Annotated in this window: 209 protein-coding genes, 8 tRNA genes, 1 other RNA gene and 1 riboswitch (2 of these 219 cut by a window edge); of the genes, 119 read left to right on the top strand and 99 right to left on the bottom strand. The window is 38.5% G+C overall.

Translation table 11 applies throughout. The annotated features are described in order from the left end of the window. From ABGT15_RS01625 to ABGT15_RS01645, 5 genes are all read left to right on the top strand, one after another. Window positions 1–304 carry the final stretch of a hypothetical protein gene (locus ABGT15_RS01625; protein WP_367229666.1) on the top strand. The gene continues 443 nt to the left of window position 1, outside the view, so only the last 304 of its 747 coding nucleotides appear in the window; the start codon falls outside the window, past its left edge; the stop codon is at window positions 302–304. A gap of 84 nt (window positions 305–388) precedes the next feature. Next, complete coding sequence (locus tag ABGT15_RS01630; RefSeq protein ID WP_367229667.1) at window positions 389–1339, top strand: GSCFA domain-containing protein; 951 nt, start codon at window positions 389–391, stop codon at window positions 1337–1339. Between the two features lie 305 nt (window positions 1340–1644). Then, on the top strand, window positions 1645–3411 hold the full coding sequence (locus ABGT15_RS01635; RefSeq protein ID WP_367229668.1) for a tetratricopeptide repeat-containing sensor histidine kinase: 1767 nt from the start codon (window positions 1645–1647) through the stop codon (window positions 3409–3411). A 3-nt stretch (window positions 3412–3414) separates the two neighbouring features. Continuing rightward, complete coding sequence (locus tag ABGT15_RS01640; protein WP_367229669.1) at window positions 3415–4071, top strand: response regulator; 657 nt, start codon at window positions 3415–3417, stop codon at window positions 4069–4071. A gap of 78 nt (window positions 4072–4149) precedes the next feature. Further along, window positions 4150–4797 carry a DUF4230 domain-containing protein gene (locus ABGT15_RS01645; RefSeq protein WP_367229877.1) on the top strand — a complete coding sequence of 216 codons (648 nt, stop codon included), beginning with the start codon at window positions 4150–4152 and terminating at the stop codon, window positions 4795–4797. Window positions 4798–4848: 51 nt separating this feature from the next. On the opposite strand, the gene ABGT15_RS01650 is transcribed toward ABGT15_RS01645, so the two are convergent. The 10 genes from ABGT15_RS01650 to ABGT15_RS01695 form a co-directional block, all read right to left on the bottom strand. Then, window positions 4849–5157, bottom strand: a complete 309-nt coding sequence (locus ABGT15_RS01650) for a rhodanese-like domain-containing protein (protein WP_367229670.1) — start codon at window positions 5155–5157, stop codon at window positions 4849–4851. Between the two features lie 57 nt (window positions 5158–5214). Then, window positions 5215–6972 (bottom strand): aromatic amino acid hydroxylase, encoded by a 1758-nt coding sequence (locus ABGT15_RS01655; protein WP_367229671.1) that lies wholly within the window; start codon window positions 6970–6972, stop codon window positions 5215–5217. 111 nt (window positions 6973–7083) lie between these two features. Beyond that, entirely contained in the window at window positions 7084–8133 is a 1050-nt protein-coding gene (locus ABGT15_RS01660; protein ID WP_367229672.1) for a DUF6340 family protein, read from the bottom strand. A gap of 71 nt (window positions 8134–8204) precedes the next feature. Next, window positions 8205–8591 (bottom strand): group III truncated hemoglobin, encoded by a 387-nt coding sequence (locus ABGT15_RS01665; RefSeq protein WP_367229673.1) that lies wholly within the window; start codon window positions 8589–8591, stop codon window positions 8205–8207. A 189-nt stretch (window positions 8592–8780) separates the two neighbouring features. Then, window positions 8781–9314, bottom strand: a complete 534-nt coding sequence (locus ABGT15_RS01670; protein WP_367229674.1) for a DUF4136 domain-containing protein — start codon at window positions 9312–9314, stop codon at window positions 8781–8783. Window positions 9315–9391: 77 nt separating this feature from the next. Then, a complete protein-coding gene (locus tag ABGT15_RS01675) occupies window positions 9392–11377 on the bottom strand; it encodes a urocanate hydratase (protein WP_367229675.1) in 1986 nt (661 codons plus the stop codon). Between the two features lie 288 nt (window positions 11378–11665). Further along, a complete protein-coding gene (locus tag ABGT15_RS01680; RefSeq protein WP_367229676.1) occupies window positions 11666–11845 on the bottom strand; it encodes a DUF5522 domain-containing protein in 180 nt (59 codons plus the stop codon). A gap of 355 nt (window positions 11846–12200) precedes the next feature. After that, complete coding sequence (locus ABGT15_RS01685; protein ID WP_367229677.1) at window positions 12201–13493, bottom strand: tail fiber domain-containing protein; 1293 nt, start codon at window positions 13491–13493, stop codon at window positions 12201–12203. A gap of 233 nt (window positions 13494–13726) precedes the next feature. Beyond that, on the bottom strand, window positions 13727–18214 hold the full coding sequence (locus ABGT15_RS01690; protein ID WP_367229678.1) for a T9SS sorting signal type C domain-containing protein: 4488 nt from the start codon (window positions 18212–18214) through the stop codon (window positions 13727–13729). 263 nt (window positions 18215–18477) lie between these two features. Beyond that, window positions 18478–24165 (bottom strand): GEVED domain-containing protein, encoded by a 5688-nt coding sequence (locus ABGT15_RS01695; protein ID WP_367229679.1) that lies wholly within the window; start codon window positions 24163–24165, stop codon window positions 18478–18480. A gap of 685 nt (window positions 24166–24850) precedes the next feature. On the opposite strand from ABGT15_RS01695, the gene ABGT15_RS01700 reads away from it, so the two are divergent. Genes ABGT15_RS01700 through hemL form a run of 4 tightly spaced genes read left to right on the top strand, consistent with a single transcriptional unit; the run spans window position 24851 to window position 29754 of the window. Continuing rightward, complete coding sequence (locus ABGT15_RS01700) at window positions 24851–26671, top strand: T9SS sorting signal type C domain-containing protein (protein WP_367229680.1); 1821 nt, start codon at window positions 24851–24853, stop codon at window positions 26669–26671. 60 nt (window positions 26672–26731) lie between these two features. After that, a complete protein-coding gene (locus ABGT15_RS01705) occupies window positions 26732–27634 on the top strand; it encodes a 1-aminocyclopropane-1-carboxylate deaminase/D-cysteine desulfhydrase (RefSeq protein ID WP_367229681.1) in 903 nt (300 codons plus the stop codon). Between the two features lie 6 nt (window positions 27635–27640). Next, window positions 27641–28468 (top strand): glucosaminidase domain-containing protein, encoded by an 828-nt coding sequence (locus ABGT15_RS01710; RefSeq protein WP_437125349.1) that lies wholly within the window; start codon window positions 27641–27643, stop codon window positions 28466–28468. After that, on the top strand, window positions 28468–29754 hold the full coding sequence (hemL, locus tag ABGT15_RS01715; RefSeq protein WP_367229683.1) for a glutamate-1-semialdehyde 2,1-aminomutase: 1287 nt from the start codon (window positions 28468–28470) through the stop codon (window positions 29752–29754). The genes ABGT15_RS01710 and hemL overlap by 1 nt, the downstream gene beginning before the upstream one ends. A 46-nt stretch (window positions 29755–29800) precedes the next feature. On the opposite strand, the gene ABGT15_RS01720 is transcribed toward hemL, so the two are convergent. From ABGT15_RS01720 to lysS, 3 genes are all read right to left on the bottom strand, one after another. Then, window positions 29801–30145, bottom strand: a complete 345-nt coding sequence (locus ABGT15_RS01720; protein ID WP_367229684.1) for a hypothetical protein — start codon at window positions 30143–30145, stop codon at window positions 29801–29803. 82 nt (window positions 30146–30227) lie between these two features. After that, on the bottom strand, window positions 30228–30668 hold the full coding sequence (locus ABGT15_RS01725) for a hypothetical protein (RefSeq protein WP_367229685.1): 441 nt from the start codon (window positions 30666–30668) through the stop codon (window positions 30228–30230). Window positions 30669–30789: 121 nt separating this feature from the next. Next, window positions 30790–32493 carry a lysine--tRNA ligase gene (gene lysS, locus ABGT15_RS01730; protein WP_367229686.1) on the bottom strand — a complete coding sequence of 568 codons (1704 nt, stop codon included), beginning with the start codon at window positions 32491–32493 and terminating at the stop codon, window positions 30790–30792. A gap of 277 nt (window positions 32494–32770) precedes the next feature. Here lysS and lipB point away from each other — a divergent pair, with 277 nt between their 5' ends. Then, window positions 32771–33466 carry a lipoyl(octanoyl) transferase LipB gene (lipB, locus tag ABGT15_RS01735; protein ID WP_367229687.1) on the top strand — a complete coding sequence of 232 codons (696 nt, stop codon included), beginning with the start codon at window positions 32771–32773 and terminating at the stop codon, window positions 33464–33466. 29 nt (window positions 33467–33495) lie between these two features. Here lipB and ABGT15_RS01740 read toward each other — a convergent pair whose 3' ends face one another. Next, window positions 33496–34095: a ribonuclease HII gene (locus ABGT15_RS01740; RefSeq protein ID WP_367229688.1), complete on the bottom strand. Its 600-nt coding sequence runs from the start codon at window positions 34093–34095 to the stop codon at window positions 33496–33498. A gap of 198 nt (window positions 34096–34293) precedes the next feature. On the opposite strand from ABGT15_RS01740, the gene ABGT15_RS01745 reads away from it, so the two are divergent. The 6 genes from ABGT15_RS01745 (at window position 34294) to ABGT15_RS01770 (ending at window position 44371) form a co-directional block, all read left to right on the top strand. Next, complete coding sequence (locus ABGT15_RS01745; protein ID WP_367229689.1) at window positions 34294–37374, top strand: SusC/RagA family TonB-linked outer membrane protein; 3081 nt, start codon at window positions 34294–34296, stop codon at window positions 37372–37374. Between the two features lie 11 nt (window positions 37375–37385). Beyond that, window positions 37386–38915 carry a SusD/RagB family nutrient-binding outer membrane lipoprotein gene (locus tag ABGT15_RS01750; RefSeq protein ID WP_367229690.1) on the top strand — a complete coding sequence of 510 codons (1530 nt, stop codon included), beginning with the start codon at window positions 37386–37388 and terminating at the stop codon, window positions 38913–38915. A gap of 24 nt (window positions 38916–38939) precedes the next feature. Continuing rightward, entirely contained in the window at window positions 38940–39788 is an 849-nt protein-coding gene (locus ABGT15_RS01755; RefSeq protein WP_367229691.1) for a hypothetical protein, read from the top strand. Window positions 39789–39847: 59 nt separating this feature from the next. Next, the gene (locus ABGT15_RS01760; RefSeq protein WP_367229692.1) at window positions 39848–40813 is read left to right on the top strand and encodes a hypothetical protein; all 966 of its coding nucleotides are present in this window, start codon (window positions 39848–39850) and stop codon (window positions 40811–40813) included. Window positions 40814–40910: 97 nt separating this feature from the next. Then, a complete protein-coding gene (locus ABGT15_RS01765; protein ID WP_367229693.1) occupies window positions 40911–42824 on the top strand; it encodes a putative porin in 1914 nt (637 codons plus the stop codon). Window positions 42825–43009: 185 nt separating this feature from the next. Then, window positions 43010–44371, top strand: a complete 1362-nt coding sequence (locus ABGT15_RS01770) for a pyridoxal-phosphate dependent enzyme (RefSeq protein ID WP_367229694.1) — start codon at window positions 43010–43012, stop codon at window positions 44369–44371. A 41-nt stretch (window positions 44372–44412) separates the two neighbouring features. On the opposite strand, the gene ABGT15_RS01775 is transcribed toward ABGT15_RS01770, so the two are convergent. Beyond that, complete coding sequence (locus ABGT15_RS01775) at window positions 44413–46089, bottom strand: GLPGLI family protein (RefSeq protein ID WP_367229695.1); 1677 nt, start codon at window positions 46087–46089, stop codon at window positions 44413–44415. An 89-nt stretch (window positions 46090–46178) separates the two neighbouring features. Here ABGT15_RS01775 and ABGT15_RS01780 point away from each other — a divergent pair, with 89 nt between their 5' ends. The 21 genes from ABGT15_RS01780 to ABGT15_RS01880 all read left to right on the top strand — a co-directional run bounded on the left by ABGT15_RS01780 (window position 46179) and on the right by ABGT15_RS01880 (window position 64365). Next, window positions 46179–46592 (top strand): DUF2851 family protein, encoded by a 414-nt coding sequence (locus ABGT15_RS01780; RefSeq protein WP_367229696.1) that lies wholly within the window; start codon window positions 46179–46181, stop codon window positions 46590–46592. Then, entirely contained in the window at window positions 46583–46810 is a 228-nt protein-coding gene (locus tag ABGT15_RS01785; RefSeq protein WP_026979462.1) for a PspC family transcriptional regulator, read from the top strand. Before ABGT15_RS01780 ends, ABGT15_RS01785 begins: the two co-directional genes overlap by 10 nt. Before the next feature lie 14 nt (window positions 46811–46824). After that, window positions 46825–47706 (top strand): ComEA family DNA-binding protein, encoded by an 882-nt coding sequence (locus tag ABGT15_RS01790; protein ID WP_367229697.1) that lies wholly within the window; start codon window positions 46825–46827, stop codon window positions 47704–47706. 30 nt (window positions 47707–47736) lie between these two features. Beyond that, the gene (locus ABGT15_RS01795; RefSeq protein WP_367229698.1) at window positions 47737–48909 is read left to right on the top strand and encodes an acyl-CoA dehydrogenase family protein; all 1173 of its coding nucleotides are present in this window, start codon (window positions 47737–47739) and stop codon (window positions 48907–48909) included. 173 nt (window positions 48910–49082) lie between these two features. After that, window positions 49083–49277: a 30S ribosomal protein S21 gene (gene rpsU, locus ABGT15_RS01800; protein WP_023570831.1), complete on the top strand. Its 195-nt coding sequence runs from the start codon at window positions 49083–49085 to the stop codon at window positions 49275–49277. 72 nt (window positions 49278–49349) lie between these two features. Next, window positions 49350–50246 (top strand): tyrosine-type recombinase/integrase, encoded by an 897-nt coding sequence (locus tag ABGT15_RS01805; RefSeq protein ID WP_367229699.1) that lies wholly within the window; start codon window positions 49350–49352, stop codon window positions 50244–50246. Between the two features lie 33 nt (window positions 50247–50279). Continuing rightward, complete coding sequence (hpf, locus tag ABGT15_RS01810) at window positions 50280–50582, top strand: ribosome hibernation-promoting factor, HPF/YfiA family (protein ID WP_367229700.1); 303 nt, start codon at window positions 50280–50282, stop codon at window positions 50580–50582. Between the two features lie 91 nt (window positions 50583–50673). Next, window positions 50674–50747 (top strand) — tRNA-Thr (locus tag ABGT15_RS01815). A 32-nt stretch (window positions 50748–50779) separates the two neighbouring features. Next, window positions 50780–50861: transfer RNA gene (locus ABGT15_RS01820), tRNA-Tyr, on the top strand. Window positions 50862–50991: 130 nt separating this feature from the next. Further along, window positions 50992–51063: transfer RNA gene (locus ABGT15_RS01825), tRNA-Thr, on the top strand. A gap of 53 nt (window positions 51064–51116) precedes the next feature. Next, entirely contained in the window at window positions 51117–52304 is a 1188-nt protein-coding gene (tuf, locus tag ABGT15_RS01830) for an elongation factor Tu (protein WP_367229701.1), read from the top strand. Between the two features lie 49 nt (window positions 52305–52353). Beyond that, window positions 52354–52425: transfer RNA gene (locus tag ABGT15_RS01835), tRNA-Trp, on the top strand. Between the two features lie 15 nt (window positions 52426–52440). Then, on the top strand, window positions 52441–52638 hold the full coding sequence (gene secE / locus ABGT15_RS01840; RefSeq protein ID WP_367229702.1) for a preprotein translocase subunit SecE: 198 nt from the start codon (window positions 52441–52443) through the stop codon (window positions 52636–52638). A 10-nt stretch (window positions 52639–52648) separates the two neighbouring features. Next, the gene (gene nusG / locus ABGT15_RS01845) at window positions 52649–53200 is read left to right on the top strand and encodes a transcription termination/antitermination protein NusG (protein ID WP_367229703.1); all 552 of its coding nucleotides are present in this window, start codon (window positions 52649–52651) and stop codon (window positions 53198–53200) included. 65 nt (window positions 53201–53265) lie between these two features. Then, the gene (gene rplK, locus ABGT15_RS01850; RefSeq protein WP_367229704.1) at window positions 53266–53703 is read left to right on the top strand and encodes a 50S ribosomal protein L11; all 438 of its coding nucleotides are present in this window, start codon (window positions 53266–53268) and stop codon (window positions 53701–53703) included. A gap of 18 nt (window positions 53704–53721) precedes the next feature. Further along, the gene (gene rplA, locus ABGT15_RS01855) at window positions 53722–54411 is read left to right on the top strand and encodes a 50S ribosomal protein L1 (RefSeq protein WP_367229705.1); all 690 of its coding nucleotides are present in this window, start codon (window positions 53722–53724) and stop codon (window positions 54409–54411) included. A gap of 22 nt (window positions 54412–54433) precedes the next feature. Next, window positions 54434–54931, top strand: a complete 498-nt coding sequence (rplJ, locus tag ABGT15_RS01860) for a 50S ribosomal protein L10 (protein WP_367229706.1) — start codon at window positions 54434–54436, stop codon at window positions 54929–54931. 54 nt (window positions 54932–54985) lie between these two features. Further along, a complete protein-coding gene (rplL, locus tag ABGT15_RS01865; RefSeq protein WP_367229707.1) occupies window positions 54986–55354 on the top strand; it encodes a 50S ribosomal protein L7/L12 in 369 nt (122 codons plus the stop codon). A 243-nt stretch (window positions 55355–55597) separates the two neighbouring features. Further along, window positions 55598–59410: a DNA-directed RNA polymerase subunit beta gene (rpoB, locus tag ABGT15_RS01870; RefSeq protein WP_367229708.1), complete on the top strand. Its 3813-nt coding sequence runs from the start codon at window positions 55598–55600 to the stop codon at window positions 59408–59410. A gap of 254 nt (window positions 59411–59664) precedes the next feature. Further along, window positions 59665–63969, top strand: a complete 4305-nt coding sequence (gene rpoC / locus ABGT15_RS01875) for a DNA-directed RNA polymerase subunit beta' (RefSeq protein ID WP_367229709.1) — start codon at window positions 59665–59667, stop codon at window positions 63967–63969. A gap of 87 nt (window positions 63970–64056) precedes the next feature. Further along, window positions 64057–64365, top strand: coding sequence for a DUF3467 domain-containing protein (locus ABGT15_RS01880; RefSeq protein ID WP_367229710.1), 309 nt, complete (start codon window positions 64057–64059; stop codon window positions 64363–64365). A 37-nt stretch (window positions 64366–64402) separates the two neighbouring features. Here the strand turns inward: ABGT15_RS01880 and ABGT15_RS01885 are convergent, their stop codons facing one another. Next, window positions 64403–64636 (bottom strand): hypothetical protein, encoded by a 234-nt coding sequence (locus ABGT15_RS01885; RefSeq protein ID WP_367229711.1) that lies wholly within the window; start codon window positions 64634–64636, stop codon window positions 64403–64405. Window positions 64637–64700: 64 nt separating this feature from the next. Continuing rightward, window positions 64701–66290 (bottom strand): peptide chain release factor 3, encoded by a 1590-nt coding sequence (locus tag ABGT15_RS01890; RefSeq protein ID WP_367229712.1) that lies wholly within the window; start codon window positions 66288–66290, stop codon window positions 64701–64703. A gap of 228 nt (window positions 66291–66518) precedes the next feature. Between ABGT15_RS01890 and ABGT15_RS01895 the strand changes: the two genes are divergently transcribed. The 3 genes from ABGT15_RS01895 (at window position 66519) to ABGT15_RS01905 (ending at window position 70928) form a co-directional block, all read left to right on the top strand. Continuing rightward, window positions 66519–68492 carry a peptidylprolyl isomerase gene (locus tag ABGT15_RS01895; protein ID WP_367229713.1) on the top strand — a complete coding sequence of 658 codons (1974 nt, stop codon included), beginning with the start codon at window positions 66519–66521 and terminating at the stop codon, window positions 68490–68492. Window positions 68493–68533: 41 nt separating this feature from the next. Then, window positions 68534–69898 (top strand): peptidylprolyl isomerase, encoded by a 1365-nt coding sequence (locus ABGT15_RS01900; RefSeq protein ID WP_367229878.1) that lies wholly within the window; start codon window positions 68534–68536, stop codon window positions 69896–69898. Window positions 69899–69974: 76 nt separating this feature from the next. Further along, on the top strand, window positions 69975–70928 hold the full coding sequence (locus tag ABGT15_RS01905; RefSeq protein ID WP_367229714.1) for an AAA family ATPase: 954 nt from the start codon (window positions 69975–69977) through the stop codon (window positions 70926–70928). A gap of 34 nt (window positions 70929–70962) precedes the next feature. Here ABGT15_RS01905 and ABGT15_RS01910 read toward each other — a convergent pair whose 3' ends face one another. Next, entirely contained in the window at window positions 70963–71919 is a 957-nt protein-coding gene (locus ABGT15_RS01910; RefSeq protein WP_367229715.1) for a hypothetical protein, read from the bottom strand. 218 nt (window positions 71920–72137) lie between these two features. On the opposite strand from ABGT15_RS01910, the gene ABGT15_RS01915 reads away from it, so the two are divergent. From ABGT15_RS01915 to ABGT15_RS01935, 5 genes are all read left to right on the top strand, one after another. Continuing rightward, window positions 72138–73250, top strand: a complete 1113-nt coding sequence (locus ABGT15_RS01915) for an acyltransferase family protein (protein WP_367229716.1) — start codon at window positions 72138–72140, stop codon at window positions 73248–73250. A 270-nt stretch (window positions 73251–73520) separates the two neighbouring features. Next, complete coding sequence (locus tag ABGT15_RS01920; RefSeq protein ID WP_367229717.1) at window positions 73521–76292, top strand: bifunctional aconitate hydratase 2/2-methylisocitrate dehydratase; 2772 nt, start codon at window positions 73521–73523, stop codon at window positions 76290–76292. 125 nt (window positions 76293–76417) lie between these two features. Next, window positions 76418–78682, top strand: a complete 2265-nt coding sequence (locus ABGT15_RS01925; protein WP_367229718.1) for an aconitate hydratase — start codon at window positions 76418–76420, stop codon at window positions 78680–78682. A 97-nt stretch (window positions 78683–78779) separates the two neighbouring features. Beyond that, window positions 78780–79328, top strand: a complete 549-nt coding sequence (locus ABGT15_RS01930) for a TlpA family protein disulfide reductase (protein ID WP_367229719.1) — start codon at window positions 78780–78782, stop codon at window positions 79326–79328. Window positions 79329–79417: 89 nt separating this feature from the next. Then, on the top strand, window positions 79418–80806 hold the full coding sequence (locus tag ABGT15_RS01935; protein ID WP_367229720.1) for a LysM peptidoglycan-binding domain-containing protein: 1389 nt from the start codon (window positions 79418–79420) through the stop codon (window positions 80804–80806). On the opposite strand, the gene ABGT15_RS01940 is transcribed toward ABGT15_RS01935, so the two are convergent. Further along, window positions 80799–81323, bottom strand: a complete 525-nt coding sequence (locus tag ABGT15_RS01940; RefSeq protein ID WP_367229721.1) for a GNAT family N-acetyltransferase — start codon at window positions 81321–81323, stop codon at window positions 80799–80801. The two genes, ABGT15_RS01935 and ABGT15_RS01940, sit on opposite strands and share 8 nt — an antisense overlap. A 213-nt stretch (window positions 81324–81536) precedes the next feature. Between ABGT15_RS01940 and ABGT15_RS01945 the strand changes: the two genes are divergently transcribed. The 6 genes from ABGT15_RS01945 to ABGT15_RS01970 all read left to right on the top strand — a co-directional run bounded on the left by ABGT15_RS01945 (window position 81537) and on the right by ABGT15_RS01970 (window position 86908). After that, entirely contained in the window at window positions 81537–82658 is a 1122-nt protein-coding gene (locus ABGT15_RS01945; protein WP_367229722.1) for a helix-turn-helix domain-containing protein, read from the top strand. Window positions 82659–82898: 240 nt separating this feature from the next. Further along, a complete protein-coding gene (locus ABGT15_RS01950; protein WP_367229723.1) occupies window positions 82899–83453 on the top strand; it encodes a DUF6134 family protein in 555 nt (184 codons plus the stop codon). Window positions 83454–83463: 10 nt separating this feature from the next. Then, window positions 83464–84150: a CPBP family glutamic-type intramembrane protease gene (locus ABGT15_RS01955; protein ID WP_367229724.1), complete on the top strand. Its 687-nt coding sequence runs from the start codon at window positions 83464–83466 to the stop codon at window positions 84148–84150. Continuing rightward, entirely contained in the window at window positions 84147–85148 is a 1002-nt protein-coding gene (locus tag ABGT15_RS01960; RefSeq protein WP_367229725.1) for an NAD-dependent epimerase/dehydratase family protein, read from the top strand. The genes ABGT15_RS01955 and ABGT15_RS01960 overlap by 4 nt, the downstream gene beginning before the upstream one ends. A 43-nt stretch (window positions 85149–85191) precedes the next feature. Continuing rightward, window positions 85192–85992 carry a sterol desaturase family protein gene (locus ABGT15_RS01965; RefSeq protein ID WP_367229726.1) on the top strand — a complete coding sequence of 267 codons (801 nt, stop codon included), beginning with the start codon at window positions 85192–85194 and terminating at the stop codon, window positions 85990–85992. A gap of 103 nt (window positions 85993–86095) precedes the next feature. Next, window positions 86096–86908 carry an SDR family NAD(P)-dependent oxidoreductase gene (locus ABGT15_RS01970; RefSeq protein ID WP_367229727.1) on the top strand — a complete coding sequence of 271 codons (813 nt, stop codon included), beginning with the start codon at window positions 86096–86098 and terminating at the stop codon, window positions 86906–86908. Window positions 86909–86975: 67 nt separating this feature from the next. Here the strand turns inward: ABGT15_RS01970 and ABGT15_RS01975 are convergent, their stop codons facing one another. From ABGT15_RS01975 to ABGT15_RS01985, 3 genes are all read right to left on the bottom strand, one after another. Further along, window positions 86976–87848, bottom strand: coding sequence for an alpha/beta hydrolase (locus ABGT15_RS01975; RefSeq protein WP_367229728.1), 873 nt, complete (start codon window positions 87846–87848; stop codon window positions 86976–86978). A gap of 92 nt (window positions 87849–87940) precedes the next feature. Continuing rightward, window positions 87941–89389: a glyceraldehyde-3-phosphate dehydrogenase gene (locus tag ABGT15_RS01980; protein WP_367229729.1), complete on the bottom strand. Its 1449-nt coding sequence runs from the start codon at window positions 89387–89389 to the stop codon at window positions 87941–87943. A 131-nt stretch (window positions 89390–89520) separates the two neighbouring features. Continuing rightward, window positions 89521–90909 (bottom strand): S1C family serine protease, encoded by a 1389-nt coding sequence (locus ABGT15_RS01985; RefSeq protein ID WP_367229730.1) that lies wholly within the window; start codon window positions 90907–90909, stop codon window positions 89521–89523. Window positions 90910–91042: 133 nt separating this feature from the next. Here ABGT15_RS01985 and dapF point away from each other — a divergent pair, with 133 nt between their 5' ends. From dapF to ABGT15_RS02010, 5 genes are all read left to right on the top strand, one after another. Then, on the top strand, window positions 91043–91825 hold the full coding sequence (dapF, locus tag ABGT15_RS01990; protein ID WP_367229731.1) for a diaminopimelate epimerase: 783 nt from the start codon (window positions 91043–91045) through the stop codon (window positions 91823–91825). Window positions 91826–91837: 12 nt separating this feature from the next. Beyond that, on the top strand, window positions 91838–92371 hold the full coding sequence (locus ABGT15_RS01995; protein WP_367229732.1) for a GNAT family N-acetyltransferase: 534 nt from the start codon (window positions 91838–91840) through the stop codon (window positions 92369–92371). 7 nt (window positions 92372–92378) lie between these two features. Beyond that, a complete protein-coding gene (gene mltG, locus ABGT15_RS02000; RefSeq protein ID WP_367229733.1) occupies window positions 92379–93419 on the top strand; it encodes an endolytic transglycosylase MltG in 1041 nt (346 codons plus the stop codon). 30 nt (window positions 93420–93449) lie between these two features. Then, window positions 93450–94379 carry a DUF2279 domain-containing protein gene (locus ABGT15_RS02005; protein ID WP_367229734.1) on the top strand — a complete coding sequence of 310 codons (930 nt, stop codon included), beginning with the start codon at window positions 93450–93452 and terminating at the stop codon, window positions 94377–94379. A gap of 97 nt (window positions 94380–94476) precedes the next feature. Continuing rightward, window positions 94477–95118, top strand: coding sequence for a peptidoglycan-binding protein LysM (locus ABGT15_RS02010; protein WP_367229735.1), 642 nt, complete (start codon window positions 94477–94479; stop codon window positions 95116–95118). Here the strand turns inward: ABGT15_RS02010 and ABGT15_RS02015 are convergent. Genes ABGT15_RS02015 through dnaA form a run of 3 tightly spaced genes read right to left on the bottom strand, consistent with a single transcriptional unit; the run spans window position 95115 to window position 97731 of the window. Then, entirely contained in the window at window positions 95115–95831 is a 717-nt protein-coding gene (locus tag ABGT15_RS02015; protein ID WP_367229736.1) for an SAM-dependent methyltransferase, read from the bottom strand. The two genes, ABGT15_RS02010 and ABGT15_RS02015, sit on opposite strands and share 4 nt — an antisense overlap. A 3-nt stretch (window positions 95832–95834) precedes the next feature. Further along, a complete protein-coding gene (locus tag ABGT15_RS02020) occupies window positions 95835–96302 on the bottom strand; it encodes a low molecular weight protein-tyrosine-phosphatase (protein ID WP_367229737.1) in 468 nt (155 codons plus the stop codon). A 1-nt stretch (window position 96303) separates the two neighbouring features. Further along, the gene (dnaA, locus tag ABGT15_RS02025) at window positions 96304–97731 is read right to left on the bottom strand and encodes a chromosomal replication initiator protein DnaA (protein WP_367229738.1); all 1428 of its coding nucleotides are present in this window, start codon (window positions 97729–97731) and stop codon (window positions 96304–96306) included. 190 nt (window positions 97732–97921) lie between these two features. On the opposite strand from dnaA, the gene ABGT15_RS02030 reads away from it, so the two are divergent. Further along, window positions 97922–98326: an acyl-CoA thioesterase gene (locus tag ABGT15_RS02030; protein ID WP_367229739.1), complete on the top strand. Its 405-nt coding sequence runs from the start codon at window positions 97922–97924 to the stop codon at window positions 98324–98326. Window positions 98327–98332: 6 nt separating this feature from the next. Here the strand turns inward: ABGT15_RS02030 and ABGT15_RS02035 are convergent, their stop codons facing one another. The 3 genes from ABGT15_RS02035 to ribD are packed head-to-tail and all read right to left on the bottom strand — an operon-like array spanning window position 98333 to window position 100584. Then, window positions 98333–98941 (bottom strand): IMPACT family protein, encoded by a 609-nt coding sequence (locus ABGT15_RS02035; protein ID WP_367229740.1) that lies wholly within the window; start codon window positions 98939–98941, stop codon window positions 98333–98335. 6 nt (window positions 98942–98947) lie between these two features. After that, window positions 98948–99547 (bottom strand): HAD family hydrolase, encoded by a 600-nt coding sequence (locus ABGT15_RS02040; RefSeq protein ID WP_367229741.1) that lies wholly within the window; start codon window positions 99545–99547, stop codon window positions 98948–98950. Further along, a complete protein-coding gene (gene ribD, locus ABGT15_RS02045; RefSeq protein WP_367229742.1) occupies window positions 99544–100584 on the bottom strand; it encodes a bifunctional diaminohydroxyphosphoribosylaminopyrimidine deaminase/5-amino-6-(5-phosphoribosylamino)uracil reductase RibD in 1041 nt (346 codons plus the stop codon). Before ribD ends, ABGT15_RS02040 begins: the two co-directional genes overlap by 4 nt. A gap of 108 nt (window positions 100585–100692) precedes the next feature. On the opposite strand from ribD, the gene ABGT15_RS02050 reads away from it, so the two are divergent. Further along, complete coding sequence (locus ABGT15_RS02050; protein ID WP_367229743.1) at window positions 100693–101178, top strand: GNAT family N-acetyltransferase; 486 nt, start codon at window positions 100693–100695, stop codon at window positions 101176–101178. 1 nt (window position 101179) lies between these two features. Then, the gene (prmC, locus tag ABGT15_RS02055) at window positions 101180–102037 is read left to right on the top strand and encodes a peptide chain release factor N(5)-glutamine methyltransferase (protein ID WP_367229744.1); all 858 of its coding nucleotides are present in this window, start codon (window positions 101180–101182) and stop codon (window positions 102035–102037) included. A 47-nt stretch (window positions 102038–102084) separates the two neighbouring features. Here prmC and ABGT15_RS02060 read toward each other — a convergent pair whose 3' ends face one another. Next, a complete protein-coding gene (locus ABGT15_RS02060) occupies window positions 102085–103332 on the bottom strand; it encodes an ABC transporter permease (protein WP_367229745.1) in 1248 nt (415 codons plus the stop codon). A gap of 188 nt (window positions 103333–103520) precedes the next feature. Here ABGT15_RS02060 and hisS point away from each other — a divergent pair, with 188 nt between their 5' ends. Further along, complete coding sequence (gene hisS, locus ABGT15_RS02065) at window positions 103521–104945, top strand: histidine--tRNA ligase (RefSeq protein ID WP_367229746.1); 1425 nt, start codon at window positions 103521–103523, stop codon at window positions 104943–104945. Between the two features lie 33 nt (window positions 104946–104978). Here the strand turns inward: hisS and ABGT15_RS02070 are convergent, their stop codons facing one another. The 5 genes from ABGT15_RS02070 to ABGT15_RS02090 all read right to left on the bottom strand — a co-directional run bounded on the left by ABGT15_RS02070 (window position 104979) and on the right by ABGT15_RS02090 (window position 113728). Beyond that, window positions 104979–105569 carry a hypothetical protein gene (locus ABGT15_RS02070; RefSeq protein WP_367229747.1) on the bottom strand — a complete coding sequence of 197 codons (591 nt, stop codon included), beginning with the start codon at window positions 105567–105569 and terminating at the stop codon, window positions 104979–104981. Between the two features lie 70 nt (window positions 105570–105639). Next, on the bottom strand, window positions 105640–106587 hold the full coding sequence (locus ABGT15_RS02075) for a tRNA dihydrouridine synthase (protein WP_367229748.1): 948 nt from the start codon (window positions 106585–106587) through the stop codon (window positions 105640–105642). A 25-nt stretch (window positions 106588–106612) separates the two neighbouring features. Beyond that, window positions 106613–107293, bottom strand: coding sequence for a dienelactone hydrolase family protein (locus ABGT15_RS02080; protein WP_367229749.1), 681 nt, complete (start codon window positions 107291–107293; stop codon window positions 106613–106615). 87 nt (window positions 107294–107380) lie between these two features. Continuing rightward, a complete protein-coding gene (locus ABGT15_RS02085) occupies window positions 107381–113365 on the bottom strand; it encodes a PKD-like domain-containing protein (protein ID WP_367229750.1) in 5985 nt (1994 codons plus the stop codon). A 289-nt stretch (window positions 113366–113654) separates the two neighbouring features. Then, a tRNA-Met gene (locus ABGT15_RS02090) sits at window positions 113655–113728 on the bottom strand. 160 nt (window positions 113729–113888) lie between these two features. Between ABGT15_RS02090 and ABGT15_RS02095 the strand changes: the two genes are divergently transcribed. Both ABGT15_RS02095 and ABGT15_RS02100 read left to right on the top strand, forming a co-directional pair. Next, entirely contained in the window at window positions 113889–114281 is a 393-nt protein-coding gene (locus ABGT15_RS02095; RefSeq protein ID WP_367229751.1) for an START-like domain-containing protein, read from the top strand. Between the two features lie 50 nt (window positions 114282–114331). Next, entirely contained in the window at window positions 114332–115171 is an 840-nt protein-coding gene (locus ABGT15_RS02100; RefSeq protein ID WP_367229752.1) for an aminotransferase class IV, read from the top strand. On the opposite strand, the gene ABGT15_RS02105 is transcribed toward ABGT15_RS02100, so the two are convergent. The 5 genes from ABGT15_RS02105 to ABGT15_RS02125 all read right to left on the bottom strand — a co-directional run bounded on the left by ABGT15_RS02105 (window position 115168) and on the right by ABGT15_RS02125 (window position 119750). Next, entirely contained in the window at window positions 115168–115728 is a 561-nt protein-coding gene (locus tag ABGT15_RS02105) for a YqgE/AlgH family protein (RefSeq protein WP_367229753.1), read from the bottom strand. The two genes, ABGT15_RS02100 and ABGT15_RS02105, sit on opposite strands and share 4 nt — an antisense overlap. A gap of 147 nt (window positions 115729–115875) precedes the next feature. Then, window positions 115876–116154, bottom strand: a complete 279-nt coding sequence (locus ABGT15_RS02110; protein ID WP_026979330.1) for an HU family DNA-binding protein — start codon at window positions 116152–116154, stop codon at window positions 115876–115878. Between the two features lie 186 nt (window positions 116155–116340). Beyond that, window positions 116341–117288, bottom strand: coding sequence for a methionyl-tRNA formyltransferase (gene fmt, locus ABGT15_RS02115; protein WP_367229754.1), 948 nt, complete (start codon window positions 117286–117288; stop codon window positions 116341–116343). Next, entirely contained in the window at window positions 117288–119177 is a 1890-nt protein-coding gene (locus ABGT15_RS02120) for a RecQ family ATP-dependent DNA helicase (protein WP_367229755.1), read from the bottom strand. Before ABGT15_RS02120 ends, fmt begins: the two co-directional genes overlap by 1 nt. Window positions 119178–119210: 33 nt before the next feature. Next, on the bottom strand, window positions 119211–119750 hold the full coding sequence (locus tag ABGT15_RS02125) for an AAA family ATPase (RefSeq protein ID WP_367229756.1): 540 nt from the start codon (window positions 119748–119750) through the stop codon (window positions 119211–119213). A gap of 147 nt (window positions 119751–119897) precedes the next feature. Here ABGT15_RS02125 and ABGT15_RS02130 point away from each other — a divergent pair, with 147 nt between their 5' ends. From ABGT15_RS02130 to ABGT15_RS02150, 5 genes are all read left to right on the top strand, one after another. Continuing rightward, the gene (locus tag ABGT15_RS02130; RefSeq protein WP_367229757.1) at window positions 119898–120182 is read left to right on the top strand and encodes a DUF493 family protein; all 285 of its coding nucleotides are present in this window, start codon (window positions 119898–119900) and stop codon (window positions 120180–120182) included. 9 nt (window positions 120183–120191) lie between these two features. After that, complete coding sequence (locus ABGT15_RS02135; RefSeq protein ID WP_367229758.1) at window positions 120192–120914, top strand: DUF4290 domain-containing protein; 723 nt, start codon at window positions 120192–120194, stop codon at window positions 120912–120914. 9 nt (window positions 120915–120923) lie between these two features. Further along, window positions 120924–122234, top strand: coding sequence for a UDP-N-acetylglucosamine 1-carboxyvinyltransferase (murA, locus tag ABGT15_RS02140; protein ID WP_367229759.1), 1311 nt, complete (start codon window positions 120924–120926; stop codon window positions 122232–122234). A gap of 67 nt (window positions 122235–122301) precedes the next feature. Next, window positions 122302–123069: a sulfite exporter TauE/SafE family protein gene (locus ABGT15_RS02145; RefSeq protein ID WP_367229760.1), complete on the top strand. Its 768-nt coding sequence runs from the start codon at window positions 122302–122304 to the stop codon at window positions 123067–123069. Between the two features lie 7 nt (window positions 123070–123076). After that, a complete protein-coding gene (locus tag ABGT15_RS02150) occupies window positions 123077–123520 on the top strand; it encodes a hypothetical protein (RefSeq protein WP_367229761.1) in 444 nt (147 codons plus the stop codon). 60 nt (window positions 123521–123580) lie between these two features. Here ABGT15_RS02150 and ABGT15_RS02155 read toward each other — a convergent pair whose 3' ends face one another. Further along, window positions 123581–126064, bottom strand: coding sequence for a DUF5686 and carboxypeptidase regulatory-like domain-containing protein (locus ABGT15_RS02155; RefSeq protein WP_367229762.1), 2484 nt, complete (start codon window positions 126062–126064; stop codon window positions 123581–123583). Window positions 126065–126112: 48 nt separating this feature from the next. Beyond that, on the bottom strand, window positions 126113–126526 hold the full coding sequence (aroQ, locus tag ABGT15_RS02160; RefSeq protein ID WP_367229763.1) for a type II 3-dehydroquinate dehydratase: 414 nt from the start codon (window positions 126524–126526) through the stop codon (window positions 126113–126115). Window positions 126527–126878: 352 nt separating this feature from the next. On the opposite strand from aroQ, the gene ABGT15_RS02165 reads away from it, so the two are divergent. Further along, window positions 126879–127580 (top strand): outer membrane beta-barrel protein, encoded by a 702-nt coding sequence (locus ABGT15_RS02165; protein ID WP_367229764.1) that lies wholly within the window; start codon window positions 126879–126881, stop codon window positions 127578–127580. A gap of 144 nt (window positions 127581–127724) precedes the next feature. Continuing rightward, complete coding sequence (locus ABGT15_RS02170; RefSeq protein WP_367229765.1) at window positions 127725–128285, top strand: porin family protein; 561 nt, start codon at window positions 127725–127727, stop codon at window positions 128283–128285. A gap of 46 nt (window positions 128286–128331) precedes the next feature. On the opposite strand, the gene ABGT15_RS02175 is transcribed toward ABGT15_RS02170, so the two are convergent. Next, window positions 128332–128925 carry a porin family protein gene (locus ABGT15_RS02175; RefSeq protein ID WP_367229766.1) on the bottom strand — a complete coding sequence of 198 codons (594 nt, stop codon included), beginning with the start codon at window positions 128923–128925 and terminating at the stop codon, window positions 128332–128334. 88 nt (window positions 128926–129013) lie between these two features. Here ABGT15_RS02175 and xerD point away from each other — a divergent pair, with 88 nt between their 5' ends. After that, window positions 129014–129913: a site-specific tyrosine recombinase XerD gene (gene xerD / locus ABGT15_RS02180; protein ID WP_367229767.1), complete on the top strand. Its 900-nt coding sequence runs from the start codon at window positions 129014–129016 to the stop codon at window positions 129911–129913. A 43-nt stretch (window positions 129914–129956) separates the two neighbouring features. Here the strand turns inward: xerD and rny are convergent, their stop codons facing one another. The 4 genes from rny to ABGT15_RS02200 form a co-directional block, all read right to left on the bottom strand. After that, the gene (gene rny / locus ABGT15_RS02185; RefSeq protein ID WP_367229768.1) at window positions 129957–131519 is read right to left on the bottom strand and encodes a ribonuclease Y; all 1563 of its coding nucleotides are present in this window, start codon (window positions 131517–131519) and stop codon (window positions 129957–129959) included. Window positions 131520–131569: 50 nt separating this feature from the next. Then, a non-coding RNA gene (ssrS, locus tag ABGT15_RS02190) (6S RNA) lies at window positions 131570–131675 on the bottom strand. A 53-nt stretch (window positions 131676–131728) separates the two neighbouring features. After that, window positions 131729–132022, bottom strand: a complete 294-nt coding sequence (locus ABGT15_RS02195) for a cell division protein ZapA (protein WP_367229769.1) — start codon at window positions 132020–132022, stop codon at window positions 131729–131731. Between the two features lie 4 nt (window positions 132023–132026). Continuing rightward, entirely contained in the window at window positions 132027–132317 is a 291-nt protein-coding gene (locus tag ABGT15_RS02200) for a hypothetical protein (protein ID WP_367229770.1), read from the bottom strand. A 189-nt stretch (window positions 132318–132506) separates the two neighbouring features. Here ABGT15_RS02200 and ABGT15_RS02205 point away from each other — a divergent pair, with 189 nt between their 5' ends. Genes ABGT15_RS02205 through ABGT15_RS02215 form a run of 3 tightly spaced genes read left to right on the top strand, consistent with a single transcriptional unit; the run spans window position 132507 to window position 137444 of the window. Then, window positions 132507–134228, top strand: a complete 1722-nt coding sequence (locus ABGT15_RS02205) for a M23 family metallopeptidase (protein ID WP_367229771.1) — start codon at window positions 132507–132509, stop codon at window positions 134226–134228. Continuing rightward, window positions 134212–136680 carry a TonB-dependent receptor gene (locus ABGT15_RS02210; RefSeq protein WP_367229772.1) on the top strand — a complete coding sequence of 823 codons (2469 nt, stop codon included), beginning with the start codon at window positions 134212–134214 and terminating at the stop codon, window positions 136678–136680. Before ABGT15_RS02205 ends, ABGT15_RS02210 begins: the two co-directional genes overlap by 17 nt. Window positions 136681–136724: 44 nt before the next feature. Continuing rightward, window positions 136725–137444 carry a hypothetical protein gene (locus tag ABGT15_RS02215; protein ID WP_367229773.1) on the top strand — a complete coding sequence of 240 codons (720 nt, stop codon included), beginning with the start codon at window positions 136725–136727 and terminating at the stop codon, window positions 137442–137444. A 33-nt stretch (window positions 137445–137477) separates the two neighbouring features. Here ABGT15_RS02215 and ABGT15_RS02220 read toward each other — a convergent pair whose 3' ends face one another. The 5 genes from ABGT15_RS02220 to ABGT15_RS02240 form a co-directional block, all read right to left on the bottom strand. Then, window positions 137478–138179, bottom strand: coding sequence for a hypothetical protein (locus ABGT15_RS02220; RefSeq protein ID WP_367229774.1), 702 nt, complete (start codon window positions 138177–138179; stop codon window positions 137478–137480). Window positions 138180–138280: 101 nt separating this feature from the next. Continuing rightward, window positions 138281–140128 (bottom strand): ABC transporter ATP-binding protein, encoded by a 1848-nt coding sequence (locus ABGT15_RS02225; RefSeq protein ID WP_367229775.1) that lies wholly within the window; start codon window positions 140126–140128, stop codon window positions 138281–138283. Beyond that, entirely contained in the window at window positions 140128–141855 is a 1728-nt protein-coding gene (locus ABGT15_RS02230) for a phospho-sugar mutase (RefSeq protein WP_367229776.1), read from the bottom strand. Before ABGT15_RS02230 ends, ABGT15_RS02225 begins: the two co-directional genes overlap by 1 nt. A 30-nt stretch (window positions 141856–141885) precedes the next feature. Next, a complete protein-coding gene (locus ABGT15_RS02235; RefSeq protein ID WP_367229777.1) occupies window positions 141886–142842 on the bottom strand; it encodes a glycosyltransferase family 2 protein in 957 nt (318 codons plus the stop codon). Window positions 142843–142900: 58 nt separating this feature from the next. Further along, entirely contained in the window at window positions 142901–143443 is a 543-nt protein-coding gene (locus ABGT15_RS02240) for a DUF4199 domain-containing protein (protein ID WP_367229778.1), read from the bottom strand. A 221-nt stretch (window positions 143444–143664) separates the two neighbouring features. Here ABGT15_RS02240 and ABGT15_RS02245 point away from each other — a divergent pair, with 221 nt between their 5' ends. The 4 genes from ABGT15_RS02245 (at window position 143665) to mtaB (ending at window position 148170) form a co-directional block, all read left to right on the top strand. After that, window positions 143665–143916, top strand: a complete 252-nt coding sequence (locus ABGT15_RS02245) for a type B 50S ribosomal protein L31 (RefSeq protein WP_237789255.1) — start codon at window positions 143665–143667, stop codon at window positions 143914–143916. 108 nt (window positions 143917–144024) lie between these two features. Continuing rightward, window positions 144025–145200: a GlmU family protein gene (locus ABGT15_RS02250; protein ID WP_367229779.1), complete on the top strand. Its 1176-nt coding sequence runs from the start codon at window positions 144025–144027 to the stop codon at window positions 145198–145200. 84 nt (window positions 145201–145284) lie between these two features. Then, window positions 145285–146682, top strand: coding sequence for an aspartate ammonia-lyase (aspA, locus tag ABGT15_RS02255; RefSeq protein WP_367229780.1), 1398 nt, complete (start codon window positions 145285–145287; stop codon window positions 146680–146682). A gap of 159 nt (window positions 146683–146841) precedes the next feature. Then, window positions 146842–148170 (top strand): tRNA (N(6)-L-threonylcarbamoyladenosine(37)-C(2))-methylthiotransferase MtaB, encoded by a 1329-nt coding sequence (gene mtaB / locus ABGT15_RS02260; RefSeq protein WP_367229781.1) that lies wholly within the window; start codon window positions 146842–146844, stop codon window positions 148168–148170. Window positions 148171–148228: 58 nt separating this feature from the next. Here mtaB and ABGT15_RS02265 read toward each other — a convergent pair whose 3' ends face one another. Beyond that, entirely contained in the window at window positions 148229–148570 is a 342-nt protein-coding gene (locus ABGT15_RS02265) for a hypothetical protein (RefSeq protein ID WP_367229782.1), read from the bottom strand. 334 nt (window positions 148571–148904) lie between these two features. Between ABGT15_RS02265 and ABGT15_RS02270 the strand changes: the two genes are divergently transcribed. Continuing rightward, window positions 148905–149357, top strand: a complete 453-nt coding sequence (locus ABGT15_RS02270; RefSeq protein ID WP_367229783.1) for a hypothetical protein — start codon at window positions 148905–148907, stop codon at window positions 149355–149357. A gap of 434 nt (window positions 149358–149791) precedes the next feature. Here ABGT15_RS02270 and ABGT15_RS02275 read toward each other — a convergent pair whose 3' ends face one another. Further along, the gene (locus ABGT15_RS02275) at window positions 149792–150076 is read right to left on the bottom strand and encodes a GNAT family N-acetyltransferase (RefSeq protein ID WP_367229784.1); all 285 of its coding nucleotides are present in this window, start codon (window positions 150074–150076) and stop codon (window positions 149792–149794) included. 200 nt (window positions 150077–150276) lie between these two features. Between ABGT15_RS02275 and ABGT15_RS02280 the strand changes: the two genes are divergently transcribed. The 3 genes from ABGT15_RS02280 to ABGT15_RS02290 are packed head-to-tail and all read left to right on the top strand — an operon-like array spanning window position 150277 to window position 152213. After that, window positions 150277–150933, top strand: a complete 657-nt coding sequence (locus ABGT15_RS02280) for an alpha/beta hydrolase (RefSeq protein ID WP_367229785.1) — start codon at window positions 150277–150279, stop codon at window positions 150931–150933. 13 nt (window positions 150934–150946) lie between these two features. Beyond that, on the top strand, window positions 150947–151837 hold the full coding sequence (locus tag ABGT15_RS02285) for a lytic transglycosylase domain-containing protein (RefSeq protein WP_367229786.1): 891 nt from the start codon (window positions 150947–150949) through the stop codon (window positions 151835–151837). 10 nt (window positions 151838–151847) lie between these two features. Then, the gene (locus ABGT15_RS02290; RefSeq protein ID WP_367229787.1) at window positions 151848–152213 is read left to right on the top strand and encodes a sulfite exporter TauE/SafE family protein; all 366 of its coding nucleotides are present in this window, start codon (window positions 151848–151850) and stop codon (window positions 152211–152213) included. On the opposite strand, the gene ABGT15_RS02295 is transcribed toward ABGT15_RS02290, so the two are convergent. Then, window positions 152214–152915: a TlpA family protein disulfide reductase gene (locus ABGT15_RS02295; RefSeq protein WP_367229788.1), complete on the bottom strand. Its 702-nt coding sequence runs from the start codon at window positions 152913–152915 to the stop codon at window positions 152214–152216. It abuts the gene before it with no gap. A 146-nt stretch (window positions 152916–153061) separates the two neighbouring features. Continuing rightward, window positions 153062–153577 (bottom strand): DUF2892 domain-containing protein, encoded by a 516-nt coding sequence (locus ABGT15_RS02300; protein ID WP_367229789.1) that lies wholly within the window; start codon window positions 153575–153577, stop codon window positions 153062–153064. A gap of 252 nt (window positions 153578–153829) precedes the next feature. Here ABGT15_RS02300 and rpmH point away from each other — a divergent pair, with 252 nt between their 5' ends. Further along, window positions 153830–153991, top strand: a complete 162-nt coding sequence (gene rpmH, locus ABGT15_RS02305) for a 50S ribosomal protein L34 (RefSeq protein WP_007136275.1) — start codon at window positions 153830–153832, stop codon at window positions 153989–153991. Between the two features lie 97 nt (window positions 153992–154088). Further along, window positions 154089–156944 carry a carbamoyl-phosphate synthase large subunit gene (carB, locus tag ABGT15_RS02310; RefSeq protein ID WP_367229790.1) on the top strand — a complete coding sequence of 952 codons (2856 nt, stop codon included), beginning with the start codon at window positions 154089–154091 and terminating at the stop codon, window positions 156942–156944. A gap of 49 nt (window positions 156945–156993) precedes the next feature. Here the strand turns inward: carB and ABGT15_RS02315 are convergent, their stop codons facing one another. Further along, window positions 156994–157476 carry a GyrI-like domain-containing protein gene (locus ABGT15_RS02315; RefSeq protein WP_367229791.1) on the bottom strand — a complete coding sequence of 161 codons (483 nt, stop codon included), beginning with the start codon at window positions 157474–157476 and terminating at the stop codon, window positions 156994–156996. 88 nt (window positions 157477–157564) lie between these two features. Here ABGT15_RS02315 and ABGT15_RS02320 point away from each other — a divergent pair, with 88 nt between their 5' ends. Continuing rightward, window positions 157565–158521, top strand: coding sequence for an ion channel (locus tag ABGT15_RS02320; RefSeq protein WP_367229792.1), 957 nt, complete (start codon window positions 157565–157567; stop codon window positions 158519–158521). Window positions 158522–158557: 36 nt separating this feature from the next. Here ABGT15_RS02320 and ABGT15_RS02325 read toward each other — a convergent pair whose 3' ends face one another. The 4 genes from ABGT15_RS02325 to ABGT15_RS02340 all read right to left on the bottom strand — a co-directional run bounded on the left by ABGT15_RS02325 (window position 158558) and on the right by ABGT15_RS02340 (window position 163590). After that, complete coding sequence (locus ABGT15_RS02325) at window positions 158558–160705, bottom strand: hypothetical protein (protein ID WP_367229793.1); 2148 nt, start codon at window positions 160703–160705, stop codon at window positions 158558–158560. Between the two features lie 3 nt (window positions 160706–160708). Beyond that, window positions 160709–162631, bottom strand: coding sequence for a transglutaminase-like domain-containing protein (locus tag ABGT15_RS02330; RefSeq protein WP_367229794.1), 1923 nt, complete (start codon window positions 162629–162631; stop codon window positions 160709–160711). A 90-nt stretch (window positions 162632–162721) separates the two neighbouring features. Beyond that, window positions 162722–163264, bottom strand: coding sequence for a YceI family protein (locus ABGT15_RS02335; RefSeq protein WP_367229795.1), 543 nt, complete (start codon window positions 163262–163264; stop codon window positions 162722–162724). 11 nt (window positions 163265–163275) lie between these two features. Next, the gene (locus ABGT15_RS02340) at window positions 163276–163590 is read right to left on the bottom strand and encodes a hypothetical protein (RefSeq protein ID WP_367229796.1); all 315 of its coding nucleotides are present in this window, start codon (window positions 163588–163590) and stop codon (window positions 163276–163278) included. A gap of 132 nt (window positions 163591–163722) precedes the next feature. Between ABGT15_RS02340 and ABGT15_RS02345 the strand changes: the two genes are divergently transcribed. From ABGT15_RS02345 to ABGT15_RS02360, 4 genes are read left to right on the top strand one after another with little or no spacing between them, the layout of a single operon-like run. Continuing rightward, a complete protein-coding gene (locus ABGT15_RS02345; RefSeq protein ID WP_367229797.1) occupies window positions 163723–164118 on the top strand; it encodes an OB-fold protein in 396 nt (131 codons plus the stop codon). A 2-nt stretch (window positions 164119–164120) separates the two neighbouring features. Further along, complete coding sequence (locus tag ABGT15_RS02350) at window positions 164121–164648, top strand: ankyrin repeat domain-containing protein (RefSeq protein WP_367229798.1); 528 nt, start codon at window positions 164121–164123, stop codon at window positions 164646–164648. Further along, a complete protein-coding gene (locus ABGT15_RS02355; protein ID WP_367229799.1) occupies window positions 164645–165397 on the top strand; it encodes a T9SS type A sorting domain-containing protein in 753 nt (250 codons plus the stop codon). The genes ABGT15_RS02350 and ABGT15_RS02355 overlap by 4 nt, the downstream gene beginning before the upstream one ends. Window positions 165398–165400: 3 nt before the next feature. After that, the gene (locus ABGT15_RS02360; protein ID WP_367229800.1) at window positions 165401–166282 is read left to right on the top strand and encodes a DUF5777 family beta-barrel protein; all 882 of its coding nucleotides are present in this window, start codon (window positions 165401–165403) and stop codon (window positions 166280–166282) included. A 65-nt stretch (window positions 166283–166347) separates the two neighbouring features. Here ABGT15_RS02360 and ABGT15_RS02365 read toward each other — a convergent pair whose 3' ends face one another. From ABGT15_RS02365 to ABGT15_RS02410, 10 genes are all read right to left on the bottom strand, one after another. Further along, window positions 166348–168387, bottom strand: coding sequence for an FG-GAP-like repeat-containing protein (locus ABGT15_RS02365; protein WP_367229801.1), 2040 nt, complete (start codon window positions 168385–168387; stop codon window positions 166348–166350). 34 nt (window positions 168388–168421) lie between these two features. Continuing rightward, window positions 168422–169540: a hypothetical protein gene (locus ABGT15_RS02370; protein WP_367229802.1), complete on the bottom strand. Its 1119-nt coding sequence runs from the start codon at window positions 169538–169540 to the stop codon at window positions 168422–168424. A gap of 114 nt (window positions 169541–169654) precedes the next feature. Continuing rightward, complete coding sequence (locus tag ABGT15_RS02375) at window positions 169655–170197, bottom strand: acyl-CoA thioesterase (RefSeq protein ID WP_437125350.1); 543 nt, start codon at window positions 170195–170197, stop codon at window positions 169655–169657. A 5-nt stretch (window positions 170198–170202) separates the two neighbouring features. Then, the gene (locus ABGT15_RS02380; protein ID WP_367229803.1) at window positions 170203–170571 is read right to left on the bottom strand and encodes a 6-phosphogluconate dehydrogenase; all 369 of its coding nucleotides are present in this window, start codon (window positions 170569–170571) and stop codon (window positions 170203–170205) included. 4 nt (window positions 170572–170575) lie between these two features. Then, the gene (rmuC, locus tag ABGT15_RS02385) at window positions 170576–171946 is read right to left on the bottom strand and encodes a DNA recombination protein RmuC (protein WP_367229804.1); all 1371 of its coding nucleotides are present in this window, start codon (window positions 171944–171946) and stop codon (window positions 170576–170578) included. 98 nt (window positions 171947–172044) lie between these two features. Next, window positions 172045–173409 (bottom strand): T9SS type A sorting domain-containing protein, encoded by a 1365-nt coding sequence (locus ABGT15_RS02390; protein WP_367229805.1) that lies wholly within the window; start codon window positions 173407–173409, stop codon window positions 172045–172047. Between the two features lie 310 nt (window positions 173410–173719). Then, window positions 173720–174565 carry a class I SAM-dependent methyltransferase gene (locus ABGT15_RS02395; RefSeq protein ID WP_367229806.1) on the bottom strand — a complete coding sequence of 282 codons (846 nt, stop codon included), beginning with the start codon at window positions 174563–174565 and terminating at the stop codon, window positions 173720–173722. Between the two features lie 11 nt (window positions 174566–174576). Further along, entirely contained in the window at window positions 174577–175416 is an 840-nt protein-coding gene (locus ABGT15_RS02400; RefSeq protein ID WP_367229807.1) for a VOC family protein, read from the bottom strand. 10 nt (window positions 175417–175426) lie between these two features. Then, window positions 175427–175834, bottom strand: a complete 408-nt coding sequence (locus ABGT15_RS02405; protein ID WP_367229808.1) for a VOC family protein — start codon at window positions 175832–175834, stop codon at window positions 175427–175429. A gap of 9 nt (window positions 175835–175843) precedes the next feature. Then, a complete protein-coding gene (locus tag ABGT15_RS02410; protein WP_367229809.1) occupies window positions 175844–176269 on the bottom strand; it encodes an SRPBCC family protein in 426 nt (141 codons plus the stop codon). A 174-nt stretch (window positions 176270–176443) separates the two neighbouring features. Here ABGT15_RS02410 and ABGT15_RS02415 point away from each other — a divergent pair, with 174 nt between their 5' ends. Further along, a complete protein-coding gene (locus ABGT15_RS02415; protein WP_367229810.1) occupies window positions 176444–177010 on the top strand; it encodes a pseudouridine synthase in 567 nt (188 codons plus the stop codon). A gap of 13 nt (window positions 177011–177023) precedes the next feature. Continuing rightward, entirely contained in the window at window positions 177024–177992 is a 969-nt protein-coding gene (locus tag ABGT15_RS02420; protein WP_367229811.1) for an acyltransferase family protein, read from the top strand. A gap of 38 nt (window positions 177993–178030) precedes the next feature. Here the strand turns inward: ABGT15_RS02420 and ABGT15_RS02425 are convergent, their stop codons facing one another. Beyond that, window positions 178031–178852, bottom strand: a complete 822-nt coding sequence (locus ABGT15_RS02425) for a hypothetical protein (protein ID WP_367229812.1) — start codon at window positions 178850–178852, stop codon at window positions 178031–178033. 197 nt (window positions 178853–179049) lie between these two features. Between ABGT15_RS02425 and ABGT15_RS02430 the strand changes: the two genes are divergently transcribed. Both ABGT15_RS02430 and ABGT15_RS02435 read left to right on the top strand, forming a co-directional pair. Continuing rightward, complete coding sequence (locus tag ABGT15_RS02430) at window positions 179050–179481, top strand: VOC family protein (protein ID WP_367229813.1); 432 nt, start codon at window positions 179050–179052, stop codon at window positions 179479–179481. A gap of 122 nt (window positions 179482–179603) precedes the next feature. Then, window positions 179604–180602, top strand: a complete 999-nt coding sequence (locus tag ABGT15_RS02435) for a Na/Pi cotransporter family protein (protein WP_367229814.1) — start codon at window positions 179604–179606, stop codon at window positions 180600–180602. Between the two features lies 1 nt (window position 180603). On the opposite strand, the gene ABGT15_RS02440 is transcribed toward ABGT15_RS02435, so the two are convergent. From ABGT15_RS02440 to ABGT15_RS02455, 4 genes are read right to left on the bottom strand one after another with little or no spacing between them, the layout of a single operon-like run. Further along, the gene (locus ABGT15_RS02440; protein ID WP_367229815.1) at window positions 180604–181377 is read right to left on the bottom strand and encodes a dienelactone hydrolase family protein; all 774 of its coding nucleotides are present in this window, start codon (window positions 181375–181377) and stop codon (window positions 180604–180606) included. A 52-nt stretch (window positions 181378–181429) separates the two neighbouring features. Continuing rightward, window positions 181430–182215 carry an ABC transporter ATP-binding protein gene (locus ABGT15_RS02445; RefSeq protein WP_437125351.1) on the bottom strand — a complete coding sequence of 262 codons (786 nt, stop codon included), beginning with the start codon at window positions 182213–182215 and terminating at the stop codon, window positions 181430–181432. Window positions 182216–182227: 12 nt separating this feature from the next. After that, window positions 182228–183259 (bottom strand): FecCD family ABC transporter permease, encoded by a 1032-nt coding sequence (locus tag ABGT15_RS02450; RefSeq protein ID WP_367229817.1) that lies wholly within the window; start codon window positions 183257–183259, stop codon window positions 182228–182230. A 1-nt stretch (window position 183260) separates the two neighbouring features. After that, on the bottom strand, window positions 183261–184403 hold the full coding sequence (locus tag ABGT15_RS02455) for an ABC transporter substrate-binding protein (RefSeq protein ID WP_367229818.1): 1143 nt from the start codon (window positions 184401–184403) through the stop codon (window positions 183261–183263). A gap of 96 nt (window positions 184404–184499) precedes the next feature. Here ABGT15_RS02455 and ABGT15_RS02460 point away from each other — a divergent pair, with 96 nt between their 5' ends. The 13 genes from ABGT15_RS02460 (at window position 184500) to ABGT15_RS02520 (ending at window position 196308) form a co-directional block, all read left to right on the top strand. Continuing rightward, window positions 184500–184862, top strand: a complete 363-nt coding sequence (locus ABGT15_RS02460) for a DUF5522 domain-containing protein (protein WP_367229819.1) — start codon at window positions 184500–184502, stop codon at window positions 184860–184862. A 101-nt stretch (window positions 184863–184963) separates the two neighbouring features. Next, a complete protein-coding gene (cobU, locus tag ABGT15_RS02465) occupies window positions 184964–185488 on the top strand; it encodes a bifunctional adenosylcobinamide kinase/adenosylcobinamide-phosphate guanylyltransferase (protein ID WP_367229820.1) in 525 nt (174 codons plus the stop codon). Further along, complete coding sequence (gene cobT, locus ABGT15_RS02470; protein ID WP_367229821.1) at window positions 185489–187168, top strand: nicotinate-nucleotide--dimethylbenzimidazole phosphoribosyltransferase; 1680 nt, start codon at window positions 185489–185491, stop codon at window positions 187166–187168. A 106-nt stretch (window positions 187169–187274) separates the two neighbouring features. Further along, a complete protein-coding gene (locus ABGT15_RS02475; RefSeq protein ID WP_367229822.1) occupies window positions 187275–188072 on the top strand; it encodes an adenosylcobinamide-GDP ribazoletransferase in 798 nt (265 codons plus the stop codon). Beyond that, a complete protein-coding gene (gene cobC / locus ABGT15_RS02480) occupies window positions 188057–188581 on the top strand; it encodes an alpha-ribazole phosphatase (RefSeq protein ID WP_367229823.1) in 525 nt (174 codons plus the stop codon). The genes ABGT15_RS02475 and cobC overlap by 16 nt, the downstream gene beginning before the upstream one ends. A gap of 92 nt (window positions 188582–188673) precedes the next feature. Further along, window positions 188674–188865, top strand: a riboswitch (cobalamin riboswitch). Between the two features lie 30 nt (window positions 188866–188895). Further along, entirely contained in the window at window positions 188896–190746 is a 1851-nt protein-coding gene (locus ABGT15_RS02485) for a TonB-dependent receptor plug domain-containing protein (protein WP_367229824.1), read from the top strand. A 5-nt stretch (window positions 190747–190751) separates the two neighbouring features. After that, window positions 190752–191810: a YncE family protein gene (locus ABGT15_RS02490; RefSeq protein ID WP_367229825.1), complete on the top strand. Its 1059-nt coding sequence runs from the start codon at window positions 190752–190754 to the stop codon at window positions 191808–191810. 44 nt (window positions 191811–191854) lie between these two features. After that, entirely contained in the window at window positions 191855–193144 is a 1290-nt protein-coding gene (locus tag ABGT15_RS02495; RefSeq protein ID WP_367229826.1) for a T9SS type A sorting domain-containing protein, read from the top strand. A 7-nt stretch (window positions 193145–193151) separates the two neighbouring features. Further along, a complete protein-coding gene (locus ABGT15_RS02500; RefSeq protein ID WP_367229827.1) occupies window positions 193152–194114 on the top strand; it encodes a T9SS type A sorting domain-containing protein in 963 nt (320 codons plus the stop codon). A 166-nt stretch (window positions 194115–194280) separates the two neighbouring features. Further along, window positions 194281–194790, top strand: a complete 510-nt coding sequence (locus tag ABGT15_RS02505) for an RNA polymerase sigma factor (RefSeq protein WP_367229828.1) — start codon at window positions 194281–194283, stop codon at window positions 194788–194790. Beyond that, window positions 194777–195217, top strand: coding sequence for a hypothetical protein (locus ABGT15_RS02510; protein WP_367229829.1), 441 nt, complete (start codon window positions 194777–194779; stop codon window positions 195215–195217). The genes ABGT15_RS02505 and ABGT15_RS02510 overlap by 14 nt, the downstream gene beginning before the upstream one ends. 17 nt (window positions 195218–195234) lie before the next feature. After that, window positions 195235–195762 (top strand): DUF4252 domain-containing protein, encoded by a 528-nt coding sequence (locus tag ABGT15_RS02515; protein WP_367229830.1) that lies wholly within the window; start codon window positions 195235–195237, stop codon window positions 195760–195762. A 3-nt stretch (window positions 195763–195765) separates the two neighbouring features. Then, window positions 195766–196308 carry a DUF4252 domain-containing protein gene (locus ABGT15_RS02520; protein ID WP_367229831.1) on the top strand — a complete coding sequence of 181 codons (543 nt, stop codon included), beginning with the start codon at window positions 195766–195768 and terminating at the stop codon, window positions 196306–196308. Between the two features lie 28 nt (window positions 196309–196336). Here the strand turns inward: ABGT15_RS02520 and ABGT15_RS02525 are convergent, their stop codons facing one another. From ABGT15_RS02525 to ABGT15_RS02540, 4 genes are read right to left on the bottom strand one after another with little or no spacing between them, the layout of a single operon-like run. Beyond that, window positions 196337–196783, bottom strand: a complete 447-nt coding sequence (locus ABGT15_RS02525) for a beta-carotene hydroxylase (RefSeq protein ID WP_367229832.1) — start codon at window positions 196781–196783, stop codon at window positions 196337–196339. Window positions 196784–196794: 11 nt separating this feature from the next. Beyond that, entirely contained in the window at window positions 196795–197634 is an 840-nt protein-coding gene (locus ABGT15_RS02530) for a phytoene/squalene synthase family protein (RefSeq protein ID WP_367229833.1), read from the bottom strand. Then, on the bottom strand, window positions 197631–199112 hold the full coding sequence (locus ABGT15_RS02535; RefSeq protein ID WP_367229834.1) for a phytoene desaturase family protein: 1482 nt from the start codon (window positions 199110–199112) through the stop codon (window positions 197631–197633). Before ABGT15_RS02535 ends, ABGT15_RS02530 begins: the two co-directional genes overlap by 4 nt. 50 nt (window positions 199113–199162) lie before the next feature. Beyond that, window positions 199163–200065, bottom strand: a complete 903-nt coding sequence (locus ABGT15_RS02540; protein ID WP_367229835.1) for a MerR family transcriptional regulator — start codon at window positions 200063–200065, stop codon at window positions 199163–199165. An 80-nt stretch (window positions 200066–200145) separates the two neighbouring features. Between ABGT15_RS02540 and ABGT15_RS02545 the strand changes: the two genes are divergently transcribed. After that, window positions 200146–201297, top strand: coding sequence for a lycopene cyclase family protein (locus ABGT15_RS02545; protein ID WP_367229836.1), 1152 nt, complete (start codon window positions 200146–200148; stop codon window positions 201295–201297). A gap of 226 nt (window positions 201298–201523) precedes the next feature. Here the strand turns inward: ABGT15_RS02545 and ABGT15_RS02550 are convergent. The 3 genes from ABGT15_RS02550 to ABGT15_RS02560 all read right to left on the bottom strand — a co-directional run bounded on the left by ABGT15_RS02550 (window position 201524) and on the right by ABGT15_RS02560 (window position 201928). Then, a tRNA-Leu gene (locus ABGT15_RS02550) sits at window positions 201524–201605 on the bottom strand. A 41-nt stretch (window positions 201606–201646) separates the two neighbouring features. Beyond that, a tRNA-Lys gene (locus tag ABGT15_RS02555) sits at window positions 201647–201719 on the bottom strand. A 136-nt stretch (window positions 201720–201855) separates the two neighbouring features. Next, window positions 201856–201928 (bottom strand) — tRNA-Lys (locus ABGT15_RS02560). A 128-nt stretch (window positions 201929–202056) separates the two neighbouring features. Between ABGT15_RS02560 and ABGT15_RS02565 the strand changes: the two genes are divergently transcribed. Then, window positions 202057–202575, top strand: a complete 519-nt coding sequence (locus tag ABGT15_RS02565; protein ID WP_367229837.1) for a shikimate kinase — start codon at window positions 202057–202059, stop codon at window positions 202573–202575. Here ABGT15_RS02565 and ABGT15_RS02570 read toward each other — a convergent pair. From ABGT15_RS02570 to ABGT15_RS02580, 3 genes are all read right to left on the bottom strand, one after another. Then, window positions 202567–203061 carry a phosphoribosyltransferase domain-containing protein gene (locus ABGT15_RS02570; protein ID WP_367229838.1) on the bottom strand — a complete coding sequence of 165 codons (495 nt, stop codon included), beginning with the start codon at window positions 203059–203061 and terminating at the stop codon, window positions 202567–202569. The two genes, ABGT15_RS02565 and ABGT15_RS02570, sit on opposite strands and share 9 nt — an antisense overlap. Window positions 203062–203168: 107 nt before the next feature. Beyond that, a complete protein-coding gene (locus ABGT15_RS02575; RefSeq protein WP_367229839.1) occupies window positions 203169–203750 on the bottom strand; it encodes a methyltransferase in 582 nt (193 codons plus the stop codon). Next, the gene (locus ABGT15_RS02580) at window positions 203737–204123 is read right to left on the bottom strand and encodes an RNA-binding S4 domain-containing protein (protein ID WP_367229840.1); all 387 of its coding nucleotides are present in this window, start codon (window positions 204121–204123) and stop codon (window positions 203737–203739) included. Before ABGT15_RS02580 ends, ABGT15_RS02575 begins: the two co-directional genes overlap by 14 nt. Window positions 204124–204200: 77 nt before the next feature. On the opposite strand from ABGT15_RS02580, the gene ABGT15_RS02585 reads away from it, so the two are divergent. Beyond that, window positions 204201–205232, top strand: a complete 1032-nt coding sequence (locus ABGT15_RS02585; RefSeq protein ID WP_367229841.1) for an FKBP-type peptidylprolyl isomerase — start codon at window positions 204201–204203, stop codon at window positions 205230–205232. 75 nt (window positions 205233–205307) lie between these two features. Here the strand turns inward: ABGT15_RS02585 and ABGT15_RS02590 are convergent, their stop codons facing one another. Next, window positions 205308–206261 carry a transketolase family protein gene (locus ABGT15_RS02590; protein WP_367229842.1) on the bottom strand — a complete coding sequence of 318 codons (954 nt, stop codon included), beginning with the start codon at window positions 206259–206261 and terminating at the stop codon, window positions 205308–205310. 80 nt (window positions 206262–206341) lie between these two features. Further along, complete coding sequence (locus tag ABGT15_RS02595; protein WP_367229843.1) at window positions 206342–207193, bottom strand: transketolase; 852 nt, start codon at window positions 207191–207193, stop codon at window positions 206342–206344. 182 nt (window positions 207194–207375) lie between these two features. On the opposite strand from ABGT15_RS02595, the gene tgt reads away from it, so the two are divergent. The 5 genes from tgt to dnaB all read left to right on the top strand — a co-directional run bounded on the left by tgt (window position 207376) and on the right by dnaB (window position 213205). After that, window positions 207376–208506 (top strand): tRNA guanosine(34) transglycosylase Tgt, encoded by a 1131-nt coding sequence (gene tgt / locus ABGT15_RS02600; RefSeq protein ID WP_367229844.1) that lies wholly within the window; start codon window positions 207376–207378, stop codon window positions 208504–208506. A gap of 32 nt (window positions 208507–208538) precedes the next feature. Further along, the gene (locus ABGT15_RS02605; RefSeq protein WP_367229845.1) at window positions 208539–209615 is read left to right on the top strand and encodes an LptF/LptG family permease; all 1077 of its coding nucleotides are present in this window, start codon (window positions 208539–208541) and stop codon (window positions 209613–209615) included. Then, window positions 209602–210486 (top strand): DMT family transporter, encoded by an 885-nt coding sequence (locus tag ABGT15_RS02610; protein ID WP_367229846.1) that lies wholly within the window; start codon window positions 209602–209604, stop codon window positions 210484–210486. Before ABGT15_RS02605 ends, ABGT15_RS02610 begins: the two co-directional genes overlap by 14 nt. A 77-nt stretch (window positions 210487–210563) precedes the next feature. Continuing rightward, window positions 210564–211517, top strand: a complete 954-nt coding sequence (locus tag ABGT15_RS02615) for an acetyl-CoA carboxylase carboxyltransferase subunit alpha (RefSeq protein ID WP_367229847.1) — start codon at window positions 210564–210566, stop codon at window positions 211515–211517. A gap of 143 nt (window positions 211518–211660) precedes the next feature. After that, window positions 211661–213205 carry a replicative DNA helicase gene (gene dnaB, locus ABGT15_RS02620; protein ID WP_367229848.1) on the top strand — a complete coding sequence of 515 codons (1545 nt, stop codon included), beginning with the start codon at window positions 211661–211663 and terminating at the stop codon, window positions 213203–213205. Between the two features lie 74 nt (window positions 213206–213279). Here the strand turns inward: dnaB and ABGT15_RS02625 are convergent, their stop codons facing one another. From ABGT15_RS02625 to ABGT15_RS02650, 6 genes are all read right to left on the bottom strand, one after another. Then, window positions 213280–213702, bottom strand: coding sequence for a hypothetical protein (locus tag ABGT15_RS02625; RefSeq protein WP_367229849.1), 423 nt, complete (start codon window positions 213700–213702; stop codon window positions 213280–213282). 184 nt (window positions 213703–213886) lie between these two features. Then, complete coding sequence (locus ABGT15_RS02630; RefSeq protein ID WP_367229850.1) at window positions 213887–216982, bottom strand: T9SS type A sorting domain-containing protein; 3096 nt, start codon at window positions 216980–216982, stop codon at window positions 213887–213889. Window positions 216983–217028: 46 nt separating this feature from the next. Then, window positions 217029–217964 carry a methionyl-tRNA formyltransferase gene (locus ABGT15_RS02635; RefSeq protein ID WP_367229851.1) on the bottom strand — a complete coding sequence of 312 codons (936 nt, stop codon included), beginning with the start codon at window positions 217962–217964 and terminating at the stop codon, window positions 217029–217031. Beyond that, window positions 217964–219115, bottom strand: a complete 1152-nt coding sequence (locus ABGT15_RS02640; protein ID WP_367229852.1) for an ABC transporter substrate-binding protein — start codon at window positions 219113–219115, stop codon at window positions 217964–217966. The genes ABGT15_RS02635 and ABGT15_RS02640 overlap by 1 nt, the downstream gene beginning before the upstream one ends. A 52-nt stretch (window positions 219116–219167) precedes the next feature. Continuing rightward, window positions 219168–219722: a phage tail protein gene (locus tag ABGT15_RS02645; RefSeq protein WP_367229853.1), complete on the bottom strand. Its 555-nt coding sequence runs from the start codon at window positions 219720–219722 to the stop codon at window positions 219168–219170. 20 nt (window positions 219723–219742) lie between these two features. After that, window positions 219743–220297: a phage tail protein gene (locus ABGT15_RS02650; protein ID WP_367229854.1), complete on the bottom strand. Its 555-nt coding sequence runs from the start codon at window positions 220295–220297 to the stop codon at window positions 219743–219745. Window positions 220298–220625: 328 nt separating this feature from the next. Here ABGT15_RS02650 and ABGT15_RS02655 point away from each other — a divergent pair, with 328 nt between their 5' ends. From ABGT15_RS02655 to ABGT15_RS02680, 6 genes are all read left to right on the top strand, one after another. Then, window positions 220626–220955 carry a hypothetical protein gene (locus tag ABGT15_RS02655; RefSeq protein WP_367229855.1) on the top strand — a complete coding sequence of 110 codons (330 nt, stop codon included), beginning with the start codon at window positions 220626–220628 and terminating at the stop codon, window positions 220953–220955. Window positions 220956–220958: 3 nt separating this feature from the next. Further along, the gene (locus ABGT15_RS02660; protein ID WP_367229856.1) at window positions 220959–221708 is read left to right on the top strand and encodes a hypothetical protein; all 750 of its coding nucleotides are present in this window, start codon (window positions 220959–220961) and stop codon (window positions 221706–221708) included. A gap of 649 nt (window positions 221709–222357) precedes the next feature. Continuing rightward, window positions 222358–223149: a sensor histidine kinase gene (locus ABGT15_RS02665; protein WP_367229857.1), complete on the top strand. Its 792-nt coding sequence runs from the start codon at window positions 222358–222360 to the stop codon at window positions 223147–223149. Between the two features lie 2 nt (window positions 223150–223151). Next, on the top strand, window positions 223152–223829 hold the full coding sequence (locus ABGT15_RS02670; RefSeq protein WP_367229858.1) for a response regulator: 678 nt from the start codon (window positions 223152–223154) through the stop codon (window positions 223827–223829). 269 nt (window positions 223830–224098) lie between these two features. Continuing rightward, window positions 224099–225361: an asparagine synthetase B gene (locus ABGT15_RS02675; protein WP_367229859.1), complete on the top strand. Its 1263-nt coding sequence runs from the start codon at window positions 224099–224101 to the stop codon at window positions 225359–225361. A 9-nt stretch (window positions 225362–225370) separates the two neighbouring features. Then, window positions 225371–226282, top strand: coding sequence for a glutaminase (locus tag ABGT15_RS02680; RefSeq protein ID WP_367229860.1), 912 nt, complete (start codon window positions 225371–225373; stop codon window positions 226280–226282). Here ABGT15_RS02680 and ABGT15_RS02685 read toward each other — a convergent pair. The 6 genes from ABGT15_RS02685 to rpmI form a co-directional block, all read right to left on the bottom strand. Beyond that, window positions 226279–227814 carry an FAD-dependent monooxygenase gene (locus ABGT15_RS02685; RefSeq protein ID WP_367229861.1) on the bottom strand — a complete coding sequence of 512 codons (1536 nt, stop codon included), beginning with the start codon at window positions 227812–227814 and terminating at the stop codon, window positions 226279–226281. The genes ABGT15_RS02680 and ABGT15_RS02685 overlap by 4 nt on opposite strands. Before the next feature lie 104 nt (window positions 227815–227918). Beyond that, entirely contained in the window at window positions 227919–228353 is a 435-nt protein-coding gene (locus ABGT15_RS02690) for a carboxymuconolactone decarboxylase family protein (RefSeq protein WP_367229862.1), read from the bottom strand. A gap of 78 nt (window positions 228354–228431) precedes the next feature. Further along, window positions 228432–229004: a Crp/Fnr family transcriptional regulator gene (locus ABGT15_RS02695; RefSeq protein ID WP_367229863.1), complete on the bottom strand. Its 573-nt coding sequence runs from the start codon at window positions 229002–229004 to the stop codon at window positions 228432–228434. 12 nt (window positions 229005–229016) lie between these two features. Beyond that, window positions 229017–229931 (bottom strand): 23S rRNA (adenine(1618)-N(6))-methyltransferase RlmF, encoded by a 915-nt coding sequence (gene rlmF, locus ABGT15_RS02700; protein ID WP_367229864.1) that lies wholly within the window; start codon window positions 229929–229931, stop codon window positions 229017–229019. A 227-nt stretch (window positions 229932–230158) separates the two neighbouring features. Continuing rightward, the gene (rplT, locus tag ABGT15_RS02705; protein ID WP_237791270.1) at window positions 230159–230503 is read right to left on the bottom strand and encodes a 50S ribosomal protein L20; all 345 of its coding nucleotides are present in this window, start codon (window positions 230501–230503) and stop codon (window positions 230159–230161) included. 162 nt (window positions 230504–230665) lie between these two features. After that, window positions 230666–230686, bottom strand: the final stretch of a protein-coding gene (gene rpmI / locus ABGT15_RS02710) for a 50S ribosomal protein L35 (protein ID WP_014164268.1). Its footprint extends 177 nt past the window's final position; only the last 21 of its 198 coding nucleotides appear in the window; the start codon falls outside the window, past its right edge; it ends in the stop codon at window positions 230666–230668.

Consider the following 230686-nt stretch of genomic DNA (forward strand, 5'->3'; position numbering starts at 1 on the left):
GAAAATTTTCTTTACAAATGGTGAAGTTACCAAAATAGAAGAATATGAAGGTGGTGTTACAACTTCAACAATTGTTTATACTCATGACTCAGCTAATGGAGCAATGAAAAATATTACCGGAATGGGTAAAATTGCTTTTGCTGGCGGTTATGCTGATTCCATTGCTCACAATATCCTTACTGAGGTTTCATCTGTGGAAGGTACAATTACAAATGTTTATACCTACAATTCAGCTAACTATCCAGTAATTTGTGTGACTACAGATATTGATGGAGAAGAAACGACACAATTTTTCTACGAATAATTTTTTTATACAAATATGTAAAACCCAAAATCACTCCGATTTTGGGTTTCTTTTTTTATGCGTATTTTTGAGAAAAAGTTACCGATGAAACTGCAAACAACCGTTCCGATTCCCAAAAGCAATTTTTCAATAGATTATAATTCTCAAATTTTGTCAATGGGGTCTTGTTTTGCAGAAAATATGGCGGAAAAATTCGAGTACTTCCGATTTCAAAACCTTGTAAATCCGTTTGGGATTATCTTCAATTCGGTTTCTCTTGAAAAACTTATCCGAAGAGCCGTTCATAAGGACTATTTTACCGAAACCGATGTTTTTTATCATAACGAGCGCTGGAACTGTTTTGAAGTGCATTCCGAATTAAGTAATTCTGATAAAGATGTTTTTCTTCATAATCTAAATCAAATCGTCAATACCACAAATCGTTGGATAAGTGAATCCAGTCATATTATTATCACCTTAGGAACGGCTTGGGTGTATCGAAATACTGAAAGTGGTGAAATTGTAGCCAATTGTCATAAAGTGTCCCAAAAACAGTTTTCAAAAGAATTGCTTTCTGCAGAAATAATGCAACAAAATCTGGAAGATATTATCGCGTTGGTCTTGGCTGTAAATCCTGCAGCCAAATTCATTCTGACGGTTTCTCCGGTACGTCACATCAAAGATGGTTTTTCGGAGAATAATGTAAGTAAAGCGCATCTTCTGTCGGCGGTTTATCATGTTGTTATGGCGCAGTGGGCAACAGTGGATTATTTCCCAAGTTATGAAATCATGATGGACGAATTACGCGATTATCGTTTTTATGCCGACGATATGCTGCATCCCAATTCTTTGGCAGTGACCTACATTTGGGAACGATTTTCTCAATCGCTTATTTCGGAAGATACCCTGGCTGTGATGGAGGAGGTAGATGCAGTACAAAAAGGTTTGTTGCATCGGCCGTTTAATCCAAATTCGGAGAGTTATCAGCTTTTTTTGCAAAATCTGAAAGAGAAAATGAACCGAATCATTTTGCACAATCCTTCAATTTCTTTTTAAAAATAAGGCAATTGCCGTATTGTTTTTCTAGATTGAAAAAATCTAGATTTGACGCAAATATTTAAGGCTAATGTTGTTTATTAAGAGGTTGAAAGCCAAAGTGTCAAAAAACAGAAGAATGAATATTGTGATAGCATTTATCATAGCTTTGGTTTTGTTCTGTCTGGTTTTGAATGTTTTTCACCTCTGCAACCGATAAAATCTACAAGAATCCCTATCGGACAAGTTGTTAATTTGGTAGGGATTTTTAGGTTTTCCCATTTCCTTATGCAGGAATTGTATTAACTTTAGCGAAATATCCTCTCATGGTTTTACGAATCCGGTTGTTATTTACATTCTTGTTTCTTGCAGTAGTGCAGTTTTCCGATGCCAAAAATCCTTCCCGGAAAGAGATCGATTCTATTAATAATCTACCGTTTGATTACAAAATTGCCAATACTTCAAAAGTAATACGGCTCACCTTGTCTAATGTTGAAAATGCAGCCCGGATAAAGTATAAAAAAGGGATGGCAGAAGCATATTCCAGTCTCGGTTTACTGTACTATTATCAGGGGAAATACGATAGAAACACATTTTGCATGTTAAAAGCCATGCGCCTTTTTGAAAAAGAAAATGACATGCCGGCTTTAATCAGAATATATGGGGAATATGGCTATCAGTTGAAACGAAGAAATATGGAACAAGCTTCGTTTTATATGAATAAGGCGATGAAGTTAGGAAAGTTGCATCTGAAGGAGGCGAAACTTAATGCGATTTACGACAATTATGGTGTGTTAAAAGAAATGCAGCATGATTTGGATAGTGCCTTGTTTTTCTATAATAAAGCTCTTAAACTGAAAGAAGTTGCTAAAGATTCTTTCGCCATTCCGTACAGTCTTAACAAAATTGCGATGGTACGCATCATGCAGAAAAAGTTTTCGGAGGCCAAAATGCTTTTGGATAAATCATATGCGATGCGGGTAAGGCTTAACGATAAAGTAGGTATTGCGGAAAACCTTAATTTTTATGGTCATTATTTTAAAAGTTTAGGGGATAAGCAGCAAGCTATAAAATGTTTTACCGAAGCACTTGAATTAAGTGAAAAACATCAATACAACCATCTTACGCAGGAAAACTATCAGATGCTCTCTGAAATCTACGAGGAAAACAAAGCGTTTGAAAACGCATTGCAATTTTTCAAAAACGGCACACGCTATAAAGACAGTATTCAGGATATAGCAATGCAAACCCGTCAGGCGGAATTGGATATCGAATACGATACTGAAAGGAAAGAAAAAGAAATCCTGATCCAGAAGGCAGGGCTGGCTGAAAAAAACCTTTGGCTTTTGGGAATTGGTTCCTTATTAGTTTTTTCAATTTTATTAGGTTCCCTGGTGTATAGCAGACAGAGAGGTAAGAATAAGCAATTACTTCGGGAAAAAGAATTAAAAGAAGCACTTCAACAAATCGAAATACAGCATAAGCTACAAGAACAGCGACTTGCAATTTCAAGAGATTTGCATGACAATATCGGGGCTCAGCTTACATTTGTGATATCTTCGGTGGATAATCTTAAATATGGTTTTTCGATTGAAAATGAAAAGCTGAAAGACAGGCTTTCCGATATTAGCGGTTTTACCAAAAACACAATTGGAGAGTTGCGGGATACCATCTGGGCGATGAATAAAAATGAAATTTCCTTTTCGGATTTGAAAACCAGAATTGCTAACTTTATAGGGAATGCGAAAATATCGGCTCACGGTGCTGAATTTGAATTCCGGACTGATACATCGGTTTCAGATACCGTGACGTTTTCATCTCTTAAAGGGATTAATCTGTATAGGGTTATTCAGGAAGCGGTTAATAACAGTATAAAATATGCTGAAGCAACGCGAATTGATGTGTGTCTTACAGAAGAATATAGCCGGTTTGCCATAATCATTTCAGATAACGGTAACGGTTTCGATGTTAAAAATGCTGCACCGGGTAACGGACTTGAAAATATGAGAAAGCGGATTGAAGAGATTGGAGGTCAAATTTTCATAACATCAGAAATCAACAAAGGAACTATAGTTAAAGTACAGTTTTCGTAAAGTATGGGAGCAAAAATCAGAATTGCTATTGCAGATGACAATGCGTTTTTAATCAAAACCGTTTTTGAAAAACTGTCTTTTTTTGAAGATATGGATCCTCGTTTTTTTGTCTATGACGGTAAAGCGTTACTGGAAAAAATGATGGAAAATAACAGGGTAGATGTGGTGCTTATGGATATCGAAATGCCGGTTATGAACGGAATCGAAGCTACGGAAATACTCAAGAAAAAATACCCTCATGTGAAAGTAATCATGCTGACGGTCTTTGATAACGACGAAAATATATTCAGAGCTATAAAAGCAGGTGCAGACGGTTATCTGCTGAAAGAAATTGATGCAAAGGAACTTCATGACGGAATTCTCGAAACCGTTAACGGAGGTGCGGCAATGACCCCTTCCATTGCTGTAAAGACTTTGCGTTTGCTTCGTAATCCCATTGAAATTAAAGATGCAAATGAGCAGGAAAATGTGAAGCTGTCCGAGAGGGAAATTGAGGTGCTTGAACAGTTGAGCAAAGGATTGAGTTATACTTTTATAGCTGAAAATCTGATTTTATCGCCGAGCACGGTTCGAAAACACATAGAGAATATTTACCGGAAATTGCAGGTACATTCCAAAATAGAAGCTATTCAAAAAGCAAAAGACAACAATTGGATTTAAGTTTTCCCTATCTTCGTAAGTAAATTCATTGGTATGGCTACACGCAGAAATTCAACCACCGAAACCGCAATTAAAAATATGCTGATTCCCTTGGTTCAGGCTATTGGACGTTCCGGGAAGTTACTTTATTTGATTCTTTTCATAATCATTGGAGTTGTGGCGTATAAATATTTTACTTCCGATAAAGCGACAACTACAACGGAGTACAATTCGGATTTGATTCAGGAGAAAATCAAGAATGTGGGGAAACTGGTGGTAACCGAAGGACATTTTGCTCAGGTGATGACCTATAAAGACCAACAGAGATACTTAATGGATTTGCTTTCTTTTGAGAAAAAAGCGTTAATCATTATCAATGCCGATGTGACGGTTGCCTACGATTTGCGGCAAGTGAAATACGATATCGATGAGAAAAACAAAACGATAACGATTGTCAGTATTCCTAAAGAAGAAATTAAAATCAGTCCCGATATTCAGTTTTACGATGTGGAACAGAGTAGGATGAACCCTTTTACCGGTGATGATTACAATAAAATCAATAAAAAAGTAAAAGCCGATTTGGCTGCCAAAATCGAAAAATCATCTCTAAAATCGAATGCTCAAAACCGATTACTGAGTGAGTTAGCGAAAATCCTGATTCTGACCAATTCGATGGGTTGGAAGCTTGAATACAAAAGTCAAGTGATTGAAAATGAAAAACAAATGGTTGAAACCATTAAGCTGTAAAAAAAATCCCAAGAGAATTCTTGGGATTTTTTGTTTTTGTAAAATGGAAAATTATAGTTTGTTTTGAAGGCTTTCCCAGCCACCGCCATTAATCACATCGATGCCGTTTTGTTTCAGGATAGTGGCTGCTTGACCGCTGCGCATTCCGGAACGGCAACATACAATAACCGGTTTGTTCAATTTTTTAATTTCAGAAACCTTTGTCGCGATAGTATCCAATGGTATGTTTTTAGCGCCTTTAATGTGTCCGGCAGCAAATTCTCCTGTTGTCCGAACATCAATTATAACCGCTTCTTTAGCAACGTATTCAGAAATGTTTTCCGATTTGCTGCTCAATCCTAATATTTCTAATAATCCCATGATTTGTTTTTTTTTGACAAAGGTAATCCGCTGCGAACGAACGAACTGTAACCTATGTTACGCTGTTGTTTTGTCAAAAATCAAATCCAAGCCGTTAGCGATCAAATGAGCTACTTCCGGGCGGGAAATTTTTACGTTTTCCAGATGGTTTAAAACTTTATCGATTAAATCGGTATTGTTTTCTTTTTGTGCTAGCTCCGCGATTTCTACGGAAAGTAACCAATCATTATGATGGTTGGCAGAAACAGCTGCAAAGGCTTCTTTCAGTGTGATTTCAGCATGTATTCCTTCGCGTATATTACGAACGTTTTTATACAGGTTTTCCAACTCTTCGCGTTCTGTTGATTTTTTCTGTTTGATCGTTTTGGATGAAGGAACGTGGCTAATCATGTCAAAGCTGTTTACATCGGCAGGTCCTGAAAAAGCAGAAATTACTTTTTTGCCAACAGCCATATCGTAAGTACCCCATTCCGGTTGGAAAAGAACTGTGTCTTTGTGTTTTACCGTACAGTTTTTGAAACTGATGATGATAATTTCCCCTCGAAGGTTTCTTGATCCGGTGATGATTTCTCCCGTAACCGTGATATCGCCTTCAAATTCTAATGTAACCTGTTCGCCTTCGTAAATGTCGTACGCGCGCAAGTCACGCGGGCTCATGTCTTCAATGGCTAGGTTGATGCCTTTCAGTTTTCCGATTGGCGAACCAAAGCCCTCTGCGTGGTAATTTGTGCCATGACCTACGAGCTCTTTTTCTCTGTAGGACAATGCTGTTTTTCCTGTGGTCTGAATATAAACCGGTTTCCCTTCATGGTCAATTACATTGGTAAAAACTCCTGAAATCTGAACGCCGGTACTTAATTCGATGGTACCAAGTGCTTTCGATTTGATTAATTTTTGAACACCGCTTAAACCACCCGTTCTTAACGCCATTTTATTGGCAAACTCTTCCAGTACTTGGTTTAAATGTGCGAAATCAGGTGTTACGAATAATTGCGGTTGCGGTTTTGTAATATCAAAACTCTGATTGGCCGCGGAAATGTCGTAAGGTGATTTTTTGACATTTTCTGTCATGCACCAAGCGCTTTCTCCGATGGAGGAAAGTAAGCCAGCGCCGTAAATTTTAGGGTTTTGTATGGTGCCGATTAAGCCATATTCCACAGTCCACCAATGTAAATTACGGATTTGTGCCATTTCGGAAAGTTCTCCTAAATTGTTTTGCAAGTCGTCTACATGTTTTTCTGCGGCTTCAATTTCGGCTTCTGGTGTGCCTTCAGCCTCTTTTAAAATCGATAACAAACGAATGGCTTCATACATTTCATAATCGTGAGCCGATGAAATCGCTTTACAGCCTATTTCTCCGAAACGACGAAGGTATTCCGCATATTCCGGGTTGGCAATAATTGGGGCGTGACCGGCTCCTTCATGAATGATGTCCGGTGCAGGGGTGTATTCAATATGTTCCAACTGACGAATGTCTGATGCAATCACCAACACATTATACGCCTGGAATTCCATAAAAGCATTTGGTGGAATAAAACCGTCTACCGCTACTGCCGCCCAACCTATTTCTTTCAGGATGCGGTTCATGCCATACATGTTTGGGATGCTTTCGATGTCAATTCCAGTCTGACGTAAACCGTCTAAATAGGAGCTATGGGCAACTTTTCCGAGATAGTCTACATTTTTACGCATTACATAACGCCAAACTGCTTGGTTGATAGGCGTGTATTCCTCGTAATCCTGCGGTTTGATGAATTGTTTCAGATGCTTTGGTAATCTTTCGATTAATGGGTTGGTCTCGTAAGTTGTATTCATAATGTGGTGTGTTGTATTTGGGCGTAAAGTTATGAAATGTTTAAGGAGATTACAACGATTTTAGCATTGCCGCAACAAGTCTATCGTACCCAAATTAAAACATTTCTTCCCTTACTGTAGCTGTGATTCCAGCTGTTGTTTTTTATATTGCCTGTTTTTTAATACGTTTAAATAGCGCAAAGCCAGTTTGTCGCCATAATCACTATAGGATTTGGAAGCCCAGTTTACGGCTGCTTCTAAATTTCCGTTAATTTCATTGATAATCGCCATATTGTAGCAGGCTCTACCCGCAATTTCAGGATCGGAATTGTTGATTTCTTTTTCCCAAAGTTCTGCGGCACCATCCCAATTCCCGGTTTGAGCCCTGCGTTTTCCAATTTCAAAATTCGAAGTGCCTTTTACATAATAATCTCTGGAAACGCGTATTTTATAAGGTAAGGTCTTTAAAGCATAATCAGAGCCGAGATGGTTGCTGAGTTGAAGCACGTTTTGTTTTCTGCCTAAGACCGCTTCGACCGCCGTAACAGGGTTGATGCCTTTTCCTACTGATGTTGTTACGTTGTTGTTGGCTTGCTCGTCTACTATATTTCGGTTACGGACATCGTAAATACGCCATCCGTTTTTAATTAGTGTGGAAACCGTTGCCTGATGTTCAATAACCGGTATTTTGATGCCTAAAACGTTTGCTTTTTCCACCGTTGCAGTTTTATAGGCCACTTTGGTGTCGGTGTCATAAAAAGACAGTTCGAACAAATAATCCACTTGGTTTTGTCGGGATACTTTTTCGACAGTTTCCCAAGACAAAGGAGCAGGGAATACACTTAAACCAACTGATTTAAGGTCGCTCTCGTCGATGAGTTTAACGGCATTGAATCCGTTGTTTTTGGTTAATTCGTTTTGTAATCCGAGAACCGATTCGTTCGCGCCGTCTTTGTCGAAGTCTTTTCCTTCCGCAGATAAGATTTTGTCGATAGCGTCGAAGACTTCGTTTTGTTTGGCGGGCAACGAGCGATTAAGTATTCCCACAGATTTTCCTTTTGATTCCAGATGAATAGGGGCCGGTTCCGTAACACTCATTGTTAACGAATTGGTGGAGCTGCACGAAAAAAGCAGTCCGGAGGCTAAAAGTGATGCGAATATCTTACAGTAGTTTTTTATCATGATTATCAGCATTTTGATTATTTTTCAAATGTAAACTTTTTGCGAAATAATCAAAACAAAAAATCAATTCGTTATGTTAAAGGTTTCTGGTTGGCGTTTCGGAAATACTCAATTTTGTAGTTAAACATCTCGGCCATTTTTCCGGCCCGCCATTTGGCTTCGTCTGCAATTGGTCCTGAAAATTGATCGTCTATGTTTTGATTGAAAATTTCAATCCAGCGGTCAAAATGTTCTTTGTTAATGGGTAGTTGGGCATGCGGTGGAAACGGACTGCCGGAGTAGGCATGAACATCTAGTAAAACCGTCTGCCAAAAACCGTACATTTTTTCAAGATGTTCCGGCCAACGATCCTGAATTTTTTCGTTGAAGATAGACCCGATAAATGCGTCGTCTCTTACCTTATCGTAAAAGGAATTAACCATTTGTTTGATATCGTTCAGATTTTGAATGTCTGTCATTGGGAATTTGTTTGAGGTAAAAGTATATTAATTTTACCGTTGAAAATATGATAAATGTTATGTTTTCTTCTGAAAAAGCATTGCTTGTCAAGGTCGTCAGGAACTCGCATTTTGATTCTATCGGAAGAAAATTGTTTTTGAAGTGGACTTCAATTAAAAAAGACTGTCAAAACCGACAGTCTTTTGTGTTTATTTTTTATCCGGAGGGAATTGTGCTAAAATTTTAGAAACAAACTCTTGAATGCGTTCTTCTTTTTTAGTGCGTTCTTCAGTGAGGTAGCCGCTGCCTTTTCCCTGCCAGATGAGCTCTTTTTTCTTAGCATCGATTAAATCGATATACAGTGTGCCTTCTGTTGAGGTGGAAACATAGGTTCGTCCTCCCCACATATAAGGATTCCAACCCCAGCCCCAACCGTATCCCCAACCGGCATTGTATTGGTCTACATCCACACGTTCTCTTTCTTTGGTGAAAATGTTAACCAATAAATCGGGAGTGTCGCTTTTGGTGTAGCCTTTTTTGTTCATTTCTGCATCGATGGCACGCAAAATGCGTTTTTTGTCCAGATCAGAAATTTCGACTTTATCGACACCGCTTTTTTGAAAAGCATAGGTTTTATAATGACTGAAGTCGACAGTGTTGTCAAAATCAGAATAAACTCTTACCGTGCTGCAAGCACTTAAAAGGAAGAGCAATGTCAACGAAAGCAGTTTTAGTGTCTTCATATACTTTAGTTTTTAAGTTTAAAGTCCAGAAGTTTAAAGTTGTTCCGTCTACCTGAGTATAAAACCTAAACTTCTAACTATAATAACGAATCATCCACTAAATTAGGGATGGTTACTTTTAATAACGGTTGTGCTTCCATAGCACGTTTTATGGCGAACATGGCCCCTTCGTTTCTGGCCCAGCTTCTTCTGGAAATTCCGTTGTTTACATCCCAGAAAAGCATTGATTCTAAGCGTCTTGAGGCTTCTTTACTACCATCAAGAACCATACCAAAGCCACCGTTGATTACTTCGCCCCAGCCAACGCCGCCTCCGTTGTGAATGGACACCCAAGTTGCGCCTCGGAAACTGTCTCCGATTACGTTGTGGATGGCCATATCAGCAGTAAAACGAGAGCCGTCGTATATGTTGGATGTTTCGCGGTAAGGGGAGTCGGTACCGGATACATCGTGATGGTCACGTCCTAAAACTACGTAGCCGATTTCGCCTTTTGCAATGGCTTGGTTGAATGCTTCGGCGATTTTGGTTCTTCCTTCTGCATCGGCATATAAGATTCGGGCTTGAGAGCCTACTACCAATTTATTTTCCTGTGCGCCTTTGATCCATTGGATGTTGTCGGCCATTTGCTGCTGGATTTCAGAAGGCGAATTTTTCATCATTTCTTCTAAAACATCACAAGCAATTTTGTCAGTTTTTACCAAATCTTCCGGTTTTCCGGAGCAGCATACCCAACGGAACGGCCCAAAACCATAGTCGAAACACATAGGGCCCATAATATCCTGAACGTAAGAAGGGTATTTGAATTCTCTTCCTAAAGTTGGATTTTCGGCCATTACATCGGCTCCGGCACGGGAAGCTTCCAATAGAAATGCATTTCCGTAATCGAAAAAGTAAGTGCCTTTGGCAGTATGTTTGTTGATGGCTGCGGCATGACGACGCAATGTTCTTTGTACTTCAATTTTGAATTGTTCCGGGTTGTTGGCCATCATCTCGTTAGCATCTTCAAAAGAGATGTCAACCGGATAATAACCGCCGGCCCAAGGATTATGTAACGAAGTTTGGTCGGAACCTAAATCGATGTGAAGGTTTTCCTGATCGAATTTTTCCCAAACCTCTACGATATTTCCTAAGTAAGCAATGGAAACGATTTCTTTAGCAGCCTGAGCTTTGCGCACGCGAGCTACCAATTCGTCCAAATCTTCAATAACTTCATGGATCCAGCCTTGTTCGTGACGGATTCTGGTAATTTTTGGATTCACTTCGGCACAAACCGTAACGCAACCCGCAATGGTTCCTGCTTTGGGTTGTGCGCCACTCATTCCTCCAAGTCCTGATGTTACGAACAAGTTTCCGCTTGGGTTCTTTTCGATTTTTCTAAAACCGTTCAATACTGTGATGGTTGTTCCGTGTACGATTCCTTGTGGGCCGATGTACATATAACTTCCTGCAGTCATTTGTCCGTACTGGGTTACGCCTAAAGCGTTGAATTTTTCCCAATCGTCTGGTTTGGAATAGTTCGGGATCATCATTCCGTTGGTTACGACTACTCTTGGCGCGTCTTTGTGCGAAGGGAACAGTCCCATTGGATGGCCGGAATACATGACAAGGGTTTGTTCCTCGGTCATTTCGGCCAAGTATTTCATGGTTAAGCGGTATTGTGCCCAGTTGCTGAAAACGCCTCCGTTTCCACCATAGGTAATTAATTCATGCGGATGTTGTGCCACGGCATAATCCAAGTTGTTTTGGATCATCAGCATGATGGCTTTTGCCTGTTCTGATTTTCCGGGATATTCGGAAATTGGGCGGGCTTTCATTTCATAATCCGGACGTAAGCGGTACATGTAAATACGGCCGTATTTTTCTAATTCTTCTTTGAATTCAGGGATTAACTCGGCATGGTGTTTTGGTTCGAAATAACGTAAGGCGTTGGTAATGGCCAGTTTTTTCTCTTCGTCGGTTAATATTTCTTTACGCTTTGGTGCGTGGTTGATGCTTGCTTCGTAAGCTTTTGGTTGTGGTAAAACGGATGGAATCCCTTCCAGTATTTGTTCTTGAAAAGTCATTTTTTTTGAGTTACTGAGTTGCGGAGTTGCAAAAGCGTTGATTTTTTTTAGACACTGAAGCATTCCGAACTACGGTTTGTATATAGGTTTACTGATGATTTTTTCAGTGAAACCTAGGGATAACGAATGTCCGACCGATGGTAGGACTTGTGGATTTTGACTCTGTATTTTTGAAAATGGATGTCCATTTTTTAGCTGTGTTTTTTTTTAAAAAGTCAGGGCCGCGTTAGGGATAGCAGCAAAGTACCATGTACTTGCGAATAGCCCGACCCGCAGGGGAACGCCCAACTATTTTTTAGTAATTTCTCCTGTTTTTTTGTCAAAGCCATACGGGCAATGACGGCAGCCGCTTTTGCAGCAATACCCGCGTTTTAAATGGTACGTTTCGGTAAAACATTTGTAACCTTCGGGTGTATAATAAAAATCTTCCCCTTCTTTTAAATTATTAGGGTCTAATGTGTTATTCATAGCCACAAATTTAGGAACTTTACACGTAATGATTGTACTTGTATTAAAATTTTTAACGCCAAGAGGCTTTCGGGGAATAACGCTCTTTCCTTTTATCGTCTTAACCCATGAGGAGGATAGGAGGAATGTAGTTGTGATGAATCACGAAAGGATACATATTCGGCAACAGTTGGAGCTTTTGGTAGTACCCTTTTTTGTTTGGTATGGGCTTGAGTTTTTACTGCGATGGGCCCAGTTTAAGAACCGTTACACAGCGTATCGGAATATCAGTTTTGAGCGAGAAGCCTACGCTAACGAAAAAGACCCCGGCTATTTAAGGCAGAGGTCTTTTTGGAAGTTTTTGAGTTTTTTATAGCTATTTTTTTTCTAAAGCTGAAAGTCTTTTTTCTAGGGCTTCTATTGTAGCTTGTTGTTCCTGTACTGCTTTGATAAGTACCGGTACTAAGTTTACATAAGAAACGCGTATTTTTTCTAATTGTACTTTTTCGAATTCACCTTTTTCGTTTTTCTTCATGTCCTCTGTTTTAGAGGCTTCCGGAACGAATTGGTTTACTTCCTGAGCGATTAAACCAATTTTTTTGTCTTGGAATGGATCATCTTTAAGTTTGTATGAAATTGTGCTTAGTTTCATGATTTCTTTAAGACCGTATTTCATCGGAGTAATGTCTTTCTTTGCTCTGATGTCTGATACGTTCCAAAAATCATCAGCATAAACGTCATCCCAGCTAATTGCAAAACCTAAATCGTACGTTACATTTACATTTGGTGAAAAGCTGTCGCTTACAAATAATTCCGCTTCTCCGTCTACTAAATATTCAATAGACCCTAATCCCATAGTGGTTCCTCTTGATAAACCGTTGTCAAAGTCTGCAACGTAATCAATCGTAGTGCTGTAATTGGATGGATTTGGTGATAAGTTTGTGGTATTGAATGAAAGGCCGTTTTGTGATAATGTCCCTGTCGATCCAAAGATTACGGCATCACTGCTCGCGTCTGAAAAAAGTGCATATTGTGTGTTGTCACCTTCAATTCTGAAGTCAAAGTTACCTTGTGAATCGTTAACAACGGCTTCTGTAGTATTCATTTTCATTTTTTCACTACCTCCTGTTGTAAAAGCTAGGACGTCTGTACCGCCTTGGTATACACCAGTGTTGTCGTCTCCAAACCATGAAAAGGCTGGAGCTGTTGCAGTTCCTGCAGTATACGATTGAATTTGACCGGTTGTATTGGAAATGTTTAAGCGATTGTTTCCGTTTGTTTTAAATCGTAAATCCTGTGCGTCTGTGGTTCCTATGAAATTAGTTCCCGCAGCTGTTCCGGCGTTACCCGTCGTTGTCCAATCGGTGTTGCCGCCAGTTGCTAGTCTAACCCATAAAGTGCCATTCCAGTAGTAGAAACCTGGCGTTACTTGGTTTGGTCCTACAGCAGAAGTATTTGTGTTGTATACAATTTCCGATGTTGTAGGCGTAATTACAGTGGCCACATTTGTAGCGGACAGAGAAATACGCGGAATTAACAAACCGTCATTTGTAGAGGTAATATCCAGTGATGCTTGTGGCGTAGTGGTACTGATTCCGACTTGTGCATTAGCCGATAAGCTAAAAGCAATTAGGGAAATAAATAATACATTTAGGGTAGAAAGTTTCATTTCAGTTAGTTTTATAGCGCGCGAAAGTATAGTTTAACTTTCGGGCTCACTAAAAATATCGATAAAAGTGCATAAAATATCGATAAAATACACAAATGTAAGTTTATTCTTTGTTTTTTAATAACAGTTGAGTCTGTTAAAGTTAAATTATTTTAATTAAGTAATGTTTTGTTAAAAAAAATGGGTTCTGAAAAATCCAGAACCCATTTAAAAATATGAAAGACTAACGAAGTTTAGTAAATGATCTTTTTACTTATTTCAATATTGTTTTCCAAAGTTACTTTGATGATTAATGCATTGTTGGTAGAAACCAATCGGTATAATTCCAGTTGATTAGTGTTAACATTTTTGTACTCATCAATTTTTCTTCCTAGAACATCAAAAACGGTTACGGTTTTGATGTTTTCCAATGAAGAGGTTACGTTAATACCGTGGTTATTGTACACGTTTACAGAAGCTTCAATGTTTGCAACTTCTTCATTACCTAGAGTGCTTTCTGCATATCGTAATACAAAGCGGTTGTCAAATGTTCCTGCTGCTGAAGTGTAGCTATAAGGAGCAAGCTTCAGGTTGTGTATCACATTTAGCATTTTGTCTTCAAGGTAAATGTTGTTGTTGTTGAAATCGGTATCCATATGGTCAATGCCGATTGTATAGCTTCCTTGTACAGTTGCTTTAAAACCTAACGGTACTACATCTTCCTGAATGAAAGGCCAAGGACGTCCCTGGATGGTAAGTTTTTTGTTTCCGGTGAAAGAGTAGAATTTAACAGCATTTCCTGCTAAAGCTTCACCATCAAAACCTCTGTCCCAACCTAAAGTGGCATTTTCAGCATATCCTACTAAAATTTGACTAAAGCCACCATTGTTGTTGGAAAGATTCAACCATAAACGTTGTTTGTTAAACCCGTTTGTATCACTTGTTTCTGAAGAATCTCTATAGAAATTGTTATTACTGTTGGTAACACGCATACTATTGTTGAAGGTCACGTTGCCTGTAGTGCCATTCGTCATTGCGTCATCAGCACTGATAAAGAACGATTGTCCTGAAGCAATAAAATGTGTTGGCATTGTACCTCCTGTTGAGGCTGTACTGGTTGCGCCTAATGAGTTTACTGTAGCATAATCGTTTACGGTGTAATTGTAAACGTAATTTCCGTAGAAAGGATCTTGTGTAGCAGTCGTCGGTAAAGTGTTGTGAGTCCACAAATAAACTGTTCCGTCTACTACAGGTACATTCGCAGGGTTGTTTAAGAAGCTTACAATGTTGATGGCTGAAGGGTATGGGTTACCAATTAAGTTCCACTCGTCATCAGCATCCGTAACTACTGTAGAACCGCCACTAGGTGTTGTACTTCCAATATTGGCGTTTGTTCCTTTAGAAATAGGCATGGTGATGATTCCGTTGTTAGGAGTTCCTGTGAAATTTGCTGTGAAACTTTGTTTTGTTCCTGTAGATGGGAAAGTTCCCGGTGCTCTTGCTATTACTCCATAAGTAGGATTCATTACAGCTCCAGTACCTAAAGCAGACCATATTCCGTTTGCTCCCGATACTGTTGGTAAGTATCTGTATATGTGAGATGTTCCTGAGGTTAAATTGCCTACTGTAAAACCGGAAGCTGCTGTTACCGGAGAATTCCAATAGGTGTAATCTAAACGGTACATTGGTTGTGATGTGCGTTTAATGTGTGCGATACCGGAATTGACAGAATTGTTAATCTGTACCAAGCTTCCGGAATTTTCAAGTACCATGTCTCCACCTGCCGCAATAGTCACAGCATTTGTAACTGTTATAGTGTTGTTAGGATCTACTGTTAAAACCCCTCCGTTTTGAATGCTAACACTACAAGCAACTGCATTTGCACCACCAGTTACTATTGGTTTGTTAACGGTGTTAGGAATTGATACACCTTCAGTTGCAAGTGGAACACCAGCCGGTGTCCAGTTTGCAGCAGTATTCCAGTTGGTTCCTGCAGAACCATTCCATATTTTGTTAGCGTTAACAGTAACTGTTGTCTGGTCATTTTCTTTAACTGTAGTGCCATTACAAAGTGTGTAAGTGATCTCTGCAGTATAAACTGTTGTTGCACTTGGACAAACAGTAATTGTTGGAGTAGTTCCGATAACCGGACCGGTAGCTGTTGGTCCTTCATACCAGTTTATTGTTGTGATTGAAGACCCAGATGGTACAAATCGCCAAGCTTCACCTGTTGCAGGTAAAACGGTCCAGTCTGGATCAAGGGAGTTTCTTCCCGGAGCTACAGTTGCTGCAGTTCCCGTTGCGTTTTGAATACCTACAATTGCATTTCCACCATTCCAGGTACCATCAACTCTTTTTTCTTTAATGTATACTTCAATCACATTTGTGTTTTCATATAGAACCATCATACCGGTGTAAAGAATGCTGTTGTCGTCAAACATTGGTACATCGCTCCAAGAAGCAACCAAGGCTCTACAACCCGTATTTAATGTGATAAGTTCCCAGCCAACCTGGCCACCGTATCTAGGATCGATATCATGATATACTCCAAAGATAGAATTGGCGAATAAGGCGCCTGTTGTACTAGGTAGATTATTGCTAAATGAGAATCCTGATGATGTGTTCGCTTTTGATGCATCAAATGTTAAAACACCATTAGAGCCAATTACACATTGATTGTAGCTGTTTCCGTAAAAACAGAAGTTGAAAGGTAAGTTTACTATAGGTGACCATACATCGTCATCGTCCACACTTACAGGATTTCTAAGACAGCTGAATTGATACGGTGGGCTGAAAGGGATAGATTCTACGGTATATGCCGTAGTATTTCCTAATTGTAAATAATCTGCTTCAAGATCAACACAGTTACCAGTTGCACAAGTAATAGGGGATGGGTCAGCACCGTTTAAGTTCAATCCTCCCGATATTACATTAGGACAACCTAATGTTGAAGTTCCGGTTCCTGGTCCAAATGCAGGACATAAAGGCATGGTTACAACAGTTACAGCTGACCACATTGAAGCGCCGTCAGTACCGCCGCAATCCGAACGTACCCAGATATAATAAGTTTCGCCACTTGTTAATCCTGTAAGATTGGCTGTAGTTACCCCTGCAGCTGTGCTTCCTGTTGGAGTAGTTCCGCTGGTAGGTGCTGTGTTTGTTGTTGAAATGTAATAATCGTATCCACTTGCAGGTGCAGGTGCCGATGCAGTCCAAGCTAATGTAGCTGTTGTGTCTGATGTAGGAGTTGCGACTATACCAGTAGGTGCAGGGCTACCACATAAAGGAGAGGAAACGCAAATTCCAAAAGTTCCGTTATTGTCATTAGCATACTCCCAAAAACGAATATAAATAGTAGAACCCGGTGTTAAACCAGTTCTTGTGATACTTGGCATTAATCCATTCGCACTGTCATCATCGTCACATTCTAACAAGGTTAAACTTCCACAAGTACCTGTATAGAGTGCCATTCCACCGTCTGTGATTACCCCTGTTTGTGTGTCTACTGTAATTTGTCCATTAGCCGGTACCGTTACAGAAAACCAAATGTCACCACCGGAATATGTTGAACAGCCTGGAGCGGGAACTCCTGCGCTTGCGGTTGCACCGGCATTAGTGTATGTTGCGTAGGAGCAGTTGCCGCTTACTGTTAAGGCAATTGCACCGGCGCACTCATCATTAGTAACCGGAGGTGGTCCTGCAGTACAGCTTCTGGAAATTGTGAAAGTTCCCGTTGTTGTACTTCCGGATGAATAATGTGCAATATATACATAATAGGTTGTTCCGTTTACTGCTGTAAAGGTATAGGATTCAGTGCCACCAGATAATGCGCTGTCCTGACATGTGATGCTGGTTAAAGTTCCGCAGCTTCCTGAAGAAATTGACATTTCGTGATCAAAACCTGAACCTGCCGTTGATGAAATTGTGGTTTGTTGTCCGTCTCCAACGAAAGTATACCATTTTCCGTAATCACTCATGGAGCATCCTGATCCGTGCGTAAATAAAGTACTGCCAACGGTTGTTCCTGCTAAATTAGTAGTTCCACAGGCTAAGGTAGTTGCGCTTACACAAGGAGTACTTGTGTAGGTGATGCGGATTTCTCCTCTTGCACCATTACCTCCGGCTACACTGGCACCGTTATGTTCTCCACCGCCGCCGGCACCGCCTGGCGCGTTACCTGGATTTCCTGGATTGTCAGATACGTTACCTGCTCCACCGGTTCCGCCGGTTGCGGCACCATTACCGCCAGCGTTGCCTTTGGTGTTTCCAATGGATCCGTTACCGCCAGAAGTGTTGGTTCCGCCAGTTGCGGTTCCGCCCGCACCGGGAGTCGATTTGTCGGCACCACCACCAACACCTCCATTTGCTGTTAATGTTAAAATGGTTGTGTTTCCACCGCTTGTTCCTGCTCCACCTACCGTGTTTGTTCCTCCCGCACCTATAGTGTAGGGGATGACTTGTCCAGGGGTCACTGTAAAAGTGTTTGTAGTGTGGCCACCACCACCACCACCAGAGCCTCCTTTGTTATCTGTAGTGGAGCCCCCTCCGGCGCCACCGCCTCCCCATGCCCTAATGGTAATGGAGGTAACTCCAGCAGGTACTGTCCAAGTTCCCGAGCCTACGGTAGTAATATTGTCTGTGGTTTGCGCATTAATTAGGCATGACCATAGTAATAAGAATAAGTAGTGTAATTTGAACTTGGTTTTAAATAAATTGTTTTTTTTGGCGTAATAATCTTTCATTTTGGTAAAACTTTACATTTGTTTTTTTAGTAGTTAGTAAAATATTATGAAATAATTAAAATATCGTTAAAAATATAAATTTAATCGACAAAAAAAACAAAGTTGGTGCTAAAACTCTTAAAATTATCGATGAAATACATTTTTTCGTATTTAAATAACAAAACGAATTGAAAATGTTGTAATAAAATGTCTGTGTACAAAAAAAAAGAGGCTCACAATGATGAGCCTCTTTTTTGTAAGAATGATTTGTAAAATTAATCCACTTAGAAGATTACTTTTTTGGTTAGCGTTATCCCGTTAGTTAAGGTAATTTTAACCAATAAAGCAGCAGTTTTTGGATTCAGCTGACTAATAGACAAAATATTGCTTTGTATGTTTTTGTTATCATATAACAATTTTCCCTGAATATCATATACTGCAACCTCTTTCAAGAGTTCGGAATTTGACTTAACATTAAGCATGTCGTTTGTATAAACAAAAACTGAATTCTCAAGGTTTGTGATATCGTCAGTGCTTAATGTGCTTTCTGTATAACGTATTACAAAGCGGTTATCGAAAATCCCCATTTCGGCTGTAAAAGTATAAGGAGCAGCTTTTAAATTATGAATAATATTAAGCAGTCTGTCTTCCAAATAAATATTGAGATTAGTATTGTCTGTAAATAACCCGTCAGTTTTTGCTATAGCTATTGTATAGTTGCCGGCTTGAGGTGTTTTGAAGCCTAAAGGGATAATATCATTACTGTCAAACGGTACTGCTTTTCCTTGGATATTGAATTTCTCCGTTCCAATTAAGGAGTAGATTTCAAAATTAGCTTTTACATCCAGAGCTGGTGCATCGTACAAGCGATCAAAGCCATTTGTGGCTCCGCTTGCATAACCTAATAATGTTCTGCTTGCACTGTTGTTTGGTGCAATTAAATCCAGCCAGATTCTGTTTTTTTCCACACCGGCCTCTTCAGTTTCGTTTCTGAAGAATTGATCATTTCGGTACGTATTGCTTCGTAATGTATTAGCAAAAGTTACATTTTCTGTAGCGGCAGCAGAAGTATGGTTCATCAAGACAAAGAAACCCTGGCCTGCGGCAATTCTTCCGTCAAACACTGGGCTCAGTGAGCCTAAATAATTGTATGTGATATAATCTGCAACCGTATAATTTAATACGAAATTCTGATAAAAAGGATCGGCAATTGCATTTGATGGTAATGTTCCATGTGTCCATAATTTGATGAATCCGGCAATATTGGTGTTGTTGGCCAGGAAGTTATCGGCATGAATGGCAGATGGGTATGGATTACCAATCAGATTCCAGTTGTCGTCATCTTTAGTCGCCGGGGTTGGTGAAACACCTGTTGCATAGTTGGCGCCGTCATACGTGCCTCTGCTTATTGGGATTGTGATAGTTCCGTTATTCGGTACACCGGTAAAAGTTGCGGTATAGTTTTGGAAAGCGGTAGTGTAGGCATCAGGCCCTCTTACAATATAACCTTTTCCAAGTGTCATGCTTTCCGTAGTGTATGCCCAGTTTCCAAAACCATTAAGATTTGTCGGTATGGTTGGTGTCCATTTCCATTTATAGCCTGTTGTTGCCGGTGAAACATTTGGTAATGCGAAATTGGCAACAGGTGAAGACCAATAAACATAATCTAATCTGCGAATATTTACATTTCGCTTCATGTTGATGTTTCCGCTGTTGGCTACGTTGTTAATCTGAATCAAGCTCGAAGCATTTTCAAGATTGAAAAGACCATTGTTGTCAACTGTTACGGCGTCAGTTACTGTTAAAGTGTTGTTTGGTAAAATCTGAAGATCACCATTTGGTCTAACAGTTAGTGTTTTTGCATAAGCATTATTGGATGTGTTGTTGATTCTTGAATCGAATGGACCATCATAAACGAAAACACAGGTGTTGGCATCCGGAACACCAACCGGTTCCCAGTTGTTAGGGTTGTACCAGTTGTTATCAACTGTGCCTTTCCATAGTTTTGTTTTGTTGTTGATGGTAACCAATTGTGAAACCGGACATCCGTTACCTAAAGTTGCGTTGGCTGTAAAGGACCAAGAAGGAGCTGCTAGCTGCACAGCTGTAGGTACTACATAAACCGTTGTGACGCTTTGCGCAACATAAGGTATAGTTAATGCAGGATCAATAAACGCGTTAACGCTTCCTCCTGTCCATGTAAATGTCGTGTTTAAAGGTTTTACTCCTTCCAGTTTGATGTTGTCGATAGCCCAACCATCATCCCACTGTGCGATGTATCGGAACCTGAATCTCAAGTCGGTAACACCGGCATAAGGCGTGAAATTTACCGTTTGTGATGCGAATGCTGATGGTGTGCCAGTATCTGTAGTGTAAGTAATTACGGGAGCTGACCAGGCACCACCGTTAACAGAAACCTCAAGTCTTCCGCTGTCTCCAGAGAAAGCACCATAAATATGATTGTATGTTAATGTTAATGATGTGTATAAAGAAGCATCAATCGACGGTGAAGTCATGATAGTTTCGATGTTCGAATTGTTGTAATCCGAAGTGGTAAAAGCAAAGCGATTACCTGTTGTGCCTACGGCTCCAGAGTTCACGGCAGGACGCCATACAGAAGTTGAGTTTGGTACATAAGGACTTGTTTTTACACTCCAAGGGGTATCTGCTCCTGCGTTTGTAGAAACCGGTGTAGTTACTGTGAAAGGAGACATGCCTGCTTCAAAATCCTGTAATAACAGCGTTTCTGTAACAAAGTCACCTGTTGCAGAAATCTGAACCACATTGCCTTCTCCGCAAACTTCAGGAACCGATGGGGTTACTGTGATGTTGGAAGTAGGTAAAATTGTTGCGATAACAGGTGTTCTGTGAATGGTTTCGCAAACACCGTCATAAGCGGTTACGTAATAGGTTGTAGTGGTGCTTATTGATGGAGTAGTCCAAGAGCCACTGGCAGTAGTAGCGATTGGTGCACCACCAGAAGCGGTTGTGTACCATCTGAAACCGGTTGCGGTAGCAGTTTTTGTAGCATTTAAAGTCACTGTATTAGTGGGTCCGCAAGCAGAGCCATTGGTAACTGATGTTATCTTTGACGGACAATCTTCAACTATTCGTATGGTGTAATCTTCCGTTTCTCCGGTAGTGTAAGCTGTACCACAAGGCAATAAAGTGGCAGAGTCGCAATAAGCTCTTGTTCTTACGCGCATTCTGTAATTGCCCGGGAATGTACCGGCTGGTACAACGAAACCGTAAATGTTGTCAAGTGCTGTAGCTACAGGTGCTGCATCTGTTCCGGAAATATATACTTGTTCTCCCGAATCGTCAAAATCACCGTCTTTGTTCCAATCTACCCAGGTTTTAATAAATTGAGAAGTTGACGAACATGGTGGATTGGTGTAGGTTCCGGAAACAATGATTTCCAAGTTGATTCCGCTACCCGCTACTTGTGTTGCAATTGTGGTTCCTGAATAATTTCCGTAACCGCCGGCTGAATATGTTGTAGGCCCGTTAGTTACATCACTAATGGTTCCAACAGAACGTATGCTGGAAATGTATGCGGATGAATTCGTTGATGATGGAGTACAGTAACTAGGTAAAACAGCAGTGGTTGTAGCATTTCCTGTTAATGGACTCGTTGTTAGGTATAAAGGTCCTCCTGTGCAAATTCCGTTGAACGAATAGATGTAAAAATAATAGGTTGTATTATTGTTTAATCCTGTTGCAGTAAAGGTTGTGTTAGTATCGTTATCTACTACAATATAGCCTGAACTTAAAGAGCTTCCTATGGCATATGAAGTCCCGTTTACAGGAGCTGACGGTGCGGTGTTGAACGTACTGATTACAACTAAATAACTATCAGGAGCAGGTGAGGCTGCTGTGAAACTGCCTGTAATTGAGGTTCCTCCGGCAATAGGGCTGAATACTGTTGGTTGAGCTGTCGGTGCAGCACAGACAGGAGCATTGATTATGTTGATGGTGTAATCCTCGGCCTGACCAAATCCGGCTCCTGTTCTACAAGGATCCGTTGGAGCTGAGGCAAAATTCTTAATTATTCGCATTCTTGTTGAGCCTAAAGATGCTCCAGCCGGAATTGTGATGGATTGGGTCAGTACTCCTGCAGTTGTATTATTGATGGTTCCCAGGTTGTACGATTCACCGGCATCAACAAAATCGCCGTCTCTATTCCAGTCGAAATACGCATAAATGTAATCGGTCCAATTGCCACAAGTATTGGCTGTGACAGAAAGCGTGTAGCTAAAACCTCTAAAGGCATTAGTGCTTACCGCAGTGAAGTTTTCATAGCTTGTACCGGCACCACATACGTTCGCGGAACTGTTGTTAATGGTGTTGAAAGTTACATTGCTTATTGGTTCAACAGCCGAAGTAAATGAAGGTGTACAGTAGGAAAGAGTAACGCTTAAGATTGCTACTGTAGAATTAGCGGAAGAACCACAGGAGTTTGTAGCTCTTGCTCTATATCTGTAACTATCCATGCTTGCTGGAACCGCAGTTAATGATAATGTTGCCGTGGTAGCACCACTGTAAACGCCTCCATTGGTTACGGTTGACCAAGTGCTGCCTCCGTCAATGCTAACTTCCCAAACATAACTTGTTGGGGTGTTAGAAGCTACAACAGAGAAAGAAGTGTTTGTTCCTGCAGTGATACTTGCATTGGAAGGATTTGTTGTTATTGCTGGGACATTATTTATAGTTATAGGGGTAGATGAGCTACAGGTGCCAATTGTATATACTACAGTGGCGTTACCCGCACTGATTCCAGTTACTACACCTCCTACAGTTATTGATGCAGAACCTGAGCCGTTGGTAATTGACCAAGTACCTCCGCCTACAGCATTTGTGAAAGCGGGAGTGTTTGCGCCAACACATACCGTTGCTGCTCCACCACCTATTGCTGCGGGAGTTGGAGTGATAGTGAAGCTTCCGGCAGATGTTCCGGTTCCTCCTGGAGTGGTTACTGCAATTGTGCCTGTTGTTGCTCCAGCTGGTACGGTTGCGGTAATTTGTGTTATTGTGTTTATTGTGAATATTGCATTAGTGCCGTTAAAGGATACTATGCTTGCTCCTGAAAAATTTGTTCCAGTAATTGTAACGGATGTTCCAATGCAACCAGATGTAGGTGTGAAGGATGTAACGGTTGGAGTTCCATAGATTGGTGTTATTCTGATAACTCCTTGAGCACCTGCTACGCCGTTATTACCTGATCCACCACTTCTTACACTTGCTCCAGCTCCTCCGCCATAATTAAATCCGGCCGTTCCGCTACCTGCGGTGTTTCGGCTGTTTCCTCCGTATCCTGTATTTGGTGCTATAAAAGGATAACCTGTGCCGGGAGCACCACCAGTATTGTTAAGACCTGCGCCGCCATTTGTTGAGATTCCGCCAGCGCCACCGCCACCACCGCCTGATCCTGTGTTAACTCTTGCTGCACCAGCTCCTCCAGATGTTCTAATGTCTCCTGTGCCTGAAGCAGAAGCACCACCTGCAACAGCAGCGATTCCTGTATTACCGGTTCCTCCTTTTGCCAAAGCAACTGCGCCTGTTGGGTTGCCCGCTGCGGTGTTTCCAAAATAGGTGTCACCACCACTAGAGCCAGATGTGTCGCCACCGCTTCCTATGGTGAAATTATAAATATTGCCGGGCGTTACATTCATGGTGGTTCGCTGTGAGTAGGCACCGCCGCCGCCGCCGCCACGAGAGTCATTGCTGGCTGGAGCAGATACGCCGCCGCCGCCGCCAATGACTTCTACTTTTATGGTGAAAATGCCGGCAGGGCAAGTCCATGTACCGTCACCGGTTGTAGTTAAATCCGTTTGCCCGAAAGCATTAGAAAAACCAAAAAACATAAACAAAATCAATATCAGATTATTGGTTTTTGTTTTGTCCTTTTTGGTAAAATTGCTCTGGTTGTTAATGCGGCCAGAACAGGTTAATAAATCGTAAATCTGTTTCATAAAGAATTGTAGTTTATTTTGAGCAATTGGAATTTTAAATTAATAAAAAGTCGCATTTTTTTGTCGGTCTTTATTCTGGATTTTAAAAACACAGCCACTTTGTAAAATAAAGGTTTGTATTTTAAGATTTTGAGAATAAAATATTAATTGTATGGGTGATTTGTTATTTAACAAACAAAAAATTGAACTATTTGCTAAAGTTACAATTTTAATTAAAATCTGCTATGTATTTAAGGAGGGTTGCGTCAATTATTTTAAATAAAATCGATAAGCAACATTTTTTTTGGTTATAATTTATTTGTTGAAGTAATGTCGGGTCTTTTTGTGTTTGATTTTTCCTTGGAATAGCTATGCGTGAATAGTTATTTTGATTTTTGGAAGATCCTTTCTTTTTGTTTTAAATACAACAAAAAAGTATTTTATGACAAATATTTTAACAAAATAAGTAGGTTTTTACACCTCTTAAATATTTTTTTTGGTAGGTTTTGACTTACTTTTGTCTTGATTTTTTTGGATGCTGCATCTTAATTTTAAAATAGAGTATTTTGTGCGTTGAAGTCAAAAAAAGCTTTTCATCTGTTTTTTTAAACATTTTGAATAAAAAAAGTTGAAATACTTTGCATTAAATGAAAAAATAAAATATTTTTGTTTGAAAGTGTCGAATCTTACTAAAAACCAAGTGCTTATGAAGTCAAAAATACTAAAAGGTTCATTGTTGTTGGTAGCAGCAATGTTTAATCAGGAGCAGTTATTTGCTCAAATGTATGTAAGTCCAAACAGTTATGTGTTTGTGAATAACGAACAGTTGTATGTTAAAGGCGATTTAGAGCTTAATGCAACAACAAGTAATATGTATTTAAGAAGTGATGCGCAATTGCTTCAGGGGACTACAGGTGCTGGTGCTAATAAAGGTGTGGGTTCGCTTTCGGTTTATCAGGAAGGAACAGCTGATGGGTTTGATTATAACTATTGGTGTTCACCAGTAGGGAATGTCTTGTCAGCCACTTCGGTAAACAATCCGTTTGGAATCTCTCAGTTAAAAGATATCACAGGGTTAACTACTTCAAATAATCCGGGAATCACAGCAGGATTGAATGGTGTGGCTTCTCCTTTGACAATTTCCACGAGATGGATTTATAAATTTGTAACTTCAAATGCCTATGCTAACTGGGTTTATGTTGGAGCTGCCAATACTTTAAATGCAGGAGAAGGTTTTACTATGAAAGGGACAGATGGTACCAGTGCAAACAATCCGGGAGCAAATCAGCGTTATGATTTTAGAGGTAAACCAAATGACGGAACGATAAACATTGCTGTAGCACCTGGAATGAGAACCTTAACAGGAAACCCTTATCCGTCTGCAATTAACTTGAATTTATTTTTAAGAGATCCGGCAAATTTAGCGGCAATCAATGGAACGGCATATTTTTGGGAACATAATGATGCTACAAATTCACATTATTTGGCTGCTTACCAAGGAGGTTATGGAACATATATAGCGAACAACGGTGATTTTTCACCAGGAACCTATACTGCTGCAACATGGAATACTTATAATCCCGATGGAACCCTAAATACAACAGGTGTGTCAACCGGTAGTACTTACAAGAGAATGTTTACGCCGATTGGTCAAGGATTCAAAGTTGAGGGAATTGCTCTAGGGAATGCTGTGATGAAAAACTCATACAGGGTTTTCGTAAAAGAAGGCGCAGCTAATAATTCTGAGTTTGAAAGAACAGCTTCTGCTAATACGGATCGTAATACTTGGGATGAAATCCAAAATGTAATGGGAACGGATTATACACGATATTCAAGTAAAGAATTACCTCAGATTAAAATTCATACCGTATTAAATGATCAGTTTTCAAGAGAAGTAGCATTAGCGTTCAATTCACATGCAAATGACGGTTTTGATGCTGGGTTGGATGCAAAGTGCCCAGAGTATAGCTTACCTAGAGACGCCTATTTTCCTTTAGATGATACTAATCAGTATGTGATTTCTACATTGGCTTTTGATATCGATAAAAGAATTCCGTTTGCTTTCAAGGCTGATGCCCAAACAACTTTCAAAGTTACGGTTGGGAAATTAACCAACTTCGATTTGGCTGAACATATCTTCATGCATGACAAACAAACAGATGTGTATTATGATATTAAAAACAATTTCTTTGAGATTACTTTGCCTGCAGGAGTTGTTAAAGATCGTTTTGAAATTACTTTCAGAGATGCAGCGCTTTCAAACAATGATGCTGATATTTCGCAAAACTTTGCTGTGTTCCAGGATAACGGATCTAAAAATCTAACAATAAAGAATCCTGAATTAATGAACTTGGAGTCTTGTTCAGTTTATGATATTGCCGGTAAACTTGTGATTTCTAAAACAGATTTAGGAAACAACAGCGAGTATACTTTCCCGACAGCAAGTTTAACTACAGGGGTCTATATCGTAAGACTTAATACAGTTGATAATAAAGAAGTAGGTAAAAAAGTTATCATAAATAACTAAAAACCTTTTTAAATAATTGAAAAGTGCAGCCTTAGGGTTGCACTTTTTTTATAATGTGAAATGGAATCAAGAAACGAGTGTGTAAACTTGGAGTTGTTGATTAATGATGTGCAGCTCTTTATGAAGCGTGAAGATTTACTTCATCCGTTAGTGTCCGGCAATAAGTTCAGGAAGCTGAAATATAACCTAATTGAAGCTAAGGAAAAAGGGTTGGATACGCTTTTAACGTTTGGAGGAGCTTTTTCTAATCATATTGCGGCTACTGCTGCTGCAGGTAAGCTGAGTGGTTTTAAAACCATTGGCGTGATACGAGGCGAGGAGCTTGCGTTGAAGGTTTTAGATAATCCAACTTTGTCATTTGCGGTATCGCAGGGAATGCAGCTTCATTTTGTTTCAAGAAGTGCTTATGGCGCTAAAGAATCGGAAGTTTTTCTGGAAGAATTGGAAAGATTATTTGGTGCTTTCTATCTGTTGCCGGAAGGAGGGTCTAATGAATTAGCTGTGAAAGGTTGTGAAGAAATTTTGACGGAACAGGATAGGGAATTTGATTTCGTTTGCTGTGCCGCCGGGACAGGGGCTACGGCTTCGGGTATTATTAATGCTTCAGGTTCTAAACAGAAAGTGTTGGTTTTTCCAGCGTTAAAAGGTTCGTTTTTGTCTGATGATATTTGTAAATTTGCAAAAAAGGATAATTGGGAGTTAATTGAGGCTTATCATTTTGGAGGCTATGGAAAGATAAATGATGAATTGGTTCGGTTTTTGAATGCTTTTTATCGTGAAACCTCGATTCCGTTGGATCCTGTTTATACTGGAAAAATGATGTGTGGAATTGTTGATCTTGCTGAAAAGGGATATTTTCCGTCGGGTTCAAGGATTTTGGCCATACATACAGGAGGGTTACAAGGAATCGCCGGAATGAATAAGTTGCTAATGAAAAAAAACAGACCCATAATAAATTATTAGATGTTGATGAAAAGAATTATTGTTTTGCTGACTGCTATTGTGTTGTATAGTTGTGGTTCTTCTAATAAAGTAAGGACAACAACAAAAATTACAAAACCTGCAGTAACAGTTAAGAAGCCAGTAGTACACAAGCCTAAGCCTCATGGTGAAGGGAAGACCGAAGTTCTTGAAGCTACCTCTAAAGTTGGAGTAACCACAGCGTTGGTCAAGGAATATATTGAGCAGTATAAGGAAATTGCTAATGATAATATGCGTAAGCATGGTATTCCGTCCAGCATTACTTTAGCACAGGGAATTTTGGAATCGGGTGCAGGAACCGGCGTATTGGCACAAAAAGCAAATAATCATTTTGGTATAAAATGTCATACAGGTTGGAATGGCGATAGTGTGCGCCATGATGATGATGCCGAGCAGGAGTGTTTCAGAAAGTATGAACATTCTTCAGAATCGTATCGCGACCATTCTTTGTTTTTAACTTCGCGAAGTCGCTATGCAGCTTTGTTTAAACTCGATAGAGGAGATTATGCTGCATGGGCTAAAGGTTTGCGGGCAGCAGGTTATGCTACAGATCCCAAATATCCGGATAAACTGATAGGGCTTATTGAACGATACGAACTGTATAAATTGGATGAAGAGGTTATCGGAAGTGGTTATAAACCGATTGCAAAAACGTCTGAAATAGCGTTGGATGATAAATCATACCGGGTGTCGCAGGGCGATACGTTGTATTCCATATCAAAAAAATTCAATTTGTCAGTCGATCAGTTGATCGAATTAAATAATCTTACGTCCAATGCTATTTCCATTGGGCAAATTCTTAAAGTGAAATCATAATGTTATACCAAAGAAGCAGTGCACTTTTTATTGAAGCTGCAAAAGTAATTCCCGGAGGAGTGAACTCGCCGGTTCGTGCCTTTAAGGCAGTAGGAGGTACTCCGATATTTGTTAAGGAAGCCAAAGGTGCTTATTTGTATGACGAAGATGGGAATCGACTAATTGATTATATAAACTCTTGGGGGCCGATGCTATTAGGGCATGCCTATGAGCCAGTAGTTAGCGCGGTTATTGACAAAGCTAAAAAGGGAACATCTTTCGGGATGCCGACAGAATTGGAAACCAAAATTGCGGAACTTGCCGTTTCGATGGTTCCTAATATTGACAAGATTCGTTTTGTGAATTCCGGGACAGAAGCATGTATGAGTGCGATACGTTTGGCGAGAGGTTTTACCAAACGCGATAAGATTGTTAAATTTTCAGGTTGTTACCATGGTCATTCTGATTCTTTTCTAATTGCGGCGGGTAGTGGGTTAAGTACTTTCGGAATTCCGAACAGTCCGGGTGTTACTGAGGGAACGGCTAAGGATACGCTTTTGGCGCGTTTTAATGATATTGAGAATGTAAAAGCGTTGTTTGAAGCCAATATAAACGAAATTGCAGCAATTATTATTGAGCCTGTAGCCGGAAATATGGGGTGTATTCCTCCAAAAGAAGGGTTTTTAAGTGATTTAAGACGATTGTGTGATGAAAAGGGGGCTTTGCTTATTTTTGATGAAGTTATGACTGGATTTCGTTTGGCAAAAGGTGGTGCTCAGGAATTGTTCAGTATCAAAGCTGATATTGCCTGCTTCGGAAAAGTAATTGGTGGGGGATTACCGGTTGGTGCTTTTGCGGCACGAAATGAGATTATGAATTATTTGGCTCCAGTAGGGCCGGTTTATCAGGCGGGAACGTTGTCAGGTAATCCTCTTGCAATGGCGGCAGGTTATGCAATGTTGCAAGAAATCAATCAAGATGTGGAACTTTTTAAACGATTGGATGAAAAAACAGCCTATCTTGAAAAAGGAATCCGTGAGACGTTAACGGAAAATAATGTTGTTTTTACCATAAACAGAGTCGGTTCGATGATTTCGGTACATTTTGATGCGAATCCGGTTTATGATTTTCAAACGGCAGCTAGCGGAGACAATGATACCTTTAAAAAATTCTTTCACGGTCTTTTGAAGGAAGGGGTTTATATTGCGCCGTCTGCATACGAAACCTGGTTTATAACCGATGCTTTAAGTTATGATGATTTGGATTTTACCATTGCAGCCGTAGATAAAGTTGCAAAAGAATTATAAAAAAAACCACCTTTACGGTGGTTTTTTTATAACGTATCTATAGTAATTACAAAGAAGTATCAGAAATAAGTTGTTTGTACACTGATTTATGATTGTTAAGTTCTTTAAGGGCATCAGGCCCTAGAGCTTTTTGTAATTTTTTCTCAATAGTTGCTTTAATCTGCTCTTTGTTTTCGTCTGTAAGGTTAGGTTGTGCCAATGCTTCGTATTTTTTTCGAAGTACCGCAACTACAGCGTCCTGAGTTTCTGGAGTAAGTTTTACTACTTGAGCTAATGCTTCATAGTCTCTTTTTGCATTTACCTCATGGGCAGAGCTTTTGTCTTGTGTCTGTGCCGTTGCGTTGGTTGTAAAGGCTAAAAACAAAACGAAAAGTGCGATTATTTTTTTCATAATTTTTTAGTGGTTAATAGTTATAAATGTCAAATCTAAACTAAAATTGTAATAATTCCAAAATTACGTTAAAATAATAACATTATCTCATTGATTTGTGATGCTTTATTTGGCGTTTGTTTTGCATTTGCTCCCTTTGGTGTTCCATGCGGTTTTCTTTATGCTCTTCCCATTTTGCCATTTGCTTCTCGTTCAGGATTTTTTTCATTTCTCCTTTAAAGGCAATTTGTTCGTCCAGTCTTTTGCTTTTCAACGCGTAACGCTCTTCGGCAGTTGGTTTTTTATCCTCCGCAGAAACAGCCTGTCGTTTGGTTTTTGCCTCCTCCATTTTCTTGTGCTGAGCTGTTAAAAGCGTTTTTACGTCCTTTTGCTGTTTGTCATTCAGGTCTAAATCTAATGTCATTCTTTTTACCTGAAGTTCTACACGTTGTTCCGGGGTTAATTCCTGACGTTCCATTTTTCTTTCCTGCGCCTGAACGGTTAATCCGATAAAGGCAATTGCTACTGCTGCTAATTTTTTCATGTCTTTATTGTTTTGTGTTACAGCTATAGGACATGTCAAACGTGAAATGGTTTAATCTAAAGTTGCAGAAATAAAAAAAGCTGTCAAAAGACAGCTTCTTATATGTTATTGTGAATTGTAATTACAGGGTTAATTCCACCACTTTGCTTTCCCCGTTCAAGGCTACTTTGGTCAATCCGTGTTGGGCTAAAGTTTTCATGGCTTTGTCCCATTTTTTGCCGCTTAACGCTGCTTGGGTTTTTAATTCGGTCAATTCCATGGTGTTTTCGTTTTTCTGAAGCAATTCCACAATCATTTTTTCTTCCGCTTCCAATTCTACCTGTGGTGCTTTTTTCTCCGGACGCATTTGCGGGAAAAACAACACTTCCTGAATCGATGGGTTGTTCGTTAAGAACATAATCAAACGGTCCATTCCAATTCCTAAACCGGAAGTTGGCGGCATACCGTATTCTAAAGCTCTTAGGAAATCTTCGTCAATAATACCATTGGCTTCATCGTCTCCTTTGGCTGCTAATGCCATTTGCGCTTCAAAACGCTCCCTTTGGTCAATCGGGTCATTCAATTCAGAATAGGCATTCGCGATTTCTTTTCCGCAAACCATCAATTCAAAACGCTCGGTCAACTCTGGGTTGTCACGGTGCGATTTACATAACGGAGACATTTCTTTCGGATAATCGGTAATGAATGTTGGTTGGATAAAGTTACCTTCACATTTTTCACCAAAAATCTCATCGATTAACTTTCCTTTCCCCATGGTTTCGTTTACTTCAATTCCCATGCCTTTTGCCGCTTCGAATAATTCCGCTTCCGTTTTGCCTGTAATGTCAAAACCGGTGAATTGTTTGATGGCATCCGTCATGGTGACGCGTGCATAGGGCGCTTTGAAACTTACTTTGTGTTCTCCGAAAGTAGTTTCAGGAGTTCCGTTAACCTGAGTAGCACAGTATTCCAAAAGATTTTCGGTCATGTTCATCATCCAGTTGTAGTCTTTGTAGGCTACATAAATTTCCATTGCGGTAAATTCCGGATTGTGGGTACGGTCCATCCCTTCGTTACGGAAGTTTTTTGAAAACTCATACACGCCGTCAAAACCACCAACTATTAATCTTTTCAGATACAATTCGTTTGCAATTCGCATGTATAAGGGGATGTCTAAACTATTATGGTGTGTAATAAACGGACGCGCGGCCGCTCCACCCGGAATCGATTGTAAAACCGGAGTTTCCACTTCCATATAACCAGCTTCGTTAAAGAAAGTTCTCATGGCGGTGAACAATTTGGTTCTTTTCATGAAAACATCTTTCACCTGCGGGTTGACCACCAAATCTACATAACGCATACGGTAACGCAATTCCGGATCGGTAAACGCATCGAATACATTTCCTTCCTCATCCATTTTTGGTAACGGCAACGGTCGTAATGTTTTGCTCAAGAAAGTGAAATTGGAAACACGAATACATTTCGCACCTACTTGCGTGGTAAACAATTCGCCTTCAATTCCTATAAAGTCACCTAAATCGGTTAATTTTTTAAAAACGGTGTTGTAAAGGGTTTTGTCTTCACCTTCGCAAATCACATCGCGGTTAAAATAGGCCTGGATTCTGCCTTCGCTGTCTTGTAGTTCGGCAAACGATGCTTTTCCCTGATCGCGTACACTCATTAAGCGTCCCGCTACTACAACCTTCTTTCCTTCTTCAAAAGCGTCCTTTATCTGCTTCGACGTATGGTTTACGGGAAACAAATTTGCCGGATACGGATTGATGCCAAGTTCTCTCAACTTGCCCAATTTCTCTCTTCTGATGATTTCTTGTTCTGAAAGTTGCATATTGTATTGATTTTTAAGCGTGCAAAGATACAGTTTTAGTTGTAAAGTTGCAATCGCTGAAAAGTTGGAGTGTTTATGCAGTGTAGTGTCTTAACCACTGTCAATTGTCTACGGATCACTGACCATTGTTTTTTTTTCTTGGAGCGGAAGAGTTCGGGCTTTTTTGGAATCCCTGTTCCTGCTGTCCGCGCTACACGCTAGCTTGCTCCCATCAGGGCTATTAGGAAACTATTTTGTACTTTTGTGTTCTGAAAAAAATAATTTTTTCAATTGCAAGATGAACAAAAAAGTAAGCCTTCAGGATTTAGGGCGAAAAGATTATAAAGCGACCTGGGATTATCAGGAAGAATTGTTTGCCAATATCGTTGCGCAAAAAGTGGCTAAAAGAGAAAATCCGGAAATAGAAACGGATAACCATTTTCTTTATGTAGAACATCCGCATGTGTATACTTTGGGGAAAAGCGGCGATTTGTCCAATCTTCTTTTAAGTGAAAAACAACTGGAAGAAAAAGGAGCGACTTTTTATAAGATAAACAGAGGAGGGGATATTACCTATCACGGCCCGGGTCAAATTGTAGGTTACCCGATTGTGGATTTGGAGAATTTCTTTACCGATATTCATAAATATTTGCGTTTGTTAGAAGAAGCAATAATTCTAACGCTAGCGGAATATGGTTTACAGTCTGAAAGAAGTCAGGGCGAAACAGGAGTGTGGCTTGGTGTAGGAACGCCATTTGCCCGAAAAATATGTGCGATGGGGGTAAGAGCTTCCCGCTGGGTAACCATGCATGGCTTTGCTTTAAATGTTAATGCGGATTTGGGTTACTTTGATAATATCATTCCTTGCGGGATAAGAGGAAAAGCTGTTACGTCCTTAAATGTAGAGTTAGGTGTTGAAAAGGTAGGCGAGGCGGAAGTCAAACAAAAAATTCTAAAGCATTTTTCTGATTTGTTCGAGGCGGAAATCATATAATAAAAAGGAAGTCAGTCGACTTCCTTTTTTTATAACTCTAATGTAAGTTGTTCGGGTAATAAGCGAAACGACATGCGGTGGTATTTTGTTACACCATACTTTTTGATAGCTTCCCTGTGTTCCGCTGTTGGGTAGCCTTTGTTTTTTTTCCAGTTGTACATGGGGAATTCTTCGTGAATTCTGTTCATGTATTCGTCGCGATAGGTTTTTGCCAAAACGGAAGCGGCTGCGATGCTTAGATATTTACTATCTCCTTTTACAATGCAGCTGTATGGAATGTCATTGATGGGTTTGAAACGGTTGCCGTCTACTATTATGTATTGAGGTGTGGGGTTTAATTGTGTGATGCACTCTTGCATTGCTTTAATAGAGGCGTTGAGAATATTGATTTTATCTATAATGGCCGGTTCTAAGTGGATCACTTTGAAAGTAAGTGCGCTTTCTTCAATTAAGGGTTTTAGTTTTTCTCTTGTTTTTTCAGACAGTTGTTTGGAGTCGTTTAAAAGTGAAAGTTTGTAGTTTTCAGGGAGAATTACGGCTGCGGCGGTTACGGGGCCGGCAAGACAGCCACGACCGGCTTCGTCGGTTCCGGCTTCTAATATTAAATTTGAGTAATTATTGAATAGCATGGTTGATTTTTGCAAAATTAAAAAAAAATATACGTAACTTTTAAAACATTAGTATCTTAAATATGAGTTTGATGCAAAATGCATTTGGTTTCGGTGAAATATTTAACACATATAAAATACTATAAATCTGTAGTATTATTTGGTTATTTAAGAAATTATTAAGAAGTTTGCGAAATAACTAACTCAAATAAATTTAATATGAGATCGAAGTTTAAATGGATTTTTGCGCTGCTATTGGCGTTTTCAATGCAGTTTTCCTTCGCGCAAGAGAAAACTATTACTGGTACAGTTACCGAGGGAGGTTTACCGTTACCAGGTGTTAGCGTTGTTGTAAAAGGTACAACACGTGGTACACAAACTGACATGGATGGAAATTATTCCATCAAGGCTGCAACAGGTGAATCGTTAGTGTTTTCATTCATTGGGATGAAAGATCAGACGATGGTTGTTGGGGCTGCAAACAAAATGAATGTAGCTATGGCTGCGGAATCAACAACATTAGAGAATGTTGTGGTAACAGCTTTAGGTATTAAAAGAAAAGTTGACGCGTTGACATCATCAAATCAGGTGGTGAAAGCACAGGAGTTGACACAAGCTGCTAACCCGAACGTTGTTCAGTCTTTGGCTGGTAAGGTTTCTGGTTTGCAAATTAATACAACAAGTAACGGTGTTAACGGTTCAACACGTATTGTATTAAGAGGTAACCGTTCGATTTCTGGTAATAACCAGGCTTTGGTTGTTATTGACAACGTTATTTCTTCTGCTACTGTTTTACAACAGTTACCGCCAGAGATCATTGAGTCTACAAACATCTTGAAAGGTGCTCAAGGGGCGGCTCTTTACGGGCAGGATGGTGTTAATGGTGTAATTATTGTTAATACTAAAAGAGGTGCTAAAAGTGGTAAGTTGAATGTGAGTGTTAACTCGGCTATTGACTTTGAAACTGTTAACTATTTCCCGCAAAGACAGCAAAGATACGGTCAGGGATGGAATGGTGAGCACATTACTTATGAGAATGGTGGTTGGGGACCAGAGTTTGATGGTTCTATGCAGCCGGTAGGTTTACCACAGGCTGATGGTTCTTTCGTTATGGCTCCTTATTCTCCAATTGAGGATAATATTAAAGAATTCTTCCAAACGGGTACAGTATTCCAAAATGGTGTAAGTATCTCTGGAGGTGATTTAGAGTCTGGTTATGCATTGTTGTCTGCAAACAAAGTGGATACTGAGTTTGTGGTTCAGGATGATAAAATGAACAGAACTAACTTCTTGTTTAAAGGGGGTAAGAAATTTGGAAGATTTACAGTTGAAGGTAATGCTAACTACATTACTCAGAAGACTTCTGCAACTTCAGCTGGTCTTTATGAGGATTTGTTGCAAACGGCTACTAATATTCCAGTAGATCAGTTTTCTAACCCTAATAATGCTACACACTGGACGTATTACTACTTAAGTCCTTTCTGGATCAGAGAGAATGTAAGAAGTGAGAACAGAAGTGATTACTTCAATGGTATTGCTACTTTAGGATTTGAAATTAACAAACATATCAATGTTAGTTATGTGGCAAATATTCAGACTAGACAAACATCTGGTATGTCATACAACAATGGTTATGTTGACGTAATCCAGCCTGATGGGCCTAATACAAGTCAGTCTCAAGTGTCTAACTATTATTCAAATAATTCTTCAACTAGAAACTATTATGGTGACTTGTTGATCAACTTTGATTACGATTTAGCTAAAGATTTAAACTTAAAAGTTAACTTAGGTAACAACTTACAGGATAACTTGTTTAAAGTGACTTCTGTAGGTGGTGAAAATTTAGATATTCCTGGTTTTTATCACATTACAAACGTGTTGAATCCTGATAATTTCTCTACTTTAGATAACAGAACGGTGCGTTCAAGAAAATTCTCTTTCTTCGGACAGGCTGATTTGAACTATAAAGATTATTTGTTCTTGAACGTAACAGGAAGAAATGACTGGACTTCAGTGCTTGATGCTTCAGGTAATAACTTCTTCTACCCGTCAGCAGGTATCTCTTTTGTTCCTACAAAAGCATTTGAAGGGCTTAAAGGTAAAGTGTTAAACTATGCTAAGGCTTCTGCGAGTTATGTGAAAGTTGGTAATACTTCAGTAATCGCTCCTTATGGTATTAATGAGATTGGTGTTTCTCCAGTTGGATATCCATTTGGTGACTTGAACTCTTTCGTAAATAACCAAGCTCAAACTTACAAAAACATTAAGCCTGAGTTTATGACTACATTGGAGGCTACTGTTAATTTAGGTTTCTTCAATGACCGTTTAACGTTAGATGCTTCTTACTCTAATACAGATACTAAAGATTTGATTACAAGAGTTACTGCTTCTTCTGCTTCAGGACTTGCTTCAAACTTACTTAACATTGGTAAGATGAACACTAAAGCATATGAAGTTGATTTAGGATTTACTCCTATTAAAACTGAAGACTTCAAATGGGAAGGTCGTGTAAGTTACACAAGTTCAAAAGCTATTGTTGAGAAAGTGTCTGATGATGCTAAAGAAATCAACTTACAGTCTAATACTTTCGTGGGTATCTTTGCTGCTGAAGGAGAAGAATTCCCTTTAATTAAAGGTACTGCTTATGTAAGAGATGAGCAAGGAAGAGTTATGATTGATGCTGAAACGGGTAACCCAATGAGAACATCAACATTCCAAAAATTAGGGTCTGCTAATCCTGATTATATCTTAGGATTCAACAATGCATTTGAATACAAAGGTATTCGTTTGTCTGCAGTTATGGATTTCAGAACAGGTCACAAATTCTATTCTGAAGTTAAGAGAGAATTATCTTGGTCTGGTCACTTAGTAGAGTCTGCTGAAAACGGAAGAACTGGATTTATTTTCCCTAATTCATCTTCAGATCCTGATGGTGATGGTGTTTATACTGCTAACAACACAGTTATGACTGGAGGTACTACTTACCAGGATTATTTGAACTACTTCTCTAATGAGTATTCTAGAACAGGTGAGAACTTTGTGTTAGATGGTACAGCATTTAAAGTAAGAGAGTTAGCATTAAGCTATTCTTTACCTTCAAAAATGATTGAAAGAGCAGGTTTGTCAACATTACGTTTCGGTGTTAATGCCAGAAATCCATTTGTTGTTTTACCTAAAGAAAACAGAGGTTACAGTGACCCTGAAACTTCTAATACTACAGGAAATGCTACTGGTATCGCTAACATCGGACAGTATCCTGCAACAAGAACTTTAGGATTTAGTATGAACTTAACCTTTTAATAAGATTAAAAATGAAAAGAATTAAAATATTATTGCCGTTAGTAGCGCTTTCGCTATTCTCGTGTAGTGATTATTTGGATGTTAATACTTCTCCAAATAATCCGCAAATGGAAAACGTGCCACCACGTTTGGTTTTGCCGGGTGCTCAAAGTAGTACTTTCAGAACACAGGCTATCACAATGAACCAGTTAGGAAACGTATTTATGAACAACTGGGCTGCGAATGTTAACTCATTTACAGGTGGTTATTCAAGAGAGTTTGCTTTAACTATTGATAATGCTTTCTATAATGGTATATGGGATGGTTTGTACAGAGGTACGGCTAACTTTGATGCTATTATAAAATCGGATTTACCAAATCAAGAAAACTACAAAGCTATCGCTATGATTATGAAATCATACTATATGCAGTATATTGTTGATTTGTATGGGGATTCTCCGTATTCTGAGGCTTTCATGGGACAAGCTAATCTTACACCTTCTTACGATAATGATCAGGATACTTATGTAGCTTTGGTAGATCAATTAGATGAGGCGGTTGCAATGATTGACAGCGCTCCAGCTGAAGCTGAAGTTGTAGGCACTGAAGATGTTATGTTAGGTGGTAACATGGCTAATTGGAAAAAGTTTGCCAATACAATCAAAATGAGATTGTTGTTGCGTCAGTCTGAGTTAGCTGCAACAGATGCTACTGTTGATGCTTATGTTGATGCTGAGTTTGCTGAATTAGCGGCTAGTACTGATGGATTTATTACAGCTTCTGTAACGATCAACCCAGGCTATTCAAAATCAACAAATGACAACCAAAACCCTTTCTATGGTGCATTTGGATATAGTGCTGCTGGTGTTGCTACGCAAAACTTCAGTTTTATCCGTGCTTCTAAGTATGCAGGTGATTTCCTTAACGGTAATTTAGCAAACACTGTTCCTGATGGAAGACGTGGGCGTATTTACGCTTTAGTTGCTGGAAGTGTTGTAGGTGTTGAGCAAGGTGCAGATTCTGCTCCTGAAGCATTGTCAACGCTTGGAGCTTCTTTAATTCCTGCATTAGGATCAGGTAATGATGCTACTGTTGGATCGTCTATGAATGGTTATGTAATGACTTTGTCTGAGGCTAAATTCTTAGAGGCTGAGGCAATTTTAAGAGGTTATTTAGGAGGATCAGCTAAAACTGTTTTTGAGGCTGGAATTTCTGCTTCATTTGCTCTTCATGGTGTTGCCGCTTCTGCACCAGCTTATCTTACTGCTGCTAATTTGCAGAGTGGTTTAGGTTGGGATGCTTCTGCAACGGATGATGACAAGTTGAAAGCTATTATGACTCAGAAATGGATTGCTTTAAATGGTATTCATGCTATTGAAAGCTACATTGACATGACAAGAACTGGATATCCAGCGGTTCCGTTAGCTTTAACGGCAGCTTATACAACAAAACCAAAAAGATTAATCTACCCTGTGTCAGAATACGTTGGTAACTCGGCAAATGTGCCAAGTATTACTCAGCAACAAGCTTTTACTCAAGGGCCTTTCTGGTATGTACCTTAATAGTGTAACAAAAATTATTTAATTATGAAAAAGATATTAGCTTTATTTGTCGCTTCAGCATTTGCATTTTCATGTGCTGACGATGACCCACTAGCAACTGATCAGTTGGCAGGTGGGCCAAAATTGGTAGGTTTTCAAGAGTCTTTTACCTCAGTTTCTTACTTTGAGGATTTAGGAACTATTGAACATGAATTTCCTGTTACTTTATTAGGTTTAGGAAATGGACAGTTGTCTTCAGAAGACATTGTTATTACGTATGATGCAGCTCCGGAAAGCGATGCTGTTGAAGGTTACGAATACGATTTCGCTGAGGCATCAAAGCAAGTGGTAATTCCTGCTGGAAGTACATTTGCGATGATTCCAATTAGTGTACATACTGGAAATTTTGACCCGGTTGTTAAAACTACTCTGAAATTAAAGATTACTGCTGTTACAACTTCAGGAGTTTCTTATGCTGAGCAGAATAGAATTTTAGATATTTACTTTATCGGATGTCAGTCTACTTTAGCTGGTGATTACAATGTTAAGACAACCAGAAAAGATACTGGAGCAATTTATAACTTCCCTGGTGAAACTGTTACCATGACTGCTATCAACACGTTTAGAACTGAAACTGTTGGGCCTTACAGAGTTACTGATTTCGCTGCAGGAGCAAACGCAGGTTATACGTTCATCGATATTTGTGGTGTAATTAAAGTGCCATTGCAGAATTTGGGTGATATTTATGGTAACGAAGTTAAAGGGATGACAGAAGATGGTACCGACGGTGCTGTAGTTTCATCTAGCTACTTCTCAGTAAATTACCAAATCGGTTTTGGTACTCCTGTTAATTCGGTTTGGAGACCATTTACAAGTGAGTACACAAGAATCTAATTTTAAATATCAAGATTTCTATGAAAAAATTATCAAATTATAAATATTTAGCATTAGCGGTGCTTGCATTGTCTCTTGGTTCTTGTAATGACGACGACGACAAGACATTAGAGAGAACAAAAAAGGCTGTTGTTACTGCTGATCAGACAACCTTCACTGTTAAAGAAGGTGCTACAGCTCATATCGTTTTAAATGTAGATAACCCATTGGCTTACAAGATGGACTTCAAATTGGAGTTACAGTCTGTGTCTACGGGTGTTGAAGATGAGGATTATACTGTTCCAGGTACAGATCATTCTGATATTACTTGGGGTGCTGAGCCAGGATACAAAATTGAGTTCCCTGCGTTTGCATCGACTCACACTATTGATGTTAAAACTTTAGTTGACTATCCTTTAGTTGATGGAAATAAGACTTTAGTATTTAAATTAATCAGTGCTGGTAACGGTTTAGGTTTAGTGCAGCCTACATCTGAGTTAATCACTATCAACATTGAAGACGATTCAAGATCATCTGTTTTAGGATTAGATTTTGATTTCGATGCTCCATTTGACTTTGGTGGTAGTACGTATACTACTTGTCAGATTGGTTATGATATCGATATCATTGTTTATGATGAGGCGGGTAATGATTTAGGAATTTTCGACGGTCAAACAGGAGCTTGTCCAGAGCATATTTCTGTTGACATGGCAACATGGGAAGACGGAACTTATATCTTCAAAGCTTATGTTTATGACAACTTAGGTTTGCCAGGTCTTATTACTCCTGCGTATAACATTCCTGTTAATGTAACATATGACAGACCAGATTCTACGCTTAGCGGAGTTTTCAATCAGAATGCATCGAACTATTTAACTACTAGTTCTGCTAATGGTGATGAGGCTTATGTTATGAGTGTAAAAATCGAAAATGCTAACTTTACAATTATCGATGGATCAACGGAAGTTGCTACTGGTAAGTTGGCTAACTTTAAACATACAAAAAAATCTAACAAAGTTAGAACGAACAAGAAATTCAATTTCTAATCGTATGTAATGCAAATTAAAAACCCCGCTTTAGCGGGGTTTTTTTATTTTAAAAAATTACCGAATTCTCTTTACCTTTGTCGTCTAATTAAAAATTATGAGGCAAGGTTTTATTTGTTTACTGCTTATCTTTTTTTCGATACCTGCACTTTCGCAAACCGATAATGAATTACAACTTGGTAAAGTTTCAGCCAAAGCTGCAAATGACAAAAAAGCCCCAGTTGACTTGTACAAAATCATCACATTGGATAAGGATACTACTTATGTAGATACCACCTTGACCATTCAAAGGGAATACAAATTTAATTATCTGCGTAAAGATACCTTTGGACTGTTGCAGTTTTTGAATGAAGGTCAAACCTATAATACCCTTGACTTTGGATTAAAGCAGTTTAATCCCTATCCGGAATTTGGATTTTCAGCCAAACATTTTGCGTATTTGGAAGTTAAGGATATTAATTATTACAATGTCCCGACGCCGTATTCCGATTTATATTTTAAGTCTGTAATGGAGCAAGGTCAAAACCTGGATGCTTTTATCTCAGCAAATACATCTAAAAATCTAAACTTTTCTGTTGGCTACAAAGGGCTTCGATCCTTAGGGAAATATCAGAATCAGTTGTCGAGTACCGGGAATTTTCGTTTTATTAGCAGTTACCATACAACCGATAAGCGTTACATTCTCAGAGCACATATCACAGCACAGGATTTTCTAAATAACGAAAACGGTGGGATTTCAACATTGTCACAATTTGAAGAAGGAGCGGATATCTATAAAGAACGACCTCGTTTAGATGTGTATTTCAGCGATGCAAAATCCTTGTTAAAAGGAAATCGTTTTTTTGTGGATCATAGTTTTCGATTGAGCAAATCGAATCCTAACGGTATTGTGGTACAGCATCAGTTTAATTTTGAGAATAAATTTTTTGAGTTTAACATGACTGCGAATGATAGGTTTGGAGAGAGTTACGCTTCTTATATCAATACCAAAACACGCCACAACCGCCTGTATAATAAAGTAGGGGTTGCTTACTCCAATTCACTTTTGGGAGACTTTCAGTTTTTTGTAGACGATTATAAATACAATTACTTTTATTACCGTACGCTTACCCTAGCAGACCAATCCCTTGTGCCAAATAAGAATAATGACCGAATCAATACTTGGGGCGCGCAATACAACTATCAGAAGAACAAATGGAAAGGAAGTTTCCTCTTGTCAAATTCCCTTACTAAGCAATCGTTGGCTAATATAGAAGCCAACGTGCGTTACACCTTAAGCGAGAAAAACAGTATAAGTCTGAAATATCAAAATATGAACAAATTGCCCGATTTGAATTATGTTTTGTATCAAAGTGATTACACGGCTTATAATTGGTATAACAGTTTTAAAAACGAAAAGATCAATAATTTCGAGGTAGAGGCTAAGATACAATGGTTGGACGCTTCTTTTCAGTACACCGTTTTAAATGATCATTTGTTTTTTGCCAATACTAACCCGGTTTACAATGCGGAAGGAATTGCTGAGCAATTGCTTGTGAAACCTTTTCAATATGATAAAACCATCAACTATATGTCAGTGCGCGCTGCCAAGGATATAAAATTCTGGCGAATGGGCTTTGATATTACCCTACTTTATCAAAAGGTAGACCAGTCCGAAGCGATTTTGAACGTTCCGGATTTTACCACGCGCAGCAGTTTATACTATTCCGATTATTATTTTAAGAAAGCCTTGTTTTTGCAAACAGGAGTTACGCTTAATTATTTTACTAAGTATAAAGCAAACGATTATAACCCTTTGTTAGGGGAATTTTACATTCAAAATCAAAAAGAAATCGGCGATTTTCCGATGCTCGACTTCTTTATTAATGCCAAAGTCAGAACCTTTAGAATCTTCCTGAAAGCCGAGCATTTTAACTCAAGTTTTACGGGTTACAATTACTATACTGCGCCAAACTACCCGTACCGTGATTTTATGGTGCGTTTCGGAGTAGTCTGGAATTTCTTTAGTTAATTTTGGAGCAACACTTCGGGCCTTATCGGTGATCCGTTTTCCCGCTGTGCGCTGTATCTTTTCCCGTTGGCTGATGGAGCCAACGGGAAAAGGATGCCGCTGCCATCGGGGCTGAAGAGGAAACTATTTTCCTTTTTGGAAACAAGGTAATAATCAATACATTTGCAGTTCGCAAAACAATAAAAATGAAATACGTAGAAAACATATTGGGGACTATTGGTAATACACCAATGGTGAAATTAAACAAGATCACTGCAGAAATTCCTGCGTTGGTTTTAGCCAAAGTGGAATACTTCAATCCTGGTCATTCCTGTAAAGACCGTATGGCGTTGAAAATGATCGAAGATGCCGAAGCAGACGGGCGTTTAAAGCCGGGCGGTACCATCATCGAAGGGACCTCTGGAAATACTGGTATGGGGTTAGCTTTGGCAGCCATCATCAAAGGTTATAAATTGGTTTGTGTAATCACCGATAAACAATCCAAAGAGAAAATGGATATTTTGCGTGCGGTAGGTGCTAAAGTAATCGTATGTCCAACTGATGTAGAGCCGACTGATCCACGTTCGTACTATTCCGTATCCAGAAAACTGGCGGAAGAAACACCTAATGGCTGGTATGTAAACCAATACGACAACTTATCCAATACTAAAGCCAATTACGAACAGACTGGTCCGGAAATCTGGGATCAGACCGACGGAAAAGTAACCCATTTCGTGGTGGGAGTAGGGACCGGAGGAACCATCTCGGGCGTTGCCAAATATCTGAAAGAACAAAATCCAAATGTAAAAGTGTGGGGTATCGATACCTATGGTTCGGTATTTAAGAAATATAAAGAAACCGGAATTTTCGATGAAAACGAAATCTATTCCTATGTAACGGAAGGAATTGGTGAAGACATTTTGCCGGAAAACGTTAACTTCGATCTAATTGACGGTTTTACTAAAGTTACCGATAAAGATGCGGCGGTATACACTCGTAAATTAGCTTTAGAAGAAGGAATCTTTGTCGGGAACTCATCAGGAGCAGCCATCAAAGGTTTGTTGCAGTTAAAAGATAATTTTGGTCCGGACGATGTAGTGGTAGTGTTGTTCCACGATTCAGGCTCCCGTTACGTAGGGAAAATGTTTAACGACGACTGGATGCGTGAAAGAGGTTATCTGGATGATGAAATAACCAAAGCTGAGGATTTAATTCAAGACCATATAGACAAACCGTTAGTGGTGGTCCGTACCGAAGAGTTAGTATCTCATGCCATCGACCGTATGCGCAAGCACAAAATCTCGCAAATCCCGGTAATCGATGTGAACGGATTTGTAGGTTCTGTAGACGAAACCGATTTGTTCCAAAGCTATGTAGCTGATAAAAACGTGTCGGAAAAACCTATCCGTGAAGTGATGGGCGCTCCTTTTCCAATTGTGAAATTAGGAACTCCGGTGGATGAAGTTTCAAAACTAATCAATAAAGACAATCAAGCCGTTCTGGTAGATTTAGGAAACGGAAAGCATCATATCATTACCAAACACGATGTGATTAACTCGATAAAGTAATATGTAAAAAGCCGTTCAATTTTGAACGGCTTTTTTTATTGTTATTCTCCAATTAAAACACCAGAAACATTCCACGCGCTGAAACTGTTACCTTCCGGAGCACCTTGCGGTATTTTGATGCGTATGCTGTGGTTGCCGGCTTTTAAATCGCCTAGATCAATGCTGTTTGGGTTGGTTACCGTTCCGGGACACCAGTTTGAACGACTGTAATCCGAAGAGGAAAGTCCGTTGTTGAAATTTCCTGAAGCGGGGTTGAATAGTCTGTAACTTCCGCAATCCTGTCGCCAAGGAATAAAAGAATTAATTTCTTTTTCATTCAGCAGAATCGTATTTTTTTTCGGAACGAATTCATCACCGTTTTCCCATCCGCCATGACCAGTGGTGATGTAACGAAGTTTGGCATTCTTAATGTCTTTCTCTAATGTAAATTCCACTAAAAGACCTTTTTCACTGTTAAACATGGAACCATATTCCTGTCCGGCCATTTCCATTACATTAACGGTGTTGAAAAGCGGTAAGAGAAAGTTGTTTTTTGAAGTGCTGTTTTCTTCGTTATGAATCGTAATGTTCATCGAAATTTTATGTCCGCCTTTATCGTAGTTGCCAATGGTAGCGCCAATCCAAACTTCCTGATTGCTCAAAGCAGCATGTAATTCTGAAATATCCTGACGGTACGGTACAACTTCGTGCCATGTTTTGTCTTTTAATTGAATGTGGTTGTATTGTTTAATTCCAAAAGGAGTAAAAAAGCGCATCAGTTCTAATAAAGGAGAATAGTCGTTCGTTTTGACTACGCCCTGATATTGTTTTCCGTTACCGTTTTCGTATATAGGAAGCGCTTTTACACCATTTTTTAATCCGTCCAGGAATGAAATTTTTGTGTTGGCAGGGATCATAAATACAGAACCGGTTCGGTCGTATGCATCACCGTTGGATTGTTCTGCTAAGTCGATGAAAATCTGATTTCCGCTTTTAATCTCCGGGAATTTTACTTTTTTCAGAATTATGGTTCCGTTAGCGAAACGTAAAATACTGTCATTGGATTTTGCAGCGTCTGAAAAATTAATGATTTCATTTTCGAAAATCTTCAGGGTAGTGAAGCGGCTCTTCCAAAGTAAATCGCGATAACTTAGTAAATCAACACTGTTCTCAATTTTAACGGTTGGGAATTTTTCGGTTTTTTTAAGTTTTTCGATTTTAGTGGCAGATACGACAAAGTTGTTGTTGCGGTTCATTTCCAGAACCAACCCTAAATTTTGTCCTAAAAGGGTAGGGGCGCCTTTTATCTTTAAATCGCTGGTAAACCATAAATCAATATGATTGGAATTGATTATGGTTTTAGCTTTTTGACATTTGTATCCTAAAATAATTTTAGTTTCATTGGTTATTTCGAAAGATTGTTTCGGGAGGGAAATACTGTCAAGGGTAGATACGGTTTTTCTTTTATCAAGTTGTCCAATCTGAAAATATTTGTTTTGTAGGTGATCTACAAGGCTTTGCTCGTAAGGAAATGCGTTTTTCCCGGCAATGGTGTTTTGGGAAGTAAGTAACGTTTCGGTGGCATTTGTAAAGATTATAATCGGATCTTGGTTTTCAGTCACTTTTCCGTTGGAACTTTTTAAATAGGTTATTTTGTATGCGTCTCCGGTTTGTTGCTTTTTTTGAGCATGCGTTATTCCGATCAGGGTAACGAAAAATAAAGTAAGAATTTTTTTCATTTTTTAGTTATGAAGTTTAGGCAAAGATAAAAGTTTCCCTATATTAGCACTTTATTTATTAGCCATAATTAACATTTACTTTTTACGCCATGAAAGAAGATTTTCTGCGCCACATCTGGCAGTATCGAAAATTTGATTTTTCCGAGCTCCAAACAGTTCAGGGAGAAAAACTGCAAATTCTTCATACGGGTTATTGTCTTCAAATAACCGATTCCGTTTTTTTTAATGCTCAATTAATAATTGGTAATCTGCGTTGGGCGGGAAGTATTTCCGTTTGTATGAAATCGTCAGACTGGAATCTGATACATTGCTCCGACGTTTTAGAATCAGATAACCTTATTCTACTTGCTGTATATGACCATGATACCGCAGTGTATCGAAAGGATAAAACAGAAATTCCGGTTTTGGAATTAAAGCACTATGTGACTCAGGAACTTGTTGAGAGTTCCCTGGATGTTCGTGTCGAAAAAATAATTAAATTTGTGACCGTACTATGGGACTAATTACAAACATCCGTCATTTTTTTGAAAAACACGGCTTCGAAGTTTCTTCGCGTCTGGCCGATAAGTTGGGTATGCGCACCACCAGCGTACGTTTGTTTTTCATTTATATTTCCTTTTTCACGGTAGGATTGTGGTTTGGAGTTTATCTTACATTGGCGTTTCTGCTTCGCCTGAAAGATATGGTGTATACCAAACGCAGTTCAGTTTTCGATTTGTAATTCTATTTTTATATATGAATGATGTTCTACTCAGTGTGAAATTCACACGGGAGCAGCGTGCAGGTATTGTTGCGTTGCTATTACTTATGGTGTTAATCCAGATACTCTTTTTTTTGTTTTTAAGTTTTCCTGAAACATATGATAAGCCTTCTAAGGAGGCTCGGGAATGGTTGGTTGTACAATCTGAAATTGATAGTCTTAAAAATGAAAAAGCATTAGCGGTAAATAAGGTTTATCCGTTTAATCCGAATTTTATTTCGGATTACAAAGGTTATACGTTGAAGATGACTGTGGCGGAGATCGATCGGCTTCATGCGTATCGGAAAGAAAATAAATTTGTGAATTCTGTTGAGGAATTTCAGCAAATTACCAAAGTTTCTGATGTCTGGCTTGCAGAATATGCGCCATATTTCAAGTTTCCGGACTGGGTTAAAAACAAGAGGAAGTCATATAAAAGTGGTAAGACGAGCTGGTCTGCAGAGAAGAAAGAAAAGCTTATCGTGGTCGACATCAACAAAGCTACCCAGGAAGATTTGATGAAAGTATATGGTATCGGTCCGGGTTTGTCAGAGCGCATTTTGAAAGAGCGAGAAAAATTTAGTGCTTTTGTCAGTATGGAGCAGATGAAGGATGTTTGGGGTTTGTCTCCCGAAGTCATAGAGAGCCTGAACAGGTGTTTTAAGGTAATTGCTACTCCTGTTGTTAAAAAGATTGCGATTAATGAGGCTTCGGTTAGGGAGTTGCAGGTGTTTCCTTATTTTAGATATCCTTTAGCCAAAGAGATTGTTACTTTTCGAAGTATGAATGGTGAAATCAAATCGAAGGAAGATTTAATAAAAATTAAGAATTTTCCAGTTGAAAAAGTCGATATAATTGCCTTATATTTGGACTTTTAAAACAAACAAACTAAAACAATACGAACCAAAATGAATTCAGTTTATTTTACAGAAGAGCATCAATTATTTAGAGAGAGTTTTCGGGATTTTTTGCAAAAAGAGGTAGTTCCACATATTGAAAAATGGGAAAAAACAGGGACTATTGAGCGATTTATATGGAAGAAATTCGGTGAAATGGGCTTCTTTGGTCTACGCTATCCTGAGGCTTATGGTGGAATGAATCTGGATTTGTTTTATACGGTTGTCTTTTTGGAAGAACTTCAAAAAATCAAATCTTCCGGTTTTGCTGCTGCGATGTGGGCGCATTCTTATTTAGCAATGACCCATTTGAATGCGGAAGGCGATGAAAGAATCAAAAGAGACTATTTGGCGCCAAGTATTTCCGGAGATAAAATTGGGGCTTTATGTATTACAGAGCCATTTGGTGGAAGTGATGTTGCAGGGATGCGTACAACGGCTGTGAAAAACGGAGATAAATACATTATTAATGGTTCTAAAACATTCATTACTAATGGTGTTTACGGTGATTATTATGTGGTCGCTGCCAAAACAAGTCCGGAGTTAGGGAACAAAGGGATCAGTATGTTTTTGGTAGACAGTAATCTTCCGGGTGTATCGGCTACAAAGCTTGATAAACTAGGATGGAGAGCATCAGATACGGCGGAAATTGCTTTTGATAATGTGGAAATTCCTGTTGAGAATTTAATGGGGGAAGAAGGGAAAGGATTTCCGTACATCATGCAGCATTTTGCCTTAGAACGTTTAATTATGGCTATCAATGCACATGCAAGAGCCGAATATGCGATTGAGTATACTATTGGATATATGTCCGAGCGTGAGGCTTTTGGAAAAACGATTGATAAATTTCAGGCATTACGACATACTATAGTAGAGCATGCTACGGATGTGGAGCACTGTAAGTTGTTTAATTACGCGGCAGTTGCCCGATTGAATCAAGGTGAATATGTAGTGAAAGAGGCTACTATGGCTAAATTAAAGTCGACAAAAGTAGCCGATGATACGATTTACGATTGTTTACAGATGTTAGGGGGGTACGGTTATATGGAAGAATATCCGTTAGCGCGTTTGTTTAGAGACAGTCGTTTAGGGCCAATCGGAGGTGGAACTTCGGAAATTTTGAAGGAGATCTTGTCGAAAATGATCATCGATAAGCAAAATTACAAGCCAGCCGTAGAGCATTAAGAAGGCAGAGTGTAGGAAATAGATTAAAGAGCCAAGAAGCAAGAAATTGTGACTTGGCTTTTTTTATTAAACTTTAGGTTCTTTAAGGGTTGAAAAATAATTCATAATTCATAATTCATAATTCAAAATAAAGTCATAAGTTTGCAGCCTAAATGAGAGGAGGTGTCTAGATTATGTTAATTATACCAATTAAAGACGGAGAAAATATCGATAGAGCATTAAAGCGCTATAAAAGAAAATTTGACAAAACCGGAACTGTTCGTCAGTTAAGAGCACGTCAAGCTTTCACTAAGCCATCTGTAACAAGAAGAGCTCAGATTCAAAAAGCACAATACATTCAGGGATTAAGAGACTCATTGGAGAACTAGTAATTTTTTGAATAAATAAATTTACCGTTAGTAAATGAAGTTTTTTAACTTTGTTGCTAACGGTTTTTTTTTATGCGTACTTCACAACAGGCTTATCATGATTATCTTTTGAAAGAGAAAAATTATTCTCTTCATACACTTAAGGCTTATCTGAGTGATATTTCTGAATTCGAATCTTTTTTAAAATTGCAGGACGAGTCTGCGGTTTTGGAAGAGGTGAGCTATGGTCAGATCAGAAGTTGGATTGTGGATTTGGTGGAAAAGGGAATTTCTAATCTGTCAGTCAATCGCAAAATGTCCTCGCTGAAATCCTTTTATAAGTTTCTTTTGAAATCGAAACAGATTCAGGTTAATCCGCTTCAGAAGCATAAATCGCTTAAAACGCCTAAAAAAGTGCAAATTCCTTTTTCTGAAAGAGAACTTGAAATGGTTTTTGATGAAAATGATTATCCTGATGATTTTGAGGGTATTCGCAATCGGTTGATTATTGAGCTTTTTTATACCACCGGTATGCGTCGAGCGGAATTGATTTCGCTTGAATTGTCTAATTTTAGTCCTTATGCTAAAACGTTAAAAGTGTTGGGGAAGCGTAACAAGGAGCGTGTTCTGCCGCTTTTGGACTGTACGATTGAGTTGTTGAATAGTTATTTGCAGGTTAGGAAATTGTTAGTGAGCGGTTCATCCGGCAATTTGTTAATTTTAAATAAAAATGGTCATAAAGTTAGCGAAACGTTTGTGTATCGTTTAATAAATAATTACTTTAGTAATGTCTCTGAAAAAGTAAAAAAGAGTCCGCACGTTCTTAGGCACACCTTTGCGACGCACTTGCTGAACAATGGAGCCGATTTAAATTCAGTAAAGGAATTATTGGGTCACGCCAGTTTGTCTTCCACTCAAATCTACACACACAGCAGTCTGGCTGAACTGAAGCGAGTTTATCAAGATGCTCATCCGCGCAACCAAAAATGATTCTAAACGTTTAACCCAAATAAAATTTTAATTATGAAAGTAAATGTTCATGCTGTCAATTTTAATATTGATAAAAAATTAGTAGATTTTGTACAAGAGCGATTAGATAAACTGGAAAAATATTATGACAGGGTGGTTTCGTCCGATATTTTCTTAAAAGTTGAGAATACGAGTGATAAAGAGAATAAGATAGTTGAAGTGAAGATTAACGTGCCGGGTGATGAATTTATGGTGAAAAAGCAAAGCAAATCTTTTGAAGAAGCAGTTGATTTATCGGTAGATTCTTTGGAGCGACTTTTGTTGAAAAGAAAAGATAAAGTAAGGGCACACAGCTAAAAATAAAAAAAAGATAAAAATTATTTTGATTAAAAAATAAAATCCCTACATTTGCAGTCCGTTAGAAATAGCGGACTTTTTTGTTTTCAATGCCGGTGTAGCTCAGCTGGCTAGAGCAGCTGATTTGTAATCAGCAGGTCGTGGGTTCGAGTCCCTCCATCGGCTCTAATGGTTAAAGCATTGAAAATAAATAAGTTGGGGAGATACTCAAGCGGCCAACGAGGGCAGACTGTAAATCTGCTGACTAAGTCTTCGCAGGTTCGAATCCTGCTCTCCCCACAAGATTTTGAATAAGAATTTTCATAAAGCTTGCTTTGATGAAAATTTGTTTCAAAATTTTGAGTAAGGGTTCACCCTTACGGATCACAAGTTTGCTTGTAATCCTGAAAGGCTGAAACTTGCAATCCTTGCCGGTGTAGCTCAGGGGTAGAGTGCTTCCTTGGTAAGGAAGAGGTCACGGGTTCAAATCCCGTCATTGGCTCAATATTGAATATTTGAACACTAATTATATAACTAAGATTAAATTATTAAATCATGGCAAAAGAAACCTTTGATCGTTCGAAGCCCCATTTAAATATCGGAACTATCGGACACGTAGATCACGGAAAAACAACTTTGACTGCTGCTATTACTAAAGTATTAGCTGATGCTGGTTTATCAGAAGCTAAATCATTCGACCAGATTGATAACGCTCCTGAAGAAAAAGAAAGAGGTATTACTATTAACACTTCTCACGTTGAGTACTCTACTGCTAACCGTCACTACGCTCACGTTGACTGTCCAGGTCACGCGGATTACGTTAAGAACATGGTTACTGGTGCTGCTCAGATGGACGGTGCTATTCTTGTGGTTGCTGCTACAGATGGTCCAATGCCGCAAACTCGTGAGCACATCCTTTTAGGACGTCAGGTTGGTGTGCCTAGAATGGTTGTTTTCATGAACAAAGTAGACATGGTTGATGACGAAGAGTTATTAGAGCTTGTTGAAATGGAAATCAGAGATTTATTGTCTTTCTATCAGTATGATGGTGATAATGGTCCTGTTGTTAAAGGTTCTGCATTAGGTGCATTAAACGGTGAGCCAAAATGGGTTGCTACAGTAATGGAGTTAATGGATGCTGTTGATAACTGGATTGAATTACCAGCTCGTGATGTTGATAAGCCTTTCTTGATGCCAGTTGAGGATGTATTTACAATTACAGGTCGTGGAACTGTTGCTACAGGTCGTATCGAAACTGGAGTTGCTAATACTGGAGATGCTGTTGAAATCATCGGTATGGGTGCTGAGAAATTGACTTCTACAATTACAGGGGTTGAGATGTTCCGTAAAATCCTTGACAGAGGTGAGGCTGGAGATAACGTAGGTTTATTGTTACGTGGTATCGATAAAGCTGATATCAAACGTGGTATGGTTATCATCAAACCAGGTTCTGTAAAACCACACGCTCACTTCAAAGCTGAGGTGTATATCTTGAAAAAAGAAGAAGGTGGACGTCACACTCCATTCCACAACAACTACCGTCCACAGTTCTACGTACGTACAACTGACGTAACAGGTACTATTTCTTTACCTGCAGGAGTTGAGATGGTTATGCCAGGTGATAACTTAACTATTGATGTTCAATTGTTAAGCCCAATCGCTTTGTCAGTAGGTTTACGTTTTGCTGTTCGTGAGGGTGGTAGAACTGTAGGTGCTGGTCAGGTAACTGAAATTTTAGACTAATTATTAGTTGAATATAAAGCTGGCAGTTCTGCTGCCGGCTTTTTAACAAACGGGCGTAGTACAAGGGCTAGTATAGTGGTCTCCAAAACCATTGATGGGGGTTCGAATCCCTCCGCCCGTGCAAAATAAAGATACAATGGCAAAAGTTGTTAATTACATAACAGAAGCATTTGAAGAGTTGAAAATGAATGTAAGCTGGCCAGCATGGTCGGAAGTTCAGCGTTTGACAATCGTTGTTGCTGTGTTCTCAGTTCTATTTGCTTTAGCTACATGGGGTGTTGATACTGTGTTTGCTAGAGTATTAGGGGTTTTCTTTAATTGGTTAAAAGCTTAATTTTTTTGATATGACGGATAACAATGTCAAAAAATGGTATGTAGTTAGAGCTGTAAGCGGACAGGAAAACAAAGTAAAAAACTATATCGAAACGGAGATTAACCGTTTGGGTATGGCGGACTATATCTCTCAGGTGTTAGTGCCGACTGAAAAAGTGGTGCAAGTGCGTGACGGGAAAAAAATTAGCAAAGACCGTGTTTATTTTCCAGGTTACGTGATGATTGAAGCTAACTTAACCGGAGAAATTCCACATATTATTAAATCGATTACTGGGGTTATCGGCTTCTTGGGTGAAACTAAAGGAGGAGATGCGGTGCCTTTGCGTCAGGCAGAGGTAAACAGAATGTTAGGTAAAGTGGATGAACTTTCAGTGAAAGTGGATCAAGGTGCAATACCATATTCAGTAGGTGAGACGGTTAAAGTAATTGACGGTCCATTCAACGGATTTAACGGAACTGTTGAGAAAGTAAATGAAGAGAAGCGTAAACTTGAAGTGATGGTGAAAATTTTCGGAAGAAAAACGCCATTGGAGTTGAGTTTTATGCAAGTTGAAAAAGTATAATATCGTTACATATAAACCCACATCAATCGCTTCCAATTGATAGATGTGCTAAATTTTTTTAAAAAATGGCTAAAGAAATTAGTAAAGTAGTTAAACTACAAGTTAAGGGAGGTGCCGCGAATCCTTCGCCACCGGTTGGACCTGCTTTGGGGGCTGCAGGGGTTAATATCATGGAGTTCTGTAAGCAGTTCAATGCTAGAACACAAGATAAGCCCGGCAAAGTGTTACCAGTACAGATTACTGTGTATAAAGACAAGTCTTTTGACTTTGTTGTTAAGACGCCACCGGCTGCTATCCAGTTAATGGATGCTGCTAAATTAAAGTCTGGTTCAGGGCAACCTAACCGTAAAAAAGTAGCTAGCGTTACTTGGGATCAAATTAGAGCTATCGCTGAAGACAAAATGGCTGACTTAAATGCTTTCGAAATCGAAAAAGCAATGAGTATGATTGCCGGAACAGCTAGATCTATGGGTATAACCGTATCAGGAACAGCTCCTTTTTAATTGTAAAGAGAAAAAGACATGGCAAAATTGACAAAAAAGCAAAAAGACGCTGCAGCAAAAATTGAGAAGAATAAATTGTACTCTTTGAAAGATGCTTCTGCATTAATCAAAGAAGTTGCTTCTGCAAAATTTGATGAGTCTGTTGATATCGCAGTAAAATTAGGGGTAGATCCTAGAAAAGCGAATCAAATGGTAAGAGGTGTGGTTTCGTTACCACACGGTACAGGTAAAGACGTGAGAGTATTAGCATTAGTTACGCCGGATAAAGAGGCTGAAGCTAAAGCTGCTGGAGCTGATCACGTAGGTCTTGATGACTATTTACAAAAAATTAAAGACGGTTGGACAGATGTTGATGTAATCATCACAATGCCTGCAGTTATGGGTAAATTAGGTCCATTAGGTCGTATTTTAGGACCTCGTGGTTTAATGCCAAACCCTAAAACTGGTACTGTAACTATGGAAGTAGGTAAAGCAGTAGAAGAGGTAAAATCTGGTAAAATCGACTTCAAAGTTGATAAAACAGGTATCGTTCACGCTGGAATTGGAAGAGTTTCTTTCGACGCTCAGAAGATCCAGGAGAATGCTCACGAGATTATTCAAACATTAATTAAATTAAAACCAACTGCAGCAAAAGGAACTTATATTAAGTCTATCCACATCTCAGCTACAATGAGTCCTGCAATTGCTTTAGATCCTAAAGCAGTATAATTGGTAGTTAAAAGTTTTTAGTATGACTAGAGAAGAAAAATCAATCGCTATTGAAGATTTAACTGCACAGTTAGCTGGTGTGAATGTTGTGTACTTAGCCGACATTTCCGGACTTGATGCAGATACTACTTCAAACTTAAGAAGAGCTTGTTTTAAAGCAGGAATCAAATTAGAAGTTGTTAAGAACACTTTGCTTGCAAAAGCTATGGAGTCTTCTGATAGTAACTTCGGTGAGCTTCCAACGGTTTTAAAAGGAAATACTTCTATTATGATTGCAGACATCGCTAATGCACCTGCAAAAATCATCAAAGAATTCCGTAAAAAATCTGACAAGCCCTTGTTAAAAGGTGCTTATATCAACGAAGAAATCTACATTGGAGATAACTTACTTGATTCGTTAGCATCGCTTAAATCGAAAGAAGAAGTTATCGGAGAAATCATCGGATTACTTCAATCCCCAGCTCAGAGAGTTATTTCTGCTCTTCAAAACCAATTCAAGGACGAAGAGGGAGCTGAATAAATTGCGCACTAATTAATTATTATATTTTACAAATCATTTTAAAAGATAGAAAAAATGGCAGATTTGAAACAATTCGCAGAACAATTAGTTAACTTAACAGTTAAAGAAGTTAACGAATTAGCAACAATATTAAAAGACGAGTATGGTATCGAACCAGCTGCTGCTGCTGTAGTAGTTGCTGCAGGTGGTGGTGAAGCTGCTGCTGAAGAGCAAACAGAATTCACTGTAGTATTGAAAGATGCTGGTGCTTCTAAATTAGGAGTTGTTAAAGCGGTTAAAGAATTAACTGGTTTAGGTCTTAAAGAAGCTAAAGATTTAGTTGATGCTGCTCCAGCTAACGTAAAAGAAGGAGTTTCTAAAGATGAGGCTGAAGGTCTTAAGAAAGCTTTAGAAGAAGCAGGAGCTGTTGTTGAGTTAAAATAATCTTAACATAGTTTTTGAAACAGGTTTAGGTCCTGAGAGCAATCTCAGTGACCTAAACCATTTTTCGTATAATAAATTTTTAATTACGAAATAATTTTTTAATCCGCACGAAGAAAGAAAATACAGTTTATCAATACACTTATTTTCAAAGATGTGTCGATTTTATAAAAAAGTATTGATTGTTTTATAAGTTCATGTGTTAAACACAAAAATTACTTTTTTTAATCAAAATTTTGTCCATTGATGTTAACAAATCAGACTGAAAGATTAAATTTCGCCTCGACGAAAAACATCCCTGACTATCCGGACTTTTTGGATATTCAGGTAAAATCTTTTAAGGACTTTTTCCAACTGGAAACCAAGTCCGACGAAAGAGGAAACGAAGGTCTCTATAATACCTTCATGGAAAACTTTCCAATCACTGATACACGTAATCAGTTTGTGTTGGAGTTCCTTGATTACTTTATTGATCCACCAAGATATACAATTGAAGAGTGTATTGACAGAGGGTTAACCTACAGTGTGCCGTTAAAAGCACGTTTGAAACTGTACTGTACCGACCCGGAGCATGAGGATTTTGAAACAATTGTACAGGATGTATATTTAGGTACGATCCCATACATGACACCTAGTGGTACGTTTGTTATCAATGGTGCGGAGCGTGTGGTAGTATCTCAGTTGCACCGTTCTCCTGGTGTCTTCTTTGGACAGTCTTTCCATGCTAATGGAACCAAATTGTATTCAGCTAGGGTAATTCCTTTTAAAGGTTCTTGGATTGAATTCGCTACCGATATCAACAGCGTAATGTACGCGTATATCGACAGAAAGAAAAAATTACCTGTAACGACTTTGTTCCGTGCTATCGGATTCGAGCGTGATAAGGATATTCTTGAAATCTTTGACCTTGCTGAGGAAATCAAAGTTTCAAAAACCGGTCTTAAAAAGTATATCGGACGTCGTCTTGCTGCACGTGTTTTGAACACCTGGCATGAGGATTTCGTAGACGAGGATACTGGAGAAGTAGTATCAATCGAGCGTAACGAAATCATCTTAGACCGTGATACGCTTTTAGATAAAGATAACGTAGAGGAAATCGTAGATGCTAACGTGAAGTCAATCTTGTTACACAAGGAAGATAACAACCAAGCGGATTATGCGATCATCCACAATACGTTACAGAAAGACCCAACCAACTCTGAAAAAGAAGCTGTTGAGCACATTTACCGTCAGTTGCGTAACGCAGAACCGCCTGATGAGGAAACCGCTCGCGGTATTATCGATAAATTGTTCTTCTCGGATCAACGTTACAACTTAGGTGATGTAGGTCGTTACCGTATGAACAAAAAATTAGGTTTGGATATTCCTATGGACAAGCAAGTACTTACCAAAGAGGATATCATCACTATCGTGAAATATTTGATTGAATTGATCAACTCTAAAGCAGAGATTGATGATATCGATCACTTATCAAACCGTCGTGTTAGAACAGTTGGTGAGCAATTGTCTGCACAGTTTGGTGTAGGTCTTGCGCGTATGGCAAGAACCATTCGTGAAAGAATGAACGTTCGTGACAATGAGGTGTTTACGCCAATCGATTTGATCAACGCGAAAACATTATCATCGGTAATCAACTCATTCTTCGGAACCAACCAGTTATCTCAGTTCATGGACCAAACGAATCCATTAGCGGAGATTACACACAAGAGAAGATTGTCTGCCCTTGGACCAGGAGGTCTTTCCAGAGAGAGAGCCGGTTTCGAGGTTCGTGACGTTCACTATACACACTACGGACGTTTATGTCCGATTGAAACTCCGGAGGGACCAAACATTGGACTTATCTCTTCATTAGGAGTATATGCGAAAGTAAATGGAATGGGATTCATTGAAACACCTTACCGCAAAGTGGAAAATGGTGTAGTAGATTTGAAATCGGAACCAATTTACTTAAGCGCAGAAGAAGAAGAAGGTAAATTGATCGCACAGGCAAACATCGACATGGATGCTAATGGTAAAATTACTGCGGAAAGAGTTATTGCTCGTGAAGAGGGTGACTTCCCGGTATTGGAACCAACTGCAGTTCACTATACCGACGTAGCGCCAAACCAGATTGCATCGATTTCCGCATCACTTATTCCATTCTTGGAGCATGATGATGCGAACCGTGCGTTGATGGGATCGAACATGATGCGTCAGGCCGTACCATTGTTACGTCCTGAGTCACCAATTGTTGGAACCGGTTTAGAGCGTCAGGTAGCTTCTGATTCAAGAGTGTTGATCAATGCTGAAGGAAACGGTGTTGTGGAGTATGTTGATGCTAACGAAATTACCATCAAATACGACAGAACGGAGAAAGAAAGAGCAGTAAGCTTCGATCCGGACGAGAAAACCTATCAGTTGATCAAATTCAGAAAAACTAACCAGAGTACGTCTATCAACTTGAAACCAATCGTAAGAAAAGGGGATAGAGTGGTAAAAGGACAAGTACTTTGTGAAGGATATGCAACGCAAAACGGAGAGTTAGCACTTGGAAGAAACTTACAAGTTGCGTTTATGCCTTGGAAAGGGTACAACTTCGAGGATGCGATCGTAATTTCTGAAAAAGTTGTTCGTGACGATATCTTTACCTCCATCCACGTAGACGATTACTCTTTAGAGGTTCGTGATACAAAATTGGGTAACGAAGAGTTAACGAATGATATTCCAAACGTTTCAGAAGAGGCTACTAAAGACTTGGATGAAAACGGTATGATCAGAATCGGAGCCGAGGTAAAACCTGGTGACATTCTAATCGGAAAAATTACACCAAAAGGAGAATCAGATCCTACTCCGGAAGAGAAACTATTAAGAGCGATCTTCGGTGATAAAGCTGGTGATGTGAAAGATGCTTCATTAAAAGCGTCTCCATCGTTACACGGTGTGGTTTTAGACAAAAAATTATTCGCGAGAGCGGTAAAAGATAAACGTAAGCGTTCTAAAGACAAAGACGATTTGGCGGTTCTTGAGTCTGAATTCGAAGTGAAATTCGTTCAGTTGAAAGATAAGTTAGTTGAGAAATTGTTTGAAATCGTTAACGGAAAAACGTCTCAAGGTGTAATGAACGATTTGGGTGAGGAAGTATTGCCAAAAGGTAAGAAATACACGCAAAAAATGCTTTACGCTGTGGAAGATTTCGCACACTTAACAAAAGGTCAGTGGACTACAGATGACGAGTCAAATGCTATGGTAAATGACTTGATCCACAACTATAAAATTAAGTTGAACGATTTACAGGGAGCGTTACGTAGAGAGAAATTTACCATCACGGTTGGAGACGAGTTACCATCAGGTATCTTAAAACTGGCTAAAGTTTACATCGCTAAGAAACGTAAGCTGAAAGTGGGTGATAAGATGGCGGGTCGTCACGGTAACAAAGGTATCGTTGCGAAAATCGTTCGTCAGGAAGATATGCCGTTCTTAGAAGACGGAACACCGGTAGATATCGTATTGAATCCACTAGGGGTACCATCTCGTATGAACATCGGTCAGATCTATGAAACTGTATTAGGATGGGCAGGTAAGAAATTAGGAAGAAAGTATGCAACGCCAATTTTCGACGGAGCGTCTTTAGACCAAATCAATGCCTTAACAGACGAAGCAGGAGTGCCAAGATTCGGTCATACGTATTTGTATGATGGAGGAACTGGAGAGCGTTTCCACCAGCCAGCAACCGTAGGGGTAATCTATATGTTGAAATTAGGACACATGGTTGACGATAAGATGCACGCACGTTCTATCGGTCCATATTCATTGATCACGCAGCAGCCTTTAGGAGGTAAAGCACAGTTCGGAGGTCAGCGTTTTGGAGAGATGGAGGTTTGGGCTCTTGAGGCATACGGTGCTTCTAGTACACTAAGAGAAATCTTGACAGTGAAATCGGATGACGTAATTGGTAGAGCAAAAACTTACGAGGCCATCGTTAAGGGAGAAACTATGCCGGAGCCTGGCTTACCAGAATCTTTCAACGTATTGATGCACGAATTGAAAGGTCTAGGTCTTGACATCAGATTAGAAGAATAATAAAAAAAGGCAGTATTCAGTTCCGGTCTACCGGAGCTGAATGCTTATTTATAATAAGTTTTTAAGGATTTATACCCGTAACCCGTTCCGATTTTTTATAGTAATGCAGGGCATTTTATAATTAGCGCTTCAAACCAGTATTTGAAGTTTAGAGAAGTAATTCGAGGTAGTAGCGTAATGAATTGACTCTTTTTGAGGGTGAATCATAAGTCTAAAATCAATTTTTAATTGCAAATAAATCAATAGTAAAAACTATGATGAATAATAGAAACAAAGATAAAAGTACGATCAAAAGATTTAATAGAATTTCCATTGGTCTTGCCTCTCCTGAATCCATTTTGGCTGAGTCAAGAGGTGAGGTGTTAAAACCGGAAACCATCAATTATCGTACCCACAAACCAGAACGTGACGGTCTTTTCTGTGAAAGAATTTTCGGTCCGGTAAAAGATTACGAATGTGCTTGTGGAAAATACAAAAGAATCCGTTACAAAGGAATCGTTTGTGACCGTTGTGGAGTTGAAGTTACGGAGAAAAAAGTACGTCGTGACCGTGTTGGACACATCAATTTGGTAGTGCCTATCGCGCACATTTGGTATTTCCGTTCCCTTCCGAACAAAATCGGTTATATCTTAGGATTGCCGTCTAAGAAATTAGACATGATCATTTACTACGAAAGATACGTAGTAATCCAGCCGGGTATCGCAAACGGTCCTGATGGAGAGTCACTTAAAAAATTAGATTTCCTAACTGAAGAAGAGTTCTTGAACATTCAGGATTCCCTTCCGATGGAAAACCAATATTTAGATGATAACGATCCGAACAAATTCATCGCTAAGATGGGTGCGGAATGTATCATGGATTTATTAGCACGTACTGACCTTGATGAGTTGTCTTATCAATTGCGTCACGCGGCTAATAATGAAACTTCTAAACAAAGAAAAACAGAAGCGTTAAAACGTCTTCAGGTAGTAGAATCTTTCCGTGAGGCTAACAACAACAGAGAGAACCTTCCTGAATGGATGATTTTAAAAGTAATTCCGGTGATCCCGCCAGAATTACGTCCGTTAGTGCCACTAGATGGTGGTCGTTTCGCGACTTCGGATTTGAACGACTTATACCGTCGTGTAATCATCCGTAACAACCGTTTGAAGCGATTAATGGAAATCAAAGCGCCGGAAGTGATCTTACGTAACGAAAAACGTATGTTACAGGAATCTGTAGACTCGTTATTCGACAATACAAGAAAAGCTTCTGCTGTTAAAACTGAATCAAACAGACCATTAAAATCGTTATCGGATTCCTTAAAAGGTAAGCAAGGACGTTTCCGTCAGAACTTATTAGGTAAACGTGTGGATTATTCAGCACGTTCGGTAATTGTCGTTGGACCGGAAATGAAAATGTTCGAGTGTGGTCTTCCGAAAGATATGGCGGCTGAGCTGTACAAACCATTCGTTATTCGTAAGTTAATCGAAAGAGGAATCGTTAAGACGGTTAAATCGGCGAAGAAAATCATCGACAAAAAAGAGCCGGTGGTATGGGATATCCTTGAAAATGTAATCAAAGGACACCCGGTACTACTAAACCGTGCTCCTACTTTGCACCGTTTGGGTATTCAGGCATTCCAGCCAAAACTTATTGAAGGTAAAGCGATTCAGTTGCACCCTTTAACGTGTACGGCGTTTAACGCGGATTTCGACGGTGACCAGATGGCGGTTCACTTACCGTTAGGACCAGAGGCTATTTTAGAGGCACAATTGTTAATGTTGGCTTCGCACAATATCCTTAACCCGGCGAATGGCGCACCAATCACGGTACCTTCTCAGGACATGGTTTTGGGTCTATACTATATGACCAAAGAGCGTTTGTCTACCGAGACTCACAAGATTTTAGGTGAAGGTTTAACGTTCTATTCTGCAGAAGAGTGTAATATCGCACTTAACGAAGGAAGAGTGGAATTGAATGCTCGTGTTAAAATCAGAGCAAAAGATTTCAACGAGAATGGTGAATTGGTATACAAAATTATCCAGACTACTGCAGGAAGAATCTTGTTTAACGAGGTAGTTCCGGAAGCAGCAGGGTATATCAATGACGTATTGACTAAGAAAAATTTAAGAGACATTATCGGTCATATTTTAAGTACTACCGATGTGCCTACAACAGCAGCTTTCTTGGATAATATGAAAGATATGGGGTACAAATTCGCTTTCAAAGGAGGATTGTCCTTCTCTTTAGGTGATATTCGTATTCCAGAACAAAAAGAGCAGTTAATTGCAGATGCCAGAGAGCAAGTTGAAGGTATCTCCATGAACTATAACATGGGTCTTATTACCAATAACGAGCGTTACAACCAGGTTATTGATATTTGGACTTCAGCCAATGCTCAGCTTACTGAGTTGGCAATGAAAAACATTAGAGAAGATCAGCAAGGTTTCAACTCAGTATATATGATGCTTGATTCTGGAGCGAGGGGATCTAAAGAACAGATTCGTCAGTTAACCGGTATGCGTGGTTTGATGGCTAAGCCGAAAAAATCAACTGCAGGTGGTGGTGAAATTATTGAAAACCCGATCTTATCGAACTTTAAAGAAGGTCTTTCGATCTTAGAATACTTCATTTCTACGCACGGTGCTCGTAAGGGTCTTGCGGATACGGCGCTTAAAACGGCGGATGCGGGTTACTTGACTCGTCGTTTGCATGACGTTTCTCAGGATGTTATTGTGAATTCTGTAGATTGTGGTACTTTAAGAGGAGTTGAAGTTTCGGCTTTAAAGAAAAACGAAGAAATCGTAGAATCTTTAGGAGAAAGAATCTTAGGACGTGTTGCGCTTCAGGATGTGGTAAATCCATTGAGTGGAGAAGTGATGGTTCACGCTGGTGAGCAAATTACAGAAGCAATCGTTAAAGAAATTGATGCATCTCCGGTAGAAAAAGTAGAGGTTCGTTCGCCGCTTACTTGTGAGGCTGAAAAAGGAATTTGTGCTAAATGTTACGGAAGAAACTTAGCGACAGGTAAGATGACGCAGAAAGGTGAAGCCGTTGGTGTTATTGCAGCACAATCCATTGGTGAGCCGGGTACCCAGTTAACACTTCGTACGTTCCACGTTGGAGGGGTTGCAGGAGGTATTTCTGAGGAGTCAAGTATCGTTGCTCGTTTCGGAGGTAAATTAGAGATTGAAGATCTTAAAACGGTTAAAGGTGAAGATAACGAAGGAAATGTAGTTGATATCGTAATTTCACGTTCTACGGAATTGAAATTAGTGGATACAAAAACAGGAATCTTGTTAAGTACACATAATATCCCATACGGATCCAGCATTTTTGTTGCCGACGGTCAAACGGTTGGAAAAGGAGATGTAATCTGTAAATGGGATCCATATAATGGTGTAATTATTTCTGAGTTTACCGGTAAAGTAGCTTATGAAGATATCGAGCAAGGACAATCGTTCATGGTTGAAATCGATGAGCAGACCGGATTCCAGGAGAAGGTTATTACCGAAGGAAGAAATAAAAAATTAATCCCTACTTTATTAATCTACGGAAAAGACGGTGAACTAATCCGTTCGTACAACTTACCGGTAGGAGCTCACTTAATGGTTAACGACGGTGAGAAAATTAAAGCAGGTAAAATTTTAGTAAAAATCCCTCGTCGTTCTTCGAAAGCGGGCGATATCACGGGAGGTTTACCAAGAATTACCGAGTTGTTAGAGGCTCGTAATCCTTCGAATCCGGCTGTAGTATCAGAAATTGACGGTGTAGTATCGTTTGGTAAAATCAAACGTGGTAACCGTGAAATCGTTATCGAATCTAAATTTGGTGAAATCAAGAAATACTTGGTTAAATTATCAAACCAGATTTTAGTTCAGGAGAATGACTTCGTTAAAGCAGGTATGCCGTTGTCTGATGGAGCAATCACTCCGGAAGATATTTTAAGAATTCAAGGACCATCCGCTGTTCAACAGTACTTGGTTAATGAAATTCAAGAGGTTTACCGTTTACAAGGGGTAAAAATCAACGACAAGCACTTTGAGGTGGTAATTCGTCAGATGATGCGTAAAGTACAAATTCAGGATCCGGGTGATACCTTGTTCTTAGAAGATCAATTAGCACATACTTCAGACTTTATCGTTGAAAACGACAAGTTATACGGAATGAAAGTTGTGGAAGATGCGGGTGATTCTCAAAACTTAAAAGCAGGGCAGATTATTTCGCCTAGAGAGTTAAGAGATGAGAATTCGTTGTTGAAACGTAATGATCAGAATCTAGTGGTAGCTAGAGACGTTGTTCCAGCAACAGCGACTCCGGTACTTCAGGGTATTACAAGAGCGTCGTTACAAACGAAATCGTTCATTTCTGCGGCATCGTTCCAGGAAACAACGAAAGTATTGAACGAAGCGGCAGTAGCTGGTAAAGTTGATGATTTAGAAGGATTGAAAGAGAATGTTATCGTAGGACACAGAATCCCTGCCGGAACCGGTATGAGAGATTACGATAATACGATCGTAGGTTCTAAAGAAGAGTTCAACGAATTGTTGGCTGCCAAAGAAGAATTTAATTACTAAGATTTAAAATTCTTATTATATTTACAAATCCCAGTGGTAATTTACCGCTGGGATTTTATATTTTAGCAAAAACTAACATTAAATAGTATGAGTGATAAAAATCAGCAAGGGCAAATAAATATTGAATTAGATGAGCAAACGGCAGAGGGAACCTATTCGAATCTGGCCATCATCAATCATTCGAATACTGAGTTTGTTTTGGACTTTGTGTGCATTATGCCGGGGGTTCCAAAAGCAAAAGTAAAATCAAGAATTGTGTTGACACCGCAACATGCTAAAAGATTATTGCGTGCTTTGGGTGAAAATATTCACCGTTTTGAAAGTGCTCACGGAGAGATTAAAGAGGCGGAGCAGCCACCAATTCCTTTGAATTTCGGTCCAACCGGACAAGCCTAAATAAAAAAAGCCTCTCATTTCGAGAGGCTTTTTTTATTTAGGCTTTTTTAGTGCGAAATCGAATGAAATACCATCCGGCTAAAGCTAATCCAGCTACGGCTAATAACTCCAGTTTATTATTTATTGGTGCGTGTGGTCCACCACAAGGTGGGTTGTCGCAAGGGCCTCCGTTACCGCCACCTGGTCCACCACCACCAGGACCACCACCTTGAGCAGTGGCAGTTAAAGAGAGTAATAGGCCAATTATCAGTATGGTTAAAATCTTTTTCATTTTTTGGGATTTATATGTAAAAGTATATAAATATGCTTGTAAAATATGTTTTAAACGTGTTAAATTATTCAAATTCAGAGGTGAACAGTAATTTTACACTCGGATATTTGCTTTGTGTCATTTGGATTGAGAAGTCGGAATCCGCAAGGAAAACCATTTGCCCGTATTTGTCTGTAGCCAAAAACTTTTGTTTAATTCTTTTGAATTCGGCAAATTCTTCATTTTTAGGATCTTCCGGTTTTACCCAACATGCCTTAAACGCCGGGAAATTTTCGTAAGAACATTTTGCGCCGTACTCGTGTTCCAAACGGTACTGAATCACTTCGTATTGTAGCGCTCCCACAGTTCCGATTACTTTTCGGTTGTTCATTTCCAAAGTGAATAACTGTGCAACTCCTTCATCCATTAATTGGTCAATTCCTTTTTCAAGCTGTTTGGCTTTCATAGGATCCGCATTATTGATGTAACGGAAATGCTCGGGGGAGAAGCTTGGAATTCCTTTAAAATTCATGATTTCACCTTCGGTTAAAGTGTCTCCGATTTTAAAATTTCCGGTATCGTGCAATCCTACAATATCACCGGGATACGAGATGTCAACGATTTCTTTTTTCTCGGCAAAGAAGGCGTTGGGACTGGAGAATTTTAGATTTTTTCCTTGACGTACGTGTAAGTACGGCTTGTTTCTTTCAAAAGTACCGGACACAATTTTTACGAAGGCCAAACGGTCGCGGTGTTTCGGATCCATATTGGCGTGTATTTTAAATACAAATCCCGCAAATTTGTTTTCGTCTGGTTTGACTTCACGCGTATCTGAATCTTTGGGTCTTGGGGTCGGAGCGATTTCAATGAAGCAATCTAATAACTCACGAACTCCGAAATTATTTAAGGCAGATCCGAAGAATACCGGTTGTAAATGGCCGTTCAGATACTCATCACGATCAAATTTTGGATACACTTCCTCTACCAATTCCAGTTCTTCACGTAGTTTGTGGGCTGGTTTCTCTCCGATTATTTTTTCAAGTTCTGGAGTATTTACATCGTCGAAAGCAATTGTTTCTTCAATGTTTTTACGGCTGTCTCCTTCAAAAAGATTAATGTTTCTCTCCCAGATGTTGTAAATCCCCTGAAAATCATATCCCATCCCGATAGGAAAGCTTAAAGGTGTAACGTGAAGTTTTAATTTTTTCTCCACTTCGTCCATCAAATCAAAGGCATCTTTACCTTCACGATCTAATTTGTTGATGAAAACAATCATCGGAATGTTACGCATACGACACACTTCCACCAATTTCTCGGTCTGTTCCTCAACTCCTTTAGCTACGTCAATCACAACGATTACACTGTCTACTGCGGTCAGTGTGCGGAACGTGTCTTCTGCAAAATCCTTGTGACCCGGAGTATCAAGGATGTTGATTTTTTTGTCTTTATAGTTAAAAGCCAATACGGAAGTAGCCACGGAGATTCCTCTCTGTCGCTCGATTTCCATAAAATCGGAAGTGGCTCCTTTTTTAATTTTGTTACTCTTTACAGCACCTGCTTCCTGAATTGCACCACCAAATAAAAGCAGTTTTTCGGTTAAAGTTGTTTTACCGGCATCCGGGTGGGAAATAATACCGAAAGTTCTTCTTCTCTGTATTTCTTTTTGAAAACTCATCAGACAAAATTTAATGGGTGCAAAAGTAGTTATAATTTACGAGAAGTCATTTTATTATCAAAAAAATAGAATTTACACGGCTTTTGCAATTTTGCGCATAATTTTTTGTTAATAGTATATGGGATGATTGTATAATAGGTTTGAATTGTTATTTTTGTTGGTCGCAAAACGGAAATAGTGTTTTTGTGTATTGGTATAACTATAAAAGTGTATAAAAGCTCATATAAAATGAAATTAAAACAAATTCTGTTAGGTCTTTTTGTAGCCGTACATGCGGTTTCATTTGCACAAGAGAACAAAAAAGAAGTCCTTTTTACTATAGATGATAAACCTTTTTACACCGAAGAGTTCGCCAGAGTTTACAAAAAAAACCTTGATTTGGTAAAAGATGACTCTCAAAAAGATTTAGACCAGTATCTGGATTTGTTTGTGGGCTATAAGTTGAAAGTCAGCAAAGCCAATAAAATGGGGCTGCAAAATAATGTGGCGTATCAGAATGAATTGCGTTCCTACAGAGCGCAGCTTTCGAGAAATTATACTACGGATACTAAAGTAACCAAAGAATTAATCAATGAAGCTTATCAGCGTTCTTTAAAAGAAATAAAAGCTTCTCATATTTTGTTTACGGTTGATGAAAATGCGGTTCCGGCCGATACTTTAAAAGTGTACAGCCAGGCCATGGATGTCCGTAAAAAGATTTTAAGCGGAGAAAGCTTTGATGAAGCCGCAGTGAAGTATTCTCAGGATCCGTCCGCTAAAGAGAATAAAGGGAACTTAGGGTGGTTTTCGGTTTTCAGAATGGTGTATCCGTTTGAAACGGCAGCCTACAAAACCAATAAAGGCGAGATTTCTATGCCTGTAAGAACCCGTTTTGGCTATCATTTGGTAAAAGTAAACGATATTCGTGATAACAGAGGGCATGTAACTGTAGCTCATATCATGACATTAAAAGGAGAAAATCCGGTTGAAGCGGAAACAGCAAAAACTACAATTGAAGAAGTGTATAAAAAACTGAAACAAGGGGAGAGTTTTGAAAGTTTGGCCCAACAGTTTTCACAAGACAAATCATCATCGAGCAAAGGAGGGCAATTACAGCGTTTTGGTTCTGGTGAATTGAGTTCGGAGGAGTTTGAAAATGTGGCTTTTTCACTAAAAGAAAACGGTCAGATTTCCGAGCCTTTTAAATCTGAATTTGGATGGCATATCGTTAAATTGATTGAAAGACATCCTGTTAAGTCTTTGGAGGAAGTGGATGCGGAATACGATAATAAAATCAGAAAAGACGATCGTTCTAAGCTAATCAATAAATCGTTGAACGAGAAGTTGAGTAAAAAATATCCGGTTAAGCGTGAAGAGAAAGTTTATGCTTCCATCAAGACTTTGGTTACCGATAAAATCTATTCGCAGGAATGGGATGTTCCCGCTAATATGAAAGATTTTAACGTGAAGTTCTTAACGATTAATAATGATAAAGTTGTTAATGCTACAGCCTTTATCAGTTACATTAATTCCCAGCAAAAGAATAAGATCAATATTAAACCAGTTTCTAAATTGGTAGATCATTTATACAATAAATATCTAGAAGAGTCTTTGTCGGGTTACTATAATGATAATCTGGAGAAAGAGTTTTCTGATTTTGCAAACGTTATGGATGAATACCGTGACGGTTTGTTGTTGTTCGATTTAATGGAAAGAGAAATTTGGCAAAAAGCAAAGACGGATTCTTTAGGGCTTAAGAATTTCTACGAAGCGAACAAAGTAAATTATCAGTGGAAAGACCGTGTTCAGGTGAATATTTTTTCGTCTACAAAAGAAAGTGTTGTTAAAAAAGCACAAGGTTATCTGAAAAATAAAAAATCAATCGACTTTATCAAGGGAAAATTAAATACTAAGGATGCGATTGAAATTATGGTGAAATCAGGAACTTACGAAGTTGGCGGAGAAGGTATGCCGAAGCATGAAAAAGTGACTAAAGGAGTTACGGAAATTGTTAAAGAAGGTGATTATTATTTTGTAACACAGGTAAATCAGGAACTTCCAAAAGCGATTAAAACACTTGACGAAGCCAGAGGACGTGTAATTAATGATTATCAGCAATACCTTGAGCAAAACTGGGTGTCGGAACTGAAAAAAGAATTTAAGGTAAAAATAAACGAGCAAACGTTTGCAAAGGTTAAAAGCGAATTACAACAAACAAAATAATAAGATTTCTAGAAAACGGCTTAGGCTTTAAAAAAATGATGATGAAATTAATGAATACTAAAATTGCCCTGATTTTTACACTTTCAATTGTTTTTCTAACGAATATACAGGCACAACACAATGCAAAAAAGAAGATTGACGGCGTAATAGGTGTTGTTGGGGATTACGTAGTATTGGATTCGGATATTGATAAGACTTTTTTGGAGCTTCAGGCACAGGGAATGACCACAACCGGTATTACAAGATGTGAAATGTTAGGGAAACTTCTGGAAGATCGTTTGTATGCGCATCAGGCAATTCAGGATAGTATTGTGGTGTCAGATTCCGAAGTGAATGAATATATGAACGGCCAAATCGATCAGATGGTTGAGCAGGTTGGCGATATTGATAAAGTGGTTAAATACTACAACAAAAAGAATCTTGAAGAATTTAAGACGTACTTTTTCGATGTTGTAAAAATGAATAAATTAACGCAGCAAATGCAACGTAAAATTTTTGATGACGTTACGATTACTCCGGAAGAAGTGCGAACGTTTTTCAAGAGTATCCCAAAAGAAGAGTTGCCTGTTTTCGGTGCCGAAATGGAAGTGGCACAAATTGTTGTAAAGCCGGTAATTCCACAAGCAGAAAAACAAAAAGTAATAGATAAGCTGAGAGAAATTAAGAAAGAGGTTCAAGAAGGAGCCAGTTTTTTCAGTAGAGCCATAATTTACACGGAAGATAAAGCATCGGTTCCCAGCGGAGGATATTACAAATTGACTAAGAAAACGCAATTCGTGAAAGAGTTTAAGGATGTGGCATTCAGTTTACAGGAAGGTGAAATTTCGGAGCCTTTCGAAACAGAATTTGGTTACCACATTATTTATTTGGAGAAAATCCGTGGACAGGAATTGGATGTCCGACATATTTTGATGTCACCTAAAGTAACTCCGGAATCTTTGGCGGAGGCTAAAACTAAAATTGAAACGATCCGTAAGCGTATTGTAGACGGGGATATTTCTTTTGCCGATGCAGCAAAACAATACTCGGACGAAAAAGAGACTAGAAACAGTGGAGGTTTGTTAATGAATCCGAGAACTATGGAAACCCGTTTCGAGCTTACTAAAATGGATCCGTCGCTTTACAGTCAGGTTGCAGATTTGAAAGATAAAGAAGTTTCTTTACCTTTGGTAGATCAGGAGCAAAACGGTAATAAAAAATATAAGTTGATTACAGTTACCAATCGTTACGAAGAGCATACCGCTGATTTTTCAACGGATTATATGAAAATCAAAGAATTGGCTTTGAAAGAAAAACAGATAAAAGCGGTTGCCAAATGGACGGAAGAAAAAATTAAAGAAACGTACATTAAAATCAACGGCGAGTATAAAGAATGTACTTTTACCAGTAACTGGCTTAAGAAATAATTATAAATTATTGGTTTGTAAGAGGTTAATGTGTTTTTTTGATCTCATTATAACCCAAAACTCATAACTTTTAAAGATGTCGGACGTAGCAGCGATTCAAAATCTGGTAGAAAAACAAAAAGCGCTTAAGGCAGAAATAGCCAAAGTGATTGTGGGGCAGGAGGAAGTAGTTAATCAGATTGTATTAAGTATTTTTTCCGGAGGACACGCTTTGTTGGTCGGTGTGCCCGGATTGGCAAAAACCTTGATGGTGAATACCATTTCACAGGCTTTAGGTTTGGATTTTAAAAGAATTCAGTTTACACCGGATTTGATGCCATCCGATATTTTAGGAAGTGAAATTTTAGACGAAAGCCGTAATTTCAAATTCATTAAAGGGCCGATTTTTTCCAATATAATTTTGGCAGACGAGATCAATCGTACACCGCCTAAAACCCAGGCGGCACTTTTAGAGGCCATGCAGGAAAAAGCAGTTACTATTGCCGGACAGCATTATAAATTGGATTTGCCTTTCTTTGTATTGGCTACCCAAAACCCGATTGAGCAAGAAGGTACTTATCCGTTGCCGGAAGCGCAGTTAGACCGTTTTATGTTTGCGGTAAAGTTGGATTATCCGAGTTTTGCTGAAGAAGTTCAGGTGGTGAAATCGACAACTACGGATAATGACGTGAACGTAAATGCTCTTTTTGCAGCACAGGAAATTATCGATTTTCAGCATCTGATACGAAGAATTCCCGTAGCTGATAACGTAATTGAGTATGCCGTGACCTTAGTTTCCAAAACACGTCCGGATAATGCACTGAGTACAGATTTTATCAAGAATTATTTGGATTGGGGTGCAGGGCCGCGTGCTTCGCAAAATCTTATTCTGGCCGCTAAAACCAATGCTGCTCTTAATGGGAAATATTCTCCGGATATTGAAGATGTTCAGGCTGTGGCAACAGGGATCCTTCGCCATCGTATCATTAAAAACTACAAGGCTGATGCGGAAGGTATTTCGGAAGAAATGATTATTAAGAAATTATTCTAAATAAAAAAGACTCGATGATATCGGGTCTTTTATTTTATAACTTGTTCTGAATTTTCTCATCCAACTCCTTGTCGTAGAAAAATAAAAACATACTACCCATCATATCCTGTTCTGTTTTTGAAGTATTGTTGCAGGTCATGACCAGTTCGTATTCGTGATTTCCGTATAGCCAGATTCCTTTTTCGGAGCTGAAGGTTTCAATTTTTTCCAGACCGATTCGGTTTTTGTAATTCTTCACGTTACAAGTGAAAATCGTTTTATCGGTAGTCTTATCATAGATACTTATAGAAGTAGCAAACGGATGTACGTGTGGTGCCGAAAAGTGCAAACGCAGGCTGTCTTTTATTTGCAATTGCTCTTGAATGGAACTTCTGTAGGTTCTGGTGCCCTTTGGAATGACCCAATGTCCGGAAAGCATGTTGCCGGCTTTATCGCAATAGGTGTGATTTTTTGTTTCCACCGGAATACATTGATTGCTTGCCGTGTCCAGTGGCCCTTTAAACGGATCGTTTTTGTCAAACGGAAGTTGAATGTAAACCGTACGCGTCATTAGTGGTTTTTGTGATTTATTGTAGGCTTCGTATTTCACCCCGACTTCGTGCTTTACTTTCTTGAAAATTTTAGGCTGATTATGGTTAAGGGTTTGTGTGGTAATAAACAGAAAATCTTTCCCGATAATCGGAACGCCATATCCTTTTGGAAAATCGAAATGTTCCAGTCCGTGGGAAAGGGATGTCATTCTCGGATATTGCATGCCAATGCGGTCGTTCAGCTGCCAATAGGAATAGTATTGTGCATCATTGAGGTCTACATTCATGTGGCAAATGTAGTCGTTTGGCAATGCGTCATTTGTTGTGGCGTCTAGGGCTTTAACGTCAAAACCGGTAATCCATAGTAGTTTTTCAGAATTTTCTAATTGGATGTAACGCGAGGCTTTCGGACCTTCCATCGATTTGTAAATCCCGTCGATCACAAAAGTTGGCGAGAGCATTTTGTATTGCTGCCGGGTGTTGGTAATGGCCCAGTTGTTGTCGGCTAGGCCCGTTTTATGAAAAAGAAAGGTTTTGATTATCGCCTGATGTCGGTTCGATAAATTGCAATAGACCGTTATTCCAAAAACAGAGGAAAGTATAAAAGTAAAAAGTAAATATTTGTATATATTTGACCGATTGCGCATAGCCGATTGTATTCCAAACAAATGTACTATAAATGAAAGTAGAAAACCAAAAAACAGCCCGGATATTCGGACTGGATTTCGTTAGAGCAACGGCTATTTCTTTTGTGTTGTTTTCACATCTGTATTATGTAGCCGGGATTCAGAATCCCTTACTGATTTCGTTTAGTGGTTTATTCGGGTATGCCGGGGTGGAACTTTTTTTTGTGTTGAGCGGTTTTCTGATTGGTGGTATATTGTTGCGGATGTTTCAGAAAGATACAGTAACAGTTTCAGATGTTTTTATCTTTTTCAAACGCAGATGGTTCAGAACTTTGCCGTTGTATTATTTGGCTTTGCTGCTCAATGTTTTTCTTGCTGTTTGGTTAGGGTATTCGAAGGAGGGATTGTGGCGCTATTTTCTTTTTATTCAGAATTTCAATAAAAATGCCATCACTATCTTTCCGGAATCCTGGAGTTTGTCTGTGGAAGAATGGACGTATTTACTGATGCCGTCTTTGTTGTTTTTGGGTTGGAAGATTTTCAGAAGGAATATAAAACTGGGTTTTTTGTTGGTTTGTCTGCTGGTAGTTGTGTTGTCACATCTCTTGCGGTATGGTTATCTTTTGAGCGGTCGAACTTCAGATATGCTTGTTTGGAATACTGATTTTAAAGCGATTGTGGTGCTCCGGTTCGATGCCATTGTGATGGGTTTTTTGGTGGCTTGGATGCATTTTTATTACAAAGAAATTTTGAAGAAAATAGCGGTTTATTTGTTCATCGTTTCGGCCCATCTATTCGTCTTACAGTTTGTGGTGTTGAATCTCATGGGCGTGGATATTCTTTCGAGTGCTGTTTATTTTCATGTGTTCTATTTTACACTGTCTTCTTTAACGTTTGCGTTTGCGCTTCCTTTTTTTGCTTTTTGGACGGCTTCGGATAATTTTTTTGGACGTTTTATTACTTTTCTCAGTAAGATTTCCTATGCGGTCTATTTGGTGCATTATTCTATTATGAGTGTGGTCTTTAAGTTTTTTACGGATACTTTTGCACTTAAATTACCAACTGCAGTATTGGTCGTTGTTTATCTTTTTGTTACGCTTTCGGTTTCATTTTTGCTTTACAGGTTTTATGAAAAACCGATGATGGCTTTACGTGACAAATTTTAAAAACTGCCAAATTGTTAGTTTTGACTTCTGTTTTTTTCGAAATCGATAAAATATTTTTCAAAAATTAGGAATTCGTAAAATAATTAATCTTTTTATTGGTTTTGGTGAAATATATTCATTAAAATAGAATCTTTATAAATAATATTCTTTTGAAATTAATGAAATGCTAAATATTTTTTAATTTCGTTGGGATTGGTTAAATTTGTGCAACTTTTTAAAACAAACTAGTAATAGCATAGCCTTTCAAGGTTATGGTTAATAATATTGAAAATGAGTATTTATAAAGATTATCTTAAAGAGATTGAAGAGCGCAAAGAGCAGGGCCTTCATCCAAAACCAATCGATGGTGCAGAACTATTAAGTGAAATCATTGCGCAAATCAAAGATGTTAATAATGAATATAGAGCAGATTCTCTGAATTTCTTTATTTATAATGCGTTGCCGGGAACTACTCCTGCGGCTGGTGTTAAAGCTGAATTTTTAAAAGAAATTATTCTTGGAGAATCCCTAGTTAACGAAATTACTCCTGCTTTTGCATTTGAATTGTTGTCGCATATGAAAGGTGGTCCTTCCATCGAAGTATTGCTTGATTTAGCTTTAGGGAATGATGCTGCGATTGCAAAAGAAGCTGCCGATGTGCTTAAAACACAAGTTTTTCTTTACGATGCAGACACCGCTCGTTTGAAAGAAGCGTTCCAAGCGGGTAACGCTATTGCAAAAGAAATCCTTGAAAGTTACGCCAAAGCGGAATTCTTTACAAAACTTCCGGAAGTTGCTGAAGAAATTAAAGTGGTTACCTATATCGCAGGTGAAGGTGACATTTCAACCGATTTGCTTTCTCCAGGTAACCAAGCACACTCGCGTTCTGATCGTGAATTGCACGGAAAATGTATGATCACGCCTCAGGCACAAGAAGAAATTAAAGCCTTGCAAGCGCAACATCCCGATGCAAGTGTGATGTTAATTGCCGAAAAAGGTACGATGGGTGTAGGTTCTTCTCGTATGTCAGGTGTAAACAATGTGGCACTTTGGACAGGAAAGCAAGCCAGTCCATATGTTCCGTTTGTAAATATCGCTCCGATTGTTGGAGGAACAAATGGTATTTCACCAATTTTCTTAACAACTGTGGATGTTACCGGAGGTATTGGTCTTGACCTTAAAAACTGGGTGAAGAAAACAGATGCAAATGGAGAATTGGTTCGTAACGAAAATGGTGAACCTGTTTTGGAACAAGCGTATTCTGTAGCTACAGGAACGGTTCTTACCATTAATACAAAAACAAAAAAATTATACAACGGAGATAAAGAATTGATCGACATTGCTAAGGCATTTACGCCTCAGAAAATGGAATTTATCAAAGCGGGTGGATCCTATGCAATTGTGTTCGGTAAAAAAATCCAAACTTTTGCAGCAGAAACTCTTGGGGTTCAAGCCCCGGTTGTATTTGCGCCTTCAAAAGAGGTTTCTCATGAAGGTCAAGGCTTAACGGCTGTGGAGAAGATTTTCAACAGAAATGCCGTTGGGAATACACCGGGAAAAGTATTGCACGCCGGATCTGATGTTCGTGTAGAAGTTAACATTGTAGGTTCACAAGATACTACTGGACTAATGACGGCTCAGGAATTGGAATCTATGGCGGCTACCGTAATTTCGCCAATCGTTGACGGGGCATACCAATCGGGTTGTCACACGGCTTCGGTTTGGGATAAAAAAGCACAAACGAATATTCCGAAATTAATGAAATTCATGAACGATTTCGGCCTTATCACAGCGCGTGACCCGAAAGGTGTTTACCATTCCATGACCGATGTAATCCATAAAGTACTTAACGATATCACTATCGACGAGTGGGCAATCATCATCGGTGGAGACTCGCATACCAGAATGTCAAAAGGGGTAGCTTTCGGTGCCGATTCAGGAACCGTTGCTCTTGCTTTAGCTACTGGAGAAGCTTCTATGCCAATTCCAGAGTCAGTAAAAGTAACTTTCAAAGGCGATATGAAAGGTTATATGGATTTCCGTGATGTAGTTCACGCTACGCAATCTCAAATGCTTAAGCAATTTGGCGGTGAAAACGTATTCCAGGGTAGAATTATCGAGGTGCATATCGGTACCCTTACTGCCGACCAGGCCTTTACTTTTACAGATTGGACTGCGGAAATGAAAGCCAAAGCTTCGATCTGTATTTCTGAAGATGCTACCTTGATCGAATCCTTAGAGATTGCAAAAGGAAGAATCCAGATCATGATCGACAAAGGCATGGATAACGCGAAACAAGTGTTGAAAGGCTTAATCGACAAAGCAAACAAGCGTATTGCTGAAATTAAATCCGGTGAAAAACCAGCCTTGACTCCAGATGCTAATGCTAAATATTATGCAGAAGTTGTGGTGGATTTAGATCAAATCGCCGAGCCGATGATCGCCGATCCGGATGTAAACAATGCCGATGTTTCTAAACGATATACTCACGATACAATCCGACCGCTTTCGTTCTACGGTGGCGTGAAAAAAGTAGATCTTGGATTTATCGGATCTTGTATGGTTCACAAAGGCGACATGAAAATTTTGGCGCAAATGCTTAAGAACGTGGAAGCGCAAAAAGGAGAAGTTAAATTTAACGCGCCATTGGTTGTTGCTCCACCAACATACAACATCGTAGACGAATTGAAAGCTGAGGGCGACTGGGAAGTTTTGCAAAGATACTCCGGTTTCGAATTTAACGACGATGCACCAAAAGGAGCTGCGCGTACTGAATACGAAAACATGTTGTACTTAGAGCGTCCGGGTTGTAACCTTTGTATGGGTAACCAGGAAAAAGCAGCAAAAGGAGATACAGTTATGGCAACTTCTACGCGTCTTTTCCAAGGTCGTGTAGTGGAAGATTCTGCAGAGAAAAAAGGAGAATCGTTGCTTTCATCTACTCCGGTTGTAGTATTGTCTACAATTCTTGGTAGAACACCAACAATGGAAGAATATACTGCTGCCGTAGAAGGGATCAACTTGACTAAGTTCGCGCCTTCTCACAAACTGTTAGCAAAATAATCATACGATTAGTTGATTGAAATTCAAAAGTCTAAGTTTATTACTTAGGCTTTTTTTATTCTAGCTAATCTATTTTTTCGTAAATTGTATGATTAAAATAACAACAACATAATTATTTAAATAGTATGGCTTTTGATATAGAAATGATCGAAAAAGTTTACGCGACTATGGCTTCTCGTGTAGACAAAGCACGTGAATTGGTGGGACGTCCGCTTACTTTGTCGGAAAAGATTTTGTATTCTCACTTATGGGAAGGAACTCCTTCTCAAGCATTTACAAGAGGTAAAGATTATGTAGATTTTGCTCCGGACAGAGTAGCTTGTCAGGATGCCACGGCACAGATGGCGTTATTGCAGTTCATGCATGCAGGTAAAAGCAAAGTGGCTGTTCCAACAACGGTACACTGTGACCACTTGATTCAGGCGAAAGTTGGGGCAGCTACAGATTTGCAAGTAGCCAATACACAGTCGAAAGAAGTTTTCGATTTTCTGTCTTCGGTATCGAATAAATACGGAATCGGATTCTGGAAACCAGGTTCAGGGATTATTCACCAAATTGTATTGGAGAATTATGCCTTCCCCGGAGGAATGATGATTGGAACAGACTCACACACGGTGAATGCCGGCGGGTTAGGAATGTTGGCTATCGGAGTTGGTGGTGCCGATGCCGTAGATGTAATGTCCGGTATGTCTTGGGAACTAAAATTTCCGAAACTGATCGGGGTTAAATTGACTGGAAAATTAAACGGATGGACGGCTCCAAAAGACGTTATCCTTAAAGTGGCCGATATCCTTACAGTAAAAGGAGGAACGGGCGCTATTGTGGAATATTTCGGTGAAGGTGCCGAGTCAATGTCGTGTACGGGAAAAGGAACCATCTGTAATATGGGTGCGGAAATCGGAGCAACGACTTCCACTTTCGGTTACGATGATTCCATGAGACGCTATTTAGCGGCTACCGGTCGTCAGGATGTGGTAAACGCAGCCGATAGAGTAGCATCTTATTTAACTGCCGATGCTGAGGTTTATGCTAATCCAGAACAATATTTTGATCAATTAATCGAAATCAATTTATCCGAATTAGAGCCACACATCAATGGACCTTTTACACCAGACAGAGGAACTCCTGTTTCTAAAATGAAAGCGGAGGCAGCAGCTAACGGGTGGCCCATAAAAATAGAGTGGGGCTTGATAGGGTCGTGTACGAACTCTTCCTATGAAGATATGTCCAGAGCGGCATCGATTGTTGAACAAGCAGTTGCGCACGGCATCACTCCCAAAGCGGAATTCGGGATCAACCCGGGTTCGGAACAAATCCGTTATACGATTGAGCGAGATGGTATCATTGCGACGTTCGAGAAAATGGGAACCAAAGTGTTTACGAATGCTTGTGGGCCTTGTATCGGACAATGGGACAGAGCAGGAGCCGATAAACAGGAAAAAAACACGATCGTTCATTCCTTCAACCGTAATTTCTCCAAAAGAGCGGACGGTAATCCGAACACCCACGCTTTTGTAACCTCTCCGGAAATGGTAGCGGCTTTAGCAATTTCCGGTCGTTTGGATTTCAACCCTATTACTGATACGTTGTTAAATGATAAAGGAGAAGAAGTGCGATTACAGGCGCCGGTAGGGGATGAATTACCAACCAAAGGATTTGATGTGGAAGATGCCGGTTTCCAGGCACCTGCTGCTGATGGTTCTTCCGTTCAGGTCGTGGTTTCTCCAACTTCGGATCGTTTACAATTGTTAGCGCCTTTCCCTGCATGGGACGGTCAAAATATAACAGGCGCAAAATTGTTGATCAAAGCTTTCGGAAAATGCACTACTGATCACATTTCTATGGCAGGTCCTTGGTTGCGTTTTCGCGGTCACTTGGATAATATTTCCAACAACATGCTTATTGGTGCCGAAAATGCTTTCAACGCAAAAGCGAATTCTGTGAAAAACCAGTTAACAGGTGCTTACGACGAGGTGCCCAAAGTACAAAGAGCTTATAAAGCGGCTGGGATTTCATCGATCGTGGTGGGTGATCATAACTATGGAGAAGGTTCTTCCCGTGAGCATGCGGCGATGGAACCTCGTTTTTTAGGAGTGAAAGCGGTATTGGTGAAATCGTTCGCGCGTATCCATGAAACCAACCTGAAAAAGCAAGGAATGTTAGCGTTAACCTTTGCTAACGAAGCTGATTATGATAAAATCCAGGAAAACGATACGATCAACTTTTTGGACTTGACTGAATTTGCACCTGGAAAACCATTAACGTTAGAATTTATCCATGCGGATGGTTCTAAAGATGTAATCATAGCAAATCACACGTACAACGAAGGTCAGATTGGTTGGTTTATTGCTGGCTCGGCTTTGAACTTGATTGCGGCTGGTAAAGCGTAATTTTGTAAAAATAGTCACAAAAAAACGTCCCTTGCAAGGGACGTTTTTTGTTGAAACAAATGAGAAGTTTTATATTTACAGTCTTAATAAAAAAATAATGAAAAGAGTCCTACTTATAAGTGTTATTGCCATTGCTGTTATTACATTTTTTATGCGTGAAAAAATTCAGGATGCGTTTTTCGGTTCCGATTTGCCTGAGCCAACTTCAATTGCTTTTGAAAAACAAGTTCCTATATTTTCGTATAACTGGAGGCTGATAGGGTCAAAAGGAACCGTCATGTCTTTTGTTGAATATATGAACAGAAATGTGATTGTTAATTACTGGTCACCAAATTCTAAGGAATCTGTGGAGGAGCTTAAACAGTGGGCAAAACTGTATGACGATTATAAAAATGATATTTATTTCATCTTTGTTACTAAAGATTCGCAACAGGATGTCAATAAATTTTTGAAGGAAAAGGGTTATGTGTTTCCGGTTTTTTATTCGGGAAGCACGCCTTTAAAAACTATTGTACTTGAGAAAGCACCAAGAACGTACCTTATTACAAAAAGTGGTCGGGTAACGGTTGATCATTCCGGAGTAGCCAATTGGAATTCGGAGAACTTCAGAAAATTGCTGGATGATATCATAAAACAAAATAAATAGTTAAAAAACTCCCGCTTCTGTCGGGAGTTTTTTATCTTGCCCAACGTTACGCAAATTGCCATCCAAATTCTTTTACAATTTATAAGCAGATGAAATTTTTCAGATTATTTACAGTGTTTTTTTTGTTTCTTTCAACCGCTGCCTTGTCACAGGAGAAAATTAAGCATTCCGTGGTAAGTGGTGAATCGGTTTACAGTATTGCAAAAAAATACAATGTCACTGAAGCTGAAATTTTCGAAATGAACCCCAAAGCAAAAGGATTGTTGCAATTGGATATGGTGCTTTTCATTCCTAAAACTTCCAAGAAAAAAACAGAAGAGAAGAAATCGAAGGTTGTGCCTAAAGGACCTTCTCATAAGGTAGAGCCTGGCGAATCACTGTATACCATTGCCAAAAAGTACGACACTTCTATTGATAAAATCCGCGAAGCCAATCCGCAATTAGATTCGGATAATCTACAGTTGGGTGAGTTGTTAGCATTGCCAAAAGGTGTGAAAAAACAAGCTGAGGAAAAATTATCAAAAGCTGAAAATACTAAAATCATCAAGCAGCAAGGTAAGTTGCAGAAACACGTTGTGGCTTCAGGAGAATCATTTTATGTAATTGCTAAAAAATACAATGTATCCGTAGACGATTTGAAAAAAGCCAATCCACAAGTGGAAAATAACAAATTAGATGTTAAAGATGTAGTATTTATTCCGGGTACTGAAGAGGTTGTGTCTAACGAGAAAAAAGCAAAAACAGAACGTAAGAAGGATATTGAAAACAGTAAAAAAGAGGAAATCATCCCGGTAGCAGATGATCAAACAGCAATGTCAGTGATGCATGAAGTGTTGTCTAAAGAAACGAAATATGGTATTTCAAAACGTTACGGAATAACCATCGCAGAGCTGGAAAGATTAAATCCGCAGATTGTAAACGGTTTAGACGTTGGGCAGCATCTCACGATTAGAGGCGTTTCCAAAAATGAAGAAGTAAAAACTATTGTTAAGGAGGTTGTTGCTTCCGATGATACTAAAGATATGGCTTCAACGTCCGATGAAACTGTTGCGGAAACTAAAGTTGACGTATTGCCATTATCCGCAGATGCTGCCATGAAAGCCGACTTTTTAATTGCTAAAGCTTCGGAGAATCTGGGAGTGCGTTACCGTGGTGGGGGTACTGACAGAAACGGTTTTGACTGCTCTGGATTAATGTTTACAACTTTCAGGAATATTGAAATGACTTTGCCAAGATCTTCTTCAGATATGGCAGCTAATTCCGGTGTTAAAATAGATCGTAGTCAGGCACAAAAAGGGGACTTGATTTTCTTTGCTACTCGTGGAAGGTGGGTAGGCCATGTAGGCATGGTTACAGAAGTATTGGAAGATGAAATTAAATTTATTCATTCCTCCACCAGTTCAGGAGTAATTATTTCCTCTACTAAAGAGCCGTATTATGCAAAACGTTTTGTGCAGATAAACAGAGTACTCAACTAGTCCAGTTTTGTTTTTCTATTACATATTCAAAATTCAACCGATCCGGCTCTCCGTGATACGCAACGACTACTTCACGCACTTTTTCAGCGCCAATTTTTTCAATGGCCTTTTGGGAACGGATGTTTTGCGCCCCGATGTGAAAGTACACTTTATCCACAAACTGAAAAATGTAGTCCAGCATCATTTTTTTTACGACAGCATTGCATTGTGATCCCCAATAACTTCTGCTGTAAAAGGTGTAACCGATAAATATGCTTTTGTTGTCTTCGTCATAATTATAAAAGCGGGTACTGCCAATTGCTGTATTGTTTCTTTTGTCCAAAATTAAAAAAGCACCTTTAGAGACAATCGCTCCTTCGAAAAAAGTTTGGAAAACTGCACTTTTGTAGCGGTCTTTGTTGGGATGTTGTTCCCAAATAAGCGGATCGGAAGCTACCTTGAAAAGTGTTTCAAAGTCGTTTTCTTCCAGGGGGAGCAATTTTAAAATGTCATTTTCTATAATAAGTTGCAGTTTCATTTTTTTATATGGTTTCTGATGTAAAAATACACATATGCATTCAGAAGTTATCATTTTTCTCTTTTGATTGACACGAATTGGAATGGTTTTTATGTTAAAATTTGTAAAAAAAATATTAAATTTAATGTTTCAAAAAGACGTGTAGCTTTGTGATGTAGACGTTGTATTGTAGCAACGATAAATAAGAATTGGGGTCTAACTAAACGAATTAGAATGAAACAATTTTTCGATTTTCTAATGATTTCAGGAGTTATACTCGGCATTGTATTTATCATTGCGACACAATGCTCGAAGAACGGAAGAGAGAAAACCATCATCTTCCTGAATCTCGTTGTGACGTTCTTAATGCTTAATAATTTTCAGGCTTTTTTACTGGAGACGGTTTTTGAACATGCCCCCTTTTTTATACAACGGTTGCAAATTCCATGGTATGTACTCATTCTGCCGTCGTTCTATGCTTTTTTGATTTATTATTTGAGGATTGAGGGAAAATTACAATCCTTTACCAAAATTTCCGTAAGTCTTTTTGTTTTGCAACTCCTGATACGTCTTGCTCTTTTGCCTTATTTTAATGATGACGAAAAAAAACTGCTCATCGGTAGGTATGTTCAAATTGAGGAAATCGTCAATGCGTCCTATTCTGTTTTTCTTTTTGTAAAATCGATAGTACTGTTGTTTAAATGTTCCGAATTGTATCAGGCTGTACTGACTTTTGACAGCTTGCGATGGCTTAAAAATTTCATATTCCTGGGTGGTTTGGTGATGCTGATGTGGATTTGTGCCATTTTGTTAAATCTGGATAAGGCAATGCATCCGGAACTGTATATTTATTATCCGTTGCGTTTGAGCAGTACTGTTTTGTTGTATTGGATCTGTTATCAGGGATTTTATAGCTATTCGTTAATGTCCGAAAGGATAAAACTCAGAGAGGCCATCGCAATTGAGGAGAAGGATAAAAACATGGTTGAGAGCCACGTGTATTCAGAAGACAATAAATTTGAAAGGGTAAAAAATCACATCGAGAAAAACAAACGGTATCTGGATCCTTCTTTCAGTCTGGAAAAATTATCGTCAGAAGTAGATATGAGTGTCAGTACTTTATCGCATTTGATTAATCAAGAAAGTGGTTATAATTTTTCGGATTATATCAACTTTATGCGGGTAAAAAAAGTCAAAAAATATCTAACAAAACCCGATTACGCTTCCTATACTATTGTAGCCATCGGTCTGGAATGTGGCTTTAATTCCAAATCGGCTTTTTATACGGCCTTTAAAAAATTTACTTCTGTAACGCCTTCTGCCTTCAAAGAACAGCAATTCACACAGGTGTCTTGATTTTTGCAATTTGTCCTGATTTCTGCAAAGCCTATAATCACGGATATTCCTCCTGTTTTAGCGACCTAATTTTGGGGTATAATTTAAAATCCCAAAGTCATGTTGTTTCTAATTTGTTACACACTGCTCAAGAGGTATTCGAAAGGCAGAAAGCATGCAGGCATAAAAGCCGCCGAATTTTTTAATGCATGCGCCACCCGGTTGTCGGCAAATTTTTTCACAAGATTTGTAGTATTCCTAATGCCTTTAATGGTATTCTCGCAAGCGTCCTTATACAATTATAAAATTGTGTATAAAGGCGATAATATTGGTTGGATGAAACTGGAAAAATCTACCGAAGGCCATAAATCAGATTTGTCTTTGTTGTCTGAAATTAAAACAAGATTGGTCGTGCCGGTTAACATCTATTTAAAAGAACAATCCACTTTTGAAAACGGAAAACTGATTTTTTCTTCCCAGTTAAGAAAAACCAATGGGAAAGTGAAAACAGACAAGCAAACCAAATTGGTAAACAATAAATATGAAATGGTTGAAAACGGTATTCGGAACACTCTTTCGCATCCTGCCATCAATACCAATTTGCTGTCCCTGTTTTTTGAAGAACCTGTAGCTGCAAATCTGGTCTACAGTGAAAAACAACAGCGGTTTCTGAGAATTGTCAAAACTAACGACGGCGGTTATCAGTTGAAATTTCCTAACGGCAATAAAAATTGTTTTTATTACTCCAAGGGGATTTGTACCAAAATCAAAGTAGAGCATAATTTATATGCCGTGGAAGTCATTCTAACCCCTTAAGTCAGGAATCATGAAAACTGAAATCTTACTTTGTCTTTTTACCTACTCTGCATTTTTTGCATTGAGCTGGAAAAGCCATAAAGGCGGCTACCTCAAATTGTTTAATGAGTTTGGCGGTTTTACTACACGGCCATTTCAATTAATCGGAAACCATCTTGCAGGTGTAATCGTGTTGGGCGTTCTTCCTTTAGTGTTGTTTAAAAAGGATGTTGCAGCATTATTGGAATCCGACGCTTCTGGAAATGCAAACACTATTTTGATGGGGATGATTTTCTTCTCACTGTTGATTTTCACTGCAATTTGGCAAGGTAAAAAGGTTGGTGAACGTATAAAAAACATCGAGACTCATGAAATAACATTAACAGTGAAGCCGTTGGTCGCCTATTTTGTAGCCCGATTTCTTTTTCTGATTGCGTACGAATTTTGGTTCCGCGGGTTATTGTTGTTTTACTGTGTCAATTGGTTAGGCGTTGTACCGGCTCTGGTTGTTAATTTGGTTTTGTATGTTTTAGTGCATGTTTTTAGTGGAACGAAAGAAATGCTTGCCTGCGTTCCTTTTGGTTTACTGGTTTGCTTTTTCAGTTTGGCATTTCACTCTTTCTGGCCGGCTGTATTGTTTCATGTTGGGTTTTCATTTGCTTATGAAGGCGCATTGCTACGAAGTCTTTTGCGAAATTTTAAAATTCAATTGTCATGAAAGTTTTTGTTACCGGAGCCACCGGTTATTTAGGAAATACGTTAGCTCATGCTTTAGCCGATGAAGGAAATGAAGTTCATGCCTTGGTGCGTTCAGAAGCGGCAAAAAGTATTTTACAGCATCCTAATATCCGTCTTTTTAGAGGTGATTTATCGGATAAAGAAGTTTTAATAATGGCTATGAAAGGATGCGAGCAGGTGTATCATACGGCGGCCAAAGTAGGTGTGTGTATTGATAACTATAAAGAATTCTATCAAGTCAATGTGGAAGGAACCCGTAATGTACTTTATACGGCTTTAAGGACTGGTGTTGAAAAAGCGGTGTTTACCAGTACCTGCGGTGTGATTGGTCCATCAGAAAAAGAACCTTTGAATGAGGCGAGTGTCCGAATGATTGCAATAGACAATGCGTACGATGCCACTAAAAAAGCCAGTGAGGATTTGATTTTTGAGCATGCAGCCAAAGGTTTTGACGCCATTGTGGTCAGTCCTTGTAAAATATACGGTCCCGGAACTATTTCACATGCATTGACTGCTAATTCCGTGATAACGATGTTTTTGAAAAAAGGATTTACAATTGTTCCAGGCTCAGGTGATTATAAAGTGTGCTTCGCATTTGTTGCTGATATCGTAAACGGACATTTATTAGCGATGAGAAAAGGAAGAAGCGGAGAGAAATATATTTTGGGCGGTTGCAATGTTTCTTATCAGCAGTTTTTCTCAACACTTAGGGAAATTGCTGCAACACAAAGTCAGATCATATCGCTTTCAAAGAACACTTTTAAAGCACTCGCCTTTTTACAATGGGCTGTTTATAAAACTTTTGGGAATCGGCCTTTTTTTACGTCACAATCGGTTGATTACCTTTTTCATAATTATGTGTTTTCAAGTGATAAGGCTATTCGGGAATTAGGCTATCAGATTACCCCTTTGCGAGAAGGGCTTGAGCAGACCGTTTCTTATTTGCACTCTGCCCATTTGCAAGAGGTTGTAAAATAAATTGGCTGTATCAGGTTAATAGGTTTAAAATAAAATTGTAGTCATGTTGAGTTTTGATAGTATAGGAGTAATTGTGGTCTTTGTTATTTTTAGTATCGAATTCGGATTAGCCATTTTGCATAAGTCGGAAGATTATGTATTAAAGGACATGAAATCTAATTTGATGATAGGTGTGTTGCTTATTTTGGCTGGTTTTTTGGAGAAAGGATTTGCCTTTGGTGTTTTTGCCTTTGCTTACAATTATGCATTTTTTAAACCTGAAATTTCATGGGGCGTTTGGGTGGCTTGTTTTTTATGTTGTGATTTTATCCATTACATTTATCATTGGTTGGGGCATAAAACAGCCTTCTTTTGGGCCTCCCATGTCACGCATCATTCTTCCAAAGTGTTTAATTTAACGGTTGGTTTCCGGATTAATTGTTTGCATTTGTTCTATCGTTTTTTGTTTTGGGTGCCGTTGTGTTTTATCGGATTCCCACCGGAAATGATATTGTTTTTTGAATCCCTTACGGCGGTCCTGAATTTTATGGTACACACTGAAAAGGTTGGTAAATTAGGTGTTTTGGACTGGATTTTCAACACACCTTCCAATCACAGGGTGCATCATGCCACCAATCCTCAATATATCGACAAGAATTATGGTGGTGTCCTGATGCTTTACGATCACCTTTTCGGAACCTATGTGAAGGAAACCGAAAAACCAATTTACGGGATTACCAACGAGGTTAATCTGAGTAATCCCATCCGGATTCTGCTGCACGAATACATCAATCTGTTAAAACAATTCCTTAGTAAAAACGGGATTGTTAATAAAATACAATACTTGTTCTCTTTACCCAATTAATTATATATCGGTTTAGAATAAAAAGTCCTGCAACTATTGAACTTTTGGCTTGTTGGGTTGCATGATGAAGATACTATTGCTTAAAAAATAAAATATAAAAATCATGAAAACGAATGTGTATACTTTAATAACCGGAGCCAGTGAAGGTTTCGGAAAAGCATTGGCGGTAGAATGCGCTTCCAGAAAAATGAATTTGATTCTGGTAGCGTTACCCGGAACGCAGCTTAAATGTTTTGCGAATATGCTAAAAGAAAATTATGCAATTGATGCTGTTGCCATTGAAAAAGATCTTTCCGTTGAAGAGAACTGCCTTGCGGTTTATACAGAAGTGGTAGAACGAAATTTCAACGTTAACATCCTGATTAATAATGTAGGTTTGGGAAGTACCATGCTTTTCAAAGAAGGCAGTTTGGATTTTTACCAAAAGCAGGTGAAACTAAACGTAATGACGGCTACTGTGATGACGTATCTGTTTTTGGATATGTTGCGAAGCAATTCACCGTCTTACATTCTTAACGTAGGAAGTCTTTGTTGCTTTTTCTATCTGATGAAAAAACAGGTTTACGGCGCGACCAAATCCTATATTTATTTCTTTTCAAAAAGTTTAAGAAGGGAATTAAGCCCCGAATACATTAACGTTAGTGTTATTTGTCCCGGACCTATGAACACCAATAAATCGGTAACGTCGCTAAATGAAACCAACAACTGGCTTACCCGGATGTCAACCATGAATCCGGAAGAAGTGGCGCCCATTGCCATTGAAGGTTTGCTTAATAAAAAAGAAGTCATTATCCCCGGTTTTTTAAATCAGTTCTTCCTGTTTTTGGATTTGATGATACCTTCTTTTTTAAAAAGAATGATTACCGATGCACAAATGCGAAATCTGGCTTCGGTTTCGGCGGTTCAGCGAAATTAGACATTATCAGGTTTAACCATAATCCGCTAAAAAAGCGGATTTTTTTTTGACTAGGTCTAGTGGGAGATCAGTTTTCTTTCTTTGGATACAGCAGCCTGAAGGCGTTGAATACGGCAGGATTTGTAACCGTGGCATGATCTTCTTCCGGCAGATAATCAAAATGTGTCTTTACCGATTTACTTTTTCCGTATTTGATTTTATCGTATAAAATATTAGCATCGATTTCCATTACATGATTATCGAAAACCGGACTTAAGCCTTCCTTTCCCACGCCGATATAAATATCTGTTTTTAAAGTGAAATCTTCATTTAAAAGCGATGGGTTTAGTTTTAACAGTTCGCCGTCGTTCCACCATAAACTAGGGCTAACGATGATGTATTTGTTGAAAAGCTGCGGTTTTTTAAAGAGTATCTCCGTTGCTAAAAGCCCGCCTAAAGATTGGCCTATAATTGTTTTATTTCCCGAGTCAGTTCTGTAATTTTCATTGATAAAAGGCTGGAGTTCTTTTTCGATAAAAGAAATGAATTTTTCCGAACCGCCAGCCGTGGGAAGGTGTTGTTTCAGAAGTTCGGAAGTTGCTGGTGAAGTGAAATCCCTTTTGCGGTCCACATTGGCAATTCCGACTACGATGGATTGTGGCATTCGGTCAATCCAAGGGAATGTGTTGTAATGAACCAATCCGACAATATTTATGAAGTCTTCGTCAGCCGAACCATCAAGCAAATAAATCACCGGAAATTTCTGGGTGTTGTTTTCTTTGTAGCCTGGAGGCAAATAAATGTTTAGGGATCTTTTTTCCAAAAGAATTTTAGAGTTGATTTCCCTGATTTCCCCTAAAACGAATGGTCGGGTTTCCAGAGTGCTTTTGGTGTTTTTCTTTTGAGCGGTAAGTAGGGTTGTGCTGCAAAGCAGTATAAAAAAAAGGAGTGCTTTTTTCATTGCAAGAGGATTGATGATAGCGTCAAATGTAACAAAAAAAATCCGCCTCAATTTTTCGAAGCGGATTTTTTAATATGCTGAATAGTTGAATGCTAGTAGTACATGTAACGTCTTACTTTAGCAATATATTTCGCCAAACGAATTACTTGGTGGCTGTACCCGTACTCGTTGTCGTACCATACATACATTACCACGTTTTTACCGTCTGCGGAAACAATCGTAGCATTACTGTCGAAAATAGCAGGAGCAGAAGTTCCTACGATATCCGAAGATACCAATTCGTTATTTAAAGAATATTTGATTTGCTCTACCAAATCGCCTTCCAAAGCATAACGCTTCATGATTGCGTTTAGGTCTTCTCTTGTAACAGCTTTACCAACTTCTAAGTTCAATACTACTAAGGAACCGTTTGGAACCGGTACGCGAATCGCATTCGAAGTTAGTTTTCCAGCCAAGCTAGGTAACGCTTTCGCAACAGCACTTCCTGCACCTGTTTCGGTAATTACCATGTTTAAAGCTGCGGCTCTACCACGGCGGTATTTTTTGTGCATGTTGTCCACCAAATTCTGGTCGTTAGTATATGCGTGGATAGTTTCCAAATGTCCTTTTACTACGCCTAAAGTTTCTTCAACAGCAGCTAAAACCGGGGTAATTGCATTGGTTGTACAAGAAGCTGCAGAATAGATTTTTACTTCGTCCGGATTGTAGTCTTCGTGGTTTACACCGTAAACGATGTTTGGAACACCTTTTCCAGGAGCAGTTAGTAAAACTTTATCCACACCTTTTGAAGTTAGGTGACGGCTTAATGCCTCTTCTGTAGTGAAAGCACCCGTGTTGTCAATTACCAAGGCATCGTTGATACCGTATGCTGTATAGTCAATTTCTTCCGGAGAATTTGCTGTAATAATGTGAACGGTTGCTCCGTTGATTGTTAAAGCGTTGTTTTCAACGTCAGCAGTTACTGAACCTTCGAAATCACCGTGTACGGAGTCATAACGCAATAAAGAAGCGCGTTTTTCCAATAAAACCGCATCACTTTTGTCACGTGTTACAATCGCTCTTAAACGCAATTGTTGTCCTTTACCAACTTTAGCCATCATTTCACGGGCTAACAAACGTCCGATACGTCCGAATCCGTAAAGTACAACATCTTTAGGTTTAATTTCAGATGTGTCTTTTGCGTCTTTTAATTTGTCGATAACGAAAGCCGTAGCATCGTTGTATTTGTCGTCTTCTAAATGATATTCGTACGTTAATTTACCGATATCGATTCTGGAAGGTGGTAAATCCAAAGCTTCGATTGCACGTGCAATTTCCACTGAATCGAAAACGTTGATTGGTTTCTGAACGAATTCTCCTGCATACTCGTGCAAGTTGATAATATCACTTACGTTTCTGTCAATCAACTGGTTACGGAAAAGCACCAATTCGATTGATTTATCGTACCATAAATCGCTGATAATTTTGATGAATTCTACACCGGCTCTTCTTCTGTCTGCCTGAAAAGCCAATTCTTTTTCGTATAAAGCGGAATTGTTCATGTGTTATTTTGTGTTGTTTAAATTTGGTGCAAAATTATTGATTTTTAATCAGATTACGGAAAAATATTTTGTGAAAAATAAATAAAAAACCCGATCGTTAGACCGGGCTTGAGTATTTGGTTATGAATCCGTTACAGAAACATTTGTAAGTGTTCCCCTCTTGGTGTAATCAACTCTACTCTAAATTTCTGATTGTTTGCTTTTGAGTTTAATAATCTGGAGGCCTGATCCATAGAGTTTATTTTTGCACCGTCAATTCTTAGGATGACACTTCCTTTCAGTACTTCGGCATATTCCTTGTATTCTTCATTGGAAATGTCTTTGATTTTTACGCCTTCGTTCAATCGGAAGCGTTTTTTGTCGGCAGCGTCCAAATCTTCAAATTCAAAACCGTTGTAATCTACATTTACTAATTCTTTTTTGGTGAGGCGTACCGGTACTACTTTTTCATTTCCGTTTCTAATAATACCAACTTGTACCACGTCGTTTGGTCGTTTGGAGTTGATGTAGGATGTTAAATCAGTATAGCCGTTAACCTGCTGGTTGTCCAGTCTCACAATAATGTCCCCTTGTTTTAGTCCTGCTTTTTCAGCCCCTGAGTTTTTGGAAACCGAATTTACATAGAAACCTTGGGTTTGCTTCACGCCGAATTCCTTTGAAACGGCACTGTTCAATTCGTTTCCTTCCACACCTAGGACACCGCGTTGTACGTTACCGAATTCCATCAAATCTTCAATGATTTTTCGGGTAATATTAGAAGGTACTGCAAACGAATATCCGGTATAACTTCCTGTTGGTGAGGAGATCATAGTGTTGATTCCTACTAATTCGCCGCGGGTGTTTACCAATGCACCGCCACTGTTACCAGGATTCACGGCTGCATCGGTCTGAATGAAGGACTGAATGCCGTCTTTACTCAAATTACGTGCTTTTGCCGATACGATACCTGCGGTTACTGTTGAGTTTAAATTATAGGGGTTTCCTACTGCTAAAACCCATTCTCCAACACGCATATTGTCGGAATTTCCGAAAGTAGCATAAGGTAATTTTTCTTCAGCATCTACTTTTAATAGGGCGACATCCATTTTACTGTCTGTGCCTACCAATTTTGCCTTGTAGGATTTGTTGTTGTTTAAGGTAACTTCAAGTTCCGTGGCATTTTGTATCACGTGGTTGTTGGTTACAATGTAGCCGTCTTCTGAAATAATCACTCCCGAACCAGTCCCGATTTGGGTTTGCTGCTGTCCGCCCCGGTATCCGTAAAAATATTCCATGATAGGATTGGAAGGAACTTCGGAAACCGTAACATTTTTAACGTGTACCACATAATGTATCGCGTTCTCTGCGGCCGTGGTGAAATCAACATTTTCAGCACCAAGGCTTACATTTCTTGCATAAGAATCGGAAGCTACCGAAAGTTTACTTTTTGAACTGTTGTTGTCTAAAAATAATTTGTATGCGCCAAGCGTTATAGTTCCGCTTAACAGAGATACGACTAATAAGCTTGAAAATTTATTCATAACGTGAAATAAGTTTAATGATTTAACAGTAAAATTAAAAACTTCATGAATTCGAAAAAATGGTTTAACGCCTGTTTAACACACTTTAACGTGTCATTAATATTTGTATTTTTGTTATTTATTTGAAATTCAGATGCAACACCAATTTTACAAATATCAGGGAACGGGAAACGATTTTGTTATGATCGATAACCGTGATTTATATTTCCCCAAAAATGATACCAAACTCGTTGAACGACTGTGTGACAGGCGATTTGGCATAGGAGCCGATGGATTGATTTTGTTGGAAAATGACGAAACTACAGATTTCCGCATGGTGTATTACAACTCAGACGGGAACGAAAGTTCCATGTGTGGGAACGGAGGACGATGCCTAGTGGCTTTTGCCAAGCGATTGGGAATTATCGATACGGAAACTACATTCATTGCTACAGACGGTTTGCATTATGCAACCATAAACGATGAAGGAATTGTTTCACTTCAAATGAAAGATGTGGATGAGGTACAGGAGCATGAAAGCCACGTTTTTTTAAACACCGGCTCGCCACACCATGTGCAACTGGTAGAAGATTTGCATATTTTCGATGTAAGAAACCAAGGAGCAAAAATCCGTTACAGTGATTTGTACGGACAAGCCGGAAGTAATGTCAATTTTGTTTCCCAAACGGATGAAAATAAATTTGCATTGCGTACTTATGAAAGAGGCGTGGAGGATGAAACACTTTCCTGTGGAACCGGAGCAACTGCTGTGGCCATTGCCATGAAAGCTACTGGAAAAACCAACAGTTCTGTCATAGAATTGAAAGTGGAAGGCGGAACTCTGGAAGTTTCCTTTACGGAGAAAAACGGTTTTTATACACATGTTTTTTTAAAAGGCCCGGCTGCTTTTGTGTATTCCGGAGAAATAAACGTATAATCAGAAGATAAATTGATTACTCTAAAAGGAAATACAATCTATTTGCGCGCGCTTGAACCGGAAGACTTGGAGTTTGTCTATGCTATAGAAAATGACGAATCCATCTGGGAAATGAGCAATACCCAAACCCCCTACAGTCGTTTTCTGATTCGTCAGTATCTTGAAAATGCTCAACAGGATATTTATGAGGCAAAGCAATTGCGTTTGGCGATCTGTAAAAATGAAAGCAATGAGGTGGTAGGTTTGATTGATTTGTTCGATTTCGATCCGAGAAACCAACGGGCAGGCGTGGGAGTAGTTATTCAAAATACAGAAAACAGAAATCTGGGAATCGGAAAGGAAGCACTTGGTTTGCTGATCAATTTTTCTTTCTCACAGTTGCAATTGCGTCAGCTGTATGCAAATATCGGAACTGAAAATGCGCCAAGTATCAACCTTTTTACTACTTTTGGCTTCCGATGTGTCGGGGTAAAAAAAGATTGGATCCGATTCCAAAACCGCTACACCGACGAAGGTTTATATCAATTAATTAACCCAACTAACTAATATTATTTTGAACCCAAAAAGACTTATTTCGATTGTTTCCGTACTGGTATTGCTGGTTGCTACTGCTGTTGGTGTGGTAGTATATTTAAAGGCGTTTACGGAAAATACCAAATTTACTGAGGACGAAGTTTTTGTTTATGTGCCTACTAATTCCACGTATGACGATGTGAAAAAAATCATGGAACCATATGTGGCAGATATGGCCAAATTCAGTTTTGTTGCCGAAAGACGAGGCTATGGCGCAAATGTAAATCCGGGTAAATTTTTGTTAACCAAAGGGATGAGTAGTTTTAGCATCGTGTCTTCCTTGCGTCATAATGTTCCTGTGAAATTAGCTTTTAATAATCAGGAATCGCTTGCGAAATTGGTGCAGCGTATTTCTTCTCAGGTAGAACCGGATAGTCTTACCTTGACAGAAGTTTTTACAGATTCGACATTTATGGCTGAAAACGGTTTTAATAAAGACAATGTTTTGGCCATGTTTATCCCGAACACCTATGAGTTTTATTGGAATGTATCGCCAACTAAATTGCGTGACAAGTTGGCTAAGGAATACAGAAAGTTCTGGAATGAAGAGCGTCAGGCCAAAGCAAAAGCATTGAATATGACTCCGGTAGAAGTGGCGACATTGGCGGCAATTGTACATGAAGAAACCGCTAAAAATGATGAACGTCCCAAAGTGGCAGGTGTTTACCTAAACCGTTTGAAGCAGGATATGTTGTTGCAGGCCGATCCAACGGTAATTTATGCAGTAAAAGAAAGATCAGGAGATTTTGACACGGTGATTAAGCGCGTAATGTTTAATGATTTAAAAATCAATTCACCTTATAACACCTATATCAATAAAGGTTTGCCTCCTGGGCCAATCGCTATGCCGGATATTTCAGCGGTTGATGCTGTTTTGAACGCCGAGAAACACGATTATGTGTATTTCTGTGCCAGTGTGGAGCGTTTCGGGTATCATGATTTTGCAAAAACCTATGAAGAACATCAGGTGATTGCAAAAAAATATGCCGAATGGGTGGCTAAACAAGGATATCAGCGTTAATTGTTGAAATTGTATAGTAATATATATAAGATGGGATCGCAAGTGTTTTTCAGAAGAAAGGTACTTGCGATTCTTTTTTTGTGGGTATCGCTTTCTGTACATGCTCAAAGTAAAATTGAATCTTTTTTGTCGCCTTCCGATTCTCTTAATCTGAAAAGAAGCAATACGGTTTACATTTCGGAATCCGTTCTTTTGGGAGGGACATTAGTGGGGTTAAATCAGATTTGGTATAAAGATTATCCGAAATCTTCTTTCCATTTCTTAAATGATAATGACGATTGGCTGCAAATGGACAAGGCCGGACATTTGTTCTCCACCTATCACATAGGAAGATTCGGTGCCGAAGCTTTAGCTTGGAGTGGCGCCAAAAAAAAGCAGCAACTGGTTTATGGTGCAACCTTAGGGTTTGCGTTTCTTACTGTTGTTGAGGTTTTTGATGGTTTTTCACAAGAATGGGGTGCGTCTTGGGGAGATGTGGTGGCCAATGCAACCGGTACTGGTTTGTATGTTTCTCAAGAAATGCTTTGGAAAGAACAGCGCATTATTCCGAAATTTTCTTTTCACACGACTAAATATGCTGCGCTTCGTCCGAATACATTGGGGAGTAGCTGGAACGAGCAAATACTTAAAGATTATAACGGACAGACGTATTGGCTTTCTGCTAATGTTTATGCTTTTGCCAAGGCAAAATTTGTTCCGAAATGGTTTAATTTTGCGTTAGGTTACGGAGCAGATGGGATGGTGTATGGAAGTTCCGAAATTCCATCAGGTGAAATTGTGGTGGAAACTCGAAGAATAAGACAGTTTTATCTGAGTTTTGATGTTGATCTTACTAAAATACCTACAAAGTCTCACACGTTAAAAACACTTTTCTCGGTTTTTAATACAATTAAAGTGCCGGCTCCCGCTTTGGAAATCAATCAGTTTGGCGGGGTTAAAGGCCATTTTGTCTATTTTTAACAAAGTTTAACTTATTGATTTTCAGATTTCTATTTTCTGGCTTATCTTTGTAGCCGGATAATTCATCACGGTGACAGCGTATGAGAAACAGAAATTTATGACGAAAAAATGGACTTACTTTACAGGATTAACACTTTTAATTACGTTGATAAGCTCGGGTTTCAAAGCCTTTGAACCTGAAAAATTAGAAGGCTTTCACGTAGAAGATGATGAAGTAATTAATTACCTGGTTCCTACCAAAGAAGAAACTGAAAAAGTTTATTATGATTTACCTTTTACCGGGAAATCATATGTAGGGTTTAAGCAAGCCATAGCGGTTAAAGAATCTTTAGGAATGTACAGATTGGTAAACACCTTCGGTTATATGGGGAAATACCAGTTTGGAAAAAGTACTTTGAGAACAATTGGGATTTATGATACTTCAGACTTTTTGCGAAATCCCAGACTGCAGGAAAAGGCATTCAAAGCACTTTTAGCTCGAAACAAATGGGAATTGAGAAAAGAAATTAATCGTTATGATGGGCGAATTGTAAACGGAGTTCGTATTACAGAATCGGGGTTGTTGGCAGCTGCTCATTTGGGTGGTGCCGCTTCGGTGAAAAGTTTTTTACGTTCAAACGGCAGAAATGGTTTTACAGACGGTTTCGGAACTTCACTGAGAAGTTATATCAAAAGATTTGGAGGATATGATACCTCAAACATTTTGGCTAATCCGAAAGCAAAAGTAAAATTGGATTAAGACATTTTGTGGATAATGAAAATACAAGGTCGGTTATGCAAATCGACCTTGTTTTTTTTCCATTGGTTAACGGTTAAAGTCTTGATGTATTCTGTTGGGAGTGTAAGGTCACAAGCTACGCATAAATGGGTGTTGGGTTGTAAAATCTGTACCAAATCTTCCATTAATTTGTTGTTGCGATAAGGGGTCTCGATGAATAATTGAGATTGATTTTTATCGTAAGATAATTTTTCAAAATTCTTTAGTGCCGATTTTTTGTCCGATTTGTCAATAGGAAGATAGCCGTTAAAAGCAAAACTCTGTCCGTTCATTCCGGAAGCCATAATGGCCAATAAAATTGAAGAAGGGCCAACTAACGGTACGACCTGAATTCCTTTTTCGTGAGCCAGCTTTACAATAACGGCTCCGGGGTCTGCTACGCCAGGACAACCTGCTTCGCTCATCAGTCCCATATTTTTTCCTTCCAATAGCGGTTTTATGAAGTCGTGATGTTCGGATTCTTCAGTGTGCTTGTTTAAGGCAAACAATTTTAGCTCTGGCTGTTTCTTTTCCGGATGAACACTTTTTATAAAACGACGCGCAGTTTTCTCATTTTCAACAATATAATAATCGATTAAGTCAATGGATCGTTTTATGGTAAACGGCAAAACTTCATCAGGGTTCATTTCGCCTAAAGTGGTGGGGATCAGATAAAGTTTGCCAAGCGTATTCATGATTTATGTGTGTTTTGATAATAGTTTTTCTGCGATTAGGTTACAGGCATCGTCCAGCATGTCATACACATTTTCGAAACCGTTTTGTCCGCCGTAGTAAGGATCCGGAACGTCCATATTTTGATCAGGAAATAGTTCGTTTAGAATCATTTTGACTTTGCTTTTTGCTGTTGCATCGGAGGTCAGTGCGATTACATTTTTATAATTAGACTGATCCATTACATAAATATAGTCAAAATTGTCGAAATCTTTTTTGCTGAATTGCCTTCCGCGTTGTTGCGTAATGTCGACACCTCGGTTTTTAGCAGTAAGGATAGAGCGTCTGTCGGGTTCCTGACCCACGTGCCAGCCTCCTGTTCCGGCAGAATCTACAAGAAATAAATCGTTAGGTAGTTTGGATTGTAATATGCCTTCTGCTAAAGGGGAACGGCAAATGTTCCCCAAGCAGACCATTAATATTTTTACGGGCATTTTATAGGGAAAGCTTTTTGTGAATATCCTCCACGTATTTTTTAAACTGCTTGTCCGTTGATACTAAGTTGTCTACTGTTTTACAGGCGTGTAAAACCGTAGCGTGATCACGGTCACCAATTTGAGAACCAATGGTGGCTAACGACGATTTTGTAAATTTCTTCGCAAAGAACATCGCTAATTGTCTTGCCTGAACCACATCGCGTTTTCTGGTTTTAGACTGTAATGTTTCTACATCTAACTGGAAGTAATCGGAAACCACTTTTTGAATATAGTCGATGGAAACTTCACGCTTAATATTTTTTACGAATTTCTCAACCACCTGTTTAGCAAGTTCTAAGGTTACTTCTCTATGGTTGAAAGAAGACTGAGCAATCAAGGAGATGATAGCGCCTTCCAGTTCGCGGATATTCGATTTGATGTTTTTGGCAACGTATTCTACAATTTCTTCCGGCATTTCCACTCCGTCACGGAAAAGAATGCTTTTTAAAATAGCGACTCTTGTTTCGTAATCCGGTTGGTGAATTTCGGCAGAAAGTCCCCATTTGAAACGGGATAACAAGCGCTGCTCGATATCCTGCATGTCTACGGGAGCTTTGTCGGAAGTCAGTATAACCTGTTTTCCATTTTGATGTAAGTAGTTGAAAATGTGGAAGAATACATCCTGTGTTCCTGCCTTTCCGGAAAGGAACTGAACATCATCAATAATTAAGACATCTATTAATTGATAGAAATGAATAAAATCATTTCGGGTGTTTTTCTTTACGGAATCCGTGTATTGTTGGGTGAACACTTCGGCTGAAATGTATAAAACTGTTTTCTCCGGATGTTTTTCTTTGATTTCTACACCAATGGCGTGTGCTAAATGCGTTTTTCCTAATCCGACACCGCCAAAGAACATCAGTGGGTTGAAAGAAGTGCCTCCCGGTTTGTTGGCAACGGCCAAACCTGCGGAACGCGCCAAACGGTTGGATTCGCCTTCCAAAAAGTTGTCGAAATTGTAATTGGAATTTAATTGGGATTCGATCTTTACATTTCGGATACCCGGAATTACAAAAGGATTTTTAAGCTCCGGGTTTTTATTCTGAATCGGAGCGTCTACTTCCTGTGGTTTTACAGCAGGACGGTTGTTACTTGGAAGCTGTTCCGTGAACGGAAGTTTGTTTCCAAGTTTGTTCTCCATTTTAATTTTATAAAGTAACTTAGCGCCCGGTCCAAGTTCTTTGGTTAGGGCAACCTTTAACAATTTTACATAATGCTCTTCAAGCCATTCGTAAAAGAATTTACTGGGTACCTGAATATAGAGAGCGTTATCGGTAAGCTCAACTGCTTTGATAGGTTCGAACCAGGTTTTGTAAGCCTGCTCCTGGATATTGTCCTTTATGAATAGAAGACAGTTATTCCATACCGATTGCGCAGTTTTGTTCATATATTCAAGCATAAAATTGATTATTTATTGTCTTACAAAAAGTTAATCGAAGGTTACCTTTTTAAGATTTGGGAAGACAAATATGTGGACAAAATTTTTTAAAAAAAAATCATTTTGATATTGATTTTGTAAAAAAAAAATTGTACGCAAATTTTAAAAATAATTTAGAATTAATTAACATAAAATTAAGATGAAAAATTTCGATATTCAGGTTAGGGTGCGTTATGCTGAAACGGATCAAATGGGGGTGGTTTATCATGGTAATTATGCGCAGTATTTCGAGATGGGACGTGTGGAATGGCTAAGAAACATGGGGATTTCCTATCGTTGGATGGAAGAAAGCGGAATTATGCTTCCTGTGGTTTCCCTGTCTTTCAATTTTAAAAAACCAGCCCGTTATGATGATCTCCTGACGGTGAAAACCATCTTCAAAAATCAGGCTTCTGTTAAGATAGAATTTGACTATGAAATTTATAATGAAATGGGGGAGTTATTAACAACCGGACATTCTATGTTGGTATTCGTAGATGCTAAAACTGGACGACCTGTTTTGCCACCGGAATATCTTACAGAAAAGTTTAACGAGTTGGTGTAATCGAATTTATTCTTTTTCGGAAATTTCCACTTCAAATAAATTGGAAAAAATGTCGAATACTATTTCGGCATTTTTTTTTCGGGTGGCGATTTCGATTTCGCAATCCATTTCCATTTTTTGGGAAACAATGTCCAGATTTTTTTCTTTGATAATCCGCATGACTTTATTCATGTTTTTGTAGTCGAATCGGATCAGGTAATGAATGTCTATGGTTTTTTCAACAATGTCGGCTATATCAAGAGCCATTTGTGCAGCAGTTTTGTATGCGGAAATCAAACCGCCTACTCCCAGTTTCACACCTCCGAAATAACGCACAACCACAACTAAAACATTGGTAACGTCAAAGGATTGTATTTGGCCATAGATAGGCATACCGGCTGAGTTGTTGGGCTCTCCGTCATCATTGGCTCTGTAGTGTATTTTTGAGGTGCCTAATTGGAAGGCATAACACCAGTGTCTTGCCGAGTAATGCTGTTTTCGTAAATTGTCAAGAATTGATTTAATTTCTTCTTCTGAAGTTACCGGATAGGCGTAGCCGAAAAACTTACTGTTTTTCTCTTTGTAGAGCACTTCTTCCGAAGGAGATGCTAAAGTTTTGAAAGTATCTTTTTCCAATACTAATTACCAGCTTTTTTCAAACAAATCCACCACATCTTCTTTGCCGACTTCTAAGTTCCATACATGCATGCCTAAATTGGCGGCAACATCTGTATTATGCTTGTTGTCGTCTATAAAAAGTGTTTTTTTTGGGTCAAGATCGTGACGTTTAATGATGTAGTTAAATACTTCAGGGTCAGGTTTTCGCAATCCGGTTTCAAAAGAAAAATAAATTTTTTCGAAGCATTGGTAGAATTCTCGGCAAAAGGTCATTCCGACTTTATGTTCAAATTTATCGATATGGGTTTTGTCGGTATTACTTAAAAGGAATAAGCGATATTTGCCCGAAAGACGTTGCAGGAATTCCAAGCGATATAAAGGGAAGTCTAGTAGAATGGCATTCCAAGCCTCACGGATTTCGTCCAGTTCTTTGTCGGGAATGTAGCGTTGAAAACCGGTAAAAAACTGTAATTCGTCAATTTTACCTTTTTCGTAACGTTTGTTCAGGCTGTCTAAATCTTCATTCCAGCACACGAGGCCTATTTTTCGCATATGATCAAAAGGAGCCTCCTGACTCAAATTGATAAACACATTTCCAAAATCAAAAATAATTGTATCAATCATACATTTCTGAAAATTAAAAGTTCGTCATCCAAAATCACTTGCTTTTTAATCTGTTTTCCTGAAAGATTTGGTGCCGAAATTCCGTTTGTAAAACCTGTTGATCCTCTGAAAATCCATGCCTCATCCCAAAGGTTTGCATCGATAAAGGTCTGCAGGGTTTTTCTTCCGCCTTCTACGATAACCGATTGGATTTCATGTTTGAAAAGAATGTCGGAAATGTTGTGAGCTAAAGAAGTATCAAAGGTACAATTTTCATAAAAAAGATTGTCCGAATTCTTGAAATTTTGATTCTCGGAAATGAAAATTGTTTTGGTCTTAGTGTCTTTTACAAAGTAATCGGGGGTTATTTTTTCAGTTCTGTCCAGTACTATACGAACGGGATTCTCGCCTTCCCAGTCCCGAACATCCAGTTTCGGGTTGTCATCCAGCACCGTTTGCGTGCCTACTAAAATAGCTTGTTCTTCACTGCGCAATTTGTGAACCAATTGTCTGGAAAAAGGATTGGAAATCCAAATAGGTTTTTGCTCAGTTTTAGAAGTCGGGGCAATAAAACCATCGACACTTTCTGCCCATTTTAAAATAATATACGGACGTTGTTTCTGATGAAAAGTGAAGAAACGCTTGTTAAGCTCGTTGCATTCGTCCTCCAAAACACCAATGGTTACATTAATTCCGGCTTCCATCAGTTTTTTGATGCCATTTCCGGCTACTTTTGCAAAAGGATCAATTGTTCCGATAACCACATTGGGAATTTTATGGGTAATAATTAAATCGGAGCAAGGTGGTGTTTTTCCAAAATGACTGCAAGGTTCAAGGCTCACATAAATAGTCGATTGGGAAAGTAAGGATTTGTCTTTTACGGAATTAATGGCATTCACCTCGGCATGAGGTTCGCCTGCTTTTCGGTGCCAGCCTTCACCAATGATTTTGTCTTCATGTACAATTACGCTGCCCACCATAGGATTAGGATAGGTTGAACCCAGGCCGTTTTGGGCGAGTTCAATGCAGCGTTTCATATATTTTTCTGTTGAAGTCATGATTTTTGCGGAAAGTTGTCTGGAACGCTTTTCATAATTTGAAATATCCTTTTTTTTCAGGAGCGTTTGACGTATCTTCACACTGCAAAAATAAGTTATTTCCTGACAATGAGTGAAGTGATTATTCGAGAAATACAAAAGACTGATAATGCAGCGGTTGCTAAGGTAATCCGCAGCGTTTTGGAAGAATTCAATGTGCCGAAAGTAGGCACGGCATATGCCGATCCGCAATTGGATTGTATGTTTGAAACGTATTCCGAACCCCGATCGTCCTATTTTGTGATTGAAAAAGCTGGCCGCTTAATTGGTTGTGCCGGAATTGCGCCTTTGGCTAATGGTTCGCCGGAGGTATGTGAACTTCAGAAAATGTATTTTTTACCTGAAACCAGAGGGTTAGGGTTAGGTGCCCAGATGATGGAAATATGCCTGCAAAAAGCCCGATCATTTGATTTTAAACAATGTTATCTGGAAACCATGCCCTATATGGAAGCCGCTCAGAAATTGTACGTGAAATCAGGGTTTACATATTTAGAATCACCCATGGGATGCACAGGGCATTCTTCTTGTCCGGTTTGGATGATAAAGACATTATAATATGCTGTTAAAAGACTATCGCACTAACTTTAGAGATGCGCTTTCAATGCTTTACGATGAACAGGAAATCGACAGTTTTTTCTATATTTTGTTGGAAGCTTTTCATGAAATGAAGCGTGTGGATTTGGCCTTGAATCCTAATTTTGAATTGAGTGGAATGCAGCTGTTGCAATGGGAAACTGTGTTGGCGGAATTGAAAAAACAAAAACCGATTCAATACATTTTAGGGGAAACCGAATTTTACGGCTTGCCTTTTTATGTCAATGAAAATACTTTGATTCCACGTCCTGAAACCGAAGAATTGGTGGATTGGATAATTATGAACAATTTAAAAAATCATGACTTAAAAATTTTGGATATCGGAACCGGAACGGGTTGCATTGCCATTTCTTTAGCTAAAAATCTTCCGAATGCCAAAGTATATGCGATGGATGTTTCGGAGAAAGCTTTGGAAGTAGCACGAAAAAATGCCAAGCGCAATGGGGTGGAAGTGGAATTTCTGCATCAGAGTATTCTGGAAACGGATGATTTGATAGTATCATTTGATAGTATCGTTTCCAATCCGCCGTATGTTCGTAATTTGGAAAAAGAGGAAATAAAAGAGAATGTGTTAGCATTTGAGCCACACCTGGCTTTGTTTGTGGAAGACCATGACGCTTTGCTGTTTTACAGAAAAATTACCGAATTGGCCACTGAAAACCTTTCTGAAAACGGACAGTTGTATTTTGAAATCAATCAGTATTTAGGAAAAGAAATGATTCAGTTACTCCAAAAGTATAATTTTCAGGATATCGAACTGAGACGTGATATTTACGGAAACGACCGCATGATTTTCGGAGTTTGGAACCCCAATAAATAGTGAATCTTGGCTTTTTGTCAAACTGTGACTGAAAACTGCGCACGGTTTTACTCGTAACGCAACGCTTCCACAGGATCCAGTTTCGAAGCCTTAATTGCCGGATACAATCCCGAAAAAAGAGCCACAACCAAAGAAGTAATCACTGCGGCAAAAATCGCCATCCAAGGGATTGAGAAACTGAAGCTCAAGGCTGCCGATAATCCAAATCCAATCAGTACACCAAGTATAATTCCAACCAAGCCTCCTAATTGACCGATTACCAATGTTTCGGTAAAAAACTGCCAGGCAATTGTACTCTTTTTAGCTCCAAGTGATTTTCGAACTCCAATTTCACGGGTTCGTTCCGTAACGGAAACCAACATAATATTCATTAGTGCAATCGACGAGCCAAAAACGGTAATAATCCCGATTACCCAGGCGCTGATGCCTAAAACTTCGGTATTGGAAAGTAAGGTGTTGATTAGCTCATCACTGCGTTCAATACCAAAATTATTTTCTTCAACCGGATTGAGTTTGCGCACGCGTCGCATGGTAATGGTTGCATTATCTACAGCCTGATCCATCAGATCTTTATTGGCAATCATTACACTTACATCGTAATTGATGTTAGGTGCGGAAAATAGTGAACGGGCGATTTGTATCGGAATCAAAACCCTGAAATCCTGATTGTTGCCAAATGTTGAACCTTTTTCTTTCAGTACGCCGATTACTTTAAATTTTGCACCTCTTATCGAAATGGTTTTGTCCAACGGATTCACATCTTTAAACAAGTCTTTGTCAATATCCGATCCGACGATGCAAACGAAATTGTTGTTCTCAATATCAAAACCAGTAAAATTTCTTCCTTTAGTGGCTTCCAGTCCTTTGTTGGGTAAGAAAACATCATCAACGCCCATAACCGTAACTTTCGGGTCGGTTTTTTCAGATTCGTATTTGATTTCTGCTGTAGTAGTAGCCGTGAAGGATAGAGAAGTGGAGGTAAACGGATAATCGTATTTGTCTTTAAATTCTTTTACCTGCGGATAACTGATAATCGGATTGATTTTTTCCTCATCACTGTTCTGTCGTGTGCGTTCTGAAAAATCATACTGGCTTATGGAAAAGGTATTGGCACCCATCGAAGCGAAATCCTTCATAATGGTGTTTTCCAAAGCAGAAACTAACGTAAGAATTCCAACCAAAGCGGTAATACCAATAGCAATAATTAAAACCGTTAAAACCGTTCTAAGCAGATGGGTTCTAATAGAATCGAGTGCGATTTTGGTGTTTTCTCTAAATAATCCGATTTTCGACATAGTAGCAATTTGTCACCAAATTATGGCTTTTGTTACACTTAAAGGTAAGAATTTAGAATTTAGAATTTAGAAAGTACAGAAATTGATTTTAATAAAGCGCAATATATTCGATATTTGCAAAAAATAACAATACAAAAGTTTTTAGTTTTCTCTTTTCAGAAGTCTAAAATCTAAATTCAAAAGTAAAAATGGCTCAAAAACCAAGCATACCCAAAGGGACACGTGATTTTTCACCGTTGGAAGTAGCGAAACGCAACTATATTTTTTCCATCATCAAAACGAATTTCGAAAAGTTCGGATATCAGCCTATTGAAACCCCGACTTTTGAAAATTCCGAAACCTTAATGGGGAAATACGGCGAAGAAGGGGATCGCCTGATTTTTAAAATCCTAAATTCGGGTAATTTTTTCTACAATAAAAGTAAAATCGAATTGCCGAAGGCTATTGAGGCATTGCAGGCAAATTCCGCCGAAACCATCAGCCTGGAACAGCGTGTTGAACTGAACAAGTTTACAGGAAGAATTTCCGAAAAAGCGTTGCGTTACGATTTGACTGTTCCGTTTGCGCGTTATGTGGTACAGCATCAGAATGAAATCGAATTTCCTTTTAAAAGGTATCAGATCCAACCGGTTTGGCGCGCTGACAATCCGCAGAAAGGGCGTTTCAGAGAGTTTTACCAATGTGATGCCGATGTGGTAGGTTCCAATTCGTTATGGCAGGAAGTGGAGTTGGTACAATTGTACGACGGTGTTTTCTCTGCTTTAGGTTTAGAAGGCGTTACTATTAAAATCAACAACCGAAAAATATTATCCGGAATTGCTGAAGTAATCGGTGCATCAGATAAGTTAATCGACTTTACCGTGGCTTTAGATAAGTTGGATAAAATCGGTGAAGACGGCGTGAAAAAGGAAATGCTGGCGAAAGGAATTGCAGAATCAGCCTTGGAAAAAGTACAGCCGTTGTTCAACTTCACCGGAACAATTTCGGAGAAAATTGAGAAACTTTCTGGTTTACTGGCTTCTTCAGCAGAAGGAATGAAAGGGGTGGAAGAACTGAAATTTATCTGCGGAAATGTTATCGCTTTAGGTTTGGATAAATCCATTCTAGATTTGGATGTGACCTTGGCGCGCGGCTTAAATTATTATACCGGAGCTATTTTTGAAGTGGCGGCACCTAAAACAGTTGCCATGGGTTCTATAGGCGGCGGTGGTCGTTACGACGATTTGACCGGAATCTTCGGTTTGAAAAACATGAGTGGCGTTGGAATTTCCTTCGGTTTGGACAGAATCTATCTGGTATTGGATGAATTGAATCTTTTCCCGGAAACGGTAACGTCTACTTCCAAGGCGTTGTTCTTAAATCTGGGGCAAGAAGAAGCCTTGTATTCGATGAAAGCGATCATGCAACTGCGCAAAGCCGGCATCAAAGTGGAAATGTATCCGGACAATGCTAAAATGGGAAAACAATTCCAATACGCCGACAAACGCGGTATTCCGTATGCAGTGATTGTGGGTGGTGATGAAATGGCCAACAGCCAATTCGCCTTGAAAGATTTAGTTTCCGGAGAACAAAAGAAAGTAAGTTTAGACGAACTGAGAGAAATACTTAAATAACATAAAGGCTGTCAATTTTGACAGCCTTTGTTTTTAAAATTTATAACCTATTCTTGCTTGAAAATTATAGGCTACATCTTCATTGTTGTTGTTAACCTTATTGTTTGTTTCAAATACTTTTCTGTATCCCAAGCCTAAGGAACATTCGTAGTTAAAATGTTTGCCTAAATTTCTTCGAATTCCCCAACTTGGTACAAGGTGTAATTCAGGAATGAAATCAACATCAGAAGGACCTCCTACTTTGAATGCATCCGAAGCATAGGCATTACGTAGTGAAATAAAGTTTCCACTATTGTTAAGGATATTTTTACCTTTCTCATTTCTTTTGTTCAGATTGTAATACCATCGCGGTTCTATAGCTACTTCCGGAACAAGAAAATAATACGAATCATCTGTTGCTAAATCAGAATAGACAAAGGTTTGCATGCCAATTTCGGATCGCAAGGCTATTTTGTCGGAAAGTTTTAGTTCATTATAAACCCAACCGCCTAACACTCCAACCTGAACTCCAAAAATAGATTTGGCTACACTTGGTTTTGCTTCATTGACTGTTGTGGTTTGTTCTTGTGCGAAAAGATTAGGGGAAATAGTTAATAGGAATAAAAAAAATGTAATGCGTTTCATTAAAATGAATATTTGAGTAGAAAATAATTTATTCAATCTGATTTTTTGGCTGATGAATGATTTTGAAACCTTATTTTTCCGATCTGAAAATCTCCCGAACCGCTTCCTCATAATGTTTGCTGTTTCCGGCTTTCTTAATCTTTTTATACGTTTTCTGTGGGTTGGAAAACGATTCCGAAAAGTATTCCCAAAAGCCTAGCATCTTCATTTTTATGGGTGTTGGGCCTTGCAAATACGCATCGTAATCACGGTAAATCGTGTCGTGGAATTCCTCGAAAATTTCAAAGCGGTTTTTGGGGTATTCGGTGGTATTGTTTTTAATCATGCTCGGCAAAAACGGATCGGCAATCAAGCCTCTGCCAATCATGAAATGATCAATCGAAGGGAAACGCTCTTTCAGCATGCGAAATTTTTCTACCGATGTAATATCACCATTGTAATACAATTTGTGCTTGGAAACATCCAGACATTTCTGAAAAGACTCCAGATCCACACCACCTTTGTACAATTGTTTTCCAATGCGGGCGTGAATGGCTATGTTTTTTATCGGATATTTTTCCAGTATTGGGAATACGTCTAAAATTTCGGTAGGATTTTCATAACCCATGCGCATTTTCATCGAAACAATGATGTCGGTTTCATTGTGCGCACGGTCTAAAATTTCATCAATTCGCCCGGTGTTACAGATTAAACCGGAACCCATTCCGCTTTTGGCCACCATGGGATACGGACAGCCTAAATTCCAGTTGAGTTCGTTATATCCTAATTCTTTTACATACTTCGTCACAAATAAAAATTCTTCAGCATCATTGGTAATGATTTGCGGAATGACTTGTAAAGTGCTGTTGTTCTCCGGAAGAATATCTCGTTCGTAAGAGCCTTTAACCACGAGTTTCCCGTTCAGTTTTATATAGGGCGAGTAAAAGGTGTCAATACCGCCAAAATACTTGTGAAAAGCATTTCTGAAACGAAAATCCGTAAAGCCTTGCAGGGGAGAAGAAAGTAAAGTAGTATCCATTGCTTGCAAAAGTACTTAAATCGTTTTACAATTGTTCTTTCTTTTGTTTGAAAAGCCAATCGTATAAGGCGTCTTCATGAAACAATCGCTCCACATTGCTGTGATTGCCTCCCGGAATTATGGTAAACGTAACATCGGCATCGGGGTTACATTTTTTAATAGCATTGACTACTTTTTCAGATTCCGACATCCGAACAATATAATCCTTGTTGCCATGTTGAATCCATAGCGGAATGGTCGCCAATTTGCAACCGTCGGATACATTTCCACCGCCACAAATGGCTACGGCTGCGGTTATTTTATCAGCGTGTTTTCCAGCGAAATGCAAGGTACCGTAAGAGCCTAAACTCATGCCGCATACATATACCCGTGACAAATCGGTATTAAAATTTTTTTGCACATATTCCAAGAGCTGAAGTACTTTGTCTGGATTCCAGGACCCGGAAGCCAGCTGAGGGGCTACAACAATTCCAGGTATTTTTCTGCCTTTTTCCATTGCCCGCAAAACACCGTAGCGTTTTACACGATTTAAATCTTTGCCGGAGAGGCTTTTACCGTGAAGAAATAGTAAAATGGGTTGCTTTTCATTTTTTTCATTCTCTGGAACATCAATCCAAAAGGGGTAATCCGTTTGCCCGATTATGGTTTTGAGTTGTCCGAAAGCGGATGCGGAAAGCAGTAGTAAAAATAAAAAACGAAACCTCATGCGATTAAAATTAATGAACGCAAAGGTATTTCTTTTGATTAAAAAAAGCGGTAAGAAAAAAGCCCTTGTAAAAAGGGCTTTTGTTGTTTATTTGATTATAACTTTTTTACTGATAACGCCTTCCGAAGTTTTTAAATTGACAATATAAGCACCGGAACGCACATGTTGTACCGGAAGTGTAATGTTGGATTGCGGCTCGTTTTTTACATCCCATTTTTTAACGGATTGCCCTAGAATATTGAAGAGTTCTACGGTTTGTACAATCAGATCACTTCGGCTATTTTTAATGGTCAGGATGTTGTCCGGATTTACAAAAACCAATAAACCATTCAGCAGTTCCGAATCTTCATTACTTAAAGTAGTATTGTTGAAACGTATTGAAAAACGCCCGTTTAATTCCCCGATTGGGAGGGTGGCTTCAAAATTAGCGCCTCTTAAATCGTGATACAGCCCTGTTTCATTGTCGAATAAATAAATTTGCATATTCGAAGGGATGTTCTCCAGGGCCTCAATTTTTACTTTGCTGATGCCATTGCTGGCCGTTTTAATGCCTAAAGGAATAATCTGATCCGGATTAAAGTGTTGTAGCGCCTGAATCACTAGTTTGCCGTTCGGGAAGTTCCAGTACATGTCTTCGTTGTTTACATCAATCATTGGTGCATCATAACCAATATCATAACCATCAGAAGCCTGTGCATCTGCTCCTACTAAAAGATGCCGTTTTATACCGGAAGGCGATTCAAAACTAAGTCTTATTTTTTGGCGTGTATCGATTTCAGCTTCTTCTTCAAGGTTTTGATTTCGGAAAAATACGGAATTGGCCGGAGATTCTGTTCGGAAAGTTCGCTGTGTATTTCTGAAAATAATCGGGCCACCCGTAATTGGGTTAGTCATGTTGGATGTTGCTCCAGCCATATCGGTTCGAATGAAAAAACCTTGGCCAACAGGAATATACTGTCGGGGTGTCTTAATTCCATTGGAATTATTGTTGTTAATCATAGGGTCGTTCGATACAGCGATAGTTGCTCCCATCAGGGTGTATGTTGCATAGCCACCAACATATTGGTTAAGGTAGTGGGAATATCCTCCAAAGTGATCCCAGAAATACAAAGCTCCGGTGAAAACATTGGAAGCTGCAGAACCACCATCCATAATATTATCTCTGATGAAGGTGTTCGCGTCAAGTGCCGAAGGATAAGGGTTTCCGATAAGATACAACTGGTTTAAAGCCACATTTAGGTTGACATCGCCACTATTTGGTTTTCCTTTGAAAACATAGTTTTGATAATCCGTATTGGGAGCGGTACCGGTAACTCCTTTCATAATATAACCTTCCCCAACGTTAACAGAGCCGTTACTTCCAATCAGTTGCCAGGAGAAATAACTTGTACTGACGGCTGTGTATTTGTAAATCCAGCGGTTGGCTATTTTTATTGGGCTGGTTAAAGGTCCGTCTGCATAATAAAAACCGTCGCCAAAACTTATGGTTCCCGGGTTAAAAGGGTTTGTTGCTGCATTGGTACCGTCTTTTAAAACGCCACCAACGGTATAAGTAGTGTTGTTTGGGCTAACTGGTGATGACCAATAATTGTAATGGAAACTGCTTTTGGTTCCCTGTTGGTCTCTCAATAAATTTCCTGTTCCTCCGAGAGGATTGGCTGAATTTCCGTTTTGTACCAGTTGCGCTTCTCCGGTAAGACGTAAATCGCCACTGGTTAAGATAAGATTGTTGGCAACCGTTAATCGGAAGAAATTTACTGTATTAACGCCAATCGCGCCATTAGTACAATTTAAAGTAAGATTGTAATAATTTTCGAAGAAATTATTTTCCGGAGCAGCATTCATATATTGTATCATACCGTTGACAGTACTGTTAAAGGTTACTGTTCCTGTTCCCGGTATAAAGGTTCCTCCGTTTTTCCAGTCCCGTTTGATATGTAAATCGGAATTGGCTGTCATGGTAACGGAAGCGCCCAAATTGATAGTAATGTCTCGGGCAACAGCTATGAAGCTATAAGCAGCTGCGTAAGGGCTTGTCGGGTCTATAACCGGCATTCTTGGCATTCCGCTTGGAATTAGAGCGTCAATTGTTGCTGACGGCAAGCCTCTTTGCCAGTTTCGACAGTCAAACCAATCGGTACTGATTAAACCGGTCCAGACGCCTGGGGTTCCGTCTAATACTGTTACTGTAACAGAGCTGTCATCATAATCATCCAAAATGGCGGTACATCTCGAATCGTTTAAGGCAGTAATTGTATACGTTCGGGTTATGGTCATATTAGGAATACTGAAGGTATAATCACCACTGGCATTCGGTGTTATATTGTTGTAAACGGTTGATGTAGTTCCGTTAAATAAGGTAAAACGATAAGGGCCGTTACCGGTAAAGTGAACTGTAAAAGTAGCGGAATTGCCATAACAAACATATTGGTCTAAACTTATTATGGCAGTAGGTCTTGGATTAACGGTTACTGTAACATAAGCAGTCCCGTCGGTACCGAAGCTGTTGCATCCGTTCAGAAAAGAAGTTACAGCATATGTTGTAGTTGTGGAAGGTGTAACAGTTATGGTTGAATTGTTGCTTATCACGGTGCCGTCCGTTGCATCAACCCATTGGGTGCTAAGGTTCAGCGGGACGTCAGGAATAGCAATGTTGTCTACTGCCCAGGAGCTTCCGGTATTTCCAATGTAGCCAAAACGGATTCTTAAATTAGGTTGTCCCAGATAGGCACTCAAATCTATAGAGCGCGTATTGGTATGAAAATCAGTGTAAGGGGTTCTGGTGGAAGGGCCTGTTGTAGACCACAATGTTGTATATGCGCCACTGTTTACGGATATCTGAATTAATATTGTAGCACCAGCCTGCAGGTTGTAGGCGTCTGCAAAAGTTAAGTTGGCTGTTGTTAATCCGAAAGTGTTGAATATCGGTGTGTATAAATATGAGGTTGAGCCGGGGGAAAAGGCGCCGTTTACGATGGCGAATTTACCGTCTGCAGTGTAATTGATGCCGGAGTAGGTTCCTCCATTGGTGGCACTCAGTTGCCAAGGATTGGGGTTGGTGTTGCTGGAACCGGCATTTAAGCAGTTTCCACAACCTCCCACAGCCCAACCTGTCGGGTTTGAGTTACTGAAAGCTCCTCCGGATGCTACCGAACCACTAGTAGCATATCCGCTTTGTGCTGTTAAAACCGATGAGCCGCCATTACAGATAGTAGGAGGAGATGCACTTACAGGATTAGGTTTTATATTAGGAATCACATTGATCATGCTCGATGCTGAAAAAGCCAGGGCACAAACAGAGGTGTTCTGAACTACTGCTCTGAAAACGGTTGTTTGTGTTATGTTGGTGTAATTGTATATGTCTGTGGTGTTGTTTATCGTTGTCCAGGATACTCCGGCGTTGGTCGAAAATTCCCAGCGTACAACATTGCCTCTGTGACCACTTAAATATAAGGTTCCGTTTGCAACGTGGCATTCAGTCAAAAGATTAACTATGGGCGATACGTTGGGCTGTGTTATTGTTACAGCACCACCCAATGATGTTGCCTCGACAATAACTTCCGCGACAATTGGCGTGCCATTACAGCCATTTAAGGTGGGTGTTATAGTGAATTGAACCGTTTGCTGTATTGCGGTGGTATTGGTTAAAAATCCGCCAATGTTTCCGCTTCCGTTTGTTGCAATGCCAGTAACATTTACGGTGTTGTTTCTGGTCCAGTTGTAGGTGGTTCCCGTAATTCCTGTAAAAGGAATTATAGTTATGGGATTACCGGAGCAAATGGTTTGTGAGCCGATAGTTGTTGAAGCTGTAGGGGTCGGATATACGAGTACGGTGGCGGTGATGTTACTTCCATTACAACCGCTATAGCTAGGAGTTATAGTAAATGTAACGGTTTGAGTAGAAGTAGTGATGTTAGTAAGGCTGCCTATAATGTCACCAGATCCACTATTATTAATTCCCGTTACGTTTATGGTATTGTTTCTTACCCAAGTAAATGTTGTACCGCTAACATTGCTCGAAAGAAGAATATCAGCAATTGACGAACCGGAGCATATATTTTGTGTTTGAGGAGTGGCAATAGCGACAGGTCTTGGGTTAATTAGTGCTGAAACAACAATCGGATTACCGACACAACCGTTTGCGGTCGGTGTAACCGTGAAATTTACGGTTTGCGGAGTAGCTGTAGTGTTCGTTAAAACACCGGTTATATTGCCGGTACCATTATCTGCAATACCGGTTACATCAATTGTGTTGTCTCTCACCCATGAATAGGTGGTCCCAGTTACATTGCTTGTAATTCCAAAACTAATTAAAGCAACACCGGAGCATCTTGTTTGATTTGGTGCTGATGAGCTGGCAACTGGTATCGGATATACTACGACTGTAGCTGTAATGTTACTTCCATTACAACTACTATAAGTTGGTGTTATAGTAAATGTGACGGTTTGTGTAGAAGAAGTGATGTTAGTCAGACTGCCGATAATATCACCGGCTCCGCTATTGTTAATTCCTGTTACGTTTGCGGTGTTGTTTCTTGTCCATGTGTATGTGGTGCCAAGTACATTACTCGAAAGAAGAATATCAGCAATTGATGATCCGGTGCAAATATTTTGTGTTTGAGGAGTAGCTGTAGCCACGGGTCTTGGGTTGATTAATGCTGAAACAATAATCGGATCACCAGCACAGCCGTTAGCAGTTGGTATAACGGTGAAATTTACAGTCTGCGGGGTAGCTGTGGTATTGGTTAAAATGCCGGTTATATTGCCGGTGCCATTGTCTGCAATGCCGGTTACATCGGTTGTGTTGTCTCTTACCCATGTGTAGGTCGTACCAACGACATTGCTGGTAATTCCAAAGCTGCCTAAAGCAATGCCGGAGCATCTGGTTTGGGTTGGAGCGGAAGCACTGGCTACAGGTGTTGGGTTTACTGTAACTGTAACGGTTATAGGGCTACCGTTGCAACTATTGGCTGTTGGAGTAATGGTAAAGATTACCGTTCTTGCTGTTGTTGTTGTGTTTGTTAATGTGCCGCTAATGTCTCCGCTTCCGGAATCTGCGATACCAGTAACAATTACACCGTTGTTTCTGATCCAGTTGAACGTTGTTCCTGTTACATTACCTGTTAAAACAATATTTGATATCGAATTGCCGGAGCAAATGGTTTGTGAATTAATAGAAGCAAAAACGTCCGTAATCGGATTTACCAATACAGTGGTATAAATCGGATTACCACTACAACCATTTGCGGTTGGCGTGATAGTAAAGGTAACCGTTTGGGGGATAGCTGTTAAATTAGTGAGTGTTCCGGAAATATTACCACTCCCGTTACTTCCAATTCCGGTTACATTAGTATCATTATCTCTGGTCCAGTTAAATGTTGTGCCTGATACGCTACCTGTTAAAACAATATTTGATATCGAATTGCCGGAGCAAATGGTTTGTGAACTAATAGAAGCAAAAACATCCGGAATCGGATTTACCAATACAGTGGTATAAATCGGATTACCACTGCAACCATTTGCGGTTGGCGTGATAGTAAAGGTAACCGTTTGGGGGATAGCTGTTAAATTGGTGAGTGTCCCGGAAATATTACCACTTCCGTTACTTCCAATTCCTGTTACATTAGTGTCGTTGTCTCTGGTCCAGTTAAATGTTGTGCCAGCGACTGCTCCTGAAAAAATCATGGTTGCCATCCCGGTATCCGAACATATTTGCTGATTGGGATTTGTAGCCACGGCATCGGGGATAGGATCAACTGTAACTATTCCTAAATCGGTGTAATAACATCCTGCATTTACATTGTATACGGTGTAACTTGTATTAGTAGTAGGTCCCGGATTTATGATAAAAGATAAATCGCCATTTGAAGTAGCAGTTTGTGAAGAAATCGCGATAGCTCCAGACAGTAATTCATAAGTAACGCCAGCTTCTGCATCTGTGAGCACAACAGTAGCAGTCTGACCGTTGCAAATCGAATCATCTGATACACTTTTTTGAACCGGACAATTTTGCCCGAAGCTAATCATTGCGAAAAATATAAGTGGAATTCCAAAAAAGTATTGTTTTTTCATAATCACACAGTTTATCGTTAAACAATTTTGATTGTTGTGTAAACTAGTGGGAACCGTTTGTTGAGAAAGAAATTAGACCCGCATAAACCAATTGTATAGGAATTGGGAATAGGGGTAAAGTCCTCGAAAGGCTTTGTTTTTAGAAATCTATATAAAACTAACTAAATATGTCGAGAAACTGACAGTATCTGTATGGCTTTTCGATAAACGGAATTGTACTTCCGATAAAAGTTAAAGTATTGATTTTTAGTAGAATAAAAAAAACCCGAAACTCTGTTTCGGGTTTTTGTAGCGAAGACGGGAGTTGAACCCGTGACCTCAGGGTTATGAATCCTGCGCTCTAACCAACTGAGCTACCTCGCCATTTTGTTGGTCTCACATCCTTGTCGGATGCGGGTGCAAATATAGAACTAAATTTATAGCTTCCAAACATATTTTTAGAAAAAAAATATTTTTTTATTTTTCTTTTTTTTCTTTTTTTATTACTGTAAATACTATATATTTCGAGAAATTTATTATAAACATGGAAGGTAAAGTTAGATACGAATTAGAGTTCCCCATTATGTCATCGCCTCAACTACTATATCAATACATATCTACACCTTCGGGACTACAGGAATGGTTTGCTGATAATGTGAATTCTCGCGGAGAGTTTTTCACATTTGTCTGGAATGATTCTGAAGAAAAAGCCCGTTTAGCTTCTAAGAAAACCGGTGAGAAAGTTAAGTTTCGCTGGGTAGACGAGGAAAATAAAGATGCCGAGTATTATTTTGAATTGCGAATACTGGAAGATGAAATTACCAAAGACGTTTCGTTGATGGTTGTAGATTTTGCAGAGGAAAACGATTTGGCTGAAGCAAAACAGCTTTGGGAAAATCAGATTTCCGATTTAAAACATGTCATTGGATCCGTTTAATTTCAATTTATAAAGGTTATATTTGCCCTGGATTTATTCAGGGCTTTTTTATGATTAATTACAACGGTTCGCTAACCAAAGATTTGACAATAGCAGTTCAGGAGAACAGAGGTTTTTTATTCGGAGACGCTGTTTTTGAAACGTTAAAGGTATTAGATAATAAGATTCTTTTTTTAGAAGATCACTATTTCAGGCTAATGGCTTCGATGCGAATCGTCCGAATGGAAATTCCAATGAATTTTACAATGGAATATTTCGAGAATCAGATCCTAAGTCTTATAGCTTTACTTGAGCCTTCTGCTTCTTACAGAGTGCGTTTTTCTGTATACCGTCAATCTGGAGGATTTTATTTGCCGAAAACCAATCATGTGGATTTTATTGTAACGGCACTTCCTTTGTCAAACGCTCTTTATTTTTTTTCATCGGAGTCTTATGAAGTGGAATTGTTTAAAGATTCCTATGTAACCAAGCAGTTGTTGTCTACGATAAAAAGCAATAATAAGATGGTGCAGATTACCGGAAGTATATTTGCTGATGAAAACGGTTACCAGAACTGTTTGTTGCTGAATGATGAAAAAAACGTTGTGGAAGCCCTGCAAAGTAATATATTCATGCGAACGGGTAATACGTTAGTTACGCCACCAATCTCAGATGGTTGTCTAAACGGAATCATGCGTAAACAGATTTTGGCAATTGCAAAAAAAATAGAAAATCTGGAAGTGGTTGAAGCGTCTGTTTCCCCTTTCGATTTACAGAAAGCAGATGAGTTGTTTTTAACCAATGTAATTCAGGGCATTCAGCCAATAACCAAGTATCGTAAAAAAGAATTCCAATCCGAATTGGCTCAGGAATTGCTTATGAAATTAAACGCTCAGGTTCGATTGGGTTAATTTAAGATTGGGTTTTCAGGAGCATTGGACCAGATGAGGTATTCGCCACCTTGTTCCATGATTTTTTCTTTCCAGAAATGCGTTGCTGATTTTCCAATGATTTTGTTAGCGTAGCTGTTTTTGGAGACAATCCATGAATTTTCCTCTAATTCATCTTCCAGTTGATGGGAGTCCCATCCGGTATATCCCAAGAAAAAACGAATGTTATTTTTTTTTATTTTTCCCTGATTGATTAAACTTTTGGTGTATTCAAAATCGCCACCCCAATAAATGCCGCTTGATATTTCGATACTGTCCGGGATAAGTTCCGGGATGTTGTGAATGAAATACAAATTGTCCTGTTCTACCGGTCCTCCATTGTAAATTTTAAAGTTGGCATTGATTTCCGGTATTAAGTCGTGTATCGTGTAACGAAGGGGTTTGTTTAAAATAAAACCTACCGATCCATCGTTATTATGGTCGGCTAACAAAACTACTGATCTGTTAAATGACAGATCACCTATAATTGAAGGTTCTGCAATGAGCAAATTTCCTTTTTTTGGTTTTGCTGATATCATCTTTTTGTAGGTTTTTGGTTAACGATTAAAATCCCTCCATTAGATTAGAATTAAATTTAACAAAAAAAACACATCAGCCCAAAATAAAATCGTTGAAATGTAAAAAAAAGCCCCGCTGTTGCGGGGCTTGATATTGTTTGTCTAAAACTATTTTTTGTTTACAGAACCTTCTAACTCAGCTCCTGCTTTGAATTTCACTACGTTTTTAGCAGCAATTTTGATAGTTTTTCCAGTTTGAGGGTTTCTACCTTCTCTTGCAGCTCTTTTAGAAACTGACCAAGATCCGAAACCTACTAAAGATACTCTTCCACCTTTTTTCAAAGTTCCTTCTACATTTTTCAAGAAAGACTCTAAAGCTAATTTAGCAGCTGCTTTGGTAATACCTGCGTCTGCAGCGATTGCATCGATTAATTCTGATTTGTTCATAATAAATAGTTATTAATAGATTGATTAATTAATTAATGTCCTACAAATTTATATGAATTTCCCGATTACACAAGTGTTTTTCAGTTTTTTACGGAAAAAACGCTTAAATTGTTGATAACTCAGTATCTTTGTTAATAAACTTACTTGTTTTTTTCGATTTTTCGTCACTCTCAGTGTTTATAAGGCTTACAAAGCCACGGCCTTTTCGCTGAACGAAATTCCGTTTAAAAGTTCTGGGGTACTCATTCTTTTTTTACCTGGAAACTGTAAGTTGAAAATTTTGATGAAACCGTCTTTTACTGCAATTTTTAGTTCCTTCTTTGTGGAGAGGATAGAGCCGGTTGTATAATCATGGTCGGCTTTTTCAAAAAGCGTTTCGTAAATTTTGATATTCCATTCCTGATCATTGTCCTGGAAAAAACACCATGAAGCGGGATATGGACTCAAGCCACGTACCAAATTATGAATTTCTGCTCCTGGCTTGTTCCAGTCGATTTTACAATTGTCACGATTCAGTTTGTAGGCCGTTTTAATTTCTGGGCTTTCTGATTGAATTTTGGTCTTCACATCGCCTTTTTCAATTAAAGCTAATGTTTTTACAACCGTTTCACTTCCTAATACCATCAAGCGGTCATGGAGGGCTCCGGCAGTTTCGTTTTCACCAATTGAAATTTCATCATTTAAAATCATGGCTCCGGTATCAATTTTATCATCGATGAAAAATGTGGTTACGCCGGTTTTGGATTCTCCGTTAATAATAGCCCAATTGATAGGAGCGGCTCCGCGGTATTCCGGAAGTAACGAAGCGTGTAAATTAAATGTTCCGAATTTAGGCATACGCCAAACCACTTCGGGCAGCATTCGGAAAGCCACCACTACTTGAAGATTGGCATTAAGAATTCTCAATTCTTCCAAAAATGTTTCGTCTTTTAAATTAGTAGGCTGTAATAGGCGCAGATTTTTTTCCAGCGCATATTCTTTCACGGCGGAGTATTTGATTTTTTGTCCGCGTCCGGCGGGTTTGTCCGCAGCGGTAATAACCCCGACGATTTCGTAATTGTTCCTATATATAGTATCAAGGATTCCCACGGCGAACTCTGGAGTTCCCATGAAAACGATGCGTAACTTTTCCATTATAGTATTGAATATTGATTTAAATTGTTGATCCTGATTTTGTTGTTTTCCAGCAGGATTCTCAGTGCAAAGATAGTTTCCTCTGAAGTTAATTCCAGTGAATTTTCAATTTCTCTTGATGTTAAAGACGAATCTTGAAGCATGCTTAGGATGCTTTGTGCAATTTCAATAGGGCTTTTGGATTCTTTTTTCTTCTGGATGCATACTGAGCAGATGCCACAATCGTTAGTTGCTGTTTCTCCGAAATAGTCTAGTAATAATGTGCTTTTGCAGGTTTGATTGTTTGAAACAAAGTGTATTACTGATTCGAATTGTTTGGCTTTTAGCTCATTTTGTTGTTGCAGAAACTTGGCTACACGATTAATAGTGTGTTCGTCTTCCCGAACTTCGTTGAAGGTGAGTGTGCTGTCGTTTGATTTGGCAGTAAGATTACAGGCTTCTTTTTGCTGCATTCGCTTTAGAATACTGATTACCTCCTCTTCGGAAGTTGCTGCTTTTTTAGCTATCAGATTGAGATTTAAAGCGGTTGGCATATCGTAAACTCCGGCGTAATTTCTTAAAATGGCAGTCAAAACGGGTTCATCGGCAGGATTGAGGCTTAGATAACGCAACATTTCGCGGCTGTCCAATAAGAATTGAATCGTAATTTTTTCCGAAAACTCTTTGGAAAGGGAAAGGATGCCCTGATTGTCTAAAAACTGTAATGCATTAAATGTTTTGAGCATCGGAAACTTATAATGACCGCAAAACTGGTTCAGGTTAAATGAAAAACTCTCGTTAATTCCTTCGCCATACCCAATCTGAAAATAATTATTGAGTTTGAGGTACACTTCTTTTAAAAAAACTTTATCGGGCAAAACATCTAAAAACTGCGATTTTGTAGTTTGAATGTCGGAAGGCGATAATAGTAAAACTGCGAAAGCTTTTTCCCCGTTTCTTCCGGCACGGCCAGCTTCTTGATAATAGTTTTCAAGGTTTTCCGGCAGTTGAATATGAATTACGGTTTTTACATTCGGTTTGTCAATGCCCATTCCAAAGGCGTTGGTGGCAATGATAACCTGTGCTTTGTCTTCCAGCCACAATTGCATGTTTTTCTCTTTCTCCTTGGAGGACAATCCGCCGTGGTAAAAGGTGCTTTTAAAACCTAAAGCGTTTATTTGTGCCGAAACATCATGGCAGGCTTTTCGGTTGCGAACATAAATAATAGAGGATTCCGGGTTTTTGGATAAAATCTGTTGGATGCGAAACAGTTTGTCTTCTGCTTCAAATACCATGTAAGCGATGTTTTCTCTGGCAAATGATTTTTTGAAAATCTGAGGCTGCTGTAAGCCGAGCTGTGTGCAGATATCGTCCTGAACGCGTTCGGTGGCCGATGCTGTTAAGGCTAAAAACGGAACTTTCGGAAAAAACTCCTTTAATTTTGAAATTTTAAGATAGGCCGGACGGAAATCGTGTCCCCATTGGGAAACGCAGTGTGCTTCGTCTATAGCGATTAGGTTAATTGGTAAGCTTTTGATGCGCTCCAAAACCCAATCCGACTGTAATCGTTCCGGGGAAAGGTACAGTAATTTGTAATTCCCAAACTGACAATTGTCTAACAGGTTGATGGTTTCGTCTGCGGAAATGCCTCCTGTTAGCGCAATGGCTTTGATGTCGCGTTGCTGCAAATTGGCAATCTGATCTTTCATTAAGGCGACTAATGGAGAAATGACCAGACAAATTCCGGGTTTCATCAAGGCGGGAATCTGAAAACAAATTGATTTTCCACCGCCGGTTGGCAATAAAGCAAAGGTGTCTTTTCCGTCCAAAACCGATTGGATAATTAAATCCTGAGGACTTCGGAATGAATCGTGATGCCAGTATTTTTTAAGAAGGGTTAATGCGTCCAAGAGATAAACCTAAAAATCGTTTACGAATATAGTTTATTTCGTTAGATTTTCTACTATAAAACTGATGCGGTTTTCCAACGTGTCTTTTGGAACTTCGATTAAAGAATACCCATATTTTTCATAGGTCTCGATAAGATGCTGCTGAATCAATACTGCCTGTTCGTAGGTTTCATACCGAGCCTCGTCACTGGTGTAGATTTCTTCCCAGGGCGGAAGGATGAAAATTTGGGAATATTTATGCTCGCGGCAGGCTTGGTCAAAAAATGCAGGATAAGCATCGCCGATATAATGCATGTAAGCCAAAACATCCGGTATGCCTCTGTCGATAAAAACAATTTCATTTGCTTCTTTTTGAGCGTTGTTGAATTGTTTTTTTCGGCCTTCCAGTAATAATTCGCTGAATAAAAGCGGTTTTTCCAGAAACAATTGCTCGATTCCCTGCTTGCGGGCTTCGTGAATAACTTCGCGCGACACCTCGGGATAGCATACGTATCCTTGTTCGGTTAAACCATTTATAACTGTGGTTTTACCGGAGCCTGGTCCGCCAATAATTAAAACAATTTCTTTAGCCACTTTTTTGAAATAAGGGGCAAATTTACATTTTTTTGACAAATCGATAAAGTAGTTTTTGATTTTCTGCCTTTTAATGCTTTAAAAACTGGTCAATCATCATTCATAATTCATAACTCTAATGTATATTTGCTTTTATTTTTGATTGAAATGGATAAGAAAACTGAAGAATTTTATCAGCGGCTGAAAGAAGAATTAATCAATTCGACCATTTGGCCCTCTGAATATTTGTATAAATTTATAGTTCCGACTGATCCCGGAAAAATTACAGCCATAGAGAATTCGTTTAATGGGATGGGGGCTGTTATTAATACAAATAAATCTAAAGCAGGGAATTATACCAGTGTTTCCATTAACGTCAGAATGAACAGCGCTCAGGCGGTAATCGATAAGTACATCGAGTTGTCTGCCATTGAGGGGATTATTTCTTTATAAAATCAGAACATGCAATTTACACCAGAAGAAGCCATTCATCACCTTGAATATAATGCCGAGCGTTCCCATCTGATTATTCCGGAATACGGGCGTCATTTGCAGAAGCTTATCGATCAGGCCACTAAACTTGAAGACAGAGAAGAACGTAACAAAGCAGCAAAGTATATCATTTCCGTAATGGGAACTTTGAATCCGCATTTGCGTGATGTGCCGGATTTTCAGCATAAACTTTGGGATCAGATTTTTATCATGTCCGATTTTAAACTGGATGTCGATTCACCGTACCCGATTCCGAGCAAAGAAATTCTGCATCAGAAACCGGAACGTTTGAATTATCCGCAAAATTTTCCGAAGTACCGTTTTTATGGGAACAATATCAAGTACATGATTGATGTGGCCAATAAATGGGAAGACGGCGATTTGAAAAATGCTTTGATTATGGTGATTGCCAATCATATGAAGAAATCCTATCTGAGCTGGAATAAAGATACCGTGAAAGATGAAGTGATTTTCGAACATTTATATGAACTTTCGGGCGGTACCATGAATTTGCTGAAAACAGACGAAGAGCTTTCCAATTCCACGGATTTGATGCGTGTTAACAAAAAGCAATCCAACAAAATGCAATTTAGCAGCAACAAGCCGAAGAAGCACAACAATCAGAATCAGAATCAGAATCAGAAAAACAAAAAGCCGAGTACAAACAATAATAATAACAACAACAGAAAATAATACAAGCCGATGGGAACATTTAAAATTGAAGGTGGTATCCGATTAAAAGGAGATGTTATGCCACAAGGTGCAAAGAATGAGGCTTTACAGGTTTTGTGTCCGGTGTTGTTAACCTCAGAAAAAGTAAGGGTTACCAATATTCCGGATATTATTGATGTCAATAAGCTGATTACCCTTTTAGGGAATCTGGGCGTGAAAATACAGAAAAACGGCCCTGGGGATTATACTTTTCAGGCCGATGAAGTAAACGTAGAATATTTAAAAACAGAAGCCTTTAAGAAAGAGGGTGGAAGTTTACGCGGTTCCATTATGATCGTTGGGCCACTTTTGGCACGTTTCGGTTGCGGCTATATTCCGAAGCCGGGTGGTGATAAAATCGGCCGTCGTCGTTTGGATACGCACTTTGAAGGATTTATCAATTTGGGAGCAAAATTCCGTTACGAAAGAGCCGATCATTTCTATGGCGTGGAAATCGACGGAAGATTACAAGGTGCTTATATGCTTTTGGATGAGGCATCCGTTACCGGAACAGCGAATATCGTAATGGCGGCAGTTTTGGCTGAAGGAACCACTACGGTTTATAATGCGGCTTGTGAGCCGTATTTACAGCAATTGTGCAAAATGTTGAATTCCATGGGAGCTAAAATCACCGGAATCGGTTCGAACCTGTTAACGATTGAAGGAGTGGAAAGTTTAGGCGGTTGCGAGCACAGAATTTTGCCGGATATGGTTGAAATCGGTTCATGGATAGGATTGGCAGCTATGACTAAAAGTGAAATCACTATCAAAAACGTAAGCTGGGAAAATCTGGGAGTTATTCCTAATGTTTTCCGAAAATTAGGCATTACAGTAGAACGAAGAGGCGATGATATTTACATTCCGTCTCATGAAAACGGTTATGAAGTGAAAACCGATATCGACGGCTCTATTTTAACGGTAGCTGATGCACCTTGGCCTGGTTTTACCCCTGATTTGTTGAGTATTGTTTTAGTAGTGGCTACGCAAGCAAAAGGCGATGTGTTAATCCATCAGAAGATGTTTGAAAGCCGTTTGTTCTTTGTAGATAAGTTAATTGACATGGGGGCAAAAATCATGTTGTGTGATCCGCACCGTGCTGTGGTGATGGGACACGATTTTAAATCACAGTTGAAAGCTACTACCATGAGTTCACCGGATATTCGTGCGGGAATTTCCCTGCTGATTGCGGCGTTAACAGCAAAAGGAACGAGTACCATTCAGAATATCGAACAAATCGACCGAGGGTACGAAAGAATAGACGAGCGTTTAAGAGCTTTAGGTGCTAATATAGTTCGTGCTTAATTATGATAATTTGTAAATAATAAAGAGCTGAATTCTAAGGAATTTGGCTCTTTTCTTTTTGAAAGTAATGGAACTGAATATTTTAATTTTTCTTTGTTTGGCTTCGTTTTTTGCGGGCTTTGTAGATGCTGTTGTAGGAGGAGGCGGTTTAATTCAAACGCCTGTCGCCTTGATTTTGTTACCGAATTATTCAGTTGCTTCTATCATTGGGTCACTAAAAATTCCGGCATTCAGTGGGACAAGTTTTGCTGCGTTTCAATATATCAAAACAGTGACCATGAATTGGAAACTCTTGATAATCATGTCGGTTGTGGCTTTTGTGTCGGCTTTTTTAGGTTCGACCTTGCTTACCCAGGTTAGTAATGATTTTATGAAACCCTTGTTGTTGGTAGTTTTGACTTTGTTGGCGGTTTATACGTTCATGAAGAAAAATTTCGGACAGCATCAGGAAAAAATGTTGTCTTTTAAACAGCAATTGCTTTACGCGATAATTATTAGTGTGACAGTAGGTTTCTATGACGGTTTTATTGGCCCCGGAACCGGAAGTTTTTTTGTAGTGGCTTTCGTTTCTGTTTTGGGATTGGATTTTTTGCATGCTTCAGCGAATGCCAAGATGGTCAACCTGGCTACAAATTTCGGATCGATTTGTCTTTTCCTGCTCAAAGGAAAAATTATCTGGGCGATGGCTTTACCAATGGCAGTTTGTAATGCATTGGGCGGTTTTTTGGGTGCGAAGCTTGCAATCAGCAAAGGGAATTCTTTTATTCGGGTTTTCTTTCTGATTGTGGTGATCGGCACATTAATTCGTTTTGCCTACGATGTTTTTGTTAAATAGTGCAACTATGAAGTATTTGATGTTTCTAATAACTCTTGGTTTTATAACCAGTTGTGAATTGCGTAAACCGGAACAACGGTTTTATAAGGCTACTGCTAAAAACAATGTCGCATTACTTTCTTTGTCGATAGATGATAATCAGTTCTATGGTCAATACAAAGTCCGGTATTCAGAGAATATTATAGATTCTGGTGAGGTTAGAGGTGTTCTGGACGGTGATACGCTACGTGGGCGCTTTAAATATCTTTCGTACGGCGGCGTTAAGGAGGTTAAGCCTTTTTTACTTTTAAGAAGAGGCGATACTTTAAAATTAGGAAATGGTGTGGCTTATACGTATATGAAAATTCCATATTATATTCCGAAAAGCATTGAATTCAGGGATTCAAATTTTCAGTTTCTTCCAATATCTGAGGCGGCCTTTAAACAATCCGATTTTAAAATGAGTAGGTAATACAAAGAAAAAAAGCGCTGAATAATTCAGCGCTTTTTCTGTATTGGAAGCCTACGGCAGTTAATCAATAATGTTTAGGAATTTAAGTCCGAAAACAATGCCGTCCGTCTGGAATCCATTTTGATAGGAACGAACATAGTCAATGCGAAGCAGTCGGAATTTACCAAAACCTACATTGTCAAATCCAACAGTATATTCCTGATACGGTTTGAAATCCGGTCGGTTTAACTGATGGAAACCTAAAACCAGATTCCATTGCAATTTGTTCAAAAGTGGAATCTTGTTCATGATAAAACCTTTGTCGTTGTGCTCGATATGCGTCTCAATGAAAGCATCGTTGGTACTGCTGCTGTAATATGGCAACATATTGAATACATTAAGATATTTGTCGGAGGTACCGATATGGGTTTGGTTGCCGTTAAAATGTTTGTAATCCACAAAGGAAATGTTCTCCGCATTAAAGAACTTTCCGGTTTTTAAACGAATGGCAAAATCTCCTTTATTGCCTAAGGTTTTGTCGTAATCCAACTGTCCGGAAATAAAATCGTAGTGGTAGCGGTTTTGGTTGGCGGCAAATCCTTTTTCATAAGCAAGTGCTATTGTTGGGTAATCGTCGTTGGAAATATTTATTCTTCCGTCGGGTCTGGTAATGTATTTGTTTCCGAAACGGATTCGTGTCAAGATGTTGGCCTTCATCAGATTGTGTTTTTCAATTGCCGGAATTGTGTTGTTGAAAGGCAACCAAGGGTTGTTCGACGTATACTCTTTATCGTTTTTAAGCAAAACATAATCCGTATTGTTGAAGAGCGGTTTACGGGTAGCATATTCCAAGCGGCCGCCTAACGTGATTCCGTTCAGGATATTCTGATTGTAACCAACGCTCACAAACTCTTTATTGTAATATTTTGCATAATTGTCCTTAAAGAAAAGCGTGCTTGCCGAATTGATCAGATTAGAAATTGGGTTTGATGGGTTGAATTGATTGATACTGCTTCCCCCGGAGGCCGTGATGGCAGCATAATTTATATTGTTGAAACGATGAAAAAAGCTTCCGTTAACACGCAGACGCTCTTCGGCAAAACCGTAATTGAACGTTGAATTTATCGAAGTGAATTTTCCCTTTTCTTCGTCTCTTTTGTTGAAAGAAAATCCGGAGTCAAAATTCCAGCCTTGTACGGTGTTGTAGCCTAACGAAGTAATGTTCAGCAAGCCTTTGTAATTGAAAGACCATTTATTATACGTGTCTTTATAGGTGTAGCCGGTTAAAAGTTTCTGTATTTTGAATTTATTTCCTTTAGCGTCCAATGAGTCCAGATATACCTGAGATTTTCTAATAGTTTGTATGCTGTCTTTTCGTTGATAGTCGCCAATCTCTTCATCAGTCAAAGGAACAGGACGATTTGTGTTCCAGAAAACGGTGTCTTTTTTATTGGCATCTTTTACTATTTTGGCAATTTCATTCGTGAAGGTTTTCTTTTCGAATTGCTCACGGAAAACATAATTGCTGAATACATGCGTAAACTTTCCGGTAAAGCCCATGCCGAAGATCGAAGCCTTAAAATCAATGGTTTGTTGGTTTTTGGCCCATAGTCTCGTTGCGGGATTGTAGTTGAAATTTTGTGTAAAGGCAATATTTTCCAGAATAGGTTGCTGCATTCTGTAGCCTTTACTGTTTAAATCGACAGCATAAATTGCCCAGCTGTCTTCTACTATATATAGGTAACCTTCGAAAACAGGTTCTTTGTCTCTTCGCGGAGTTACTTTTATTTTATTGATAAGCTGGTTGTGATCGTCGATAAAAGTGCTTTCCAACTTGTAGCGGTAGTAGCTTAAAGCGTTGTCGGCAATCGGGGAAACCATGTTGATGTTCATTTCCACATAATTGGCATAGAAATCATAATTAGTGCCTCTTGCAGTGTTGAAACTGAATCCGTTATCGTCGCCACTTACTTTGGATGCAATAATTTCTTCTTTAATTTTATTGGGTTTTTCGAAGGCGATTTTTGAAACCGTTTCAGATAAATAAAGAATTCCGGTTCCTGTCGAATCCAATGCTCCGTCAAAATCACCAATTTCCATACCCATGAATTTTTTAGGAACGTTTTTAGCGCGGAAAATTCCTCTTGAGTAGAAATCCGCTTCGTATTTATCGGTTTTGTAGGAGTTTGTTTTTCGGTTTTTTATAGCGCTCCTTATAATGGCGTAGGCAGGATCTTCTTTGTTCGGGGTAATTACCATTTCGGCCAAAGTGTAATTTTCGTCTTCTAAAGTTACATTTACGGTGTGTGGGAATGCAACTACTTCAGCAATCATCTTTTTGGTTTTATAACCCAATGACTGAAATATCAGCGTGTGTTTCCCTTTTTCTTTAACGATTAATTCATAAGTGCCGTTGTCATTGGCCGAGGTTCCGTTATAGGTACCTTCGATAATTACGGTTGTGTAGGGGATCGGTGCGCCGTTTTTGTCGGTAACGACTCCTTTGATTTGGGCAGATACGCTGATGGATGCAATAATGGCAAGTAAAAATAATAGTTTCTTCATGTTAGTGTTTAGCAGATAGACGCGTGTAAAATTAAAAAGGTTGTATGCTTATAAAAAAGATTTGATGGCCAGTTCATAACTGTTTAGGCCAAAACCTATTATTACGCCTTTAGCATTTGGAGAAATATAGGATACGTGGCGGTATGATTCTCTTGAAAATGTATTGGAAATGTGAACTTCCACTACCGGAGTTGTAACGGCTTTAACAGCATCGGCAATTCCTATGGATGTATGTGTGTAGGCAGCTGCATTCAGTATAATACCGTCATAGTTAAAACCTGTTTCCTGAATTTTACTGATGATTTCCCCTTCGATATTACTCTGGAAATAGGATAGGTTTAGGGAACTGTATTTTTTTTTCAGCAGAAAGAAGAAATCTTCAAAAGTTTCATTTCCGTAGATTTCAGGTTCTCTTTTTCCGAGAAGATTTAAGTTTGGCCCATTGATGATAATGATATTCATGTTCTGTTGTTTTATGTAAATGTAGTAAAATAGGTATGAAATGACGTTTTTTTTATCCTTAAAATTGCTTCTTTTTTATGTAGGAATAAGTTGTTTTTTTTTGTCTGCGCATTGAATTAGGCTGAAAATATTATAAAATGTAAGAATAAACTGTGTTAAAAATATCATTTTTGTAACGTGATTTGAGAAAATTAATCATTTTTTAACAAAATTTAAATTACTTTAAATCAAAAGGTTAGGTTTTTGTTTGTTGATTTTACAAGGAGTTGTTGATACATTTTTTTAGCTAAAATTTTTTTGGATTGGATTTTTTATAGATTTGCTCAGTAAATTTTTAAAATTTAAACTAAACATGAAAAAAGTTATTTTATCTGTAGCAGCAGTATTCGCATTCGGATTTGCTAACGCTCAAGAACAAGAAAAAGAAGTATCTGGTTACAAACCAGTTAAAGGTACAATCACTACTGAAGTAGGTTTAACAGGTGGTTTAAACAATGCTGACTTCGATTTGAACACTGGAGTGTTGAAATTCAGATATTTCTTAAAAGATGATATGGCAGTTAGAGCTGGTTTAGGTGTTTACTCTAATAAAAATGAAGAGTTAGACCATTCAAATCCTAGCAATGTTGCGACTTTGACAAACAAAAGTTCTGACATTACTCTTAACTTAGGGGTTGAGAAACATTTTGCAGGTTCTGACAGATTATCAACTTACGCTGGAGCTGATTTATTGATCGGTTTCAAAAATGCTAATGCTGAGTATTCTGATAACACAACTTCTGCAGAAGTTGAAGGTGCTAACGCTGATATGGCTGGAAACTTATCTAACAACGGAAGAAACTATTTCGGTTTAAGATTAGTTACTGGAGCTGATTACTACATCGCTAAAAAAGTTTTCTTAGGTGTTGAGGCTGGTTTGAACTTAACAACTGGTAAAAACAAAGATATCGAAGTATCTTCTGCAGGTACTACAACTACAGTTGGTGGTGGTGGTAAATTCAGTGGAATTGATACTGCTGTAATTGGTGGAATCAGAATTGGTTACCAATTCTAATCACTTCTTAAATAAAGAAATGAAAAATCCCGCAATAGCGGGATTTTTTGTTGATAAAGTTGTTGATATCTAGCACTTTGTACTTGGGTGGGTAGATTGTTTTTATGGATAAATTTAAGTAGTAAACTTTTAAACAAATTATCTATGAAAAAAACGTTAATGATTTTATCGGCAGTATTTGCTTTTGGTATTGCTGCTAATGCTCAGGAAGGAGAAAAAACATCATCTTCTTCAGAAAGCATAAAGTTTGGTGTTAAAGCGGGTTTAAATATGACCAATTTCACAGGAGATAATGTAAATACGGATGCTAAAGCAGGTATTTATCTTGGTGGTTTGGTTGACTTTGCTGTTACAGACAAATTTCACGTACAGCCGGAGTTAATGTATTCAATGGAAGGAGCTGATAACGATTTAGGGATCAGTTATGTAAGAGTGCCGATTATGGCTAAATATTACATCGTTGAAGGTTTTAACGTACAGGCTGGTCCTGAAGTGGCTTTCAAAGTTGCAACAGAAGAAGACGTTTTTGATGAAATGACTAAATCTGTCGATTTTGGAATTGGTGCCGGTGCAGGATATGAAATGTCAAACGGTTTAATGTTTGACGCAAGATTTAACTTGGGATTGTCTAATATTTATGATGGACCTGGAAACGGTGAAATCTTCAATACTGGTTTTCAAGTTGGACTTGGATATCGATTCTAAGATGTCAGTAAATAAATTATGCCTCTCAATTTGAGAGGCTTTTTTTTTAAAACTTAAAACCTAATCCAGCCTGAAAAACCTGATTCTTTGAACCGCTGTCTTTTACTACTTCATTTAAACTTTGTGTATACCTTCCCGTAAGGAAAAGCCCGCTGTTAAAGTTAAAAGATAAGCCCGCTGCTATCGCTGTATCGAGATTATTAACGTCGTTGGTTTCGGTTACAGAATTGTCACTTTCGTATTTTTCACCTATTTTAAGGCCAAATTGCGGCCCGGCTTCTATACTGAAGGCCTTGCCTAAATATATTTTGGCTAAAACAGGCATGTTAATGTAATCTAATTTGTATTGGGTTTCATAGTTTGTTCCCAAAATGTTTTGGTTGATTTCAAAGCCCTGACGGGAGTAAAGCACTTCCGGCTGAATGGCAAGAACGTTATTTATTAAAGGGATTTCCCCTACAAAACCGATATGAAAGCTTGTTCTGGGGTCTGGTCCTTCATCAAAATCCCCTTTGGTAATGGTTGAGTAGTTTAAGCCTCCTTTGATTCCGAAAGAGGAACCGTTCTTTTCCTGTGCAGATACCGTGGTAGTTACTGTTGATAAAACTAAACCTGCGAATAAAAATCTTGCTGTTCTCATATTAAATAAATTTTAGTTTCTATATTTAAACCACAAATCATGCCGAATAGTATTCGTGCCTATTAATTTTAGATTTTATTTAACGTAGATGCGCTCGTGGATTTCGTACATAAAAGAGTATAAGAATTATCTTCAATTGGAACGAGGACTTTCTCAAAACACCATAGATAGTTATATTTTTGATGTGGAGAAGTTAACGGGGTTTCTGTCTGAAAACCAGATTGAAGAAACGCCACTGACTATTTCTGAAGACACCGTACAGCAATTCATTTATGCTGTTTCCGGAAAAGTGAACACACGATCGCAGGCAAGAATAATTTCCGGTTTAAGAAGTTTTTTTAATTACCTGATTTTTGAAGATTACCGGAATACTACACCGCTCGAATTAATTGAAGTTCCTAAGACAGGCAGGAAATTGCCGGATACGTTATCGTTGGAAGAAATCGATCAACTGATTGCTGCTGTCGATCTGTCTAAAGAGGAAGGTGAACGGAACAGGGCCATGTTGGAAGCTTTATATAGTTGTGGACTTCGTGTATCGGAGTTGATTACTCTTAAGATTTCTGATTTGTTTTTTGATGAAGGTTTTGTGAAAATCACCGGGAAAGGGAATAAGCAGCGATTTGTGCCAATCAGTCCATCAACGCAGAAATATATCACATTGTATAGGGATCAGATCAGAAATCACCTTGTAATACAAAAAAGGTTTGAGGATACGCTTTTTCTTAATCGTAGAGGCAAGCAGTTAACCCGAGCCATGGTTTTTACCATTATTAAGAATTTGGCGATTAAAATCGGTTTAAATAAGACTATCAGCCCGCATACGTTCCGTCATTCTTTTGCCACGCATTTGTTGGAGAACGGAGCAGATCTGCGTTCCATCCAAATGATGCTGGGTCATGAATCAATCACCACAACGGAAGTATATATGCATTTGGATCGTAAGCATCTTTCGGAAATTTTAAATTCCTATCACCCAAGAAAATAAAAAAAGACCTCATTTAGAGGTCTTTTTGTTGTGAATCGATTTGTTATTTTGCAATATTTACTGCTCTTGTTTCACGGATAACGGTAATTTTTACCTGACCCGGATAGGTCATCTCGGTTTGGATTTTCTGTGAAATGTCAAACGATAGGCTTCCTGCCATTTCATCACTTACTTTTTCACTTTCCACGATTACGCGCAATTCACGACCTGCCTGAATAGCATAGGCATTTTTAACGCCGTTGAATCCGTATGCAATATCTTCAAGGTCTTTCAAACGCTGGATGTATGAATCCAATACCTGGCGACGCGCTCCCGGACGTGCTCCTGAAATAGCATCACAAACCTGAATAATCGGAGAAATCAGGGATTTCATTTCGATTTCGTCGTGGTGGGCTCCAATCGCGTTGCATACTTCTTCTTTTTCACCGTATTTTTCAGCCCACTGCATACCTAAGATAGCATGTGGTAATTCACTTTCGGTTTCCGGTACTTTACCGATATCGTGTAATAATCCGGCTCTTTTTGCTAATTTTACGTTTAAGCCTAATTCAGCAGCCATGATACCGCAAAGTTTGGCTACTTCGCGAGAGTGTTGTAATAAGTTTTGACCGTAAGAAGAACGGTATTTCATTCGTCCGACAGTTTTAATTAACTCTGGATGTAAACCGTGAATTCCTAAGTCGATAACCGTACGTTTACCTACTTCGATGATTTCTTCCTCAATTTGTTTTTGGGTTTTTCCTACCACTTCCTCAATACGGGCAGGGTGGATACGGCCATCAGTTACCAATTTGTGTAAAGCCAAACGAGCTACTTCACGACGAACAGGGTCGAAACAGGAAAGGATGATAGCTTCCGGAGTGTCATCTACAATGATTTCTACTCCTGTTGCTGCTTCCAAAGCACGGATGTTACGACCTTCACGGCCAATAATTCTACCTTTTACATCATCCGATTCGATATTGAAAACGGAAACACAGTTTTCCACCGCTTCTTCCGTTCCAACACGTTGAATGGTATTGATGATTACTTTTTTAGCTTCCTGTTGAGCGGTTAATTTAGCTTCTTCAAGGGTTTCCTGAATGTAAGCCATTGCGTTGGTTTTGGCCTCAGCTTTTAAGCTTTCCACCAATTGGTTTTTAGCATCTTCTGCAGACAAGCCGGAAATGGTTTCCAATTGTTCTACTTGACTTTTGTGAAGACGCTCAACTTCCTGCTGTTTTTTTTCTACGTGCTCGACACGATTGGTGTAATCGGTAATTTTGTGTTCGATTTCATCGTTTAGCTTTTTCGATTTTGCTAATTCGTTAGATACCTGAGATTCTTTGTCTCTTGTGCGTTTTTCAGCTTCAGCAATTTTCTTGTCTTTGGCTAAAATCTCTTTTTCATGCTCAGATTTTAGTTCCAGGAACTTTTCTTTTGCCTGAAGTAATTTATCCTTTTTAATGGATTCTGCCTCGACTTTCGCGTCTTTCAAAATCGAAGCTGCCTCTTTTTTGGCATTTTTAATAAGATTGGAAACGTTTGCCTTTTCCAGGTATTTTGCGATTCCGAATCCTACTCCGATTCCGGCCAGACAGCCAATAATTATAATAAGTGTGTTCATAAGTTGTTTGAAAATTATATATAAAAAAGCCTACATTAGGGGTATTGCATAAACTCGTATGGACAAGTTTTGAGTTAACTCGCTGTTCAAGGACCTGCTCAGGGCAGTTTGCTTTAGAAACGATGATTCACTCATTTGAATTTGTTAGTGTTGAGTTTATCAAATAGGTACTAATGTAGGCAGTATCTTAATCTATGTAAAGAACGTATTTATCTGGAGAGTATTGCACTCAAGGTTTCATCCATTTTTTGTAAACGTTCTAAAGCACTTTGGTAATCGGCTGATTTGTCAAGTTGCTTTTGCTCCAATTGCGATGCAAACTGCAGGGCAGACATGGCCAGAACATCCTGTTTGTCGCGAACAGCATAGCTTTCTTCGAATTGCTTAATCATGGCATCAATTTTTTTAGAAGCACTTCTAAGCCCTTCTTCCTGTGAGTAATCCACGGTTAACGGATAAACACGGTCAGCAATTGATATTTTGATTTTCAGCTTTTCACTCATTTTCTTAATCAGAAAGTTGGGCTATACAATAATCGATTTCGCGTATTAATGAATTTATTTTGAGTTTTGTTTCTCGTTTATTTTCGTCACTGCCTAGTAAAGAATTGGTCATTTTCAGTGTTTCATACTGTTTTTTCAGCATCTGAATTTCTTCCGACTGACTGGAAATTGTATCAGAGGATTTTGATAATTCATTGCGTAGCTCCCGATTCTGCTGCTCTAAACCTTCCATTCTTTGGACAAGTTTGGCTATTTTAACTTCAAGAGAATCAACGATTTCAGATAATCCACCCATTGCAGACCTTTTTCATTACATGATTTACAAAGTTAATATTCCATTTGAAATATAACAATACTTTTGCTTAATTTTTCGAAAATCTTATAAACCAAATCTTAATATTTTGGGAGGTAGGGAGTTATAAAAATTGGTGAAGCCCTTTATTTTATAGGTATTTTTTTATACATTAGCCTAAATGTTCGATTTATGAAATTGTTTAAGATTATTATTTTTTTATCCGCCGTATGTTTTGGTCAAAGCCAGCCTTATCCAAAAGATTATTTTCGTTCCCCTTTAGACATTCCGCTTTTTGCTTCCGGTTCCTTCGGAGAGTTGCGCGGGAATCACTTCCATTCAGGTCTCGATTTTAAAACCCAACAAAGAGAAGGACTAAACGTATTTGCAGCCGCCGACGGTTTTGTTTCCAGAATTAAAATATCAGAAGGAGGTTACGGGAAAGCTATTTATATAACGCATCCCAACGGCTATACAACTGTTTACGGTCATTTGAAAAAGTTTAACGGCGCCATAGCCGATTTTATCCGAAAAAGGCAGTATGCTCAAAAATCGTATGAAATCGAAATTTTCCCAATGGCCAACGAACTTGTTGTGAATAAAGGTGAAATTATAGCCTTTTCCGGAAATTCTGGTAGTTCTGGTGGCCCGCATCTTCATTTTGAGATCCGAGATACTAAAACGGAACAGATTATCAATCCGCTTTATTTTGGTTTTGATATCCTGATGCCTGACAGGCAAAAACCTGTTGTTAATGATTTGGTAGTGTATGCAATTGGAGACAGTTCGGTAGTGAATGGTTCACAGCGTCCTTTGCCGGTTCAATTGTCCTTGCAGCCCGATGGAAATTTTCTGGCGAATAAAGTGCTGGCAAAGGGAAATATCGGTTTTGCCGTAAATACCTACGATCAGGCCGATAACAATTACAATTGGAATGGAATATATAAAGCCGAAACTTTTCTGAACGGAAGCAGTTTTTTTACTTATAATTTCGAAAAATTCGCTTTCGATGAGACCCGTTATGTTAATAATTTCATCGATTATTACCGTTATAAGACGTTGAAGCAATCCGTTCAGAAATTGTTTTACAAAAAGAAATATCCCTTTTCTTTAGTAAGCGGGAACCAGAAAAACGGTCAGATTGCAGTCCTGCCAAATTCGATATTTAATTACAGAATCGAAATTTCCGATTTTCACGGGAACAAGCGCATTATAAATATTCCGATTCAATATTCGGAGGCTTCATCCACTATAAAAAAAGAAGAAAAAATAACGCCATACTTCGTGAAATCTAAAAACGACAACAGTTATACCAAAGATAACGTGTCGGTTTTTATACCCGAAAATGCTTTTTACGATGATTTTTATCTGAATTTTGATGTGAAAGACAATGTGCTTTATCTTCATGACGAAACGGTGCCAGTACATCACAACATTACGGTTACTTTTGACGTTTCCAGTGTTCCGGATATTATAAAAGCGAAAACTTTTATTTCCAGAATGGATGGTAATAAAAAAGAATATTTTACGACCTACAAAAAAGGAAATCTGTTTTCCGCTCGCACTAAAGATTTGGGGAAATTCTTTTTGGCAACGGATACGATTGCACCAAGAATTTACAAGCCAAATTTTAAAGAAGGAGCTAGCTTGGATAAGTCAGACACACTAAGTGTTCGCATCGATGATGATTTGTCCGGTATTAAGGAATACAATGCTTATCTGAACGGAAAATGGATTTTGATGGAGTACGATTACAAAACAAATTTGTTGGTACATCATTTCAGTGATGTGCTTTATGAGGAAGGTAAAAACGAATTAAAAGTAGTGGTTTCGGATAAAATGGGAAATTCCATTACCTTTGAATCACATTTTTTTAAAACTAAAAATTTAGACCCTGTTGAAAAAGACAATTAAATTTCTAAATATCTGTATTTTACTGATAGGATTTTCGGCTTTTGCACAAACCGCAAGAATAAAAGGAATCCTTCTTGATGAAAATAATAAGCCTATAGCAAAAGCTACTATCAAAGCTGATGGTAAGACCACCGATTCCAACGAAAACGGTTTTTATCTGTTAGCGGTGCCGTCCGGTGTGAAGATAACGGTCGAGATTACACATATTTCGTTTAAGAAATCCACTTTTACTATCGAATTAAAACCAAATGAAGATTACGAGCTGAACGTGGTTTTAAATCAGAAAGCAGAACAATTAGGAGAGGTTATTGTAGCGGCTGGCGGAAGAAAAAGAATTGAAGGACTTACAGTTATTGAGCCTAAAGTGATTCGAATGATTCCCGGTGCCAATGCAGGGGTGGAGAATATTTTAAAAACGCTTCCGGGTGTTTATTCCAACAACGAATTGAGTACACAATATGCGGTACGAGGTGGGAACTATGATGAGAATCTGGTTTATGTTAATGAAATTGAAGTGTACCGTCCGTTTTTAATCCGTTCGGGACAGCAGGAAGGATTAAGCTTTACCAATACAGAAATGGTTTCCAATGTGGATTTCTCGGCAGGTGGATTTCAGGCAAAATATGGCGATAAATTATCATCGGTTTTGGATATTACGTACCGAAGACCAACCAAATTTCAAGCGGCTTTGGATGCCAGTTTGCTGGGCGGAAGTGCCACGGTGGATGTGGTTTCCAAAAATCAGAAATGGAGTAATATGACCGGAATTCGGTATCGCAACAACAGTTTGCTGGTGAATAGCCAAGAAACAGAATCGAATTTCAAACCGTCTTTTGCCGACATTCAAACCCAGATTAATTTTGACGCTTCCACTAAATGGCAATGGAGTTTTTTAGGAAATGTGTCGCAGAATAAATACCATTATGAGCCGTTAAGCCGTCAGACAAATTTCGGAACCATAGACGACCCGATAGCGCTTTTAGTGCTTTATGAAGGTCAGGAAAAAGACGAATATCTTACTTATTTTGGTGCAATTAAATCAGTTTATGCGCCTAATGAGAATTTCAAATTAAAATTTATCGGATCGGCATATCATACACAGGAGCAGGAATATTTCGATATTTTGGCACAGTACCGTTTGGGGGAAGTTGATACCAATATCGGTTCGGATACTTTCGGAGATGTAGTGTATTCTCGCGGTGTAGGTTCTCAGTTAACGCATGCTCGAAATAATTTAGATGCTTTGATTTTTAATGCCGAAGTAAAAGGTTTTCATGAAATCAAGAAGAAAAGCAGTCAGGTAGAGTGGGGCTTCAAATATACAAGAGAAGATATTCGCGATCGATTGGTAGAATGGGAAGTGGTGGATTCAGCCGGTTTTTCGTTGCCTAATCCGAATATTGACATTCCGAATGATCAGCCTTATAATCCGTATTACGGACCATTATCACCATATAAGAATGTGAGAGCTACTAATTTTGTGCAAATCAATCGTTTTTCAGGGTATGCTCAATGGAATTACAGAGGCACTTTGGGTTCCAATCAGATTTGGATCAATGGAGGTGTAAGAGCACACCAGTGGCAGGTAAGCGGCGATAATATTAATGGAAACAGCCAGTTGGTTTTCAGTCCGAGAGCTCAATTTGCGATAAAACCACAATGGGAAAAAGATATGGTTTTCCGTCTTTCAGGAGGTTTGTACCATCAGCCACCATTTTACAGAGAATTACGGGATTATGATGGTGTAGTACAGCCTGATGTAAAAGCTCAGCAATCGTTTCATGTGGTCTTGAGTAATGACTACAGTTTTAAAATGTGGGATCGTCCTTTTAAAATGGTTTCGGAGGCGTATTATAAAAGTTTGTCCGATGTGAATACGTATACGATTGATAATGTCCGTATCCGTTATCGTGCTAACAATGATGCTACTGCGTATGTGTACGGTGTTGATTTTAGGTTGAACGGTGAGTTTGTGCCGGGAACGGAATCTTGGTTCAGTTTTGGGTATCTGAAAACGGAAGAGAATCAAAATGGAAAAGGAAATATTGCCCGTCCGACAGATCAACGTTTAAAATTCGGATTGTTGTTTCAGGATTATATGCCAACGATTCCAAACGTGAAAATGTATTTGAATCTGGTTTACAATACAGGACTTCCGGGAGGCTCTCCTTCATATGCCGATCCTTACCAGTACCAACTTCGTTTAAACGATTACCGTCGTGCAGATGCCGGATTTTCGTATGTGTTTAAAGATGCGAGTATCCAATCCAACCGCAACTGGTTAAAACCCTTTAAAGAACTTTCCGTTGGATTGGAAATTTTTAACCTGTTTAACAATCAGAACGCCATTACGAATACTTGGGTGCGTGATGTGTATACCAAAAGCCAGTATGGGATTCCAAACTACATGACAACTCGAACTTTCAATGTGAAGTTAAATGTTCGATTGTAGTTACGAATGAAATGTTTTATATTTGATAGACCAATCCGTTAACTATGAAAAATTTTTCAAAATATATTTTAATCGGTGCTTTGGGGCTTTTAGCAAGTTGTAAACAAGAAGCTGAAAAACCAAAAGTAATTTATGAAGATCAGAAAGCCGATAAAGTCAATGCGGTGAAAAGGGATTCTTCTCAGATTAAAATTGCCGATCTGCCAGTACATATGGAAGGAACAAAATACCTGATTCATGCTATTGGTGACGTAAGGGTTTCAGCAGAAAGAGGAAGTTACGGGTCGAGTAAAACGAATTCGGTAAGTTATGCTATTTCAAATTACAACCGCTTTGAATTAACCGGTTATTTTGAGAATTTAAAATTCCAGCATGTTGATTCGGCCGCCATTCGTCCGTTAACGGATAAAGTGATACAGATTCAAACCGCAACGTATCTGAATACCATTGCTGAAAGAACCAAAAAACAGATTTTAGTGTATTCCTTAGTGGATTCAGACACCAACAGAGATAATAAGATTGATTCTAACGACATCAAATCGCTTTATATTAGCAATTTTAACGGGACGCATTTTGTAAAGTTATCGGCTGAATTACAGGAATTGATTGACTGGAACATTGTAGAGGTTCAGAATCGTTTGTACTTCAGAACTATAGAAGATAATAATAAAAACGGAGCTTTCGATAAAAGTGACAATGTACACTATTTCTTTGTAAACTTATTGGATAAAGACTGGAAAGCGGAAGAATATAAACCGATTTAGAAGTCAGAATTTAGAATTTGTGATTTTTGAAATTTATATCAGAATATCACTTTCCAGATCCGACTTTTCAATTGTAAAATCAAATCCCAATTTGGAAACCACTTCAATGACAAGCTTCTTATACCAGTTTTCGCTTTTGGGATGAATATAAATGGTTTCAATCAATTTGTTGATGTCCACACTAATTTTTAATCCGTCGTTGATGGTTAAGTTTTGTGCAGTTACATCGGAAATCACCCGAACTTCATTTTCGTATTGAAAGCTTTTTCGCTTGAAAAGGAAAGGGAAGAAAACATCATCAAAAGGAATGAGTTCTTTTTTATAGTCGATGTAATTTACCTCGCCTATGTATTGTTCAAAATTACGCTCTAATGCCAGAGCTTCTTTCAAACGCCCAACGGTAGATTGAATTGCTAAACCTTCATTGTTCTTGGTGAATACCTGCCACATGGCAAAACTTTCGTATTCGTTAGTATGCCAACTGCTAATCACCACATTTTCCCGATGCGATTTGTAATAATCCAGAAACTTTGGGTTGTTTTCGGAAATTTTCTTAATCTCCTCAAACGTGGGTTCGCTGAAAGTCCCTTCGTATTGGTCTTCAAATTTATCCGAACGCGACATGAACATTTTTCCGGAAATCAGAATATCCAGGAATTTAGACAAATCCATGTATTTCCAAATAACAGTATCCGGATTTTCAGGGAGTTTGATATTTGGATTACTGGCGTACATGTTTGATTGAAAAATTAAAGGATTGAATAATTTAAAGATTTGCTAGCATTTACCATCTTACTCAAGAATGTTTAATATTTCAATATTTTGAAATTCAATGGTTATTCAAACGATTGCATCATCACTAATTTGGAGTAAGCTCCGTTAAGTGCTAACAATTCGTCGTGTGTGCCTTCTTCTACAATTTTACCTTTTTTCATGACCACAATTTTATCCGCTTTTTGAATAGTAGACAAACGGTGTGCAATCACTACCGAAGTACGGTTTTGCATCATGTTTTCTAAGGCTTGTTGCACCAGTCTTTCGCTTTCCGTGTCTAAGGCAGATGTGGCCTCGTCCAAGATCATAATAGGCGGGTTTTTCAATACCGCACGGGCAATGGAAAGACGTTGTTTCTGTCCGCCAGATAATTTATTTCCGGCATCACCGATGTTGGTTTCGATGCCGTTCGGTAAATCTTTTACGAATTCGTAGGCATTAGCGATTTTAAGGGCGTCGATGATTTGTTCATCCGTTGCTTCTTCGTTACCGATAAGCAGGTTGTTTTTGATTGTATCGTTAAAAAGAATACTGTCCTGAGTAACCAAACCAATCAGCTTGCGCAGCGAAAACATATTCATATCCTTGATATCGACATCATCTACCTTAATACTTCCTTCCTGAACGTCATAAAATCGGGTAAGCAGGTTGGCAATGGTGCTTTTTCCGCTTCCGGATTGTCCTACCAAAGCGACAGTTTTTCCTTTTGGTACTTCCAATGAAAAATTCTTCAACACATTTTCCTCTTCGTAACGGAAATTGATGTTTTCAAGCGTAATACGGTCTTCAAAAGAATTTTTTTCAACCGCATCAGGTTTGTTCACGATTTCATTGTCTACTTCCAAAACTTCGAAAACACGCTCGGCCGCGGCTAATCCCTGTTTTACGGCATAAGATGCTTTTGAAATAGCTTTGGCTGGGGTTAAGATGTTATAGGCTAATCCCATATATGCTAAGAAAGCAGCGCCATCTAATAGCGGTTTTCCGTTAGCTGCTTTTTCCACTAAAACCATGTTACCGCCATACCATAATAAAATGGCAATAACGATGATTCCCATGAATTCACTTAACGGCGAAGCCAAGTTGTTCTTATTTCCGATACTGTTGCTAAGACGTTGAAGGGTGTTGATAGAAGTGTCAAATCGGTTGTTAAACAGTTTTTCGGCTGTATAACTTTTGATGATTTTTAAACCGGATAAACTCTCTTCTACAATGGATATGTAACGCCCGTTTTCCTGTTGTGCTTTTTCGGATTTCGATTTTAAATTCTTTCCGATTTTGGAAATGATTAAACCGGATATCGGAATGAAAATGAATACGAATAATGTCAGCTGTGGGCTGATTTTGAACATGGCAATAATCGTAAATAGAATGGTCAACGGTTCTTTTACAATTAATTCAAGAATGGTGAAAAAAGTGTTTTGAAAATCTCCGACGTCTCCTAAAATACGTGTGATGATATCACCTTTTCTTTTCTCGGAATAATACGAAACCGGTAAGTCAATGATTTTAACATACATGGCTTTTCGCATGTCTTTCAGAACGCCCGTTCTCAAGTGTAAAATGTGATAGGAAGCCAGGTAATTGAATAGATTCTTAAATAAAAAAGTACTTATTACCAAACATATTACCAGAACCAATGCATATTGAGGACCTTCTTCTTTGGTTAGCATGGTAATGTAGTAATAAAGCATGTCATTTCCGTAATCCGCAATGTATTCTATGCCTTTGTATACGGGTTTGGTTTCGATCTTTTTCGCATTGTCAAAAAGCACCTGCATCATCGGGATTAACGTGATGAAGGAAAGGGTGCTAAACAAAGCATACAGTACATTGTAGATAATATTCCAAGTAATATGGGATTTATACTTGGCTACAAAAGGGAGTATTTTTTTATAAGTCAGATCCATTAATTCAGCTGCATTCCTGCAATAATGTTTTTAATTTTAGTGTCCAGAAAAGCCTCAGCCTCCGGGATATCATTCGTGTTTTCAACAGCGCAGTTAACGCTGAAATAAAATTTGATTTTCGGTTCGGTTCCGCTTGGGCGGGCGCAAATTTTACTGCCGTCTTCCAAATAGTAAATCAATACATTTGATTTTGGGATGGAAATAGCAAACTCTTCATTGTTCATGAAATCCCTTCCTTTGGAAGTCTGGTAATCTTCAATGCAAACCACGCGTTCTCCGTTAATTTCCTTCAAAGGGTTTTCACGTAAATCCACCATCATCTGTTTGATTTCGTTGGCGCCTTCGATTCCTTTTTTGGTGATGGAAATCAGGTGTTCTTTGTAAAATCCAAAATCTACGTACAATTCCAGCAATTCTTGATATAGAGAACTCCCTTTTTCTTTGGCTTGTGCTGCAATCTCACAGACCAAAAGGGTAGAGGCGATTGCATCTTTATCGCGTACCGCATCTCCTACCATGAAACCGAAACTTTCTTCACCTCCTCCGATAAACTGCTGATTCGGGAAATCCTTAATCATTTTGGCAATCCATTTAAAACCGGTCAAACCTACTTTGCATTCCACATCAAATCCGGAAGCCAGTTCCAACATCATTGGTGTGGATACAATAGTCGATCCAACAAATTCTGTTCCAGTCAGTTTGTGGTTCTTTTTCCATTGCTGAAGCAGAAAATGTGTCATGACAACCATCGTTTGGTTTCCGTTTAGCAAAATCATTTTTCCTTCGGTATCGCGAACAGCAACTCCTAAGCGGTCAGAATCAGGATCGGTACCAATTACGATATCGGCATTTACTTTATCTGCCAGTTCCATAGCCATGGCCAGCGCTTCCGGTTCTTCCGGGTTGGGCGATTTTACGGTTGGGAAATTACCATCCGGTTCAGCCTGTTCTTTTACAATTTCCACATTCGAATACCCTGCTTTTGCCAAAACATCAGGAACCAATTTGATGGAAGTTCCGTGTAGGGAAGTGAAAACGATTTTTAAATTTTCCTTAGCCGAAGCTGATGTATTGAATGTGGCATTTTCAATAGCAGAATCGATAAAAGCCTCATCAATTTTGGTGTCAATGTATTCAATCAAAGTCGGGTTGGATTCGAATTTGATTTCGCTGTAATCCAAAGCTTCAATGACCTGAATGATTTCGTTATCCTGAGGTGGTACCAATTGTCCTCCGTCCTGCCAATATACTTTGTAACCGTTGTATTCCGGTGGATTGTGAGAAGCGGTCAGTACAATTCCCGCATGACATTCTAAGTGTTTTACAGCGAATGACAATTCCGGTGTCGGACGCATTTCCGAGAAAAGAAACACTTTAATTCCGTTGGCCGAAAAAACATCCGCAACCACTTTTGCCAGAGTATCACTGTTGTGACGGCAATCGTAAGCAATGGCCACTTTTAAATTTTCCCCGGGAAATGATTTTTTTAAATAGTCGGAAAGCCCCTGGGTGTTTCGTCCTAAAGTATATTTATTGATTCGGTTAGTGCCCACTCCCATAACGCCGCGCATACCGCCCGTGCCAAATTCCAAATTTTTGTAGAAACAGTCTTCCAGTTCTTTTGGGGCAGAAGTCATTATTTCGCGAATCGCTTCCTGAGTTTCGTTATCAAAAGTCGGGGTTAACCAAATATTTACCTTGTCTAAAATTGCTTTTTCAATGTGCATTTTCTTCAATAATTAAATTTACGTAGGTTTTTACAAGTTGATTTCTTTAGCAATCTTGTAACGTTCTTCATTGTTTTTTGTTCGTAAAATAATCTCACCCAGAAAACCGGCAAGAAAAAGTTGTGTTCCGATAATCATTGTAGTTAACGCAATATAAAACCAAGGATTGTTGGTTACTAAAATAGCCGTTTCGTGGCTGTAAATTTTGTACAATTTCATGATGCCGATGTATCCGGCCGATAAAAAACCAATCAGGAACATCACCACGCCTAATGCTCCAAACAAGTGCATCGGTCGTTTTCCGAATTTTGATAAAAACCAGATGGTGATCAAATCCAGAAAACCGTTGATAAAACGACTCATCCCGAATTTGGAAGAACCGTATTTTCTTGCCTGATGGATTACGACTTTTTCGCCAATATTCCCAAAGCCGGCATTTTTTGCCAAAACCGGAATGTAGCGATGCATTTCTCCGGAGACTTCCACGTTTTTTACCACGATGTTTTTGTAGGCTTTCAGCCCACAGTTGAAATCGTTTAACTGAACGCCGGATGTTTTTCGGGCCGCCCAGTTGAATAATTTTGAAGGAAGGTTTTTGGCCACCACTGAATCGTAGCGTTTCTTTTTCCATCCGGATACCAAATCGTAATTGTCTTTGGTGATCATGTTGTAAAGCCCCGGAATTTCATCAGGACTGTCTTGTAAATCAGCATCCATAGTGATGATGACATCGCCCAAAGCTTTGGCAAATCCAGCATGAAGGGCCTGCGATTTTCCGTAATTTCTTAAAAAACGAATTCCTTTAACGTTAGGATCCTGAACGGAAAGCTGTTCGACGGTTTTCCAGGAATCATCGGTACTGCCGTCATCAATGAATATAACTTCGTACGAGAAATTGTTTTCGCGCATGATCCGGGCAATCCAAGAATGCAGTTCGGGTAACGACTCCTGTTCGTTGAGTAAAGGAATTATGATGGATAAATTCATCCTTAAGGTTTAAAATTTGTGTTTTATTTGCAGAGAAATTAATCGATGCAATTTGCAATTATTCAAAAATAGGTTTGTCTTTTTTAAGAATCACGCCTACAATTAGCGAATGGATAAGTCCTATTACAGCATACATAACAACGGTGAATGGTGCTGCGATGTATGGGTTCATGAATATTTTTACGAATTTCATCGACATTTTCAATTGTTCCGCCGTCATGGCAGGATTTTGTTTTATAGTGACTTGTTGAATTTTTTCAAACAATTCTTCTTTGAATTCCGGGAAGATGAAATCAAAAAGGATATAGAAAACACCATAAATCAAGGCAGCTAAAACGGTTATGGAAACTCCTGCTTTTAGAGTTTCTGAAATGGATAAGAAGCCATCGTTAATTTCTTTTTTGAATTTATTGGCGGCAATATAAGTAAGTGCAAAAGGCAGAACCAAATAATTAAGAAGGTTCATAACAACTCCTGCCCAGGCGTTTTCACTGGGATCAATGTTTAAAACATACATTAATACGAATTCCAAAACCAAAATGATTCCAAAAGTTACGCCATAGGATAAAGCGTGTTTGGCAGGGGTAATGTTCTTTTCCATAGTTTTAATTAAATTAATTTACAAATATAACAATTCTCAAGTATCACAAGTTAGTTGTTGCAGTATAAAAAAAAGTTACATGGCTATTTGAAATTAAAAATATAGTTGTAAATTTGCAGCCTGAAATAAAAAGTTTATAAACAAAAAGTTACAGTTCGTTTATACCTTTTAGAGAATAAAAGCATCAGAACGGCTGTGGCCATTAATAAAAAGATTTTACCATGAAAAAAGGAATTCACCCGGAAAATTACAGATTAGTAGCTTTTAAAGATATGTCAAACGAAGACGTATTCATTACTAAATCTACAGTAGAAACTAAAGAAACCATCACTGTTGACGGTGTAGAGTATCCAGTATACAAAATGGAGATTTCAAGAACATCTCACCCTTTCTATACAGGTAAATCTAAACTTATCGATACTGCAGGACGTATTGATAAATTCAAAAACAAATACGCGAAATTCAGCAAATAATTGTTGTTTTTACACGATACAGAAGCCTTCCAAACTTGGGAGGCTTTTTTATTTTATCTGAGAGAAAACTTTGTAACTTAGCAACTCACAAACTCAGAAACTAAAAAAATGAACTACATACTTTTTGACGGAACCGTTCGCAATGCTTTGCTTCCGTTCACCTTTACACGACCCGTGGCCGACATTCGCGTTGGAATTTTAACCATCCGTGAGAAATGGGAAAAATATTTAGGTTATACTACTACTACACTAACCGAAGAATACCTGATGGAAAAGTTTCCAATGGTGGAAATGGAAGAAAACGTAATGATTAATGCGTCTTTTTTGCCTAATGAAATTCTAGCTGAAATGGTAACTTCTCTTGAAGCCAATCAGGCCATTTTTTGTAATGACGAAGTAGTGGCGTTTTACAGTAAAGAGAATCAGGAAGAAGTAGATTTTGATGAATACGAAATCATTGAATATGCTCAGGATTGTATTCAAATCCAGCACACGTGGGATATTTTTTCGAAAAACGATGCGGCTTTACGCGAAGATTTTGAGCTAATCACAGAAGGCCGTTTTTCACAACCAATTCCTAAAAGTGTGAATGTAATCGCACCGGAAAATATCTTTATCGAAGAAGGGGCAAAATTGGAATTTGTAACTCTAAATGCTTCCACAGGACCGATTTATATTGGTAAAAATTCCGAGATTATGGAAGGTTCCGTAATCCGTGGGCCGTTTGCTTTGTGTGAAGAAGCGCAGGTGAAATTAGCGACAAAAGTTTACGGAGCGACTACCGTGGGGCCACATTCCAGAATTGGTGGGGAAGTGAACAATTCCGTTTTGTTTGGGTATTCCAATAAAGGGCATGACGGGTTTTTAGGGAATTCGGTTTTGGGAGAATGGTGTAACATCGGGGCAGACAGTAACAATTCGAACCTGAAAAACAACTACGAAGAAGTGAAATTGTGGAGCTATGAAACCGAAGGCTTTGCCAGAACCGGGTTGCAGTTTTGCGGTTTGATGATGGGCGACCATAGCAAATGCGGTATTAACACGATGTTTAATACGGGAACCGTGGTTGGAGTTTCAGCTAATATTTTCGGAAGTGGTTTTCCACGTAATTTTGTACCGAGTTTTTCCTGGGGAGGAGCTTCCGGCTTTACGACCTATATGGCTAGTAAAGCTTTTCAAACTGCTAAGATTGTAATGTCCAGACGTCATGTGGAATTCACGGATCAGGACGCCGCTATTTTAGAGTACGTTTTTGAAGAAACCAAAAAGTACCGAAAAGAATAGTTCCGGTTTAAAACAAATTATAATGCCACGATTGCTGAAAGTAGTCGTGGTTTTTTGTAAATTTATTCTTCAAACTTTGCCATTATGTACAGAACAGAAAACGATTTACTGGGCGACATGCAGGTTCCTGCCCATGCCTATTATGGAATACAAACCCAAAGAGCTATTGATAATTTCAAAATTTCAGGAGTAAAACTCCATCAGTTTCCCGAATTTATAAAAGGATTAGCTTATGTGAAATGGGCCGCTGCCGAAACAAACTTTCAATTAGGACTGTTGGATGAAAAATTGCGAAACGCCATAGTTGAAGCCGCCAAAGAAGTGCTTTCCGGAAAGTTCGATGCGGAATTCCCCGTAGACATGATTCAAGGAGGAGCCGGAACATCAACCAACATGAATATCAATGAAGTATTGGCGAATCGTGCTTTGGAAATCATGGGCTATCAGAAAGGGGAATACCAGTATTGTTCGCCCAACGATCATGTGAATTTATCGCAATCCACCAACGACGCCTATCCTACCGCCATTCGTATTGCAGCAGTTAATTCCAATATCAAACTGATAGAGCATCTGAAAGACCTGATCGTTTCTTTTCGTAAAAAAGGGGAAGCGTTCAAGCATGTTTTAAAAATGGGAAGAACCCAATTACAGGATGCGGTTCCGATGACTTTAGGAATGGAGTTTGAAGCCTTTGCCGTCACTTTGGAAGAAGAGGTAGACCGTCTGACGCAGAACAGCAACCTGATGCTGGAAACCAATATGGGCGCAACAGCTATAGGAACCGGAATCAATGCTGCGCCTGGATATGCTAAGTTGTGTGCCGAAAACCTGGCGACTGTAACAGGTCTGGCAATAGTTTCGGCTCCTAATCTTATTGAGGCAACTCCCGATACAGGTGCGTATGTGATTTATTCTTCCGCTCTAAAGCGAATGGCAATTAAAATTTCTAAAATTTGTAACGATTTACGCTTGTTGTCTTCCGGACCGCGTTGTGGTCTGAATGAAATCAATTTACCACCGATGCAACCGGGCTCTTCCATCATGCCTGGAAAGGTAAATCCGGTAATTCCTGAAGTGATGAACCAGGTGTGTTTTCGTGTCATTGGAAACGATTTGACGGTAACCATGGCAGCAGAAGCCGGTCAGTTGCAGCTTAATGTGATGGAACCTGTTTTGACTTATGCGATTATGGAATCGATGCAATTGTTGTCCAACGCTATGGATACGTTACGTGAAAAATGTATCGATGGCATCACGGCCAACGAAGCACATTGTAGGGAAATGGTGCTGCACAGCATCGGAATTGTGACGGCTTTGAATCCGCATATCGGGTATAAAAACAGTACCAAAATTGCGAAAGAAGCCTTGGAGACAGGGAAAAGTGTTTACAACCTGGTGTTGGAACACAATATTCTTTCCAAAGAACAATTGGATGATATTCTGAACCCGGAAAACATGCTTGCTCCAAAAATGAATAAATAATTAAAGAAATACTTATTTTTTTTAAAGATTAGTAGCAATGTCTTGATATTCTTTGTTTTGCGTGTTTTGAAAAGACAGGGAAGATTTTATTAAATAAAATATTGTACTTACATTTGCAGCCTCAATTTTTGACAACGATTTCATTAATTGAACTACAGTATGGAAAACAAGAAAAAAGTAGCCTTTTATACTTTAGGCTGTAAGCTGAACTTCTCAGAAACATCAACCATTGCCCGAAACTTTCAGGACGAAGGGTTTGATCGTGTCGATTTTGAAGAAGTTGCCGATATTTATGTAATCAACACCTGTTCGGTAACGGAAAACGCCGATAAACAATTCAAGCAAATCGTAAAAAAAGCCATGAAGCTCAACGACAAAGCATTCGTTGCGGCAGTGGGTTGTTATGCACAGTTAAAGCCGGAAGAACTGGCGGATGTGGAAGGTGTGGATTTGGTTTTAGGGGCCACTGAAAAATTCAAAATCACGGATTACATCAACGATTTGTCTAAAAATGATATGGGGGAAGTGCATTCCTGTGAAATCGAAGAAGCCGATTTTTACGTGGGAAGTTATTCCATCGGTGACCGAACCCGTGCGTTTTTAAAAGTACAGGATGGTTGTGATTATAAATGTACCTATTGTACGATTCCGCTAGCGCGTGGAATTTCCCGTAGCGACACGATGGAAAACGTCATGAAAAATGCCAAAGAAATTTCACAACAAGGCATCAAGGAAATCGTATTAACGGGTGTGAATATCGGCGATTACGGAAAAGGCGAATTTGGTAACAAAAAACACGAGCATACGTTTTACGAATTGGTTCAGGCTTTGGACAAGGTGGAGGGGATTGAGCGTTTGCGAATTTCGTCTATTGAGCCGAATCTGTTGAAAAACGAAACGATTGAATTTGTATCGCAAAGCCGAACGTTTGTGCCGCATTTTCACATTCCGCTGCAATCCGGAAGTAACGATATTCTGAAGATGATGAAGCGTCGTTATTTAAGAGAATTGTATGCTGAAAGAGTTGCGAAAATCCGTGAAGTGATGCCACATGCCTGTATCGGAGTCGATGTGATTGTCGGCTTTCCGGGTGAAACCGATGAGCACTTTTTAGAAACGTATCATTTTTTAAACGATTTGGATATTTCGTACCTGCACGTGTTCACTTATTCCGAAAGAGACAATACCGAAGCTGCTGAAATGGAAGGCGTCGTGCCCGGAAATGTCCGTGCAAAGCGAAGCAAAATGTTACGCGGTTTGTCGGTAAAAAAACGTCGTGCGTTCTATGAAAGTCAAATCGGAACCAACAGAACGGTGCTTTTTGAAGGGGAAAACAAAGAAGGTTATATTCACGGTTTTACGGAAAATTACGTGAAAGTAAAAACGCCTTGGAATCCGGAATTAGTGAACACTTTGCACGAAATCAACCTTACACGAATTGACGAGGACGGTAGTGTTCGAATGGAGTTTGTGAATGTCGAGGTATAGGTTTTTAGAATATAAAATATAAAGAAGAGGATAGTTTAGACGCTAATCCTCTTTTTTTTTAATACTTATAATGAAAACGCAATTTGGTAATCCGGTACACATTATCTCCTAAGCGTTCCACGAACTCGAATTTGTGACGTCCGGGTTGGGTAAAAGAAACGATGGATTGGGCAGAAATTTCATAATACATGCCTTTACCTTCCAGCATGAAACGGTCTCCGGTATTGCGATACGCCGATCGGATCAGGTCAAACTCAAAAAGATTCCAGGTCGTGTAATCCGCTGAAAAATCACCGGAAGAAGTGCAAATACCTTCAGTGATATCGGTTTGGCTGCCGTAATATTTATCGATGTCTTCAAAAAAGTGAATGATATCAGTGTAGAATTCTTCTGGATCCATGCCATAAATGTACACTTTTTTAATAATTAAAGATTCGGTAAAAAATGATTGTCTTTAAAATGTAAGTATTTTTTTAACATAATTAATTTGATTTGTTTTGAATTTGTAGGAATTTTTTTTTTTTTTTTTTTGAAACCATTCCTATAAGTTTGTGAAAACTTTAAAAAAATATTTTATGAAAAAACTTTTATTTGCTACAGCAGGATTATTATTTGCATTTGTTGCGTGTCAGGTTCAAGATGAACAGATTGTTGACAATAAGAAAGAAACATTACAACGTGTTGGAACGTAGGAACTCTCAGATGCTATTTTAGTTAAGAAAACAACTGATAGTTTGACTGAAGGGATTATTAATATGGGGGTTGAAAAGATTTTAGTTGTTGAAAGTCTAACTGATATTAGGTATGAAGTGTCAACTTTGAAGCATTTTAATCTAAATTCATTTGATATTGATTATGCTAATTATAAATTTACATTTGATGGAGATAAGTTAACAATTGATGGATTAAGTAATTATTCGGTAAGTATTGTTAATGGAGGATTTTATCTTGACTCTCCTCAATATAGTGGTGAAATGATTAAAATATCTAGTACGGTTTCGTTGGATAATAATGCAATTATTTTATTACACTTTGCGGAAGAGATTACGACATCTTCAGCTTCAAAAAAACTTTTTTCAACAACAACAAGTGGTGGTGGGGCTCCATGTAGTTTTTGGGATACTTATTACTATTATGTACAGGGGCTAGTTCAAGTGTGGCGCAAAATAATTTACAGACAGTATTGAATACTTATGGTACAGCCGGTTGTACAGCAATAGGTGGTGTTGATGCATCATGTCTTGGAACTGCACACTTTTGTATTTCAACTAAGGCTTATTGTTGTCCATAAATTACTTAATTTATTTTATATATTTACATAAATAATTAATTCATTATCATATGTTTGGAATAGTGTCACCTATTGGAGTAATTATAGTATTATTGGTTTATTTGTCAATAACGATTTTCTCTTTGGTTAAGATGTTTGGTAAAGAGAAGAAATTTATGCTTTTAGCATGGCTTTTTATTATCGTTACACTTCCTTTTGCGGGTTCGTTAATTTATTTATTATACTATTACATAAATAGATTTAAGCCTGTTGTTAATTAATGTTTTGACAAATGCTTACTATGATTTAGAAAGGTCGATTCTGATAGAACTCGACCTTTTTTTATTTTTTTTAGATTTTTATACCCGGAGGGAGTAATTCTTTATAGGTAGGATTTTTTTTGAAGAACGCGGCCACTTTCGGATGAATTGGTACCACTCTCCATTTCTTTTCTTCGGCAATTTCCAGAATCTGTTTTAAAAAATCAGACAGGGTTTCTGAACCGTCCAATTGCTCGGGAATATTCACTTTAGTCAGGAAAATTTTTTTCTCCTGAAAGGAATATTCAACCGAAAGCAACTGACCATCTACTGTCGCTTCAAATTGTCTTGAAAATTCATTGTTTTTAATTGTCATTGCAGTGTGTTTAGTTGTGCGGAAAATATTCTGCAAAGTTACTCATTTGACAATCAATATCAAAGCGTCGTTTTTCTAATTGGCAGAATCAGTAATTTTAATATTTAAAAAAAAATTAAGAGGTAAGAGTGTGTCGGAAACCGCTAAAAATGCTATTTTTATGAAAATTTCATTTATAATCCGAGCCGATTTTTTGCACTATGAACAAGATTCCCGTTTATTTTATGCCGGGTCTGGCAGCGAGTTCCAAAATTTTTGAAAAAATCCATTTGCCTGAAGAGCAGTTTGAAACACATCTGTTGGAATGGTTTTTGCCTGAAAAGATGGAGACGCTGGAACATTATGCTCAGCGAATGGCAGCGGAGATTAAACATGAAGACGCAGTTTTGGTTGGTGTTTCTTTCGGAGGAATATTGGTGCAGGAGATGGCTAAAATTATCCCGGTTCGGAAAACGATTATTATTTCCAGTGTAAAATCTAAATCGGAATTTCCTATTCGGATGAAATTGGCTAAAAACACAAAAGCCTATAAACTGATTCCTACCAGTATGTTTTCCAATGTGGAATTTTTACTGAAATATGGGATGGGTGAAAAAGTGAAGGAAAGGCTTGAATTGTATAAAATATATTTGTCTGTAAATGATAAAAAATATCTCGATTGGGCGATAGAAAACGTTTTGATCTGGAACCGAAAAGAGGTCGATGAAAAAGTAATCCATATTCATGGGGACAACGACGATGTTTTTCCGATCAAAAACATTAAAAACTGTATTGTGGTAAAAGGCGGAACTCATGCGATGATATTGTTTAAATACCGATGGATGAACGAAAATCTGCCCAAAATAATAGCGGAATAAAATAAAAGTGAAAATGAAAGTGATAAAAAGAACCCTTGTGATTGCCTCAGTCGTTGTAATCAGCGGATTGTTTATTTACGGAACTTCCAGTTTGCGTACCGTGCATCCTTATGTGCACACCACACTGCCTGCGGAAATGAATTTCTGTGGTGAAAATGTTCCTTTACAACTTGCTGATGTGAGTGAACGTTTGGATCGTGAGTTAACGGTAAATACGAATCTTCACGCTACCACAGAATTAGTGATTAAAAGGGCGAATCGTGCTTTTCCTGTCATTGAGCCTATCCTCAAAAAATACGGAGTGCCGGATGATTTTAAATATCTAGCCGTAATTGAAAGCGGTTTGATTAATGCAACGTCACCTTCGGGAGCTAAAGGCGTATGGCAATTTATGCCAGCCACAGCTAAAGAGTTGGGGTTGGAGGTTAATGATATTGTGGACGAACGTTACGATTTGGAAAAATCTACCGAATTCGCCTGTAAATACCTTTTAAAAGCCAAAGAAAAATCGGGAACCTGGACTTTGGCAGCGGCTTCCTATAACGGAGGTTTAAACGGAATCATGCGTATGATGGAGGAGCAGAAAGTAAGTGATTATTACGATATGTTGCTTACCGATGAAACGTATCGTTATGTTTTCCGGATTTTAGCGTTGAAAGAAATCATGCAGAATCAGGAAAAATATGGGTATGTGATGCCGAAAAGTGTCCTGTATCCTGTAATTCCAACTAAAAAAGTGGAAGTGACGGCCAATATTGATAACCTGGCGCAGTTTGCCATCGATCAGGGAATTAACTATAAAGTGCTGAAAATCCACAACCCTTGGTTACGCGATAAAAAACTGGAAGTACAACCGAATAAAGTATACAGCATCCAAATTCCATTGGAAGGGTATGCTCGATAAAATGAGGCCTATGACATTGTCAACCGTATTAATGTTGGTGCTTATCGGGCTCTTGGCTGGAATGTTGAGTGGTTTGGTAGGCGTAGGCGGAGGAATTGTTATGGTTCCGCTCTTGTTGCTGTTGGGTTTTTCACAACATCAGGCACAAGGGACGAGCTTGGCGGTTTTAGTGGTGCCGGTTACTGCGGTGGCGGTTTATAACTACTACAAAGAAGGGTATATTGATTGGCGGTTTGCAGCTGTAATTGCGGTGTTCTTTGTTGTTGGGGGGTATTTTGGAAGTAAATTAGCGATAAGCATTGACCAAAAAATGCTGAAGAAAATTTTCGGGGTCATTTTGTTACTGATTGCCGGAAAAATGATTTTAGGAAAATAGTCAGTGCGTAACCAATTGATTTCGATTTGATTTTTCATTGAAAAGCAGATAGCCTAATCCTTTTTCAAACCAATCATAATTCAGTTTAAAAGAATTTGCGTAACTTGTTTTCGGACCGGGGTTGATGCCGCCTCTTCGGATGTCAATCAGGTACATTTGTTCATCAATGGAAAACGTGGTGGGGATTCCTAAAGTGTGTTTTAAAGTGGAAACCATATAGCAATCTTTGTTGTAGGTTTCATGGGCATAACATACCTCGATGCGCCAACTGAATTTCTGGGCTATTTTTTTCATGTCGTGTCTTCGGTCCCAAAAAACCACTACAATCTGAACGTCTTTTTCGTATTTTTTAGCCAATTTGTTTAAAGCCGGAATTTCTCCTTTGGAGGGAACGCACCAAGATGAATAGGTAAGCAGGTATATCGGTTTTTGTATGGTGTTGAGATGCAATCGTTTTTGATGCACGCGTTTGAAACTGAAATTGTCAAATTTTGTCCCAATCAGATGATTCTTAACTAATGAATCGAGAAGGTTTTTTCCTAAAATAGTATTCCCTTTTTCAAAGGCGGCATTGGATTTTTTGATATAAGGTTTGATGTTTTTATGAAGGTTGTAAGAGAACAATTCATGAGCGCTATCTTGTGCGTAAACCGTAGAAGATAGAAGAAAAAACAGCGAAAACAAGGCGTAAAATTGTTTCATTTTCTTCGCTTTTGGTTCGACAAAATTACGGCTTAAAACGGTGAACAGCTTGCTTTATCGACGAGTTACCAAATTAAACGACACAATGCATGGAAATAAAAAAAACGCCACAAAGGCGTTTTAAATGCTTGATAATCAATGTGGTGTTAGATTTTTTTCAATTGCTCTTTCATCATTTTGATCTGATCTTTCAGCATGTTTTGTTTGTCGAGTTTCTTAGCTTCATTCAATAAATTGGTAGCTTCCACTTTTCTTCTTTTGGTCATGGCGATTCCGGCCAATTGTAATTTTGCCAAAGCCAAATCCTGATCCATGTTTAAGCCTAATTCGATGGCTTTTTTGAAGTATTTTTCCGCAGCCGATAAATTCGTTTGGGAAACCATAATGCCATGTAAGTAGTTAAAATACCCTTGTTGGTTTTTTACTAAAGCGGTTTCCGGATTCTTAATGTGAGAAAGCCATTTTTGAGCGCCTTCCATATTCTGTTTTCTCAATTGAAGAAAAGCTAAAAGAATAAATTCGTTTTTGAAATATAAGAAGATGAAAATAGAAGAAAACAACAATAAAAAGATACCGTTTCCGATGTTACTTTCTGTAAATTGCCAAATTCCTAAGGCGATGATTAATCCTGCAAGAATTAATTTAATATTTCTGTGAAACATAATGTGTTTAGTTTTAGGATTGCAAATGTAGTAAATAGAAATGAGTCGTCAAATTACTTTTAGGAAACAATCATGTCGCTGAAAAAAGCTATCTTTGCCAAGTATTTACGGTTTCGATTTGTAAAAAGTAAAATATTTTTAAAAAGGACTTGTCAGAAATAAAAGTCTTTGTATATTTGCACTCGGTTTTGAAGCGACACATTCTTTTCAAAGCTGGGACCAATTTAAAATCACGATTTAAAGATAAAAGCAATGAGTAAGAGAACGTTTCAACCATCGAAAAGAAAAAGAAGAAACAAACACGGTTTCATGGATAGAATGGCTTCTGCTAACGGAAGAAAAGTATTAGCACGCAGAAGAGCTAAAGGAAGACATAAGTTAACGGTTTCATGTGAGCCTAGACACAAAAAATAATGATTTTTAAATCATAAATAGAGCGTTACTTTTTATCGGTAACGCTTTTTTTGTACCTTTTTGATAAATTTTTACGCAACATACAACAACACACACAATGCCTAAAGACACTTCAATAAAATCGGTTTTAATTATTGGTTCAGGACCTATCGTAATCGGACAAGCCTGTGAGTTTGACTACTCAGGTTCGCAATCGGCACGCTCTTTACGTGAAGAAGGAATTGAAGTAATTCTGATCAACTCGAATCCGGCCACAATCATGACGGATCCATCGATGGCGGATCATATTTATTTAAAACCACTTACGACAAAATCCATTATCGAAATCCTTAAAGCGCATCCTCAAATCGACGCGGTTTTGCCGACTATGGGAGGGCAAACTGCTTTGAATTTATGTTTGGAAGCTGATGAAAAAGGGATTTGGCAAGATTTCGGAGTGCGATTAATCGGAGTAGATGTTAATGCGATTAACGTAACTGAAGATCGTGAGCAGTTCAAGCAATTATTAGAGAAAATTGACATTCCGGTAGCCCCTGCAAAAACGGCGAACTCTTTCTTAAAAGGAAAAGAAATTGCTCAGGAATTCGGATTTCCACTTGTAATTCGTCCTTCGTTTACTTTAGGAGGAACCGGAGCTGCTTTTGTACATAAAAAAGAAGATTTCGACGATTTGTTGACAAGAGGTTTGGAAGCATCTCCAATTCACGAAGTATTAATCGACAAAGCACTTTTAGGCTGGAAAGAATACGAATTAGAATTATTACGCGATAAAAACGACAACGTTGTGATTATCTGTACGATCGAGAATATGGACCCGATGGGAATCCATACCGGAGACAGTATCACAGTTGCTCCAGCGATGACGCTTTCCGATAGAACTTTCCAAAGAATGCGTGACATGGCGATTTTGATGATGCGCAGTATCGGAAATTTTGCCGGAGGCTGTAACGTTCAGTTTGCGGTTTCGCCTGATGAAAAAGAAGATATTGTGGCCATTGAAATCAATCCACGTGTATCACGTTCGTCTGCCTTAGCTTCAAAAGCAACAGGGTATCCGATTGCAAAAATTGCAACAAAATTAGCGTTAGGCTATTCATTAGACGAATTGCAAAACCAGATTACTAAATCAACTTCGGCTTTGTTCGAACCGACTTTGGATTATGTAATCGTGAAAATCCCGCGTTGGAACTTCGATAAATTTGAAGGTGCCGACAGAACTTTAGGATTGCAGATGAAATCCGTTGGTGAAGTAATGGGAATCGGGCGTTCGTTCCAGGAAGCTTTGCACAAAGCAACGCAATCCCTTGAAATCAAGAGAAATGGATTAGGCGCTGACGGTAAAGGCTATAAAAATTACGACCAGATCATTGAGAAATTAACCTACGCCAGTTGGGATCGTGTTTTTGTGATTTATGATGCCATTGCGATGGGAATTCCATTGTCGAGAATTCATGAAATCACGAAAATTGACATGTGGTTCTTAAAGCAATACGAAGAATTATACGCTTTAGAAAAAGAAATTTCAAACTATAAAATTGATACACTTCCCAAAGATTTGCTTTTAGAAGCGAAACAAAAAGGATACGGTGACCGTCAAATTGCGCACATGTTAAGCTGTTTGGAGAGCCAAGTGTATAAATTGCGTGAAGATATGGGCGTAAAACGTGTTTACAAATTGGTAGATACGTGTGCCGCCGAGTTTAAAGCGCAAACGCCATATTATTATTCCACTTTTGAAGCGGAAATTGAAAAAGCTGATGGAACGCGTTATGTAGATAATGAAAGCGTGGTTTCGGATAAGAAAAAAGTGGTGGTTTTAGGTTCAGGCCCTAACCGAATCGGACAAGGAATTGAGTTTGATTATTCATGTGTTCACGGAGTTTTAGCGGCTTCAGAATGCGGTTACGAAACCATCATGATTAACTGTAACCCGGAAACCGTTTCTACGGATTTTGATACGGCAGATAAATTGTATTTCGAACCCGTTTTCTGGGAACATATTTACGACATCATCCAACACGAAAAACCGGAAGGGGTAATCGTTCAGTTAGGTGGTCAGACTGCCTTAAAATTAGCGGAAAAATTAAGCAAATACGGAATTAAAATTTTAGGAACTAGCTTTGATGCATTGGATTTGGCTGAAGACCGAGGCCGTTTTTCTGATTTGTTAACTGAATTGAATATTCCGTTCCCGAAATTTGGAATTGCGGAAAGTGCTGAAGAAGCTTCTAAATTGGCAGATACTTTAGATTTCCCGCTATTGGTTCGTCCATCGTATGTATTGGGGGGTCAGGGGATGAAAATTGTGATCAACAAGCAGGAATTGGAAGAGCACGTGATTGATTTGCTGAAATCGATTCCGGGTAATAAATTGTTGTTAGATCATTATCTGGATGGAGCAATCGAAGCAGAAGCGGATGCAATTTGTGATGCCGACGGAAATGTATACATTATAGGTATTATGGAGCATATCGAACCGTGTGGTGTACACTCCGGAGACAGTAATGCGACATTACCGCCATTCAACTTAGGAGAGTTTGTGATGCAACAGATTAAAGAGCACACGCATAAGATTGCAAAAGCTTTGAAAACAGTTGGTTTGATAAATATTCAGTTTGCAATTAAAGACGATACGGTTTATATCATTGAGGCGAATCCGAGAGCTTCGCGTACAGTTCCATTCATTGCAAAAGCGTATGGTGAGCCTTATGTGAACTATGCAACCAAAGTAATGTTGGGACACAATAAAGTAACGGATTTCAACTTCAATCCACAATTGAAAGGGTTCGCAATTAAGCAACCGGTATTCTCTTTCAGCAAGTTTAAAAACGTAAACAAAGCTTTAGGACCAGAGATGAAATCGACCGGAGAGAGCATTTTGTTCATCGAAGATTTAAAAGACGATCAGTTTTACGAATTGTACTCCAGAAGAAAAATGTACTTGAGTAAATAATATTTATAGACAGCATAAAAAATCCCTCAATTTCGAGGGATTTTTGTTTTTATATAGTTTTCGTTTTTATAGGAATCCAGATTTCCTCTTCAGAAGTAGCATCATTGTTTTTATAGTTTGGTCCTAAAATTTCAAAGTGCAATCGGTTGTCTACTTCGTAACCGGAATCAGGAAGCCAGGTCGCAAAGATGTATTGAAAAATGCTGTTATCATTACTGGAGCCCTTGTAGTTAAAAACGGCGTAGGTTCCTTTATTTAAAATGAGGGTTTGCATATCCACCGGGATGGTTTTAAAATCTGAAACTTCAACAGCAGCCCATTTTTCAAATGTTGTATTTGGATTGAAATGGGAAAAATACAAGTCATCATAACGCTGAAGCGAATACAAATTGGAACCAACCGTGTTTTTGATTTCATTTCTTCGCAACATGAAGCTTCTCCAAAGTTCACCAGTTTTATTGTCGGATATTGATAGGGTTATTTGTTTTCCGATTAGTTTTCTTTCAGGCGTTATTTCGATTCTTGGTTGCATCTGTTGTGTTTTTCGTAACCAAAAATACCAAAAAAATCATGCAAAACTTCCGTTATAAATTTAATAGCTTTACTGAAAATATAGAATCATGGCCTTTCTAAAGAAAATAAATGCAAAAGCAAAAGCGGATACAACTACTGGCTTTGGAGCCAATGCGTCAAATTATGGTGGTCGGTTTATCGAAAAAAACGGCGATGCTAATGTCAGGAAAGTAGGGGTTGGTTTTGTGGAGAGTATCAGTTGGTATCACACGATGTTGGTGGTGCCTCGTTGGAAGTTTATGATGATAATTTTTGTGTTTTATCTTTTGGTAAATTTGTTTTTTGCGAGTGTATATAGTATTATCGGCGTAGATCATCTTAACGGAATTACGGCTGATAACCCAATCGATAAATTTGGGCAGGCTTTTTTCTTCAGTGCTCAAACCTTTACCACTGTAGGGTATGGTCATATTAGTCCAACCGGATTTTGGGCCAGCTTTGTAGCTTCGTTGGAAGCTTTGCTTGGTTTGTTGAGTTTTGCTATTGCCACCGGTTTGTTTTACGGACGCTTCAGTAAGCCAAAAGCTTTCATTCGTTTTTCTGATAATGCAATTATTGCTCCCTATGAAGACGGAACGGCTTTGATGTTGAGAATGACACCCTATAAAAATACCAACCTAACCGATGCAGAGGCCAAATTAACCCTTGGTATGAGTGTGGAAGAAAACGGGAGAACGCTAAACAAGTTCTATACATTGGATTTGGAAATGCAAAGAATCAATGCTTTAACCTTAAGCTGGACATTAGTACATCCTATTACGGAAGAAAGTCCATTGTATAATTTATCGAAGGAAGATTTTGAGAGAATGAACGGAGAACTGGTGGTTTTTGTAAAAGTTTTTGATGATATGTTCAGTACTTCTGTAGTGAAGCGAACATCGTATACATTCCGGGAGTTTGTACATGGCGCTAAATTTTCTCCAATGTTCTCCCGCAGTGAAGATAATCGTAAGACTTTGTTGTATATCGACAAGCTGAATCATTTTGAATATGTGAAATTGTAAAAAAAAGCCTTTTAGAATTCTAAAAGGCTTTTTTTATTAATTTTTCTTGAATAATATTTTTTCCTGAGTAAACTGATACGCTGCATCCAGAAACGCCATCATTTTATTCCAGTTACTGTTAGGTTGGTAGTAGGCTGTATAGTATTTGTAGGCTTTAATTTTTAGTTTATTGCCCTCGACTGTTGCGGAACTCACAAAGCCACCCGTCTCGTTTTCAACTTTTTTATTCAGTTTTTCCAATCCGGTTACGGTATAGCCTTCCGGAATTTCAATTGTGATATCTTCTTCAAACGATCTTGGGAATGCATAATAAATGTTGTTGGTTCGGTTACGGTTTTTTTCTTCAATATTAATTTGAGAACCAATTAGTTTACCGGCTTCGAAAATATAGTTTCCACCGGCTTTTTTTACCCAGCTGTTTTTGCTGTCAAATTTTTCTTTGTAGGTGAACGGAGTGGTTTTACCAAAACGTCCGGTATTGATAATTTCAAAATTGTGATTGTCGATTTCCAATCCGAATTCCTGAGCTGTCGACTGTTTGTATTCTTCTTTCTGCTTATCCTTAAGTTTGTTGATTAAAGCATCGAATTCTTTGGTGTAACGGTCTCTTCTTTTTTGGCTGCTTACGCGTTCCATTAAAGTTTTTGTTTCGTATTTTTTATGATCTTCGGCAGTATAATCAAAAAAGTACAGTTTGTCGGATTGTTCTTCGTCCTTGTTATGACCGTTCAACTGTGTTTCTCTTTCAAGGGTAAACTGTTCAAAATTTTCAACAAAACGTAAATTGCTGATTTGTTTTGAAGTATTGTCTTTATGAGTTGACCCCGGTAGTTTAATGTGTTCTACATCGGTAACCTTCTTCATTTTGGAAACTTTTAAAGCATAAGCTTCAGTGTTTTCCAATTGTGATGAGAACTTATCCAAATCAGAATACGGAGAGAAATATTCAATATAAATAGGATTCTCAGCATTTACTTTAAGTAAAACGGTAGCATTATTTTGAATTAATAAATCTTTTATTGGTCCATTGTGGCGATTGGTGGCAACTACAATATCATAATCGATTTTATTGTCCTTTAAAAACGCCATAAAATGGTTGATAAAGGCTTCTTCGTTACGGAAGAAAATAGCATTGTTTCCAAAAAACTCAAAAGGATACATGATTTTCGCTTCGTTAACTACAAAAGCGTCTACATACATCGTGTAATAATAGTGTCTTGTGAAGTAATAAACTGCTTTTACTTTCTCTTCGGTTGAAGCAAAAGTTTTGCCTTTCAGGAACTTTTCAATATCGCCTAAATCACCTAGAGGTCTGAATTTATTGGTGTAATACTCCAAAACGTCCTCTTTGGAAACGGTTTTTTTAACAATGTTTTCTTTTTCCGGTAAAAACGCATCGGCTCTTTTTTCAAATTTTCCGGAGCGGGCAAAAAACACCTGAAACTTATAACAAGGAAGTTCAACCAAAGGATAAAACCAATTTGGGAAATCGTTTTTTTCGATATCGGTTGCGGTTATTTCATATTTGCGTTCGTTGCTTTTGCTTAACGGTATTTGCTTGATTTCCGGTCCTCCGTTATAAGTGTTGAAGTTAACAAAAAAGTCATTCTCGGTCTGGAATGTTAATTTGTAATTCATGATGGGATGCGTGTCTCCCAAGGTTTTTTCCACTTCCTCAAATCCGTACTCAAAAAAAGATTCGAAGGATTCCGTGCTGTAGTCGTAAATGTCAATAATATCTCCGATTTCAAGATTAGGAATGGCCACTTTTTTATGATTGTCTTCCTGAACGGCTTCTTTGTCCACATCAACTACAATCTCTTTTCCGTCCGGTTTAACGATTTTAATACCTAAAGTGGTCTTTACAATGGTTCCGTATCTCGGATTGGATTTTTCAGAATATTTAAATTCAGAATACTCAGTAACAGCAGCCAAGTCTTGGAGTTTTACTCTTTTTCTCAGCGCAGCGCGATAGGTCACGCTTTTTCCGAATTTGTGATAATCATAATCTTCATATTTGTAAATGATGACAGCCGACTCGTTTTTCCATTTATCAGGAATGGTGTTGGCGTTTTTGTATTCGTCATTTTTCCCCCAGAAAAATTCTTTTATTTCTGCTTTATCCTGAGAAAAAGCATTTGCAGATAAGATTATAAGGAGAAACGATAGCAGCTTCTTAATCATGATTTAGGATTTTGTTAAGGTGATTTGTTCGTTATAAATTTTGTTGATTTTTTCAAGAAGGGAGTTCCAATCCGTAAAATCGGTTGCTTTTATCAATCCGTTTTTGAACTCGAAATGTTTGCTGTACACGATTTGATTCGCAATTTGTTTACATTCGATGGTTACGTTGTAATTCTCAGTTGTGGCAGATAGGGATTCCGGAAGCTTGGTAACTTTGTAGCCTGCCGGGATTTCCAGTTTGATAACGGCGTTGTAGTTTTCTTTGAAAGGAAATTCAAAATCATTCTTGCGTTCTTTAAAGTTCAACTTTGAAAATTCTTTTTTGAAGTCCAGATCAATATAAATTTCGTTGTCAAAAGCAGAAACCTTATTGTCCAGTTTAAGATCGTAATCAATTACAACTTTAGTGTCACGGTTGGATAAATCGGTAGTTTTAATATTGCTGATACGATTATTCTTGTCTTCATCGGATAGATAATCATTCAGCGCATTTTCCTTATTGTTATTGCGTATGTTGTTAAAACTATAAAGGAATGAAGCTCTGCTTTCCCCTGCAAATGACATGTTGGTTTTTCCGATTAAGGCTTCATTTTCAATTTTAAGTACAGAAGTAAAGGTTTCTGTATTCGAAATCGGACTCGCAACCGGCACTTTTTCTACAAGGAATGCCTCTCCGTTTTCAATCAGTACTTCTTTACCCTGAATACGTTCGGCATACTCACCAAAGGAATTGTACTTTTCAGTTCCGTCCAGGAAGTACTTTTTACCTTTGTGAAAAATCGTGCAAATCATGTGGTTGTCCACCGATAAGGATGGAATGGTGTAGTCATAAGCAATCCTTTTCGTGCCGATCCAGGTTAAACGGGCATCAAATCCGGCTACTTTTAACATCTGTTTGGTCAGGTTGGCCATTCCTTTGCAGTCTCCGTAACGTTTTTGAAAAACATTTTGCGACTCGTCAGGTTTGAAACCGGCAATCCCATCTTCAAAAGCGATATAACGGATATTGTCTTGTACCCAGTAATAAATATTTTTTATCTTTTCTTCGTCTGTTTTGGCATTTTTGGTCAGTTCGGTTACTTTTTCTTTTAGTAAATCCGGATTTTCTTTCATGGAATCCACTAGTGATTTATACCATTTGTACAAATCGGCAGTACTGTTGAATAAAGTGGTTTTCTTGCCGTCTTTCGTATACGATTTTGCAACGATCAACAGGTGAGGATACAGATAGCTTGGCCCTGGAGCATTTCGTTCATTTACACCGGAAGGAATATCTTCAATGGTGTAAACATATTTGGTGATGTTGTTTTTGGGATCGGTAGTTTTATCCAGGCTTATTTTAAAATTCTTTAAGTTGAATTCTTTTAGCTCTAATTCAAGCCAGTTCGGAACTTCAATGGTTACTTGTTTTTTGATGATAGGATAATCATCGTTAAAGTAAATCGAGGTAAAATATTTTACGTCTTTGTATTTTTTTTCAAAGGAATAATTGTAAGTGTATCCTTGAACTGGAAAATCGATGGTGGCGTATTTAACGCGCGCATCGTTGTAGAATAAATCATCGCTTTTGTAAAATTCATCCTTAACCAGAAAATTGGCTTTTTTGTCGTTTCTGTATTTGAAATCAAAACTTTCAATTTCAGACTGACTGTCATAATATTCATATTTCTGAATATCCGCACGGTGGTTGATATTCATTAATTTGTCTTTTATGACATGATTTACTGTAACTTTTTCTTCTTTAGCATTAAGTCCGAACGTAATATGTTCATTGCTGGACAATACCGCAACATCTGATTTGCTGTTTTTTTCTCGGATAGATTTCGCTAAAGTAATGTCTTCCGGTGTTGGATCAATGTTTTTCTGAGCTAAACCGACAGATGAAAAAACCGACAGTATAGCGATAAAGAGTAGTTTTACACGCATAAAAAAGATTTAGAATGCGAAAATAATTAATTATAAATAAAAAAACCTTTTAGAAGCCTAAAAGGTTTTTGATAAATAACTAACACTTATTTATTTGAGATTGCAATTCAGGCTGATATTAACTTTTTTAGCGACCTTGTTGCTTACAACTTTAGGAATCTCTATGTTGAAATCATCAGAGTTTACAGAGAAATTTGTGATTAATTCAATACTATCTGCTGTTTTTCTGATTTTGGCCGGAACGGTGATTTCTTTAGATTTTCCATGTAACTCCAAAATTCCTTTTATTGAAAAATCGCGGTTGTTTTCTGATAATTTCGCCAAATCAAAGCCGTATACTTTGCCTTTAAAAGTCGCCTTTGGATAGCGATTGCTTTCCATGTAATTTTCGTTAAAATGTTCTTCCATCAGTGCAATTTTAAACCGAAAGCTTTTTATAAGGGCTAAGGCGGCAATTTCACCGGTTTCGGTGTTAAGAACCACGGTGGTGCTTTTGTTTTTAGCGGCAACTTCTTCAAAAGAAGGAACGGAGGCTTCAAAATTAATTTCGCCTGTTTTGGTAATTTTTTTAGTTTGTGAAAACCCGTACAATGCACAGAAACTAAAAAGCAGTAAAAATATAAAACGTTTCATATGATGAGTTTTTATTCAGGGTAATTGGCATCTCTCCAAGCGATAACTTGATTTATTTTAAACTGAGGTAATCTGGGGCCTCCGTAAGGCATCAAATAACCAGGGTCTTCACTTGATATTCGTTCTATTAATTCATTACTGATAATCGCAGATTTTACATAGTCGTAATCTACCAATGGTATTGGAGCGCCATTTACAGGAGGCCGGCTGTGACACATGATGCAATTTTCAGTGATTATGTTTTTTATTGTATTGTTATAAGTAACCTGATTTAACGGAGTATCAGAATATAAATCCGCCTCGGTATCATTGTCACATGATAGCACTGCTAAACCGGTTAAGATTATGAATATTTTTTTTAAAAGCATTTTGGATTGGTTTTCTTATTAAAGTTACTATTAAAAATTTGAAAAATAAAAAAATATTTCGTTAATTTTGTGAGAAACTATTTGTTTAAAATGAAAAAAGTTGGCTATTTGTTAATTCTGGGGCTTGTTATCATAATGGGCTGGGCTTTTTATTCCTATCTCTACAAAGAACATAGAAATATTGCAGAAGAAAAAGGAAGCTTTTCCGTTAGTGCCGATTCGATTTATAACGAGTATATAACGAATGAAACCAAGGCTAATGCTAAATATTTAGATAAAACCATCGTAGTGCAGGGTAAAATTTCCAAAATAAACATTACTGAAAACACTATTGTTATCGATGAGAAAATGGTTGTATACTTTCAGGAGAAAGTGGCAAACACTTTAAAAGAATTCAATACGATAAAAGTAAAAGGAAGGTTTTTAGGTTACGATGAATTGTTAGGAGAGATGAAAATGGATCAAACGGTTGTTGTAAATAATTAATTATGAAGAAAATAGCAATGTTTTTTGGATTTCTTTTTATGCTTCAGATGGCTTACAGTCAGCAGGATATTTTTGAAATTGCCCGAAAAGGAACTGTAGCGGAATTGAAAAACGAGTTGAAAGAAAACCCAAATCGGATTAATTCCGTAAACAATGAGGGATACAATCTGATTACGTTGGCAACTTACAGGCAAAACAACGAGGTTGCGGCATATTTGATTCAAAACGGAGCAGAAATTAACGGGAAAAGCAATTACGGAAGCCCTTTGATGGCGGCAGTGGTGAAAGGAAATTCTGAAATTGCCAAAATGTTAATCGATGCCGGTGCCGATTTGAATATTACCGACGGCAGCGGCAATACCGCACTTATTTATGCAACCATTTTTAAAAAATACGACATAGCCGAAATGTTAGTGAAAGCCTCGGCAGATATTAATTTTAAGGACATTCGCGGAAAATCAGCAGTAGATTACGCCAAAATGACCAACGATGAAAAATTACTACAACTCTTTAAAAAAGACAAATTATGAAAAGAATTACATTAACATTGTTTGGTTTGTTGTTGGCTAATTTAGCTTTGGCGCAAACCTATTCTACTGGTACGGTCACTCTTTTTTCAGACTATTCTGCTAAATTGGATATTTCCAATACTACCGTCACTTTAACAATGATTGGGCCTTCAGCAAGTTGGCTTGGATTAGGTTTTAATACAACTACTATGGCTTCGGGCAATGATGCTGTTCTTTTTGATGGAACTGTAATTTCGGACAGAAGATTTAACGGAGTAGGTTTTACACCATTAGTGGATGCTACGCAAAACTGGTCTATAACGTCTAATACTTCAAGTGCAGGAGTGACTACTATGGTTGCCACAAGAGCTAGAAGTACAGGTGATTCGAATGATTTTACATTTTCTTTTCCTCCTACGGCAATTAATGTTGTTTTTGCCCGAGGAATTTCAAATGTTGTGGATTATCACGGTTTAGACAACTGTGGAACTACTGCTGTCAGTTTTTCATTATTAGGAATAGATAGTTTCGACATTGAATCTTTCAAATTATATCCTAATCCGGCAAAAAGTTTTGTTACCCTTGAATTACCGCAATTGGTATCGGAAGCAGATGTGATTATTTATGACATGCTAGGTAAAAAAGTCATAGAAACAAAAGTTACCCTTGAAAATTCAAGAATTGAAACCTCCCGTTTGAATTCCGGGTCATATTTAATGAACATTAAAACCATAGACGGAGAAGGTACTAAAACATTGGTAATTCAGTAATTTATGAGAAAATACTTATCGTTAATTGCGTTAATAATCCCGGTTTTAGGGTATACACAAGACGATTTACTTTCTGAGATAGATACAATAAAAGCCGATACCCGCGTGGAATCGGCTTTTAAATCTTTAAAGATTGTGAATCTGGAATCTACAAAGCTTGCTGCAAAAGGGGATTTCTATTTTGTGGTGGCGCACCGTTTTGATTATATGAAGAACGGTTTTGACGATTTTTTTGGTTTGGATAATGCCAATACTCAACTGAAATTTATTTACGGTCTTGCCGATTGGTTAACGATTCATGTCTCGCGAAGCGGTTTTCAGGAAACCTATGATTTAGCAGCCAAATACAGGCTTCAAAATCAGAAGGAAGGTGGTTTTCCATTTACAATTGCGGGGTTTAACAGCGTGGCTGTAAATACCGAAATGAAAGAAGAAAATTATCCGGGCATGAAATTTACCAACCGATTGAGTTATGTTACCCAAGTGTTAGTATCCAGAAAATTCAATGAACGACTTTCTCTGGAATTGGCACCAAGTTATTTTCATGAAAATACGGTTCGGGATATTATAAATGATAATGGTACTGTGGCTGTTTCTGATCCACAGGACAACAGTCAGTTTGCCATTGGAATGGGAGGCAGATATAAAGTTACCAAGCGATGGTCTATTAATATGGATTATGCCGCTCATTTGAATAGGTCTTCCGCATCGAATTATACTAATCCGTTATCTATTGGAGTGGATCTGGAAACCGGAGGGCATGTTTTTCAGATGCATTTTACCAATTCGAGGGCTATGCATGAAACAGGATTTTTAGGGCAAACAAACGGGCGTTGGGACGACGGTGAAATATGTTTCGGATTTAATTTGCTTAGAGTATTTTAGTTAAAGATTGATTGAAATAAAAAGCCCTGAACATCTTCAGGGCTTTTTTAATGAGTAGTATTGGATTAGTTTTTAATGAATTTACCGGAAAACCTTTTTCCTTCGGTATTTTCAAGGATAATGATATAAGAGCCGTTTTGTAATTCATTTACGGAAACTTTATCCCCGATCATGTTTTCGGTTTTAATATGACGCCCAGTTAAATCGTAAATAGAAACATTATTGAGAATATCGCCAGATGCATGACTAAAACGGATGAAATCTTTAGCAGGATTTGGGTACATGGTAAACCCGCCTAAGTTGTTTTCGGCAAGTCCTAAGGTGCTTCCTTCAACAACAGTTAAATTCTGGTTTGAAGATGGGTTTGAAATGGTATCAACAACTCCCGAAGGCCATTTGATGATAACCTGGGTAACCTGCGTTTCTGTTCCAATACCGAAATGAGCGTTTAAAGTACTCATGTATTCAAAACCTTCACCACTTCTGATGTCGCGTATTTGTTTGCCCCAAGCACCATAAATTTCTACTCTTGCTCCAATACCGTTTCTGTTGCTTTGAACCCCTTGTAAGGAAATTTTAAGCCAATTGTTTCCGTTTGGTACAGCGTAAAAGATTTTGTTATTGTTGGTAATATCTAAAAAACCGTCGCTGTTCAAATCACCAACAGAACCAACAGCCATACCAATGTAGGCATTAGGAGTAAAAACATTATTTCCATGATTGAAGAAGATTTTATTTCCACCTCCCATAATGTCTACCTTACCATCATTGTTAAAATCGTAGGCTATATAATCTCGACTTATCGAAGTGTCTGAACCAAAACCAGCTGCTACGGTGATGTTTGTGAATGGTTCTTCAACACTATTTGTAGTATCTAAATTGTTTTTAAAAAATTTGTGACCAGAACTTCCATTGGCGCCCACAAAAATATCCATGTCGCCATCATTATCATAATCGGCTACTGCAGACGACCAAGATTGTACTGGTGTGGAGTTTATTTGAGCTATGGCTGAGATGTCTGTGAAAATGCCGCCGCCGTCATTTCTGTGTAATTCACATGGGGGACCAGAGCATTTTGAAATAAATAAATCTGAATCACCATCATTGTCGTAATCTGTCCAAATCGATGCGTAATTACCGCCGGACGAAAGTGTACCAAGATTATAGGAACCTGGGGTTACACCACTTTGATAGTGGGTGAAGTTATTTGATGGGTTGTTCAGGTAATAAACATTTGGAGCCACGTCATGACATGAAAATACATCCAAATTTCCATCGTTGTTAATATCTATAAAATTGGTGCGTTGACAAAAAATATACTCAGACGGGTTAACGTTAGTGTAAGCCGTTCCGGTGCTGTTGGATTTCCAAAACGATAAGCCACTACCGCTCCCTAAAACCAAATCATTAAATCCGTCTCTGTTATAATCTCCTGCAGCCATGCTCCAAGTAGGCATGTCGCTTGTGCCGGAAACGGTATAGTTTGAAATAGAATAGGTACCGGGCGTAGTTTGGTAATGAATTTTTAAGTTATTGGGACTAATGCCTACAATATCATCTTTATAATCATTATTCATATCAACCACACAAATGTTATAAGTGTTGTTAATTGTAGATACGGTTTGTGAAGTATAAGTAATTGGCGGTGGCGGTGGCGGAGTATACGGTGTTTCAGTCAATTGAAAACTAAAGCCTAAACTATTCCATCGGTTGTCCCAAGCTATGTAATAGGTAGTACCCGCATTAGCAAGAAATGTTGCAACCGAAGATAAGTTTGTTCCAGAATCATCGTCACCTGTAACGCAAATTAAAGCTCCGCAGTTGCCGGAATAAATATGAACCCTTGTGTCGGTTCGGGGATTATTCGCAGCGATATCAGAAGTAACCGTAACATTGAAGGTTGATGTAGGAGTATAGCTGTACCATTCTCCGGAAGATGCTCCAGTCCCACCACTTGCGCAAAGAAGGGTAGGGATTTGTGTACCATTGACAGCACTAATTGCGTATGTGCCGGCTGTAATTGGAACAGCTGAAGCACAAGTATCTTGAGCATAAGAATACCAGTTGGCTGCAATTAGTAAAAAAACTGAAGTAATTTTTTTCATGCTTTCGTAGTTTTTGTTAGTTAATAGGGTTTGATTATTGGCAAGGGCCTAAAGAATTTATCCACTGTTCCATTAAGGCAACTCCTTCCGTGTGGATGAGTGTTCTTCCGTGCAATGGCATTCTATATGTTTCGTTTGTGGTATTGATTCTGAAGTATAACATGGATTTATTAATGTTTCCCGGAGCCACTATTTTTGCAAGTGTAGATGGGAACCCTTGCATGTCTTCGGTATTTACACAAGCGCCCATGTTGGTGTTTCCATTCGTTCCGCCGGTTTGGCTGAAACCAAAGCGCATGGGTCTGTAATCACAGTGTTTATTATCTGTATGACAATGAGCACAATTGATGTCTACATAGGATCTGGCTCTTAGGTCAATCGGTTTTGAAGTGTCTTCATAATCAACGGTTGTGTTTGCCGCTGTTGGCAAAGTGAAATTATTATCAAGATAACCGGCTTCAATCCATTTGGTTAGCTGGTTTTTTACTTCCGAGCCATAATTGTAGTTGAAATTTAAGTTCTGAGGTTTAATTCCAATAGGGATATAAATGGTTTGCTCAACATTATTTATAGTTTCCTTTGTTTTATGACAGGTGATGCATTGTACTTCAGAAGGTATTCTGTAAGTAACATTTTTGAGTTGACTGTTTTCGTCCGTCCATGAAATATCCTGATAACTTCCGTTTAAGTCTAAATAAGCTTCTGTTTGTGCATCATTCCATACATAATTGGCAAAAATCCATCCGGAAGCTTTTCTGATCATGATTCGGGTTTCAATAATTTTAGTTGTATGAGAAGGCTGAACATGATCGTAGTAAAAGTTCTTGATTAGCGCCGATCCAACCGGAAGTTCCAATACGCTGGCGTCTCCGTTAAAAGTAGCTTTTGATCCTTTAGGCATCCAAACAAATCGTTTCTTATGTGCGTAATCGCTGAATAAAGAACTTGCAGGTTTGTAGGGTAGTACATCTAATGAAGGTGTCAGGTTTTTTAATTCGCCATCAAAAAACTTATAATCAGAAAGTTTCGGATAAGGCACCTGAGTTAAATCTACCGAAACAGGAGAAACCGCAACATAGTCTTCTTCATCGTTGGAATTACAGGAAAGAAAAACCAAAAAAGCCGAAGTCAAAAGGAAAAAAGATAATCTCAAAAAGTATTTTTGCTGCATATTTATTATATAATTTGATTCAATGTTATCAAATATATAATAAATTTATAATTTTTGTACGATTTTTATTTTAAATAAAAAAAAGCATTGAAAAAGTTATAATTCCAACTTTATGTTAAAATTGCTTAGGTTTTTAAGGGCTTCCTCTGAAGAATAATCGAAAGTGTCTTCAAGGGCTTTCGTTTCTTTTTTACTTTTTATCCGTCTGAAAGATTCGTAAAATCGCCTTACTTCTTCCAAATTGGAAAGTATTAATCGGGGAACTGCAACCGATTGGCCATTATCATCTTTGGCAACCATAGTAAAATAAGAAGAATTGCTGTGTTTGATTTTCCCGGTTTGTATGTTTTCCGATGTTACGCGAATGCCAACAACCATTGAGGTTGTACCCACATAATTGATGGAGGCTTTTAAAGTAACCAATTCGCCAACTTCTATCGGGCTGAGAAAATCAACAGTATCAACCGACGCCGTTACACAGTATTTTCCTGAAAATTTAGACGCACTGGCAAAAGCAATCTGGTCCATAAGTGAAAGCAGATAACCGCCATGTATCTTTCCGCTGAAATTAGAATGCGACGGAAGCATCAATTCTGAAAATGTTACTTTTGAGGCACTTACTTTTTTAAAAACTTCCATAATTATTAATCTTGATTGAAATGCGGTGAAGCTTCTTTTTCGACCTTGGTTATAAAATAATGAGTATCACCCCACCATGGGAACGTAATGTAACGTTCTATGTATGTGAGTTTTACGTGTTTTCCCTGGTAGCGGACTAAATCGTCAATTACCTGCTGGTCTTTGTCCATTACCGAAAAACTGAAAATCTGAGCGCCTGAAATCCCCTGACTGATTTCACCTTCCCAGGTTTTCATGAGTACTCCTTTTTTACTGATTTTTATTAATTCTCCGGCGCGCACTCCTTCACTGTAAGGGATGTAGTAGACAAAAGTAAAATAGCCTGCAAATAGTAAAGTCAAAGAAGCTATTCCAAAAAGAATGTACTTTCTCATAGGTCTAATTTTCTGTATTGTGTTCTTTTTCCAAAGCGCGGTTTAGAATGCTTTCCGGTAATGATTTTTTGGCTTTGGCTCCCATTTTTTTAAGTTTTTCAACACTGGTAATGAGGTTGCCTTTGCCTTCCACGAGTTTATTCATGGCATTGCCGTATTCGCTTTTGGCTTCGTCCATTTTTTTGCCGATTTTTATCAGATCTGAAACAAAGCCATCGAATTTATCATACAAAGCACCGGCCTGACGGGCAATTTCATAAGCGTTTTCCTGTTGCTTCTGATTGGTCCACATGCTGTCAATGGTACGTAAAGTGGCAAGTAGGGTGGATGGTGTGACAATAACAATATTCTTCTCGAAAGCTTTGTTGTATAAGGAATTGTCTTCGTTTAAAGCAATAGCAAATGCTGGTTCCATAGGAATAAACAACAGTACAAAATCCGGGCTTTCAATCTGATATAAATCCTGATAGTTTTTACTGCCCAATTGCTCCACATGTCGTTTAATAGAGTTAACATGTTCTTTTAGGAAAGCGGTTTTATGGTCTTCATTTTCTTCGTTTACATAACGCTCATACGCGGTTAATGAAACTTTAGAATCGACAATCATTTTTTTGCCGTCCGGTAGATTGATAACTACATCGGGTTGAACTCTTGAACCGTCTTCGGTGGTAAAACTTTGCTGAACCTCATACTCGCGTCCTTTTTCCAGGCCGGATTTTTCCAGTACGCGTTCCAAAATGAGTTCGCCCCAATTTCCCTGCATTTTGCTGTCACCTTTTAGTGCTTTCGTAAGATTGAGCGTTTCTTTACTCATTTGCTCGTTCATTTCTTTAAGCCCTAAAATCTGTTGACGCAATGCTGCATGGTAGTCGATACTTTCTTTGTGCGTATCTTCCACTTTCTTTTCGAATAAATGAATTTTTTCCTGAAGCGGGTGCAGGATGTTTTTTAGGTTTTCCTTGTTTTGTTCGGTAAACTTAACTGTTTTTTCTTCCAGAATTTTATTGGCTAAGTTTTCAAATTCTTTGGTGAATTTTTCCTGAAGTTGGGTTACTTCCTCCTTTTGTTCTTTATGGCGTTCCCAAAGGTTTTCAAAATCGACTTCTTTTTTGGATAACTGAATAGCTACGGCTTCTTTATCGTTACGAAGATTTTCCTTTTCGGAATTGAGTTGCAGGATTTGCTTTTCAAAAGAAAGACGTTCGGTTTGAAACTGCTGTTTTAACTGTTCGATTTGAGACAACAGCCCGTTGATACGCTCTTCCAGTCCAGATTTTTCAGATTTAGACTGTGAAGAAAAAAGGAGTTTGCCTATATAAATGCCTATAAATAATGCAATAATGAATGCGGCTAATACTAAAAGCGTTTGTGACATGGTATTGTTTTTATGTAGTGTAAAAGTAACAAAAAAAATGACTGCCGCATGATCTTTTCAAAGTATGCAGGCGTAATGAAAGGGATTGTGAAATAAGTTTATTGTTTGATGAATTTACTTTCGAAATACTGATTGTCCGCCTGAATTTGAACAAAATAAACACCAACACTTAAATTACTGACATTAATTTGAGAGAAATCGGTTTGAGATTCGTGGATTTTCTTTCCGAAAACATCATAAATACTAACTTTTTTTATGTCAATATTGCTGCTGTTCTTTATAAAAATATGATTGTAAGCCGGGTTTGGATAAATAGTGAATTGTTGTTTTGAAAAATTTTCAGAACTCAAAGTTGTTTGGCATTCTATCGCGGTTAAGACGTTTCTATGATGGTTAGATCCAATGCCAAGTCTTCCATCGGTATTATAACCACAACTTAAAATTTGCTGGTTAGAAGATATGGCAAGTGTATGTTGTAAAGAAAGGGTTACATCTACCCAATTTTCAGAGTTATTCACTAAAGTTGGGGCTGTGTGATTGTTATTGTTGCCGATTCCTAATTGTCCGAAAGTGTTGTAGCCCCAAGCCCATAGACTGCCGTTTGTTTTAATGGCTGCCGAGTGGTAACCACCAGCCGATACAGTCCGCCAGTCGGAATCCGTGCCGATTTGAGTAGGGGAAAGTTTGTCAGAGGTCGTACTGTCTCCCAATTGGCCGAAAGAATTTTTTCCCCAAGCCCACAATGTTCCGTTTTGCTTAATTGCTGTTGTATGAAGATATCCTTCATTTATGGAAAGCCAATCGGTATCTGTTCCGATTTGTGTAGGTGTTGTACGATTCAACGTGGTCCCGTCACCTAACTTTCCGCCGCTATTGTCACCCCAGGCCCATAAACTTCCGTTTGCTTTTATAGCGAAGGAGTTATTATCCCCCGCACAAATGAATCTCCAGTCGCTGTCAGAGCCAATTTGAACCGGAGTGTTTCTTTGTGTTTGGGTTCCGTCACCTATGCAGCCAAAAGAATTACTTCCCCAAGCCCATAAAGTACCATCGGTTTTTATTGCTAAGGTATGACTACTGCCTGGTGAAACGGATTTCCAGTTTGTGTCATTTCCGATTTGTGCTGCAATACTAATATTGGAATTGTTTCCCAAACCAAGTTGCCCCTGACTGTTTGCTCCCCAAGCCCATATGGTGTTGTCCAGCTTTATCGCAACCATATGATTGTAACCGGAAGCTATGGTTTTCCAGTTTTCGGTGGTGTTAATATGTGTTGGAGTATTTCTGTTTGTGGTTGATCCGTCTCCAAGCTGTCCTTGTCCGTTAAACCCCCAGGTCCATAAGGATCCATCAGTTTTAATACCGGCAGACTGACCGTTTTTGGCACTAATATCTTTCCAGCATTGTGCAGTAGTTGAGGTGTAAATTGATAAGACCGATAGCAAAAGTAATTGTTTCCTCATCTTCCTTTAGTTTATTAAGTTTAACAAACAGTCTTTTATCTCTGGAACAGAATCTGTATAGTGACAGTTCCTAAAATACTATAAAATGGTCGGCAGGCAGGTAAGCGATTGATTTGGGGCAAATTTCACATAAGCAATATAATGAAAAAATAATATAAATATCTGATACTTATTTTTTTATAATAAAATTGAATGCTTTTGTAATATGAAAAACAAAATGTTATTTTTTAAATAAGATAAAACCGTAATTGCTCATTGATTTTTTTACAGCATGAGTTTGAAAACAATCTTAAAAATTTGGTCAGATGAATTATTTTTCGCCTGAAATTACAAATGCGCTGGAAGGAATCACAATAGTGCCATCCGGATATTTCTGATTGACAAGGTCCAGTATTTCGCTTTTAATTTTTGCTTTCATGTCATCATCTGCTTTACTGAGTGCAGCAACGAAAGGAGCGGCTACTTCAGTCATCATATTCCAATAGGTGTCAGCAGTACCAACATTTAATTTTCCTGAAACTTCTGTTTCGATTATGTTTTTTAAGCCAGCGTTTTTAAAAATTGAAGCAATCAGTCCTTTTTCTGCACAACGAAACATTCCCGGTGAACCAGCCGGAGGCGGAGGGAGCTGCATATTACTATTAATGGTGCTCATGCTCGCGGTAACCCAAAAGTTATGTTCCGGCCCCATCCAAACGGACGTTGCAATCTTCCCTCCGGGTTTCAGTACACGCACCATTTCGTTGGCAGCGATTTGCATGTCCGGAAAAAACATAAAACCGAACCGACAGCTTATTTTATCGAAGGAATTATCCGGAAAGGGTAATTCGGTAACATCACACGCTTTTATTTCTAAATTCTGAATACCTCGGGATGCTGCGTTTTCTAATGCAATTTCCAACATTTTGTCGGAAAGGTCGGTTATGATCACTTTTCCGTCGGGAATCATGGAAGCGATAGTAAGCCCGGGTTCTCCGGTTCCGGCAGCTATGTCAAGTACTAAATCACTTCCGGAAGGGGCTATCTTTTTGATGATTTCATCGCCCATGGGTTTTAGGAAGTCCATCATTAAATCGTCCCATTTTTTCCATCCCGGAGAAAATTTGTCCCAGGAATCTTTCTGCTGATTACGAATTTGTTCAAGTTGTGTTTCCATAATTTAAGAATTTAAGCATTAACAAGCGTTGCAATATCAAATTTTTTCATTTTCAGGAAGGCCTGAATTACGCGTTGTCCTTTCTCTGGATGTGCCATGAGTTTTCCTAAAATTTCCGGAACTACCTGCCAGGAAACGCCATATTTGTCTTTGAGCCAGCCACACATGCTTTCCTGGCCTTCTTTGGTGAAATTGTTCCAGAAATAATCAATTTCCTCCTGATTTTCACATTCAATCACCAGAGAGACCCCTTCACTAAAGGAGAAATCATGTCCTAAGCCTCCATCCATAGCCATAAAAATAGTGTTGTTTAAGCTAAATTGAGCATGTTTGACAGTCCCGGGGACACCATGATCATTTTCATCAAAGTGTAGAATTCCTTTTATACTGGAATTTTTAAACAAAGAAGTATAAAAATGTAGGGCTTCTTCGGCCTTTCCGTTATCCTTTTGTGTAAACATTAAAGTTGGCGTGAATTTTTGGCCGACATCTTCAAATTTCCCAAAAGATAATTGCCAGTTTACACCGAATTTGTCTTGTACCCAGCCATATTTTTGGCTCCATGGATAAGCGTCAAGCGGCATCAAAACCGAACCGTCTTCTATTAATTTAGCCCATGAAGCATTTACTTCAGCCTCAGTTTCGCAAACCACAAAAAAAGAAATAGACAGATTAATGGAATACATCGGGCCGCCGTTCAAACACATGAATTTTTGCCCCGAAGCTTCAAAAGTTGTTACAATAGGATTGGTTTCCAATATTTTAGAATTGGTGAAGACGGTACAGTAAAAATCGGCAGCTTCTTTGGCTTTTCCGTCAAACCACAAACAGGGATAAATCGGATTTTTCATAAGCATTGTTTTATTGCTGTGGCATCTGACTCATGTCCATATAGAAAACTTCCCAGAAATTTCCGTCTAAATCCTCAAAACTGCGTTGTTGCATGAAGCCGTAATCTTTAGGCTGGGTTGGCTCGATTCCACCGGCTTTTAGTGCGTTATTTGCGGTTTCGTTCATTTTTGCCACACTTTCCATAGATAAGGAATTGATAACCGATGTAGTTTTGGTTGTGTCACCCATCTCTTTTGTAATGAAACTTTTAAAGCGGTCGTGCGTGAGCAACATCACAAATATTTCTTCGCTAAAGACCATACAAGCAGCGGTTTCATCGGTAAAATTAGGATTGTTGACAAACCCGATAGCGGTATAAAAAGCCATTGCTTTTTCAAGGTTTTTAACAGGCAGGTTGATAAAAATTTGTGATTTCATAAGCTTTGATTAATGGGTTTCCGAATAGCGTTTAAAATTATTGAGAATGGCTTGCCAGCCGTCCTGTTGTAATTCAGCCGGATGCACTTCTTCGGCTTCAAAGGTTTGAGTAATGTGGGTTTCGTTGTCAAGTGTTTCGAATACAATCTGAACTTTACGGCCGTCTGTAATGATGTACTCAATGAGTTCGTTGGTTTTTACATCGGTATAATTTCCTTCAAAATCGAAACCGAAACTTCCGTCTTTAGCTTCCATGCGGTAGTTAAATGCTCCGTCTTTTCTTAAATCGTTGGTGGCTTTTGGAGTATGCCAGTCGTTTGAGGCATTGTTCCATTGGGTGATGTGTTGCGGATTTGTCCAGAACTGCCAAACTTTTTCAATAGGAACGTTTACAGTTGCGGCTACCGTGATGGTTGCTTTTTCGGATGTTGCCATAATTTTCTGATTTTCAGTTTAAAAATGAAATATAAATTTACAATTCTTTTTGATAAGGTTTTTAAATATGTCAGGAAATAACTATTTTTTAAGATGAAATGCAATCGATTACTATTTTAGGATGGCTTGTGGAAACTGTCTTGCAGAAACCGTATTTTTGCTAAAAATCGAATAATGCATCATCATTTCCTACTTCACAAACCGCATGGGTATCTCAGTCAGTTTGTTTACGAGAAAAAACGTTTTAAAAAACTGTTAGGGGAGCTTTATAATTTTCCGGAGGGTACTATGGCAATTGGTCGTTTGGATGAAGATTCGGAAGGCTTATTATTATTGACAACAGATGGTATGGAAAGCGAAAATGTTCGAAGTAAAACCGTCGAAAAAGAATATTATGCCCAGGTAGACGGTATTGTTACGGATGCTGCCATCGAAGTATTAAAAAAAGGTGTGGAAATCGGTTTTAAAGGTATCCGTTATACTACCAAACCCTGTGAAGCAAGTATAATAAATAATTTGCCCGATTGCATTGGAACCGGAAAACGTATTCGTGATGAGCGTCACGGTCCCACCAGTTGGTTATCCGTTACACTAACGGAAGGAAAGTTTCGTCAGGTACGAAAAATGACCGCAGCAGTTGGTTATCCGACTTTGCGTTTGGTGCGCGTAAGAGTCGGCAATATTACACTCCAGAATTTGAAAGCAGGCGAGGTGGCCAAAGTTGAAAATTTCTTACTTTAGTAAAAAACAAACCATGGCAAACCGAAGCGCATCGTTGGATGTATTAAAATTAGGATTGGCGTTTCTGATTGTAGCGTTGCATATTTTTCCGGTTTCCAAAATGCTAGGTATAAGCGGTTTGTTTTCCTATGCAATTTCCAGTGGGATTACCCGAATTGCAGTTCCGACATTTTTCATCGTTTCGGGTTATTTATTGCGAAACAAACTAAACGATAAAACGTACCTGATAAAATACTGTAAACGCATTTTTCTGCTTTATATCGTTTGGCAGCTCATTTACCTTCCGGATTTACTTTATCATTATCACCTCAAATGGTTTTCGACTACAGAACTCCTTTACAAACTGATTTATGGTTATTGGCATTTGTGGTATTTGATAGCAAATGTTTTGGGTGTTGTTTTACTATATCTTAGCCGAAACTGGAAAATCGAAACGAAACTGACCGTTATCTTTTTAGTATTTGTGATTGGTTATATGTTTCAGCTTGCATACAAACTGAATGTGTTTGAGCAGTTGCCTGTTTTTACAAAAGTGTATAACGGTATAGGCACCACCCGTAATGGCGTTTTCTTCGCTTTCCCGTTTTTAGTATTGGGTTCGTTATACGATTACTGGAAGTTTTCATCGAAGCATTTTCAATGGTTTTTATTCTTGTGTTGCTTAGGATTGTTGTTTGAATCGTTTCTGTATTATTCGCTCAAACTCGGTGCTTTGGATTTTTTTGTTTTCCTTTTACCCATCAGTATGTTTTTGCTGCATTGGGCAGTTACTACGAATCTTGTTGTTAAAAAGCCAATTCCCGGAACGTTATCGTTGGGAATCTACCTCTGTCATCCCTACATGATTAGGTTGGTTTATGAGTTCTTACCACAACGCTCCTTTAATTATATTGTATTGAAATACTTTCTGATTTGCGTATTGGCAGTCTTCGGCTGGTTTTTGCTGAAGAAAATAAACGAAAGGTTACCCATTTTTCTATAAATAAAAAGGGTCGTCTGTTTTTAAGACAACCCTTTTTATTATCGTTGAATAAAAGTACTCAGCGTAATAGAATTGTTTTTCTTTTTGTTGGTGTAAATGTTAAAATATTTTGGGAAGTCTTTGTCAGAGGGATAAATAGCCGGTTGTGGTATTTCCTCTGAAATTAACAAACTTTCATTTTTAAGAAAGTCCAGTGAAACCATTGGATCGAGGAAAGTAAACTTGCCATCATAACTTCCCAAAAACAAAGCGTAATCTGATGTTTTTAAAGCTTTGGTTGGGTACCAGTGGTTGCCAATCATAGCTTCGGCACGGGAATTTTTCGCAAAAGGTTTGTATCCTGAAGGGAAATGTTCGGCAGATGGATAATTGGTAAACAGCGCTTCGGACTCATCAGAAAATTCAGGAATTTCCATTCTTTGTTCAACAGTAATCATGAAAAAGTGAACATCAAAGTGAGGCTTGGTCAATAGTGGATTTTCCGGATTGCCATTGCTCCAGTTTAATCCCACATGATTGAAAGGAATAAATTTTTTAACGTCTTCTGAAAAAGGAATAATAAGAGGTTTTTCAAAATCTCCAGATCTTGGGAGACTTTCGTACACTTCCGGTGTAATATCGATACCTACTTCCATTAAGGTTCCATAATTGTTGAATGTAACCCAAGAAAATACAAAACCGCTTCCAACAGGAACATTTTCACCCTGAAATGTTTTCCCGGCGACATTTTTTGCTGTTATTTCATTTTGTCTTGCGGTTTGGTCGATATCATTACTCAAAAAATCTTCTTTCTCGCAGGAAAAAAGTACGAGTACTAAACTAATTAAGAGAATTTTTCTCAAGAGATACATCTTTTCCATACTTCTTAATTTAATAGTTAGAAATAATGTTTTCGGAAATTAGTTTTTTTCTAATACAAAGGTAGTGTAAAATGGTTTTTTAATGTGTTGATAATCAAATAATTATAATTTATTTATGTTTTTAAAAGTTGTTTTGTTTAAACTTGTGCAATTGGAAACTTTCCTTAAATTTGAGAAGAAACCAATTAAATCAAATTATGACAAGTGTACAACCTTATCTAACCTTCAACGGTACGTGTGAAGAAGCATTCAACTTTTATAGATCAGTTTTTGGCGGCGATTTTGCGTATGCCGGTAAATTCAAAGATATGCCACCTTCAGGTGAATTTTCTATTTCCGATGCAGATAAAGAAAAAATCATGCATATTTCCTTACCTATTGGGAATACGGTTTTAATGGCTAGTGATACTGTGGAAGGTTGCGGTAATCCGGTAACATTCGGAGATAATTTTTCTGTTTCCATTAATGCAGAAAGCGAAGAAGAGGCAACTCGTATTTTTAATGGTCTTTCGGCTGGAGGAAAAGTAACCATGCCTTTAAATAAAACTTTCTGGGGGGCTTTGTTCGGAATGTTTACCGACAAATTCGGAATTAATTGGATGGTAAATTACGATTACGAACAAAAATAAGTTCAATATTTTTTAATTGATATGACGGCCTCGATTATTCGAGGCTTGTTTTTTAATACACTGAAAGTTAACAATTTAGAAACATTGTAGTGGTTAAAAATTTTTAACTTAGAGGTGACTCAATGCAAAAGATCGAAACCATGAGTGAGATCGTTTTAACACTGCTAGGAGGATTGGTCCTCTTTCTTTACGCCGTAACCAGCTTGTCTGATGTTATCCGGAGCGTTACGTCTAAAAAACCAAAAAAATGGCTGCTTCGTTTTACCAAAAATACGTTTACGGCCATTCTCACCGGAACAATTATAACCATTTTACTGGATTCTTCATCGGTTGTTATTATCATTACTATTGTTTTGGTCAATTCCGGGCTGCTTACTTTTAGGCAAGCCATGGGAATAGTGATGGGAGCTAATATCGGAACCACCATCAGCAGCCAGATTATTGCGTTAGATATCGCCCGTTATTCACCTCTTTTATTGATAATTGGTATGGCGATTTTACTCATCACCCAAAAAGATCATTTCAAGCGATACGGACAACTGTTCATCTATTTCGGAATGTTGTTTTTCGGTTTGTTTATCATGGAAAACGCGATTTCGCCCTTAAAGCAGGATCCGGTCTTTCATGAGTGGATGTTGAAAATGAACAACCCAATTACAGGCTCGATAACCGGAGCTGTTGTAACGCTGATCATTCAATCTTCTTCGGCTACCGTTGGTATGGCAATTCTTTTGGTGAAGAAAGGCGCCATCAGCCTTATGGGAGGAATAGCTATTATGCTTGGTGCGGAATTAGGAACCTGTAGTGATACACTTTTGGCAACCATAAGAGGTAATCGTCAAGGCATAAAAACTGGTCTTTTTCACTTGATTTTTAATTTTACAAGCATTGTAATTTGTCTCTTACTATTCTTGCCATTCGTTCATTTCGTGGAATGGATTAGTGGTGAAATCCCTCTCGAGCAAATATTAGCCAATGCTCACTTTTTGTTCAATTTTATTGGTGTGATTGTTTTTGTGTGGTTTCTTCCGGTGTTTGAAAAATTTTTGAATCGTGTTTTACCGGACAAGCCTATGGGACACTTTTCAAATACTAACAAAATACCCGAATTGGAAGAATGATTTAGTTGAAAATTTCATCGAAGAAATCCAACATTGCTTTCCAGGAACGTTTATCTGCTTTTTCATTGTAGGCAACACCTTTGGATTTGTCCGATCCGGCATCTTTATGGGTGAAAGCATGCACGGCATCGGCGTAATATACCATTTGCCAATCCGCTTTAGCTGCTCGCATCTCGTCCTGAAACGCTTTGATTTCAGTATCCGGAACAAAGAAATCATCGGCACCGTGCAGTACTAAAACTTTTGGATGGATAGTTTCGACACTTCGTGATGCATCTTTCCCTAATCCACCGTGAAAAGAAACGACACCTTTTACAGGCATATTCGCTCTTGCTGTTTCCAACGTGCCGCTTCCGCCAAAACAATAACCGATTACCGCTATTTCCTTCGGATTTGCCCCCGATTTAATCAATTGTTCCAAAGCCAGTTGAATGCGATGCTGGTATTCTTTGTAATTGGTTTTGAAATGTCCGGCTATTTTTCCGGCTTCCTGTGAATTAGCGGGTCTTTTGTCAATTCCGTAAATGTCGGCAACGAAAGTAAAATAACCCAATTTGGAAAGCTCAAGGGCACTTTCTTTAGCATGCGCATCAACACCCATCCAGGCGGGTAGAATTAAAACACCTGCTTTTTTTGCATTAGCTTTCATTGGTTTTCCGGAAAAGCCTTCTAACTTTTGATTGCCATCAGCGTAAGCAATCGCTTTTAATTGAGATTGTACTGTCATAATGGATAGGAAGCTAACTAATAGAGCAAAGATATATTTCGATTTCATAACCTTAATTTTTGAAAGTTTAAAGTTACGAAATGTTGCGACAAATTCTTGTTTAATGAATGATGAATTTTCCTTTTTCAGGATCAAAATGGATGGAATCGTCTTTAAAAAGCTCGTTAAGTGTTCCGTCTGAAATTAGGTTGCAGGGTTGGTTTTGGATTACTTTTTCAGAAGTCATGACAATCATTTCATCACTCAATTGGATGGCTAAATCAACATCGTGAGTGGAAAATAGTATGCATTTTTTGGTTTCATGACTTAATCTTTTCAGGAGTTTGAAAAGCGTCACTTTATGAACCAAATCCAAATGCGTGGTAGGTTCGTCTAAAATAATTAAAGGTGTGTCTTGTGCTAATGCTCTGGCTACTAAAACTTTCTGCAATTGCCCGTCACTGATTTCGTAATGTTTTTTTTCAGCCAAATGGGTAATCTGTGTTAACGACATCGCTTCCTGTATTTTGACAATGTCATTTTCAGCTAACGAACCCATCCAGTTGGTGTATGGTTGTCTTCCCAAAGCGACCAATTCAAAAACGGTCAGGTTACTTGGAGGGAGTTTTTCGGTTAAAACGATGCTTAAATTCTGCGCTAATTCCGGAAGATGATAGTCTGTTACTTTTTTGCCGTTCAGATAAACATTTCCTTCCAACGGCTTTTGAATCCCGGTAACGGTACGCAACAACGTCGATTTTCCAATACCGTTAGCACCAATCAAGGTCACCAGTTTTCCTTCCTGTAAATTCAGATTAAGTCCGGAAGCAATAACGGTCTTTCCTTTTTTAGCGGTATATCCGATGGAAAGATGCTCTGTATGTAAAATTTTTGCAGCCATGTTCATCCGTACTTTGGGTTAGTTCATCATTTTACGTTTTCGGACTAAAAGCCATACGACAACCGGGGCTCCAATTAATGAGGTAATGGCATTTATTGGTAATGTTACTTCCATTCCCGGCATTTGGGAAACCACGTCGCAAATTAACATTACGGCCGCACCGACCAAAAGCGTACTCCAATACAAAATGTTATGATTGCTGGTTTGGAACAGTAATTTGGCGATATGTGGGATTGCTAAACCGATAAATGCGATAGGGCCGGCGTAGGCCGTGATGCTCCCTGTTAAAATACTTGTAGCGATCAGGATAATCAGTCGGGTTTTCTTGAAATTAATGCCTAAACTTCGGGCGTAGTTTTCTCCTAAAAGCAGTGCGTTTAATGATTTTATGCAGAGGAACGATAAAAATAATCCGGTCATTACACAAACCGACAACTGAATTATGGCAGTCCAGGATAAATTGCCCAAATTTCCAAGCGACCAGAAGGTGAATTTTTGAAGCTGTTCCGCTGAACTGAAGTACGTTAAGATGTTCACAAACGAATTGGTGAAACTGCTAAACATCAGTCCGATAATCAAAATAGCCATAGTGTCTCGAAGTTTCTGAGAAACCAGCAACACCGCAATTAATACTACAAAACTTCCAAAGGTTGAGGCTAAAACCAAACCGTAGGAAGATAAAACCAGTGTGTTTAAAAAGGAAGGCAATAAACCTGCGCCCAAGATTACAATGGCCACACTTAAACTCGCTCCGGAACTTAATCCTAAAACATCGGGTCCTGCAAGTGGGTTTCGAAATAAAGTCTGCATCAATAAACCACTGACAGAAAGTCCCATACCTACCAAAATGGCTGTGATTGCTTTGGGAAGCCTATAGTTCATGATAATATATTCCCAAGTGGATTTTGAAGCCTCCTCACCGGTTAAACTCTCAAAAACATCTCTGAAAGGGATATGAACCGATCCAAAACTAATGTTGATTAAAAGCAAAAGCAATAAGCATACAAACAGCAGGGAGAATAGTACGATATTTCGTTTTCTGTTGGCCAACTTAGTTTAATTTTTGAGCAAAAGTAAAAGTATAGTCCGGTAATAATTCCGGATGGAAAATTTTAATGTAATCCTTCAAAACCAAATCCGGTCGGCTGGGCGCCAATTCGTAATACATGGTTCCGCCGGTAGCGCCTAATTTGCCTTCAAAAGTATACACGCTTTTTTTAGTGAAAGCTTCAAATTGACTGTAATGCGGATTGGTTCCTTCAAGATCCTTTAAGGTTTGGAAAGTGCCGGCCGCGATCCAGACATTGGCATTTTTTGCCTTTTCCAAAATCTTTTCAAAAGGTAAGCCAAGGCTTCCGGATCCTCCAACATTGGCCCATAAATAGTTTGCTTTTGCGTCTTTCAGAAATTGAGCCACCCAACTGTTTCCTTTGGCGACAAACCATTGATCCTGATACATTGTTCCGTACAAAACAGTTGCTTTCGGCTGAATGTTTTTTACCAATGCTAATGAATTGTTATAGTCTTTAACGATATTGTCAAATAGTTGTTCCGCTTCTTTTTCTTTTCCGAACAAGGCACCGTATAACTTTATCCATTCTGCTTTTCCAAGTGGGGATTGTTCCATCCAATCGCCTTGAATCAAGACTTTTAAACCACTTTTTTCGAGGTTTTGTATCATTGGATTGTTATTGTCAACACCAAAAGTTATGATAAGTTCCGGTGCTAAATCGATAAGTTGCTCCATGTTGAGTTTTTCATTTTGCCCAACATTTTTTATGGCTCCTTTATCAATTAATTGTCTTGTTTTTTCAGAGGAAATATAATCCGTATGCGGAAAACCAACCAATTTGTTTTCAACACCCAGCATTTCCAAAAACGGAATGTTTGTGGTTGAAGTCACAACAACCGATTGTAATGGAATCTGAATCGCGGTATGCTTTTGTAAACTATCCGGAACAACAGCATTTTTTTCTTTTAAAACATAAGTGAAATCGTGATTGGCATCCGGCCATGGATTTGTTACTTTAACTACGGAATACCCTTCGTATTTGTAAATGGATAACCCACTGGCATATTTGACGGCATTGTTGATTTGTACAGTGTTTTCCGTTTTTACCGCTTCATTTTTTTTACATCCAACTAAAGATAAAATGCAAAAAATAAGTGAAAAGCAGACGATAAAATTTCTCATGAGAATGTGTTGTTCTTTCGGGCAAAGGTAGGGGATTTTACAAAAAAATCCTTCATTAGCTGTTTTTGAAAAATCAACAAGCCTTATCTTTACACCATGAATGTCATTAAAACAAAACAGTGTTCTTCGTGTTCGGTTTCTTTTCCGTGTGGAGATACGCCCGAAGGAATGAAATGTTGGTGCAATGATTTTCCGCCAATTTTCGCTCCGACGGATGTAGTGGATTGTCTTTGTCCGGATTGTTTCAAAAAAGCAAGTAGGGCAAAAATTGAGGATTATGTTGCCACGGTTACCCCGGAAAATGCTTCGGACAATAAAGCCAAAAATCTTCCGCCTTCTTCGGTATTAATTGAAGGAATTGATTATGATATTGAAAACGGGAAACAGGTTTTTAAAGCCTGGTATCATTTGAAAAGGGGATATTGTTGTCAGGAAGATTGTCTGCATTGCCCATATTGATTTGATAAGAGGCAAGAGGAAGGAATATAGAAAATAGAATACAGAGAATAGAAAGTGAAGAAAGCTTATAGCTCACGGCTTAAAGCATAAAGCAATAAAAAATGATTTATCTGATAACAGGCGGGGAGCGCTCCGGAAAAAGCAGTTATGCTGAAAATTTAGCAAAAGAATTATCCGCGAATCCAATGTATGTAGCGACGGCACGTAAATGGGATGACGATTTTCAAAAACGAATCGACAGGCATCAGCAGGATCGTGACGAGCGATGGGTTAATGTGGAACAGGAAAAACACTTGAGCGAAATAGATTTCTCCGGTAAAGTAGCTGTAGTGGATTGTGTAACGCTTTGGCTGACTAACTTTTTTGTAGACACTAAAAACGACGTGCAGGCAAGTTTGCAACAAGCTAAAGCAGAATTTGATAAAATCGCCCAACAGGAAAACGCGACCATTATCATTATCACCAATGAAATAGGAATGGGCGTGCATGCGGATACCCATATCGGGCGTAAATTCACTGAATTACAAGGCTGGATGAATCAGTACCTGGCTAAGAATGCTGATGAGGTAGTGCTGATGGTTTCCGGAATTCCGGTAAAAATTAAAGCGACAACCTCAAAAGTATAGATGGCTACGTTATACGACATATTGCGATCGCGCAGAGATACCCGTCATTTCACCACGGATCCGGTGCCGGATGAAGTGATAGAAAAGGCGTTGCAGGCAGGACATTATGCACCATCCGTTGGTTTAACCGATGCGACAAAATATTTCGTGATTCATTCGAAAGAAATCAAAACAGCTGTCAAAGAGTTGTTTGTCGAATACGATAAAAAAGCCGCCGATCAAACCGACAATCAAGATCAAAAAGAGCAATACAAAAACCTGAAACTGGAAGCCATTGAAGAAGCGCCGGTAGGTTTGGTAATCTGTTATGACCGCTCGGTTTTGAATCATTTTACCATTGGGACTGTCGGGAGCAATGAAGCGATTAAATTCAGTGCGGTTTGTGCGGCACAGAATATCTGGTTATCCCTTACCGAACAGGGGTATTCGATGGGCTGGGTATCCATTCTCAACTATTATAAATTTAAAAAACTACTGGGTTTTCCTGAGCATTTGGAACCTTTAGGATATTTCTGCATTGGAAAGCCCGCTACCGATTACGGCAATCAGCCGATGTTGCAGCAATTGCATTGGAAGCAAAAATCGGACAAACCGTTTGTAACCGAAATTAAGGTTGCTCAAAATCCGGAAGACGAAAATCATCTTGTTTTAAATGAAGAAAATAAAGGATTTTCCACTTTAGAACAACAGCTTCAGGATAAAATCGATAGCAAAACGAAACCGACCGGTGCTTTAGGAATTCTTGAAGTTTTGGCAAAGCAAATCGGATTAGTGTTTCAATCCGTTTCCCCTGAAATCAAACAGCCGAATATTGTAGTTTTTGCTGCTGATCACGGTATTGCTAATCACGGCGTAAGTGCATATCCTCAGGATGTTACCCGGCAAATGGTGGCAAATTTTTTAGAAGGAGGAGCAGCGATCAACGTATTCTGCAAGCAAAATAACATCCGTTTGGCTGTTGTAGATGCCGGTGTGAATTATGATTTTCCAACGAATGCCAACCTGATCAACGCAAAAATCGATAAAGGAACGCAATCGTTTTTACATGGGCCGGCCATGACGGTAAGCCAGTTGGAACTTTGTTTCGATAAAGGAAGCAAAATTGTGACTCAAATAGCCACTTCCGGAAGCAATTGCATCGGTTTTGGTGAAATGGGCATCGGAAATACGTCCACCGCTTCGGTTTTAATGAGCGTCATTACCGGAATTCCTATTGAAGAATGTGTCGGAAAAGGAACAGGGGTAGATGAAGAAAAACTGAAATTTAAAATCGACATTCTGAAAAAAGCCATTGTTTCTTATCAGGATGCCGATGATTTGGATAATAAATTAGCGTATTTCGGAGGTTTCGAAATTTTACAAATGGCCGGCGGAATGCTGGAAGCATACAAAAACAACATGCTGATAGTGGTGGACGGTTTTATTTGCAGCGTAGCGTTTTTAATCGCCTTTGAAAAACAACCCGGAATCCTTAAAAATGCGGTTTTCAGTCATCTTTCAGCAGAACAGGCGCATATAAAACTCCTTAATTATCTTAACGCCAAAGCCATTTTACAACTCGATTTGCGATTGGGGGAAGGGACGGGATGTGCGGTGGTTTTCCCGATTTTACTGTCGGCAGTGGCTTTTCTGAATGAAATGGCCAGTTTTGAAAGCGCCGGAGTGAGTAGTAAGGAGTAGTAAGTGTCAGTGTTCAGTGATTAGTAGTCAAAAATCTTTAATAATAATAAAAAAATCCGAGGAAATCCGCGTTGCTTGCATCCGTTTTGTCCGCGTTCCAATCTAAATGAAGAAAGAACTAGATATATTTTTTACCGCCCTAATGTTTTACACGCGTATTCCGTGTCCGAAAAACATCACCCACGATCCGGAATATCTTAATAAAGCAACCCGTTATTTCCCAATTATCGGCTGGATTGTAGGTGCGGTGACGTTTCTTGTTTTTTTTGGAGCTGCTTATTTATTTTCCGTTAATATCGGTGTTTTGCTTGGAATTATCGCCGGAATTCTGGTTACCGGAGCATTTCACGAAGATGGTTTTGCCGATGTTTGTGACGGTTTTGGAGGCGGATGGACCAAAGAGAAAATTTTGATGATCATGAAAGACAGTGCCATCGGAGCGTATGGTGCCATCGGTGTGGTTTTGTTATTCGGACTGAAATTTTTAGCGATTCAGGAAGCCATTATCCTGCCAAAAATGACCGTTGCGGAAGTAGGATTGTATGGTTTACTTCTTTTTGTTTCGGCGCATTCCGTAAGTAGGCTGGCGGCAATTTCCATCGTTTTTACCCATCAGTATTCCCGGGAGGATGCCACAAGCAAAAGCAAACCGATTGCACAGCAATTTACATGGCGTGAAGTGGTAGGGGCGCTTGTTTTTGGTCTGATTCCGTTGTTGCTAATGACATATTTTCAATGGCAATTTATTTTGGTACTGTTTCCCGTTTTCGTAATCCGTTATTTTATGGCGCGGTACTTCCAGAAATGGATAGGCGGTTATACTGGCGATTGTCTGGGTGCAACGCAGCAAGTATGTGAAGTAGTGTTTTATTTATCGATTGTGGTATTATGGAAATTTATTTAGTACGGCATACCGAAACCGTTTGCGAGAAAGGGATTTGTTACGGTCAAGCCGATGTAGGTTTGAAAGTTCCATATGTATTGGAATTTGAAGCGATTAAAAAACAACTTCCGAACGATGCGGTATTTTTTTCAAGTCCGTTGCAACGCTGTACACTTTTAGCGGATTATTTATCGGATGCCAAGTATCAGATTGATGCCCGTCTGATGGAAATGAATTTCGGCGATTGGGAACTGAAAAACTGGGATGCTATTCCTTCCGAAGCAATCGATCCGTGGATGAAAGATTTTGTGAACGTAAAAGTGCCCAACGGAGAATCGTTTGTTGAATTGCATGAAAGAGTTCTTTCCTTTATTCAGAATGAATTGACAGTGTCGGTGAAGCGTTCTGTGGTAATTGTTACGCATGCCGGCGTTATCCGTAGTTTTTTGTGTAAACAGATGGATTTACCCTTAAAAGAGGCGTTTTCCAATAAAGTCGATTTCGGGCAGGTGATCCGAATGGAATTGTAGGAAAGCCTTCTGAAATTCTTTAAAATTTTAGATTTCTTCAATTTTTAAATTAAAAAGTGATAGAAATTTGCATAATTCACAATTGTACTGTTATATTTGCGCTCGAATAAGGTTGCGTTTTGATTTATATCAATCGCATTAAAAGGGAATTAGGTTTAAAACCTAAGCTGTACCCGCAACTGTAAGCTATTAAGCCTGTTGTTATTCTTCATACCACTGTTGTAAAACGGGAAGGTGAATAACAGGACGCAAGCCAGGAGACCTGCCTTTTTCTTAACGAATATCGAACTTTCGGGAAAAAAGGTTCAGAAATTATGACTGCGAAAAAGCTACTTTTATTCTGTTTTTTGTTTTTGTGCCAATGGGTTTCGGCGCAGAAGGATACTATTCGTCAACTTGATGAACTCGTTATTTCAGACGTTTATTTAAAAAACAACCAATCGCAATCCATTCTGGTACTTGCGGATTCGGTAATCCATAAAAATCAATCTTCACTTTCGAATCTGCTGAATTATAACAGCGTTATTTACTTTAAAGAATACGGTCGCGGTATGCTGTCTACAGTTTCTTTCAGAGGAACGACGGCTTCGCAAACGGCAGTAGTCTGGAACGGAATCAACATCAATTCGCAACTCAACGGCAGTACCGATTTTAATACCGTTACCACCAACGATTTTAATTCTATCAGTGTAAAAGCTGGAGGCGGAAGTGTAATTTACGGAAGCGGCGCGATAGGAGGAACCGTTCATTTGAATAATGATTTGACTTTCAAAAAACAGTTCAGTAACGATTTCAGAATGGCTTACGGCAGCTTTTCAACTTTAGGGACGAACTACCGAATGGTGTTTTCGAATGAGAAATGGAGTTCGCAAATCGGAATCTCCTATAATGGTTCGGAAAATGATTATCCTTATATAGGGTTGTACACCTGGAGAGGCGAGCAGCGGAAAAATCTAAACGGGCAGTATGACAATACGAGTTTGAATGTCAGTTTGGGGTATAAAATCAATGCGAACAGCAGTATTAAGTTTTACAGCCAAGCCTCCAATACCGACAGGCATATGTCCTTGGTTTCGGAGTCGGATACCAAAACGAAATACGTTAACGGTTTCAGTAGGAATCTGATGGAATATCAAATGACGCACAACAAATTGAACGCCAATTTTAAAGCGGCCTACGTTGCAGAAAACTATCAGTATTTCGGCGATATCAACAGTGATTACTTCAGCTTTGGAAAAACGGAATGCTTTATAACAAAATTCGATTTCGGGTACCAATTGTTGCAAAATCTAAAACTGAACGGTATTGTAGATTACAATCGTACCAAAGGTTATGGAACCAGTTTCGGGAGTAACGTAAGACAAATCGGTTCGGCAGCATTGATGGCCAATCTGAAGGTAGCCCGAAAATGGCAAAGTGAGTTTGGTCTCCGCAAAGAAATCACCGATAACTATCAAAGTCCGTTATTGTTCTCAGTAGGAACGTCTTATGCATTTAGTAAATTGTATACGCTGAAAGCAAATTTTTCAAGAAACTTCCGTATACCAACGTTCAATGATTTGTATTGGGAAGAAGGCGGTAATCCGAACCTGAAACCGGAAAGTGCCTATCAGGCAGAAATTGGCAATGTTTTTTCATTTGGAAATATCGTCTTGTCTCAAACGACTTATTATATGAAAATCAGGGATATGCTGCGTTGGGTTCCCGGAGAAGGCGGAATATGGTCACCTCAGAACACCGATAAGGTAAAAGCCTATGGAACCGAAACCTTGTTGGGATGGAGTACAAATTTTGGGAGACATCATTTCAAAGTAAACGGAACATGGGCCTATACCATTTCTGAAAATGAAGAAACGAGTAAACAGCTGTTCTTTGTGCCATTTCATAAAGCAACGGCTTCGGTGGCTTACTTTTTTAATAAATTCTCGGCAAATTATCAGTTTTTATATAACGGCTTTGTTTATACCCGATCGGACAACGATCCGAACGAAATCATAGAAGCTTATAATGTATCCAATATCGGAATCGATTATGATTTCGGATTTTTCAAATCTTCAAAATTGGGTTTTCAGGTGCTGAATGTGTTTAACGAAAAATACCAGAGCCTTGAAGACAGGCCCTTGCCCGGTAGAAATTTTAACCTATACATAAATCTTAAATTTTAATAACAATGAAGTTCAGTAAGTTTTTTTTAGTTGCTCTTGGGAGTATTTTACTAGTGTCATGTAATAATGACGATAATGATACAGCAGTTGAGGCAGGAGCATATGAGAAGGGTATTTTTATCCTAAATGAAGGTTCGTCAGGGCAAGGTTCAGTGTCTTTTTTAAGTGATGATTTGACAAGTTTTACTCAGGATGTTCATGGTACTGTTAATCCGGGGGATTTGTTTGGGAAATATGTACAGTCTATGTTTTTCAATGGTGACTACGCTTATATTATTGCGGGCGGATCTAATAAAATCAACGTTGTAAACAGAAAGACGTTTAAATTGGTTGCGAAAATCGAAACGGGCCTTTCAAGACCAAGATACGGTGTTGTAAAAGACGGGAAAGCCTATGTGGTAAATGCAAATACGTATTCGTATGAAAATCCGACCAGTGGTAATACAGACGATTATATTGCAGTAATCAATTTAACAACGAATTCAGTTGAATCAACAATTCCATTGAATGCTACCGGAAACAGAATTGTATTGGAAAACGGAAAATTATATGTGTCCGAACCATATAATAATACTGATATTCTGGTTGTAAATCCTGCAACAAATACTCTTGAAACACCTATCAATGTTGGTTCTGATGCCGATGCTATGGAAGTGAACAACGGATTTTTATACGTGATGAGAAGTCCTTACGGAGCGGCAAGCGAAATCGTAAAAGTGAAATTATCAGATGCAAGCACGAGCAGTGTTGTTTTTCCATCGGAATTAGACGGTGCTAAAAATCTGGATATCTATGAAAATAAGATTTATTACACTGCGGGAACTTCAGTTTATGCCATGAATTTAACGGCTACATCGGCTTCAACTACTCCGATTTTAACGTATTCTTCCACATCAGAATATGGTGTAATGTACGGTTTTGCCGTAAACAACGGACGTATTTTTGTTGCTGATGGTGGTGATTTTACAGCAAACTGTAAAGCGTATGTTTACTCTTTAACCGGATCTTTACAGAAAGAGGTAACGGTTGGAGTGGGTCCGAACGGTTTTTATTTTAATAACTAAACTAGAAAAGCTTTGCCGATGCAAAGCTTTTTTTATAATACATAATGATAAATAAATATAAATTTTCGATAGTAGTATCGCTTTTAAGTTTTTTAGGGTTCTCGCAGTCTTACCTTGATGGAATTTTTGTTTTAAATGAAGGTAATATGGGAAGTAATGCCGCTTCAGTAAGTTTTATTTCCGCTAACAATCAGGTGACGAATAATATTTATGGCATTAGTAATAACAATAATCCTTTAGGTGATGTAGGGCAAAGCATAGGTTTCTACGGGGATATTGCAATGGTTGTTTTAAATTTTTCCAATAGTGTTAAAGTTGTTAATAGAGAGACTTTTGTTTCGGTAACTTCTATTGAGGCCGGTTTAACAAACCCCAGATACGTAGAATTTTATCAAAACAAAGCCTATGTAACCTGTTGGGGGGATGGAACGGTTACTACAGACGATTATTTAGCTGTAATTAATTTGACTACCTATCAGGTGGAAAGCACAATCCCGATGCCTGAAGGTGTGGAAAAAATTGAAGAAGTTAACGGGAAATTATATGTTGCCCATCAAGGTGGATATGGTTACGGGACAACAATATCTGTGGTTAATCCAGTAACCTCAAGTATTGAAGCCACTATTAATGTAGGAGATGTGCCGAATGCAATGGTTGTAAAAGGAAATTATTTGTATGTGCTTTCAGGAGGAATGCCTTCATGGAGTTCCAATGGAGAAACGGCTGGGAAATTGCATAAAATTGATTTAGGGACTAATGCAGTTGTTTCAGAATTTACTTTTTCGGGCGTACAGCATCCTTTGCATTTAAGTTCCGATGCCAATTACCTTTATTACACAATTGATGCCAATGTGTATCGTATGGCTTTTACGGATTTGACATTGCCGACTTCGGCATATATCACTACGCCGGTAACTGACTTTTTGGGAATTTACGGTTTAGATGTGATTGATGGCAAAATATACATTGCTGATGCTAACGGATATGCAGCTCAAGGTTTTGCGCACCTATACAACGCGGACGGGACTTTTTTGACGACACATGCCTTAGGTAATATTCCGAATCATTTTTATAAATCCAATACAAGTAACTTAGGTGGTAACGATCTGACAGAAGTTGTTTTTAAAGTTTATCCTAATCCTGCTGTTACAACAGTCTTCATTGCTACAGATAAGGATGTGAATGTAGTCATTTACGATTTATCAGGTAAGAAGGTAAAAGAAGAACTATATACGCTTTCAGGAATTGATGTGTCGGGTCTTCAGGCTGGAATTTATATGATGGAAATCCGCAATGAAAATCAGAAGCAAACGGTAAAACTTGCGATAAAATAAGTTGAGAATGCCTAAATCTGTACTATTCTGTTTACTAGTCCTGTTAACGCTTCAAGGCATGGCACAAACCTACCCTCCGGCAGCGGGGCAACCTGGTTCTACGGCTATTCATAAAAACGATGGGGCGTTTGTTGCCTGGGCCAGTGGTATTTCACTTACTCGCGGTTATATAAAACTATCCGAGCCGGGCTTAGGGTTTGTAACTTCAGGCGTAGCGGAAAATGCTGTTGGTTTTCCAACGGGAGCCATTGTAAGCCTTGGGGATAGAGGAGAAGCGGTAGCCACTTTTAATTTACCGATTACCAACGGCCCTGGATTTGATTTTGCAGTCTTCGAAAACGGTAATATAGGGTATTTGGAATTGGGGATTGTGGAAGTAAGTTCAGACGGAGTCAATTATTTTGGGTTTCCAATGCACAGTCAAACACAGGTCAATACCCAGATTGGAACTTTCGAAACACCTTCGGCGCCCTATTTGCACAATATTGCCGGTAAGTATGAAGGAACTCACGGAACACCGTTTGATTTAAGTGAAATTCCTGACAATCCGTTATTGAACAAGCAGCATGTTACACATGTAAAGATTATTGATGTTGTGGGAAGTATTAGTTCAGTATATGCCACGTACGACAGTTTTGGTAATGCCATTAACGATTCGTACCCTACACCATTTGACACGGGAGGTTTTGATTTGCAGGCGGTTGGTGTTATTCATCAACAGGTGTTGGGAACACACGGATTTGGATATAAGTTTTTTTTAATGTATCCAAACCCGGCAACCGGAGTGATTTATTTTACAGCTGCTGCAGAGTTCTCTGTGAAATTATTTGATATGTCGGGAAGAATTGTTAAAAGTCTTCAGACAGGAAATCATGAAAAATTAGCAGTATCGGATTTGGCTTCCGGAAACTATGTAATGGAAATTGTCAATACTGAAGAAAAAATATTTAAAAATCTAATTATTAGATAGTTGGGTAAAGTTATGGATTTTTAGTAGTAATATCAATTCTAACTTATTAGGCCCTGTTCTTTACGGTTGTAAAGTTCAGGGTTTATTTTTTTTTTATTGTACCTTGTAACAAACCAAGAGGTAGTTCGTCTTGCTTATATAAACCAAAACCAACCAATAGTTACGTATGAATCAGCAGGAGTTTATAAAACTGATTTCTCCTTTTAAAGATAAGCTGTTCCGAATGGCCAAACGATTGCTGGTTAGTACGGAAGAGGCTGAGGATGCAACACAGGAGGTTTTGGTGAAATTATGGAACAATAACGAAGTGCTTTCCAAATATTCGAGTGTGGAAGCTTTTGCGATGACGATAACCAAAAATTACTGCTTGGATCAGTTAAAATCAAAAAGGGCATCAAATTTGCAAATCGTTCACAGTAATTATACGGATAATGCGGCAAGCGTTCAGAAACAGATTGAGGATAAGGACAGCTGGAATTGGGTAGAAAAAATAATAGAAACCCTTCCGGAACAACAGCGTTTAATTATTCAGATGCGGGATGTGGAAGAATATGAATTTGCAGAAATTGCGCAAATACTCGATATGAACGAAACAGCAGTAAGAGTTGCACTTTCAAGAGCAAGAAAAGAAATTAGAGAACAATTGGTTAAAAAACACAATTATGGAATTGCATAACATAGAAATATTAATAGAGAAATACTTTTCAGGAGAAACCAGTATCGCCGAAGAAAAAGAGCTTAAGACTTATTTTTCCTCTTCAAATGTGGCGCCCCATTTAGAAAATTATCGAGCGATTTTTGGTTACTTCACTCAGGCTAAACAAGAACAATTTACCAAAACAGTTCCACTACAACCTAGAAAACGAAATTATGTAGCGTGGATTTCTGTTGCGGCCAGTGTGGCAGTCTTAGCTGGGACGTACTTTTTTATGAATCAGGAGCCAACGCATCAACAGGATTTAGGAACTTTTGATGATCCGGAGATCGCTTTCGCCGAAACGCAAAAAGCCCTTCAAATGGTTTCCGAAAACGTAAATGAAGGCGTGAAAAGTATCGAATACGTTCATGAGTACAATCAAACAACAAAAACAATTTTTAAGTAATCAAAAACAATCAAAAAATGAAAAAGTTATTTTTAACATTAGTTATAGCCTTAAGTTCAACGGTAATTTTTGCACAATCTGCCTTCGACAAATATGACGGTCAGGAAAATGTGACATCGGTAATCGTGAACAAGAAAATGTTCGAATTGATGAGCAAAGTAAAAGTAGATGGTACTGATAAAGAAGCGCAGGCTTATATGACTTTGCTTAAAAAGTTAGACAATCTGAAAGTATTTACTACCAACAGCAACAAGACAGCTTCCGATATGAAATCAACCGTGGGAAGTTACTTGAAATCCAACCCGCTAGATGAATTGATGCGTATAAACGACAGCGGTAAAAAAGTAAACATTTATGTGAAATCCGGAGCGACCAGCAGTCAGGTAAAAGAACTTTTAATGTTTATTGAAGGCGTAAATGTGAAAGGAAATGAAACGGTTTTATTATCTTTAACAGGTAATTTTGACTTAGATGAGATTTCCGCGCTTACCGAAAAAATGAGCTTGCCGGGTGGTGATTCTCTGAAAAAGGCTTCTAAAAAGTAATTTATGCAACGGTTACTGTTTTTAACGTTGGTTTCGGCTTTCCTGTTTGCAAGTTGTGAACAGAAGCCAACCTTACAGAAATATTTTGTAGAAAAAAGTGAACAGGCTAGTCAAGGCTTCACTGTTCTGGATGTTTCACCATCGATTTTGAATCTTGAAAAAGCCAATCTTTCCGCCGATGAAAAAGAAGTATTGGATGCTTTTGAAAAAGTAAACGTACTTACTTTAAAAGCCGACGGTAAAAATCAGGAGGCTATTCAGGCAGAAAAAGAGAAAATTGCTTCGATATTAAACGATAAAAAGTACGAATCGTTAATCAAAGTGAATTTAGGAAAAGACGGAGCCGAGTTCAAATGCGTAGGTAAAGATGAGCATATTGAAGAGTTTATTCTTTACGGAAGTAAGAAAGAAAATGGTTTAGCCGTTGTCCGGATAACCGGCGAAGACATGAACCCTACTACCGTTTTGAAAATGCTGCAGCTGATGCAAAAATCAAACATCGATGTAGAGCAATTAAAACCGTTACAGGATTTGTTTCAACCCTAATAAAAAAGTCCCATCAGGGACTTTTTTATTAGGGTTTTTTAAAATACTTCCAAGGCACGAGCAACATACCAAAGCATTCACCATGTTCTTTTCCCAAATGTTTGTGATGCATTTTATGCGCTCTTCTAACGGCTCTGGCATACCGATTATTCGTATTTCGGAACAGTTTAAAACGTTGGTGTATAAAAATATCGTGTACGATAAAATACGTAATACCGTAAGCCAGAATTCCCAGTCCAATGGCCAAACCTATTTCAAGAAAATCATATTTCCAAAGCAAAAAGAAAGTAATGCTAATGATAGCGTAAATTACAAAAAAGGCATCGTTTTGTTCAAACCACGAATTGTGTGTTTTATGATGATGGTCTTCGTGCAGGCTCCACAAAAAACCATGCATGATGTACTTATGACTGAACCATGCCATAAATTCCATAAAGCAGAAGGTGAGCAGAAAAACAAAAAAATGAATCCACATGGTTGTTTATTTTAGAGTAAATTTAAGTGGTATTTCAGATAGCAATTGGCCAGTAATCCCACTTTTTCATAATCAGGCACTCTGATTCGGGTGTTCTTAATTTCCAGGGAAGGCGTTTTTTTGAGTTTGGATAATAGTTTTTTGTAGTAAACGTAAGCAGTGTAAACGCCAAACTTGGCTTCCATCGGTAGTTTTAGAATGCCTTTGAAACCGGCTTCAAAATCGGCTTCAATTTCTGTGATAATCTGTTGTTTTGTTTCTTCATTCAGGCACGTTAAATCAGTATTGGGAAAATAGGTGCGATTGAGTTCTTCAAAATCTGCTTTCAAATCCCGTAAAAAATTCACTTTTTGAAACGCCGAACCCAAGCGCATGGCCGAATGTTTTAATTCTTCGTATTTGGCATCGTTTCCTTTTACAAATACTTTCAGGCACATCAGCCCCACAACATCAGCCGAACCGTAAATGTAATCGGAATATTCGTCGAAGGTGGTATATTCTTTTTTGTACAAATCCTGCTTCATACTTTTCATGAAAGCATCGATCATCGACTTTGGAATAGCATATTTGTGAACCGTAGTCTGAAAAGAATTCAACACCGGGTTCAAACTGATTTTATTGTCGAGTGCTTTTTGTAAATCATCTTCAAAAAAACCGAACAGCGCTTCTTTGTCGTAATCGTGAAAAGTATCTACAATTTCGTCAGCAAAACGAACAAAAGCGTAAATGTTGTAAATGTCCTGACGGATGCTGGGCGCCAACATTCGTACAGCACTCGCAAACGAAGTACTGTAGGCCTTGGTTACATTTCTGCTGCATTCAAATGAAATTTGGTCAAAAAGTGCTTTCATACGAGTTGTTTTTCAGGTTTGTAATTTTTTTGGATTAGATCGGATACAAGTTTTCCCGATATCAGCGAAGGCGGAACACCTGGACCCGGTACCGTCAATTGTCCTGTGAAATATAAGTTTTCTACTTTTTTACTTTTCAGTTTCGGACGCAAAAAGGCGGTTTGCATGAGAGTATTCGCCATTCCGTAGGCATTACCTTTGTATGAATTGTAGTCTTTTATAAAATCGTTCACGCAAAATGATTCGCTAAAAAGAATTGACTCTTTTACGCTTTGATTGGTAAGGCTTTCCAAACGATTTATGATTTTATCAAAATACTCTTCCCGCAACGTTTTGGTATCGTCCAACCCCGGCGCTAACGGAATTAAAAAAATTCCCGCTTCACAGCCCTGTGGCGCAACATTGGAATCGGTTTTGGATGGGAAACTTGCATAAAATAATGGTTCCTCTGGCCATTTCGGTTGGTCGTAAATCGCCGAAGCGTGCACATCAAAATCCACATCGAAGAAAAGAGTATGATGTTCTACGTTCTCCAGTTTTTTGTTAAATCCGACATAAAACAGCAGGGAAGAAGGGGCAAAAGTCTTTTTATCCCAATATTGTTCCGAATAAGCACGATGCTCACTGTCCAGTAAGCTTTCCGAATGATGGTAATCGGCACCGCTTACCACGATATCACTGTAAAGTGCTTTGCCATTGGCCACTAGCCCAATTGTTTTTCCGTTCTCGACCAGAATTTTTTGCACTTCAGTATTGGTTTTAATTATCACACCTAATTCTCTCGCCAGGCTTTCCATCGCTAAAATCACACTGTACATCCCGTTTTTGGGATGCCAGGTGCCCAAACCGAAATCGGCAAAATTCATAAAACTGTAAAAGGAGGGTGTATCCGAAGGTTTGGCTCCCAAAAACAACACCGGGAATTCCAATATCTGAATCAGTCTTTTGTTTTTAAACTGTTTGCGAATATCGTTGGAAATAGTGCTGAAAAACTGTCCCGCTTTTAAGGCTGTTTGCGGGGTAATCAATTCTAAAGGGGAAACACCCGGACGATATACTAGATTTTTAATGGCGATGTCGTAATTGCTTTGCGCCACTTTCATAAAGCGTCTTAATTTCGTACCGCTTCCCTTTTCTATGGTTTCAAACGTATTGGCAATATCGTCTAGATTATCTGCAATTGTGACAAAATCCAGAGTATCAAAATACACCTGATAGGCCGGATTTAGTTTGATTAGTTCATAATAGTCGGAAGGTTTTTTGTTGAAATCGGCAAAGAAACGTTCGAATACATCGGGCATCCAATACCAGGTAGGACCGATATCGAATGTAAATCCTTCTTTTTTAAGTTGTCGGGCGCGACCGCCAATGGTGCTGTTTTTTTCATAAATCGTTACAGTACAACCTGCTTTGGCCAAGTAACAGGCTGCGGCCAAAGAGGAAAATCCGGATCCGATTATTTGTATACTGGTTTTCATATTTTGTTTAACAAATATACTAAAAAGTTAAACAAAATAAATAAAACTTTTTATTTTTTTAATTTACCGGTAACATCGGAAATCTGTTTAAAAATGATGGTTTTTTTGGTGTCATTTTGGTTATCGATGAATTCTGTCATTTTTCCAAACACCCACAATTCCGAATCGGTAGTGTTTAAGAGTTGCTTCTGGAATTCATCAAGATAATGGTTTATCGAATCAGGACCGGGTTCTACGGTAATGTAAGTAACAAAAGTAATATTATTGAAGTGCTTTTTTATGTCAGTAAGACATTGTAAAGGAATGCTGGGGCCTAGAAAAATGGTTTTAAATCCGTTACGCAGAATTTCATAATTCAGGTACAATAGCCCGAGTTCGTGAATTTCGTTGTGAGGTAAAAAGAGTACAAACGTTTTATCACTTTTTTTAGGTTCCAATTGCAGTTTTTCGATGCTTACCAATAGCTTCTGTTTGATCAGGTAGCTGATGAAATGCTCGTGTGCCGGCGTGATGGTATCGGTTTGCCACAAGAGTCCAATTTCATGTAAAAGAGGTATCAGTACGTCAAAAAAGATGGCTGAAAAGTCTTTTTCGCGCTCCAGGTTGTTGTAGGTTTTCAGAAACAGCGCTTCGTCAAAATTCATCATGGCCAATTTAAAATTCGCAAGAACATGACTCATTGAATTTTCGGTAGTTCCTATCTGATGAACCAGTTCCGCAATTTTTTCCGGATGAAGTTGTGCGATTTTTGAAATTTTATAATTGTTGTTATACAACAAGGTTACATTGAGCAGTTTCTGCAGGTTTTCAATATCGTAATTTCGTATGTTGGTCTCGGATCGCATCGGTTCCAGTAAGCCGTACCTTTTCTCCCAGATTCGGATGGTATGTGCTTTTATTCCGGAGAGGTTTTCCAAATCTTTAATGCTAAACACACTTTTAATTATGTTCATCGATTGTGGTTTTTTGTTAAACAAATTTAAGAAATTATTTCAACGCTTTCGTTACATTTGCAAATAAACCATTGCTAAACATGAAGTACGATTACATTTTTTCCGGCGTCGGATTGGCAGCTCTTATGGTTTTATATGAGATGGAATGCTGTGGTTTGTTTTCTGGAAAACGTATTTTATTGTTGGATCCGGATGAGAAAAATTCAAACGACCGAACCTGGTGTTTTTGGGAAAATAGGGTAGGCGACTGGGATTGGGCCGTAAGCAAAACATGGTCGAAAGGTGGTTTTCAGAATAATGAAATTGAAATTGATTGTTTTTCGGAAGATTTTCGGTATAAAATGATCGAATCCAAAACCTTTTATGAGCGCATTCTTTCTGAATTGAAGGCGTGCCCGGAAATTGAATGGAGAAAAGAACAAGTCCAGTCTTTTCAGGAAGTTGTTAATGAGGAAGTTGAGGTTTTTACGTTGCAATCCAGTTACAAAGGTGTAATTTTATTTAACAGTATTCTGGATTTGAATTCGTTAAAGAATGATGCAGAATATCCATTGCTGTTACAGCATTTTGAAGGTTGGTTTATAAAGACCAAAAGCCCTTTTTTTGATAGGGACAAAGCAGGTTTTATGGATTTTTCAGTGTCTCAGAAAGGGAATACACGGTTCATGTATGTTTTGCCGATTTCTGAAACAGAAGCTTTAGTAGAGTATACACTTTTTTCTGCAGACGTTTTAAATGAGGAAGCTTACCGGATTGAAATAGAGCAGTATTTAGCAAAGAAAGGAATTTCAACGTACGAAATTACACGGAGAGAAAAAGGTATTATACCCATGTCTGCGTTTCCTTTTTGGAGGAATAACTCTAAGCGGATTTTAAATATTGGTTCGGCGGGTGGCTGGACGAAAGCCAGTACCGGCTATACGTTTAAAAATGCAGCGAAATTTTCAAAGCGAGTTATTGCAATACTTCAGAAAGATACTGTCGATTTCAGACGGTTTTACAAAACCAACCGTTTTACTTTCTACGATAATTTGTTTGTTGCTGTTTTGTTTGCGAGGAATGAATTAGGGTATGAATTGTTTTCAGGGATGTTTTCTAAAGTAAAACCTAAGCTGGTTTTTAAATTTTTAGATGAAAAAACAACACTTTGGGAAGATTTAGTTGTTATATGGAGTTGTCCAAAAATTCCTTTTCTTAAAGCATTGAAGAATTATATGCTTAAAGGGTTGTGACCACAATCAGATTGACTTTGGCCTTCCACAAAGCTCCGCTTTGAAAATATAAAGCAGAATTTAAACTTCTGAAGTAAACTTTGCAATTTAAATTCTGCTTTATATTTATTCGTGACCACGATGGGATAGAATTTGTTTTTCCCAATTAAGCTCCGCTTTGAAAATTAAAACAACACAAAATCTTAAAAGTAAACTTTACGCTTTTGCTTATGTTTTAATTTATTCGTGACCACGATGGGATTCGAACCCATACGCCTTGCAGCACCACCCCCTCAAGATGGCGAGTCTACCAATTTCTCCACGTGGCCTTTGTAAACAAAAAAAGCCAAACAAAACTGTTTGACTTTTGTGACCCGGCTGGGATTCGAACCCAGGACCCCATCATTAAAAGTGATGTGCTCTACCAGCTGAGCTACCGAGTCGTAGCATTCAGGAAATGAATTTAGGTCTTAAATAGGATTAACTTCGTTGATCCCTCAAAGCTCCGCTTTGAAAATGAAACTAACAAAAAAGTTTAAAAGCGAACTTTACACTTTTTCTTTTATTTTCATTCATTCGTGACCCGGCTGGGATTCGAACCCAGGACCCCATCATTAAAAGTGATGTGCTCTACCAGCTGAGCTACCGAGTCTGAAATCATTTCCTGATTGCGGGTGCAAATATAAGGCCTATTATTTATTTTCCAAGGGAAATTTATTATAAATTTGACTTTTTTTTAAAGGAAATTGGTAAGCGCTTAATTTATAAGGTTTTATTCGGATGCAAAAAATTGTTTTAATTGGTTATATGGGATCGGGAAAGACGACAATTGGTAAATTATTGTCTGAAAAAGCTAGAATTCCCTTTTATGATTTGGATGAAATTATTGAAAAAAAATCCCAAAAAACTATTTCGGAACTTTTTTTGGAAATCGGGGAGATCAAATTTCGGAAATTAGAACACGAAACCTTACGTGATTTTTTAAGCAAACAGGATGATTTTATTCTTAGCCTTGGAGGAGGAACACCTTGTTATGCCAATAATCATCTTTTTTTGCAACAGGAGGATGTGGCTTCCTTTTATCTGAAAGCTTCCGTTAAAGAGTTGTCAGGACGATTAATGCAGGAAAAAAAACATCGTCCGCTTATTGCTAAACTGGACGATGCAGAATTTGAAGAGTTTATAGCCAAACATTTGTTCGACCGAAGTTATTTTTATCATAAAGCAAAAAATGTGCTTTCTGTTGATGGTAAGGAGCCTTCGGAAATTGCAAACGAAATAATCGGAAAGCTAGCTTAAGTACGCGTATTCGTCTTCGTTTTCGAAAACCACCTGAATGTGTTCTAATAATGATGTCGACAAAGAAATTCCTTTAAAATCTGCTTTTACAGGGTATTTTTTATGATTGCGGTCTACCAGGACTGCGGTTTTAAATTTTTTCAGCGGAACGTCTAAAAAGTGCTTTACGCCATAAATTAATGTGGTTCCCGAGTTTAAAACATCGTCAATTAAAACCAGTCCTTTATTTTCGTACTCTTCTTTTTTCAGGGATGTGATAATTTCGTCCTGCGGATTGTTTTTGTTAATCTGCACTTCGCACAAGATTACTTTTAAATCTGAAATCTGCTCCAGCTCGGCTGCGATTTTTTTTGCGAAGGTGTAACCACTGTTGGCAATTCCTGCTAAAACGACTTCGGTTTCATCGGAAAACGTTTCGTAAATCTGGAAAGCCATTCGTTTGGTTTTATGCTGGATTTCAGCTTTGGTTAAAATGATGTTTTGCATGTTGTGTTGTTATTTTGTTTCAAACCGACTTGAAAAGCCTTTTGTTTTAAAATTTAAATCAAAAATAAAGAATTTAAATATAGATTTCTTCTTCCTCAGGCTAAATATTATTTAGGAAGAAAGATGAAGAATAACTCTTTTTCTGATCTTGGTTTAATTGAATTATAAGCTGTTTCAAGTGTTTTAATGATGAATAGTTCTGAAAATAAATTCTGGTATTCTTCTTTGCTTCCTCCGAAAGGCGGTCCAACTTCTGTTAAAGGAAAATTGAACAATAAGCCAAAGATTTTACCTTTTGGTTTTAAAAGCGAATGGGTTTTAGAGGCATAGTTTTTTCGTAGTTCAGTGTTTAAAGCGCAAAAGAATGTTTGTTCTATAATAAGATCAAAGGAGTCTTCCAGTTCAAAAAAATCTTTCTGAATCAGGTTTTCTTTTGGTAGATCGGGATTGCGCTTCCGGATATTTTTTAAAGGTGCTTCGGCTAAATCGATTACAAATACATTAGAAAAACCTTTTTCAAGCAGATAATCTATTTCATAGCCGTTTCCTGCTCCGGGAATAAGAATTTTAAGGGTTTTATCCTCAAGTTGGTCAATGTATGCTTTTAAAGGTGTTGTTATTGTTCCAACATCCCAGCCGGTTTCATTGGTAAGGTAGCGGTTTTCCCAATAGGCTTTATTCAGTGTCATTGTCTTCCGGGTCTAAGGTGTAATCATCAATGTCGCGACGGTCTTTTTTTGTTGGTCGTCCCTGGCCTTTGGTACGGTAATGTTCTTTAGAAAGTTTAAGCATTTCCAAATGAGCAAAGGCTTCGGCTGGTGTTTCGTCTTTTCGGTAAATATCTACCAATTTGGCTCCAACACGGTTTTCGGGAATGTCTAAAACCGTTAGTATATAATTGATTTGGTCTTTTCGTAAGGTGATTTTATCAGAAGGGAATACATCGCGTGACGGTTTGGCTTCCTGTCCGTTTACGGTAATACGACCTTTTTTGCAGGCTTCTGTGGCGATACTTCTCGTTTTGTAGTAGCGAACGCACCATAGGTATTTGTCGATTCTCATTGGAATTCGTTAAAAACACTGTTAATAATGGTACAAAAATAAAGTAAAATTGTATCTTGCGCCATTAAAATTTGTTAATGATGAATAAGGTTTTATACGGTTTAGGAATCGGATTGTTACTATTGGGTGCAAGTTGCCAGAAAGACGACGTACCAACAGCAGAGCCGCCTCGTCCGCATGCAGATGTATATGCTGAGGATTTAGTTAAAATTGAAGATTACCTTCACAGGTATTATATTGATGTGACTAAGAATCCAGATGGAGATGTGACTAATGTTGAAATGAAACCGCTGGATGAAACACATACGGTATCCATTTGGGATCAGACAGAATATCCTTTATTGTACAAAATGGTTAAACGTTTTGGTGTTGAATTTAAAGTGTACTACCTTAAACTTGATGATAAAGATGATACCGATGCAAGTGGCAAAAAGCCATGCGGCGTAGATAAAGTCTATACTTCGTATAAAGGGGAATGGTTAACAAGAGAGTATATTTCTGAAGAAGAAGGGTATGAGTTGGAAACTGGTCAGTTTGATAATACACCAAATCAGGTTGCAATTAATTTGGTAAGTGTTCAGACAAAAGGATGGGAGTATATTTTTCCAGAATTCAGATCTGGTCAAAATTCAAATAATGCGGATGGTACTTTGAGCCATACCAATTACGGTTCAGGGGTAATGTTCCTGCCTTCTGGGTTGGGATATTACAATCAGGCTGCCGGAACAATTCCGTATTATGCACCGCTTATTTTTACCTTCAATCTTTATGATGTTGAATATGTTGATAATGATTTTGACTTGATTGAATCAAGATACGAATACGTGCTTAATGAAGACGGAACATTATTAGATACGGATGCCGACGGGATTCCGAATGTATTTGATGCAGATGATGATAATGACGGGTTTTCGACTAAAAATGAAATTAAATATATAGATCCTGACGATCCAAATGATGTTGTTAGGTATTATCCATTCAATGGCGCAGCGATTGATGATCTTTCTACGCCATATGTAGATGAAAGACAAGGTATTCCAGCCTGTGGTGGTGTAGATTTTACTTCACCGACAAGGGTAAGAAAACATTTGGATAAGAATTGTAATTAAGAATATCAAATAATAAAAATAAAAAATCCCGCTCACTGAGCGGGATTTTTTTATGGGTGAGCGAAACGAAAAGGATTATTTTCGCTTCATCACTTTTTCTACAGCTTCCACAATCGCCTGATTGTTTAACTTGTATTTCTCCATTAATTGTTCTGGTGTTCCCGATTCTCCAAAGCTGTCCTGAACGGCAACAAATTCCTGAGGTTTCGGATTGTTTAAAGCCAAAACTCTTGAAACACTTTCACCTAAACCTCCTAAAATATTGTGCTCTTCAGCTGTAACCACACAACCTGTTTTAGCAACCGATTTCAAAATCGCTTCTTCGTCCAAAGGTTTAATAGTGTGAATGTTAATTACTTCGGCAGAAATTCCTCTAGCTTCCAATGCTTCAGCAGCAATCAAAGCTTCCCAAACCAAGTGTCCTGTTGCGATGATGGTTACATCAGTTCCTTCATTCAGCATAACCGCTTTTCCGATTACAAACGGCTCGTCAGCAGGGGTGAAGTTTGGTACTACCGGACGACCAAAACGCAAATAAGCTGGACCGTGGTGGTCTGCCAATGCAATCGTTGCCGCTTTGGTTTGATTGTAATCACAAGTATTGATTACGGTCATTCCCGGTAACATTTTCATTAAACCGATGTCTTCTAAAATCTGGTGTGTTGCACCGTCTTCTCCTAACGTTAATCCGGCGTGAGAAGCACATATTTTTACATTTTTATCCGAATAAGCCACGGACTGGCGAATCTGGTCATACACACGCCCCGTGGAAAAGTTAGCGAAAGTTCCGGTAAAAGGAATTTTTCCTCCAACAGTTAAACCTGCTGCAATTCCAATCATGTTTGCTTCTGCAATACCGATTTGGAAAAAGCGTTCCGGGTGATTTTTTTTGAAATCGTCAAATTTTAAAGAACCGATTAAGTCAGCGCATAAAGCCACAACATTTTCGTTCTTCTGACCTAATTCGGTCATTCCAGCTCCAAAACCGGAACGGGTATCTTTACTTCCTGTATTTGTATATTTTTTCATTTGAATTTTAATTGAAAGATTTAAAAATTGAAAGACTTAAAAATTCTGTTATCAGAAATTTATAATCGTCAATTTTCATGCTAGTAATCCACTTCGTCTTCAGAATAATTTTGAGCTAAAGCAGCAGCCAATTGATCGTCGTTCGGCGCTTTTCCGTGCCATGCGTGCGTGTGCATCATGTAGTCTACCCCGTGACCCATTTCAGTGTGTAATAAAACACAAACCGGTTTTCCTTTTCCGGTTAATGATTTGGCGTGTGTCATTCCGGCTATGATGGCTTCAATGTTGTTTCCTTCTTTAATTTCAACCACATCCCAATCAAAAGCAACGAATTTCGCTTTCAAATCACCCATGCAAAGTACATCGTCTGTCGCACCGTCAATTTGTTTTCCGTTCAAATCCACTGTTGCAATTAAGTTGTCCACTTTTTTAGCCGATGCATACATGATGGCTTCCCAGTTTTGTCCTTCTTGTAACTCACCATCACCCGTTAAGGCATAAATGAGGTGGTTGTCGTTGTTCAGCTTTTTTGCCTGAGCAGCACCAATGGCTACTGATAGACCTTGTCCTAAAGATCCTGACGCCATTCTTACACCTGGAAGTCCTTCGTGTGTAGTCGGGTGACCTTGCAATCTGGAGTTCAGTTTTCTGAAGGTAGCCAATTCTTTAACAGGGAAATAACCGCTTCTTGCCAATACGCTGTAAAAAACAGGTGAAATATGTCCGTTTGACAAGAAGAAAATGTCTTCTCCAATTCCGTTCATATCGAATTCAGGCTTGCGCTCCATCAAGTGTTTGTATAACACCACCAAAAATTCTGTACAGCCCAAAGATCCTCCAGGGTGACCTGAATTTACAGCATGAACCATACGAAGAATGTCTCTTCTTACCTGAATCGTTAAATTGTTTAATTGTTGAATGTTAGGTTTCATTGTGATTGTAAAAGTTAAACTGCTGCAAAGATAATCAGATAATTGGATTTTAAGATTTGAAATTTAAAGATTTAAAGATCGAAGAATTGAAAGATTTGGAATTTTACAGATGTTAATTTAATTCACAATTCACAATTGTTAATTCACAATTCTCTTATCTTTGCCGATTGTAAAATGTATATATGAAGTTCGATTTAGTACAGAAAGACCCACAATCAAAGGCAAGGGCCGGATTTATAACCACAGATCACGGTGTAATTGAAACGCCAATTTTTATGCCGGTGGGAACAGTGGCTTCTGTTAAAGGAGTGCACCAGCGGGAATTGAAAAACGATATCAATCCGGATATCATCTTAGGAAATACGTATCATTTATATTTAAGACCACAAACCGATATTCTTGAAAAAGCAGGAGGTTTACACAAGTTTATGAATTGGGACCGTAATATTTTAACGGATTCCGGCGGTTATCAGGTGTATTCGCTTTCATCTAATAGGAAAATTAAGGAAGAGGGCGTAAAATTCAAATCACACATTGACGGTTCGTACCACTTCTTTTCTCCTGAAAGTGTAATGGAGATTCAGCGTACTATTGGTGCGGATATTATTATGGCTTTTGATGAATGTACACCCTATCCTTGTGATTATCATTATGCTAGACGTTCGATGCACATGACGCACCGTTGGTTGGACCGATGTATCAATCATCTGGAGAAATTACCTTATAAGTACGGTTACGAACAAACTTTTTTTCCGATTGTTCAGGGAAGTACCTATAAAGATTTAAGAGCACAGTCTGCTGAGTATATAGCGAATGCCGGAGCGCAGGGAAATGCTATCGGAGGTCTTTCTGTTGGAGAACCTGCCGAAGAAATGTATGCGATGACTGAAGTAGTTACTGCTATTCTTCCGGAAGACAAGCCCCGTTATTTAATGGGTGTTGGAACGCCAATTAATATTTTGGAAAACATTGCATTAGGGATTGATATGTTCGATTGTGTAATGCCAACCCGAAATGCCCGAAACGGAATGTTGTTCACGGCTAACGGAACCATCAATATCAAAAATAAAAAATGGGCCGATGATTTTTCTCCTATTGATGAAATGGGGCACACGTTTGTGGATACCGAATACACTAAAGCCTATCTGCGTCACCTTTTTGCAGCGGACGAATATTTAGGAAAACAAATCGCGACCATTCATAATTTAGGTTTTTACATGTGGTTGGTTCGCGAGGCCAGAAAACATATCTTAGCCGGCGATTTCCGTCAGTGGAAAGACATGATGGTGCGAAACATGAGTCAGCGATTGTAATTGTATAAGCAGAAAATCAGAAATCAGTTCTAATGAAAATAATTGATTGGTACATTCTTAAGCGATATTTGGCTACTTTCTCGGTGATGTTGCTTCTTTTTATCCCCATTGGGATAGTGGTAGATGTTTCCGAAAAGGTTAATAAGATGATTGAAAATAAGGTTCCGTTTACGGAGGTTTTATTGTATTATCTTGATTTTACCATTTATTTTGCCAACATGCTTTTTCCGATATTTTTGTTTTTATCGGTAATCTGGTTTACTTCGAAATTGGCTAATAATACTGAGATTATAGCTATTTTGAGCTCAGGGATTTCCTTTACCCGATTCCTAAAGCCTTATCTCATGGGAGCTACAATAGTTTCCTTGTTTGCATTGCTGATGGCTTTAGTTTTAGTGCCAAGTGCCAGTAAAGGATACAATGACTTTCGATATACTTATCTTAAAAATAATCCAAAAATAAGGGAAAACATGGATGTGTACCGTCAGATTAGTCAGGACGAGTTTATCTATGTTAGTAACTTTAATTATATGTCCAAAATGGGCTTTAATTTTTCATTGGAGAAGTTTAAAGATAATAAGTTAGAATATAAAATAAGTGCCAATCGTATTAAATGGAATGAAAACGACAGCACTTACAGTTTATACGGTTTCAAAAAAAGGATAGTAGGTGAATTGGATGATCACCTGATTGCTTCAGATGAGCAAAAAATGAAGCTTAATTTCGATATAGACGATTTAACTCCGGTTGTCTACATTGCAGAAACCATGACTTTAGGAGAACTTAATAAATTTATTGAGAAGGAAAAAGTACGGGGTTCGTCAAATATTAACAGGTACTTGGTAGTAAAGTACAGAAAATACAGTTTACCTGTTTCTGCGTTTATTTTGACCCTTATCGCGGTTTCTGTTTCGGCTATGAAACGAAGAGGAGGTATGGGGGTAAACCTTGCCTTGGGAATTGCATTGGCTTTTACGTTTGTATTTTTTGATAAAATTTTCGGTGTTTTGGCCGAAGCGTCCAGTATTCCTCCATTGGTAGCCGTGTGGTTGCCAAATGTGCTTTTCGGAATTTTGGCAGTATACCTACTTCGCAATGCAAAACGATAAACTAAAGAGTTATCTCCATCTCCATTTCATTGTTTTTGTCTGGGGATTTACCGCTGTTTTAGGGAAATTAATCTCTTTGGAAGCCTTGCCGTTGGTTTGGTTTCGTATGCTGATTGCGGTTTCAATTATTTTCATCTATATAAAGATGACTAAAACAGCATTGACAGTATCCAAGCGGTTAATGATCGGTTTTCTTTTCTCGGGCTTGGTGATTGCCATGCATTGGTTTACTTTTTTTCAGGCAATTAAGGTTTCCAATATTTCGGTAACGCTGGCCTGTTTGTCTACCGGGGCTTTATTTGCCTCCATATTGGAGCCTATTTTTTACGGAAAAAAGATTGTTTTTTATGAAGTTTTTTTCGGGTTACTGGTAGTTTTAGGGCTTGGAATTATTTTTAAAGTGGAAGGGAATTATGTGGAAGGAATTATTCTGGCATTAATTTCGGCCTTCCTGTCGGCGTTATTTTCGGTTATCAACGGGAAATTTGCCAAGCACAATGATGCAGCCGTGATCACTTTCTATGAATTATTGGGAGGCGTGGGCTTCTTTTCATTATACCTTCTTTTCAGCGGAAGTTTTACTGCGGAATTTTTTCAGATTTCTCTAAAAGATTTGATGTGGCTTTTGGTTTTAGGGTCGTTCTGTACGGCATATGCCTTTTTGGCATCGGTAAAAGTTATGAAATTCCTAACGCCTTATACCGTAATGTTAACGATTAATCTGGAACCGATTTATGGCATCATTTTAGGGATTTTGGTGTTTAGTGAGAGTGAAAAAATGAGTTCTGAATTTTATATCGGAGCCGCAATAATATTGGTAACGGTAATCCTTAATGGTGTTATCAAGAATTACAAGAAAGTTAAAAACTAATTACGAAATAGTTTCTGCAATGTAAAATGAAAATTTTATCTTTGTGGTCAAACTAAAATCAAAAGAATCAGAACAAAATGGAATACTTAGATTTTGAACTTCCGATTAAAGAGCTTGAGGATCAATTGGATAAATGCCAGATTATCGGTCAGGAATCGGACGTTGATGTTTCCAATACCTGCAAACAAATCGAAAAAAAGTTAGAAGAAACCAAGAAAGAGATATATAAAAACCTTAGTGCCTGGCAACGTGTACAGCTTTCCAGACATCCTAACCGCCCGTATACGATGGATCACGTACGAGCGTTGTGTGGAGAAACTTTTTTAGAACTTTTTGGAGACAGAGGTGTAAAAGACGACAAAGCCATGATTGGTGGTTTAGGAAAAATCGGCGGACAGTCTTTCATGATTGTAGGGCAACAGAAAGGATACAATACTAAAACCCGTCAGTACCGAAATTTTGGTATGGCGAATCCGGAAGGATACCGTAAAGCACTTCGTTTAATGAAAATGGCGGAAAAGTTCGGGATCCCTGTGATTACTTTGGTAGATACCCCGGGAGCTTATCCTGGTTTGGAAGCGGAAGAAAGAGGTCAGGGAGAAGCTATTGCCCGAAACATTCTGGAAATGATGCGTTTAAAAGTGCCGATTATCACCATTATTGTAGGTGAAGGGGCTTCAGGTGGAGCCTTAGGAATTGGTGTGGGTGACAAAGTATTCATGTTGGAAAACACTTGGTATTCTGTAATTTCACCAGAGTCTTGTTCTTCAATTCTTTGGAGAAGCTGGGAATATAAAGAGCAGGCAGCCGAAGCGTTGAAACTGACGTCTTACGATATGAAAAAGCAGAACCTTGTAGACGATATCATCCCGGAACCACTAGGAGGAGCACACTTCGACAGAGAGACAACTTTTAAAACGGTTGAGCAATATATTCTTAAAGCGTTTAACGAACTGAAAGATTTATCAACAACAGATTTAGTGGCTCAGAGAATGGATAAATACAGCAAAATGGGCGAATACAAAGAGTAAAACCGCCTGTTCGCAAAGCATACAATCCGAGGCCTTACCGCTTCGGATTTTTTTTGACTTATTAACAATGAAGCGTGAGTTATGAACACCGGTTTATTAACAACTCAAATTTCATTTTTCTAAAAAATGGCTAACTTAGCAGCATGGAAAATCTCAGAAATATTAACCCTGTAAAAGTGGACAAAACCACGATCATCAACCTTGAAAAAGGGAAGTTGCCTCCTCAGGCGCTTGACCTTGAAGAAGCCGTACTTGGTGCGATGATGATTGATAAAAAAGGGGTAGATGAGGTTATTGATATTTTAAGTCCTGATGCGTTTTACAAAGATGCACACAAATATATTTTTGAAGCTATTGTTCAGCTTTTTAACGATACACAACCCATTGACTTATTAACAGTTTCTTCTCAGTTAAAAAAGAATGCCAAGTTGGAATTGTCAGGCGGGGATTTCTATCTGATTCAACTTACGCAAAAGATTTCGTCTTCAGCACATATTGAGTTTCACTCGAGAATCATTTTACAGAAATTTATTCAGCGGAGTTTGATTCGTATTTCTTCTGAAATTATTGAAGAATCGTACGATGAAACTACCGATGTTTTCGATTTATTGGATAAGGCCGAGTCGAAATTGTATGAGGTAACGCAGGGAAACATCAAAAGAAGTTCGGAAACCGCACAAAGTTTGGTGATTCAGGCAAAAAAGCGAATTGAAGAAATTGCCAATAAAGAGGGATTGAGTGGAATTCCAACCGGGTTCCATGATTTAGACAAACTAACTTCGGGTTGGCAGCCTTCCGATTTGATTATTATTGCAGCACGTCCGGGTATGGGTAAAACCGCTTTCGTTTTATCGATGGCAAGAAATATGGCTATAGATGCTGGTGCGCCCGTTGCCTTGTTTTCCCTGGAGATGTCTTCCGTACAGTTGATTACCCGTTTGATTTCTTCCGAAACAGGATTGTCATCAGAAAAACTAAGAACCGGAAAATTAGAAAAGCACGAATGGGAACAGCTTTCTATCAAAGTAAAAGATTTGGAAAAAGCCCCTTTATATATTGATGACACCCCATCGCTTTCCATTTTCGATTTGCGTGCAAAAGCACGTCGTTTGGCTTCGCAATACGGTATCAAGATGATTGTAATTGATTACCTTCAGTTAATGACGGCCGGCGGAAACGGAAAAGGAGGCGGAAACCGTGAACAGGAAATCTCGACTATTTCCCGAAATTTAAAAGCCTTGGCAAAAGAACTTAATGTTCCGGTGATTGCACTTTCTCAGTTGTCCCGTGCCGTGGAAACCCGTGGAGCCAGTAAGCGACCATTACTTTCTGACTTAAGGGAATCTGGTGCGATTGAGCAGGATGCCGATATTGTATCGTTCATTTACCGTCCGGAATACTATAAAATTGATGAATGGGATGACGAAGAGCGCTCTCCAACGCAAGGTCAGGCTGAATTTATTGTGGCGAAACACCGTAACGGTGGATTGGATAATATTCGTTTAAAATTCATCGGAAACTTGGGTAAATTTGACAATTTGGATGATTTTGGTTCGTCGTTTGATGCAATTCCATCCGGTATGAATAGGGATGATAATCCGTTTATTACACCAAATCTTCCAAGTCCAAATGAAGCTTTTGGAAGCAATATGAATAGTTTTGATGACGACAGCGATGTTCCGTTTTAACGAAATGCTGTATAAGATAATTAAAAAAAGCTGTCTTTCAAGGACAGCTTTTTATGTTTTCAAATTCAAACTAATTAAAATGACGCTTTTGCGCTGTTAAAATTATCAGTTGTTTGGATAACATCTCCGTTTTCATTGAACATGATACCACCACTTCGTTTGTTGGTAGCTAATTCAATGTTTAGAATGATTCGGTTTAGTACTACACGTTGTCCGTTAATTACAACTGATGTTGGTGGCATATCCGACATAAAATCTAAATAGCCCTGAATACCAAGTGGGTGTAATGTGATGTTAAGTTCGCAATTATCAATTGACACTAATTGCGCCAATCCCATGTTTGTTTCGAAATTCCAAGAATAGGAGAATACGCAATTTGCATTTGAAATTACAGGTTGTGCTCCTTTATACAAATGGCTTAAAACCAATGAAAAAGTTGCTTGAGAAGGTACTGTCTGGTCGGTTGCAACCTGATTTTGTGAATTTTGTTCTGACATGATTTATAATTTAAGGTTAATTAATGCACCAAGTTTTTATGGTAGTTTATTTCTTTCAAAAATAAATACTGTTTTAATAGTGTTTACGAGTGAAAATACCTGTTTTGTTATTGGTTTTCTTCAAATGGAATAAAAAAACCGGTAAGTTTGAGTTTACCGGTTTTTAAGGGATTGATTTTTTGAGTTACCTGTCAAGTATTATTTTTTTGTTGATGGTTTTTCCATCGTTTGATTGACCGATTAAGAAATAAATTCCTTCTGAAGTATTTTCAAGATCCAGTGTTTTTTCGATCCCTGAAGCCGTATTAAAGGTTTTAATTATTTGTCCCAATTGGTTTACAATCTGAAAGCGTCCTTCAAAATTAGCATTAACTGTAATGATTCCTTTGGTTGGATTAGGAAAAACAGTTAATGAAATGCTTGGTTCAAAACTTACGGTATCAAGAACATTGGTACAGATTGAAGTAGCTGAACAAGTACTCATTGTAATAATTACTGCATAATTACCGCTAATTGCTGGTGTGAACGATTGATTGGTTTCTCCGGGAATAATTGCATTTCCATTGTCACAGTCAATCCATTGGTATGTTGCACCATTCTGAATAGCGGACACTGTCGAACCATTTACAGATACATTACTATCAATTGTTGATGGTTGAGTAATAGTTACCGTTCTGGTTATCTGACAAGAATTTGCATCTGTAATGGTGCAGGTGTAGGTTCCTGCAGCTAATCCTGTTGCTGTTGCTCCGGTTCCACCTGAGGGAGCCCAAGAGTATGTATATGCACTAGCCCCTCCAGAAACTACTACAGTAGCCGTTCCGTTTGCTCCGCCGTTACAAGACACATCGGTTTTGGAAGTTGTAGCTGCTAATGCGGTTGGTTGCGTTATGGTTACAGTTCTGGTTATCTGACAAGAATTTGCATCCGTAATGGTACAGGTATAGGTTCCTGCAGCTAATCCTGTTGTTGTTGCTCCGGTTCCACCAGAAGGAGCCCAAGAATAGGTATATGCACTAGTTCCACCAGAAACGACTACAGTAACCGTTCCGTTTGCTCCGCCGTTACAAGATACATCGGTTTTGGAAGTTGTAGCTGCTAATGTGGTTGGTTGCGTGATGGTTACCGTTCTGGTTATTTGACAAGAATTTGCATCCGTAATGGTGCAGGTGTAGGTTCCTGCAGTCAATCCTGTTGCGGTTGCTCCGGTTCCACCTGAGGGAGCCCAAGAGTATGTATATGCACTAGTTCCTCCAGAAACGACTACAGTAGCCGTTCCGTTTGCTCCGCCGTTACAAGACACATCGGTTTTGGAAGTTGTAGCAGCTAATGCGGTTGGTTGCGTAATGGTAACTGTTCTGGTTATCTGACAAGAATTTGCATCTGTAATGGTACAGGTGTAGGTTCCTGCAGCTAATCCTGTTGCAGTTGCTGCAGTTCCACCTGAGGGAGCCCAAGAGTATGTATATGCACTAGTTCCTCCAGAAACTACTACAGTAGCGGTTCCATTCGCTCCACCGTTGCAAGATACATCGGTTTTAGAAGTTGTTGCTGCTAATGCTGTTGGTTGTGTGATGGTTACAGTTCTGGTTATCTGACAAGAATTTGCATCCGTAATGGTACAGGTGTAGGTTCCTGCAGCTAATCCTGTTGCAGTTGCTGCAGTTCCACCTGAGGGAGCCCAAGAGTATGTATATGTACTAGTTCCTCCAGAAACGACTACAGTAGCCGTTCCGTTTGCTCCGCCGTTACAAGACACATCGGTTTTGGAAGTTGTAGCTGCTAATGCTGTTGGTTGCGTGATGGTTACAGTTCTGGTTATCTGACAAGAATTTGCATCCGTAATGGTACAGGTATAGGTTCCTGCAGCTAATCCTGTTGCTGTTGCTCCGGTTCCACCAGAAGGAGCCCAAGAATAGGTATATGCACTAGTTCCACCAGAAACTACTACAGTAGCGGTTCCGTTTGCTCCGCCGTTGCAAGATGCATCGGTTTTGGAAGTTGTAGCTGTAAGAGCTGCTGATGGTTGGTTGATAGTAAAAGTCCTAGTCGCCTGACAAGCACTTGCATCTGTAATGGTGCAGGTGTAGGTTCCTGCAGTCAATCCTGTTGCTGTTGCTCCAGTTCCACCCGATGGCGACCATGAATAGGTATAGCCCCCAATTCCTCCGGAAGCGACTACAGTAGCTGTTCCGTTTGCTCCACCAAAACAGGATGCATCTGTTTTAGAACCAGTACTGCTTATTGATGAAATTGATAATGTACCTGAATTTGAATTCGTAAAGCAGGATGCTGTTCCGTTATAAGGTACACAACGGTATAAGTATCCATTCATTCCGGCAGTTGCACCTGTAATGGATAAGGTGTTGGTTGTTACTCCTGAATAAGGAGCGCCATTTGATAAGTTAGTAAAACCACTTCCCGTATTAACTTGCCACTGATAGCCTGTTGCGCTTGATGCGGTTACTGAAAAGGTAGTGTTGTTCCCTGCACAGACGGTTCTGTTAGATGGGTTGCCAGTAATAGTTGGAACTGTACAGGTAGGTGTTTCAAATAATCTGAAATTGTCAATGCCCCATTCTTCGTTATTTCCTTCACTAAACACCCTAATGCGTAGATTAAGCGTTGTTCCTGTCCCTGCGATTGTCTTGGTAAATTCTCCAAATACATTGGTCAGTTGGATACCATCTCCACATCCGTTACCATCAGTATCTTCATATAAGTATTTATCTGACGTACCACTGGCACTTCCTCTGTTGTAAAAACGGATAAGAGGTACGTAAGCACCACCATCAATCTGATATTCTACAATTATATAATCGGTATTGGTAGTTCCTACACCACTTATACAGGCGTTTTGATTATCCCAAGGTTCATTACTACTGGCAGCAGCAATAAACCCTTTGAAACTCATACCCGATTTTCCGGAAATATTGATTCCGGTCCATTCAATATGGAGTTCATTGGTTGTAGCGTTAGCGGCTTGATTGGTAACGGCTCCACTTGCGGTAAAACCTGTATTAAGTGCATTGTGATCTTCTCCAGCCCAAAAGTTTGAACCTTCTTTACCAGTGAATGGAACAACTTGTAAAATGTCGCTGCCATTGGTCAATTTGAAGTAAGAAGTGCTGGGTGAAGTTGTCCCACCGTTTTCTTCAGGAGTTCTCGTTCCGCTTGACGGTGCGGATTCAAAGGTGTCGCTCCAAAACTGAGTTTGAGCTTGTCCTTTAAGAATAGTCATGAATGTCATGACGATTAATAGGGTAATTTTCTTTTTCATACAATTTTCATTTTATCGGATTCTTATCTCTTACATGTTTTTGGAATCAGTTTAAAATCACGCCAATTACCGGATGCAAAGTGGTAAATTGTTTTGAGGTCATGATTCCGGAATCGGTTTTTAAAATTTCAATACTGATTTGATTGTTATCATTGCAGGCTACATTTATAGAACCGTTTTCATCTGTGGAAAGGATGGTTCCGGGTAAAGTGTTATTGTGGGGCTCATTTAAAATTTTAGCTGATATTATTTTGGACAATTCACCATTAAAACTGAAATCGGCTCCTGTATTCCATGGGTTGCAGGCATTAACCAATGCGATAATTTCATCGGAAGTCATGCGTTTCCAGTTGATATATGTATCTGATAAATCCGGTTTTTCAAAATAATAAGCACTTGATGTGTCTTGTGGAATACTCGGTATTTTATTTGCAAATTGAAGCATGTTTGCAGTGTTTAAAGCCACTTGAGCCAAACGACTGCTCAATTTTACGGTTAAGGTTCCGTAAGTGTCATTAGCTTTAATTGGAACAGGATCATTAAAAATGATATCGCCTTCATCAAATTTTGAATTCATGAAGTGGACTGATATTGCCGTTTGTGATTCCTGATTGCGAAGTACTTCAAAAATGGGCATTACACCTCTGTACTGGGGTAATGGTCCCGGATGAAAATTAATGAATTTTTCTGTACCGTAGGAAAGTATATCTTCAGAAAGTAAAAAGGGAAATGATATACTGAAAATATAATCAGGTTGAATTTCTTCAATCCAGTCTTTCATCAACATCATGCTTTTTTTGTTTGGAAAGGAATGAAAAGCAATGCCGCTGTCTTCGCATTCTCTTTCTAAAGCATCGGCAATTCTTTCGGATACTTTTCCTATGGCTACACCACAGATGTATTTTTCAAAAGCTAATAATTGTAATGCTTTAAACGCGAATTTTCCACCGCAAAGGAGTAAGATTCTTTTCTGAGTTTCCATTAGATGCAGGTATAACTGTTATACCAGGCAGAAGTACTGTTTTCTGTTGGTAGGTTGATTAGTTTTTCAAATTCTTCTCCTAAATTTGTAATTGCTTCATGCAGTTCCACCTCACAAGTGCCGTTTTCATTTTCAATAACCGATGCATAATAAAGCGGTGATAAAGAAGTATTTGTTTTCTGATTGAAAGATGTTTTTCCACGTGGGCTTTCAAATTCAAAGGTTGTTAATTCGTTAGCAATTTGTACCGTATTGTTTTTATGAACAGCAATTAGTTGAAGTGTTTGTAAAGCGATCACTGCACTTTCCCAGCCTAATAAAGAGAATAAGTTTGGTGTTTTTCCTAAAGCTTCCATGTTTTTGGTGAACTGTTCGTTTTCTTCGTTTTTTATTTTGGATGACCATGAAGCTACACCTTTTACATTGCTTCCGGGATGAACAGCATTTTTAAGCATGGTTTCCTCAAACCCAAATGGAGACATGTAAACAGTGAATTTTTTACCCGCCAGATTATTCTTTAAATCTTCAAAACACCATTGTACATAATCGCCACTGAATAAGGTAAGAAATGCACTGTTTGGAAAATTATCGGCATGGTTTTTTAAAGTATCCATTGAAAAATCATCCTTTTTATACCCGGTAGCGTGGTTAAAACTGATAGTTCCGCCAAATTCTTCAAAACCTTTTGATGCACTGTAAGTGTGCAGGTAACCACCATCGTAATAGCCGGTGATTAAACCGCCATTTTGATGTCCGTTGCTTGCGGCACTTTTTGAAGACAACCAAGCACCCAGTGAATTGTGCAAAGAATGATAAAAAATATTTGGACAGGTAGGCCATTCCTGAGGAAGATGAGCACCGGCATCCAACACTATCAGTATTTTATTGGTAGCCTGAAAAAGTGGTTTTAATAGTTCGGCAGTTCGGTGACCAATGTAGGCGATTACCAGTGAGGCATTTTCGTCTAATAGCAAACGTTCTGCACTTCTGTAGCATTGTTGCTTTTCGGCGCCAAAACCTATGTTTTCTGTTACTACTTTTATGTCTTCACGGCCAAGCCTTTTCAAACTTGCTTTTAATCCGTGGAAAATGTCGAAACCAATTGTTTCGTAAAAGGTGGAGCGGGGTAATAGGAGGCCAATTGTTTCCATTTTGTAAAAAGTAGAAAGGGAATGGAGAGCCATTCCCTTTAGGGTTAATATCTTAATTTCTGCTTGGGAAAATACCCTGTGTTGCAATCGAATAGTTAATAACTAAATAGGGGTTAGCGATTGAAAAAGGCATCGAAGATCCTGTTGGCGCAGTAGTTCCACCCACAGTAAGCGGTCCGTAGTTTGCACCTTGTGTATTCACACTGGAATATACTTCTGTACCCACATCTGCTAAAAAAGCTCCTTGCGGACTACTAGCATCACCACCACCTGTTGATACCGGCATGTTAACTGTAATACCTGTTGCTGCGTGAACGTGAGCCGGCATATTTGCTGTTGTTAATGTGGTTTGAACAGTACCGCCAACTTCTCCCATTGCGTAATAAGGTAAGCCTGGACCTTGTCCTTGTCCTATAGGCATACGTCCTTGAAGGTCTGGTAGATTAAAGGTAGTTTGACCGTTACCGCCGTATGTTGTTCCCAATAAGGAAAACAAGGCTGTGTTGGAAGCGATTGATAACGTTTGCCCGCTGCAGGTCATGTAGCCAAGTGGTGCGAAATTGAAGCCTAAAATTTTAACTTCTCCGATAAAAGGTTCTGTAGACATATTTTTTGTTTTAGATTAGATTAGTTTCGACTTGGAAAAATTCCGAAAATGGCAATTGAATAGTTCATTACCAGATATGGGTTCATAATTTCAAAAGGGGTATTTGATCCGGTAATGCTGGTTTGCCCTGATACACTTAAATTTCCATAATTGGCTCCGGGAGTACTTACACTCGAAAAAACTTCAGTGCCTTTATCTGCCAGATATGCATTTTGTGGACTACTGGAATCGCCACCACCTGTCGATACGGGAAGATTAACCGTAACACCAATCGCCATATGGTTGTGTGCGGGTAAATTTTGAGTAGTAAGCGTGATGTTAGTTGTTCCGGCTATTTCCCCCATTGAGTGACTTGGTAAGCCGCTTCCGTTTCCCTGACCAATTGGCATTCTTCCTCTTAAGTCCGGAATTGCAAAGTTTTGTGTGCCATTACCACCATATGTGGTTCCCAATAAAGAAAAAAGAGCTGTGTTTTGTGCAATACTCAAAAGCTGACCACTGCATTGCAGGTAATTTCTAGGAGCAAAATCAAAAGCCAAAAGTTTAATTTCCCCGATAAATGGTTCTGTTGACATAGTTTATAAGGTTTATAATTGTTTAAAATTTTAAAGGATGTGAACAGCTTGAATCATCAACAACAGTATTTTTATTATCAATGATAGTCTTGTTATGCAGGCGAAATTAGTCGTAAAATATTTACAGGGAATAGGTAGAAATACCTGTTTTTTGATTGCGCAATAGTTGCTTTTTTTGTTTTAAAAAATTGATATACAGTGTTTTTAAGTATTTTTTGTCTTTTTTTAAAATTAACGCTATATTAAATTGTTAGTATTTTTTTGTTAAAATGTAAAAAAAGAGTATTTTTATCGTAAGAAAATTACACAACATTTTAAAACAAAAATTATGTCTGAAAACAAATCACAAGAAACTGCTGTAAACACAATTACTTTAGAGACTGCTCAAGCTTGGGCTCAAAAATGGAGAGCTACTCCAGGTGCAACTGTGAAAGCACATTTAATTCCTCAGATTGATATTACCCAACTAATGAATGAAGAAGGAGTAGTAGATGTAAGGGCTTATATCGGAATTGATGAAACCGGAGAGAATAAATTAATGTTGGTAGGAGTCGATGCAAACGGCAATGATTTAATTGACGATGCAAACGGGCAATATATTTACGACTTTACAAGACCTTGTCCAGATACTTGCGATGTTAAAAGCCCATTGTTTTAAGAGATGAAACAGGTATTTTTATCGGTTTTCGCTTTGCTGCTGCTTGTTTCCTGTCAGAAAGAAGAAGGCGGTGCAACTACAGGTGAAGCGAGTTTAGCATCATTCAAAAGTGATTGGGTTACTTCTAAATTGGATGCCAGTCTCCAAAAGGCTGATGCGAATACAGTTTGTTATTTATTTTCCAAGGAAGAATTAAATCAGTTGCTTGCTAATGAACAATTGGGAAAGGTGCGATTTGTCTTGGGATTGACTGATGGTAAATTAGATATGAAAACGGTTGGCGTTACTAATGACGGAACGTATCTGGGAATTGTTAATTCGCTAATGATTTCAGATGAAAGTTTTAACAATCAAATTGTTGCACTGTCTTCTTCAACAATAGAATTTGAAAGTGATGATGAAATTATTGATGCACATATTTTAAACCCTAAAACAGCTTTTGCTTATATCAAGAATTGGAATGTTAAATTGGCTGAAAATCAAGATGTAAGTAACGTTGTTTCCTATGATAATTTGAGAATTAATCATTTTAGTATTGAAAAAGAAGTAATCGATAAAGTAAGTGATTTGCCTGATTTTAAATTCTTAGGAGTGGTTTTTGGAGTGAATCCACAAGGAAAACTAACGACTGTATTGTTTGGGTTAGATAGTGAAAGAAATATAATTTTACCAGCCAACGAATTTAATAATAGAGAAGATTATTCGCCTTCTATTTTTGATTTCACCAAGCCTTGTCCGAGTACTTGCGATTAATTTAATACTATAAAATTGATATTAGAGATCATAGCGGATTTAGGATATTTGTTCTTATTGATAAATACAATCCTTTTTTTTATAGGCTTTTCAAAAAATGGGAAAGCCTATAAAATTTTTACGGTATATACGATGTCGATGTTTGTCATACAAATGATTGGGTATATACTCTTGAAGCTCGGTAAAAATAATTTATTCCTTTCCCACTTCTATTTTATACTGCAATTTGTCCTGATAAGTTTTTTTTATTTACATCTCAGGATGAATGACTTTCAGAAGAAAACAATTAAGATAGGATTTGTTTCCTGTTTAGTTGTATTGGGAATTCAATATGCTTTGGATCCTGGAGCTTTTTTTAAATTTAATTTGTTTGAAATTTTTATAACGTCTTTCCTGCTGATTATTTACACAACATTTTATCTGTACAATCTCTTGAATGAGAAGAAAGAATTTTATTATATAAATCTTGGGATTTTAATTTATTTATTCGGGAGTACCGTAATTTTTTTAGCAGGTAATTTAACCACAATCTATAAATTAAAATTGGTGTTCAATATCTGGATCCTTAATGCGATTTTGTATGTCATTTATCAACTAATGATCCTTTTTGAATGGAAGAAAAATTATTCAAACCACGTTGTGCCTAAAAATGGATAGAGAATTATTATTTCAAAAGGAATTGTTAGAGGCGATAATCTATACGTTTAGCGCATTCTTGCTTTTGGCTTTAGTTTTGGTGCTTTTCTTCTATTTTTCAAGAAAAAAAATCATCAAATACGAGCTTCAGAAAAAAGATCTGGAGATCAGTTATCAAAAAGATTTGCTCCAAGCAGTAATAGTCACGCAGGAAGAAGAACGAAAAAGAATAGCCCAGGATTTACACGATGATATCAGTTCGAAACTCAACGTTATTTCGTTGCATACCCATATGTTAAAAGTTAATGATTTATCGGAAAGTGAACGATCAGAAATTACTACAAACATCATCAATTTTACCAAACGGGCTATAGATGATTCCAGAAGATTAGCCCATGATTTGTTGCCTCCGGTACTTGAAAAATTTGGATTAGATGCAGGGGTACGGGAATTGTGTTTAGAGTTTCAAAGCAGTAAAGCCGTAAATGTCCATTATCAGAATTTGCTGGTTTTTGATCAGAATGACGTTCAAAATCATCTGCATCTGTTTCGGATCCTGCAAGAGTTAATGAACAATTCTGTCCGACATGGTAAAGCCAATCATATTCATATTGATTTTTTGAATCATCAAAATAACAAAGTTTGCAAATATTCAGATGATGGTGTTGGCTTTGATCTGAAAAAACAAGAATATAAGAAGGGTTTAGGAATGAAAAATATAGAAAGCCGCGTTGCCATTTTAAACGGAAAATTAGAGATTGAGTCAAGTGTTAAAAATGGGATTTCGGTTTTAATAACCTTTTAAATATGGATACAACAATAAAAATAGTCCTTGCAGACGATGAAGAATTATTCCGCAGAGGAATAGCCTTTATGCTACAGCGGGAAAGCAACATGGAAATCATTTTCGAGGCTCCAAACGGACAGGAGCTGGTTTCGTTTTTACGAGAAAGTACTATACATCCGGATGTTATTATCATGGATTTAAAAATGCCACAACTAAATGGTGTTGAGGCAACTAAGGTTATTCAGAACGAATTTGCAAATATTAAGATTATTGCCCTATCAAGTTATGAAACCAGTTCGTTTATAGCTAATATGGTACATATTGGCGCCTCTTCCTATCTGGTAAAAAATTCCACACCAGAAGAAATGATCTTAACCATTAACGAAGTGTACAACAAAGGTTTTTATTACAACGAGCAGGTTATGAAAATTATTAATGAGGTAGAAGTTGTTGCAGATCAAAAGAGTAAAGGGCTTTTTGAAAATGACTGTTTAACAGTTAGAGAAAAAGAAGTGCTGCAGCTTATATGCAAGCAGTTGAGTACTAAAGAAATAGGAGAGCGTCTTTTTATTAGTGCAAGAACGGTAGATGGTCATCGAAACAATCTGTTGTTAAAGACGGAGTCTAAAAATGTGGCCGGTTTAGTCGTTTATGCTATTCAAAATAAAATTGTTAACCAGGAAGATTTGATTCTTTGAGGTAGTTATTGAAATAACAACCAAAGGAGCAAATAAAAGTTGGCGACAATTACGATAATTAAAAGTGGTATTTCAAATTTTTGAAAAACTTTAGGGATGTCGGATTTTTCGGTTATCAAATTAGCAATTTTATCGTGCATAAGTACTATAATAAAAGAGTTATCTCAAAATTATCAAGACTATTTTTTTTAAAATCAGGTATTTTTACCTGTTTTTTTAGCATTATCTTCACATGAAACGATGTATCTTTGAGAATAATTTTTTGCAGAATGTCGTTTAAAAAGACCTTATATATTCTTTTATTTCTGATTTCATTATCCGCAAAAGCCTCTTTTGTGCTTATTCCCATGGATGTCGAAACGCAGCAAAATCACCTGAAAGCCTACGGAATTACGTACTGGGCTTTAGATAAACAGTATAAAGTAAGTTGGTTGCTTAATTATCGGGGAGGCTCTTTTTTATTGCCGGATGCGCCCGAAATCCGTAAAGAATGCCAGATTCGCGGTGTGAGTTTTGAAGTTTTGTCAGATGGGACTGCTAACGGAATTTTGGAAGAAATCAGTTCGCCTTCCCAAAATATGGAAACGGTTGTTTTGGAAAAAGCACCTAAAATTGCGGTCTATACACCAAAGGGGAAACAACCTTGGGACGATGCGGTAACATTGGTTTTGACTTATGCCGAAATTCCATTTACCGAAATATACGATGAAGAAGTGTTGAACGATGCCCTTTTATTATACGATTGGCTGCACTTACACCATGAAGATTTTACCGGACAATACGGGAAATTTTTTGGTGTTTACCGCAATGCGCCTTGGTATATCGAACAGAAAAAAGAAGCCGAAGCCTTGGCTGCCAAACTAGGTTTTTCTAAAGTTTCCCAAGAGAAAATGGCAGTTGCCAATAAAATCCGAAACTATGTTATTGGTGGCGGTTTTATGTTTGCGATGTGTTCGGCCACAGATAGTTTTGATATTGCGTTATCGGCAGAAGGCGTAGATATTTGTGAGCCCATGTTCGATGGCGATGAAAGTGATGCTAATTATCAGACGAAAATAGATTTCAGCAATACTTTTGCTTTTAAAGATTATGTATTGGAGCGCAATCCGATGCAATATGAGTTTTCGGATATCGATATGACTTTAAGACGCAAAATTTTACCGGATGTAGATTATTTTACGCTGATGGAATACTCTGCAAAATGGGATCCGATACCAACGATGTTATGTCAAAATCATACCCAATTAGTGAAAGGTTTTATGGGGCAAACCACCGCTTTCGATGTGAACATGATTAAATCGAATGTGTTGGTGATGGGAGAAAACAAGCAAAATGGGGAAGCGCGTTACATCCACGGAACGAAGGGGAAAGGAATGTTTACGTATTATGGAGGTCACGATCCGGAAGATTATCAGCATAGAGTAGGTGATGCTCATACCGTTTTAGATTTGCATCCAAATTCTCCAGGCTATCGTTTGATTTTGAACAACGTTTTATTTCCGGCAGCCCGAAAGAAAAAGCTGAAAACTTAAACCATTTCTATGGATTTCAGAGCTATTTTAGAAGAAATATATTCGGAAGCCAAAGCTATTCCTGCAGTTGGTTCAGTAGCTTCAACTATTCCTGAGTTGGCTAAAATCAATCCTAATAAATTCGGAATGCATTTAACAACAATAGACGGGCTGGATTTCGGGATTGGAGATTCGAATGAGAAATTTTCTATTCAATCTGTTTCTAAAACATTGACTGTTGCTTATGCATTTTCCATTTTAGGAGAAAAAGTCTGGGAACGTGTAGGTGTAGAACCTTCTGGAAACCCTTTTAATTCATTAGTGCAGTTGGAATACGAAAAAGGTATTCCACGTAATCCGTTTATTAATGCAGGTGCTTTAGTAATTGCCGATATTTTAATCACCCATCTGAAAAATCCTAAGCAGGAACTGCTGAATTTTATTAGAACACTTTCCGGCTTCGAAACCATTAATTTTAATGAAGATGTTGCGAAATCTGAAAGAGATACAGGCTTTCGAAATGCTGCGTTAGCTAATTTTTTAAAGTCGTTCGGTAATATCCATAACGATGTAGATGAGGTTTTGGATTTTTATTTTCATCAATGCTCGTTAGAAATGACTTGCAAAGAATTGGCGCATTCCTTTTTCTTTTTTGCCAATGAAGGAAAAACTAAAACAGAAAAACAGATTCTATCCCAAAGTCAGGTAAAACGTTTGAATGCTTTAATGCAAACCTGTGGCTTTTATGACGAATCCGGTGAGTTTACCTATCGGGTAGGTTTGCCAGGAAAAAGTGGTATTGGAGGTGGCATTGGAGCATTGTTCCCTAAAAATTTTACTGTTGCCACTTGGAGCCCTCGTTTAAATGAAAAAGGAAATTCCGAATTAGGGATGTATGCGTTGGAACAGCTGACCACCAAGACAGGAATGTCTATTTTTTAAACTACATTAAAATAACGGGAAATGTAATTTTTGAATTTGACAGTATCGTAACCGTCAAAAAGATATCCCATATAATTATCAGGCCGTAATAAAATAAAAAGTTCGGAAGTTACGCCTAAATTTCTCCAGAACATAGAGAGTGAATCCTCGTAAAAAGTAACAGGGAAGGGAGTCAAAGATTTGATTTCGGCTTCAATTTGTGGATGCAGTTTGCTGTCGTTTATGTGAAGCAGATAAAAGCCTTCGCTTGAAAATTGGCTGTAATATCCTTTTTCATTTTTATAGGGTAAACGATCGCCGGCATCGAATTTCAATTTTTGACGGCTTTCATTTACGGATAATTTCTTTCCGTTATAAGAATACCTGATTTGAGATACGGTTTTAAAGACAGTCGGTTTCAGAAGATCGCTTGACAACACGAAGCGGATCATGGGTATGAGTATGGTTTTCCGGAAAAGAGCGATGTGCCATTTGTCCGAAGTCATGATGTTGAAAGCGCGATCCGTAAAACGCATCAGCCATTTTGCAAACGGTATGCGCTCTTCGTTGTAGGTTTCTAAGATTTCTTCTTTGGCAAAATCTTTTAAAACATAAGCTAATTTCCAGGCCAGATTGTACGCATCCTGTAAGCCAGTGTTCATACCCTGACCTCCGGCCGGACTGTGAATGTGCGCGCTGTCTCCGGCCAGAAAAACTCTCTTGTTCCTGAAATTGTTAACTTTTCGATGGTGTAAATTGTATACGGAAAACCAATTGATTTTTTCAAATGTCAGTGGCAAACCCAATGTTTTCTTTATTTCGTTTTCTATCTCTTTAAAAGTGAGGTTCTCTTTTTGATGAAATTCTTTTGGCAGCGTTCCCAAAACCCGATATTTTCTTTCGCCTTTTAACGGGAAGAAACCACAGAAATTTTTATTGGTAGGTGCGATAATCAGTTTGTCGTATTCTAGAATCCAATCCAAAACCGTATCGGCTACGTAGAATTTGTTTTCGTAAGTACCGCCTTCAAAGGTAAAATTGAGCTGATGCCGGATCGGGCTTTTGGCACCGTCACAAGCTACAACGTATTGCGATTTTATTTTTTTTACATCATCGTTATGAAAAGCAATGGTTACAATATCATTGTCGGTTTGTGTGAGATTGGAAAATTCAGTGTTCCAGATCACATTGTTGCCTTTTCTTAATAAGTTTTCATAGAGAAGTTGTTCGTTTTTACTTTGTTCAAAAGCGAAGAGAAAGCTAAAATCAGTGAGACCTTTGCCAATTTCATTGATTTTTATTTCGGCCTTTTTCTTTCCGAAAAAATACAAATTGAAAGAATTAATTGGAGTACCTTCATCAAGAATATGATCGGATAATCCCATTTGCTGGTATATTTCCATGCTTCGGGCCGTCACAGCAATCGCTCTTGATTGTTCGGTTGGGCCCTCCTTACTGTCCATAATTATGAAATCGATACCAAAGCGTTGCAGCTGATTTGCCATCATTAGCCCGGTTGGGCCTGCTCCAATTATCAAAACATCGGTTTTCATACTTCCGAGATTAGTACATTAAAGGTACGAAAAAGGAAAGAAAATTGTTTAAGGAGGAAAAGCCATCTCAATGTTGAAATGGCTTTTTCTAAATGATGACAGTGTTAAGCAACCTGCAGTTGGGTAGCAATAGCAATTCGGTTCCAGGCGTTTATGGTGATGATCATCATCATGATTTGTGCTAGGTAGTTTTCGTCGAAAAGCTTAGCAGCTGCCTGATAAGTTGCATCGGAAACATGATTTTGAATCAGAGTTACTTCTTCGGTTAGCGCCAGAATTGCTTTTTCTTCTTCATTGAAAAGAGCGGTTTCGCGCCAGGCGTTTAACAGGTAAATTCGCTGTTCGGTTTCGCCCATTTTTCGCGCATCGGTGGTGTGCATGTTGATGCAGAACGCACAGCCGTTAATTTGCGAAGCTCTGATTTTGATCAGTTCTTTGTGGATAGGAGTAAGTTTTGATTCTGCCAGATATTTTTCCAATCCTAGCATTGCTTTGTAAGCTTCCGGTTCTGTTTGCGGGATGTCAATTCTTGTAGTCATGATTTGTTGTTTTAAAATTACATGACAAAGTTCCGGTAGTTCGGTTCTAAAAAACTTGAAGTACTTCAAGAAATGGAATCAGATTTTGCCGGCCCTTATTTTACTCATGAATTCTGCGGAAAAATCAAGATAAGAAGCCAACATGTATTGCGGGACGCGTTGTACGAATACCGGAAAAGCATTGTTGAAATGATGGTACCGCTCTTCGGCACTCATGGTAAAAAGAAACTTTATTCGCATTTGGGTAGCGGCGAATGTTTTTTGCAAAACGATTCTGAAATAGCGTTCCAGTTTAGGGATTTCGATGAGTAATTGTTCCAAATCATTTTTTGGGATGATAAGCACTTCGGAATTTTCAACTGCTTGAATGTAAAAATCGGATGGATTTTCAGTGCTGTAACTCATGTAATCCATGATCCACCAGTCTTCGATTCCGAATTGCAGGGTTTGCTCATTGCCTTTGTCGTTGATAAGGTACATACGGCAACAACCTTTTTCAATGAAGCAGAAGAAATCACACACGGAACCTTCTTCGAGCAAAAGCTCTTTCTTTTTGAGTTTTCGGTATTCGATTTTGGACAAGAGTTTTTCCTGCTCCAATGGTGTGAGCTCCGTTTTACGCTGAATATGTTTTAAAAGCGATTCGCTCATAATTACTTTAAATCAAAAACGCCAAACTAAAATACGGGTTATTTTATTGCCTTGTTCCATGTTGATGGTTTTTACTTCAGTAGCTTTTACTCTTTTTAATACCGAATACAGCGGTTTCAGATTTTCTTTTTTAGACACCAAAGACGAAAACCATTTGCATTGTTTTTGGAAATGTACGCTTTCAAAGATCATATTGGTGATAAACGCCAGTTCGCCGCCTTCGTACCACAGTTCGTTATTCTGTCCGCCAAAGTTTAAGACGGGTTTGTTCTCTACGGTTTTGCCTAAGTTTTTTAGTTTGCGTTTGGTGCCTTCTGTGGCGGCTTCTTTTGAATTGTGAAACGGTGGATTACAAATGGTAAAATCGAAATGTTCATCGGGTTGTATGATTCCTTTGAATATGTTTCGTTTATTTTCCTGAAGACGGATGCTAATACCATTCTTTAGTTCAGGATTATGGTTGATGATGTTCTTTGCGGTTAATTTCGCAGGTTTGTCGATTTCCGTTCCAACGAAATTCCAACCGTATTCCTGATGACCAATGATGGGATAGATGCAATTGGCGCCTGTTCCAATATCTAAAATTTTAATTGTATTTCCTGTTGGAATTGTTCCGTTGTTGGTTTCGGCTAAAAGATCGGCCATGTAATGTAGGTAATCGGCGCGGCCCGGGATAGGAGGGCAAAGGTTGGTTTTCGGTAATTCCCAATAACTGATATTGTAAAAATGTTTGAGCAACGCTTTGTTCAAGGCGCGAACGGCATCCGGATTAGCAAAGTCGATACTTTCGTTCCCGAATTTATTGACAGCTACAAAGGCTTCCAATTCCGGTAAGGTTGCAATTAAAGTTTTGAAATCGTAATTGCCGTTGTGTTTGTTTCGCGGATGCAAACTTTTTGTGGGCGTATCGGGATTTGTATTTTTCATGGGAACTAAATGAAATACAAAGGTAGTTCAAAAATAAAGTTTCCAAAAATTAAAATGGATTCCACACTAGCCCCGACAGGAGCAACTACCTTGTAGTGCGGATGGCGGGAATTAGGTTGGCCGATACCTCCCGAACCTTTCGCTCCAAAATTGCTAAAAATAAAAAACCCACTCTTGCGAATGGGTTTTTATAATAAGTAAGATAAATATGTTTATAAACGTTTTTCTTATTTCACTTTATTCACGATAGCCGCGAAAGCTTCTGGGTGGTTCATTGCTAAATCGGCAAGAACTTTACGGTTCAATTCGATGTTGTTCGCTTTGATTTTACCCATGAACTGAGAATAGCTCATTCCGTGTAAACGTGCACCCGCGTTGATACGCATGATCCATAAAGCACGGAAATTTCTTTTCTTTTGTTTTCTTCCACGGTATGCGTAAGCCATTGCTTTCTCTACCGCGTTTTTCGCTACTGTCCAAACGTTTTTACGTCTTCCAAAGAAACCTTTGGCTTGCTTCAATACTCTTTTTCTTCGTGCTCTTTTAGCAACTGAATTTACTGATCTTGGCATAATTCTAAATTGTTTTTTGCAGTAAGGCGGCCTTTCGGCACTTCTGTTTTTGTGTTGAACTCAAAACGCCCACTCCAGGGTTATTAAATTGTTTTAACCGAAGTACGATTAAGATTTAATCAACAAAAGTTGATTTATTATTAATTGACAATAAATTGTCGATTAGATAATTCTTAATTGTTC

It is taken from the genome of Flavobacterium enshiense (genome assembly GCF_040750275.1).
Classification (GTDB): Bacteria; Bacteroidota; Bacteroidia; order Flavobacteriales; family Flavobacteriaceae; genus Flavobacterium; species Flavobacterium enshiense_B.

What these genes read in the sequence shown, in the direction of transcription:
- rplK (WP_367229704.1), top strand. Translation starts at nt 53,266, where the DNA reads ATGGCTAAAGAAATTAGTAAAGTAGTTAAACTACAAGTTAAGGGAGGT.
- ABGT15_RS02660 (WP_367229856.1), top strand. Translation starts at nt 220,959, where the DNA reads ATGAAACAGGTATTTTTATCGGTTTTCGCTTTGCTGCTGCTTGTTTCC.
- ABGT15_RS01680 (WP_367229676.1), bottom strand. Translation starts at nt 11,845, where the DNA reads ATGAATAACACATTAGACCCTAATAATTTAAAAGAAGGGGAAGATTTT.
- ABGT15_RS02485 (WP_367229824.1), top strand. Translation starts at nt 188,896, where the DNA reads ATGACTGCGAAAAAGCTACTTTTATTCTGTTTTTTGTTTTTGTGCCAA.
- ABGT15_RS02570 (WP_367229838.1), bottom strand. Translation starts at nt 203,061, where the DNA reads ATGCAAAACATCATTTTAACCAAAGCTGAAATCCAGCATAAAACCAAA.
- cobT (WP_367229821.1), top strand. Translation starts at nt 185,489, where the DNA reads ATGGCTACGTTATACGACATATTGCGATCGCGCAGAGATACCCGTCAT.
- ABGT15_RS02645 (WP_367229853.1), bottom strand. Translation starts at nt 219,722, where the DNA reads ATGTCTACAGAACCTTTTATCGGAGAAGTTAAAATTTTAGGCTTCAAT.
- ABGT15_RS02590 (WP_367229842.1), bottom strand. Translation starts at nt 206,261, where the DNA reads ATGAAAAAATATACAAATACAGGAAGTAAAGATACCCGTTCCGGTTTT.
- ABGT15_RS01755 (WP_367229691.1), top strand. Translation starts at nt 38,940, where the DNA reads ATGAAAAAGATATTAGCTTTATTTGTCGCTTCAGCATTTGCATTTTCA.
- ABGT15_RS02540 (WP_367229835.1), bottom strand. Translation starts at nt 200,065, where the DNA reads ATGAACATAATTAAAAGTGTGTTTAGCATTAAAGATTTGGAAAACCTC.
- ABGT15_RS02205 (WP_367229771.1), top strand. Translation starts at nt 132,507, where the DNA reads ATGAAATTGTTTAAGATTATTATTTTTTTATCCGCCGTATGTTTTGGT.
- ABGT15_RS01710 (WP_437125349.1), top strand. Translation starts at nt 27,641, where the DNA reads ATGAAAAGAATTATTGTTTTGCTGACTGCTATTGTGTTGTATAGTTGT.
- ABGT15_RS01705 (WP_367229681.1), top strand. Translation starts at nt 26,732, where the DNA reads ATGGAATCAAGAAACGAGTGTGTAAACTTGGAGTTGTTGATTAATGAT.
- ABGT15_RS02510 (WP_367229829.1), top strand. Translation starts at nt 194,777, where the DNA reads ATGGAATTGCATAACATAGAAATATTAATAGAGAAATACTTTTCAGGA.
- ABGT15_RS01645 (WP_367229877.1), top strand. Translation starts at nt 4,150, where the DNA reads ATGCTGATTCCCTTGGTTCAGGCTATTGGACGTTCCGGGAAGTTACTT.
- rpoC (WP_367229709.1), top strand. Translation starts at nt 59,665, where the DNA reads ATGATGAATAATAGAAACAAAGATAAAAGTACGATCAAAAGATTTAAT.
- ABGT15_RS01985 (WP_367229730.1), bottom strand. Translation starts at nt 90,909, where the DNA reads ATGAATAAATTTTCAAGCTTATTAGTCGTATCTCTGTTAAGCGGAACT.
- ABGT15_RS02585 (WP_367229841.1), top strand. Translation starts at nt 204,201, where the DNA reads ATGATGAATAAGGTTTTATACGGTTTAGGAATCGGATTGTTACTATTG.
- ABGT15_RS02165 (WP_367229764.1), top strand. Translation starts at nt 126,879, where the DNA reads ATGAAAAAAGTTATTTTATCTGTAGCAGCAGTATTCGCATTCGGATTT.
- rplL (WP_367229707.1), top strand. Translation starts at nt 54,986, where the DNA reads ATGGCAGATTTGAAACAATTCGCAGAACAATTAGTTAACTTAACAGTT.
- murA (WP_367229759.1), top strand. Translation starts at nt 120,924, where the DNA reads ATGGGAACATTTAAAATTGAAGGTGGTATCCGATTAAAAGGAGATGTT.
- ABGT15_RS01675 (WP_367229675.1), bottom strand. Translation starts at nt 11,377, where the DNA reads ATGACTTTTCAAGAACAAATACTGGAAGGGATTCCATCCGTTTTACCA.
- ABGT15_RS02680 (WP_367229860.1), top strand. Translation starts at nt 225,371, where the DNA reads ATGGATTTCAGAGCTATTTTAGAAGAAATATATTCGGAAGCCAAAGCT.
- nusG (WP_367229703.1), top strand. Translation starts at nt 52,649, where the DNA reads ATGACGGATAACAATGTCAAAAAATGGTATGTAGTTAGAGCTGTAAGC.
- ABGT15_RS01885 (WP_367229711.1), bottom strand. Translation starts at nt 64,636, where the DNA reads ATGAAAAAGATTTTAACCATACTGATAATTGGCCTATTACTCTCTTTA.
- ABGT15_RS02640 (WP_367229852.1), bottom strand. Translation starts at nt 219,115, where the DNA reads ATGGAAACAATTGGCCTCCTATTACCCCGCTCCACCTTTTACGAAACA.
- ABGT15_RS02325 (WP_367229793.1), bottom strand. Translation starts at nt 160,705, where the DNA reads ATGATTAAGAAGCTGCTATCGTTTCTCCTTATAATCTTATCTGCAAAT.
- ABGT15_RS02320 (WP_367229792.1), top strand. Translation starts at nt 157,565, where the DNA reads ATGGCCTTTCTAAAGAAAATAAATGCAAAAGCAAAAGCGGATACAACT.
- ABGT15_RS01940 (WP_367229721.1), bottom strand. Translation starts at nt 81,323, where the DNA reads ATGAAACTGCAACTTATTATAGAAAATGACATTTTAAAATTGCTCCCC.
- ABGT15_RS02105 (WP_367229753.1), bottom strand. Translation starts at nt 115,728, where the DNA reads ATGATATCAGCAAAACCAAAAAAAGGAAATTTGCTCATTGCAGAACCT.
- ABGT15_RS02080 (WP_367229749.1), bottom strand. Translation starts at nt 107,293, where the DNA reads ATGAGGTTTCGTTTTTTATTTTTACTACTGCTTTCCGCATCCGCTTTC.
- ABGT15_RS02300 (WP_367229789.1), bottom strand. Translation starts at nt 153,577, where the DNA reads ATGTTTCACAGAAATATTAAATTAATTCTTGCAGGATTAATCATCGCC.
- lipB (WP_367229687.1), top strand. Translation starts at nt 32,771, where the DNA reads ATGAACAAAAAAGTAAGCCTTCAGGATTTAGGGCGAAAAGATTATAAA.
- ABGT15_RS01655 (WP_367229671.1), bottom strand. Translation starts at nt 6,972, where the DNA reads ATGAATACAACTTACGAGACCAACCCATTAATCGAAAGATTACCAAAG.
- hemL (WP_367229683.1), top strand. Translation starts at nt 28,468, where the DNA reads ATGTTATACCAAAGAAGCAGTGCACTTTTTATTGAAGCTGCAAAAGTA.
- prmC (WP_367229744.1), top strand. Translation starts at nt 101,180, where the DNA reads ATGCTGTTAAAAGACTATCGCACTAACTTTAGAGATGCGCTTTCAATG.
- ABGT15_RS01890 (WP_367229712.1), bottom strand. Translation starts at nt 66,290, where the DNA reads ATGAGTTTTCAAAAAGAAATACAGAGAAGAAGAACTTTCGGTATTATT.
- ABGT15_RS02520 (WP_367229831.1), top strand. Translation starts at nt 195,766, where the DNA reads ATGCAACGGTTACTGTTTTTAACGTTGGTTTCGGCTTTCCTGTTTGCA.
- ABGT15_RS02240 (WP_367229778.1), bottom strand. Translation starts at nt 143,443, where the DNA reads ATGGAAAAGAACATTACCCCTGCCAAACACGCTTTATCCTATGGCGTA.
- dapF (WP_367229731.1), top strand. Translation starts at nt 91,043, where the DNA reads ATGCAACACCAATTTTACAAATATCAGGGAACGGGAAACGATTTTGTT.
- ABGT15_RS02650 (WP_367229854.1), bottom strand. Translation starts at nt 220,297, where the DNA reads ATGTCAACAGAACCATTTATCGGGGAAATTAAACTTTTGGCTTTTGAT.
- ABGT15_RS02195 (WP_367229769.1), bottom strand. Translation starts at nt 132,022, where the DNA reads ATGAGTGAAAAGCTGAAAATCAAAATATCAATTGCTGACCGTGTTTAT.
- ABGT15_RS01970 (WP_367229727.1), top strand. Translation starts at nt 86,096, where the DNA reads ATGAAAACGAATGTGTATACTTTAATAACCGGAGCCAGTGAAGGTTTC.
- ABGT15_RS01950 (WP_367229723.1), top strand. Translation starts at nt 82,899, where the DNA reads ATGCCTTTAATGGTATTCTCGCAAGCGTCCTTATACAATTATAAAATT.
- ABGT15_RS01910 (WP_367229715.1), bottom strand. Translation starts at nt 71,919, where the DNA reads ATGCTCTCGCCAACTTTTGTGATCGACGGGATTTACAAATCGATGGAA.
- ABGT15_RS01695 (WP_367229679.1), bottom strand. Translation starts at nt 24,165, where the DNA reads ATGAAACAGATTTACGATTTATTAACCTGTTCTGGCCGCATTAACAAC.
- lysS (WP_367229686.1), bottom strand. Translation starts at nt 32,493, where the DNA reads ATGCAACTTTCAGAACAAGAAATCATCAGAAGAGAGAAATTGGGCAAG.
- ABGT15_RS02545 (WP_367229836.1), top strand. Translation starts at nt 200,146, where the DNA reads ATGAAGTACGATTACATTTTTTCCGGCGTCGGATTGGCAGCTCTTATG.
- ABGT15_RS01725 (WP_367229685.1), bottom strand. Translation starts at nt 30,668, where the DNA reads ATGAAAAAATTAGCAGCAGTAGCAATTGCCTTTATCGGATTAACCGTT.
- ABGT15_RS02350 (WP_367229798.1), top strand. Translation starts at nt 164,121, where the DNA reads ATGAAGAAAATAGCAATGTTTTTTGGATTTCTTTTTATGCTTCAGATG.
- rplT (WP_237791270.1), bottom strand. Translation starts at nt 230,503, where the DNA reads ATGCCAAGATCAGTAAATTCAGTTGCTAAAAGAGCACGAAGAAAAAGA.
- ABGT15_RS01980 (WP_367229729.1), bottom strand. Translation starts at nt 89,389, where the DNA reads ATGAACAATTCCGCTTTATACGAAAAAGAATTGGCTTTTCAGGCAGAC.
- ABGT15_RS01745 (WP_367229689.1), top strand. Translation starts at nt 34,294, where the DNA reads ATGAGATCGAAGTTTAAATGGATTTTTGCGCTGCTATTGGCGTTTTCA.
- ABGT15_RS01930 (WP_367229719.1), top strand. Translation starts at nt 78,780, where the DNA reads ATGAAAAGAGTCCTACTTATAAGTGTTATTGCCATTGCTGTTATTACA.
- ABGT15_RS02250 (WP_367229779.1), top strand. Translation starts at nt 144,025, where the DNA reads ATGAACTACATACTTTTTGACGGAACCGTTCGCAATGCTTTGCTTCCG.
- ABGT15_RS02135 (WP_367229758.1), top strand. Translation starts at nt 120,192, where the DNA reads ATGCAATTTACACCAGAAGAAGCCATTCATCACCTTGAATATAATGCC.
- ABGT15_RS01935 (WP_367229720.1), top strand. Translation starts at nt 79,418, where the DNA reads ATGAAATTTTTCAGATTATTTACAGTGTTTTTTTTGTTTCTTTCAACC.
- ABGT15_RS02030 (WP_367229739.1), top strand. Translation starts at nt 97,922, where the DNA reads ATGAAAAATTTCGATATTCAGGTTAGGGTGCGTTATGCTGAAACGGAT.
- ABGT15_RS02130 (WP_367229757.1), top strand. Translation starts at nt 119,898, where the DNA reads ATGGATAAGAAAACTGAAGAATTTTATCAGCGGCTGAAAGAAGAATTA.
- ABGT15_RS02630 (WP_367229850.1), bottom strand. Translation starts at nt 216,982, where the DNA reads ATGAAAAAGAAAATTACCCTATTAATCGTCATGACATTCATGACTATT.
- ABGT15_RS02395 (WP_367229806.1), bottom strand. Translation starts at nt 174,565, where the DNA reads ATGGAAACACAACTTGAACAAATTCGTAATCAGCAGAAAGATTCCTGG.
- ABGT15_RS01640 (WP_367229669.1), top strand. Translation starts at nt 3,415, where the DNA reads ATGGGAGCAAAAATCAGAATTGCTATTGCAGATGACAATGCGTTTTTA.
- secE (WP_367229702.1), top strand. Translation starts at nt 52,441, where the DNA reads ATGGCAAAAGTTGTTAATTACATAACAGAAGCATTTGAAGAGTTGAAA.
- ABGT15_RS02075 (WP_367229748.1), bottom strand. Translation starts at nt 106,587, where the DNA reads ATGGATACTACTTTACTTTCTTCTCCCCTGCAAGGCTTTACGGATTTT.
- rpoB (WP_367229708.1), top strand. Translation starts at nt 55,598, where the DNA reads ATGTTAACAAATCAGACTGAAAGATTAAATTTCGCCTCGACGAAAAAC.
- xerD (WP_367229767.1), top strand. Translation starts at nt 129,014, where the DNA reads ATGCGCTCGTGGATTTCGTACATAAAAGAGTATAAGAATTATCTTCAA.
- ABGT15_RS01925 (WP_367229718.1), top strand. Translation starts at nt 76,418, where the DNA reads ATGGCTTTTGATATAGAAATGATCGAAAAAGTTTACGCGACTATGGCT.
- ABGT15_RS01740 (WP_367229688.1), bottom strand. Translation starts at nt 34,095, where the DNA reads ATGCTATTCAATAATTACTCAAATTTAATATTAGAAGCCGGAACCGAC.
- ABGT15_RS01770 (WP_367229694.1), top strand. Translation starts at nt 43,010, where the DNA reads ATGAAATACGTAGAAAACATATTGGGGACTATTGGTAATACACCAATG.
- ABGT15_RS02405 (WP_367229808.1), bottom strand. Translation starts at nt 175,834, where the DNA reads ATGAAATCACAAATTTTTATCAACCTGCCTGTTAAAAACCTTGAAAAA.
- ABGT15_RS02595 (WP_367229843.1), bottom strand. Translation starts at nt 207,193, where the DNA reads ATGAAACCTAACATTCAACAATTAAACAATTTAACGATTCAGGTAAGA.
- ABGT15_RS02265 (WP_367229782.1), bottom strand. Translation starts at nt 148,570, where the DNA reads ATGGATCCAGAAGAATTCTACACTGATATCATTCACTTTTTTGAAGAC.
- ABGT15_RS02095 (WP_367229751.1), top strand. Translation starts at nt 113,889, where the DNA reads ATGGAAGGTAAAGTTAGATACGAATTAGAGTTCCCCATTATGTCATCG.
- ABGT15_RS02360 (WP_367229800.1), top strand. Translation starts at nt 165,401, where the DNA reads ATGAGAAAATACTTATCGTTAATTGCGTTAATAATCCCGGTTTTAGGG.
- rplJ (WP_367229706.1), top strand. Translation starts at nt 54,434, where the DNA reads ATGACTAGAGAAGAAAAATCAATCGCTATTGAAGATTTAACTGCACAG.
- ABGT15_RS02575 (WP_367229839.1), bottom strand. Translation starts at nt 203,750, where the DNA reads ATGACACTGAATAAAGCCTATTGGGAAAACCGCTACCTTACCAATGAA.
- tuf (WP_367229701.1), top strand. Translation starts at nt 51,117, where the DNA reads ATGGCAAAAGAAACCTTTGATCGTTCGAAGCCCCATTTAAATATCGGA.
- fmt (WP_367229754.1), bottom strand. Translation starts at nt 117,288, where the DNA reads ATGGAAAAGTTACGCATCGTTTTCATGGGAACTCCAGAGTTCGCCGTG.
- ABGT15_RS02430 (WP_367229813.1), top strand. Translation starts at nt 179,050, where the DNA reads ATGACAAGTGTACAACCTTATCTAACCTTCAACGGTACGTGTGAAGAA.
- ABGT15_RS02400 (WP_367229807.1), bottom strand. Translation starts at nt 175,416, where the DNA reads ATGAAAAATCCGATTTATCCCTGTTTGTGGTTTGACGGAAAAGCCAAA.
- ABGT15_RS02215 (WP_367229773.1), top strand. Translation starts at nt 136,725, where the DNA reads ATGAAAAATTTTTCAAAATATATTTTAATCGGTGCTTTGGGGCTTTTA.
- ABGT15_RS01780 (WP_367229696.1), top strand. Translation starts at nt 46,179, where the DNA reads ATGAAAGAAGATTTTCTGCGCCACATCTGGCAGTATCGAAAATTTGAT.
- ABGT15_RS01765 (WP_367229693.1), top strand. Translation starts at nt 40,911, where the DNA reads ATGAGGCAAGGTTTTATTTGTTTACTGCTTATCTTTTTTTCGATACCT.
- ABGT15_RS02580 (WP_367229840.1), bottom strand. Translation starts at nt 204,123, where the DNA reads ATGAGAATCGACAAATACCTATGGTGCGTTCGCTACTACAAAACGAGA.
- ABGT15_RS01920 (WP_367229717.1), top strand. Translation starts at nt 73,521, where the DNA reads ATGAGTATTTATAAAGATTATCTTAAAGAGATTGAAGAGCGCAAAGAG.
- ABGT15_RS01720 (WP_367229684.1), bottom strand. Translation starts at nt 30,145, where the DNA reads ATGAAAAAAATAATCGCACTTTTCGTTTTGTTTTTAGCCTTTACAACC.
- ABGT15_RS02235 (WP_367229777.1), bottom strand. Translation starts at nt 142,842, where the DNA reads ATGAATTTATCCATCATAATTCCTTTACTCAACGAACAGGAGTCGTTA.
- ABGT15_RS02695 (WP_367229863.1), bottom strand. Translation starts at nt 229,004, where the DNA reads ATGAGCGAATCGCTTTTAAAACATATTCAGCGTAAAACGGAGCTCACA.
- dnaB (WP_367229848.1), top strand. Translation starts at nt 211,661, where the DNA reads ATGGAAAATCTCAGAAATATTAACCCTGTAAAAGTGGACAAAACCACG.
- ABGT15_RS02280 (WP_367229785.1), top strand. Translation starts at nt 150,277, where the DNA reads ATGAACAAGATTCCCGTTTATTTTATGCCGGGTCTGGCAGCGAGTTCC.
- ABGT15_RS02460 (WP_367229819.1), top strand. Translation starts at nt 184,500, where the DNA reads ATGAATGTCATTAAAACAAAACAGTGTTCTTCGTGTTCGGTTTCTTTT.
- ABGT15_RS02530 (WP_367229833.1), bottom strand. Translation starts at nt 197,634, where the DNA reads ATGAAAGCACTTTTTGACCAAATTTCATTTGAATGCAGCAGAAATGTA.
- ABGT15_RS02375 (WP_437125350.1), bottom strand. Translation starts at nt 170,197, where the DNA reads ATGGAAGTTTTTAAAAAAGTAAGTGCCTCAAAAGTAACATTTTCAGAA.
- ABGT15_RS02365 (WP_367229801.1), bottom strand. Translation starts at nt 168,387, where the DNA reads ATGAAAAAAATTACTTCAGTTTTTTTACTAATTGCAGCCAACTGGTAT.
- ABGT15_RS01700 (WP_367229680.1), top strand. Translation starts at nt 24,851, where the DNA reads ATGAAGTCAAAAATACTAAAAGGTTCATTGTTGTTGGTAGCAGCAATG.
- ABGT15_RS02145 (WP_367229760.1), top strand. Translation starts at nt 122,302, where the DNA reads ATGGAACTGAATATTTTAATTTTTCTTTGTTTGGCTTCGTTTTTTGCG.
- ABGT15_RS01975 (WP_367229728.1), bottom strand. Translation starts at nt 87,848, where the DNA reads ATGAAAAAAGCACTCCTTTTTTTTATACTGCTTTGCAGCACAACCCTA.
- ABGT15_RS02615 (WP_367229847.1), top strand. Translation starts at nt 210,564, where the DNA reads ATGGAATACTTAGATTTTGAACTTCCGATTAAAGAGCTTGAGGATCAA.
- ABGT15_RS02290 (WP_367229787.1), top strand. Translation starts at nt 151,848, where the DNA reads ATGACATTGTCAACCGTATTAATGTTGGTGCTTATCGGGCTCTTGGCT.
- ABGT15_RS02635 (WP_367229851.1), bottom strand. Translation starts at nt 217,964, where the DNA reads ATGGAAACTCAGAAAAGAATCTTACTCCTTTGCGGTGGAAAATTCGCG.
- ABGT15_RS02005 (WP_367229734.1), top strand. Translation starts at nt 93,450, where the DNA reads ATGGGATCGCAAGTGTTTTTCAGAAGAAAGGTACTTGCGATTCTTTTT.
- ABGT15_RS01900 (WP_367229878.1), top strand. Translation starts at nt 68,534, where the DNA reads ATGAAATTAATGAATACTAAAATTGCCCTGATTTTTACACTTTCAATT.
- ABGT15_RS02605 (WP_367229845.1), top strand. Translation starts at nt 208,539, where the DNA reads ATGAAAATAATTGATTGGTACATTCTTAAGCGATATTTGGCTACTTTC.
- ABGT15_RS02440 (WP_367229815.1), bottom strand. Translation starts at nt 181,377, where the DNA reads ATGAAATCGAAATATATCTTTGCTCTATTAGTTAGCTTCCTATCCATT.
- ABGT15_RS02150 (WP_367229761.1), top strand. Translation starts at nt 123,077, where the DNA reads ATGAAGTATTTGATGTTTCTAATAACTCTTGGTTTTATAACCAGTTGT.
- ABGT15_RS01635 (WP_367229668.1), top strand. Translation starts at nt 1,645, where the DNA reads ATGGTTTTACGAATCCGGTTGTTATTTACATTCTTGTTTCTTGCAGTA.
- ABGT15_RS01955 (WP_367229724.1), top strand. Translation starts at nt 83,464, where the DNA reads ATGAAAACTGAAATCTTACTTTGTCTTTTTACCTACTCTGCATTTTTT.
- ABGT15_RS02655 (WP_367229855.1), top strand. Translation starts at nt 220,626, where the DNA reads ATGTCTGAAAACAAATCACAAGAAACTGCTGTAAACACAATTACTTTA.
- rlmF (WP_367229864.1), bottom strand. Translation starts at nt 229,931, where the DNA reads ATGAAAAATACAAATCCCGATACGCCCACAAAAAGTTTGCATCCGCGA.
- ABGT15_RS01750 (WP_367229690.1), top strand. Translation starts at nt 37,386, where the DNA reads ATGAAAAGAATTAAAATATTATTGCCGTTAGTAGCGCTTTCGCTATTC.
- ABGT15_RS02060 (WP_367229745.1), bottom strand. Translation starts at nt 103,332, where the DNA reads ATGTCGAAAATCGGATTATTTAGAGAAAACACCAAAATCGCACTCGAT.
- ABGT15_RS02230 (WP_367229776.1), bottom strand. Translation starts at nt 141,855, where the DNA reads ATGCACATTGAAAAAGCAATTTTAGACAAGGTAAATATTTGGTTAACC.
- ABGT15_RS02070 (WP_367229747.1), bottom strand. Translation starts at nt 105,569, where the DNA reads ATGAAACGCATTACATTTTTTTTATTCCTATTAACTATTTCCCCTAAT.
- ABGT15_RS02685 (WP_367229861.1), bottom strand. Translation starts at nt 227,814, where the DNA reads ATGAAAACCGATGTTTTGATAATTGGAGCAGGCCCAACCGGGCTAATG.
- ABGT15_RS02495 (WP_367229826.1), top strand. Translation starts at nt 191,855, where the DNA reads ATGATAAATAAATATAAATTTTCGATAGTAGTATCGCTTTTAAGTTTT.
- ABGT15_RS02010 (WP_367229735.1), top strand. Translation starts at nt 94,477, where the DNA reads ATGACGAAAAAATGGACTTACTTTACAGGATTAACACTTTTAATTACG.
- ABGT15_RS01960 (WP_367229725.1), top strand. Translation starts at nt 84,147, where the DNA reads ATGAAAGTTTTTGTTACCGGAGCCACCGGTTATTTAGGAAATACGTTA.
- ABGT15_RS01905 (WP_367229714.1), top strand. Translation starts at nt 69,975, where the DNA reads ATGTCGGACGTAGCAGCGATTCAAAATCTGGTAGAAAAACAAAAAGCG.
- ABGT15_RS02050 (WP_367229743.1), top strand. Translation starts at nt 100,693, where the DNA reads ATGAGTGAAGTGATTATTCGAGAAATACAAAAGACTGATAATGCAGCG.
- ABGT15_RS01895 (WP_367229713.1), top strand. Translation starts at nt 66,519, where the DNA reads ATGAAATTAAAACAAATTCTGTTAGGTCTTTTTGTAGCCGTACATGCG.
- rny (WP_367229768.1), bottom strand. Translation starts at nt 131,519, where the DNA reads ATGAACACACTTATTATAATTATTGGCTGTCTGGCCGGAATCGGAGTA.
- ABGT15_RS01965 (WP_367229726.1), top strand. Translation starts at nt 85,192, where the DNA reads ATGTTGAGTTTTGATAGTATAGGAGTAATTGTGGTCTTTGTTATTTTT.
- ABGT15_RS02335 (WP_367229795.1), bottom strand. Translation starts at nt 163,264, where the DNA reads ATGAAACGTTTTATATTTTTACTGCTTTTTAGTTTCTGTGCATTGTAC.
- rmuC (WP_367229804.1), bottom strand. Translation starts at nt 171,946, where the DNA reads ATGTCACAAACGCTTTTAGTATTAGCCGCATTCATTATTGCATTATTT.
- ABGT15_RS02285 (WP_367229786.1), top strand. Translation starts at nt 150,947, where the DNA reads ATGAAAGTGATAAAAAGAACCCTTGTGATTGCCTCAGTCGTTGTAATC.
- hpf (WP_367229700.1), top strand. Translation starts at nt 50,280, where the DNA reads ATGAAAGTAAATGTTCATGCTGTCAATTTTAATATTGATAAAAAATTA.
- ABGT15_RS02515 (WP_367229830.1), top strand. Translation starts at nt 195,235, where the DNA reads ATGAAAAAGTTATTTTTAACATTAGTTATAGCCTTAAGTTCAACGGTA.
- ABGT15_RS02675 (WP_367229859.1), top strand. Translation starts at nt 224,099, where the DNA reads ATGTCGTTTAAAAAGACCTTATATATTCTTTTATTTCTGATTTCATTA.
- ABGT15_RS02445 (WP_437125351.1), bottom strand. Translation starts at nt 182,215, where the DNA reads ATGAACATGGCTGCAAAAATTTTACATACAGAGCATCTTTCCATCGGA.
- ABGT15_RS02315 (WP_367229791.1), bottom strand. Translation starts at nt 157,476, where the DNA reads ATGCAACCAAGAATCGAAATAACGCCTGAAAGAAAACTAATCGGAAAA.
- ABGT15_RS01915 (WP_367229716.1), top strand. Translation starts at nt 72,138, where the DNA reads ATGAAAGTAGAAAACCAAAAAACAGCCCGGATATTCGGACTGGATTTC.
- ABGT15_RS02420 (WP_367229811.1), top strand. Translation starts at nt 177,024, where the DNA reads ATGGCAAACCGAAGCGCATCGTTGGATGTATTAAAATTAGGATTGGCG.
- ABGT15_RS02390 (WP_367229805.1), bottom strand. Translation starts at nt 173,409, where the DNA reads ATGAGGAAACAATTACTTTTGCTATCGGTCTTATCAATTTACACCTCA.
- aspA (WP_367229780.1), top strand. Translation starts at nt 145,285, where the DNA reads ATGTACAGAACAGAAAACGATTTACTGGGCGACATGCAGGTTCCTGCC.
- ABGT15_RS02665 (WP_367229857.1), top strand. Translation starts at nt 222,358, where the DNA reads ATGGATAGAGAATTATTATTTCAAAAGGAATTGTTAGAGGCGATAATC.
- ABGT15_RS01685 (WP_367229677.1), bottom strand. Translation starts at nt 13,493, where the DNA reads ATGAAACTTTCTACCCTAAATGTATTATTTATTTCCCTAATTGCTTTT.
- ABGT15_RS02275 (WP_367229784.1), bottom strand. Translation starts at nt 150,076, where the DNA reads ATGACAATTAAAAACAATGAATTTTCAAGACAATTTGAAGCGACAGTA.
- ABGT15_RS02525 (WP_367229832.1), bottom strand. Translation starts at nt 196,783, where the DNA reads ATGTGGATTCATTTTTTTGTTTTTCTGCTCACCTTCTGCTTTATGGAA.
- ABGT15_RS02040 (WP_367229741.1), bottom strand. Translation starts at nt 99,547, where the DNA reads ATGATTGATACAATTATTTTTGATTTTGGAAATGTGTTTATCAATTTG.
- ABGT15_RS02015 (WP_367229736.1), bottom strand. Translation starts at nt 95,831, where the DNA reads ATGAATACGCTTGGCAAACTTTATCTGATCCCCACCACTTTAGGCGAA.
- ABGT15_RS01795 (WP_367229698.1), top strand. Translation starts at nt 47,737, where the DNA reads ATGAATTCAGTTTATTTTACAGAAGAGCATCAATTATTTAGAGAGAGT.
- ABGT15_RS02410 (WP_367229809.1), bottom strand. Translation starts at nt 176,269, where the DNA reads ATGGCAACATCCGAAAAAGCAACCATCACGGTAGCCGCAACTGTAAAC.
- ABGT15_RS02155 (WP_367229762.1), bottom strand. Translation starts at nt 126,064, where the DNA reads ATGAAGAAACTATTATTTTTACTTGCCATTATTGCATCCATCAGCGTA.
- ABGT15_RS01785 (WP_026979462.1), top strand. Translation starts at nt 46,583, where the DNA reads ATGGGACTAATTACAAACATCCGTCATTTTTTTGAAAAACACGGCTTC.
- ABGT15_RS02535 (WP_367229834.1), bottom strand. Translation starts at nt 199,112, where the DNA reads ATGAAAACCAGTATACAAATAATCGGATCCGGATTTTCCTCTTTGGCC.
- rpmH (WP_007136275.1), top strand. Translation starts at nt 153,830, where the DNA reads ATGAGTAAGAGAACGTTTCAACCATCGAAAAGAAAAAGAAGAAACAAA.
- ABGT15_RS02455 (WP_367229818.1), bottom strand. Translation starts at nt 184,403, where the DNA reads ATGAGAAATTTTATCGTCTGCTTTTCACTTATTTTTTGCATTTTATCT.
- ABGT15_RS01630 (WP_367229667.1), top strand. Translation starts at nt 389, where the DNA reads ATGAAACTGCAAACAACCGTTCCGATTCCCAAAAGCAATTTTTCAATA.
- cobU (WP_367229820.1), top strand. Translation starts at nt 184,964, where the DNA reads ATGATTTATCTGATAACAGGCGGGGAGCGCTCCGGAAAAAGCAGTTAT.
- ABGT15_RS02380 (WP_367229803.1), bottom strand. Translation starts at nt 170,571, where the DNA reads ATGAGAAAGTACATTCTTTTTGGAATAGCTTCTTTGACTTTACTATTT.
- cobC (WP_367229823.1), top strand. Translation starts at nt 188,057, where the DNA reads ATGGAAATTTATTTAGTACGGCATACCGAAACCGTTTGCGAGAAAGGG.
- carB (WP_367229790.1), top strand. Translation starts at nt 154,089, where the DNA reads ATGCCTAAAGACACTTCAATAAAATCGGTTTTAATTATTGGTTCAGGA.
- ABGT15_RS02505 (WP_367229828.1), top strand. Translation starts at nt 194,281, where the DNA reads ATGAATCAGCAGGAGTTTATAAAACTGATTTCTCCTTTTAAAGATAAG.
- hisS (WP_367229746.1), top strand. Translation starts at nt 103,521, where the DNA reads ATGGCTCAAAAACCAAGCATACCCAAAGGGACACGTGATTTTTCACCG.
- ABGT15_RS02500 (WP_367229827.1), top strand. Translation starts at nt 193,152, where the DNA reads ATGCCTAAATCTGTACTATTCTGTTTACTAGTCCTGTTAACGCTTCAA.
- ribD (WP_367229742.1), bottom strand. Translation starts at nt 100,584, where the DNA reads ATGACTTCAACAGAAAAATATATGAAACGCTGCATTGAACTCGCCCAA.
- ABGT15_RS02170 (WP_367229765.1), top strand. Translation starts at nt 127,725, where the DNA reads ATGAAAAAAACGTTAATGATTTTATCGGCAGTATTTGCTTTTGGTATT.
- ABGT15_RS01650 (WP_367229670.1), bottom strand. Translation starts at nt 5,157, where the DNA reads ATGGGATTATTAGAAATATTAGGATTGAGCAGCAAATCGGAAAACATT.
- dnaA (WP_367229738.1), bottom strand. Translation starts at nt 97,731, where the DNA reads ATGAACAAAACTGCGCAATCGGTATGGAATAACTGTCTTCTATTCATA.
- aroQ (WP_367229763.1), bottom strand. Translation starts at nt 126,526, where the DNA reads ATGAATATCATTATCATCAATGGGCCAAACTTAAATCTTCTCGGAAAA.
- ABGT15_RS02415 (WP_367229810.1), top strand. Translation starts at nt 176,444, where the DNA reads ATGCATCATCATTTCCTACTTCACAAACCGCATGGGTATCTCAGTCAG.
- ABGT15_RS02110 (WP_026979330.1), bottom strand. Translation starts at nt 116,154, where the DNA reads ATGAACAAATCAGAATTAATCGATGCAATCGCTGCAGACGCAGGTATT.
- ABGT15_RS01660 (WP_367229672.1), bottom strand. Translation starts at nt 8,133, where the DNA reads ATGATAAAAAACTACTGTAAGATATTCGCATCACTTTTAGCCTCCGGA.
- ABGT15_RS02100 (WP_367229752.1), top strand. Translation starts at nt 114,332, where the DNA reads ATGATTAATTACAACGGTTCGCTAACCAAAGATTTGACAATAGCAGTT.
- ABGT15_RS01775 (WP_367229695.1), bottom strand. Translation starts at nt 46,089, where the DNA reads ATGAAAAAAATTCTTACTTTATTTTTCGTTACCCTGATCGGAATAACG.
- ABGT15_RS02330 (WP_367229794.1), bottom strand. Translation starts at nt 162,631, where the DNA reads ATGCGTGTAAAACTACTCTTTATCGCTATACTGTCGGTTTTTTCATCT.
- ABGT15_RS01670 (WP_367229674.1), bottom strand. Translation starts at nt 9,314, where the DNA reads ATGAAGACACTAAAACTGCTTTCGTTGACATTGCTCTTCCTTTTAAGT.
- ABGT15_RS01665 (WP_367229673.1), bottom strand. Translation starts at nt 8,591, where the DNA reads ATGACAGACATTCAAAATCTGAACGATATCAAACAAATGGTTAATTCC.
- ABGT15_RS01790 (WP_367229697.1), top strand. Translation starts at nt 46,825, where the DNA reads ATGAATGATGTTCTACTCAGTGTGAAATTCACACGGGAGCAGCGTGCA.
- ABGT15_RS02565 (WP_367229837.1), top strand. Translation starts at nt 202,057, where the DNA reads ATGCAAAAAATTGTTTTAATTGGTTATATGGGATCGGGAAAGACGACA.
- ABGT15_RS02610 (WP_367229846.1), top strand. Translation starts at nt 209,602, where the DNA reads ATGCAAAACGATAAACTAAAGAGTTATCTCCATCTCCATTTCATTGTT.
- ABGT15_RS02425 (WP_367229812.1), bottom strand. Translation starts at nt 178,852, where the DNA reads ATGGAAAAGATGTATCTCTTGAGAAAAATTCTCTTAATTAGTTTAGTA.
- ABGT15_RS02220 (WP_367229774.1), bottom strand. Translation starts at nt 138,179, where the DNA reads ATGTACGCCAGTAATCCAAATATCAAACTCCCTGAAAATCCGGATACT.
- ABGT15_RS01690 (WP_367229678.1), bottom strand. Translation starts at nt 18,214, where the DNA reads ATGAAAGATTATTACGCCAAAAAAAACAATTTATTTAAAACCAAGTTC.
- ABGT15_RS02085 (WP_367229750.1), bottom strand. Translation starts at nt 113,365, where the DNA reads ATGAAAAAACAATACTTTTTTGGAATTCCACTTATATTTTTCGCAATG.
- ABGT15_RS02225 (WP_367229775.1), bottom strand. Translation starts at nt 140,128, where the DNA reads ATGGATCTGACTTATAAAAAAATACTCCCTTTTGTAGCCAAGTATAAA.
- ABGT15_RS02345 (WP_367229797.1), top strand. Translation starts at nt 163,723, where the DNA reads ATGAAAAAAGTTGGCTATTTGTTAATTCTGGGGCTTGTTATCATAATG.
- ABGT15_RS02200 (WP_367229770.1), bottom strand. Translation starts at nt 132,317, where the DNA reads ATGGGTGGATTATCTGAAATCGTTGATTCTCTTGAAGTTAAAATAGCC.
- ABGT15_RS02435 (WP_367229814.1), top strand. Translation starts at nt 179,604, where the DNA reads ATGCAAAAGATCGAAACCATGAGTGAGATCGTTTTAACACTGCTAGGA.
- rpsU (WP_023570831.1), top strand. Translation starts at nt 49,083, where the DNA reads ATGTTAATTATACCAATTAAAGACGGAGAAAATATCGATAGAGCATTA.
- mtaB (WP_367229781.1), top strand. Translation starts at nt 146,842, where the DNA reads ATGGAAAACAAGAAAAAAGTAGCCTTTTATACTTTAGGCTGTAAGCTG.
- ABGT15_RS02295 (WP_367229788.1), bottom strand. Translation starts at nt 152,915, where the DNA reads ATGAAACAATTTTACGCCTTGTTTTCGCTGTTTTTTCTTCTATCTTCT.
- ABGT15_RS02625 (WP_367229849.1), bottom strand. Translation starts at nt 213,702, where the DNA reads ATGTCAGAACAAAATTCACAAAATCAGGTTGCAACCGACCAGACAGTA.
- ABGT15_RS02690 (WP_367229862.1), bottom strand. Translation starts at nt 228,353, where the DNA reads ATGACTACAAGAATTGACATCCCGCAAACAGAACCGGAAGCTTACAAA.
- ABGT15_RS02670 (WP_367229858.1), top strand. Translation starts at nt 223,152, where the DNA reads ATGGATACAACAATAAAAATAGTCCTTGCAGACGATGAAGAATTATTC.
- ABGT15_RS01805 (WP_367229699.1), top strand. Translation starts at nt 49,350, where the DNA reads ATGCGTACTTCACAACAGGCTTATCATGATTATCTTTTGAAAGAGAAA.
- ABGT15_RS02490 (WP_367229825.1), top strand. Translation starts at nt 190,752, where the DNA reads ATGAAGTTCAGTAAGTTTTTTTTAGTTGCTCTTGGGAGTATTTTACTA.
- ABGT15_RS01880 (WP_367229710.1), top strand. Translation starts at nt 64,057, where the DNA reads ATGAGTGATAAAAATCAGCAAGGGCAAATAAATATTGAATTAGATGAG.
- ABGT15_RS02475 (WP_367229822.1), top strand. Translation starts at nt 187,275, where the DNA reads ATGAAGAAAGAACTAGATATATTTTTTACCGCCCTAATGTTTTACACG.
- ABGT15_RS01945 (WP_367229722.1), top strand. Translation starts at nt 81,537, where the DNA reads ATGAAACAATTTTTCGATTTTCTAATGATTTCAGGAGTTATACTCGGC.
- ABGT15_RS02355 (WP_367229799.1), top strand. Translation starts at nt 164,645, where the DNA reads ATGAAAAGAATTACATTAACATTGTTTGGTTTGTTGTTGGCTAATTTA.
- tgt (WP_367229844.1), top strand. Translation starts at nt 207,376, where the DNA reads ATGAAGTTCGATTTAGTACAGAAAGACCCACAATCAAAGGCAAGGGCC.
- ABGT15_RS02020 (WP_367229737.1), bottom strand. Translation starts at nt 96,302, where the DNA reads ATGCCCGTAAAAATATTAATGGTCTGCTTGGGGAACATTTGCCGTTCC.
- rplA (WP_367229705.1), top strand. Translation starts at nt 53,722, where the DNA reads ATGGCAAAATTGACAAAAAAGCAAAAAGACGCTGCAGCAAAAATTGAG.
- ABGT15_RS02175 (WP_367229766.1), bottom strand. Translation starts at nt 128,925, where the DNA reads ATGAGAACAGCAAGATTTTTATTCGCAGGTTTAGTTTTATCAACAGTA.
- ABGT15_RS02245 (WP_237789255.1), top strand. Translation starts at nt 143,665, where the DNA reads ATGAAAAAAGGAATTCACCCGGAAAATTACAGATTAGTAGCTTTTAAA.